At 71.7% G+C, this 230686-nt stretch carries 198 protein-coding genes, 3 rRNA genes, 2 pseudogenes and 2 riboswitches (2 of these 205 running past the window's edge); of the genes and pseudogenes, 124 read left to right on the top strand and 79 right to left on the bottom strand.

Annotation, left to right across the window (positions count from 1 at the left end; translation table 11 throughout):
• The 6 genes from WJM95_RS04570 to WJM95_RS04545 all read left to right on the top strand — a co-directional run.
• Window positions 1-154 carry the end of an integration host factor gene (locus tag WJM95_RS04570; protein WP_081223334.1) on the top strand. Its footprint begins 170 nt before the window's first position, so the window shows 154 of its 324 coding nt (coding positions 171-324); its start codon lies beyond the left edge, outside the window; its stop codon occupies window positions 152-154.
• Window positions 155-191: 37 nt separating this feature from the next.
• Window positions 192-785 (top strand): guanylate kinase, encoded by a 594-nt coding sequence (gene gmk / locus WJM95_RS04565; protein WP_339128167.1) that lies wholly within the window; start codon window positions 192-194, stop codon window positions 783-785.
• Between the two features lie 37 nt (window positions 786-822).
• Window positions 823-1095 (top strand): DNA-directed RNA polymerase subunit omega, encoded by a 273-nt coding sequence (gene rpoZ, locus WJM95_RS04560; RefSeq protein WP_003982715.1) that lies wholly within the window; start codon window positions 823-825, stop codon window positions 1093-1095.
• A gap of 93 nt (window positions 1096-1188) precedes the next feature.
• Window positions 1189-2391 carry a bifunctional phosphopantothenoylcysteine decarboxylase/phosphopantothenate--cysteine ligase CoaBC gene (gene coaBC / locus WJM95_RS04555; RefSeq protein WP_339128166.1) on the top strand — a complete coding sequence of 401 codons (1203 nt, stop codon included), beginning with the start codon at window positions 1189-1191 and terminating at the stop codon, window positions 2389-2391.
• 237 nt (window positions 2392-2628) lie between these two features.
• Entirely contained in the window at window positions 2629-3837 is a 1209-nt protein-coding gene (metK, locus tag WJM95_RS04550; protein WP_339128165.1) for a methionine adenosyltransferase, read from the top strand.
• A gap of 408 nt (window positions 3838-4245) precedes the next feature.
• Entirely contained in the window at window positions 4246-6402 is a 2157-nt protein-coding gene (locus tag WJM95_RS04545) for a primosomal protein N' (protein WP_339128164.1), read from the top strand.
• A gap of 158 nt (window positions 6403-6560) precedes the next feature.
• On the opposite strand, the gene WJM95_RS04540 is transcribed toward WJM95_RS04545, so the two are convergent.
• The gene (locus tag WJM95_RS04540) at window positions 6561-7103 is read right to left on the bottom strand and encodes a hypothetical protein (protein WP_339128163.1); all 543 of its coding nucleotides are present in this window, start codon (window positions 7101-7103) and stop codon (window positions 6561-6563) included.
• A gap of 838 nt (window positions 7104-7941) precedes the next feature.
• On the opposite strand from WJM95_RS04540, the gene fmt reads away from it, so the two are divergent.
• Window positions 7942-8874, top strand: a complete 933-nt coding sequence (gene fmt / locus WJM95_RS04535; RefSeq protein ID WP_339128162.1) for a methionyl-tRNA formyltransferase — start codon at window positions 7942-7944, stop codon at window positions 8872-8874.
• Window positions 8875-8936: 62 nt separating this feature from the next.
• Window positions 8937-10370 carry a transcription antitermination factor NusB gene (locus WJM95_RS04530; RefSeq protein ID WP_339128161.1) on the top strand — a complete coding sequence of 478 codons (1434 nt, stop codon included), beginning with the start codon at window positions 8937-8939 and terminating at the stop codon, window positions 10368-10370.
• 79 nt (window positions 10371-10449) lie between these two features.
• On the opposite strand, the gene WJM95_RS04525 is transcribed toward WJM95_RS04530, so the two are convergent.
• Window positions 10450-12687 (bottom strand): MMPL family transporter, encoded by a 2238-nt coding sequence (locus WJM95_RS04525; RefSeq protein ID WP_339128160.1) that lies wholly within the window; start codon window positions 12685-12687, stop codon window positions 10450-10452.
• A 134-nt stretch (window positions 12688-12821) separates the two neighbouring features.
• Between WJM95_RS04525 and rpe the strand changes: the two genes are divergently transcribed.
• The 7 genes from rpe to WJM95_RS04490 all read left to right on the top strand — a co-directional run bounded on the left by rpe (window position 12822) and on the right by WJM95_RS04490 (window position 19330).
• Complete coding sequence (gene rpe, locus WJM95_RS04520; RefSeq protein ID WP_339128159.1) at window positions 12822-13508, top strand: ribulose-phosphate 3-epimerase; 687 nt, start codon at window positions 12822-12824, stop codon at window positions 13506-13508.
• Between the two features lie 78 nt (window positions 13509-13586).
• Window positions 13587-14630 carry a sugar-binding domain-containing protein gene (locus WJM95_RS04515; RefSeq protein ID WP_339128158.1) on the top strand — a complete coding sequence of 348 codons (1044 nt, stop codon included), beginning with the start codon at window positions 13587-13589 and terminating at the stop codon, window positions 14628-14630.
• A gap of 52 nt (window positions 14631-14682) precedes the next feature.
• Window positions 14683-15129: a ribonuclease domain-containing protein gene (locus WJM95_RS04510; RefSeq protein WP_339128157.1), complete on the top strand. Its 447-nt coding sequence runs from the start codon at window positions 14683-14685 to the stop codon at window positions 15127-15129.
• Window positions 15126-15503: a barstar family protein gene (locus WJM95_RS04505; RefSeq protein WP_339128156.1), complete on the top strand. Its 378-nt coding sequence runs from the start codon at window positions 15126-15128 to the stop codon at window positions 15501-15503. The genes WJM95_RS04510 and WJM95_RS04505 overlap by 4 nt, the downstream gene beginning before the upstream one ends.
• Window positions 15504-15610: 107 nt before the next feature.
• Window positions 15611-17053: a GuaB1 family IMP dehydrogenase-related protein gene (locus WJM95_RS04500; protein WP_339135349.1), complete on the top strand. Its 1443-nt coding sequence runs from the start codon at window positions 15611-15613 to the stop codon at window positions 17051-17053.
• Window positions 17054-17362: 309 nt separating this feature from the next.
• Window positions 17363-18847 (top strand): amino acid permease, encoded by a 1485-nt coding sequence (locus tag WJM95_RS04495; protein ID WP_339128155.1) that lies wholly within the window; start codon window positions 17363-17365, stop codon window positions 18845-18847.
• A 30-nt stretch (window positions 18848-18877) separates the two neighbouring features.
• A complete protein-coding gene (locus WJM95_RS04490) occupies window positions 18878-19330 on the top strand; it encodes an Lrp/AsnC family transcriptional regulator (RefSeq protein WP_037621108.1) in 453 nt (150 codons plus the stop codon).
• Between the two features lie 121 nt (window positions 19331-19451).
• Here WJM95_RS04490 and WJM95_RS04485 read toward each other — a convergent pair whose 3' ends face one another.
• A complete protein-coding gene (locus WJM95_RS04485; protein ID WP_339128154.1) occupies window positions 19452-20192 on the bottom strand; it encodes a GntR family transcriptional regulator in 741 nt (246 codons plus the stop codon).
• A 211-nt stretch (window positions 20193-20403) separates the two neighbouring features.
• On the opposite strand from WJM95_RS04485, the gene WJM95_RS04480 reads away from it, so the two are divergent.
• From WJM95_RS04480 to WJM95_RS04435, 10 genes are all read left to right on the top strand, one after another.
• Window positions 20404-21561, top strand: a complete 1158-nt coding sequence (locus WJM95_RS04480; protein ID WP_339128153.1) for an extracellular solute-binding protein — start codon at window positions 20404-20406, stop codon at window positions 21559-21561.
• Window positions 21558-22463, top strand: a complete 906-nt coding sequence (locus tag WJM95_RS04475; protein ID WP_339128152.1) for an ABC transporter permease subunit — start codon at window positions 21558-21560, stop codon at window positions 22461-22463. The genes WJM95_RS04480 and WJM95_RS04475 overlap by 4 nt, the downstream gene beginning before the upstream one ends.
• Entirely contained in the window at window positions 22451-23269 is an 819-nt protein-coding gene (locus tag WJM95_RS04470) for an ABC transporter permease subunit (RefSeq protein ID WP_339128151.1), read from the top strand. The genes WJM95_RS04475 and WJM95_RS04470 overlap by 13 nt, the downstream gene beginning before the upstream one ends.
• Window positions 23266-24333, top strand: a complete 1068-nt coding sequence (locus tag WJM95_RS04465; protein WP_339128150.1) for an ABC transporter ATP-binding protein — start codon at window positions 23266-23268, stop codon at window positions 24331-24333. Before WJM95_RS04470 ends, WJM95_RS04465 begins: the two co-directional genes overlap by 4 nt.
• Before the next feature lie 453 nt (window positions 24334-24786).
• Window positions 24787-26271: an HAD-IA family hydrolase gene (locus WJM95_RS04460; protein WP_339128149.1), complete on the top strand. Its 1485-nt coding sequence runs from the start codon at window positions 24787-24789 to the stop codon at window positions 26269-26271.
• Window positions 26272-26482: 211 nt separating this feature from the next.
• On the top strand, window positions 26483-28873 hold the full coding sequence (locus tag WJM95_RS04455) for a nitrate- and nitrite sensing domain-containing protein (RefSeq protein ID WP_339128148.1): 2391 nt from the start codon (window positions 26483-26485) through the stop codon (window positions 28871-28873).
• Window positions 28863-29366 carry a roadblock/LC7 domain-containing protein gene (locus WJM95_RS04450; RefSeq protein ID WP_339128147.1) on the top strand — a complete coding sequence of 168 codons (504 nt, stop codon included), beginning with the start codon at window positions 28863-28865 and terminating at the stop codon, window positions 29364-29366. The genes WJM95_RS04455 and WJM95_RS04450 overlap by 11 nt, the downstream gene beginning before the upstream one ends.
• A gap of 46 nt (window positions 29367-29412) precedes the next feature.
• Entirely contained in the window at window positions 29413-29754 is a 342-nt protein-coding gene (locus WJM95_RS04445; RefSeq protein ID WP_339135347.1) for a DUF742 domain-containing protein, read from the top strand.
• A 263-nt stretch (window positions 29755-30017) separates the two neighbouring features.
• Complete coding sequence (locus tag WJM95_RS04440; protein WP_339128146.1) at window positions 30018-30824, top strand: carbon-nitrogen hydrolase family protein; 807 nt, start codon at window positions 30018-30020, stop codon at window positions 30822-30824.
• 74 nt (window positions 30825-30898) lie between these two features.
• Window positions 30899-32593 (top strand): NAD(P)/FAD-dependent oxidoreductase, encoded by a 1695-nt coding sequence (locus tag WJM95_RS04435; protein ID WP_339128145.1) that lies wholly within the window; start codon window positions 30899-30901, stop codon window positions 32591-32593.
• Window positions 32594-32622: 29 nt separating this feature from the next.
• Here the strand turns inward: WJM95_RS04435 and WJM95_RS04430 are convergent, their stop codons facing one another.
• From WJM95_RS04430 to WJM95_RS04420, 3 genes are all read right to left on the bottom strand, one after another.
• On the bottom strand, window positions 32623-33552 hold the full coding sequence (locus WJM95_RS04430; RefSeq protein ID WP_339128144.1) for an LLM class F420-dependent oxidoreductase: 930 nt from the start codon (window positions 33550-33552) through the stop codon (window positions 32623-32625).
• A 92-nt stretch (window positions 33553-33644) separates the two neighbouring features.
• Entirely contained in the window at window positions 33645-34319 is a 675-nt protein-coding gene (locus WJM95_RS04425) for a DUF5995 family protein (protein ID WP_339128143.1), read from the bottom strand.
• 107 nt (window positions 34320-34426) lie between these two features.
• Window positions 34427-35818, bottom strand: a complete 1392-nt coding sequence (locus tag WJM95_RS04420; RefSeq protein ID WP_339128142.1) for a solute carrier family 23 protein — start codon at window positions 35816-35818, stop codon at window positions 34427-34429.
• A 121-nt stretch (window positions 35819-35939) separates the two neighbouring features.
• Here WJM95_RS04420 and WJM95_RS04415 point away from each other — a divergent pair, with 121 nt between their 5' ends.
• Both WJM95_RS04415 and WJM95_RS04410 read left to right on the top strand, forming a co-directional pair.
• Window positions 35940-37280: an alginate lyase family protein gene (locus tag WJM95_RS04415; protein ID WP_339128141.1), complete on the top strand. Its 1341-nt coding sequence runs from the start codon at window positions 35940-35942 to the stop codon at window positions 37278-37280.
• A gap of 101 nt (window positions 37281-37381) precedes the next feature.
• Window positions 37382-37840 carry a thioesterase family protein gene (locus WJM95_RS04410; protein WP_339128140.1) on the top strand — a complete coding sequence of 153 codons (459 nt, stop codon included), beginning with the start codon at window positions 37382-37384 and terminating at the stop codon, window positions 37838-37840.
• Here the strand turns inward: WJM95_RS04410 and WJM95_RS04405 are convergent.
• Entirely contained in the window at window positions 37800-39011 is a 1212-nt protein-coding gene (locus WJM95_RS04405; RefSeq protein WP_339128139.1) for an MFS transporter, read from the bottom strand. The two genes, WJM95_RS04410 and WJM95_RS04405, sit on opposite strands and share 41 nt — an antisense overlap.
• A 131-nt stretch (window positions 39012-39142) precedes the next feature.
• On the opposite strand from WJM95_RS04405, the gene WJM95_RS04400 reads away from it, so the two are divergent.
• The 10 genes from WJM95_RS04400 (at window position 39143) to WJM95_RS04355 (ending at window position 48642) form a co-directional block, all read left to right on the top strand.
• Window positions 39143-40375 (top strand): ROK family transcriptional regulator, encoded by a 1233-nt coding sequence (locus WJM95_RS04400; protein WP_339128138.1) that lies wholly within the window; start codon window positions 39143-39145, stop codon window positions 40373-40375.
• Window positions 40376-40727: 352 nt separating this feature from the next.
• Window positions 40728-40858: riboswitch (FMN riboswitch) on the top strand.
• A gap of 153 nt (window positions 40859-41011) precedes the next feature.
• Complete coding sequence (locus WJM95_RS04395) at window positions 41012-41647, top strand: riboflavin synthase (RefSeq protein WP_339128137.1); 636 nt, start codon at window positions 41012-41014, stop codon at window positions 41645-41647.
• Entirely contained in the window at window positions 41644-42279 is a 636-nt protein-coding gene (locus WJM95_RS04390) for a nicotinamide mononucleotide transporter family protein (protein ID WP_339128136.1), read from the top strand. Before WJM95_RS04395 ends, WJM95_RS04390 begins: the two co-directional genes overlap by 4 nt.
• A complete protein-coding gene (locus tag WJM95_RS04385; RefSeq protein ID WP_339128135.1) occupies window positions 42276-43607 on the top strand; it encodes a bifunctional 3,4-dihydroxy-2-butanone-4-phosphate synthase/GTP cyclohydrolase II in 1332 nt (443 codons plus the stop codon). Before WJM95_RS04390 ends, WJM95_RS04385 begins: the two co-directional genes overlap by 4 nt.
• A gap of 208 nt (window positions 43608-43815) precedes the next feature.
• Complete coding sequence (gene ribH / locus WJM95_RS04380; protein WP_151468514.1) at window positions 43816-44301, top strand: 6,7-dimethyl-8-ribityllumazine synthase; 486 nt, start codon at window positions 43816-43818, stop codon at window positions 44299-44301.
• Window positions 44302-44335: 34 nt separating this feature from the next.
• The gene (locus tag WJM95_RS04375; RefSeq protein ID WP_030038616.1) at window positions 44336-44608 is read left to right on the top strand and encodes a phosphoribosyl-ATP diphosphatase; all 273 of its coding nucleotides are present in this window, start codon (window positions 44336-44338) and stop codon (window positions 44606-44608) included.
• Between the two features lie 82 nt (window positions 44609-44690).
• Window positions 44691-45548 carry an ATP phosphoribosyltransferase gene (gene hisG, locus WJM95_RS04370; RefSeq protein ID WP_339128134.1) on the top strand — a complete coding sequence of 286 codons (858 nt, stop codon included), beginning with the start codon at window positions 44691-44693 and terminating at the stop codon, window positions 45546-45548.
• A gap of 14 nt (window positions 45549-45562) precedes the next feature.
• Window positions 45563-46030 carry a PH domain-containing protein gene (locus tag WJM95_RS04365; protein ID WP_339128133.1) on the top strand — a complete coding sequence of 156 codons (468 nt, stop codon included), beginning with the start codon at window positions 45563-45565 and terminating at the stop codon, window positions 46028-46030.
• Between the two features lie 198 nt (window positions 46031-46228).
• The gene (locus tag WJM95_RS04360; RefSeq protein WP_339128132.1) at window positions 46229-47560 is read left to right on the top strand and encodes a hemolysin family protein; all 1332 of its coding nucleotides are present in this window, start codon (window positions 46229-46231) and stop codon (window positions 47558-47560) included.
• Window positions 47557-48642 carry a hemolysin family protein gene (locus WJM95_RS04355; protein ID WP_339128131.1) on the top strand — a complete coding sequence of 362 codons (1086 nt, stop codon included), beginning with the start codon at window positions 47557-47559 and terminating at the stop codon, window positions 48640-48642. Before WJM95_RS04360 ends, WJM95_RS04355 begins: the two co-directional genes overlap by 4 nt.
• A 73-nt stretch (window positions 48643-48715) precedes the next feature.
• On the opposite strand, the gene WJM95_RS04350 is transcribed toward WJM95_RS04355, so the two are convergent.
• Together WJM95_RS04350 and WJM95_RS04345 are read right to left on the bottom strand one after the other, a co-directional pair.
• Complete coding sequence (locus tag WJM95_RS04350; RefSeq protein ID WP_339128130.1) at window positions 48716-50581, bottom strand: AAA family ATPase; 1866 nt, start codon at window positions 50579-50581, stop codon at window positions 48716-48718.
• Window positions 50582-51048: 467 nt separating this feature from the next.
• Window positions 51049-51717 carry a hypothetical protein gene (locus WJM95_RS04345; RefSeq protein WP_339128129.1) on the bottom strand — a complete coding sequence of 223 codons (669 nt, stop codon included), beginning with the start codon at window positions 51715-51717 and terminating at the stop codon, window positions 51049-51051.
• 217 nt (window positions 51718-51934) lie between these two features.
• Between WJM95_RS04345 and WJM95_RS04340 the strand changes: the two genes are divergently transcribed.
• The 6 genes from WJM95_RS04340 to WJM95_RS04315 all read left to right on the top strand — a co-directional run bounded on the left by WJM95_RS04340 (window position 51935) and on the right by WJM95_RS04315 (window position 59028).
• Entirely contained in the window at window positions 51935-52891 is a 957-nt protein-coding gene (locus WJM95_RS04340; protein ID WP_339128128.1) for a hypothetical protein, read from the top strand.
• A gap of 141 nt (window positions 52892-53032) precedes the next feature.
• Window positions 53033-54487 (top strand): amino acid permease, encoded by a 1455-nt coding sequence (locus WJM95_RS04335; RefSeq protein ID WP_339135345.1) that lies wholly within the window; start codon window positions 53033-53035, stop codon window positions 54485-54487.
• A 191-nt stretch (window positions 54488-54678) separates the two neighbouring features.
• Window positions 54679-56031, top strand: coding sequence for a peptidase C39 family protein (locus WJM95_RS04330; RefSeq protein WP_339128127.1), 1353 nt, complete (start codon window positions 54679-54681; stop codon window positions 56029-56031).
• Between the two features lie 611 nt (window positions 56032-56642).
• The gene (locus WJM95_RS04325) at window positions 56643-56789 is read left to right on the top strand and encodes an SCO1431 family membrane protein (protein WP_339128126.1); all 147 of its coding nucleotides are present in this window, start codon (window positions 56643-56645) and stop codon (window positions 56787-56789) included.
• A 135-nt stretch (window positions 56790-56924) separates the two neighbouring features.
• A complete protein-coding gene (locus WJM95_RS04320) occupies window positions 56925-57584 on the top strand; it encodes a TetR/AcrR family transcriptional regulator (RefSeq protein ID WP_339128125.1) in 660 nt (219 codons plus the stop codon).
• A 271-nt stretch (window positions 57585-57855) separates the two neighbouring features.
• Window positions 57856-59028 carry an acyl-CoA dehydrogenase family protein gene (locus WJM95_RS04315; protein WP_339128124.1) on the top strand — a complete coding sequence of 391 codons (1173 nt, stop codon included), beginning with the start codon at window positions 57856-57858 and terminating at the stop codon, window positions 59026-59028.
• Here the strand turns inward: WJM95_RS04315 and WJM95_RS04310 are convergent.
• Together WJM95_RS04310 and WJM95_RS04305 are read right to left on the bottom strand one after the other, a co-directional pair.
• The gene (locus WJM95_RS04310) at window positions 58991-59389 is read right to left on the bottom strand and encodes a hypothetical protein (protein ID WP_339128123.1); all 399 of its coding nucleotides are present in this window, start codon (window positions 59387-59389) and stop codon (window positions 58991-58993) included. The genes WJM95_RS04315 and WJM95_RS04310 overlap by 38 nt on opposite strands.
• A gap of 299 nt (window positions 59390-59688) precedes the next feature.
• Window positions 59689-60123: a hypothetical protein gene (locus tag WJM95_RS04305; RefSeq protein WP_339128122.1), complete on the bottom strand. Its 435-nt coding sequence runs from the start codon at window positions 60121-60123 to the stop codon at window positions 59689-59691.
• 268 nt (window positions 60124-60391) lie between these two features.
• Here WJM95_RS04305 and WJM95_RS04300 point away from each other — a divergent pair, with 268 nt between their 5' ends.
• The 4 genes from WJM95_RS04300 to fxsA all read left to right on the top strand — a co-directional run bounded on the left by WJM95_RS04300 (window position 60392) and on the right by fxsA (window position 64660).
• Entirely contained in the window at window positions 60392-60832 is a 441-nt protein-coding gene (locus WJM95_RS04300) for an Lrp/AsnC family transcriptional regulator (protein ID WP_037621061.1), read from the top strand.
• 123 nt (window positions 60833-60955) lie between these two features.
• Complete coding sequence (locus WJM95_RS04295; protein ID WP_339128121.1) at window positions 60956-62572, top strand: amidohydrolase; 1617 nt, start codon at window positions 60956-60958, stop codon at window positions 62570-62572.
• A 550-nt stretch (window positions 62573-63122) separates the two neighbouring features.
• A complete protein-coding gene (locus tag WJM95_RS04290) occupies window positions 63123-63920 on the top strand; it encodes a polyprenol monophosphomannose synthase (protein ID WP_339128120.1) in 798 nt (265 codons plus the stop codon).
• 173 nt (window positions 63921-64093) lie between these two features.
• Entirely contained in the window at window positions 64094-64660 is a 567-nt protein-coding gene (gene fxsA, locus WJM95_RS04285; protein ID WP_339128119.1) for an FxsA family membrane protein, read from the top strand.
• 213 nt (window positions 64661-64873) lie between these two features.
• Here the strand turns inward: fxsA and WJM95_RS04280 are convergent, their stop codons facing one another.
• The 4 genes from WJM95_RS04280 to WJM95_RS04265 all read right to left on the bottom strand — a co-directional run bounded on the left by WJM95_RS04280 (window position 64874) and on the right by WJM95_RS04265 (window position 68386).
• Entirely contained in the window at window positions 64874-65248 is a 375-nt protein-coding gene (locus WJM95_RS04280; RefSeq protein ID WP_003977404.1) for an RNA polymerase-binding protein RbpA, read from the bottom strand.
• Window positions 65249-65503: 255 nt separating this feature from the next.
• Window positions 65504-66859: an MFS transporter gene (locus WJM95_RS04275; protein ID WP_339128118.1), complete on the bottom strand. Its 1356-nt coding sequence runs from the start codon at window positions 66857-66859 to the stop codon at window positions 65504-65506.
• A 40-nt stretch (window positions 66860-66899) separates the two neighbouring features.
• Entirely contained in the window at window positions 66900-67667 is a 768-nt protein-coding gene (locus WJM95_RS04270; RefSeq protein ID WP_339128117.1) for a glycerophosphodiester phosphodiesterase, read from the bottom strand.
• Window positions 67664-68386 carry a hypothetical protein gene (locus tag WJM95_RS04265; protein WP_339128116.1) on the bottom strand — a complete coding sequence of 241 codons (723 nt, stop codon included), beginning with the start codon at window positions 68384-68386 and terminating at the stop codon, window positions 67664-67666. Before WJM95_RS04265 ends, WJM95_RS04270 begins: the two co-directional genes overlap by 4 nt.
• Window positions 68387-68449: 63 nt before the next feature.
• Between WJM95_RS04265 and WJM95_RS04260 the strand changes: the two genes are divergently transcribed.
• Window positions 68450-69949 (top strand): PLP-dependent aminotransferase family protein, encoded by a 1500-nt coding sequence (locus WJM95_RS04260; protein WP_339128115.1) that lies wholly within the window; start codon window positions 68450-68452, stop codon window positions 69947-69949.
• Window positions 69950-70201: 252 nt separating this feature from the next.
• Here the strand turns inward: WJM95_RS04260 and WJM95_RS04255 are convergent, their stop codons facing one another.
• Complete coding sequence (locus WJM95_RS04255) at window positions 70202-71782, bottom strand: hypothetical protein (protein ID WP_339128114.1); 1581 nt, start codon at window positions 71780-71782, stop codon at window positions 70202-70204.
• Between the two features lie 39 nt (window positions 71783-71821).
• The gene (locus WJM95_RS04250) at window positions 71822-72016 is read right to left on the bottom strand and encodes a hypothetical protein (protein ID WP_037621052.1); all 195 of its coding nucleotides are present in this window, start codon (window positions 72014-72016) and stop codon (window positions 71822-71824) included.
• Between the two features lie 260 nt (window positions 72017-72276).
• Here WJM95_RS04250 and WJM95_RS04245 point away from each other — a divergent pair, with 260 nt between their 5' ends.
• The 5 genes from WJM95_RS04245 to WJM95_RS04225 all read left to right on the top strand — a co-directional run bounded on the left by WJM95_RS04245 (window position 72277) and on the right by WJM95_RS04225 (window position 77681).
• Entirely contained in the window at window positions 72277-72669 is a 393-nt protein-coding gene (locus WJM95_RS04245) for an ankyrin repeat domain-containing protein (RefSeq protein WP_339128113.1), read from the top strand.
• Between the two features lie 300 nt (window positions 72670-72969).
• Window positions 72970-74388, top strand: a complete 1419-nt coding sequence (locus tag WJM95_RS04240) for a HEAT repeat domain-containing protein (RefSeq protein ID WP_339128112.1) — start codon at window positions 72970-72972, stop codon at window positions 74386-74388.
• Between the two features lie 139 nt (window positions 74389-74527).
• Window positions 74528-75685: a glycosyltransferase family 1 protein gene (locus WJM95_RS04235; RefSeq protein ID WP_339128111.1), complete on the top strand. Its 1158-nt coding sequence runs from the start codon at window positions 74528-74530 to the stop codon at window positions 75683-75685.
• Complete coding sequence (locus WJM95_RS04230; RefSeq protein WP_339128110.1) at window positions 75682-76830, top strand: glycosyltransferase; 1149 nt, start codon at window positions 75682-75684, stop codon at window positions 76828-76830. The genes WJM95_RS04235 and WJM95_RS04230 overlap by 4 nt, the downstream gene beginning before the upstream one ends.
• Window positions 76827-77681 carry an SGNH/GDSL hydrolase family protein gene (locus WJM95_RS04225; RefSeq protein WP_339128109.1) on the top strand — a complete coding sequence of 285 codons (855 nt, stop codon included), beginning with the start codon at window positions 76827-76829 and terminating at the stop codon, window positions 77679-77681. Before WJM95_RS04230 ends, WJM95_RS04225 begins: the two co-directional genes overlap by 4 nt.
• A 194-nt stretch (window positions 77682-77875) precedes the next feature.
• Here WJM95_RS04225 and WJM95_RS04220 read toward each other — a convergent pair whose 3' ends face one another.
• Genes WJM95_RS04220 through WJM95_RS04200 form a run of 5 tightly spaced genes read right to left on the bottom strand, consistent with a single transcriptional unit; the run spans window position 77876 to window position 82314 of the window.
• Window positions 77876-78745 carry a biotin-dependent carboxyltransferase family protein gene (locus WJM95_RS04220; protein WP_339128108.1) on the bottom strand — a complete coding sequence of 290 codons (870 nt, stop codon included), beginning with the start codon at window positions 78743-78745 and terminating at the stop codon, window positions 77876-77878.
• Window positions 78742-79359: an allophanate hydrolase subunit 1 gene (locus WJM95_RS04215; RefSeq protein ID WP_339128107.1), complete on the bottom strand. Its 618-nt coding sequence runs from the start codon at window positions 79357-79359 to the stop codon at window positions 78742-78744. Before WJM95_RS04215 ends, WJM95_RS04220 begins: the two co-directional genes overlap by 4 nt.
• Complete coding sequence (locus WJM95_RS04210) at window positions 79356-80114, bottom strand: 5-oxoprolinase subunit PxpA (protein ID WP_339128106.1); 759 nt, start codon at window positions 80112-80114, stop codon at window positions 79356-79358. The genes WJM95_RS04215 and WJM95_RS04210 overlap by 4 nt, the downstream gene beginning before the upstream one ends.
• Before the next feature lie 29 nt (window positions 80115-80143).
• The gene (locus WJM95_RS04205) at window positions 80144-80938 is read right to left on the bottom strand and encodes a putative hydro-lyase (protein WP_339135343.1); all 795 of its coding nucleotides are present in this window, start codon (window positions 80936-80938) and stop codon (window positions 80144-80146) included.
• A 56-nt stretch (window positions 80939-80994) separates the two neighbouring features.
• Window positions 80995-82314 carry an MFS transporter gene (locus tag WJM95_RS04200; protein ID WP_339128105.1) on the bottom strand — a complete coding sequence of 440 codons (1320 nt, stop codon included), beginning with the start codon at window positions 82312-82314 and terminating at the stop codon, window positions 80995-80997.
• 225 nt (window positions 82315-82539) lie between these two features.
• Here WJM95_RS04200 and WJM95_RS04195 point away from each other — a divergent pair, with 225 nt between their 5' ends.
• From WJM95_RS04195 to WJM95_RS04180, 4 genes are all read left to right on the top strand, one after another.
• Entirely contained in the window at window positions 82540-83232 is a 693-nt protein-coding gene (locus tag WJM95_RS04195) for a GntR family transcriptional regulator (RefSeq protein ID WP_339128104.1), read from the top strand.
• A gap of 455 nt (window positions 83233-83687) precedes the next feature.
• Window positions 83688-85205, top strand: coding sequence for a hypothetical protein (locus tag WJM95_RS04190; RefSeq protein WP_339128103.1), 1518 nt, complete (start codon window positions 83688-83690; stop codon window positions 85203-85205).
• A gap of 85 nt (window positions 85206-85290) precedes the next feature.
• A complete protein-coding gene (locus tag WJM95_RS04185; protein ID WP_339128102.1) occupies window positions 85291-86169 on the top strand; it encodes a hypothetical protein in 879 nt (292 codons plus the stop codon).
• Window positions 86170-86236: 67 nt separating this feature from the next.
• A complete protein-coding gene (locus tag WJM95_RS04180; RefSeq protein ID WP_339128101.1) occupies window positions 86237-90871 on the top strand; it encodes a hypothetical protein in 4635 nt (1544 codons plus the stop codon).
• A 352-nt stretch (window positions 90872-91223) separates the two neighbouring features.
• On the opposite strand, the gene WJM95_RS04175 is transcribed toward WJM95_RS04180, so the two are convergent.
• Window positions 91224-91877, bottom strand: a complete 654-nt coding sequence (locus WJM95_RS04175; protein ID WP_339128100.1) for a hypothetical protein — start codon at window positions 91875-91877, stop codon at window positions 91224-91226.
• A 406-nt stretch (window positions 91878-92283) separates the two neighbouring features.
• Here WJM95_RS04175 and WJM95_RS04170 point away from each other — a divergent pair, with 406 nt between their 5' ends.
• From WJM95_RS04170 to WJM95_RS04150, 5 genes are read left to right on the top strand one after another with little or no spacing between them, the layout of a single operon-like run.
• Complete coding sequence (locus tag WJM95_RS04170; protein WP_339128099.1) at window positions 92284-95223, top strand: nitrate- and nitrite sensing domain-containing protein; 2940 nt, start codon at window positions 92284-92286, stop codon at window positions 95221-95223.
• On the top strand, window positions 95220-95660 hold the full coding sequence (locus WJM95_RS04165; RefSeq protein ID WP_339128098.1) for a roadblock/LC7 domain-containing protein: 441 nt from the start codon (window positions 95220-95222) through the stop codon (window positions 95658-95660). The genes WJM95_RS04170 and WJM95_RS04165 overlap by 4 nt, the downstream gene beginning before the upstream one ends.
• A 9-nt stretch (window positions 95661-95669) precedes the next feature.
• Window positions 95670-96065 carry a DUF742 domain-containing protein gene (locus WJM95_RS04160; protein ID WP_339128097.1) on the top strand — a complete coding sequence of 132 codons (396 nt, stop codon included), beginning with the start codon at window positions 95670-95672 and terminating at the stop codon, window positions 96063-96065.
• A gap of 24 nt (window positions 96066-96089) precedes the next feature.
• A complete protein-coding gene (locus tag WJM95_RS04155) occupies window positions 96090-99731 on the top strand; it encodes a hydantoinase B/oxoprolinase family protein (protein ID WP_339128096.1) in 3642 nt (1213 codons plus the stop codon).
• Entirely contained in the window at window positions 99712-100317 is a 606-nt protein-coding gene (locus WJM95_RS04150; RefSeq protein WP_339128095.1) for an ATP/GTP-binding protein, read from the top strand. Before WJM95_RS04155 ends, WJM95_RS04150 begins: the two co-directional genes overlap by 20 nt.
• Window positions 100318-100514: 197 nt before the next feature.
• Here the strand turns inward: WJM95_RS04150 and glpK are convergent, their stop codons facing one another.
• The 5 genes from glpK to WJM95_RS04125 form a co-directional block, all read right to left on the bottom strand.
• Window positions 100515-102032 (bottom strand): glycerol kinase GlpK, encoded by a 1518-nt coding sequence (gene glpK / locus WJM95_RS04145; RefSeq protein WP_339128094.1) that lies wholly within the window; start codon window positions 102030-102032, stop codon window positions 100515-100517.
• A 39-nt stretch (window positions 102033-102071) separates the two neighbouring features.
• Window positions 102072-102812 carry an MIP/aquaporin family protein gene (locus tag WJM95_RS04140; RefSeq protein WP_339128093.1) on the bottom strand — a complete coding sequence of 247 codons (741 nt, stop codon included), beginning with the start codon at window positions 102810-102812 and terminating at the stop codon, window positions 102072-102074.
• 422 nt (window positions 102813-103234) lie between these two features.
• Entirely contained in the window at window positions 103235-104878 is a 1644-nt protein-coding gene (locus tag WJM95_RS04135) for a GGDEF domain-containing protein (RefSeq protein WP_339128092.1), read from the bottom strand.
• A gap of 181 nt (window positions 104879-105059) precedes the next feature.
• Complete coding sequence (locus WJM95_RS04130) at window positions 105060-106250, bottom strand: lipid-transfer protein (RefSeq protein WP_339128091.1); 1191 nt, start codon at window positions 106248-106250, stop codon at window positions 105060-105062.
• A 43-nt stretch (window positions 106251-106293) separates the two neighbouring features.
• Window positions 106294-106740, bottom strand: coding sequence for a zinc ribbon domain-containing protein (locus WJM95_RS04125; RefSeq protein ID WP_339128090.1), 447 nt, complete (start codon window positions 106738-106740; stop codon window positions 106294-106296).
• Window positions 106741-106901: 161 nt separating this feature from the next.
• Between WJM95_RS04125 and WJM95_RS04120 the strand changes: the two genes are divergently transcribed.
• On the top strand, window positions 106902-107438 hold the full coding sequence (locus WJM95_RS04120) for an NUDIX domain-containing protein (protein ID WP_339128089.1): 537 nt from the start codon (window positions 106902-106904) through the stop codon (window positions 107436-107438).
• A gap of 3 nt (window positions 107439-107441) precedes the next feature.
• Here the strand turns inward: WJM95_RS04120 and WJM95_RS04115 are convergent, their stop codons facing one another.
• Entirely contained in the window at window positions 107442-109814 is a 2373-nt protein-coding gene (locus tag WJM95_RS04115) for a TIM-barrel domain-containing protein (RefSeq protein ID WP_339128088.1), read from the bottom strand.
• A gap of 213 nt (window positions 109815-110027) precedes the next feature.
• On the opposite strand from WJM95_RS04115, the gene WJM95_RS04110 reads away from it, so the two are divergent.
• On the top strand, window positions 110028-111995 hold the full coding sequence (locus WJM95_RS04110; RefSeq protein WP_339128087.1) for an acetoacetate--CoA ligase: 1968 nt from the start codon (window positions 110028-110030) through the stop codon (window positions 111993-111995).
• Here WJM95_RS04110 and WJM95_RS04105 read toward each other — a convergent pair whose 3' ends face one another.
• Window positions 111996-113315 (bottom strand): aminotransferase class I/II-fold pyridoxal phosphate-dependent enzyme, encoded by a 1320-nt coding sequence (locus WJM95_RS04105; RefSeq protein WP_339128086.1) that lies wholly within the window; start codon window positions 113313-113315, stop codon window positions 111996-111998. It abuts the gene before it with no gap.
• Window positions 113316-113426: 111 nt separating this feature from the next.
• On the opposite strand from WJM95_RS04105, the gene WJM95_RS04100 reads away from it, so the two are divergent.
• Together WJM95_RS04100 and WJM95_RS04095 are read left to right on the top strand one after the other, a co-directional pair.
• Complete coding sequence (locus WJM95_RS04100; RefSeq protein ID WP_339128085.1) at window positions 113427-114635, top strand: MFS transporter; 1209 nt, start codon at window positions 113427-113429, stop codon at window positions 114633-114635.
• A 22-nt stretch (window positions 114636-114657) separates the two neighbouring features.
• Entirely contained in the window at window positions 114658-115551 is an 894-nt protein-coding gene (locus WJM95_RS04095) for a hypothetical protein (protein WP_339128084.1), read from the top strand.
• 80 nt (window positions 115552-115631) lie between these two features.
• Here the strand turns inward: WJM95_RS04095 and ptsP are convergent, their stop codons facing one another.
• Together ptsP and WJM95_RS04085 are read right to left on the bottom strand one after the other, a co-directional pair.
• Window positions 115632-117302, bottom strand: coding sequence for a phosphoenolpyruvate--protein phosphotransferase (gene ptsP, locus WJM95_RS04090; RefSeq protein ID WP_339128083.1), 1671 nt, complete (start codon window positions 117300-117302; stop codon window positions 115632-115634).
• Window positions 117303-117380: 78 nt separating this feature from the next.
• Entirely contained in the window at window positions 117381-117830 is a 450-nt protein-coding gene (locus WJM95_RS04085; RefSeq protein WP_339128082.1) for a PTS glucose transporter subunit IIA, read from the bottom strand.
• 665 nt (window positions 117831-118495) lie between these two features.
• Here WJM95_RS04085 and WJM95_RS04080 point away from each other — a divergent pair.
• The 13 genes and pseudogenes from WJM95_RS04080 to WJM95_RS04020 all read left to right on the top strand — a co-directional run.
• Window positions 118496-120021: ribosomal RNA gene (locus WJM95_RS04080) — 16S ribosomal RNA — on the top strand.
• A gap of 308 nt (window positions 120022-120329) precedes the next feature.
• Window positions 120330-123450, top strand: a 23S ribosomal RNA gene (locus tag WJM95_RS04075).
• A gap of 89 nt (window positions 123451-123539) precedes the next feature.
• Window positions 123540-123656: ribosomal RNA gene (gene rrf / locus WJM95_RS04070) — 5S ribosomal RNA — on the top strand.
• The 16S, 23S and 5S rRNA genes sit together here, the layout of an rRNA operon.
• Window positions 123657-123830: 174 nt before the next feature.
• Window positions 123831-124439, top strand: a complete 609-nt coding sequence (locus tag WJM95_RS04065; protein ID WP_339128081.1) for a CDP-alcohol phosphatidyltransferase family protein — start codon at window positions 123831-123833, stop codon at window positions 124437-124439.
• 116 nt (window positions 124440-124555) lie between these two features.
• Window positions 124556-127051: a mannose-1-phosphate guanyltransferase gene (locus WJM95_RS04060; protein WP_339128080.1), complete on the top strand. Its 2496-nt coding sequence runs from the start codon at window positions 124556-124558 to the stop codon at window positions 127049-127051.
• 98 nt (window positions 127052-127149) lie between these two features.
• Window positions 127150-128058: a DUF881 domain-containing protein gene (locus tag WJM95_RS04055; RefSeq protein WP_339128079.1), complete on the top strand. Its 909-nt coding sequence runs from the start codon at window positions 127150-127152 to the stop codon at window positions 128056-128058.
• Window positions 128055-128387, top strand: a complete 333-nt coding sequence (locus WJM95_RS04050) for a small basic family protein (RefSeq protein ID WP_003988855.1) — start codon at window positions 128055-128057, stop codon at window positions 128385-128387. Before WJM95_RS04055 ends, WJM95_RS04050 begins: the two co-directional genes overlap by 4 nt.
• Before the next feature lie 5 nt (window positions 128388-128392).
• On the top strand, window positions 128393-129256 hold the full coding sequence (locus WJM95_RS04045; RefSeq protein WP_339128078.1) for a DUF881 domain-containing protein: 864 nt from the start codon (window positions 128393-128395) through the stop codon (window positions 129254-129256).
• Between the two features lie 61 nt (window positions 129257-129317).
• The gene (locus tag WJM95_RS04040) at window positions 129318-130277 is read left to right on the top strand and encodes an FHA domain-containing protein (RefSeq protein WP_339128077.1); all 960 of its coding nucleotides are present in this window, start codon (window positions 129318-129320) and stop codon (window positions 130275-130277) included.
• A 42-nt stretch (window positions 130278-130319) separates the two neighbouring features.
• Window positions 130320-131075, top strand: a complete 756-nt coding sequence (locus tag WJM95_RS04035) for a MerR family transcriptional regulator (protein WP_339128076.1) — start codon at window positions 130320-130322, stop codon at window positions 131073-131075.
• Window positions 131076-131161: 86 nt separating this feature from the next.
• Window positions 131162-131635, top strand: a complete 474-nt coding sequence (locus WJM95_RS04030) for a bifunctional nuclease family protein (protein ID WP_006123076.1) — start codon at window positions 131162-131164, stop codon at window positions 131633-131635.
• A gap of 218 nt (window positions 131636-131853) precedes the next feature.
• Window positions 131854-132528, top strand: a complete 675-nt coding sequence (locus tag WJM95_RS04025) for a MerR family transcriptional regulator (RefSeq protein WP_339128075.1) — start codon at window positions 131854-131856, stop codon at window positions 132526-132528.
• A gap of 69 nt (window positions 132529-132597) precedes the next feature.
• Window positions 132598-133959, top strand: a pseudogene (locus WJM95_RS04020) (DNA polymerase IV); the annotation flags it as partial.
• A gap of 269 nt (window positions 133960-134228) precedes the next feature.
• Here WJM95_RS04020 and WJM95_RS04015 read toward each other — a convergent pair.
• Window positions 134229-134597 carry a PRC-barrel domain-containing protein gene (locus WJM95_RS04015; RefSeq protein WP_339128074.1) on the bottom strand — a complete coding sequence of 123 codons (369 nt, stop codon included), beginning with the start codon at window positions 134595-134597 and terminating at the stop codon, window positions 134229-134231.
• A 114-nt stretch (window positions 134598-134711) separates the two neighbouring features.
• Window positions 134712-134807: riboswitch (glycine riboswitch) on the top strand.
• Window positions 134808-134985: 178 nt separating this feature from the next.
• Here WJM95_RS04015 and gcvP point away from each other — a divergent pair.
• Window positions 134986-137871 carry an aminomethyl-transferring glycine dehydrogenase gene (gene gcvP, locus WJM95_RS04010; RefSeq protein ID WP_339128073.1) on the top strand — a complete coding sequence of 962 codons (2886 nt, stop codon included), beginning with the start codon at window positions 134986-134988 and terminating at the stop codon, window positions 137869-137871.
• A gap of 135 nt (window positions 137872-138006) precedes the next feature.
• On the opposite strand, the gene WJM95_RS04005 is transcribed toward gcvP, so the two are convergent.
• Both WJM95_RS04005 and WJM95_RS04000 read right to left on the bottom strand, forming a co-directional pair.
• On the bottom strand, window positions 138007-138213 hold the full coding sequence (locus WJM95_RS04005; protein ID WP_339128072.1) for a DUF5999 family protein: 207 nt from the start codon (window positions 138211-138213) through the stop codon (window positions 138007-138009).
• 395 nt (window positions 138214-138608) lie between these two features.
• Entirely contained in the window at window positions 138609-139193 is a 585-nt protein-coding gene (locus WJM95_RS04000; RefSeq protein ID WP_339128071.1) for a hypothetical protein, read from the bottom strand.
• Window positions 139194-139735: 542 nt separating this feature from the next.
• Between WJM95_RS04000 and WJM95_RS03995 the strand changes: the two genes are divergently transcribed.
• Window positions 139736-141253 (top strand): glutamate--cysteine ligase, encoded by a 1518-nt coding sequence (locus WJM95_RS03995; protein ID WP_339128070.1) that lies wholly within the window; start codon window positions 139736-139738, stop codon window positions 141251-141253.
• 112 nt (window positions 141254-141365) lie between these two features.
• Here the strand turns inward: WJM95_RS03995 and WJM95_RS03990 are convergent, their stop codons facing one another.
• Window positions 141366-143135, bottom strand: a complete 1770-nt coding sequence (locus tag WJM95_RS03990) for a VWA domain-containing protein (RefSeq protein ID WP_339128069.1) — start codon at window positions 143133-143135, stop codon at window positions 141366-141368.
• A gap of 185 nt (window positions 143136-143320) precedes the next feature.
• Here WJM95_RS03990 and WJM95_RS03985 point away from each other — a divergent pair, with 185 nt between their 5' ends.
• Entirely contained in the window at window positions 143321-144121 is an 801-nt protein-coding gene (locus tag WJM95_RS03985; protein WP_339128068.1) for a CPBP family intramembrane glutamic endopeptidase, read from the top strand.
• A gap of 224 nt (window positions 144122-144345) precedes the next feature.
• On the opposite strand, the gene WJM95_RS03980 is transcribed toward WJM95_RS03985, so the two are convergent.
• Window positions 144346-145155 (bottom strand): PhzF family phenazine biosynthesis protein, encoded by an 810-nt coding sequence (locus WJM95_RS03980; protein WP_339128067.1) that lies wholly within the window; start codon window positions 145153-145155, stop codon window positions 144346-144348.
• 177 nt (window positions 145156-145332) lie between these two features.
• Here WJM95_RS03980 and WJM95_RS03975 point away from each other — a divergent pair, with 177 nt between their 5' ends.
• Window positions 145333-146004 carry a PadR family transcriptional regulator gene (locus WJM95_RS03975; RefSeq protein WP_339128066.1) on the top strand — a complete coding sequence of 224 codons (672 nt, stop codon included), beginning with the start codon at window positions 145333-145335 and terminating at the stop codon, window positions 146002-146004.
• Between the two features lie 108 nt (window positions 146005-146112).
• On the opposite strand, the gene WJM95_RS03970 is transcribed toward WJM95_RS03975, so the two are convergent.
• Entirely contained in the window at window positions 146113-146541 is a 429-nt protein-coding gene (locus WJM95_RS03970) for an SRPBCC family protein (RefSeq protein WP_339128065.1), read from the bottom strand.
• 320 nt (window positions 146542-146861) lie between these two features.
• Between WJM95_RS03970 and WJM95_RS03965 the strand changes: the two genes are divergently transcribed.
• From WJM95_RS03965 to WJM95_RS03955, 3 genes are all read left to right on the top strand, one after another.
• The gene (locus WJM95_RS03965; RefSeq protein ID WP_339128064.1) at window positions 146862-147422 is read left to right on the top strand and encodes a Clp protease N-terminal domain-containing protein; all 561 of its coding nucleotides are present in this window, start codon (window positions 146862-146864) and stop codon (window positions 147420-147422) included.
• Between the two features lie 148 nt (window positions 147423-147570).
• Entirely contained in the window at window positions 147571-148590 is a 1020-nt protein-coding gene (locus WJM95_RS03960) for an EamA family transporter (protein ID WP_339128063.1), read from the top strand.
• A 202-nt stretch (window positions 148591-148792) separates the two neighbouring features.
• Entirely contained in the window at window positions 148793-149779 is a 987-nt protein-coding gene (locus WJM95_RS03955; RefSeq protein WP_339128062.1) for an EamA family transporter, read from the top strand.
• A 177-nt stretch (window positions 149780-149956) separates the two neighbouring features.
• On the opposite strand, the gene WJM95_RS03950 is transcribed toward WJM95_RS03955, so the two are convergent.
• Entirely contained in the window at window positions 149957-150652 is a 696-nt protein-coding gene (locus tag WJM95_RS03950; protein ID WP_339135342.1) for a pyridoxamine 5'-phosphate oxidase family protein, read from the bottom strand.
• A gap of 29 nt (window positions 150653-150681) precedes the next feature.
• Here WJM95_RS03950 and WJM95_RS03945 point away from each other — a divergent pair, with 29 nt between their 5' ends.
• Window positions 150682-152013, top strand: a complete 1332-nt coding sequence (locus WJM95_RS03945; protein ID WP_339128061.1) for an aminotransferase class I/II-fold pyridoxal phosphate-dependent enzyme — start codon at window positions 150682-150684, stop codon at window positions 152011-152013.
• A gap of 78 nt (window positions 152014-152091) precedes the next feature.
• Here the strand turns inward: WJM95_RS03945 and WJM95_RS03940 are convergent, their stop codons facing one another.
• Window positions 152092-153027: a DMT family transporter gene (locus WJM95_RS03940; RefSeq protein ID WP_339128060.1), complete on the bottom strand. Its 936-nt coding sequence runs from the start codon at window positions 153025-153027 to the stop codon at window positions 152092-152094.
• Window positions 153028-153102: 75 nt separating this feature from the next.
• Between WJM95_RS03940 and WJM95_RS03935 the strand changes: the two genes are divergently transcribed.
• Window positions 153103-154005 carry a LysR family transcriptional regulator gene (locus WJM95_RS03935; RefSeq protein ID WP_339128059.1) on the top strand — a complete coding sequence of 301 codons (903 nt, stop codon included), beginning with the start codon at window positions 153103-153105 and terminating at the stop codon, window positions 154003-154005.
• A 22-nt stretch (window positions 154006-154027) separates the two neighbouring features.
• On the opposite strand, the gene WJM95_RS03930 is transcribed toward WJM95_RS03935, so the two are convergent.
• The gene (locus WJM95_RS03930) at window positions 154028-154495 is read right to left on the bottom strand and encodes a pyridoxamine 5'-phosphate oxidase family protein (protein WP_339128058.1); all 468 of its coding nucleotides are present in this window, start codon (window positions 154493-154495) and stop codon (window positions 154028-154030) included.
• A 208-nt stretch (window positions 154496-154703) separates the two neighbouring features.
• Between WJM95_RS03930 and WJM95_RS03925 the strand changes: the two genes are divergently transcribed.
• Window positions 154704-155342, top strand: coding sequence for a cysteine hydrolase (locus tag WJM95_RS03925; RefSeq protein WP_339128057.1), 639 nt, complete (start codon window positions 154704-154706; stop codon window positions 155340-155342).
• Between the two features lie 10 nt (window positions 155343-155352).
• Here WJM95_RS03925 and WJM95_RS03920 read toward each other — a convergent pair whose 3' ends face one another.
• Window positions 155353-155802 carry a Rieske (2Fe-2S) protein gene (locus WJM95_RS03920; RefSeq protein WP_339128056.1) on the bottom strand — a complete coding sequence of 150 codons (450 nt, stop codon included), beginning with the start codon at window positions 155800-155802 and terminating at the stop codon, window positions 155353-155355.
• Between the two features lie 221 nt (window positions 155803-156023).
• Here WJM95_RS03920 and WJM95_RS03915 point away from each other — a divergent pair, with 221 nt between their 5' ends.
• The 7 genes from WJM95_RS03915 (at window position 156024) to WJM95_RS03885 (ending at window position 162242) form a co-directional block, all read left to right on the top strand.
• Window positions 156024-156788 (top strand): HipA family kinase, encoded by a 765-nt coding sequence (locus WJM95_RS03915; RefSeq protein ID WP_339128055.1) that lies wholly within the window; start codon window positions 156024-156026, stop codon window positions 156786-156788.
• Window positions 156785-157168: a DUF3037 domain-containing protein gene (locus tag WJM95_RS03910; protein WP_339128054.1), complete on the top strand. Its 384-nt coding sequence runs from the start codon at window positions 156785-156787 to the stop codon at window positions 157166-157168. The genes WJM95_RS03915 and WJM95_RS03910 overlap by 4 nt, the downstream gene beginning before the upstream one ends.
• Window positions 157169-157371: 203 nt before the next feature.
• The gene (gene fabG / locus WJM95_RS03905; protein ID WP_339128053.1) at window positions 157372-158133 is read left to right on the top strand and encodes a 3-oxoacyl-ACP reductase FabG; all 762 of its coding nucleotides are present in this window, start codon (window positions 157372-157374) and stop codon (window positions 158131-158133) included.
• A 17-nt stretch (window positions 158134-158150) separates the two neighbouring features.
• Window positions 158151-158912: an SDR family oxidoreductase gene (locus WJM95_RS03900; protein WP_339128052.1), complete on the top strand. Its 762-nt coding sequence runs from the start codon at window positions 158151-158153 to the stop codon at window positions 158910-158912.
• Window positions 158913-159163: 251 nt separating this feature from the next.
• Window positions 159164-160744: an ABC transporter substrate-binding protein gene (locus WJM95_RS03895; protein WP_339128051.1), complete on the top strand. Its 1581-nt coding sequence runs from the start codon at window positions 159164-159166 to the stop codon at window positions 160742-160744.
• Between the two features lie 134 nt (window positions 160745-160878).
• Entirely contained in the window at window positions 160879-161562 is a 684-nt protein-coding gene (locus WJM95_RS03890) for a uracil-DNA glycosylase (RefSeq protein WP_339128050.1), read from the top strand.
• Between the two features lie 122 nt (window positions 161563-161684).
• A complete protein-coding gene (locus WJM95_RS03885) occupies window positions 161685-162242 on the top strand; it encodes a hypothetical protein (protein ID WP_339128049.1) in 558 nt (185 codons plus the stop codon).
• 15 nt (window positions 162243-162257) lie between these two features.
• Here the strand turns inward: WJM95_RS03885 and WJM95_RS03880 are convergent, their stop codons facing one another.
• Window positions 162258-162719 (bottom strand): hypothetical protein, encoded by a 462-nt coding sequence (locus tag WJM95_RS03880; protein WP_339128048.1) that lies wholly within the window; start codon window positions 162717-162719, stop codon window positions 162258-162260.
• A gap of 240 nt (window positions 162720-162959) precedes the next feature.
• Here WJM95_RS03880 and WJM95_RS03875 point away from each other — a divergent pair, with 240 nt between their 5' ends.
• A complete protein-coding gene (locus WJM95_RS03875) occupies window positions 162960-163871 on the top strand; it encodes a Gfo/Idh/MocA family oxidoreductase (protein ID WP_339128047.1) in 912 nt (303 codons plus the stop codon).
• Here WJM95_RS03875 and lnt read toward each other — a convergent pair.
• The 6 genes from lnt to WJM95_RS03845 all read right to left on the bottom strand — a co-directional run bounded on the left by lnt (window position 163789) and on the right by WJM95_RS03845 (window position 168525).
• Window positions 163789-165375: an apolipoprotein N-acyltransferase gene (gene lnt, locus WJM95_RS03870; protein ID WP_339128046.1), complete on the bottom strand. Its 1587-nt coding sequence runs from the start codon at window positions 165373-165375 to the stop codon at window positions 163789-163791. The two genes, WJM95_RS03875 and lnt, sit on opposite strands and share 83 nt — an antisense overlap.
• A gap of 271 nt (window positions 165376-165646) precedes the next feature.
• Entirely contained in the window at window positions 165647-166132 is a 486-nt protein-coding gene (locus tag WJM95_RS03865) for a nuclear transport factor 2 family protein (RefSeq protein WP_339128045.1), read from the bottom strand.
• A gap of 188 nt (window positions 166133-166320) precedes the next feature.
• Window positions 166321-166500: a hypothetical protein gene (locus WJM95_RS03860; protein ID WP_103552016.1), complete on the bottom strand. Its 180-nt coding sequence runs from the start codon at window positions 166498-166500 to the stop codon at window positions 166321-166323.
• 269 nt (window positions 166501-166769) lie between these two features.
• On the bottom strand, window positions 166770-166943 hold the full coding sequence (locus tag WJM95_RS03855; protein WP_339128044.1) for a hypothetical protein: 174 nt from the start codon (window positions 166941-166943) through the stop codon (window positions 166770-166772).
• A gap of 106 nt (window positions 166944-167049) precedes the next feature.
• Window positions 167050-167925: an undecaprenyl-diphosphate phosphatase gene (locus tag WJM95_RS03850; RefSeq protein WP_339128043.1), complete on the bottom strand. Its 876-nt coding sequence runs from the start codon at window positions 167923-167925 to the stop codon at window positions 167050-167052.
• A gap of 138 nt (window positions 167926-168063) precedes the next feature.
• Window positions 168064-168525, bottom strand: coding sequence for a helix-turn-helix domain-containing protein (locus tag WJM95_RS03845; RefSeq protein ID WP_339128042.1), 462 nt, complete (start codon window positions 168523-168525; stop codon window positions 168064-168066).
• A gap of 107 nt (window positions 168526-168632) precedes the next feature.
• Here WJM95_RS03845 and WJM95_RS03840 point away from each other — a divergent pair, with 107 nt between their 5' ends.
• Entirely contained in the window at window positions 168633-169808 is a 1176-nt protein-coding gene (locus tag WJM95_RS03840) for a thiolase family protein (RefSeq protein WP_339128041.1), read from the top strand.
• 39 nt (window positions 169809-169847) lie between these two features.
• Here the strand turns inward: WJM95_RS03840 and WJM95_RS03835 are convergent, their stop codons facing one another.
• Entirely contained in the window at window positions 169848-170666 is an 819-nt protein-coding gene (locus tag WJM95_RS03835; RefSeq protein ID WP_339128040.1) for a VTT domain-containing protein, read from the bottom strand.
• A gap of 49 nt (window positions 170667-170715) precedes the next feature.
• Here WJM95_RS03835 and WJM95_RS03830 point away from each other — a divergent pair, with 49 nt between their 5' ends.
• The 3 genes from WJM95_RS03830 (at window position 170716) to WJM95_RS03820 (ending at window position 173896) form a co-directional block, all read left to right on the top strand.
• Window positions 170716-171450, top strand: coding sequence for a DNA alkylation repair protein (locus WJM95_RS03830; RefSeq protein ID WP_339128039.1), 735 nt, complete (start codon window positions 170716-170718; stop codon window positions 171448-171450).
• A gap of 345 nt (window positions 171451-171795) precedes the next feature.
• Complete coding sequence (gene tuf / locus WJM95_RS03825; protein WP_339128038.1) at window positions 171796-172965, top strand: elongation factor Tu; 1170 nt, start codon at window positions 171796-171798, stop codon at window positions 172963-172965.
• An 85-nt stretch (window positions 172966-173050) separates the two neighbouring features.
• A complete protein-coding gene (locus WJM95_RS03820; RefSeq protein WP_339128037.1) occupies window positions 173051-173896 on the top strand; it encodes a fused MFS/spermidine synthase in 846 nt (281 codons plus the stop codon).
• Window positions 173897-173962: 66 nt separating this feature from the next.
• On the opposite strand, the gene WJM95_RS03815 is transcribed toward WJM95_RS03820, so the two are convergent.
• The 3 genes from WJM95_RS03815 to mmsA form a co-directional block, all read right to left on the bottom strand.
• Window positions 173963-175069, bottom strand: a complete 1107-nt coding sequence (locus WJM95_RS03815) for a sugar-binding protein (RefSeq protein WP_339128036.1) — start codon at window positions 175067-175069, stop codon at window positions 173963-173965.
• Window positions 175070-175149: 80 nt separating this feature from the next.
• Complete coding sequence (gene mmsB, locus WJM95_RS03810) at window positions 175150-176448, bottom strand: multiple monosaccharide ABC transporter permease (RefSeq protein WP_339128035.1); 1299 nt, start codon at window positions 176446-176448, stop codon at window positions 175150-175152.
• The gene (gene mmsA / locus WJM95_RS03805) at window positions 176445-177992 is read right to left on the bottom strand and encodes a multiple monosaccharide ABC transporter ATP-binding protein (RefSeq protein WP_339128034.1); all 1548 of its coding nucleotides are present in this window, start codon (window positions 177990-177992) and stop codon (window positions 176445-176447) included. The genes mmsB and mmsA overlap by 4 nt, the downstream gene beginning before the upstream one ends.
• Window positions 177993-178263: 271 nt before the next feature.
• Between mmsA and WJM95_RS03800 the strand changes: the two genes are divergently transcribed.
• Window positions 178264-179457 carry an ROK family transcriptional regulator gene (locus WJM95_RS03800; RefSeq protein ID WP_339128033.1) on the top strand — a complete coding sequence of 398 codons (1194 nt, stop codon included), beginning with the start codon at window positions 178264-178266 and terminating at the stop codon, window positions 179455-179457.
• Between the two features lie 617 nt (window positions 179458-180074).
• Here WJM95_RS03800 and WJM95_RS03795 read toward each other — a convergent pair.
• From WJM95_RS03795 to WJM95_RS03785, 3 genes are all read right to left on the bottom strand, one after another.
• Entirely contained in the window at window positions 180075-181397 is a 1323-nt protein-coding gene (locus WJM95_RS03795) for an MFS transporter (RefSeq protein WP_339128032.1), read from the bottom strand.
• A 229-nt stretch (window positions 181398-181626) separates the two neighbouring features.
• Entirely contained in the window at window positions 181627-182682 is a 1056-nt protein-coding gene (locus WJM95_RS03790; RefSeq protein WP_339128031.1) for a hypothetical protein, read from the bottom strand.
• A 159-nt stretch (window positions 182683-182841) separates the two neighbouring features.
• The gene (locus WJM95_RS03785; protein ID WP_339128030.1) at window positions 182842-183894 is read right to left on the bottom strand and encodes a hypothetical protein; all 1053 of its coding nucleotides are present in this window, start codon (window positions 183892-183894) and stop codon (window positions 182842-182844) included.
• A gap of 205 nt (window positions 183895-184099) precedes the next feature.
• On the opposite strand from WJM95_RS03785, the gene WJM95_RS03780 reads away from it, so the two are divergent.
• The gene (locus WJM95_RS03780; RefSeq protein WP_339135340.1) at window positions 184100-184537 is read left to right on the top strand and encodes a DUF4442 domain-containing protein; all 438 of its coding nucleotides are present in this window, start codon (window positions 184100-184102) and stop codon (window positions 184535-184537) included.
• 725 nt (window positions 184538-185262) lie between these two features.
• Complete coding sequence (locus WJM95_RS03775) at window positions 185263-185598, top strand: hypothetical protein (RefSeq protein WP_339128029.1); 336 nt, start codon at window positions 185263-185265, stop codon at window positions 185596-185598.
• Here the strand turns inward: WJM95_RS03775 and WJM95_RS03770 are convergent.
• Entirely contained in the window at window positions 185576-186007 is a 432-nt protein-coding gene (locus WJM95_RS03770) for a PaaI family thioesterase (RefSeq protein ID WP_339128028.1), read from the bottom strand. The genes WJM95_RS03775 and WJM95_RS03770 overlap by 23 nt on opposite strands.
• Window positions 186008-186215: 208 nt before the next feature.
• On the opposite strand from WJM95_RS03770, the gene WJM95_RS03765 reads away from it, so the two are divergent.
• The 3 genes from WJM95_RS03765 (at window position 186216) to WJM95_RS03755 (ending at window position 190094) form a co-directional block, all read left to right on the top strand.
• On the top strand, window positions 186216-188099 hold the full coding sequence (locus WJM95_RS03765) for a LamG-like jellyroll fold domain-containing protein (RefSeq protein ID WP_339128027.1): 1884 nt from the start codon (window positions 186216-186218) through the stop codon (window positions 188097-188099).
• A 160-nt stretch (window positions 188100-188259) separates the two neighbouring features.
• On the top strand, window positions 188260-189309 hold the full coding sequence (locus WJM95_RS03760; RefSeq protein ID WP_339128026.1) for an NAD-dependent epimerase/dehydratase family protein: 1050 nt from the start codon (window positions 188260-188262) through the stop codon (window positions 189307-189309).
• A 134-nt stretch (window positions 189310-189443) separates the two neighbouring features.
• Entirely contained in the window at window positions 189444-190094 is a 651-nt protein-coding gene (locus tag WJM95_RS03755; protein ID WP_339128025.1) for a DedA family protein, read from the top strand.
• 31 nt (window positions 190095-190125) lie between these two features.
• Here WJM95_RS03755 and WJM95_RS03750 read toward each other — a convergent pair whose 3' ends face one another.
• Window positions 190126-190656 (bottom strand): gamma carbonic anhydrase family protein, encoded by a 531-nt coding sequence (locus tag WJM95_RS03750; RefSeq protein WP_339128024.1) that lies wholly within the window; start codon window positions 190654-190656, stop codon window positions 190126-190128.
• Window positions 190657-190799: 143 nt separating this feature from the next.
• Here WJM95_RS03750 and WJM95_RS03745 point away from each other — a divergent pair, with 143 nt between their 5' ends.
• Entirely contained in the window at window positions 190800-191618 is an 819-nt protein-coding gene (locus tag WJM95_RS03745; RefSeq protein ID WP_339128023.1) for an acyltransferase, read from the top strand.
• Between the two features lie 22 nt (window positions 191619-191640).
• Here the strand turns inward: WJM95_RS03745 and WJM95_RS03740 are convergent, their stop codons facing one another.
• On the bottom strand, window positions 191641-192498 hold the full coding sequence (locus tag WJM95_RS03740; protein ID WP_339128022.1) for a DMT family transporter: 858 nt from the start codon (window positions 192496-192498) through the stop codon (window positions 191641-191643).
• A gap of 93 nt (window positions 192499-192591) precedes the next feature.
• Between WJM95_RS03740 and WJM95_RS03735 the strand changes: the two genes are divergently transcribed.
• Complete coding sequence (locus tag WJM95_RS03735) at window positions 192592-193164, top strand: XRE family transcriptional regulator (protein WP_339128021.1); 573 nt, start codon at window positions 192592-192594, stop codon at window positions 193162-193164.
• 79 nt (window positions 193165-193243) lie between these two features.
• Window positions 193244-193804, top strand: a complete 561-nt coding sequence (locus tag WJM95_RS03730) for a YbaK/EbsC family protein (RefSeq protein WP_339128020.1) — start codon at window positions 193244-193246, stop codon at window positions 193802-193804.
• Window positions 193805-193850: 46 nt separating this feature from the next.
• Here WJM95_RS03730 and WJM95_RS03725 read toward each other — a convergent pair whose 3' ends face one another.
• Window positions 193851-194819, bottom strand: coding sequence for a cation diffusion facilitator family transporter (locus WJM95_RS03725; RefSeq protein WP_339135338.1), 969 nt, complete (start codon window positions 194817-194819; stop codon window positions 193851-193853).
• Window positions 194820-195090: 271 nt separating this feature from the next.
• On the opposite strand from WJM95_RS03725, the gene WJM95_RS03720 reads away from it, so the two are divergent.
• Window positions 195091-195450 carry a metalloregulator ArsR/SmtB family transcription factor gene (locus tag WJM95_RS03720; protein ID WP_339128019.1) on the top strand — a complete coding sequence of 120 codons (360 nt, stop codon included), beginning with the start codon at window positions 195091-195093 and terminating at the stop codon, window positions 195448-195450.
• Window positions 195451-195521: 71 nt separating this feature from the next.
• Here WJM95_RS03720 and ppk2 read toward each other — a convergent pair whose 3' ends face one another.
• From ppk2 to WJM95_RS03700, 4 genes are all read right to left on the bottom strand, one after another.
• Window positions 195522-196454, bottom strand: a complete 933-nt coding sequence (ppk2, locus tag WJM95_RS03715) for a polyphosphate kinase 2 (RefSeq protein ID WP_339128018.1) — start codon at window positions 196452-196454, stop codon at window positions 195522-195524.
• 166 nt (window positions 196455-196620) lie between these two features.
• A complete protein-coding gene (locus WJM95_RS03710; protein WP_339128017.1) occupies window positions 196621-197061 on the bottom strand; it encodes a GNAT family N-acetyltransferase in 441 nt (146 codons plus the stop codon).
• Window positions 197062-197163: 102 nt separating this feature from the next.
• Window positions 197164-197571, bottom strand: coding sequence for a CoA-binding protein (locus WJM95_RS03705; RefSeq protein ID WP_339128016.1), 408 nt, complete (start codon window positions 197569-197571; stop codon window positions 197164-197166).
• A 22-nt stretch (window positions 197572-197593) separates the two neighbouring features.
• Entirely contained in the window at window positions 197594-198475 is an 882-nt protein-coding gene (locus WJM95_RS03700) for an alpha/beta hydrolase (protein WP_339128015.1), read from the bottom strand.
• Window positions 198476-198739: 264 nt separating this feature from the next.
• On the opposite strand from WJM95_RS03700, the gene WJM95_RS03695 reads away from it, so the two are divergent.
• From WJM95_RS03695 to WJM95_RS03675, 5 genes are all read left to right on the top strand, one after another.
• The gene (locus WJM95_RS03695; RefSeq protein WP_339128014.1) at window positions 198740-199510 is read left to right on the top strand and encodes a hypothetical protein; all 771 of its coding nucleotides are present in this window, start codon (window positions 198740-198742) and stop codon (window positions 199508-199510) included.
• A complete protein-coding gene (locus WJM95_RS03690) occupies window positions 199507-200049 on the top strand; it encodes a histidine phosphatase family protein (protein ID WP_339128013.1) in 543 nt (180 codons plus the stop codon). The genes WJM95_RS03695 and WJM95_RS03690 overlap by 4 nt, the downstream gene beginning before the upstream one ends.
• 122 nt (window positions 200050-200171) lie before the next feature.
• The gene (locus tag WJM95_RS03685) at window positions 200172-200798 is read left to right on the top strand and encodes a YigZ family protein (protein ID WP_339128012.1); all 627 of its coding nucleotides are present in this window, start codon (window positions 200172-200174) and stop codon (window positions 200796-200798) included.
• 109 nt (window positions 200799-200907) lie between these two features.
• On the top strand, window positions 200908-202071 hold the full coding sequence (locus WJM95_RS03680) for an exonuclease SbcCD subunit D (protein ID WP_339128011.1): 1164 nt from the start codon (window positions 200908-200910) through the stop codon (window positions 202069-202071).
• Window positions 202072-202126: 55 nt separating this feature from the next.
• Window positions 202127-205123 carry an SMC family ATPase gene (locus WJM95_RS03675; RefSeq protein WP_339128010.1) on the top strand — a complete coding sequence of 999 codons (2997 nt, stop codon included), beginning with the start codon at window positions 202127-202129 and terminating at the stop codon, window positions 205121-205123.
• Window positions 205124-205160: 37 nt separating this feature from the next.
• On the opposite strand, the gene WJM95_RS03670 is transcribed toward WJM95_RS03675, so the two are convergent.
• Window positions 205161-205607: an Lrp/AsnC family transcriptional regulator gene (locus tag WJM95_RS03670; RefSeq protein ID WP_339128009.1), complete on the bottom strand. Its 447-nt coding sequence runs from the start codon at window positions 205605-205607 to the stop codon at window positions 205161-205163.
• A 188-nt stretch (window positions 205608-205795) separates the two neighbouring features.
• Here WJM95_RS03670 and WJM95_RS03665 point away from each other — a divergent pair, with 188 nt between their 5' ends.
• The gene (locus WJM95_RS03665; protein WP_339128008.1) at window positions 205796-206311 is read left to right on the top strand and encodes a rhodanese-like domain-containing protein; all 516 of its coding nucleotides are present in this window, start codon (window positions 205796-205798) and stop codon (window positions 206309-206311) included.
• A 120-nt stretch (window positions 206312-206431) separates the two neighbouring features.
• Window positions 206432-206947, top strand: a complete 516-nt coding sequence (locus tag WJM95_RS03660) for an immunity 21 family protein (protein WP_339128007.1) — start codon at window positions 206432-206434, stop codon at window positions 206945-206947.
• 82 nt (window positions 206948-207029) lie between these two features.
• Here the strand turns inward: WJM95_RS03660 and WJM95_RS03655 are convergent, their stop codons facing one another.
• Entirely contained in the window at window positions 207030-208721 is a 1692-nt protein-coding gene (locus tag WJM95_RS03655; protein ID WP_339128006.1) for a DUF885 domain-containing protein, read from the bottom strand.
• Window positions 208722-208783: 62 nt separating this feature from the next.
• Complete coding sequence (locus WJM95_RS03650; RefSeq protein ID WP_339128005.1) at window positions 208784-209290, bottom strand: Lrp/AsnC family transcriptional regulator; 507 nt, start codon at window positions 209288-209290, stop codon at window positions 208784-208786.
• Between WJM95_RS03650 and WJM95_RS03645 the strand changes: the two genes are divergently transcribed.
• Window positions 209252-210562, top strand: a complete 1311-nt coding sequence (locus tag WJM95_RS03645; RefSeq protein ID WP_339128004.1) for a PLP-dependent transferase — start codon at window positions 209252-209254, stop codon at window positions 210560-210562. The genes WJM95_RS03650 and WJM95_RS03645 overlap by 39 nt on opposite strands.
• A 73-nt stretch (window positions 210563-210635) precedes the next feature.
• Here the strand turns inward: WJM95_RS03645 and WJM95_RS03640 are convergent, their stop codons facing one another.
• From WJM95_RS03640 to WJM95_RS03620, 5 genes are all read right to left on the bottom strand, one after another.
• Window positions 210636-212105: a GNAT family N-acetyltransferase gene (locus WJM95_RS03640; RefSeq protein ID WP_339128003.1), complete on the bottom strand. Its 1470-nt coding sequence runs from the start codon at window positions 212103-212105 to the stop codon at window positions 210636-210638.
• A gap of 215 nt (window positions 212106-212320) precedes the next feature.
• Window positions 212321-215119 (bottom strand): DUF6493 family protein, encoded by a 2799-nt coding sequence (locus tag WJM95_RS03635; RefSeq protein ID WP_339128002.1) that lies wholly within the window; start codon window positions 215117-215119, stop codon window positions 212321-212323.
• Window positions 215116-216621 (bottom strand): SWIM zinc finger family protein, encoded by a 1506-nt coding sequence (locus tag WJM95_RS03630; protein WP_339128001.1) that lies wholly within the window; start codon window positions 216619-216621, stop codon window positions 215116-215118. Before WJM95_RS03630 ends, WJM95_RS03635 begins: the two co-directional genes overlap by 4 nt.
• Window positions 216622-216676: 55 nt before the next feature.
• Entirely contained in the window at window positions 216677-218272 is a 1596-nt protein-coding gene (locus WJM95_RS03625) for an alkaline phosphatase D family protein (RefSeq protein ID WP_339128000.1), read from the bottom strand.
• A gap of 194 nt (window positions 218273-218466) precedes the next feature.
• Window positions 218467-219948, bottom strand: a complete 1482-nt coding sequence (locus tag WJM95_RS03620) for a PLP-dependent aminotransferase family protein (RefSeq protein ID WP_339127999.1) — start codon at window positions 219946-219948, stop codon at window positions 218467-218469.
• Here WJM95_RS03620 and WJM95_RS03615 point away from each other — a divergent pair.
• Window positions 219939-220832 (top strand): annotated as a pseudogene (locus WJM95_RS03615) (DMT family transporter); the annotation flags it as partial. The gene WJM95_RS03620 and the pseudogene WJM95_RS03615 overlap by 10 nt on opposite strands.
• A gap of 96 nt (window positions 220833-220928) precedes the next feature.
• On the opposite strand, the gene WJM95_RS03610 reads toward WJM95_RS03615, so the two are convergent.
• On the bottom strand, window positions 220929-221759 hold the full coding sequence (locus tag WJM95_RS03610; RefSeq protein ID WP_339127998.1) for an alpha/beta fold hydrolase: 831 nt from the start codon (window positions 221757-221759) through the stop codon (window positions 220929-220931).
• A 232-nt stretch (window positions 221760-221991) separates the two neighbouring features.
• On the bottom strand, window positions 221992-222645 hold the full coding sequence (locus WJM95_RS03605; RefSeq protein ID WP_339127997.1) for an NAD(P)-binding domain-containing protein: 654 nt from the start codon (window positions 222643-222645) through the stop codon (window positions 221992-221994).
• Window positions 222646-223022: 377 nt separating this feature from the next.
• On the opposite strand from WJM95_RS03605, the gene WJM95_RS03600 reads away from it, so the two are divergent.
• Window positions 223023-223784 carry a GntR family transcriptional regulator gene (locus tag WJM95_RS03600; protein ID WP_339127996.1) on the top strand — a complete coding sequence of 254 codons (762 nt, stop codon included), beginning with the start codon at window positions 223023-223025 and terminating at the stop codon, window positions 223782-223784.
• A gap of 258 nt (window positions 223785-224042) precedes the next feature.
• Here the strand turns inward: WJM95_RS03600 and WJM95_RS03595 are convergent, their stop codons facing one another.
• From WJM95_RS03595 to WJM95_RS03585, 3 genes are all read right to left on the bottom strand, one after another.
• Window positions 224043-225200, bottom strand: a complete 1158-nt coding sequence (locus WJM95_RS03595) for an ROK family transcriptional regulator (RefSeq protein ID WP_339127995.1) — start codon at window positions 225198-225200, stop codon at window positions 224043-224045.
• Window positions 225201-225297: 97 nt separating this feature from the next.
• Window positions 225298-225960 carry a response regulator transcription factor gene (locus WJM95_RS03590; RefSeq protein WP_339127994.1) on the bottom strand — a complete coding sequence of 221 codons (663 nt, stop codon included), beginning with the start codon at window positions 225958-225960 and terminating at the stop codon, window positions 225298-225300.
• Between the two features lie 14 nt (window positions 225961-225974).
• Window positions 225975-227138 carry a histidine kinase gene (locus WJM95_RS03585; protein ID WP_339127993.1) on the bottom strand — a complete coding sequence of 388 codons (1164 nt, stop codon included), beginning with the start codon at window positions 227136-227138 and terminating at the stop codon, window positions 225975-225977.
• A 108-nt stretch (window positions 227139-227246) separates the two neighbouring features.
• On the opposite strand from WJM95_RS03585, the gene WJM95_RS03580 reads away from it, so the two are divergent.
• The 3 genes from WJM95_RS03580 to WJM95_RS03570 are packed head-to-tail and all read left to right on the top strand — an operon-like array spanning window position 227247 to window position 229418.
• Window positions 227247-228176 carry an ATP-binding cassette domain-containing protein gene (locus WJM95_RS03580; protein WP_339127992.1) on the top strand — a complete coding sequence of 310 codons (930 nt, stop codon included), beginning with the start codon at window positions 227247-227249 and terminating at the stop codon, window positions 228174-228176.
• A 2-nt stretch (window positions 228177-228178) separates the two neighbouring features.
• Window positions 228179-228904: an ABC transporter permease gene (locus WJM95_RS03575; protein ID WP_339127991.1), complete on the top strand. Its 726-nt coding sequence runs from the start codon at window positions 228179-228181 to the stop codon at window positions 228902-228904.
• Between the two features lie 58 nt (window positions 228905-228962).
• Entirely contained in the window at window positions 228963-229418 is a 456-nt protein-coding gene (locus WJM95_RS03570; protein ID WP_339127990.1) for a hypothetical protein, read from the top strand.
• Between the two features lie 275 nt (window positions 229419-229693).
• On the opposite strand, the gene mug is transcribed toward WJM95_RS03570, so the two are convergent.
• Both mug and purB read right to left on the bottom strand, forming a co-directional pair.
• Window positions 229694-230242: a G/U mismatch-specific DNA glycosylase gene (mug, locus tag WJM95_RS03565; RefSeq protein WP_339135336.1), complete on the bottom strand. Its 549-nt coding sequence runs from the start codon at window positions 230240-230242 to the stop codon at window positions 229694-229696.
• Window positions 230239-230686: the 3' end of an adenylosuccinate lyase gene (purB, locus tag WJM95_RS03560; RefSeq protein ID WP_339127989.1), read on the bottom strand. Its footprint extends 995 nt past the window's final position; 448 of the gene's 1443 nt are visible here — the last part of the coding sequence; the start codon falls outside the window, past its right edge; it ends in the stop codon at window positions 230239-230241. The genes mug and purB overlap by 4 nt, the downstream gene beginning before the upstream one ends.

The raw sequence follows: 230686 nt of genomic DNA, 5'->3' as shown, positions 1-230686 counted from the left end.
CTCCGCTCTCCTGGAGTCCCTGCCGGGCGTGGGCAAGGTCCGCGCCAAGCAGATCATGGAGCGACTCGGGATCTCCGAGAGCCGCCGCGTCCGCGGTCTCGGCTCGAACCAGATCGCCTCTTTGGAGCGCGAGTTCGGTGGTTCCGGCGCCTGAGTCCTGGACACACCGGGATTGCTGGAATAATCGCTGTATGGCTGCAACACCCCGGGGGACGACCCCCGTACCCCCGGACGTACGTCCGCGGCTGACCGTGCTCTCCGGCCCCTCAGGGGTCGGCAAGAGCACGGTCGTCGCTCATATGCGCAAAGCGCACCCCGAGGTCTGGCTCTCGGTGTCGGCGACGACCCGCAAGCCCCGCCCCGGCGAGAAGCACGGAGTCCACTACTTCTTCGTCACCGACGACGAGATGGACAAGCTGATCGCCAACGGCGAGCTCCTGGAGTGGGCCGAGTTCGCCGGCAACCGCTACGGCACTCCGCGGGCCGCGGTCCTGGAGCACCTGGAGTCCGGTGTGCCGGTCCTCCTGGAGATCGACCTCCAGGGAGCCCGGCAGGTCCGCGAGTCCATGCGGGAAGCGCTGCTCGTGTTCCTGGCGCCGCCGTCCTGGGACGAGCTGGTGCGCAGGCTCACCGGGCGGGGCACCGAACCGCCCGAGGTGATCGAGCGCCGTCTGGACGCGGCGAAGATCGAACTGGCCGCCGAGCCGGAGTTCGACGTCACCCTGGTCAACACCTCCGTCGAGGACGTGGCGCGTGAGCTGCTAGCCTTGGTGGCAGTTGTTTGATCTTTCAGGTCAATTTCCACCTTTCGGAAGGCAGAGCGTGTCCTCTTCCATCACTGCTCCCGAGGGCATCATCAACCCTCCGATCGACGAGCTCCTCGAGGCCACCGACTCGAAGTACAGCCTGGTGATCTACGCGGCCAAGCGTGCCCGTCAGATCAACGCGTACTACTCGCAGCTCGGCGAGGGCCTCCTCGAGTACGTCGGTCCGCTCGTCGACACCCACGTCCACGAGAAGCCGCTGTCGATCGCTCTGCGCGAGATCAACGCGGGTCTGCTGACCTCCGAGGCCGTCGAGGGCCCCGCCCAGTAGTCGTATCAAAAAGCTCATCCCAGGCCCGGCGGCGCGACCGCCGGGCCTGTGGTGTGTCATGGAGTCGTACGTTTCCGAGCCCGGGGAGAGACGGTGGACAAGCCCAAGGTCGTTCTGGGGGTCAGCGGTGGCATCGCCGCCTACAAGTCCTGTGAGCTGCTGCGACGGCTGACGGAGTCGGGTCACGACGTACGGGTCGTGCCCACGGCCTCCGCGCTGAACTTCGTCGGCGCCGCCACCTGGTCCGCGCTCTCGGGCCACCCCGTGTCCACCGAGGTCTGGTCGGACGTCCACGAGGTCCCGCACGTCCGCATCGGCCAGCACGCCGACCTCGTGGTCGTCGCCCCGGCGACGGCCGACATGCTGGCCAAGGCCGCCCACGGGCTGGCCGACGACCTCCTCACCAACACCCTGCTCACCGCCCGCTGCCCGGTCGTCCTCGCACCCGCCATGCACACCGAGATGTGGGAGCACCCGGCGACCCAGGAGAACGTGGCGACGCTGCGGCGGCGCGGAGCCGTCGTCATCGAGCCGGCCGTGGGACGTCTGACCGGCGTCGACACCGGCAAGGGGCGGCTGCCCGACCCGGGGGAGATCTTCGAGGTCTGCCGCCGTGTCCTGGCCCGCGGGGTCACCGGGCCGGATCTCGCCGGACGGCACGTCGTCGTCAGCGCCGGCGGCACCCGTGAGCCCCTCGACCCGGTCCGCTTCCTCGGCAACCGCTCCTCCGGCAAGCAGGGGTACGCGCTGGCCCGCACCGCCGCCGCCCGCGGCGCCAGGGTCACCCTGATCGCGGCGAACACGGGTCTCGCGGACCCGGCCGGGGTCGACGTGGTCCAGGTCGGCACCGCCGTGCAGATGCGCGAGGCCGTGCTGAAGGCGGCCTCCGACGCCGACGCGGTGGTGATGGCGGCCGCGGTGGCGGACTTCCGCCCTCAGACGTACGCGGCCGGAAAAATCAAGAAGAAGGACGGCAAGGAACCGGAGCCGATCGTTCTGGTTCGCAATCCGGACATTCTCGCGGAGATCTCCGCGGACCGCGCCCGCCCCGGCCAGGTCGTGGTGGGATTCGCCGCCGAAACCGACGACGTCCTGTCCAACGGACGGACCAAACTGGAGCGCAAGGGCTGCGATCTCCTGGTGGTGAACGAGGTGGGCGAGCGCAAGACCTTCGGTTCCGAGGAGAACGAGGCGGTCGTGCTGGGAGCCGACGGGAGTGAGACCCCGGTGCCCTACGGACCCAAGGAAGCACTGGCCGAGACCGTGTGGGACCTGGTGACACGCCGACTGGTGTGAAACCTCTCCCGTCGCACCTGTCACACAAATCGCGCAAAATCGGGCGTGGCGGGCCTGGCGGAGACCCCCGGCCATGGCGCAGAATGCCCGTGCCGCAGGTCACAGGCCTTCCGAGAGGCGAGACAGGGGTCCCGCGGCCGAGTGCGACCGATAAACTGTTCTCGGACGACGCCGGGCGCAGCCCCCGACCCGTCCACCAATGATCAGCCAGCAGCCGCTGCAACCACAGGGAGCGTTGTGTCCCGTCGCCTGTTCACCTCGGAGTCCGTCACCGAGGGTCACCCCGACAAGATCGCTGACCAGATCAGCGACACCATTCTCGACGCGCTTCTGCGCGAGGACCCGACGTCCCGGGTCGCCGTGGAGACGCTCATCACCACCGGCCTGGTGCACGTGGCCGGAGAGGTCACCACCAAGGCGTACGCGCCGATCGCCCAGCTGGTCCGCGACAAGATCCTGGAGATCGGCTACGACTCGTCGAAGAAGGGCTTCGACGGAGCGTCCTGCGGCGTGTCGGTGTCGATCGGCTCCCAGTCCCCGGACATCGCGCAGGGTGTCGACACGGCGTACGAGTCCCGTGTCGAGGGCGACGAGGACGAGCTGGACAGGCAGGGCGCCGGCGACCAGGGCCTGATGTTCGGGTACGCGACGGACGAGACCCCGAACCTGATGCCGCTCCCGATCCACCTCGCGCACAAGCTCTCGCGCCGCCTGTCCGACGTCCGCAAGAACGGGACCATCCCGTACCTGCGCCCCGACGGCAAGACCCAGGTCACCATCGAGTACGACGGCGACAAGGCGGTCCGTCTGGACACCGTCGTCGTCTCCTCGCAGCACGCCTCGGACATCGACCTGGAGTCCCTGCTCGCCCCCGACATCCGCGAGTTCGTGGTGGAGCCGGAGCTGAAGGCCCTCCTCGAGGACGGCATCAAGCTGGAGACCGAGGGCTACCGCCTGCTGGTGAACCCGACCGGCCGCTTCGAGATCGGCGGCCCGATGGGCGACGCCGGCCTCACCGGCCGCAAGATCATCATCGACACGTACGGCGGCATGGCCCGCCACGGCGGCGGCGCCTTCTCCGGCAAGGACCCGTCCAAGGTCGACCGCTCCGCCGCCTACGCCATGCGCTGGGTCGCGAAGAACGTCGTCGCCGCGGGCCTCGCCTCGCGCTGCGAGGTCCAGGTCGCCTACGCGATCGGCAAGGCCGAGCCCGTCGGTCTGTTCGTCGAGACCTTCGGCACCGCCAAGGTCGACGCCGAGAAGATCGAGACCGCCATCACGGACGTCTTCGACCTCCGTCCGGCGGCCATCATCCGCGACCTCGACCTGCTCCGCCCGATCTACTCCCAGACCGCCGCGTACGGCCACTTCGGCCGCGAGCTGCCCGACTTCACGTGGGAGCGCACGGACCGGGTGGACGCGCTGCGCAAGGCCGCGGGCCTGTAGTCCCGGAAAGACCCGTCAGAGCCGTGAGGCCCGGTACCCCCTGGGGTGCCGGGCCTCACGGCTGCGCGGGAAAAACGGTGGCCCGACCGCGTGTGGGTTCGTACGCTGATGATCTCCCGGTGCGATGGCCGCGGTTACTTCGGTGGAGTACGCCCATGGCGTGCGGTGAATCTGGATACACGTTCCGCTGCCGCCCCGATCTCGGGAGAACCGCCGCCGTCCCGCCCGGTGCGACGGCCGCGGCTCCTTCCTGGGGGACGCCCCTCGCGGGTTCGAATCCCGCTGCCGGTCCCCGACCGGTATGGCCGAGCGGTCCATGGCGGAGGCGCCTTCACGGCGCGCGCGATCCGCGGCCGGCCCGATCTCGGGCGGGCGGCGCTGTCGGTGCGGTCTGGTAGGAATACTGCTGTGAGCAGCGCGAACGGGCGATCCGAGGACAGCGCGGGCGGCGCGGACGGCGCACCGCCCGAGCAGCTTGCGCTGATCAGGGAGGCCGTGCGCCAGGCCAAGGCGCCGAAGGCCAAGCCGCGGACCTGGCGGGGTGCCCCGCTCGCGAAGGACCTGCCCGTCGCGCGGGTGCTCGTCGACAAGGGCGTGCTGCACCTCGACCGCTACTTCGACTACGCCGTGCCCGAGGACCTGGACGAGGCCGCGCAGCCCGGCGTCAGGGTCCGGGTCCGGTTCGGCGCCGGCGGCCGCACCGTGCGGGAGGGGCGGCGCGAGGGCGGCGGTCTGATCGACGGCTACCTCGTCGAGAGGGTCGCCGAGTCCGACTACTCAGGGCCCCTGGCCGCACTCGCCCAGGTCGTCTCGCCCGAACCCGTCCTCGGACCCGAACTGCTGGGACTCGCCCGCGCCGTCGCCGACCGGTACGCGGGATCGCTCGCCGACGTGGTGCAGCTGGCCGTCCCGCCCCGGCACGCGCGTGCCGAGACGCGGGAGTCGCCCGTGCCCCCGCCGCCGCCCGCCGCACCCGACCCCGGGACCTGGCGCCGGTACGGACGGGGGGCGGACTTCCTCGCCTCACTCGCCTCGGGCGGTGCCCCGCGCGCGGTGTGGACGGCGCTGCCCGGACCCGAATGGGCCGATGAGATCGCCCGCGCCGTGCAGGCGACCCTCGCCTCCGGGCGTGGCGCGCTCGTCGTGGTCCCCGCGGGCCGGCCCGCCGCCCGCGTGGACGCGGCCCTCAAGGCCCTCATGGGGGAGGGGCGGCACGCCGTGCTGACCGCCGACGCCGGACCGGAGCGCCGCTACCGCGACTGGCTCGCCGTGCGACGGGGGTCCGTACGGGCGGTGGTCGGCACCCGGGCCGCGATGTTCGCACCGGTACGCGACCTCGGGCTCGTCGTCGTCTGGGACGACGGCGACGACGGCCACAGCGACGACAACGCTCCCTTCCCGCACGTACGTGAAGTGCTGGAGCTGCGCGCCTCACGCGACAAGTGCGGCTTCCTGCTGGGGGGTTGGACCTGCACGGTGGAGGCGGCCCAACTGGTCGAGAGCGGTTGGGCGCTGCCGCTGGCCGCCGAACGGGAACAGGTGCGCGCCGCCGCGCCGCTGGTGCGGACCGTCTCGGACGCCGACCTCGCGCGCGACGAGGCCGCCCGTGCCGCCCGGCTGCCGTCGCTCGCCTGGCAGATCGTCAGGGAGGGGCTGAAGCAGGGGCCCGTGCTGGTGCAGGTGCCCCGGCGCGGCTATGTGCCGCGGATGGCCTGCGCGCGCTGCCGTGAGCCCGCGCGCTGCCGGCACTGCGCGGGACCGCTGGAGGCGCAGGACGCCCAGGCACTGCGCTGTGCGTGGTGCGGGCGGGACGAGCCGGCCTGGCACTGCCAGGAGTGCGGCGGGTTCCGGCTGCGGGCGCAGGTCGTCGGCGCCCGGCGGACCGCCGAGGAACTGGGACGGGCGTTCCCCGCCGTTCCCGTGCGCACGTCCGGGCGGGAGCAAGTCCTGGACACGGTGCCCGCGGCGCCCGCCCTGGTCGTCAGCACGCCGGGGGCCGAGCCCGTCGCCGAGGGCGGGTACGCGGCGGCCCTGCTGCTCGACGGCTGGGCCATGCTCGGACGGCCCGATCTGCGGGCGGGCGAGGACGCGCTGCGCCGCTGGACGGGGGCCGCGGCACTGGTCCGTCCGCAGGGGGCGGGCGGCACGGTGGTGATCGTGGCCGAACCGACCCTGCGGCCCGTGCAGGCGCTCGTCCGGTGGGACCCGGTCGGGCACGCGGTGCGTGAACTGGCCGAGCGGGCCGAGCTGGGATTTCCGCCGGTCTCCCGGATGGCCGCGGTGTCCGGGGCGCCGGAGGCGCTCGCCGGTTTCCTCGCGGCGGCCGAACTGCCGCGCGACGCCGAGGTGTTGGGACCCGTGCCGGTTCCGGCGGTCGAGCCGGGGCGGCCCAGGCGGCCCGGTGGGCCGCCTCTGGGCGAGCCGGGGGAGCGGGTGCTGATCCGGGTACCCCCGGGCAGCGGGGCCGCGCTGGCGGCGGCGCTGAAGAGCGCGCAGGCGGCACGGATGGCCCGTGGGGGCGCCGAGCCCGTACGCATCCGGATCGATCCGCCCGACATCGGGTGAGACCCGGCGGGCCGCGGGCCCGGGTGCCCCGGCCGGCCTCCGCCGGGTCGGCGGGGCGGAGCGGGACACGGACTCGGGCGGGGGTTCGTGGACGCGTACGTGGGGCACTGCCCCCCGGGTCAGGCGCCGGGAGGCAGGTGTCGCCTGGGTGCTCCGGGTCAGCCGTTGCGCGGGCCCGGGAAGGCCGTGGGCCTGACCTCGTCGCGGAACGCCGGACTGCCGGAGGTCGGCTGGGTCGGCATCGAGCGGGCCGCGGGCACGGTCGGCACCGAGGGGATGACGCTGTCGACGGCGACCGAGCGCGTGTCGGCCGCCTCCGTCGCGCGCTCCGCCTCGGCGGCGGCCTGGGCGGCGGCACGGCGGGCGCCGTAACGCCGGTGCACGGCCTGCTTGGTGACCCCGAGGGCCGAGCCCACCGCGTCCCAGGAGAAGCCGAGGGAGCGGTCGAAGTCCACGGCGGCGGTGACCAGGGTCTCGACGCTGTCCCGCAGTTCCTGGGCGAGACGGACGGTCGGGGCGGGAGCGCGCCCGTAGACGACGAATCCCGTGGAGGGGCCGGCACGGCGCGGACGGTAGACGTTGCCCAACTGGGCGGTGAGCGTGCGCAGTGCGTCCACCTGCCGACGGACCCGCTCGATGTCGCGCACCAGCAGGTGCAGGCTGGCCCGAGCCTGGGCGTCGTGGGTTGCATGGTCGGCCATGAACAAACCTCTCGAACCGGCGTTGAAAGGGATCGGACCGTTGGTGTGCGGCCCGCGGTGGTCAACTCTTTCTTGACCAACGCGTGGACGGGTGAGTGGTCACGGGTGCAAGGGCGCAAGAGCATATGAACGGGGCGCGTCACGCGCTGTACGCCCCCCGTCGTGCGGTGGACGCGCCCCGCGCGCCGACGGACGGTGCCCTCCACCTGCGCCGACGCCCGGGGCGTGACAGCCGGGCCCGTGCGCGGCCGGCACCCGGCGGACCGCCCGTCCCCGTGCCCGGCGGCGCACCGCCCGTCCCCTTACGCGGGGACGGGCCACCCGCGCCCGGCCCGTTCCGTCCCGCGTCCGTGCCGCCGGTCTCCGGCCAGCGCTCGTCCCGCTCGTTTGCATCCCTCGTCCGTACCGCCCGTTCCGTCCCGCGTCCGTGCCGCCCGGCCCGGCCGTGTCCGTTCCGCCCGGCGTCCGTTCCGGCCGCTTCCGTGCCGTCCGTGCCGCCCCGCGTCCCTGCCGTCCGGCCCGGCCGCGTCTGTGCCGTCTGCCTCCGGCCGTGTCCGTGCCGCCTGCCCCGTCCGGCGTCCGTGCCGTCTGCCTCCGGCCATGTCCGTGCCGTCTGCCCCGCTCGGCGTCCGTGCGGTCCGGCCCCGGCCGTGTCCGTGCCGTCCGTCCCCGGCCGGGCCCGTACCGCCCGTACAGCCGCCGGGACATGGCCCCTCGGGGAACCCCCGAGCCCTTGCGGCGCGGGCGGCATAGACTGGTGCGCTGCCCCGTGCGCCGCCTGAACCGGCACGCGCGCGGGGGACGGAAGTGCTCCCGCCCGAGAGGCCAACCGCCACCCATGAAGCTCGTCTTCGCAGGCACCCCCGAGGTCGCCGTTCCCGCCCTGGACGCCCTGATCGCCTCCGGGCGGCACGAAGTGGCCGCCGTCGTGACCCGGCCGGACGCCCCGGCCGGACGGGGGCGACGGCTCGTCGCGAGTCCGGTCGCCGAGCGGGCGGAACAGGCCGGGATCGAGGTGCTCAAGCCCGTGAAGCCGCGGGACGAGGAGTTCCTGGCCCGGCTGCGGGAGATCGGCCCGGACTGCTGTCCCGTCGTGGCGTACGGGGCGCTGCTGCCCCGGGTCGCCCTCGACATCCCCGCCCAGGGCTGGGTCAACCTGCACTTCTCGCTGCTGCCGGCCTGGCGCGGCGCCGCCCCCGTCCAGCACGCGATCATGGCCGGTGACGAGATCACCGGCGCCACCACCTTCCTGATCGAGGAGGGCCTCGACTCGGGACCGGTCTACGGCACCGTCACCGAGGAGATCCGGCCCACCGACACCAGCGGGGATCTGCTCACGCGGCTCGCCTTCGCCGGGTCCGGACTGCTCGCCGCGACGATGGACGGGATCGAGGACGGCACCCTCAAGGCCGTGCCGCAGCCCGCGGACGGCATCAGCACCGCGTCGAAGATCACCGTCGAGAACGCCCACATCGACTGGGCCGCCCCGGCGCTGCGCGTCGACCGCATGGTCCGCGGGTGCACCCCCGCCCCCGGTGCCTGGACCGTCTTCCGCGGCGAGCGGCTCAAGCTCATCCAGGCCGCCACGGTGCCCGACCGCACGGACCTCGCCCCGGGCGAGCTGTCGGTCGCCAAGAACAACGTGTACGCCGGCACGGGCTCGTACGCCGTCGAGCTGCTCTGGGTGCAGGCCCAGGGCAAGAAGCCGATGCGGGCCGCGGACTGGGCCCGCGGGGTGCGGATTCCCTCCGGCGAGCGCCTCGGAATCTGACGCCGGACCTGCGGCGTACGCTGATAGACGCACCTTTTTCCTGGATCCGGAGCACCTTTTTCGTGAGTGAGCAGCCCCGTCGGCCGCAGAAGCCCGGCAAGCCCTACCGCCGCCCCCAGAAGGACCCGGTCCGCATGCTCGCCTTCGAGGCGCTGCGGGCCGTGGACGAACGGGACGCGTACGCGAACCTCGTCCTGCCGCCGCTGCTGCGCAAGGCGCGGGAGAAGGGCGACTTCGACACACGGGACGCGGCGCTCGCCACCGAGCTGGTGTACGGCACGCTGCGCCGTCAGGGGACGTACGACGCCGTCATCTCGGCCTGCGTCGACCGGCCCCTGCGGGAGGTCGACCCGCCGGTCCTCGACGTGCTCAGCCTCGGCGTCCACCAGCTGCTCGGCACCCGCATCCCCACGCACGCGGCCGTCTCCGCCTCCGTCGAGCTGGCCCGGGTGGTCCTCGGCGACGGGCGGGCCAAGTTCGTGAACGCCGTGCTGCGCAAGGTCGCGCGGCAGGACCTCGACACCTGGCTCGAACAGGTCGCGCCGCCCTACGACGAGGACCCCGAGGACCACCTCGCCGTCGTGCACTCCCACCCGCGCTGGGTCGTCTCCGCCCTCTGGGACTCCCTCGGCGGGGGCCGGGCCGGTATCGAGGACCTGCTGGAGGCCGACAACGAGCGGCCCGAGGTCACCCTCGTCGCCAGGCCCGGGCGCTCCACCTCGGAGGAACTCCTCGACTCCCTCGACGAGGACTCGGCGCTCCCCGGGCGCTGGTCCCCGTTCGCCGTGCGGCTCACCGAGGGCGGTGAGCCCGGTGCCGTCGACGCCGTGCGCGAGGGCCGGGCGGGCGTCCAGGACGAGGGCAGCCAGCTGGTCGCGATCGCCCTGGCGAACGCTCCGGTCGACGGGCCCGACCGGCTCTGGCTGGACGGCTGCGCGGGACCCGGCGGCAAGGCCGCGATGCTGGCGGGTCTCGCCGCCCAGCGGGGGGCGACGCTGCTCGCCTCCGAGAAGCAGCCGCACCGCGCGGGGCTCGTCGCCAAGGCACTCGCGGGGAACCCCGGCCCCTACCAGGTCATCGCCGCCGACGGCACACGCCCGCCGTGGCGGCCCGGCACGTTCGACCGGGTGCTCATGGACGTGCCCTGCACGGGTCTGGGCGCGCTGCGCCGCCGTCCCGAGGCCCGCTGGCGTCGTCGCCCCGAGGACCTCGACGGCTTCGCGCCGCTCCAGCGCGGGCTGCTGCGCACGGCGCTCGCGTCCGTACGGGTGGGCGGTGTCGTCGGCTACGCGACCTGCTCGCCGCACCTCGCCGAGACCCGCGCGGTCGTCGACGACGTCCTCAAGCACTTCGAGGACGGCTCGGCCGAACTGCTCGACGCCCGCCCGCTGCTGCCCGGAGTGCCCGCCCTGGGGGACGGCCCCGACCTCCAGCTGTGGCCGCACCTGCACGGCACGGACGCGATGTACCTGGCCCTGATCCGCCGCACCGGCTGACGGGCCGTACGGGCACAGCCGCACGGCCGGCGCGGCACCGGGCCCGGCTGACCCGCAGCGACTCGCCCGGTCCGCACCGTCAACCGGGCGGCTGGGCCGGTTTCGTGGGGTCTCCGGGCGCCCCCGGGTCCGGCGGGTGGTCCCCGCCCTCCCCGGAGTCCGGCGGCTCCCCGGGTCCGCCGGGCGTCCTCGCGTCCGTCGGCGGGGAGCCGCCGTCCTCGTGCGCGAGCCGGTTCGGCCACCACACCTTCGGGCCGACGTCGAGGAAGAGCGCGGTGACCAGCACCGAGCGGACCACGAAGGTGTCCAGGAGCACGCCGAGGGCGACCGCGAAGCCGATCTCGGCGAAGCCCACGATCGGCAGGGTGCCGAGGGCCGCGAACGTGCCCGCGAGCACCAGACCGGCCGAGGTGATCACCGCGCCGGTGGTGGCGAGCCCCGTGACCACACCCTGCCGGGTGCCGTGCCGGACCGCCTCCTCGCGGATACGGGTGGTCAGGAAGATGTTGTAGTCGATGCCGAGCGCCACCAGGAACACGAACACGAACAGCGGGAAGGCCACGTCCTCGCCCGCGTAGTCGAAGACGTGCCGGAAGGCCAGCGCGCTCACGCCGAGCGCGGTCGCCAGCGACAGCACCACGGTCCCGATCAGCAGGAGCGGCGCGACCAGCGCGCGCAACAGGACGCTGAGGACGAGCAGGACCACCACCAGGACGAGCGGGATGACCAGGTAGTTGTCGTGCGTCTGGGCGTTCTCCATGTCCAGCAGGGCCGCCGCCCCGCCGCCCACCTTCGCGTCGGCCCCCGGCACGGCGTGCACCGCGGCGCGTACCCGCTCCACCGTGTCCTTCGCCGCCGCGCTGTCGGAGGGCGCGCGCGTGGTCGCCTCGAACAGCACCCTGCCGTCGTGCACGGGCGCGGCGCCCGGAGGCACACCGATGCTCGCCGGCACCACGTCCGGATCCGCCGCCACGGTGCGGCCGACCTCCCTGGCCTGGGCCGTGTTGGACACGATGACCAGCGGATCCCCGTCACCCGCGGGGAAGTAGCGCGCCGACACCTCCTGGCCCACGATCGAGTCCGGTTTCCCGGTGAACTGGTCGGCGTTGGGGATGCCCGCGGCCCGCAGCTGGATCAGGCCGAGGGACAGCAGCCCCAGCGCCAGCGCCGTGGCCACCCAGGTGGTCCGGGGGCGGCGCGCGATCCTGCGGCCCGTACGCGCCCAGACACCGCTCCTGGTGGGGTCGGCCGAGCCGACGTGCGGGACGGCGGGCCAGAAGATCCAGCGGCCGCACACGAGCAGCAGCGCGGGGAAGAGCGTGAGCATGGCGAGCAGCGCGACGGCCACGCCGATCGCCGCGACAGGACCGAGACCCCGCGTCGAGTTCATCTCGGCGACCAGGAGCACCAGCATGCTCAGCACCACCGTCGCGCCGGACGCGAGGATGGCGGGACCGGCCCGGTTCATGGCGAGCTTCATCGCCTCGTGCCGGTCCTCGTGGCGGCGCAGCTCCTCGCGGTAGCGGGCGACCAGCAGCAGCGCGTAGTCGGTCCCCGCGCCGAACACGAGCACGGTCAGGATGCCGGCGCTCTGCCCGTTGACGGTCAGCCCCGCGTGCTTCGCCAGCAGATAGATCAGCGCCTGGGCCGTGAACAGGGCGACGACCACGCCGAGCAGCGGCACGAAGAGCAGGATCGGGCTGCGGAAGGTGATCAGCAGCATCACGACGACGACGGCCATGGCGGCGAAGAGCAGCGTCGAGTCGATGCCCTCGAAGGCCTTCGAGGAGTCGGCGGCCGTACCGCCGGGTCCGGTGATGTGCACCGAGAGGCCGTCGCCGCCCTTGCCCACCTGGTCACGGATGGAGGAGACGGCGGGGCCGATCCGCTGCCAGCCGGACGCGTCCATGGTGATGGGGACGTAGATCTGCGCCGCGCGCGGATCCGGCCGCCGGTCGAAGACCGGTCCCCGGGTCTCCTCGCCGCGGATGCCGTGGGCCCGCAGCGTCTTCAGCTGCCCGACGTCCTCGGCGATCTGCACGCGGTCCTTCGCGGTCAGACCGTCCGGGCGCGCGTAGACGACGACCGCGGGGATCTGCTCGGGCCTGAACCCGTTCGAGATGCTGAGGACCTGGGTGGACTCGGCCGAGCCCGGCAGCCAGGACTGGGCGTCGTTGTCCTCGGCACCGCTGAGCTTGGACCCGAGGGGCGCGAGGAAGAGGAGAACCAGCAGCCACAGGGCCAGGACCAGCCACTTGGACCGCTTGCCGCACACGGCCGAGATGGCCCCGTGCTTCCAGCCGTCGAGCCGGTTCATGCCCACCCCCGGGACCGGGCGCGGCGCCGCAGGACCGTTCCGCAGGGCACGCCGGGCCCTCGTACGGTGTCCACGGAGCGAACCAGGTCCGGACCGAGGCGGGCAACGGGCCCGGGGCATGGCAGTCTTGGGGCATGGCCGCGCAGATCAACCCCAGCATCCTGTCCGCCGACTTCGCCCGTCTTGCCGAGGAGGCAAAGGCGGTGGAAGGCGCGGACTGGCTCCATGTCGACGTCATGGACAACCATTTCGTACCGAACCTCACCCTCGGGGTCCCGGTCGTAGAGTCTCTGGCCCGTGCGACCGACACTCCGCTGGACTGCCATCTGATGATCGAGGACGCCGATCGGTGGGCGCCCCAGTACGTGGAAGCCGGTGCCGGCTCCGTCACCTTCCATGTCGAGGCGGCCGCCGCGCCCGTCCGGCTCGCCCGCGAGATCCGGGCGAAGGGGGCCAGGGCCTCGATGGCGCTCAAGCCCGCGACCCCCATCGAGCCGTACGAGGACCTGCTGCCCGAGCTCGACATGCTGCTGATCATGACGGTCGAGCCCGGATTCGGGGGCCAGTCTTTTCTTGACATCATGCTCCCCAAGATCCGCCGGACGCGCGAGTTGATCAGCAAGCACGGTCTGGAACTGTGGCTCCAGGTCGACGGCGGCGTCTCGGCCTCCACCATCGAGCGGTGCGCGGAGGCGGGAGCCGACGTGTTCGTCGCCGGTTCGGCGGTGTACGGGGCCGCGGACCCGGCCGAGGCGGTACGTGCATTGCGCACCCAGGCCGAGGGGGCGATGACCCGTGCGTCGTGGGCGTGCGGCCACTGAGCCAAGGGAACGTGAACGCCGCCCATCAGGGCGGATCAAGTGCGCCGGATCTGCAAGGATGAACGGCGAATCCAGAGTGTGAACAGAAGTGAGGAGATCGCCGTGTCGGGTATGTCGGCGGGCCGGTCAGCCATGCGGATGGGACCCGCTGAGCTGGTCCAGGCGGCGGCCATGGCCCGCCGCTTCTACCTCGAGGGCAAATCCAAGATCCAGATCGCCGAGGAGTTCGGCGTCAGCCGCTTCAAGGTGGCCCGGGTCCTGGAGACCGCTCTCGAACGGGATCTCGTGAGGATCGAGATCCGCGTCCCCGCCGAGCTCGACGCGGAGCGCTCGGACGCGCTGCGTGCCCGCTACGGCCTGCGGCACGCCGTGGTCGTCGAGTCCCCGGCCGAGGCCGAGGAGTCGCCCGACCCGGAGAACCTCGGCGAGGTGGCCGCCGACCTGCTCGGCGAGCTCGTCAACGAGGGGGATGTGCTCGGCCTCGCCTGGGGCCGCTCCACGATCCACATGGCGGCGGCCCTCGACCGGCTCCCGCCGTGCACCGTGGTGCAGCTGACGGGCGTGTACGACGCCGGGACCGCCGAACGCGGCTCCGTCGAGGCCGTCCGTCGTGCCGCGCAGGTGTCGGGCGGAGACGCCCACCCCATCTACGCGCCGATGCTGCTGCCCGACGCGGCCACCGCGGCCGCGCTGCGCCACCAGACGGGCATCGCCCGCGCCTTCGAGTACTTCGACAAGGTGACGGTCGCCTGCGTCTCCATCGGCTCCTGGGAGCCCGGCATCTCCACGGTGCACGACATGCTCAGCGACGCGGAGCGCGCGCACTACGCCTCGCTCGGCGTCGCCGCCGAGATGTCCGCGCACCTCTTCGACGCCGAGGGGCGCCGGGTCGGGCGTGACCTGGGCGAGCGCTGCATCACGGTCGAGGCCGACCGGCTGCGCCGCATCCCCGAGGTCGTCGCCATAGCGGGTGGGCAGCGCAAGGCGGCCGCCATCGACGCGGTGCTGCGGTCCGGCCTCGTCACCAGCCTGGTGACGGACACCTCGGCCGCGGACGCGCTGATGACGGCGGGCCCGCCCCCGCGTCCGGCACTGAACCGCGCGGACCCGGACGGGCCCTGAGGACGGCACGCGGAGCGCGCCCCGAGGGGGCGGCCGTGGCAGCATCGACGTCATGCTGCTGCGGCCGCCCCCTCGGGCGTTCACGGTCCGCCTGTTCGCGGGACTGCTGGTCTGTCTGACCGTCCTGTTGACGGGCTGCTCGGCGACGGGCGGGGCCGGTCCAGGCGACTCGGCGGCCACCGCCGTGAGCCGTTCCGGGCGCGCCCCTTCATGGGCCGGCGGTCTGCCGGCCGTCTCCGTGACCGCGCTCCCCGCCGAGGCGCGGTCGACCCTCGCCCTCATCGACCGGGGCGGCCCCTTCCCGTACGCCAAGGACGGCACCGTCTTCGGCAACTTCGAACGCGAGCTGCCGGGGCACACCAGGGGCTACTACCACGAGTACACGGTGCCGACCCCGGGGGAGGGCGACCGGGGGGCCCGGCGCATCGTCACCGGGCGGGGCGGGGAGATCTTCTACACCGACGATCACTACAACTCGTTCAAGGCGGTGCTGAGATGACGCACGGTCCGCTCGCCGCGGTGTGCCGTTCGGCCGGGTGGCAGGTCACCGAGCTCGACCTCACCGGGGTCCTCGACAAGGCCGCCTTCATGGCGCGCTGCGTCCGCTGCCTCGACCTGCCGGAGTGGTTCGGGCGCAACTGGGACGCGCTCGGCGACCTCCTGGGCGACCCCGACTGGGGACCGGCGAGTCCGGGCAGACTGCTCGTGGTGACCGGCTGGCGCCCCTACGCGCGAGCCCGGCCCGAGGAGTGGGAGACCGCGCAGGAGGTGCTGGAGTCGGCCTCCGGCTACTACCAGGAGTCCGACGCGGCCCTGTCGGTCGTGCTGTCCCTTGGAGGATCCGACCAGTTGCCCCCTGACCAGCCTGGATGATCCGCCCGGGGACCGCGCACCGGCTGTCATGGGACAATGAAGTACGTGCTCTTCCCCCTGGCTGACCTGTCCGGGGGCCACCTCTGATCGACTGGGATGTGCAGCACGTGCGTTTCCTCAACGACATCCAGCCCCCGTACGACCTGACGTACGACGACGTCTTCATGGTGCCCAGCCGTTCGGCCGTCGGCTCGCGTCAGGGAGTGGACCTCGCCTCCCCCGACGGCAGCGGCACCACCATCCCCCTCGTGGTCGCCAACATGACGGCGATCGCGGGCCGCCGGATGGCCGAGACCGTCGCCCGCCGCGGTGGCCTTGTCGTCATTCCGCAGGACATTCCGATCGACGTCATCACCGAGGTCGTCACCTGGGTCAAGGGACGCCATCTGGTGCTCGACACCCCGATCGTCCTCGCGCCCCACCAGACCGTCGCCGACGCGCTGGCGCTGCTGCCCAAGCGCGCGCACAACGCGGGCGTCGTCGTCGACGAGGACGGCCGCCCCGTCGGCGTCGTCACCGACACCGACCTGTCCGGCGTGGACCGCTTCACCCAGCTGTCCGAGGTCATGTCCAAGGACCTGCTGCTCCTGGACGCGGACATCGCGCCCCGCGAGGCATTCAACCGGCTCGACGCCGCCAACCGCCGCTACGCCCCCGCCGTGGACGCGGACGGCAAGCTCGCCGGCATCCTCACCCGCACGGGCGCCCTGCGCGCCACGCTGTACACGCCGGCCACCGACGCGAACGGCCGGCTGCGCGTCGCCGCCGCCGTCGGCATCAACGGCGACGTGGCCGGCAAGGCCAAGCAGCTGCTGGACGCGGGCGTCGACACGCTCGTCATCGACACGGCGCACGGCCACCAGGAGTCGATGATCAGCGCCGTGCGGACCGTGCGTGCGCTGGATCCGCAGGTGCCGATCGTCGCGGGCAACATCGTCGCCGCCGAGGGCGTCAAGGACCTGATCGACGCGGGCGCCGACATCATCAAGGTCGGTGTCGGCCCGGGCGCCATGTGCACCACCCGCATGATGACCGGCGTCGGCCGGCCGCAGTTCTCCGCGGTCCTGGAGTGCGCCGCCGAGGCGAAGAAGTACGGCAAGCACGTGTGGGCCGACGGCGGTGTCCGCCACCCCCGTGACGTCGCCATGGCGCTGGCCGCCGGTGCGTCGAACGTCATGATCGGCTCCTGGTTCGCCGGCACGTACGAGTCCCCCGGCGACCTCCAGCAGGACGCGCACGGACGCCTGTACAAGGAGTCCTTCGGCATGGCGTCCGCACGGGCCGTCAAGAACCGCACCAGCGAGGAGTCCGCGTACGACCGGGCCCGCAAGGCGCTGTTCGAGGAGGGCATCTCCACCTCGCGCATGTTCCTCGACCCGGCCCGCCCGGGCGTCGAGGACCTGATCGACTCGATCATCGCGGGCGTCCGTTCCTCCTGCACCTACGCGGGCGCCAACTCCCTGGAGGAGTTCGCCGCGAACGCGATCGTCGGTATCCAGAGCGCGGCCGGCTACGCCGAGGGCAAGCCCCTGCACGCCAGCTGGAGCTGATCCCCGGAAGTCCTCCTCACGGTCCCCGTTCCCCGTCCGGGAGCGGGGGCCGTACGCGTTCCCGCCCGCCCGGAAGTCGCCTTGCGCAACCATCGAAAAGCCCTGCGCAACGAACAGGCGCCGGGATGCGATGAACGCAACGATCTTGCGGAGATGCGCAAGGTTGCTGCATTACGCCCGTGAAGCCCGAACTCATAGGGTCGGGCGCTGTACACAGGCGCGGCGGGGACCCCGCTCGGTGGGTCCCGGCTGTCAGGGGTGCCGCCGGTCCCCGTCCTCTTCGACCGGCAGCGATGAAGGAGCGAGCGCGTGCTCGATCAAGGCGCACCCCCGCAGTCCCCACCCACCTCCGCCCCGTCCTCCCCGGGCCTCGGCGCCCGTCTCATGCGCCGCAAGCCGGTGGAAGCCCTGGTGCAGGAAGGCGGACACGGTGAGGGCGGCTCGCTGCGGCGCTCCCTCGGCCTGTGGCAGCTCACCATGATCAGCATCGGCGCCACGCTCGGCACCGGCATCTTCGTGGTCCTCGGCCAGGCCGTCCCCAAGGCCGGACCCGCGGTCACCCTGTCCTTCGTCATCGCCGGTGTCACGGCGCTGTTCTCCGCCCTCTCCTACGCGGAACTCGCCGGCACCATCCCGGTCGCCGGGTCCTCGTACTCGTACGCGTACGCAACCATGGGAGAGCTGATCGCCTGGATCTGCGGCTGGTGTCTGGTCCTGGAGTACGGCGTCTCGGTCGCGGCCGTCGCGGTCGGCTGGGGCGAGTACCTGAACGAACTGCTCGACGGCACGATCGGCGTCACCATCCCGGACGCGCTCTCCGCGCCGCCCGGCGACGGCGGTGTCTTCAACCTGCCCGCGCTCATCGTCGTCCTGCTCGCGATGGCGTTCCTGCTCGGCGGCGCCCGCGAGTCGGCGCGCGCCAACACCATCATGGTGGCCGTGAAGATCGCCGCCCTGGTGCTGTTCTGCGCGATCGGGGTCCAGGGTCTGCGCTCGGGCAACTACGAGCACTTCATGCCGCTCGGCATGGCGGGCGTCAGCGCCGCGGGCGCCACCCTGTTCTTCTCCTACATCGGCTTCGACGCCGCCTCCACCGCCGGTGAGGAGGCCAAGGACCCGCAGCGCGACCTGCCCCGCGCGATCATGCTCTCGCTGGTCATCGTGACCGCCCTGTACGTCCTGGTCGCGGCCGTCGCCGTCGGCGCGAAGCCCTGGCGGCAGTTCGGCGACGCGCACGCGGCGCTCGCGGAGATCATGAAGGAGGTCACCGGGCAGACCTTCTGGGGCACGCTCCTGGCCGCCTGCGCCGTCATCGCCATCGCCAGTGTCGTGCTGACCGTCCTGTACGGCCAGACCCGCATCCTGTTCGCCATGGGCCGGGACGGTCTGGTGCCCAAGGTGTTCGCCCGGGTCCACCCGAAGACCGGCACGCCCCGCGCCAACACCGTCATCGTCTCGCTGTTCTGCGGTGTCCTCGCCGCCGCGATCCCGCTCGGCCAGCTCGCCGACGCCACCAGCATCGGCACCCTGTTCGCCTTCGCGCTGGTCAACGTCGCCGTCGTCGTGCTGCGCCGGACGCGCCCGGCCATGCGCCGCACCTTCCGGGTTCCGTTCGCGCCGGTGTTCCCCGTGATCGGCTTCCTGCTGTGCCTGTGGATGATGGCCAGTCTCTCTGCCGTCACCTGGGCGGTCTTCGGCGTCTGGATGGCCGTGGGGCTCGTGTTCTACTTCAGTTACGGCTACCGCCGGTCCCGGATGGCGGCCGCGGAACCCGCCGTCGCCGAGCAACCGTAGAACTCCTCGCAGAAAAGTGAACCGCCCGCAGTGCTGAACGATCTCGACGAACGCATCGTGCACGCCCTCGCCGAGGACGCCCGCCGGTCCTACGCGGACATCGGGCAGCTGGTCGGCCTGTCCGCGCCCGCCGTGAAGCGGAGGGTCGACCGGCTGCGGGCCACCGGGGCCATCACCGGGTTCACCGTACGGGTGGACCCGGCGGCCCTCGGCTGGGAGACGGAGGGCTTCGTCGAGATCTACTGCCGACGGAACACCTCGCCGGAGACCATCCAGCGCGGTCTGGAGCGGTACCAGGAGGTCGTGGCCGCCTCCACCGTCACCGGGGAGGCGGACGCGGTGGTGCAGGTGTTCGCCTCGGACATGCGGCACTTCGAGCGGGTGCTGGAGCGGATCGCGGGGGAGTCGTTCGTCGAACGGACGAAGTCCGTTCTGGTTCTCTCCCCGCTCCTGCGGAGGTTTTCGTCGGGGTCGCCGACGTAGTCGGTGGCCCCGTGCCGGCGTGCGCCCCAGGGGTCGGGGGTCTCGCCCCCGCGCGGCCTTGGGTGGTTCGGTGGCTTGTCGCGCAGTTCCCCGCGTCCCTTGCGGGCGCTCCTCGCAGGGCCTACTCCGCTGTTTTCCTCGCCAGGGCGTTGTTGCCGATCGAGTTGTGGATGCTGAAGCTCACGGCGTCCGAGCGGTAGCGGTCGTCCGACCATTCCACCGGGCGGCCCTCGCGGGTGGTGGTGACCCGGCGGACGCGCAGCAGGGGGCTGGTGCGGCGGACGCCGAGCAGGTCGGCGTCCTGGGCGCCCGCCGCGACCGCGTCGATGACGTGCTCGCCGTACGCGAAGACCAGGCCGGTGTCCTCGAAGAGGCGCTGGGTGACCGAGGGGCACTCGGGTTCGATCGCCGTGACGGCGGGGGAGATCCAGTCCGCGTACACCGTGCGCTCCAGCAGCACGGGTTCGCCGTCCAGCCCGCGCACCCGCAGGACGTGCAACACCGGGGTCCTCTCGGCGAGTTGGAGGCGTACGGCGTCCTCCGCCGTGGCCGGGCGGTACTCCTGGGCCACCACGTGCCCCGTCGCCTCGCGCCCCATGGCCCGGGCCCACTGCGCGAAGCTCCGCAGTTCGGCGAAGCTCTGGCTGCGGCGGCCCGCGAGGACCACGCGCCGGGCGCCCTGACGCGACCCGATGAGCCCCTCGGCGGTCAGGGCCGCGACGGCCTGGCGGACGGTGCCGCGTGAGACGCCGTACTGGGCCGCGAGGTCGGTCTCCGCCGGCAGCAGACTGCCCACGGTGTACTCCTCGCGGTCGATCGCCCGCCGCAGCTCCTCGGCGATCTCCTCGTGTCGCGCCGTCATTCTTCCCCTCTGGTCGGCCCGCTGTGCACAGCCTGACCAGCCTAATCGACAGCGGACGGTGATCGGGAACGGTCGGGATTGTGCAGGGAATAGGGGCTTGGGGTTTCACCGCCGTTCACCGTGGGGACACCATCGGCGGGCCTACTGGGGCCAACTTGTTCAGACAAGTTCTCCGTTCCACCCCACCCTCGTGCGTCACCCTGGAGAGACCGTGACCGTGTTCCTGCCGAGGACCGCCCTCCTCACCGGCGGCCTCGCCGTCGCCGCAGCGCTCACCCTGAGCGCCTGCGGCGCCGCTCCCGACGACAAGGCGACCACCGCCGACGGCAAGAGCGCGGCCACCGCGACCTCCGCCGCGGACTTCGGCGGTCTCGACGCCCTGGCCAAGGCCGCCAAGAAGGAGGGCACGCTGCACGCGATCGCCCTTCCCCGCGACTGGGCCAACTACGGCGCCCTCATCGACGGCTTCACCAAGAAGTACGGCATCAAGATCCAGGTCGAGAGCCCGGACGGCTCCAGCCAGGACGAGATCAACGCCGTCACCTCGCGCAAGGGCCAGGACCGCGCCCCCGACGTGCTCGACCTCGGCAGCTCCTTCGCGCTGAGTGCCGCCCAGCAGGGCCTGCTCGCCCCGTACAAGGTGGCCGGCTTCGCCGACCTGCCCGAGGGCCAGAAGGACCCGCAGGCCCGCTGGTTCAACGACTACGGCGGCTACATCTCCATCGGCTGCGACGCCAAGAAGGTCAAGGAGTGCCCGACGACCTTCAAGGAACTGCTCAAGCCGCAGTACAAGGGCCAGGTCGCGCTCAACGGCAACCCCACCAAGTCCGGTTCGGCGTTCGGCGGCGTGTACGCGGCCTCGCTCGCGAGCGGTGGCTCCTTCGACGACATCCAGCCCGGCCTCGACTTCTTCGCGAAGCTGAAGAAGAACGGCAACTACACGCCCGTCGAGTCGACCCCGGCCACCGTCGAGAAGGGCGAGACGCCCATCAGCATCGACTGGGACTACCTCAACGCCGGTTACGCCGACGAGTTCAGGTCCAAGGGCGTCGACTGGAAGGTCGCCGTGCCGAGCGACGGCCAGTTCTCGCAGTACTACTCCCAGGCCGTCAACAAGGACGCCCCGCACCCCGCGGCCGCCCGGCTGTGGCAGGAGTACCTCTACAGCGCCGAGGGCCAGAACCTCTGGCTCAAGGGGTACGCCCGACCGGCCCTGATGACCGCGATGGAGAAGGCCGGCACGCTCGACAAGACCGCCGCCGCGAAGCTCCCCGCCGTCTCGGGCACCCCGAGCTTCCCGACCGAGGCGCAGCAGAGCAAGGCCAAGACCGTGCTCGCCCAGGGCTGGGGCAAGGCCGTCTCCGGATGACCACCGCTCTCACCGAGGCCCCGGCCGACGTGGCGCCCGCCGCTGCCCACCGGCAGCGGCGGCGCCGCGCCACCGGCCCGCTGGCCGTCCTCCCGCTGCTCGTCTTCGTCGCGGTCTCCTTCGGGGTCCCCGCGCTCGCCATGCTGAACGGCGCCTTCACCGTCAAGGACTCGGCCACCGGCGCCAGTTCGTACACCACCGCCAATCTGACCGGCTCGTTCCACGGCGCCTACCTGACCGCGCTGACCGGCAGCGTCAAGCTGTCCGCCGTCTCCGCCGGGCTCGCGACCCTCCTCGGACTGCCGCTGGCCCAGGCCGTGGTGACCTCCCGCTTCCGCGCGCTGCGCGAGGCCGTGCTCACCGCCTCCGGCGTCCTCGCCAACTTCGGCGGTGTCCCGCTCGCCTTCGCCTTCGTCGCCACCCTCGGCAACTCCGGTGTGCTGACCCGGCACTTGAGCCTGACCGACCGGGGCTGGGACCTCTACAGCTTCTGGGGCCTGGTCGTCGTCTACCTCTACTTCCTGATCCCGCTCATGGTCCTCACCATCACCCCCGCCCTCGACGGCCTGCGCTCCCAGTGGCGCGAGGCCGCGCGGAACAACGGCGCGACCACCGTCCAGTACTGGCTGCACGTCGCCCTGCCGGTCCTCGCGCCCTCGCTCCTCGGCGGACTCGTGCTCCTCTTCGGCAGCGCCTTCGCCGCGTACGCCACGGCGGCCGCCATGGTGGGCAGCGCGGTGCCGCTCGTCACGCTCCAGATCGCCGACGCCATCTCCGGCAACGTGCTGGTCGGCCAGGAGAACGTGGCGCTCGCCCTCAGCCTCGACATGGTCCTCATCGCGGGCCTGGTCATGGCCGTGTACCTGCCCCTGCAACGACGGAGCGCGCGATGGCTCGCCTGAACCCGTGGCGCTGGGTGGTCCTCGCCCTCGCCGCGCTGTACTTCCTGGTGCCCATGGCCGCGTCCGTGGTCTTCACGGTCGACGTGCCCGGGCAGGGTGTCACCTTCGACGCCTACAGCCGGATCGTGTCCGCCGACGGCTTCGCCTCCAGCCTCGTGCTCTCCCTGGAACTCGCCGCCGCGACCATCGCCGTGGTGCTGCTCCTGATGGTCCCCGCCATGGTCGCGCTGCGGCTCGGATCCGCCCGGCTGCGGCCGGTCGTCGAGGTGGTGTGCTCGCTGCCGCTGGTCGTGCCCCCGATCGCGTTCGTCGCCGGCATCTCCACCGTCCTGAAGTGGGGACCCGAACACCTGTCGCGCACGCCGCTGTTCCAGACGTTCGTGGCGATCCAGGACCCGGGCTTCCCGGTCGTCCTCGTCCTCGCGTACGTCGTGATGGCGCTGCCGTTCGTGTACCGGGCCCTGGACGCGGGACTGCGCGCCGTCGACGTGCGCACCCTCGTCGAGGCCGCCCGCAGCTGCGGGGCGAGCATGCCGCAGGCCCTCGTGCGGGCGGTGCTGCCCAATCTGCGCGGCGCGCTGCTCAACGCCTCCTTCCTCACCCTGGCCCTGGTGCTCGGCGAGTTCACGGTCGCGAGCCTGCTCGGCTACCAGCCCTTCGCCGTGTGGATCTACGACATCGGCGGCTCGCAGGCCCAGATGTCCGTCGCCGTCTCCGTGCTCAGCCTGTTCCTCACCTGGGCACTGCTCCTCGCGCTCGCCGTCCTCGGCGGCCGCTCCCGTACCGCTTCCGCCTCCCGGGGATGACCATGACCCTCGCCACGACCGACCAGGCCGCCACCGTCGAATTCCGCGGACTCAGGCGGGAGTTCGGACCGACCGTCGCTCTCGACGGCCTCGACCTCACCGTCCGGCCCGGTGAACTGCTCGCCCTGCTCGGCCCTTCCGGCTGCGGCAAGACCACGGCGCTGCGCATGCTCGCCGGCTTCGAACACCCCGATTCCGGCGAGGTGCTGGTCGACGGCCAGGACATCACCCGGGTCCCGGCACACAGCCGCGACGCCGGGATGGTCTTCCAGTCGTACAGCCTCTTCCCGCATCTCAGCGCCCTGGACAACGTGGCCTTCGGGCTGCGGATGCGCAAGGTGCGTACGGCCGAACGGCGCTCACGTGCCGCCGAGTTGCTCGACCTCGTGGGGCTCGGGGACAAGGGCGAGCGGTTCCCGCACCAGCTCTCCGGGGGGCAGCAGCAGCGCGTCGCCCTGGCCCGCGCGCTCGCCCTGCGGCCCCGCGTCCTGCTGCTCGACGAGCCGCTGTCCGCGCTGGACGCCAAGGTGCGGCTCTCGCTGCGCGAGGAGATCCGCCGACTCCAGCTGGAACTCGGCATCACCACCCTGTTCGTGACCCACGACCAGGAGGAGGCGCTGTCCATGGCGGACCGGGTCGCGGTGATGCGGGCCGGACGGCTCGAACAGTGCGCGTCCCCCGCCGAGTTGTACGGGCGCCCCGCCACCGCCTTCGTCGCCGAGTTCGTGGGGACGATGAGCAGGATCCCGGGGACGCTCGACGGCGAGCGGGTCGACGTCCTCGGGCGGCGGCTGCCGGTGGACGGGGATGCGCCCGCCCCGGGGGCGGTGGACGTGCTGGTGCGGCCGGAAGCGGTCCGGGTGAGTGCCGACGCGGCGGGTGACGCCCGGGTCGTGGCCACCGCGTTCCTCGGCGCCGCCACCCGGGTGACCGTGCGGCTCTCCGACGGGACCGAGGTCAAGGCCGATCTGCCCACGCACGAGGCCGGCGCGCTCGTGGCGGGCGCCGGCGTGACGGTCACGCTGCCGGACCGGCCGGTGCTGGTCGCCGCGCGGCAGAGCTGAGAAGCGTCGACCGGCCCCTCCGCTGCCCCCTGCCACTCGCGGGTGCCGGTTCGTGGCCCCACGGCCCACAAGCGACGATCGCCCCCTCCGCCCCTGCCCGACCCGAACCCGGGGCTCCGCCCCGGACCCCGCTCCTCAAACGCCGGAGGGGCTGGAACTTGCCCCGCACCGAGGAAGTAGCGCCCGGGGCTGGGACTTGTCCCGCGGCGAAGATTCAGCGCGCGGGGCTGGGACTTGTCCCGCACCGAGGAAGTAGCGCCCGGGGCTGAAACTTGCCCCACACCGAGGAAGCAGCGCGCGGGGCTGGGACTTGCCCTGCGCCGAAGATTCAGCGCGCGGGGCTGGAGCTTGTCCCGCGCCGAAGGTTCAGTGCGCGGGGCTGGGACTTGTCCCGTGGTGCAGCCCGAGGGGCTGGAACCTGAACCTCCCCCCCCACCGAAGAAAGAGATCACCGTGACCCACCGTTCCACCGCCCGGGCCTCCCTCCAGGCCGTTCTGTTCGACATGGACGGCACGCTCGTGGACACCGAGCGACTGTGGTGGGAGGCGGTGGAGGAGGTGGCCGGCGGGCTCGGGCACGTGCTGACGGGGGCCGATCAGCCGCACGTCCTCGGACGGCCCGTCGAGCACACCGCCGCCTGGCTGGCCGGGCTCACCGGCGCACCGCGTGAGGGCACCGCCGCCGAACTGCACCGGCAGTTCGCGGACCGGGTCCGCACCGGCATCGTGCCCCGGCCCGGGGCGCGGGAACTGCTCAGGGCGCTCGCCCGCGAACGCGTACCCACCGCCCTGGTCACCGCCTCCCCGCGCGCGGTCGCCGACACCGTCCTCGAAGCGCTCGGAGCCGACCAGTTCGCCGTCTCCGTCACCGCCGACGACACCCGGCGCACCAAGCCCGCCCCCGACCCCTACCTCGCCGCCTGCCGCGCCCTGGGCGTCGACCCCGCCGCCTGCGTCGCCGTCGAGGACACCCAGACCGGTGTCACCTCGGCCGAGTCGGCCGGCTGCGCCGTCCTCGCGGTGCCCTCGCTCGCGCCGATCGCGCCGGCCGCGGGCCGTACCGTGCTCGGCAGCCTGGAAGGCGTCTCCCCGGCCCGGCTGCGGGCCATGGTCGCCCCGGGCGAGCTGCGGGTGATGAGCTGGAACCTCTGGTTCGGCGGCACTCGGGTCGACGGGTACCGCGAGAAGCAGCTCAAGGCCATCACCGGGACGGGGGCGGACGTCGTCGGGCTCCAGGAGACGTACGGGAGCGCGGCGCGCGAGCTCGCCGACGCCCTCGGCTGGTACCACCACCAGGCCGGCGACAACCTCGGCGTCATCAGCCGCCACCCGATCACCGCCGTGCTCGGCGATCCGGACGTCGGCTTCTACGGAGGCACCGGCGTCAGGATCGAACTGGACGGCGGGCAACGGGTCGACGTCTGGAGCGCGCACCTCGACTGCGCTCCGTACGGCCCCTACGAGGCACGCTTCGACGGCCTCGACGAGTCCGCCCTGATCGCGCACGAGAGCGGCAGGCTCGCCCGGATGCGGGAGATCCTGCGCCGGATCGCCGACACGAGCGAGGAATCCGTTCCGGTCGTCCTGACCGGTGACTTCAACGTGCCCTCGCACCTGGACTGGCCGGACGTCGCCTGGCCGGTGACGCGGGCCACCGAGGAGGCCGGCCTGCGGGACTCCTACCGGCAGGCGCACCCCGACCCGGCGGTGGACCCCGGCCACACCTGGTCGCCCGTCCACACCGAGCACGAGGACGGCAGCGGGCGCCCGGAGCCGCAGGACCGGATCGACTTCGTCCTGCACCGGGGGCTGACCGTCCTCGACTCGCGCACTCTGGTCACGGGGGCTCCCCGGGCCTGGCCGGACGTGGCGGGCAACGACTGGCCCTCCGACCACGCCGCGGTCGTCACCGTCTTCGCGCTGCCCGGAGGCGAGTGAGGGGCGAGAACCGGGGGCGTGTCCGGTGACCTTTCCGGAGACGGATCCGGTGACGCCGCGCAGCGCGCGTTGAACGCTCAGTCAGTCCGGACCATTGCGGTACGGGCGGCCCATCGACTAGTTTGAGCCGCGCGCCCGCTACCCGCGAGTAACACATGGGTTACCACACGTCACCCAGCCATCCGACCCGTCCTGTCGTCCTGGGGAGACCATGCGCTGGCCCTTCGGCCGTCCGCCGACGGTCCGTTCACGGATCGTGGCCCTCTCGATCGCCCCGGTGATCGCCCTCATGACGCTGTGGAGCTTCGCCATGGTGTCCGTCACCGGCGATCTGCGCGCGCTCGTCCGCCTCCAGGGGGTCTACAACGACTTCGGCACCCCCGTCGACACGGCGATCGGCCAGATCCAGATCGAACGCCGCCTCGCCGCCGCCTACTTGGGCGCGCGGCGCGGGACGACGGCGGGCGTCGAGCTGCTGGCCCAGGAGCGCCGCACCGACCGCGCCGTGACGGCGCTGCGCGCTGCGGCCCGGGACGGGGACCGCAGCCGCCTGTCCGGACAGCAGCGGCGGGCGCTCGACGCCCTGCTCCACTCCGTGGACGGTCTGGAGGGGCTGCGCGGCCGGGTGCTGGCCCACACCGTCACCTGGGACCGTGCCGTGGCCGAGTACAGCACCCTGGTGGAACCGTCCTTCGACGTCGAGTCCGCGCTCACGGCGCTCCAGGCGGGACAACTCGCCCGTGAGGCACAGGTCGTCGTCGAGCTGGTGCGGGTACGGGACTTCGTCTCGCGCGAGGACGCGCTCGTCGCCGGGGCACGGGCCGCGGGCACGCTCACCGACCAGCAGTACGACACCCTCACCGCCACCATCGAGGACCGCAGGGTCTTCGAGCGGACCTATGTGCCCGACCTGCCGGCCGACTCGCGCTCGCTCTTCGAGACCTTCCAGCGGGGCGACCTCCACCAGGAGCTGACCCGGGACGAGGACGCCCTGCTGCGGGCGGGCGCCCGGCGCGCGGGCGAGGCCGTCGCGGCCGGTTCCTGGCGCACCACCACCGACCGCGCCGTCAAGCGGTACATGCTGATGTGCACGCAGTCCGCGCTCAACTCCGCAGCGCGCGGGCGGGCGTTCGCCTACCAGGAGCTCACCAAGGCCGCGATCGTCGGCGTACTGGGACTGGCCGCCGTGGGTCTCTCGCTCTGGTTCGCGGTACGGGGCGCCCGGCGCATCTCGCGCCGCCTGGAGTCGCTGCGCGACGCCGCCGACCTGCTGACCAACCGTCAGCTTCCGCAGGTCATGGAGCGGTTGAGCGCCGGCCAGGAGGTCGACGCGGCCGCCGAGGCGCCACCGCTCGCGGACGTGGAGGCGGTGGCCGACGAGATCGGACAGGTCGGCCGGTCCTTCAACACCGCCCGGCTCGCCGCCGTCGAGGCCGCCGTCAAGCAGGCCACCCTGCGCCGCGGGCTGTTCGCGGTACTCCTGAACATCGCGCGCCGCAACCAGGCGCTCGTCCACCGCCAGCTCAAGCTCGTCGACACGCTGGAGCGCCGCACCGACGACCCGGACGTCCTGGACGACCTGTTCCGGATCGACCACCTCACCACCCGTATGCGGCGCCACGCGGAGAGCCTGATCATCCTGTCCGGCTCGGCCCCGGGCCGGCGCTGGCGGCGGCCCGTTCCCGTCGCCGAGGTGGTGTCCTCCGCGGTGAGCGAGATCGAGCAGTACGCGCGGGTGGTGGTCCCGCCGATGCCCGAGGTGGGCGTCGCGGCCGACGCCGTCGCCGACGTCGTGCACCTGATCGCCGAACTCGTCGAGAACGCCACCGTGTTCTCACCGCCCCGCACCCAGGTCACCCTGCGCACCGGGCGGGCCGGGAGCGGGTTCGTCCTGGAGATCGACGACCGGGGCCTCGGCCTCGCGCCCGACCAGATCGACGAGGCGCACCGCACGCTCACCACGCCGGAGGACTTCGACCCGACCCGGCACGACCGGCTCGGGCTGTACGTGGTGGGCCGGCTCGCCGCACGGCACGGCATCAAGGTCACCCTGTGCCGCTCGCCGTACGGCGGTACGACGGCGGTCGTGCTGCTGCCCGAGGCGGTGCTCGCCCCGGTGGAGACCACGAACCTTCCGGTGGCGGACACGGCTCAGGCGCCGCTGCCCTCGCGGACGGCCACCGCGGTCCTCCCGGCGCAGCGGACGGCGACCGGGGAGCGGTACGACGGCTCCGTGGTGCCGGAGGTCTCCTCCGTGCCGCCCGAGGACCCGGCTCCGGAACCGCCCGTGCTGCCCACCCGGGTCCGCCAGCGGGCCCTCGCCCCGGAGCTGCGCACCGAGGCGCCGGCGGCCGACGGGACGCCCGAACGCGAGATCACCCCGGAGGAGATGCGCGCGGTCTTCGGAGCCTTCCAGCGCGGCCTCGACCGGGGCCGCAAGGGCCTGCCCTCCGGGCCGGACACCGGCGGGACCGGCTCACGGCGCCCCGACGGACCGTCCGACTCCGTGCCGTCCGGCGACGCGCGGCACGACTCCGCGCGGTCCGGCCCGGCGCGGCGAACCGACACCGAGGAAGGGACGGACGTCCACGATGCGCCCTGACCAGCTCCCAGAGCACCCCACCCGGACCCTCGGGGCCCGGCACCCGGACCGGACGGGCGGCGCCCTCGGCACCGGGGACGACGCCGACCGGCCGGGCACCGACCTCGGCTGGCTGCTCGACGACCTCGTGGCCAGGACCGACCACGTACGCCAGGCCGTGCTCCTGACCGCCGACGGCCTCCCTCTGAGCTGCTCGGACGGCATGCGCAGACGGGACATCGAGCACCTCGCGGCGGTCTGCTCGGGCTTCCACAGCCTCGCCCGCTCGGTCGGCGAGCGCTTCGCCGCGGGCGGGGTGCGCCAGACCATGGTGATGCTCGACGACGCCTACCTCTTCATCACCCCGGCGGGTGACGGAAGCCGGCTCGCCGTGCTCAGCGAGGTGCAGACGGACGTCGGACAGCTCGCCCACGAGATGGAACTGCTCGTCCGCCGCGTCGGCCGCCACATGGCCGCCGCCGTCCGTTCGGCGGCCGACCCCGCGGGCCACTGATCCGGCTGTGACCGACGAGCACTGGTACGAGGACGAGACCGGGCCCATGGTGCGGCCCTACACCGTCACCGGGGGCCGGACCCGGCCCTCGGACCGGCACGTCATCGACCTGATGTCCCGGGTCAGGGTCCGGGAGACGGACGCCGGGCCGCCCGGGCTCGATCACGCGGCGGCCGCCCTGCTCGACCTGGCCCGCCGCGGCCCCCGGCCGGTCGTGGAGCTTGCCGCGGACGCCGACCTGCCGCTGACCGTCGTCCGCGTGCTGCTCGGCGACCTGGCCGAGGCGGGCCTGCTGATCATCGACGAGCCGTACCGCCCGCCGGACGGCGCTCCCGCGGCCGACCCGGAACTGCTCCGCGAGATCGTGGAGCGCCTGCGCGAGCTGTGACCGCCCGCCGGGGCCCGACCGGGCGCCCCGGAGCGCTGGATCCCGGGCCGGCCCCTCCTGTGACCTGCGTCTCCACGGGTTCGGGACCTTCGGGGCCTTGACCGCGGGAGCGCGACGGGCCGCGCAACGAATCGCCGCCGGAGTCCCGACGTGCGCAACGAATCGTCCACCGGCGCGCAACGGGTCCTTCTTGTCCCCCCGAGCCGGCCGACCGTACCGTCTATCTGACCCCCCGAACCCCCTCGTACCGGTGGAGAACCCGCATGCGCACAGCCCTGCTCCAGAGCTCCGGCCGCCCCGGCTCGGTCGTCGAGAACCTCAAGGTCCTCGACGAGGCCGCGGGCCGCGCCGCCGCAGCGGGAGCCGGGCTCGTGGTGACCTCGGAGATGTTCCTGACCGGCTACGCCATCGGCGACGACATCGCGCGGCTCGCCGAGCCCGCCGACGGCGACTCCGCCGACGCGGTGGCCGAGATCGCCACCCGGCACGGCGTCGCCGTCGCCTACGGCTACCCCGAGCGCGAGACGCCCGAGGGCGACGGCGCGGCGCGGGTCTTCAACTCCGTACAGCTGATCTCCGCCGACGGCACCCGGCTCGCGAACTACCGCAAGACCCACCTCTTCGGCTGCTTCGAGCACGATCACTTCACGCCCGGCGAGCAGACCGTCGTCCAGGCGGAGCTGAACGGACTCCGGGTCGGCCTCATGATCTGCTACGACGTCGAGTTCCCGGAGAACGTCCGCGCGCACGCCCTCGCCGGCACCGACCTGCTGCTCGTGCCGACCGCGCAGATGCACCCGTTCCAGTTCGTCGCCGAATCCGTCGTGCCGGTGCGCGCCTTCGAGAACCAGATGTACGTCGCCTACGTCAACCGCACAGGCCCTGAAGGGGAGTTCGAGTTCGTCGGACTGTCCACGCTGGCCGGCCCCGACGGCGTCGCCCGCGCCCGCGCCGGCCGCGGCGAGGAACTGCTCCTGGCCGACGCCGACCCGGTCCTGCTGTCCGCCTCGCGCGAGACGAACCCGTATCTGAAGGACCGCCGCCCCGGCCTCTACGGGTCCCTCGTCTGATCCTCCGCCCGGCCCGCCCCGGCCGGTCCCACAAGCCTCCCCTCACCAGTTTCCGCGCAAGGAGTCCGTACCCCATGACGTCCACCGTGCCCAACGCCGTCCAGCACGCCGACGTGCAGCAGCCGCCGATCACCATGTTCGGCCCGGACTTCCCCTACGCCTACGACGACTTCCTCGCGCACCCCGCGGGCCTCGGCCAGATACCCGCCACCGAGCACGGCACCGAGGTCGCCGTCATCGGCGGCGGACTGTCCGGCATCGTGGCCGCGTACGAGCTGATGAAGATGGGCCTCAAGCCCGTCGTGTACGAGGCCGACGAGATCGGCGGCCGGCTGCGCACCGTCGGCTTCGAGGGCTGCGACCCCTCGCTGACCGCCGAGATGGGCGCGATGCGCTTCCCGCCGTCCTCCACCGCCCTCCAGCACTACATCGACCTGGTGGGTCTGGAGACCAGCCCGTTCCCCAACCCCCTCGCCGAGTCCACGCCCTCGACGGTCGTCGACCTCAAGGGCGAGTCGCACTACGCGACCTCCGTCGACGACCTCCCCCAGGTCTACCGCGACGTGATGAACGCCTGGAACGCCTGTCTGGAGGACGGCGCCGACTTCTCCGACATGAACCAGGCCATGCGCGAGCGCGACGTCCCGCGCATCAGGGAGATCTGGTCGAAGCTCGTAGAGAAGCTCGACAACCAGACCTTCTACGGCTTCCTGTGCGAGTCGGAGTCCTTCAAGTCCTTCCGCCACCGCGAGATCTTCGGCCAGGTCGGCTTCGGCACCGGCGGCTGGGACACCGACTTCCCCAACTCCATCCTGGAGGTCCTGCGGGTCGTCTACACCGAGGCCGACGACCACCACCGCGGCATCGTCGGCGGTTCCCAGCAGCTCCCGCTGCGCCTGTGGGAGCGCGAGCCGGAGAAGATCGTCCACTGGGCGTACGGCACCTCGCTCTCCACGCTGCACGACGGCACCCCGCGTCCGGCCGTCACCCGGCTGAACCGCACCGCGGGCAACGGCATCACCGTGACGGACGCCAACGGAGACATCCGCACCTACAAGGCGGCGATCTTCACCGCCCAGTCCTGGATGCTGCTCTCCAAGGTCGCCTGCGACGACTCGCTCTTCCCGATCGACCACTGGACGGCGATCGAGCGCACGCACTACATGGAGAGCTCCAAGCTCTTCGTCCCGGTGGACCGGCCGTTCTGGCTGGACAAGGACGAGGAGACCGGCCGTGACGTCATGTCGATGACGCTCACCGACCGGATGACCCGCGGCACCTACCTCCTGGACGACGGCCCGGACAAGCCCGCCGTCATCTGCCTCTCGTACACGTGGTGCGACGACAGCCTGAAGTGGCTGCCGCTGTCCGCGAGCGAGCGCATGGAGGTCATGCTGAAGTCGCTCGGCGAGATCTACCCGAAGGTCGACATCCGCAGCCACATCATCGGCAACCCGGTGACCGTGTCCTGGGAGAACGAGCCCTACTTCATGGGCGCGTTCAAGGCCAACCTGCCGGGCCACTACCGCTACCAGCGCCGTCTGTTCACGCACTTCATGCAGGAGTCGCTGCCCGAGGACAAGCGGGGCATCTTCCTCGCGGGCGACGACATCTCCTGGACGGCCGGCTGGGCCGAGGGCGCCGTCCAGACCGCGCTGAACGCGGTCTGGGGCGTCATGCACCAGCTCGGCGGCGCGACCGACCCGACCAACCCCGGGCCCGGCGACGTCTACGACGAGATCGCGCCGGTGGAACTGCCCGAGGACTGATCCCCGCCTCGTGGCGCGGGCCCGCCGGGTCAGACCCCGGCCGCCCGCGCCGCCTCGTACAACTCGGCCGCCACGTCCTTCAGTTCGGCCGCGTCCCGCACCTGGCTCTGCACATCGAGGAAGATCTCGTCGAGGCCGATCCCGGCGTGGTCGACCAGGTCCGCCACGATCTGGTCGACGGCCCCCTGGAACGGCTGACGGCCGTCCCCCACGTACGGCTTCGGCGTGTAGACCAGGTTGGTGCGCAGCACGGTCCGCAGTGGCCGGGTGCGCCCGCGCTCACCGGCCAGATCCTGCAACTGCCGCCACTGGGCCGTCAGTCGCTCGACCCCCATGCCGACCGGCATCCAGCCGTCCGCGTGGTCGACGAGCCTGCGCCGCGCCCTGCCCGTGTTGGCGGCGAGCAGGATCGGGATGGGCCGGGCCGGCTTGGGGCCGACCACGGCGGAGGCGATCCTGGTGAGGGTGCCGTCGTGGACCACCGGGTCGGGACCCCACACCGCGCGGCACACCGCGATCACCTCGTCCAGGGCGTCACCGCGTTCCTCGAAGGGCCGCGCGGAGGCCGCCGCGTACTCGTCGAGCGACCAGCCCGTGCCGAGGCCCGCCACGACCCGGCCTCCGGCGGCCGCGTCGAGCGAGGCGAGGGCCTTGGCGAGCTGGAAGGGAGTGTGCAGCGGCGCGACCAGCACGCTGGTGCCCAGTTCGGCGCGCTCGGTGGCCGCGGCCGCGAGCGTCAGGGTCACCAGCGGGTCGGCGACGCCCCGGTAGGCGTCCGGCCAGGCCAGTCCCTCGATGCCGTACAGCCCCTGGGTCGGCGGGTCGGGGAACAGGGCCCGCTCGAAGACCCACAAGCTGTCGTACCCGATCGCCTCGGCGGCGCGTGCCACGTCGGGTACGTCCCGTCCGAGGTCGTACTGCCGCATCTGCGGGAGGGCGAGGCCGAGTCGCGTCGTCATACCGGTGTACTCCTTCGCATCGGGGTGTGCCGACGTGTCAACGTACAGGCGGCGTACGGATGTTCCGGCGAGGACCGCGCCGGGTGGCGGGATCAGCCCGGCAGGGGAGTGAGCAGCATCCGGCCGGCCAGGCCCACCGCCGCGTCGAGCCGGTCGCCGAACTCCTCGGCCAGGTCCGGGAGTCCGCGCAGCGCCCACAGGGTCCGGGCCGCCGCCCAGGTCGCCTCGCGGGCCCGCTCCAGGCTCCAGGAGCCGAGCAGATGGGTGAGCGGATCGGCGATCTGGAGCAGGTCGGGGCCCGGCATCAGCTCCTCGCGGACGCGTTCCTCCAGCGAGACGAGCAGATCGCCCACCAGGTCGAACTCGTCCTCCAGGTCGGCCGGTTCGCAGTCGAGCGTGCGGCAGCTGTCCAACACGGCGAGCGCGAGGTCGTGCCCGATGTGCGCGTTGATGCCCGCGAGCGCGAACTGGAGGGGACGTACCCCCGGATGGCGGCGGAAGCGCAGCAGCGGGCGCCAGCAGGCGGGCGCCCGGCCCTCCTCGGCCACCGTCAGATAGCGCTCCGCGAACCGGACGTCCAGGGCCGTCGCGGCCCGCGCGTCCGGGAAGACCCCGGCGTCCAGCCGGCGGTCGAACTCCTCGGTGACCGTGAGGTAGACGCGGTTGAAGACCGCGAGTCCGTCGCGCGCGGGGAGCGTCGCGTCCAGGGCGCGCATCCGGGCGACGACCGTGTCAACCGGGGTGGTGATCTGTGCCGACTTGGCCATGACGGCAGCGTCCCAGGCCCGGCCCCGACGGCGCGCCGCCGGGCCGCGGGGTTCCCCGGAACGGGGGAACGCGGCCGGGCGGCAGGGGCTTTCCCGGCGGACCGCGGCTACGCTCCGGCGGGCCGGTCGCCCGGATCGTCGTACGCCGACGTCCCCGCGTCGAGCAGCGGTTCGGTCCTCAGGTGGGGCGGGGCCATCGCCCGCAGCGCGTGATAGCCGGTGATCACGACGATGGTGCCCAGCGCGATGCCGTTCAGCGAGAAGTGGTCGGTGAACTTCAGGGAGACCCCGCCGATGCCGATGATGATGCCGGCGGCGGCGGGCACCAGGTTCAGCGGATTGCGCAGGTCCACCCGGGCGTTGAGCCAGATCTGGGCACCGAGCAGCCCGATCATGCCGTAGAGGATGACGGTGATGCCGCCGAGGACACCGCCGGGGATCGCCGCGACCACCGCGCCGAACTTGGGGCACAGCCCGAAGAGCAGGGCGAAGCCGGCGGCGGCCCAGTAGGCGGCCGTGGAGTAGACGCGGGTCGCGGCCATCACGCCGATGTTCTCGGAGTAGGTGGTGTTGGGCGGGCCGCCGACCGCGGTGGAGAGCATGGAGGCGGCGCCGTCCGCGGAGATCGCGGTGCCCAGTTCGTCGTCCAGCGGGTCGCCGGTCATCTCGCCGACGGCCTTGACGTGCCCCGCGTTCTCGGCGACCAGCGCGATGACCACCGGCAGCGCGACGAGGATCGCGGACCACTGGAACGTCGGTCCGTGGAAGGACGGCAGTCCGATCCAGTCGGCGTGCTCGACCGCGGAGAGGTTCAGCCGCCAGTGGTCGGTGACCTGGCCGCTCGCGTCCGCCGAGTGGATCCGGCCGAAGATCCGGTCGAAGGCCCAGGAGATCGCGTAGCCGAAGACCAGGCCGAGGAAGATCGCGATGCGTGACCAGAATCCGCGCAGGCACACCACCGCCGCGCCCGTGACCAGCATGGTCAGCAGGGCCGTCCACTGGTCCTGCGGCCAGTAGGTGGACGCGGTCACCGGCGCCAGGTTGAAGCCGATCAGCATGACGACCGCGCCGGTCACGATCGGCGGCATCGCGGCGTGGATGATCCTCGCCCCGAACCGCCGGACGGTCAGACCCACGAGGAACAGGGCGACGCCGACCACGAAGCACGCGCCGGTCACCGTGGAACTGGTGCCGCCCTGCGCGCGGATCACGGCCGCGACGCCCACGAAGGAGAGCGAACAGCCCAGATAGCTGGGCACCCGGCCGCGGGTGGCGAGCAGGAAGACGACCGTCGCGACACCGGACATCATGATCGCGAGGTTGGGGTCGAGTCCCATCAGGACGGGTGCCACGAAGGACGCCCCGAACATGGCCACCACGTGCTGGGCGCCGAGTCCGAAGGTCCGGGGCCAGGAAAGGCGTTCGTCGGGGCGGACGACCGCTCCCGGGGCGGGAGTCCGCCCGTCGCCGTGCAGTTTCCAGCGCACGCCCAGGTCCATGTCGAGAGTCCACCTTCTCCGTATGTGAATGTGTCCGGACCATTGTCACGTCCGACCAGCCGCTCTACGCTCGCACGGTCCTTCTCATGAACATCGTTCATATGTCTGATCGGAGTGTTCTGTGAGTGCACGATCACGACTGGGTCTGGCGGCCGTGACGGCCGCCATCACGCTCGCATCCCTCGTCGCCCCTGCGGCATCGGCGCGCACGGCGTCCGGGCCGGGCCCCGCGGCGCCGGGGCGCGCCCCGTCCGCGGTCCCCCTTGCGGTGTCCGGCCGGAGCGCGCCCGGAGCGCCGCGGACCGTGGTCCTCGACGGCGCCCGGCTCCTCCGCACCCGCGCCCGCCTGCAACACGGCGACCGCCGACTCGCCCGCACACTGCGGGAGTTGACGGCCCGCGCCGACAACTGGCTGGACCAGGGACCCTGGACGGTCGTCGACAAGCCGAGGCCCGCCCCCGGCGGGGATGTTCACGACTATCTCAGCCAGGCTCCCTACTGGTGGCCCTCGAAGCCCGCCACCGCGGACAACCCCTGGGGCTGCCCGTACGTGCAGCGCGACGGGCAGCGCAATCCCGAGGTGGACACCGGCACCGACCGCCAGGACGCGGAGAAGGTGTTCGACTCGACGTACGACCTCGCCCTCGCCTGGTACTACACCGGCGAGAAGCGGTACGCCGTGAAGGCCGCCCAGGTCCTGCGCACCTGGTTCCTCGACCCGGCCACCCGGATGAACCCGAACCTGGACCACGGCCAGTTCATCCCGTGCAGGTACGACGGCCGGGCCATCGGGATCATCGACTTCTCGCAGTCCTGGACGAGCGTCCTCGACGCGACCGCCCTCCTGGACACCGGCGCCCCCGGCTGGTCACGGCGCGACCGGGCCGCGATGCTCGCCTGGAACACCGGCTACCGCGACTGGCTGACGGACAGCGCCTTCGGCAAGGAGGAGGCCGCCGCCCGCAACAACCACGGCACCTTCTACGACATGCAGCTCGCCGCCCTCGCGTACGCGACCGGGGAGAAGGACCTCGCCCGGCGGACCGTCCTCGCCGCGCGGGCCCTGCGGATCGACCCGCAGATCGCCGCCGACGGCAGCCAGCCCCAGGAGCTCGCCCGCACCCGGAGCTGGCACTACTCGGCCTTCGACCTGGTCGCGTACACCCGGCTCGCGGCCGTCGGCGAGAAGGTCGGCGTCGACCTGTGGGCCTACCGCGGGCCGGAGGGCCAGAGCCTGTCCGGGGCCGTCGACCATCTGCTGCCCGCGGCGACCGGTGCCGAGCCGTGGAGCGGTCCCGAGCTGGAGTTCCACCGCTACGCGGCGAGCGACGTGGTGCGTGCCGCGGCCGACGCGGGGGACCGGGCCGCGCGGGCCGCCGTGCCGCGGCTCGAAGCACCGCCCGGCGGTGATCTGTGGGAGCTGCGGCCGGCCGCCGAGCAGCTCGACTCCATCGTCGGCTGATCCCGCCCGGGCAGGGCTCCTGAGCGTTTGCTTAGGATGGGGGTGTCGTTTCAGCCAGGCCCGCCGTCCGCGCGCCGCAGCACCTCCCAGGAGCCCCGCCCGTGACCGCCGAAGCCCCCGTCGTCCCCGCCCTCCCGTACGGAAGGCTGCTGCCCGTCACGGTCCACTTCGACGACCTCGACGCGCTCGGACTCCTGCACAACGCCCGCTACCCGGTCCTGGTCGAGCGCGCCTGGACCGCGCTGTGGAACGAACGCGGCTTCGGCTTCGAGGGCGACTGGGAGGCGGCGGGCGACTCGTGCAACGCCGTCAAGGAACTGCGGATCACCTACGAGGCCCCCGTCAGCCGCCCCGGCGCCTACGCCGTCCACCTCTGGCTGGAACGGCTCGGGACCACCGGGCTCACGTACGGCTTCCGCTTCTGCTCGCCCGACGGCGCGGTCACCTACGCCCACGGGACGCGGGTGCTCGTCCGGCTCGACGCCGGGACGCTGCGCCCGGCGCCGTGGAGCGAGGGCTTCAGGGTCGTGGGCCGGGAACTGCTGCGCTCGGGGGAGTGACCTTCGCGGGCGCGCGGTCCCCGGCGCGCAGCACACCGGCGAGCGCGGTCAGTCCGAACGCCAGCACCGTGACCAGGGCGAACGACACCATCAGGTTGGTCGCCTGCGCCACCGAACCGATCAGGCTCGGCGCGACGAGCCCCGAGGTGTACGTGATGGTCGCGACGCCCGCGATGGCCTGACTGGGGTTGGGGCCGCTGCGCCCGGCCGCGGCGAAGCAGAGCGGGACGACGACCGCGATACCGAGTCCGAGCAGCGCGAAGCCGGTCATCGCCACCGCGGCGTTCCCCGCGAGGACGATCAGCAGCCCGCCGAAGACGGCCAGGACACCGCCCGCCCGCACGGTACGCACGGCGCCGAAACGGTTCACCACCGTGTCGCCGACCAGTCGGGCCACCGCCATGGTGAGCATGAAGCCGGTGGTCGAGGCCGCGGCGAGAGCGGCCGAACTGTCCAGCCGGTCGCGCAGATAGACCGCCGACCAGTCCAGGCTCGCGCCCTCCGCGAAGACCGCGCAGAAGCCGACCGTGCCGATGAGCAGGGCCGACCGGGGCGGCAGCGCGAACCGCGGCGGCGGTTCCTCGTCCTCGGTGGGCTGGAGGTCGAGCACCCACTGGCAGGCGGCGAGACCGAGGAGCGTGAGGGTCGCCGCTGCCAGGGCGTGGTGCAGCCGGGCGTCCGCGCCCAGATGCGCGGCGATGGTGCCGGCCGCCGCGCCGGTCAGCGCGCCGGCGCTCCACATGCCGTGCAGCCCCGACATGATCGACTTGTCGAGCCGGTTCTCGACCTCGACGCCCATCGCGTTCATGGCGACGTCCGCCATCCCCGCCGTGGCGCCGTAGACGAACATCGCGAGGCACAGGACCGGCAGGTTCGACGCCAGGGAGGGCAGGACCAGGGCCAGCGTCCACAGGGCGATGAGCCCGCGCAGTGCCGCACGGCTGCCGAAGCGGTGGGTGATCCGGCCCGCCAGCGGCATCGAGCAGGACGCGCCGAACGCGGTGAAGGCCAGGGCGAAGCCCAGCTGCCCCGCGCTGACGGACGCGTGGTCCTGGATCCACGGCACGCGGGTCGCGAAGGACCCGGTGACGGCTCCGTGCACGGCGAACACGGCCGCCACGGCGTACCGGGCGCGCCTGACCTCGCGCTGTTCGTAGACCACTCCACTCATGCTCGGGCCCCTCCCCGGGTGATGGTTCCACGGTGTGCCGCCGTAAACTATCAGGAACCCTGCCTGATAAATAGATGCCCGCTCGCCGCCCGGTCGCCCGGTGGCCTCGCCGATCTGGGAGGATTCCCGCCATGCCCGCATCCCCGAGCACCGCACGGGCCATCAACGACCGGCTCGCCCTGCGGCTGTTGCAGCAGGAAGGCCCCTTGACGGCCACGCGGCTGAAGCAGCTCACCGGACTGTCCCGGCCGACCGTCGCCGACCTCGTGGAGCGCCTCACCGCCTCCGGTCTCGTCACCGTCGTCGGCGAATCGAGGGAGCAGCGGCGCGGTCCCAACGCCCGGGTCTACGGGATCGTTGCGGACCGCGCCCACCTGGCTGCGCTGGACGTCCGTACGGAGGGGGTCTCCGTCGTCGTCTCCGACCTGGTCGGGCGGGTCCTGGCCGAGGCGTCCGCGCCCATCGGGGCGGGCGCCGGTACCGGACCGGCGGTGGAGCGGGCGGTCGCGCTGGTCGAGCGGGTGGCGAAGGAGGCGCGCGCGCTCGGGGGGCCGGCCCCGCGGGAACGCGCCGGGGGGTGGGGCGGGCTGCACACCGTCGGCATCGGGGCGCCCGGTCTGATCGACCCCGTCAGCGGTGAACTCCGCGACTCCACGGGGCTGCCCGAGTGGCACCGGCGGCTGGTCGCCGCACTCCAGGAACGGCTTCCCGAGGCCCGCGTCCTCGTCGAGAACGAGACCAACCTCGCGGCCCTGGCCGAACAGCGCGAAGGCGTCGCCCGCGACCGCGACACGTTCGTCCTGCTGTGGCTCGGCCACGGCACCGGCGCCGCCGTGGTCCTCGACGGCGTCCTGCGCCGGGGCGCCTCGGGAGGCACCGGTGAGATCGGCTTCCTGCCGGTGCCGGGCACCACGAGCCTGCCCTCGGCGACCGACTGCGGGGGCGGTTTCCACTCCCTGGTCGGGTCGGCGGCGATCGCGGACCTGGCGGCGGAACACGGCGTCTCCGCGCGGCCCGAGGGCCACGAACCGCATGCCGCGGCACTGGTGAGGCAGGCGCTGGCGGTACCCGGCTCCCCGGCGGCCGACGGTTTCCTCGACGCCCTCGCCCAGCGCCTCGCGATCGGCGCGGCCTCCGTCAGTGCCGTGCTCGACCCCGGCTGCGTGGTCCTCGGCGGCGAGGTCGGCCGGGCGGGCGGAGCGGCGCTCGCGGCCCGGGTCGGGCGGCGGCTCGCCGGTATCTCGCCGCTCCCGACCGAGGTGCGCGCGACCACGGTGGGCGGAGGCGCGGTGCTGCGGGGAGCGCTGCTGACCGCGCGCGACGGCGCCCAGGACGAACTGTTCGCCCCCGCCCCGTCGCGGTAGGGCGTGTCCGCCGGGTCACGCCTGCCGGGCGCCGCCCCGGGCGGCCTCCGGCGGTTGGAGACCCGGCGGCGGGGCAAGGGCCTTCGTCACCGCCGCCGGGTCGATCGTGGGGGGACCGGCAATGAATGATCACGCAGTCTTGATCGAGGACACTAAGAGGACTAGACCAGAGCGTCAATAGGTATGGACCAGTTGCGGAAACCTGTGACCTGCTCCAAGGCCGCCCGGAGCCAAGGAGGTTGGCCCCCGGGCCCGTCCGCGGAAGTCCATGGCGAGCCGTTGTGAGCCACCCCACAGGGATACGGCCGTATGACCTTCGTTCGGGCGTGGCACACTGGCCATGTACCAGAAGCAGCGCACTCCGGGGTCGGTGTAATTCCGAACCGGCGGTTATAGTCCGCGACCCGGTCGCTTCCAGCGGCCGGTTGACCAGGTGGAATTCCTGGACCGACGGTTAAAGTCCGGATGGGAGGCAGTGCGCGGCGGGCGGGCATTCGTGCGCGCTGCCGTCAGTTGCTGCTCGTCCTGCGGGACGGGTGTCCTTTCGGCGTCGCTCCCGGTGTGCCGCTGTCCGCTCATTCTGTCGTCATCGACAGCCCCGGAGTCCGTGCCCTATGAGGCAGGAGGACCCGGGAAGTGTTCACCGGAATCGTCGAAGAGCTGGGTGAGGTCACCGCCGTCGAGATGCTCGACGACGCCTCGCGTTTCCGGCTGCGTGGCCCCGTCGTCACGCAGGGCGCGCAGCACGGCGACTCCATCGCCGTCAACGGAGTCTGTCTCACCGTGGTCGAGCACGAGGGCGACGAGTTCACCGCCGACGTCATGGCCGAGACCCTGAACCGCTCCAGCCTCGGGGCCCTCACCGTCGGTTCCCGCGTCAACCTGGAACGGCCGATGGCCGTGGGCGAGCGCCTCGGCGGACACATCGTGCAGGGACACGTCGACGGCACCGGCGCGGTCATCGAGCGCAAGCCGTCCGAGAACTGGGAGATCGTCAAGATCTCGCTCCCCGCCGACCTTTCGCGCTACGTCGTCGAGAAGGGCTCCATCACCGTCGACGGCATCAGCCTGACCGTGGTCGACGCGGGCCCCGACTTCTTCACCGTCAGCCTCATCCCCACCACGCTCGACCTGACTACCCTGGGCCACAAGCAGCCCGGCGACCCGGTCAACCTGGAGGTCGACGTGATCGCCAAGTACGTCGAGCGACTGCTGGGCGCGCGCGGCGAGCAGTCCGGCGGTCTGCCCGGTGCCCAGGAGGCCGGCCGGTGAACTGGCTCAACTCCGAGGCCTTCGTCCTGTTCGGCCAGCACATCATGTGGTCGGACATGATCGGCAACGTGATCGGCCTGATCGCCCTCGCGCTCGGCTGGCGGCGTTCCGTGTGGAGCTGGCCCGTCCAGCTCCTGTCCGGCCTGGTCCTCTTCGCCGCCTTCTTCGGCCACCTCACCGGCAGCGCGGGCAAGCAGGTCGTGGTCATCGCCGTCGCCCTGTGGGGCTGGTGGCAGTGGAACCGCGGCGAGGGCAAGGACGGCCGCGTCTCCGTCCGGTTCGCCACCTGGCGCGAACGCGCGTACATGGCGGGCGCCGCGGCCGTCGGCACCCTCGCCGTCAGCGCCCTCTTCCACGCGTACCCGACGCTGTCCTGGGACCCCTGGCCCGACGCCTACATCTTCGTCGGCACGATCGTCGCCATGTACGCGCAGGCCCGCGGCATGGTCGAGTTCTGGTTCGCCTGGCTGCTCGTCGACGTGGTGGGCGTCCCGCTCAACTTCGCCAACGGCTACGCCTTCTCCGGTTTCGTCTACGTCCTGTACGGCGCGCTCGTCCTGTGGGGCATGCGCGACTGGTGGCTGCGCTCCCGTGAGGCCGGGCAGCCCGTCATGGAAGGAGCCCCGGCATGACAACGGCGCCGGTTTGGTACAGCACCGGGCACGATCAGGATGCCTCGGACTTCGCGCTCGACCCCGTCGAGCGGGCCATCGCCGACATCGCGGCCGGCCGTCCCATCGTGGTCGTCGACGACGAGGACCGGGAGAACGAGGGAGACCTCGTCGTCGCCGCCGAGATGGCGACCCCCGAGATCGTCGCCTTCATGATGAGCGAGTGCCGCGGACTGATCTGCGCGCCCATGGAGGGCGACGAACTCGACCGGCTGCGGCTGCCGCAGATGGTCGACGACAACACCGAGTCGATGAAGACCGCGTTCACGGTGTCGGTGGACGCGTCCGCCGCCCACGGGGTCACCACCGGCATCTCGGCGGCCGACCGCGCCGCCACCCTGCGGCTCCTCGCGGACGGCGGCTCGGAGGCGGACGACTTCGTGCGCCCCGGCCACATCTTCCCGCTGCGCGCCCGGCCCGGAGGCGTGCTGGCCCGCAACGGCCACACCGAGGCCGCCGTCGACCTGGCCCGGCTGGCGGGACTGCGCCCGGCCGGAGCGATCGTCGAGATCGCGGGCGAGGACGGCCGGATGCTCCGGCTGCCCGAACTCATCCCCTTCGCCCGCAAGCACGGCCTGACGATCATCTCCATCGAGGACCTGATCGCCTACCGCCGCTCCACCGAACGCGGCGCGGCGGCCGGCACCGCGGCGGCGGCCCCCACCGTCCGGCGCGAGGCGGAGGTTCATCTCCCCACCGCCTTCGGCGAGTTCACCGCCTACGGCTACCGCTCCACCACCGACGGCGTCGAGCACGTCGCGCTCGTCCACGGGGAGATCGGCGACGGCGAGGACGTTCTCGTCCGCGTCCACTCCGAGTGCCTCACCGGTGACGTCTTCCACTCGCACCGCTGCGACTGCGGACCGCAGCTCCAGACGTCCATGGAGCGCATCCAGGCCGAGGGGCGCGGCGTCGTGGTCTACCTGCGCGGCCACGAGGGGCGCGGCATCGGCCTGCTCTCCAAGCTCCGCGCGTACGAGCTCCAGGAGCGCGGCAGGGACACCCTCGACGCCAACCTGGAACTCGGCCTGCCGGCCGACGCCCGGGACTACGGCGCGGGCGCCCGCATCCTGGAGGACCTCGGCGTCCGCAGCCTGCGGCTGATGACCAACAACCCGGACAAGACCGACGCGCTCGTCCGCCACGGCCTGCGGGTCAGCGCACGCGAGCCGATGCCCGTACAGGCGGGCGAGCACAATCTGAGCTACCTGCGGACCAAGCGGGACCGCATGGGCCACGACCTGCCCTGGCTCGACTCGGTCACGGTCTCGGCCTGCGGCAGCCAGTGACCCCGTAGGACGGGCCCCTCCGCGGGCCCGGCACCATCGGCACGACAGCACGACAGCACGACAGCACGACAGCACGACAGCACGACAGCACGACAGCACGACAGCACGACAGCACGACAGCACGACAGCACGACACCGACCGCGGGCGGCATGGCGCCCGTGGCGCGGCACTATCGGCAACACGGCACAGCGGGACTGAAGGAGAGACGTGAGCGGCAAGGGTGCACCTGAACTGTCCGTACGCAACTGCGGCGACCTGCGGGTCGCGGTCATCGCGGCACAGTGGCACGACAAGGTGATGGACGGTCTCGTCGACGGCGCGCTGCGCGCCCTGCGCGAGCTCGGGATCGACGAGCCGACCCTGTTGCGGGTCCCCGGCAGCTTCGAACTGCCGGTCGCCGCCAAGGTCCTCGCGGGCCGCGGCTACGACGCGATCGTCGCGCTCGGCGTCGTCATCCGCGGTGGAACGCCCCACTTCGAGTATGTGTGCCAGGGCGTCACCCAGGGACTCACCCAGGTCTCCATCGACACCGGCGTCCCCATCGGCTTCGGTGTACTGACCTGCGACACGGAGGAGCAGGCCCTGGACCGCGCGGGCATCGAGGGCTCCAACGAGGACAAGGGCCACGAGGCGGTGACGGCCGCCGTGGCGACCGCGGCCACCCTCCGCTCAGTATCTGAACCCTGGCACTGAGGTACGGCCCCGAGCGCGTAGGGTGAGGACCACCATGTCCAATAAGACGTTCGAGGAGCTCTTCACCGAGCTCCAGCACAAGGCCGCCACGGGCGATCCCGCCACCTCACGCACCGCGGAACTCGTCGGCAAGGGCGTTCATGCCATCGGCAAGAAGGTCGTCGAAGAGGCCGCGGAGGTCTGGATGGCCGCCGAGTACGAGGGCAAGGACGCCGCCGCCGAGGAGATCTCCCAGCTGCTCTACCACGTCCAGGTGATGATGGTCGCGCGCGGGATCTCCCTCGACGACGTGTACGCGCATCTGTAGGGACCGCTCACCGCGGCACCCCACCGAGCCCGTCCGCCCCACCCACCCCGAACACCACTACCGAGCAAAGGAAGCCGACCTCATGCTGCGCATCGCCGTCCCCAACAAGGGTTCCCTCTCAGGACCTGCGGCGGACATGCTGCATGAGGCCGGCTACCAGCAGCGCCGGGAGTCCAAGGAACTGCGGATCGTCGACCCGAACAACGAGGTCGAGTTCTTCTACCTCCGCCCCCGCGACATCGCGATCTACGTCTCCTCCGGCCGCCTCGACATCGGCATCACCGGCCGCGACCTGCTGGTCGACTCCGGGGCCCACGCCGAGGAGATCCTCCCGCTCGGCTTCGCCCGCTCCACCTTCCGCTTCGCCGCCAAGCCGGGTACCGCGAACGGCATCGCGGACCTGAAGGGCAGGACGATCGCCACCTCGTACGAGGGCATCGTCGCGGGCCACCTCGCCGACCACGGCATCGACGCCTCCGTCGTGCACCTCGACGGCGCCGTCGAGACCGCCATCGAACTCGGTGTCGCCGAGGTCATCGCGGACGTCGTCGAGACGGGCACCTCGCTGCGCAACGCCGGCCTGGAGATCTTCGGCGAGCCGATCATGAAGTCCGAGGCCGTCGTCATCCGCCGCGTCGGCGCCGGCCCCACCGAGGACGCCGAGCCCAAGGTGCAGCAGTTCCTGCGCCGCCTCCAGGGCGTGCTGGTCGCCCGGACGTACGTGATGATGGACTACGACTGCCGCGCCGAGCACCTGGAGAAGGCCGTCGCGCTCACCCCCGGTCTGGAGTCGCCGACCATCTCGCCGCTGCACAACGAGGGCTGGGTCGCCGTCCGCGCCATGGTCCCCTCCAAGGAGGCCCAGCGGATCATGGACGACCTGTACGAGCTCGGCGCGCGGGCCATCCTGACCACGGCCATCCACGCCTGCCGGCTCTGACGGGATCAACGGACATGTCGGACCTTCCAGCCCTCCCCATAACCTTCCGCCCCTCCCGGACCCGGGCCGTACTGCTCACCGCGGGCGCGTCGATCCTTGTGGTCATCACCACGGTCGCCATGCTTCTGGAGCAGCTCGGTCCGGGGGAGCGGGCGAGCTTCATCTTCACCGCCGCGCTCCTCTTCGGCGTGCTCGTGCTGCTCTCGCGGCCCAAGGTGGTCGCCGACGAGAGCGGTGTCACCGTCGTCAACATCGCGAGCCGGCGGCACCTGGACTGGGCGGAGATCGTCCAGGTCAACCTGCGTCCCGGCGACCCCTGGGTGTTCCTCGACCTCAGCGACGGCACCAGCCTGCCGGTGCTCGGCATCCAGCCGGGCATCGCCCGGCAGCGCGCCATCGAGGACGCCCGTGCCCTGCGCGCCCTGGCCTCGGCCCGCGCGATCCCGGAGCCGGACGGGCACCGGGACGAACATCGGGGCTGACTCTCGGCCCTCCACCCTGCCCTGAGTGCCCATGTCTTGATTAATCTGTCGGCGGAGGCGTTTTTCATCGCGCCTCCGCCTTTGATGTGCTCCCGCCCTCAGAGGCCCCCTGCTACCCGAGGAGTGACTCCCTCCAGCGATGGACGGATCGTCCTGTAGTACCTGCGCCGCCCCCTTCCGACATAGCGAGGCGGCGGCATGACCATCCCCCTGTTGCTCCTTGGCGCGGCGTTCCTGCTGATTCTCGCCAACGGCTTCTTCGTGGCCGCCGAGTTCGGCCTCGTCACCGTGGAGCGCCCCGACGCCGAGAAGGCCGCGGCCGAGGGCGACAAACGCGCCGGCACGGTCGTCGAGTCGCTCAAGGAGCTGTCCTTCCAGCTCTCCGGCACCCAGCTCGGCATCACCATCACCTCCCTCGTCGTCGGCATGCTCGCCGAACCGGCCCTGGCCCAGCTTTTGGGCGGCCCGTTCAGGGCGCTCGGACTGCCCGAGGGCGCGGTGCCCGGCGTGGCCGTGGTGACCGGCATGCTGCTGGCCTCGGCCGTGCAGATGGTGGTCGGTGAACTCGTGCCCAAGAACTGGGCGGTGTCCAAGCCGCTCCAGGTGGCCCGCTTCGTCGCCGGCCCGCAGCACGTCTTCTCCCGGCTGTTCCGGCCGGTGATCGCCGCGCTGAACACGGTCGCCAACCGGCTCGTCCGCGCGCTGGGCGTGGAACCCGCCGAGGAACTGGCCTCCGCCCGCACCCCCGGCGAACTCGTCTCCCTCGCCCGTCACTCGGCCCGCGCCGGCGCGCTGGAGCAGGACACGGCGGACCTCTTCGTCCGCACGATGTCCCTGGCCGACCTCACCGCGCAGCACGTCATGACGCCTCGGGTGCGGGTCAGCGCCCTCCAGTCGTCGGCCACCGCCGAGGACGTGGTGAACCTCACCCGCGCCACCGGTCTGTCCCGCTTCCCCGTCTACCGGGAACGGATCGACGAGATCGTCGGCATGGTGCACCTCAAGGACGCCCTCGCGATCCCCTCGCACGACCGCCTGCGCACCCCCGTCGGCCGGATAGCGCAGGCCCCGCTGCTCGTCCCGGAGACGCTGCCCGTACAGCCCCTCCTGGAGCGGCTGCGCTCCGAGCAGCCGATCGCCGTCGTCGTCGACGAGTACGGCGGCACGGCCGGCGTGGTCACCCTGGAGGACATCGTCGAGGAACTCGTCGGCGAGGTCCGCGACGAGCACGACGACGTCCAGGGCGAACAGCCCGAGCTCGCCGCCGCTCCCCCCGAGGACGGCAGGCCCGCCTGGGACGCGGACGGAAGCTGCCGCGTCGACATCCTCCAGCGCATAGGCCTCGACGTGCCCGAGGGGCCGTACGAGACCGTCGCGGGCCTCGTCGCCGACCTGCTCGGCCGGATCCCGGCCCCGGGTGACAAGGCCGAGCTCCCGGGCTGGCGGCTCGTGGTGCGGCAGGTCGGTCACTACCGTGCCGAACGCGTCCGCCTGGTGCGGACCGCGCTCGCCCCGGAGGCCGTCCGATGAGCCTGCTCCAACTGCTGTTCGCGGCCCTGCTGGTGCTCGCCAACGGATTCTTCGTCGGCGCCGAGTTCGCCCTCGTGTCCGTTCGGCGCAGCCAGATCGAACCGCTCGGCACCGCCCGCTCCCGCCAGGTCCTCTACGGCCTGGAGCGCCTGCCGCAGATGATGGCGGCGGCCCAGTTCGGCATCACCATGTGCTCGCTGACCCTCGGCGCGGTCGCGGAGCCCACGGTCGCCCGGCTGCTGGAACCGCTCTTCGAGGCCGTCCGGCTGCCCGAGGGGGTCATCCACCCCCTCGGCTATGTGATCGCGCTCGCCTTCGTCGTCTTCTTCCACCTCGTCATCGGCGAGATGGTCCCGAAGAACCTGGCGATGGCCGCGCCCGAGAAGACGGCCCTGTGGCTGAGTCCCGGCCTGGTCGCCTTCGCCCGGGTGTGCCGTCCCGTCACGGTGGGCCTCGGCGCCTGCGCGGCGCTGATCCTCAGGCTGTTCCGGGTCGAGCCCAAGGACGAGGTCGAGGCGGTGTTCACCAGCGAGCAGCTCAACCGGCTGGTCGAGGACTCCGGACAGGCGGGACTGCTCGACCCCGAGGAGCAGGAGCGTCTGGAGGACGCCCTGGAACTCGGCTCCCGCCCCGTCACCGATGTCCTGCTGGACGGCGCCTCGCTCGTCACCGTCGATCCCTCGGTCACCCCGGGCCAGGTCGTCGCGCTCACCGCGCGCACCGGGTACTCGCGGTTCCCGGTGGTCGCGGAGAACGGCGCCTTCATGGGCTGCTACCTCCATGTGAAGGACGTCCTCGACCTGGAGGAGTCCGAGCGTGCGGTCCCGCAGCAGATGTGGCGGCCGATGACGACCCTGCGGTCCGAACTCCCGCTGGACGACGCCCTCACCGTGATGCGCCGTGCCGCCACCCACCTCGCCCAGGTCGCCGACGCCTCCGGCAAGGTCCTCGGCCTGGTGGCGCTGGAGGACGTACTGGAACTGCTGGTCGGCGAGGTACGGGACCCGGCGCACCGCCTCGTCGCGCCGGTCCGGGTCGCGGAGCCGCGACCCAGCCAGGCCGAGGAGGCGCTGGCGAGCTGACCGCGAGGACGGGCCCCGGTCCCGGGGCCGTGCGATCCGGTGACGGTCGTACGGCCCCGGCGCCGGGGCCCGCTCACATCGCGGACGGGTCCTGCGGGCCCCGGCCCGAGAGGACCTCTCCGTACGCCTGCATGAGGTCGGGCAGACGCAGGGTCGACAGATCGTCGCGCGAGGGTGTGCCGGGGTATCCCGACAGCCGCAGATCGCGGTACGCGCAGCTCTTCTCGTACAGGGTGCGCAGGAACCGGCCGTTGCCGAGCTCGTCGATCCAGCCCTGGTCGACGACGTGCCCGGCGATCGAGCGCAGCTCGTCCAGCGCCTCCTCGTCCCAGATGTCGCCGTTCTCGGCGGCCAGCACCTCACCGATGGAGGTCAGTTCGAGCGGGCGGTACGAGGGGAAGTCCACGCGGCTGGTGAAGCGCGAGGAGAGGCCGGGGTTGGCGGCGAGGAGCCGGTCCATGCCCTCGGGGTAGCCGGCGAGGATCACCACCAGATGGTCCCGGTTGTCCTCGGCCCGCTTCAGCAGCACCTGAAGGGCCTCGTCGCCGTACGCGTCGCCCTTGCCGTAGCCGGAGTTGGACAGGGAGTACGCCTCGTCGACGAACAGGACGCCCCCGATCGCCGAGTCGATCAGCTCGTTGGCCTTCACGGCCGTCTGGCCGAGGTACTCGCCGACCAGATCGGACCGCTGGGCCTCGACCAGATGGTCCCCGCCGAGCAGCCCGAGCGCGTAGAAGACCCGGCCGAGAATGCGTGCCACCGTGGTCTTGCCGGTGCCTGAGGGTCCCGAGAAGACGAAGTGCCGTTTCGGAGGCTGCACCGGCAGGCCCTGCCCGGTGCGCAGCCGCGCCATGTTCAGCTGCGCCGACAACGCCTTGACCTGACGTTTCACCGGCTCCAGGCCCACCATGCGCTCCAGCTCGGCGAGTGCCTCGTCCAGCAGGGCCGGGTCGGTCGGTCCCGGGGGCATCGGCTGCACCGGCATCGCGGCCTTCTCCCGGAAGCCGTCCGCCTGGGGAGGCAGCCCGCCGGGCGGCGACGGGTCGGGATCGGGAAGCCTCAGATCGCGTCCCTCGGTGCCGAACAGCGCGTCCATGCCGTCCGGGCCCTCCAGCACGTCCTGCCCGATCCCGGCGAGCGTGATCGCCGCGAGGTCGGCCGCGGCGTCGTCGTACCCGTCCCCCTCGGCGATGGCCGCGAGCCGCGCCGAGGTGTCCATGAAGGAGGGGTCGACCCGGTGCACCGCGCGGTACAGGGGCAGTGCCGCCGCGGAGCGTCCGGTGCCCTCGTGGGCGCGGGCCAGCCAGTACCGCAGCTCCTTGCGCTGCGGCTGTTCGCTGCGGCAGCGCATCAGCGCGGACGACAGCAGCGGCTCGGCCTGTCCGTACATCTCCAGCCGGACCCGGGCCATGCCGCCGAACAGACCGGCCTCGATGCCGAGCATGGGGTCGTTGATCAGCGGATCGGTGTGCCGCACCAACTGCTCCCAGTCCTTGACCAGATAGGCGCGGCACGCGTGCAGGAACCGCACCTGGTGGTCCGCGTCGACCGGCGGCAGTCCGGCCAACGCCCGGTCCAGTTCGGGGACGTGACGTCCGTCGAGCCAGTGCGAGGCGTGCGCGAGCAGCAGGTCGCGCGGACTCTCCAGCACGGGCTGGACCCACCAGCCCAGCCAGTACCAGGAGTTGAGGGTGCGCCGGTGACGGGAGCGCTGCTCGCCGAAGCGGTCCCGGTGCCGGAACATGCGCAGCAGCGCGGTCGTCGTGTCCACCCGTAGCGCGTGCAGCCCGAGCCAGCCGTCCGCCATACCGGGGTCCATCCGGACCGCGGCGCGGAACTCCTCCTCCGCCTGCGGGTAGGCGCCCATCGTGTAGGCGTCCACACCCCGCAGCCAGGCGAGGTCGGCCGGGGCCTCGGGACCCTGCGTGCCGAAGTCCATCACGTCCCCCACAAACCGTGCCCCCGATGGTCGGGGAGTGCCTCGCGGATCAGGACATCCCCTTGCCGCCGGGCCGGTGCCCGTCGGCAGCTCTGGTCGAACGACTGTGCCGCGGACGGGAGTTGAAGCGGTGCGGCAGAGCAGCCGTCCGAAAGTCGCACCGAGAGGCATGGTACCTGCGGGGGAGGGGCCTGCCGAAGGGTGCCGCACGGCCCGTTCCACGAGGTGGGAGCGGACAGGGCAGGCCGGGAACGGTGACCCAGGGTGAGCGCGTCACGCCGTGGGGTGTCCGGAAAGAGGGGGTGTGGGCAGAACGAAGCCCCCGATCACGGGGGAACAACCGGGGGCTTCGCGACTGCGGGCGGCTCCCGAAGGGCCGCTGCTTCAGAACGTAAGACCTGTACGGCCCCCTGGTCAAGCAGAGTTGGGGTACTCAGGCAACTTCCGCGGAGTGGGTCTTCACAACTTCAGCACGCTGCGGATGGTCCATCACGGTGCGTGATGAACTGGTCCGGTCCAGGCGCCTCAGCGGGCCCCTCCCGCACCTCGTACCCCTCGGGACACTGCCGTACCAGTTGGTGTGCGAACGGCTGTGAGGGGTCCTCGGCGAAGTGCCGGCGCTCGGCGCGGACCCACCCGTCCCAGAAGTCGCTCTGGGCCCGCCCGTCCCGTCGCCGTCCCCGCTCCCAGGCCTGCTCGTACGGCAGTTCCATCCACAGGAGCCGCGCGAGCCGGGGCCGCAGCGCCCGGCGTCCCGCGCCGACGCCCTCGACGATCACCACGGGTGCGGCCGGCAGCTCGCGGACCGGCCCGAACTCCCGGGCGGTCCAGTCGTAGGGGGCGTAGCGGGCGGTCTCGCCGCGCTCCAGCGGCTCGATCACCGAGCTCAGCAGGCGCCCGGTCCAGCCGAAGAGCTCCTCGTGGGTGGCGATGTCGTCGAGGTGCAGTACGGGGGCGCCGCCCAGTGCCGTCGCCAGTCGCCCGGCGAACGTGGTCTTTCCGGAGCCGGCGTGGCCGTCCACCCCGATCAGGCGGACGGGCCCGCAGGAGGGCGGCAGCCGGAGCAGCCGCGAGGCGAGGTCGTGAATGGGGATTCCCGGGGTGAGGCGCGAGGGGGGCACAGTCCTGGCGAACATTCTATCGAGGCGGGGTCCACAGCGGACTCACGGGTTCAGGATGGTGCCGCGTTGAACTATTCATTGAACAATCCTCAAGACCTTCGGAGGTTCCGTCCGGAAAATTCCCGACCCCGCGGAACCAGGTATTTCGGATAGGGCGTTCCGGTACTCGGTGATGCTGAGTAGGGTTCCTGTTGCGGAACGGCGAGGATCAAACGGGGATGGACAGGGGAAGATGGCCGCGGGTTTATTCGAGGGGCAGTACGTGTGGCATCCGGCGGCCGACGACCGCACCCTCGCGAGCGTCTGCGTGGATGTCAGAGCCGGCCGCTATCGGAGCGCCCACGAAGCTCTCGCGGAGACCCGCTCCGACTTTGGATTACGGGCCCATCGTTCGCTCGTGCTCGCCTCCGAGGCCGCCGACTCCGACCTCGCCGAACGCTGGCTGGCCGAGGAACGGACGCCCGAGGCGGCCCTGATGTGGGCCCGCGTGGCCGTGCTGCGGGCGTTGCGCGCGGCCGACGCCAAGGACGACCGGGCCGAGGCGCTGGAGCGCATCGCGCTCACCGCCTGCGACCGCGCCGCGCTGATGGACCGGGCGGATCCCACGCCCTGGGTCGCGCGGCTGTCCATGGCCCGGCTGCACGACCTGCGTGACGCCGCCCCGCAGGGGCTGCTGACCCAGCCCCCGGGCCCCTGGCGCCTGTTCTCGCACGTCCTGCGCCTCGACCCCTGGAACCGCGAGGGTCATCACCGGTTCCTTGCGTTCTTCTTCACGCGGTACGGCGGTTCCGTGAACGCCGCCTGGGACGTCGCCGCCTTCCTGAGTCAGCGGGCCCCCGCCTCCTCCCCGTTGCGGATGCTGCCGCTGGTGGCCCTGGTGGAGAGCTACAACCCCACGCAACTGCTGGTCGACCGCACCTGGGAGCAGCCGCAGTGGCGTTCCACGGCGCTCGCGATCTACCAGAACTGGCTGCCCGAGGTCTCCGGATACCGCTTCACGCCCGTGCTCGACCTGGCGTACCTGGCGCACGCGCTCTTCATGGCGCAGCGCGAGTTCGAGGCCCGGGCGGTGCTGATGGCCATGGGGCCCTACGCCTGCCGGATGCCGTGGAGCGTGTTCGGCGAACCCGAGGAGCAGCTCTCCCGCGCCCGCCGCGCCTGCGGCCTGCCCGTACCGGGGGCCGGCTGACCGCCGGTCCTCCCCGCCCGACGTCCCGAACCACCCCCGAGAGAAAGGTCAGCCGTGTCAGAGCGAATATCGGCCCCGGGCCTGAGAAACGGCCCCGGAAAGGATTCCGTCGCCTTCGACGACGACGCGACGCTTCATGCGATGGGATATCCGAGAAAACTCACCCGTCGATTCCAGGCGTTCGATAATTTCGCCATCTCCTTCACCATCATCAATATCATTTCCGGTATCTTCTCGTCCTTCGGGTTCGGAATGAACGCGGGCGGCCCGCGCATTCTCGTGTTCGGCTGGATCGGCGTCTCGGTGATGGTGCTCTTCATCGGTGCCGCGATGGCCGAGGTCGCCTCCGCCTATCCGACCAGCGGCGCCCTGTATTTCTCCGCGGGCAAGCTCGCCAAGCGGCACAAGGGTGCCTGGTCCTGGTACACGGGCTGGCTGAATTTCGTGGGTCAGGTGGGCGGCACGGCCGCCACCGGATACGCGGCCGCCACCTTCATCCAGGCCTACGTGGCCCTTCAGTGGGACTCGTACCGGCCGACGGCCGAGCAGACGGTCCTGATCACGGCGCTGATCATCGTGCTCCAGGGTTTGGCCAATACCTACACCGTCCAGCTGGTCGCCGTGCTGAACCGGATCTCCGTGTGGTGGCTGCTGATCGGGCTCGTGGTGATCGTGGGAACACTCATCGTGATGCCGGACGACCACCAGTCGGCCTCGTTCGTCACGCATTTCGCGAACAACACCGGCTTCACGAACGGGATTTACGGAGGGATGCTCGGCCTGCTCGTCACGAGCTGGACCTTCACGGGCTTCGACGGCAGCTTCCACATGTCCGAGGAAACGGTGCGGGCCACGGTCAACGCGCCGAAGGGGATCACCCGTTCGATCGGCTATTCGGCGATCACCGGGCTCATCCTCATGCTCGCCCTTGTGTACAGCATTCATGATTACGACCGGGTCGCGAGCTCCTCGGCGCCGCCCGTGCAGATCCTCATCGACGGACTTGGCATGACCATGGCTAAGTTCATCCTGCTCATCGTGATCGGGTCCATGCTCTTCTGCGGGCTGGCCAACCTGACCAGCAACACCCGGCAGATCTTCGCCTTCTCGCGGGACGGCGCCATGCCGGGCTCGCGCTGGTGGCACTCCGTCTCGCCGCGCACCCGTACCCCCGTCAAGGCCGTCTGGCTGGCGGTCGCCTGCTCCCTGGCCCTCGTGCTGCCCGGATGGTGGTCGCACACCGCCTTCACGGCCATCGTCAGCGTCAACGTCGTCGGACTCTTCCTCGCCTACGCCGTGCCGGTCTTCCTGCGGCTGCGGCTCGGCGACGACTTCCAGCCCGGCCCCTGGAACCTGGGCCGCTGGAGCAAGCCCGTCGGCTGGGTGGCCGTGACCTGGATCGTCGTCAGCAGCGTGCTCTTCATGCTGCCCCAGGTCTCGCCCATCACCGGGGACAACTTCAACTACGCCTCGATCGCCCTGGCCGTGGTGCTGGTCGTCGCGACGGTGTGGTGGTTCGCCACCGCGCGCCGCCGCTTCCAGGGTCCCGTCAGCTACGGCCGTCCCGACGAGGTCGCCGCCATGGACCTCGTCTGATCACCCGGACGCCCCGGCCCCGGTGCCCGCCGGGACCGGGGCGTCCCAGGTCATGCCAGTGGTCCCGACCAATATTGGTGGGCGCGGCACGGCCCGAAGTGCTGGCAGAAGTCGCCCTCCGGCGTCCATAGTTGGCGCACGACAGAGCATTGGGCCCGCCCGTCACGGACACCCCTGGGGGTTCTCCACCCATGAGCAGAGCCGAACAGCCGTCCCGCAGAATCGTTCTGGCCGCCGCGGTCGCCGCCGCGGCGGCGGTGGGAGCCGCGGGGCCGCCGGCCGCCGCCGCGGCGCGCCGGACCAGAGCGCCCGGCGGTCTCGTCGACAACCGTGCCTGGACCTCGTACAGCGACTGGCGGTCGGGCGGCGCGCAGGGAACGCGGGCCGTTCCGGGTGTCCGCCCCGGCCTGGTGATCGTGGCGCCGGCCGGCACGACGGACTACACCGACCCGCACACCGGCAGGACGGCCACCTGGGAGTACGCGACCTGGACCTCGCCGGTCCACCGGCTCGCGGTTCCCGCCACGGAGGTCATCGCCTCCTGGAACGCGCACACCCCGGCCGGCAGCTGGCTCCAGGTCGAGCTGACCGGCACCTACTCCGACGGCACGGCCACGCCCTGGTACGTGATGGGCCGCTGGGCCTCCGGCGACCAGGACATCCGGCGCACCTCGGTGGACGGCCAGACCGACGGCCGCAGCACGATCTGGACGGACACCTTCTCCGTCGACGACGCCGCTTCGGGCCTGCGCCTGGTCTCCTACCGGCTGCGGCTGACGCTCTACCGCACCCCGGGCACCAGGACCACGCCCACGGTGTGGCGGCTGGGCGCGATGGGCTCCGACATCCCGGACCGCTTCACCGTCCCCGCCTCCGCCCCGGGCCTCGCCCAGGAGCTGAACGTCCCGCGCTACTCGCAGGAGATCCACGCCGGCCAGTACCCGGAGTACGACAACGGCGGCGAGGCCTGGTGCAGCCCCACCTCCTCGCAGATGATCATCGAGTACTGGGGGCGCAGGCCCACCGCGGAGCAGCTCGCCTGGGTCGACCCGGCGTACGCCGACCCGCAGGTGTGTCTCGCCGCCCGCTCCACCTACGACTACCAGTACGCGGGCTGCGGCAACTGGCCCTTCAACGCCGCCTACGCGGCCACGTACAAGGACCTCCAGGGTGTGGTGACCCGGCTCGGCTCGCTGACCGACCTGGAGACGCTGATCGCCGCGGGCATCCCGGCCATAACGTCCCAGTCGTTCCTCAAGACCGAGCTGACGGGCGCGGGTTACGGCACCTCGGGCCATCTCATGACGGTCATAGGGTTCACCGCGGACGGCGACGTGATCGCCAACGACCCGGCGTCGCCCGGCGACGACGCGGTGCGCAGGGTCTACAAGCGCGCCGAGTGGGAGAACATCTGGCTGCGGACCAAGCGCTACAACGCCTCGGGGAAGGTCGTCTCCGGCACCGGCGGCGTCTGCTACCTGTACTTCCCGGCGCACCCGTCGGCCCGCCAGCGCAAGGCGCTCGCGGCGGTGGGCGTCCGGTGAGGTGAGGCCCGACCCCGGGCCGTCGCGGGTCGGGTTGGTGCGGGCCGGTTCTCTGCGGGTCGGGCCTTCGCGGGTGGGTTCGTGCGGGCCGGTTCTCCGTAGGCCGGACCCTCGGGGCCCGTCTTCCGCGTCGGGCCTCCGCGGTCCCGGCTCCTGCGGGCCGGTTCTGCTCGGGTCGGGCCGTCGCGGGTCGGGTTCGTGCGGGCCGGTCCTCCGCGGGCCGGGCTCCTGCGGACCGGTCTTCCGCAGGGCCGGCTTCCCGCGGGTCGGACCTTCGCAGGCCGGGCTCCCGCAGGCCGCGCTCCCGCAGGCCGGGCACCCGCAGGTCGGGCTTCCGCGGGTCGGGGGTCGCAGGTTTCGGGTCGTCGGCTGTGGGCCACCGGGACGGCCGGGGCTTCCCGAGGGGAGCATCCGGCCGGCCGTGACCCTGTGACGATCGGCACACGGGACGCGTGCCCGGCGCGCCGCACGGGGCTCCGGCACCCGCCGGATCGCGGACGTGACCGGGGTCTCTACCGTCGCCCACGGCTCCGGTGGCAAGGTGGTCGGGTCGGTGGGGAGCCGACGGCAGGCGGGGGGACGCCACCGCACCACTACGTCAGCGAGATGCCATGACCGCGAGTTCCGCCACCGCCGCCCGTCTCCGTGACCGCACCGGAGGCCCAGGGGGCGACGGCCCGAAGATCCTCGAACACGTCCTGGGCTGGATCTTCGTGGTGGTCGTGGCGATGCTGGTGACACAGCTCGGTCTGCTCTAGACCGTTCCCCGGCGTCTCCAGGCCGTTCCCCGGCGCCGGCCGGGACCGCCCGGGCGCGGATCGCCCCCGGATGACGGTCGGCACGGTTCTGCCATACTGCGCTTGTCCGTCGGCAGTTGGAGACCAGGGCCGGAATTGAATAATAGTCAACAACGCGAGGTCGACCGTCCCCGGGCGCGGGGCACCGACCGTTCATTGGCGCGCCGCGCCGAACTCATCGCCATCGGGCGGAAGTTGTTCGCCGACACCTCGTACGACGCGCTGTCGATGGACGACATCGCGCGGCAGGCGCATGTCGCCAAGGGGCTGATCTACTACTACTTCAAGTCCAAGCGCGGCTACTACCTCGCCATCGTCGAGGACTCCGTCGCTGACCTGGTCTCGCGGGCCGCCGACGGTCTGGAGCTGCCCGGGGTGGAGCGCGTCCATCGCACGATCGACGGCTATCTCCGCTACGCCGAGCACAACCAGGCCGCCTATCGCACGATCATCGCCGGCGGCGTCGGCTTCGACGCCGAGGTGCAGGCGATACGCGAAGGCGTGCGCGAGGCGATCGTCGCGACGATCGCCGAGGGAGCGTACGGCCGGCGCAGGGTCGGACCGCTGCCGCGCGTCGCCCTTCTCGGCTGGCTGCACAGCGTGGAGGGCGCCACCCTCGACTGGATCGACCGTCCCGCCCTGCCGCGCGACACGATGCGCGAACTGCTCGTGAAGATGCTGGGGGGTGCGATGCGCGCCGTCGAGGAGATCGACCCGTCCTACGCGGCCCCGCCCGACGCCCGGCGGGACGACTGATCGCACCGTATGAGGACTGGACCATACTGTCAATGGTTCAGACCAGCTGCCCGGTCCCTCGGCTCGCGGACGTGACCGGGACCGCGCCCCGCCGGTGACCGCCCGTCATCCGGCGCGGGGTGCCTCCGTTCGGGCGTACTCCCGGCGCCACGTGACGTGTCCGCCGGGTTCCGCGACCTGGACCGGGAGCATCGGCGGGGCCGGGTGAGACCGGCGGCGCCGTCCCCTGGCGGGCGTTCGCCACCGTGGCCGACCAGTGAGGAGCGCCACCGTGCCCGATCGCGCCGTGCGACCGGTGGACCGTCAGCTGCCCAGTGACGAGGCCCGGGACCTGATCGCGCTCGTCCGTGACCTGGCCCGGCGCGAGATCGCGCCCAGGGCGGCCGAGGAGGAGGACGCCGGGCGCTTTCCGCGCGAACTCTTCGTCCTGCTCTCGGAGTCCGGACTGCTGGGTCTGCCCTACGACCCCGCCCACGGTGGCGGCGGCCAGCCGTACGAGGTCTACCTCCAGGTCCTCGAAGAGCTGGCCATGGCCCGCCTCACCGTCGGCCTCGGCGTCAGCGTCCACACCCTGGCCTGCCACGCGCTGGCGCACACGGGGACCGAGGAGCAGCGGGCCACGCATCTGCCCGCCATGCTCGGCGGCGGTCTGCTCGGCGGGTACTGCCTCTCCGAGCCGTCCTCGGGCTCCGACGCCGCCTCGTTGCGGACGAGGGCGGAACGGCGGGGTGACGACTGGATCGTCACCGGCACCAAGGCGTGGACCACGCACGGCGGGGTGGCCGACTTCTACACGGTGTTCGCCAGGACGGGCGCCGAGGGCGCCCACGGCATCACGGCCTTCCTGGTGCCCGGGGACGCGGAGGGGCTGAGCGCCTCGCCGCCCGAGCGGAAGATGGGCATGAAGGGCTCGCCGACCGCCCAGGTCCACTTCGACGGCGTACGGGTCGCAGGCGACCGCCTGCTCGGCGGAGAGGGCCGGGGCTTCGAGACCGCACTGTCGGCTCTGGACTCGGGGCGCCTCGGGATCGCGGCCTGCGCCACGGGTCTGGCCCAGGCCGCGCTGGACGAGGCCGTCGCGTACGCCACCGGACGGCGCCAGTTCGGGCGGCGGATCGCGGACTTCCAGGGACTGCGCTTCATGCTCGCGGACATGGCCACCCGGATCGAGGCCGGCCGGGCGCTCTGTCTGGCCGCCGCCCGGCTGCGCGACGCGGGCCGGCCCTTCTCCCGGCAGGCGGCCATGGCCAAACTCCTGTGCACGGACGGGGCCATGAAGGTCACCACGGACGCCGCCCAGATCCTGGGCGGCTACGGGTACACCGCCGACTTCCCGGCCGAGCGGTACCTCCGCGAGGCCAAGGTGCTCCAGATCGTCGAGGGCACCAATCAGATCCAGCGCATGGTCATCGCGCGGCACCTCGTGGGTCCCGAGGAGCGCTGAGGTCGCCGAGCGGGTCCGCGCCGATCCCGAACTCGTTCCGCGGATCCCGGGACGCGCCGAAGCGCCCGTCGCCGTGCGGGGCCCGGCCCGGGGCGAAGCGTTCCTCCGTACGCGGTTCCGTGAGCGCGCCGCCCAACTGCGCGTACCCGTACATCACCGAAGGCGCCGCCAGACGCGCCCACTCGGGGTCGTGGTGCCCCGGCAGGGTCCGCCCGCGGTCCGCCCAGGCGCGCATCAGGGCGCGGTAGATGGGCGGGTCCTGGGCGGGCGGGGCCGGCGGTGGCGGCGGTACCCAGTGAACCGCCGGAGCCGGTACGAGGATCCGGCGCCTGTGCCCGGTCGCGGAAGGTGTGGGGCTCATACCGGGGCAACGTGCGGGCGGGCGGACAGGTCACCCGCCCACGGAATCGGGCGTGTGTCCATGACGGAACCCCTGCGAGCCTCGGGCCCCCGGTGATCGTCGGCCTCGGCGTCCGTCCGAACGTGGCGGTGAGCGAACTGCCGCTGCGTTCAGGCGTATTGAGACGCGTGGTCGACCGGGCGCGTACACCGTGCTCCCGGACCCGGACGCACTGCTCCCGCACCACGGCGGTCCGCGGGCCGTGGTGCGGGGCGGTTACGGGGACGAAGCGGGCCCGACCCGCTCGACGCGCCGGGCCGTCAGGCCGCGCGCCGCAACTCCGAGACCCGCATGGGGACCGAGCCGGGACCGCCCACGTGGGAGAACGGCTGTGTGCGCCAGTTCAGTCCCTGAGGGAGCGTCAACAGGAGGGCGGTGTCCTGCTGCTGGGGCTCCGCGGTGTCGTCCGCGGAGGGCGCCTCGGCGGCCGCGCGGCCCGTGCCCGAACAGACGGTGAGTCCGAACGGGTTCCACGGGGAGGCGCACAGGGCGTGCTCCGGCAGGAACTCCTCGTCCGCCAGCAGCGCGATGGGCTGCGCGCAGTCCGGGCAGATGACCCGGTACATCTCGAAAGTGTCGTACGCGTCGAACTCCTCGCCGTCCAGGGCGTCGGATTCGACACCCTCCGGCTCGGGTTCGAGAACGGCCTGCTGCCGCTTGGGCGCGGTACGACCAGGGCGCTTAAGACTCTGCATGGGATTCTCCCCCTCGGGTGGGCCGACAAGGCGCTGCGACCTCGACCACAGCAAGCACTTCCCGTCCCGTCTCCGCGGTAATCACGCGAACCCGGCGGACCCGGTTGCATTCATGTGTCCTTCGTCACATGCCGCCCGCAGGTGCCCACCTGGCGGAAAACCGGGGGCCGACGGACGGGTCACCGCGACCATGCCACATCACAAAGCGGTTATGACCTGCACCGCTGAGGTATCCGGCGGTGTCGGCGGCCCTGTAGGTTCTTGCGCCATGGAGGAGCTGGACCGACAGATCGTGCAGCTGCTCGTCGCAGACGGGCGGATGAGTTACACCGACCTGGGCAAGGCCACGGGCCTGTCCACGTCCGCCGTGCACCAGCGGGTGCGCCGCCTCGAACAGCGCGGCGTCATCCGGGGTTACGCCGCGGTCGTCGACCCGGAGGCCGTCGGGCTGCCCCTTACCGCCTTCATCTCGGTGAAGCCGTTCGACCCGAGCGCCCCCGACGACATCGCCGAACGCCTCGCCGGCGTACCGGAGATCGAGGCGTGCCACAGCGTCGCGGGCGACGAGAACTACATCCTCAAGGTGCGTGTCTCGACCCCGCACGAACTGGAGGAACTCCTCGGCCGGTTGCGGGCGCTCGCGGGCGTGTCCACGCGCACCACGGTCGTCCTGTCGACACCGTACGAGTCCCGTCCGCCCCGCATCTGAGGAGTTCGCTCCGGCGAACCCGCCGGAGCGCGGGCACCCGATCGGGCGGGCCGGTCCGCCCGCCGCGCCGTGTCGGCCCCACCCGGGCGACGACCGGACGTCGGCAGGCGCGAGACTGTTCCCATGAGTGAGAGCACCGCCCCGTCGGACACCGTGCTGCTGCGCGGTGGAGAAGTCCACAGTCCCGCCGACCCCTTCGCCACCGCCATGGTCGTGGAACGCGGCCAGGTCGCCTGGGTCGGCTCGGAAGGCGCCGCCGACGCCTTCGCCGACGGCGTCGACGAGGTCGTCGACCTCGAAGGCGCCCTCGTCACCCCGGCGTTCACCGACGCGCACGTGCACACCACCGCCACCGGGCTCGCGCTCACCGGCCTCGACCTGTCCGGCGCGCCGACCCTCGAAGCGGCCCTCGCCCTCGTGCGCGACTTCGCCGCAGGCCGTCCCGGCGACCGGGTCCTCCTCGGCCACGGCTGGGACGCGGCCCGCTGGCCCGGCGGCCGGCCCCCGGCCCGCACCGAGCTCGACGCCGCGACCGGCGGACGCCCGCTCTACCTCTCCCGCATCGACGTCCACTCCGCCGTGGCCACCACCGCGCTCCTCGACCTGGTCCCCGGTGTCACCGCGCTCGCCGGGTACGCGGCCGACGGCCCCCTGACCCGCGACGCCCACCACGCCGTGCGCGCCGCCGCCCTCGGCGCCGTCGGAGCGGAGCAGCGCACCGAGGCCCAGCGCGCCGCGCTCGCCCACGCCGCCTCGCTCGGCATCGGCTCCGTGCACGAGTGCGCGGGCCCCGAGATCTCCTCCGAGGACGACTTCACCGGCCTGCTGCGGCTCGCCGCGGAGGAGCCGGGACCGCGCGTCGTCGGCTACTGGGCCGACCGCGACGTCGAGAAGGCACGGGCCCTCGGAGCCGTCGGCGCCGCCGGCGACCTGTTCGTCGACGGCTCCCTCGGCTCGCACACCGCCTGTCTCCACGAGCCCTACCAGGACGCGGACCACACGGGAATCGTCCACCTCGACGCGGACGCCGTCGCCGAGCACGTGGTGGCCTGCACCGAGGCGGGCCTCCAGGCGGGCTTCCACGCGATCGGGGACGCCGCGGTGGCCTCCGTGGTCGCGGGTGTCCGCGCCGCCGCAGAGAAGGTCGGCCTCGCCCGCGTACGCGCCGCCCGGCACCGCGTCGAGCACGCCGAGATGCTCACCCCGGAGACCGTCGCGGGCTTCGCCGAGCTCGGCCTCACCGCTTCCGTACAGCCCGCCTTCGACGCCCTGTGGGGCGGCGAGGACGGCATGTACGCCCAGCGGCTCGGCACCGACCGGGCCCGCACTCTCAACCCGTTCGCCGCCCTGCTGCGCGCCGGCGTGCCCCTGGCCTTCGGCTCCGACAGCCCGGTGACCCCGCTCGACCCGTGGGGCACGGTGCGCGCGGCGGCCTTCCACCGCACGCCCGGTCATCGCGTGTCCGTGCGGGCGGCCTTCACCGCCCACACCCGGGGCGGCTGGCGGGCCGTCGGCCGCGACGACGCGGGTGTCCTGGTGCCGGGCGCGCCCGCGGACTACGCGGTGTGGCGCACCGGCCACCTCGTCGTCCAGGCCCCCGACGACCGGGTCGCGCGCTGGTCGACCGACCCCCGCTCCGGCACTCCGGGACTGCCCGATCTGACTCCCGGCGGCGACCTGCCCGTCTGCCTGCGCACCGTGGTCGGCGGGCGCACGGTATTCGTACGGCCTAACGAGTGATGTCCCGGGGTGCCGGGTGCGCTTCCGGGGCCCGGCACCCCGAGGTTCCACCTGCGCATCCTCGGCTCTGACCTGGGGTTTCCCGGGAAAGGCGCAGATCAAGCCAGTGTTGACAGCCTGCCGCAGGGGGCGGGTAGGTTCTGCCCGTCCACCACCGGACGGCCGACCGGGGAACTTCCGACGGCCTCGAGGCGCCGCTGGGTCAGGGGTGGTGCGCCGCACCGGCGCACCGGCCACTGGAGAGCCAGGCCCAGCGCCGGCGCCACGAGGCGAGGGAACGTTCCGACACGTCGGCAGGTGCGACCCGGGTGGGGCCCGGACGTTCAGTAGACAACGGCTTTCGGTCGACCCGCAGCCAGCGGGTCCCAGGTCGGCCCGAAGGGCGCCGGGCCCCGATCCGCAGCACACCGCGGGACGCGATGTCCGGTCCCGCGCGTCCGCTCTTACCCCTCTCTTGGCGAATCGACACCCCCGTAGGGGCCCCGCGACGCGGCGACGCAGGCCGGGCGCACTATGGTGGACCTCTGCGTACGGATACGAAGGGGCAGCAGTGAACGACGGCGACGGGACCCTCGCGGCGGAAGCCCAGGGGAGGCGGTTCGGCCCGCTCGGCACGGCCTTGGTGATCATTCCGACCTACAACGAGGCGGAGAACATCAAGAAGATCGTCGGCCGGGTGCGATCCGCCGTGCCCGAGGCGCACGTGCTGGTGGCGGACGACAACAGCCCCGACGGGACGGGCAAGCTCGCGGACGAGCTGGCCGCCGAGGACGAGAACGTCCAGGTCCTGCACCGCAAGGGCAAGGAAGGGCTCGGCGCCGCCTACCTCGCCGGGTTCCGCTGGGGTCTGGACAACGGCTACGGCGTCCTCGTCGAGATGGACGCCGACGGCTCGCACCAGCCGGAGGAGCTTCCCCGCCTGCTGACCGCGCTCAAGGGCGCCGACCTCGTCCTCGGCTCGCGCTGGGTTCCGGGCGGCCGCGTGGTGAACTGGCCCAAGTCCCGCGAGTTCATCTCGCGCGGAGGCAGCCTCTACTCCCGCGTCCTGCTCGACGTACCGATCCGGGACGTGACCGGCGGCTACCGCGCCTTCCGCCGCGAGACCCTCGAAGGCCTCGGCCTCAGCGAGGTCGCCTCTCAGGGCTACTGCTTCCAGGTCGACCTCGCCCGTCGCGCGGTGAAGGCCGGCTACCACGTCGTCGAGGTCCCGATCACCTTCGTGGAACGCGAACTGGGCGACTCCAAGATGAGCCGCGACATCCTCGTGGAGGCGCTGTGGCGCGTCACCACGTGGGGTGTGGGCGAGCGGGTCGGCAAGTTCACCGCCCGCCGCAAGCGGTCGTCCTGACGTCATCGCGACATCGTGCGGGCCCACCGGCCCCTCCTGGCGACAGGAGGGACCGATGGGCCCGTACTGCTGTGTGGGCCGCGAGCGGTGTCCGCACGGCGGGGCCGACGGCCCCCACGCGGATTGAGCGTCCGCTTATCCCGAATTGAGGTGCGCCCAGGCACACTGGGAGCATGACGACAGGCGTTCCCACCCCCACATCCTCCCGCCCGCGGCGCTCGCGGTTGCGCACCTTCCTGCCGCTCGGTGTCGCCGTGTGGCTGGTGCTGGAGATCTGGCTGCTGACGCTCGTCGCGCGGGCCACGAGCGGCTTCACGGTGTTCCTGCTGCTGGTCGCCGGGTTCGTCCTCGGCGCCGTGGTCATCAAGCGGGCCGGCCGGCGCGCCTTCCGGAATCTGAGCCAGACGCTCCAGCAGGCGCAGGGCGGTGCGGCCGCCCCGGGCGAGAGCGGTCGGGGCAACGGCCTGACGATGCTCGGCGGTCTGCTCCTGATGATCCCGGGGCTGATCTCCGACGCGATCGGCCTGCTCCTGCTGGTCCCGCCGGTCCAGAAGATCGTCAGCCGCTCCGCGCAGGGCGCCTTCGAGCGCAAGGTGCGGCTGGCCACCCCCGGTTCCGTCGGCGACGCCTTCCAGCAGGCCCGTATGCACCGTCCCGACGGCAAGGTGGTCCAGGGCGAGGTCATCAGGGACGAGACCCCGAGCGAGCCCGGAGGCCACTATCCGCCCCTTAACCGCTAGGGCGTCCCGCCGCGGCAGTCGTTCCGCCGGATCCCGGACCGTGACGCGGTCCGGGATCCGGCGGATTCGCGTTCACAGGGGTCCACCTCACGGTCTTCACCCGCGTCGCCCTCATGCGGGTGCACCGGAACGCACGAGACCGCGGGCCCCGTACCTGATGTACGGTGCCCGCGGTCTCGGCGTGCGGTGTATGCCGCTCGACCCCGTAAGGGGTCAGGCGGACTTGCGGCTGTCCCGCGGATGCACCGCGATGTTCATCGCGCCGGAGCGAAGAACGGCCAGACGCTCCTCGAGGACCTCTTCGAGCTCCTCGCGAGTGCGCCGCTCCATCAGCATGTCCCAGTGCGTGCGCGCGGGCTTCGCCTTCTTTTCCTCAGGGCCGTCGCCGTCGACGAGAAGTGCCTGGGCCCCGCAGACCTTGCACTCCCACTCCGGCGGAATTTCGGCCTCCACCGAGAAGGGCATCTCAAACCGGTGCCCCTTCTCGCATGCGTACTCCACGGCCTGGCGCGGGGCCAGGTCGATGCCGCGGTCCGTCTCATAGCTGGTCACTACGAGGCGTGTGCCGCGAAGAGCTCGCTCACTCATGAATCGTGCCTCCCGGGCTTGTCGCCCACAGGACAGGTGTCGCTGTCGTCGTCATCCGGTCAACGTCCGGTCGGCGGTAAAGATTCCCGTTGTGGGTCATGCGTCGCCGTCGTAGCCGCCCCTTGTTGTACCCACCGTCGCCCGCTTTGTCACATCTGGCATCAGATGTCACCCAACGCTTCAGTATCATTGACGCGCAGTAACGGTACGGCAGGCAGGCCAAACGCGTACACTACCGCTCTTTGGCCCCGGACGCTAAATCATCTCGGGTACGGGATTGCCCGCGTCCCGCACCGCCCGGCGCACCGGAACGCGCGCGAGCAGGACGAAGCCGATGACGAAGAAGACCACGAGCGAGATGATCGCGTCCCGGTAGCTTCCCGTCAGCTGGTAGGTCAGGCCGAACAGCAGCGGGCCGAGCCAGCTCATCCCGCGGTCGCTCATCTCGTAGGCGGAGAAGTACTCGGCCTCCTTGCCGCTCGGCACGAGGTGCGAGAACAGCGACCGCGACAGCGCCTGACTGCCTCCGAGGACCAGCCCGATGCAGCAGGCCAGGACGAAGAACCACACGGGCTCGCCCGCGGGCAGGAAGAACCCGGCGGCGAGGGTCAGCGTCCAGGCGACGAGTGAGCCGAGAATGGTGCGTTTGGCGCCGTGGGTACGAGCCAGCCGGCCCATGCCCAGTGCGCCCCCGACCGCGAGCACCTGGACCAGGAGTACGGCGGTGATCAGGGTCGACTGGCTGAGGCCCAGCTCCTCGGAGCCGTAGACCGAGGCCTGCGAGATGACCGTCTGGATGCCGTCGTTGTAGATGAGGTAGGCGAGCAGGAACGAGAGCGTGAGGGGCTGGCGGCGCATGTCCCGCACCGTGGCGGCCAGTTGCCGCCATCCGTGCGCGGACGCCTGTCCGGCGGAGGCCGCGGGCGCCCGGCGGTCGCGCAGCCGCTTCAGCGGTACGAGCGTGAAGGCGCCCCACCAGACACCCGCCGAGGCCAGGCAGATGCGCACGGCGGTCGACTCGGAGACGCCGAAACTGTCATGGGCGGTGAACAGGACCAGGTTCCCCACCAGCACCAGCGAGCCCGCCGCGTACCCGAAGGCCCAGCCCTTGGAGGAGACCGCGTCGCGCTCCTCCGGCGGGGCGATCTGCGGGAGGTAGGAGTTGTACAGGACCATCGAGACGGCCAGCGAGGCGTTCGCGACGATCAGGAGCAGCCCGCCCAGCAGATAGCGGTCGCCGTCGAGGAAGAACATGCCAGTGGTGGCCGCCGCGCCCAGATAGGCCGCGGCCGCGAGCAGCGGCTTCTTGCGGCCGCTGCGGTCGGCGGCGGCGCCCGCCATCGGCATCACGACGATGGAGAGGATGACCGAGGCGGAGACCGCGTACGCGAAGAAGGAACCGGCGCGCAGCGGTATCCCCAGCGGATGGACGAACCCGTCCGCGTCCGCCGCGTGCTTGCCCACCGCCGTCAGATAGGGGCCGAGGAACACGGTGAGCACGCTCGTCGAATAGACGGAGCAGGCCCAGTCGTAGAAGTACCAGCCGCGCTGTTCTCGCCGGCGCTCCGCGGCCTCGTCGGCCGCCCCCGCCCGCACGGTGTCCGTGCTCACCCGTGCCTCGCTTCCCCGTGAACGGACCGCGCGAGGAGGCTCAGAACCAGGTGCCCCGGTCTTCCAGGACCTTGCGCAGTGTGTCGATGTGATCGGTCATGATGCCATCGACTCCCAGGTCCAGGAGCCGGTGCATGCGTTCCGATTCGTTCACGGTCCACACGTGGACCTGGAGCCCGCGCGCGTGGGCGGCCCGCACGAAGCGGCGGTCGACGACCGGCACACCCGACTGGGTCTCCGGAACCTGGGCCGCGACCGCGGAGCGGCGCACCGCGGCCGGCACGCCCCAGGAGCGCAGCCGCAGGTTGAGCACCCCCCGGGTACCGAACGAGGTCGCGAGGCGCGGACCGGCGAGATGCTGCGCCCGGGTCACGCGGGCCTCCGAGAACGAGCCGACGCAGATCCGGTCCCAGGCGTCCGTGCGGCCGATCAGGTCGAGCAGCGGCAGAAGGGCCGGCTCGGCCTTGACGTCGATGTTCCAGCGCACGTCGGGGAGTTCCTCGAGCAGTTCCTCGAAGAGGGGGACGGGCTCCTCGCCCGCCACGCGCGCCTGGCGCACGTCCTCCCAGGGAAGGTCGGCGATCCTGCCCGCGCCGTCGGTCACCCGGTCCAGGGTCGTGTCGTGGAAGGCGACCAGCCTGCCGTCCGCCGTGGCGTGCACGTCGGTCTCGATGTAGCGGTATCCGGCGTCCACCGCCCGCCGGAACTGCGCCAGGGTGTTCTCCAGGCCGTCCGCCGACCCGCCGCGGTGCGCGAAGGGGATCGGGCCGGGGTGGTCGAGGTAGGGGTGAAGGGTGCGCGTACTCACCCGGGCAGTATGGCGTGCTCGGGTTGACCCGGGGCGACAACGGCGCTGACGGCCGGTTCCGGACGGGCGGCGAACACCCGCAGGAAGAACTGGGCCAGCGGGCCGATGGCGACGGCGTAGAGCACCGTGCCGATCCCGACCGTGCCGCCGAGCGCGAAGCCGGTCACGACGACGGCCACTTCGAGGACGGTGCGCACGAGACGGACCGAGCGGCCCGTACGCCGGTGCAGTCCCGTCATCAGACCGTCGCGGGGCCCCGGGCCGAAGCTGGCCGAGATGTACAGACCCGTGGCCACGCCGTTCAGCACCACGCCCGCCACCAGCAGCGGAATCCGCACGGCCAGGGAGTGGACGTCGGGGACCAGCGCGAGCGTGCCGTCCATGGCGAGGCCGACCACGAACACGTTGGAGACGGTGCCGAGGCCGGGCCGCTGGCGCAGCGGGATCCACAGGAGCAGCACCGCCGCCCCCACGATGATCGACACGACACCGATCGTCAGGCCGGTCCGCTCGGCGAGGCCCTGGTGCAGGACGCCCCACGGCTCCAGGCCGAAGCCCGCCTCCACCATGAACGCCGCGCTCGCGCCGTACACGGCGAGCCCGATGTAGAGCTGGACGAGGCGGCGGGGAAGCCGCCCGGAACCGGGACCCCCGGCGGGTGCGGACTCGGAAGGTGTGGACACGGGATGCCCCTCAGTGGTGGAAGTGGCCTGGCGCATGACACTCTGTGGCGTGAGAAGTGGCTACATCCATGGCCAATTCGGGGAAGGTGGACTGGAATCATGGCGCAGTGGACTTCGGCGGTGGGGGCCGCCCAGCTGGCCCGGCTCCTCAACTCGCAGCAGGAGCGGCCGGCCGGGCCGGGGACCCGCCGTCCGCCGGCGTATCGCGCGCTCGCCGACGGGGTGCGGCTGCTCGTGCTCGAAGGCCGGGTGCCGGTCGCCGCCCGTCTGCCCGCCGAACGGGAGCTGGCGCTGGCCCTGTCCGTCAGCCGTACGACCGTCGCCGCGGCCTACGAGGCGCTGCGCGCGGAGGGGTTCCTGGAGTCGCGCCGCGGAGCGGGCAGCTGGACCGCGGTCCCCGCCGGCAATCCGCTGCCCGCACGTGGTCTCGAGCCGCTGCCGCCCGAGACCCTCGGCTCGATGATCGACCTCGGCTGCGCGGCGCTGCCCGCGCCCGAGCCGTGGCTGACCCGTGCCGTCCAGGGCGCCCTGGAGGAACTGCCGCCGTACGCGCACACGCACGGCGACTACCCCGCCGGCCTTCCCGCGCTGCGCGCCATGCTCGCGGAGCGGTACACGGCACGCGGTATCCCGACCATGCCCGAGCAGATCATGGTGACCACCGGCGCGATGGGCGCGATCGACGCGATCTGTCATCTCTTCGCGGGCCGCGGCGAGCGCATCGCCGTGGAGTCCCCTTCCTATGCCAACATCCTCCAGCTGATGCGGGAGGCCGGTGCCCGGCTGGTGCCGGTCGCGATGGCCGAGGGGCTGGCCGGCTGGGACATGGACCGCTGGCGCCAGGTCCTGCGCGACGCGGCGCCCCGCCTCGCGTACGTCGTCGCCGACTTCCACAATCCCACCGGCGCGCTCGCCGGCGAGGACCAGCGGCGCGGGCTCGTGGACGCGGCGCGCTCGGCCGGAACGGTGCTCGTCGTCGACGAGACGATGAGCGAGCTGCACCTGGACGAGGGGCTGGAGATGCCGCGCCCCGTGTGCGGCTTCGACCCGGCCGGCTCGACCGTGATCACCGTGGGCTCGGCGAGCAAGGCGTTCTGGGCGGGCATGCGGATCGGCTGGGTGCGGGCCGCCCCCGACGTCATCCGCAGCCTGGTCGCCGCGCGCGCCTACGCCGACCTCGGCACGCCCGTGCTGGAGCAGCTCGGCGTGAACTGGCTCCTCAGCACGGGGGGTTGGGAGCAGGCCGTCGACATCCGGCGGGGCCAGGCGCGCGAGAACCGTGACGCCCTCGTGGCGGCCCTGCGCAGGGAGCTGCCCCGGTGGGAGTTCACCGTGCCGCGCGGCGGTCTGACGCTGTGGGTGCGTACGGGCGGTCTGTCCGGGTCGCGGCTGGCCGAGGTCGGCGAGCGCGTGGGCGTACGGGTGCCCTCGGGGCCCCGGTTCGGGGTGGACGGCGCCTTCGAGGGCTATGTGCGGCTGCCGTTCACGGTGGGCGGCGCGGTGGCGGACGAGGCGGCGGCCCGCCTGGCCGCGGCCGCCCGGCTGGTCGAGACGGGAGTCAACGGAGGAGAGGACGCGCCCCGCACGTTCGTGGCGTGACACCGGAGGGGCCGGGGGCCCGGACCGTGATGCACCGGCCGGCTCCGACCTGGGCCGTGATGCACTGCACGGGCCCGGGTATTCACGGCCCGAGGCCGGCCGGGCCCGGGTGTTCGCGGCCGGAGGCCGGCCGGGTCCGGGATTCCTCCTGTACGCCGACGGCACCGGGCGTTCGTCGCGTGACGCGAAGGGGCCGGAACCCGTCCGGGTTCCGGCCCCTCTCCTGTTCACGCGGACCTCGGGGCGGAGTCCCTACCCCTCCGCCACCACGGCCCCGGCGATCCCGGCGACCTCGGGCGGGGGTGCTTCGGCCGCGTCGCCCGGGGTCGTCCGTTCCGGCAGCAGGTCGAGGACCGCCCGCCGCTGCGCCTCGCTCGTGGCCTCGTCGTAGGGGTCGGGCGTGGCCGGGACCTGGAGCCGCAGCACGGGCCCGGTGCCCAGGCGGGCGTAGCCGCGGCCGGGCGGCACGTCCCGGGTCGGGGTGGTGTGCGGAGGAGCGCCCAGCACCGCTTCGAGCTGAGCCGCCGGGACGGCGCCGAGCACCACGCGCGCGCGGGTGTGCTGGTGCACCGCCTCCCCGACGGAGTCCAGGTTCTCGACATGCTCGGCGACCACGACCGTGACGCCCGCCGCGCGTCCGTGCCGCAGCGGGATCTGGAGCAGGGACAGCGGGTCCTCGCGTCCGTCGGCGGCGGCCAGATGGCCGAGCGCGCCGGGCCGGTCCAGCAGGATCCACAGCGGGTTCCTGATGTCGTCGGGGGCGGGGTGTCCGGACTGCCGTGCGCGGTTCGCGGCGATCAGCCGCCGCTCGGTCTCGTGCGCCGCCCACTCCAGACTGGCCAGCGCCCCGCCCGTCGAGCACTCGACGGCCAGGACGCCCTCGCGCCCGGTCAGACACGCGTACTCGCCGGTGCCTCCGCCGTCGACGACGACGACATCCCCGTACTGGAGGGCCTGCAAGGCGATGGAGCGCAGGAGTGTGGTCGTGCCGGCGCCCGGTTCGCCGGTGATCAGCAGGTGCGGCTCGGTCGAGCGGACGCCCGTGCGCCAGACGACCGGAGGGACGTCGCGCCGCTCCTCCCCGTGGGTGAGGGGAAGCGTGCGCTGGACGTCGCCCGGATCGGTGAATCCGAGGACCGTCTCGCCGGGCGCGGTGACGAAGCGCTGGGCGGCGATGTCGGTGGGCAGCGGCGGCAGGACCGTGACGGTGAGTTCGTTGCCCTCCTCGTCCCAGTCGAAGTGGTACTCACGGCCTCGGCCCGACTTGGCGTGCAGCAACTGCTCGATGCGGGCACGGGAGTCCGCCTCGCCGTCCGTGAAGTACGCCGGGTAGTGGACGAGCAGACGGGAGATCCGTCCGTCGTCGTCGAAGTCGTACGAGGCGAACGCCTTCTCCCAGTCGCCGCCGTGGGCGTACAGGGGAGCCGGGTCGTCGGCCGCGGAGAAGTAGGGGACGAGCGCCTCGTAGAGGGACTGGAGACGCCCGATCTGCGCCTCGTCAGGGCCGGTCGCGGGCGGTGGGGTGCGCTCGCGACCGGTCCATGCCGCCGCCGCCATCAGAGTGATGACGGCGAGCAGCGGTCCGTACGGCACCAGGGCCACGATCAGGACGACCGAGGCCACCAGGAACAGCAGCGGTCCGCGCCGGTCCTTGGGAGTGGCGGCCCACTTGCGCCGTCCGGCGGCTGCCAGCCGGCGCAGTCCACGGGTGACCGTGATCAGTGGATGGAGGACATCGGTGGCGCTGTCGGCTGCCGTCCGGGCCAGCTCCCTGCTCTTGGCGATCTGTGCGGTGCCGTTGCTGAGGATGCGGGGGAGAGGGCGCCGTGCCACTGCTGTCTCCTGAAGGTGCGTACGAGGTGGGGGACGACGTCAGAACTTGATCCCGCCGAGGAGGCCCGCCAGGCTCTCCCCGCCGGCCTTGATGCTCGGTGCGATGGCGGTGCTCGCGAGGTAGAAGCCGAAGAGCGCGGCCACCAGGGCGTGCGACGCCTTCAGTCCGTCCTTCTTGAAGAAGAGGAAGACGATGATGCCGAGAAGGACGACGCCGGACATGGACAGAATCATTTGAGCTCTCCTGGTTCGTGGGGACGGTCACCATGAGTTGTCCCAGGATCACAGCATGTATCCATACGATAAAAGGTGCAAGCGGGTGAAAAGCGGCTGATTTCACTCGGGCGACGGAGCCGTCTTGCGCCGTCTGAGCTGCCCTGTTGCGCCCGATGCGCACTTTGTGATCTTTGCCGCGGAGGATGCCTGTCATGTGCCGCCGGAGCCAGTACGCTGTCGATTCACCCGAACGGTTGCAGTGAGAGGCGGTCCGGCAGATGAGCGAAGCCCCCGACCCCGAGGTCGTGGAGCTCGCGACCAAGATCTTCGATCTGGCGCGACGCGGTGAGACGGAGGCGCTCGTGGCCTACGTGGACGCGGGTGTTCCGGCCGACCTCACCAACGACCGCGGCGACTCGCTCGTGATGCTCGCGGCCTACCACGGTCACGCCGGGGCGGTCCGTGCCCTGCTGGACCGGGGCGCCGAGGCCGACCGGATCAACGACCGCGGCCAGACCCCTCTCGCGGGGGCCGTCTTCAAGGGCGAGGAGGCCGTCATCCGGGTCCTCCTGACCGCCGGAGCCGATCCGGCCGCGGGCACCCCGTCGGCCGTGGACACGGCCCGCATGTTCGCCAAGACGGACCTGCTCGAATTGTTCGGCACGTCATGAATCGAACGCTCTGACCAGGCGAAACGCAGGAAAAAAGGGAGGCGGAACGGGGCCGCCGGAAATACGGTCGCGGCAGGAAGAACGACCGGGTCATCATGACGACGTGATTCACGGACGCGATGGCTGGGCAGATGTTGCCGCACCGCGCGGGCCGTGACTCGGCCCGCATGGGCCACCGACGAGAGGCAGAGGAAGATGGTCTACAGCAAGCAAGAGACGGCGGGCGCCCCGACGTGTTGTCACGCGGCCAGGTAATGCAGGATCCCGGTTGCGTCGACGCTTGATGTGAGGCTGTTTCCCATGTTCGATCCGGTCATAGCGCCCAGCGGTACCCTGCTCGGCCTGCTCCAGAGGGGCCGCGGCGACGGCACGCTGCACGCGCTCACCGCACCGCGGGCCGAGGCGCTCGCGGCACTGAACCACTGTGTCCTCAGGGACCCCCGCCACGACTGGCAGGTGGAGAACCGCTCCCTGTACTACGCCCGTCTCTACCTCGACCTGAGCGGCGAGCTCGACGAGATCGAGCGGCACCTCTTCGACGCCGAGGACATCCTCGACGACTGCGAGTCACGCACGGGGCTCGCCCTCGCGGTCCTCGGGCACCTCGCCTCCTACGGCCGGCGGGACGCGCTCGACCTGCTGCGCAGGTACGCCGCGGCCGGCTCCAACTGGGCCTGGGCCCTGGACGAACTGGCCCTGCGCGACGACGACGCGGGCCTGCGCGCCCTCGCCGCCCCTGTGCTCGCGCGGTTCCCGGCCGACCCGGAGGGCGAGGCCGCCCTCGCCGTCGCCGTACGCGACGCCTTCGAGCCACGACCCTGGCGGCTGTGGGCCGACGACTCCCGTCCCTCCGTCGCCACCCGTGTGCGCGCGGCCCAGGAGGCCGGGTCCTTCGACCGCTGGCAGCGCCAGATGCGTCCGTCGGGACCCCGCCCGGGGTGGAGCGTCGGCGCCGTCTTCGAATGGGCCCAGCAGGGCATCGAACGCGGAGCCGCGCTGCACGTCCCGGCCGCCCGCTGCCTGACCGCCGTCGCCGGACCCGAGGACCGCCCCGAGATCGTCGAGGCCGCACGCCGCGGCGGCGAGGGCGCGCGCTGCACGGCGCTGCGTTATCTCGCCGACGGCAACGACCCGGACGCCCTCGACCTGATCGAAGCGGCCGTCGAGGACGGTTCGGCCGCCGTGTGCGAGGCCGCCGTCGACGCCTTCGAACGGATGCGGAGCGTCGCCGCCGTCGACCGCGCCCGGGGCTGGGCGCACCGGCCGGACGCCCTGGGCGCCGCCGCCGGCCGCGTCCTCGCCTGCCGGGGCGGAGCGCACGACCGCGAGCTCGTCCTGGCGGCCCTGCGCGAGGCGGTCCGGGGCGAGGGCCCCGACGCGCCGACCCTGTGGACCCTCGTCGACGGCACCGGACGGCTCGGCATCGCCTGCGCCGCCCCCGTGCTGCGGCACATCTACCGCGAGACCGCCTCCTCGCATCTGCGCCAGCGCGCCGCCCGCGCCCTGGCCGCCACCGATCCCTCCTTCCCCGCCGGCTTCGCCGTCGAATGCCTCTGGGACTGCGAGGAGACCACCCGGGAGATCGCCGCACGGCACGCCGAGACCGGTGACGCGCGCGTGGTGGACCAGCTCCGCCGGCTGGCGGCGGATCCGGCCGAGGAGGCCGAAGTCCAGACAGCGGTACGGAGCAGGATCGGGCCCGACATGCCGGCCGTATGAACGTTCGGTGACCCGGGAGTCAGGAGCGCGTGGACGGGGGCTGACCTGCTCGGGGGCGGAGGGCAACGCTCACGGGACGTTCATCGCGCGCATAGATCCACGTTGACGCGGCCACGTCCAGCGGGGCGAGAACACCCGTATGCGTGTCGTCATCGTGACCGAATCCTTTCCCCCCGATGTGAACGGCGTGGCCCACTGCGCGCTCCAGACCGCCCGGCACCTCGTCGATCGCGGTCACGCTCCCCTCGTCGTCGCACCGGCCACCTCCCCCAAGTCCCCGGCCTTCCCCGAGCAGGCGGGCGCTCCCACCGGGCCCGAAGCCCTCGCGCCGTGCCCGGTCGTCCGTGTCCCCTCGATACCGCTCCCGGGCTACCCCCAGGTGCGCGTCGCCCTCCCCAGCCGTCGCGTCGCCGCGGCGATCACCGAGCACCGCGCCGACATCGTCCACCTGGCCAGCCCCTTCATCCTCGGTGTCCGCGGCATGGCGGCCGCCGCCCGGCTCGGCATCCCCGCCGTGGCCGTCTACCAGACCGATCTCGCCGGATACGCCCGCACCTACATCAGCGCCGGTGAAGGCACCGCCTGGCGGCGCATCCGCTCGGTGCACGCCGCCGCCGACCGCACCCTCGCCCCCTCCAGCGCCGCCCTCGGCGACCTGGAGGCGCACGGCGTGCCCCGGGTGCGGCTGTGGGCGCGCGGGGTCGACACGGCCCGCTTCCGCCCCGCCCACCGCGACCCGGCGCTGCGCCGCGAACTGGCGCCGAACGGCGAGCTCATCGTCGGCTACGTCGGCCGCCTCGCCCCCGAGAAGCACGTAGAACTGCTCTCCGGGGTCTGCGAACTGGACGGGGTCAAAGTCGTCGTGGTCGGCGACGGACCCAGCGAGGCCACCCTGCGCGGCGCGCTCCCCGGCGCCGTCTTCCTCGGCCGCCGCACCGGCGGCGAACTCGCCCGCATCTTCGCCTCCCTTGACGTCTTCGCGCACACGGGCCCCTTCGAGACCTTCTGCCAGACCGTGCAGGAGGCCATGGCCAGCGGCGTGCCCGTCGTCGCGCCCGCGGCGGGCGGACCGCTCGACCTGGTCGACCACGGACGCACCGGACTGCTGGTCCCGCCGCACGACGCCGACGCCGTACGGGACGCGGTGCGCACCCTGGCCGCCGACCCCGCGCTGCGGGCTGCCTACGGCACCGCGGGGCACGCCATGGTCGAGGGCCGCACCTGGGCCGCCGTGGGCGACCAGCTCATCGGCCACTACGAGGACGTGCTCTCCGCGCGGAAGCTGGTGGCGGCATGAGCCTGCGCATCGTACGACTCGCCAACTTCGTCGCCCCCTCCTCGGGAGGGCTGCGCACCGCGCTGCGGGAGCTGGGCGCCGGCTACCGCGCGGCCGGTCACGAACCGGTCCTCGTCATACCCGGCGAACGGGCCGGCGACCGCGACACCGAGCAGGGACGGGTGATCACCCTGCCGGGACCGCTGCTGCCCGGCACCGGCGGCTACCGCGTCCTCACCGACAGACGGAGGGTCGCCCGGCTCCTGGAGTCGCTCGCGCCCGACCGCCTGGAGGTCTCCGACCGCACCACCCTGCGCTGGACCGGGGTATGGGCGCGCCGCGCCCGGGTGCCCGCCGTGATGGTCTCCCACGAGACCGCCGACGGCGTGCTGCGGACCTGGGGACTGTCCGAGGCCATGGCCCGCCGCACCGCCGACGCCCTCAACGTCCGTACCGCGCACTCCTACGCGCGTGTGGTGTGCACCACGGAGTTCGCCGAGCGCGAGTTCGTGCGGATCGGCGCCCGCAACGTCGTACGCGCCCCTCTGGGCGTCGACCTGGTGGACCGGCACCCCGCCCTGCGCGACCCCGCCCTCCGCGCCCGCCACGCGCGCGCCGACCAGGTCCTGCTCGTGATGTGCTCCCGGCTCTCGGTCGAGAAGCGCCCCGGTACGGCGCTCGACGCACTGGAGGCCCTGCTGCGCCGCGGTGAGCGGGCGGTGCTCGTCGTCGCGGGAGACGGGCCGCTCAGGGCCCGGCTCGAGCAGCGCGCCCGGGAGCGCCGGCTGCCCGTCACCTTCCTCGGACACGTCGGCGACCGTGCCCTGCTCGGGTCGCTCCAGGCATCGGCGGACGTGTGCCTGGCACCCGGCCCGGCGGAGACCTTCGGGCTCGCCGCCCTGGAGGCGATGGCCTGCGGCACCCCCGTCGTCGCCAGCGCGCTCTCCGCGCTGCCGGAGATCGTCGGCTCCGCAGGAGCCACCGCCGGTGACAGCGGGGACTCCTTCGCCGACGCGGTGCGCCTGCTGCTCTCGCGCGCCGAGGGTGAACGCAGGCAGGCCGCACGCGCGCGTGCCGAGTGCTTCGGCTGGGACGCCGCCGTGGCGGGCTTCCTCGCCGCGCACGACGCGACGGCCGTGACCCGCCTCCAGGAGGGCGTGGCATGAGACCGGTCCGGTTCGTCGCCCTCGGGGACTCCCTCACGGAAGGCGTGGGCGACCCCGTGGGGGACCGGTGGCGGGGGTGGGCCGAGCTGCTCGCCCCGGGGCTCGCCCCGGCGGACGCGCCCGTGCGGTTCACCAACCTCGCGGTCAGCGGCGCGCAGACACGGGACGTCCTGGAGCGGCAGACCCCGGCGGCGCTCGCCCTGGAGCCCGACCTCGTCTCCGTCGTGATCGGCGTCAACGACACCCTGCGGTACACCTTCGACATCCACTCGGTGGCCGAACGGCTCGACACCGTGTACGGGGCCTTCCGCGCGCGCGGCGCGACCGTGCTGACGGCCTGCCTCCCCGATCCCGGTTCGATGCTCGGGCTGCCGGGCGCCCTGGCCCGTCCGCTGGCCAGGCGTCAGCACGCGGTCAACGCCGTGGTGCACGCGCTCTCCAAGCGGCACGGGGCCATGCATCTGCACGCCGCCGAGGAGGACTGGCTCCAGGACCGCGCCGTGTGGAGCGCCGACCGGCTGCACCCCGGGGAGCTGGGTCACCGTCAACTGGCCCTGCGCTTCCACGCGTTGCTCGCCGAGGAGGGCCTCGCCGAAGGCGGCAGCCCGTCGGCCGAGGCCGAGTTCCCCGCGCCCACCCGCGCCGCGAGCCTGCTGTGGCTGGCCACGGCGGGAACGGGCTGGGTGGCCAGGCGCTGCACCGACCTGCTGCCCCAGCTGCTCACCCTCGCCGCGTCCGAGGTGCGCCACCGGGCCCGGGGCACCAGCGCCCGCCTCGACCTGAGCGCCTCGCACGCCGTCGCGTCCGCCCTTGCGGCCCTGTCCGCGGCGGAACGGCCGGACGCGGCCTGAGGAGCGGGGAACGCGGCCTGGGGAGCGGGCGGACGCGGCCCGAGGGGCGCGTGGACGGAGCGGGAGGCGCCGGGCGGATACGGACCCGGCGCCTCCCCCGTACTTCCGCGTACGGCGCTACCTGCGTCCTTCCGCGTGGGGCGACACCCGGGTCCCGTTCCGGGGGAGGCGCCGCGGCGGTGTCACCCACGGCATCACCTGCGGCGTACGGCCAGGAAGCGCACCGGTGTTCCCGGGACCGCCTGAGCGGCCGCGGGGAGGTCGGCGGGACGGACGACCGCGATCACCGGGTAGCCCCCGGTGGTCGGATGGTCGGCGAGGAAGACGACCGGGCGGCCGTCCGGCGGCACCTGAACGGCACCCAGCACCATCCCCTCGCTGGGGAGTTCACCCGTGACGGCCCTCTCCAGCGGGGGCCCTTCCGTCCGCAGGCCGATGCGGTTGCTCGCCGGTGAGACCCGGTAGGCGCGCGTCGTGAGCGTCCGCACGGCCGGCCCGGTGAACCAGCCGTCGCGCGGGCCGAGCGTCACACGCAGGACCAGCTCGCCGGGCGGGGCGCGGTGCGGGACGACGTCCACGCGCGCGTGCGGGGTGCCGGGACTCCCCAGCGGAAGCACCGTGCCGTCCGTCAGGGGCGGGGGACCGAGCCCGGAGAGCAGGTCGGTCGAGCGGCTGCCGAGCACCGGATCGACCGCCACGCCCCCGGACACGGCCACATAGCTCCGCAGCCCCGCGCGCGCGGAACCGACGTCCACGACCGCCCCGGCCGGCACCCGTACGGGAGCCCCCCAGGCGGCCGGGCGGCCGTTCACCCGTACCGGACAGGGCGCCCCGGTCACCGCCACCGTGACCGCCGAACGGGGGCGCAGCGCACAGCCGTCGACCGTCGTCTCCAGCACGGCGGCCCCGTCGGGGTTGGCGACGAGCCGGTTCGCCAGCGCCGCCGCGGGCGGGTCGAGCGCTCCGGAGCGCGGCACGCCGAGATGGGCGTGCCCCGGACGCCCCTGGTCCTGGACGGTGGTCAGGGCCCCCGCCCGCACCACCGCGAGGGCCCGGTCGCTCATGAACACCTCTCCGGTACGAAGCGCACCCGCGTGCCGGGGGACAGCAGCGCGGCCGGTACGCGCGCGTGGTCCCACAGCACCGCGTCCGTCGTGCCGATCAGCTGCCAGCCGCCCGGCGAACTGCGCGGGTACACCCCGGTGTACGGGCCCGCGAGCGCCACGGAGCCCGCGGGGACCGCCGTCCGCGGGGTCGCCCGGCGGGGCACGTCGTACCTCGCCGGCAGCCCCGTGAGATAGCCGAAGCCGGGCGCGAAGCCGCAGAAGGCGACCCGGAACCCGGCCGCCGCGTGGATCTCGGGCACCTCGCGCACCCCCACCCCCCAGCAGGCCGCCACATCCGCCAGGTCGGGACCGTCGTACCGTACGGGGATCTCGACGGTGGCGTCCGCGCGCGCGGTCAGCGGGGGGACGTCCCAGCCGGGCAGCCGTTCCGCGAGCCGGGCCGGCTCCTCCACGCCGTCCAGGAGGACCGTGCGGGCCGCCGGGACGATCTCGCGCACGGACAGCGAACCCTCCGCTCGGCGCCGCAGCAGCTCGGCGTGCAGTGCCTGGGCCGCCTCCCCCGAGGAGACCTCGACCAGCAGCGCCCGGTCGCCGACGGGCAGGACCCTCACGCGAACGCCTCCACCAGCACGCCCGAGGACTCCAGCCGGGCTCGTACCCGGCGGGCCAGTTCGACCGCACCCGGGGTGTCCCCGTGCAGGCACAGGGAGCGCGCCCGGACCGGAACGCGCTCCCCGCTCCGGGACGTGACCGTCCCGGAGAGCGCCAGGCCGAGGGACCGTTCGGCGACGGCCTCGGCCTCCGTGATCACCGCGCCCTCCTCGGTGCGCGGCACCAGCGTGCCCTCCCCGGTGTAGGCGCGGTCCGCGAACGCCTCGGCGACGACGGGCAGTCCGGCCGCTTCGGCGATCTTCAGGAAGCGTGAGGACGGCAGACCGAGCACGGGCAGACCCGCGCCCGCGAGCAGGACACCGTCGACGACCGCCGCCGCCTGCTCCTCGTCGTGCACGACACGGTTGTAGAGGGCGCCGTGCGGCTTCACGTACGCCACCCGCGAGCCGGCCGCGCGCGCGAAGACCTCCAGGGCGCCGATCTGGTAGGCCACTTCGGCCGCCAGCTCGTCGGACGGCACGTCCATGGCCCGCCGCCCGAACCCCGCCAGGTCACGGTAGGAGACCTGGGCGCCGATCCGTACGCCCCGCTCCGCCGCCCGTTCGCACACCCGCCGCATGGTGACCGCGTCTCCCGCGTGGAAACCACAGGCCACATTGGCGCTGGTCACGACGGACAGCAGCTGTTCGTCGTCGGTCAGCCGCCAGCGGCCGAAGCCCTCGCCGAGATCGGCGTTGAGATCGATGCGGGTCATGGGCTGCCCTTCCTCCTTCTCCGGCCCGTTCAGGCCACTCGGTACTGCTCGTCGCGGGTGTCGGTGACGAACATGCGGCCGGGGGCGTGCGTGATCGCGAACGGCGGACGGGACGCCATCACGGCCGCCTGCGGCGTCACCCCGCAGGCCCAGAACACCGGGATGTCGTCCGGGGCCGCGACCACCGGATCGCCGAAGTCGGGGCGCGAGAGATCCTCGATGCCGAGCCCCGAGGGATCGCCGCAGTGGACCGGGGAGCCGTGCACGGCGGGCAGCAGACTGCTCTCCCGGATCGCGGCGCTCAGGTGCTCGGGCGGCACCGGACGCATCGACACGACCATGGGGCCGCGCAGCCGCCCCGCCGGCCGGCACTGGCGCGCCGTCACATACATCGAGACGTTGCGGCCCTGCTCGATGTGGCGCATCGGCACACCCGCGGAGCTCAGTGCCCACTCGAAGGTGAAGCTGCACCCGATCAGGAACGACACCAGGTCGGGGCGCCAGTGCGCGACGACGTCCGTGGGCTCGGCCACCAACTCGCCGTCCTCCCAGACCCGGTAGCCGGGCAGATCGGTGCGCAGATCGGCGCCCTGGGCGAGCACGGTGGTCCAGGAGCCGGCGTCGGTGACGTCGAGGACGGGACACGGCTTGGGGTTGCGCTGGCAGAACAGCAGCATGTCGTACGCCCAGTCGGCGGGCACCGAGACGAGGTTCGCCTGGGCGTGGCCCGCGGCGATCCCGGCGGTGGGCACCGAAAGACCGGACCTGAACCGCCGACGGGCGCGTGCGGGGGTCCACGCGTGCGCGTGGGCGTCGGGCTTCAGCGGGCCCGCCGAGCCCTCGCCGTGGTGGGCGGAGGACCGGACCTGGAGGGTGTCGTTCACTGGAGCTCCTTGCCACGCGTCTCGGGAAGTCCGGTCAGGGCGAGCGCCGCGAGGGCGTAGCCGACGGCGCCGAAGACCAGCGCCCCGCCCACGCCCCAGCTGTCGGCCAGGAAGCCGACGGTGGTGGGGAAGGCCGCGCCGACGGCACGCCCGGTGTTGTACGCGAACCCCTGCCCGGTGCCCCGTACGGCCGCCGGGTAGAGCTCGGCGAGGAACGAGCCGAAGCCGCTGAAGATCGCCGACATGCAGAAGCCGAGGGGGAAACCGAGCACCAGGAGGAGCGTGTCGGCGCCGCTCGGGATGTTCGCGTAGGCCAGGACACAGACCGCGGACAGGACCGCGAAGAGCAGGATGTTGCGCTTGCGGCCCAGCCTGTCGGTGAGGAGACCGCCGGTGAGGTAGCCGAGGAAGGCTCCCGAGATCAGGAGCGTCAGATAGCCCCCGGTGCCGACGACGGACAGTCCGCGCTCGGTCTTCAGATAGGTGGGCACCCAGGTGGCCAGGGTGTAGTAGCCGCCCTGGACACCGGTGGAGAGCAGGACCGCGAAGAACGTGGTCCGCAGCAGGCCCGGGACCTCGGGAGAGCCGCGCCTGAAGAGCGCGGTGAACGACCCCTTGTCCGCGCTCCTCTCGCGGACCGCGGCCGCCTCGGGGGCGTCGTGCACCTGGCGCCTGACCCAGACCACGAGCAGCGCGGGCAGCGCCCCCGTCCAGAACATCACGCGCCAGGCGAGGCCGTCGTCGAGGTACTGGAAGACCAGGGTGTAGACGACCACGGCCAGGCCCCAGCCGACAGCCCAGGCGCTCTGGACCGCGCCGAGCGTCCGCCCGCGGTGCCGGGGGCTCGCGTACTCGGCGACCAGGACCGCGCCGACCGCCCACTCGCCGCCGAAGCCGAGGCCCTGGAGGGCGCGGAACACCAGCAGCGTCTCGTAGTTCGGCGCGAAGCCGCAGGCCACGGTGAACACGGCGTAGGTGATCACGGTGATCATCAGCGCCCTGACGCGTCCGATCCGGTCCGCGACCACGCCCGCGACGGCGCCGCCCACCGCGGACACGACCAGCGTGACGGTGGTGAAGAGGCCGGTCTGACCGCTGTCGAGGCCGAAGTAGGCCGCGAGCGCGACCATGCTCAGCGGCAGGGTGAAGTAGTCGTACGAGTCGAGGCCGTAGCCACCGAACGCGCCGCCGAAGGCGCGCCGGCCCCGCGGACCGAGGGCGCGCAGCCAGCCGAACGCGCCTTCCCGGGAGTCGGGTTCACCCGTGCCCGCCGACGTGCCGGGAGTCAGTGCCTGGGATGGAGGGGTCGTGCTCATGGGCACCTCGCAGTGAGGGACGGAGAGTGCGTGAGGACCGAGCCGAGCCGTGCGGAAGCCTTCGGGCGCCGGGGAGTTCGCGTTCCGTGTGGTGCGGAGAACCGTGTACGTGGGGTGGTTCGGGAAGCGCCTGACCGATCGCCTGACCGACAAGGTAGAGGATCGTTGAACGATCCCTCAATACCCGTGTTGTTTCGTTCTTCGGTCTGCGGTTGAATTCCGGGCATGGCAGAGCTGACGGAACTGGCCGACGATCGCGCCCTGTTGGGCCGCACCAGCACCGCCGAGCGGGTCTCGGACATCCTCAGGAGCCGGATCGCCGAGGGCTTCTTCCCGCCCGGTACACGGCTGTCGGAGGACAGCATCGGCGGCGCGCTCGGGGTCTCGCGCAACACCCTGCGGGAGGCGTTCCGGCTGCTCACGCACGAGCGGCTGCTGGTCCACGAGCTCAACCGGGGGGTCTTCGTACGGGTGCTCACCGTCGAGGACGTCGAGGACATCTACCGCACCCGGTCCCTCGTCGAGTGCGCCGTGGTCCGCGGGCTCGGCACTCCGCCGTACGCCGTCGAGGGGATCGCCGCGGCCGTCTCCGAGGGGCAGCGGGCGGCGCGCGAAGGTGACTGGAAAGGAGTGTCGACCGCCAACATCCACTTCCACCGCGAACTGGTCGCGCTCGCCGGCAGCGCCCGCACCGACGAGGTGATGCGCAGCGTCTTCGCCGAGCTGCGGCTCGCCTTCCATGTCGTGGACGACCCGCAGCGGCTCCACGAGCCCTACCTCGCCCGCAACCACGAGATCCTCCAGACCCTCCGGGCGGGCGACCGGGACCGCGCGGAGAGCCTCCTCGCGGCCTACCTCCGCGACTCGCTCGCGGGCCTGCTCGAGGTGTACGCGCGGAGGGTGGCGGACGGGGGGTAGGGGGCGGGGCGCGGGGCGCGTCTGTCGGCGGCCCTGTGCGGGGAGCCGAACCCGCCGGGGCGGCTGTGTGGGTCCGAAGCCGTCGGGGTCGGCCGTGTGGGTCCGAAGCCGTCGGGTCGGCTGTCCGGGTCCGAAGCCGTCGGGTCGGCTGTCCGGGTCCGAACCCGCCGGGTCGGCTGTCCGGGGCCGGTGGTCGTGCCGTGGGTCCCGCGCTGGTGCGGGCGCTCCCCGGGTCCGGTGTGGTGTCCGACACCCGGGGCGGTGTCATGGCGTCGGGCGCGCGGTGCGGCTGTGCCGGCGTCCAGCCTGTGCCGTGCCGTGGCGGCCGGGCCGGTCCGTGGGCGATCAGGCCGGTCCGTCGGCGGCCGTGCCGGTCCGTCGGCGGCCCGGCGGGGACGCCGGTCGCTTCTGCGCCGTTTCGACCGTTGTCGGACCGAGGACCTAGTCTGTTCAGCGTGACTTCGCCTGCATCGACGGACACCGTTCCGCCCCAGCTCAGCGCGGGACCGCGCCCGGCGCCGGGCCCGGCCGCCGACGAGGGCCTGGCGCGGCGGCTTCGCGCGCTCGCCTGCACCGCGCCGCTGCACGACCTGGACATGCGCAAGGCGAACCTCGCGGGCGAGTACACGGTGTACGGCATGGCCGAGGTCGCCCTCGCCGCCATCGATCTCGTCACACTGAACATGGACTTCGACACGGGCGCCGACCACGACCAGATAGTGGCCAGGCTCATCCCGCGCATCGCCGCCCAGGCCCCCGGACGGCCGGTCGCCGAGCACGAGCGCGTGGCCCGCTGGGTCCTGGAGAACCTGATCAACGTCGGCAGCGTCGACCGGGGCTTCCGAGCGGTGTACGGCACGTTCGCGCCCGACGGCACCTATGTGCGCCGCGACTACGACTTCAAGCTGATCGAGGAAGTGCCGGGCTACGGAGGAGGCGTGTACCTCCGTACGACCGACGAGGCCGTCAACGTCCTCGTCGGCGCGCTCGACACCGACGTCACCAGCGCGCAGATCGCCGCCGAGGTCAAGCTGGAGGTCCTGATCAGCCGCGGCCGGCTGGCCGACGCGCAGCTCGCCGCCGAGCAGGCCCGCTACCGCACCGTGCAGTACGCGGAAACGCTCCGCAAGGCCCTCGACGCCACCCGGCGCAACGTCCGGGCCGTCGACTGGCTCCAGGCCGTGCCCGACATGATCGCCGAGGCCCTGGACCACGTGGCCGACCGGTACCGCCACGAGAACGCCATCCTCACCAACATCCGCAAGGCCCGGGACGAGTCCGAGGACCCCGAGCAGAAGCGGCGCGCCGCCGAACTCGTCGACATAGTCAAGGACTGCATCCGCCGGCACACCCAGCTCCAGTCCCGCCTCCTCGAAGCCGGCCCGCTGTTCCGCGCCGAACAGGACCGGCAGGCCTTCGGCACCCCCATGACCACCTCGGGGATCGATCTCTACGGCCATCTCGTCGCCCCGGTGCTGCCGCTGCCCGTGGAGCGGGCGCTGCGTGTGACCGACGCCTTCTTCAAACGCGGAACGGGCCTGCGCACCCCCGTCGCCGTGCGGGTCGCCGACCTCGTCGACATCCTGCTGACGCCGCCGCTGGAGCGCGAGCACCTCGGCGCGGAGATGCCCGAGCCCGACCTGATCGCCACACCGGACGACAGCCGTTTCAGCGAGGAGCAGCTGGCCTCGGCCAAGGAACTGCTGAACCTGCCGCCGGACGCGCCGCGCCGGCTGTCCGGGCTGCTCGCGGAGGCCCGCCGCCGAGATCCGGAGCTGCCGTATCTGGTGGCGCTCCTTGCGGTGCACGCCGCCAGCCCGCCCGTCGGCACCGCCTACCGGCAGGGCGAGGAACGCCTGCTGTTCGCCGTGGACGACGGCACCGAGCTGGACGACCCAGAATTCGGCGGGGCCGACCTGATCGTGGGCATGGCACTGCTCGACGCGGCCGGGATGAAGGCGGACCGGGCATGAACCGTCCACCGCTCGGCCCCGCGCACGGGGAAGCCGACCGTCCCCGTGCGCGTACCCTCGTACTTTCGAACAAGGAGCCCCAGTCGTGACCGAGCACGTCGAGTGGAGTGAACCGGAGGCCACCGCCGCACCGGCGAACGCCCCCGTCACCCCTGCCGACGCCGCCGACGCGGCGCGGCTCGTCGCCTTCGGGTTGCAGCCCAAACTCCAGCCCGCGCGCGACCAGGAGTACACCGAGCTGCTCCGCCGCTACCGCGAGGACCCGCCCTTCGCGCGGCTCGCCGACGCGGTGGCCGCAGGGCTCGGGCTCATCGTCCTCGAGGTGTCCCCGCGCGCGGGGATGGCCGTGACCGCCGCCGAGGACTCGGTCTTCGCCGTCCGCATGGGCGACTACGCGCGACGCGCCTCGACCGACTCCGGCGACCGATTCCTGCACGGACTCGCCCACCTCGCCGTCGCCGCGATGGCCTTCCCGCGCCCCGAGGACCTCGCCGACGACGGGTACATCGGGCGCGTCTCGGTCAACGGCGTCGACGCCTTCGTACGGCAGGCCTGCCGCCGCCTGGAGGAGCGGGCCGAGGAGACCGGCGAGAACACCGACCCGGCGACCGACGCCCCCGGACTGGAGGCGGCCTGGCGGATCTGGGCACGGCGCAGCTCCACCGGGGCCACCAAGGACGCGCGAAGACTGGCCGGCTCGACGACGGGCATCATCGCCAAGGCCGTCGCCTTCCTCACCGAGTCCGGATTCCTCCAGCGCACCGGCGACGACTCCGGCGGGACCTACCGCACGACGGCCCGCTATCAGCTCCAGGTCCGCGACATGGCGGGCAGCGCGGCCATGGCCGAACTGCTGGAGCTGGGCATCGTCCCGGTGACCGACGGCACGGCGACGCTGCTGCCCGCCGAGGACGACGACGACCTGGAGCTCGTGGCCGGCGCCGGACTGCCGTTCCACTCCTGACGCCGACCCGCCCTCCCCGGCTCCCCTCCACGACCTCACCCCCTTTCGACTACGAGAGTCCGCCGCCATGTACGAGCTGTCCCGGGTCCGCCTCTACTCCATCGGGCCCGCCGGTGCGCGGTACGCCGACACCGTGCTGGACCTGCGCGGAGTCGGCGAGCCCGTGCCCGACCCCGCGCCCACCCAGGCGGAGTTCTTCGAGGAGGAGCCGGTCGGCCCGCCGCGCAGGCCCGCGCCCGCCGGCGTGCTCTTCCTGGAGAACGGCGGCGGCAAGTCGGTGCTGCTCAAGCTGATCTTCTCGGTCATGCTCCCCGGCCACCGCAACACCCTGGGCGGCGCCAGCTCCGGTGTGCTGCGCAAGTTCCTGCTCGCCGACGACTGCGGTCACGTGGCGCTGGAGTGGCAGCACACGCTGACCGGTGAGTGCGTGGTGGTCGGCAAGGCGAGCGAGTGGCGCGGGCGCCAGGTCTCCAACGACCCGCGGAAGTTCGCCGAGGCCTGGTACTCGTTCCGGCCGGGCCCAGGCCTCAGCCTGGACAACCTCCCCGTCGCCGAGGCCACTTCGGTACGGCCGCCCGTCGAGGGTGTCTCCGGAGCCCAGGGGCGGCGGCGCACCATGAAGGGTTTCCGCGACGCGATCACCGAGGCCGGCAAGGCATACCCGCACCTGGAGGTGCACTGGGAGGAGATCCACGACCGCTGGAACGAACACCTCGGCGACCTGGGCCTCGACCCCGAACTCTTCCGCTACCAGCGGGAGATGAACGCCGACGAGGGCGAGGCCGCCGGCCTCTTCGCGGTCAAGAAGGACTCCGACTTCACCGACCTGCTGCTGCGCGCGGTCACCGACACCCGCGACACCGACGGGCTCGCCGACCTGGTCGGCGGCTTCGGCAACAAGCTGGGCCGCCGCGCCGAACTCATCGCCGAGCGCGACTTCACCGCCGGTTCCGTGGACCTGCTCGGCCGGATCGTCGAGGCCGCCGGGGCGCGGGCCCGCGCGCGCGACATCCACACGGGCGCCGAGCGGCGTACGAGGACACTCGCCCGCCGGCTGTCCGCGCGGGCCGTGCGGGAGCGCGTGCGCGCCGGTGAGCTGGCCCAGCGCGTGACCGCCGCCGCGTACGCCGTCACCCACGCCGAGGGCGCCCGCGAGCGCAGCGCGCTGATCGCCGCCGAACTCGCCTACCGCCACGCCTCGCTGGCCCTCGCCGGGGCGGAGAAGTCGGCCGCCGCGCAGAAGCGTGAGCTCGCCGACGCGCGCACTCTGCACGCGGCCTGGCAGGCGGCCGAGGCCGTCCTGCGCCACCGTGCCGCCGCCGACCGCTCCACCCGCGTGGCCGACGCGATCCGCGAGGCCGAACGGGACGCCGCTCCCGCGCTCGCGGCCCGCGCCACCGCGGCCGTCGACCTCGTCCGCGCCCTGCACCGGGCCGCCGAGGGCGCCGAGGCGCTCGCCAACGAGGAGGAGGAGCGCTCCGCGGGCCTCCAGGAAGCCGGCGAGACGGCCCACGCCGACTCCACGGCCGCCGCCACCGCCGCCCAGCGCGCCCGCAGCGAGATCGGGCATCTGCGCCAGCGGCTGTCCGAGGTCGAGCAGGAGACCGCCGAGGCGGTCCGGGCCGGCTGGCTCGACGACAGCGCCCCCGACGCCGACCCGGCCCGGGCCGCCCTCGCCGCGAGCGACGCGGAGAAGAGCGCCGTCGCCGCCTGGGACACCGCGCGCGAGGCCTCGCACCGCGCCGCCGAGCAGGCACGAGAGGCGGCGTCGGCCGAGTCCCGCGCCGAGCTGACGGCCGCCCGCGCGGCCGACGCGGCGACGGCGGCCGAACGCTCCCACGAAGCGGAGCGGCGCACGGCCGAGGCCCTGGCGCAGGAGGAACGGCTCGCGGAGCTGCTGAGCCTGCCCGGCGCCGACACCCCCCGCATCGTTCCGCAGCCCCGACGCGACGAGGAGTCGGACAGCCCCGCCGCCCCGTCGAACGGCGCGCCCCTGACTCCCGAGGAACTCGACCGGTACGCCGACGAACTCCGCGGACTCCTCGACGACACCGTCGCGTCCGCCGAACGGCAGCTCTTCGACCTGCGCACCGCCGCGGCCGACGACGCCCGCATCCTCGGGGCGCTCGGCGACGGCGGACTGCTGCCCCCCGGCCCGGACGTCCTCGCCGCCGTCGAGTACCTCGGCGAGCACGGCATTCCCGCGCTCCCCGGATGGCGCTACCTCGCCCAGGCCGTCGACCCCGTCGACCACGCGCGCGTGCTCGCCGCCCGGCCCGAACTCGTCGACGGTGTGATCATCACCGACCCGGACACCCACGCCCGGGCCCGCGAGGTCCTCGGCGACGCCGCCCTGCTGCCCCGCTCGACGGTCGCCGTCGGAACGGCCGCCGCCCTGCTCGCCCCCACCCCGGCCGCCGACACGGACGACGGCGGGGTCTTCCTCGTCCCGCCGAACCCGGCCATGCACGACGAGCACGCCGCCGACGAGGAGCGTCAGACGCTGCGGGCCAGGACCGGCCGCCGGGACGAGGAGATCCGCACCCTCGCCGCCCGCCTCGGCAAGGACCGCGAACTGGCCGCGCGCCTCGCGTCCTGGCGCACCGGCTGCCCCGCCGGGCGGCTCGCCGAGCTGGCCACGGCCGCCCATGACGCGCGTGCCTTCGCGGAGGAGTCCGAGGCCGAGCTCGCCGAGGCCCGCACCGTCCGCGCCGAGGCCGACGAGACGGCGGCCGAAGCCGCCCACGTACGCGACGAGCGACAGGAGGCCGCGCAGAAGGCACGCCGTGCGGCCGACGCGCTCGCCGGCCTCGCCTTCCGGCTGCGCGAACGCGCCGGATGGCAGGTCAAGCTCCGTGAACTCGCCGACGAGGCGACCGAGTCGGAGGCCCACGCCCAGGTGTGCCTGGAGCGAGCCCGCGCCGCCGACGAGGACCGCCGGGCCACCCAGCGCGCCGCCGACGACGCCCGCCGCACGGCCCGCGCGCTGCGCGCCGAACGCGCGGAGATCGCCGGCGCCCCCGACGAGGTGACCCACGACGGGACGGCCCCGGCCAAGGCCTCGCTGCCCGCCCTGCGCGAGGCGTACCGAGCCGCCTCACAGCTCTACGAGAAGGTCGGCGTCGGCGCCGACCTGCGAGCCGAGCAGTCCCGGGCCGAGAGCGACGAGACCGCGGCGCTCGCCGACCTGGACCGCCTCAGCAACAAGGTCCGCACCCGCGCCGGACAGCTCCTTGAGTCACCGGACGGCTCGGACGGCCCCTCCCGGCAGGCCGCCGCGGCTCGCGCCGAGGAACTCGTCCAGCTCCTGGAGACCCGGATGTCGACCGCGAGCGAACAGCTCGGCCGACTGCGAGGCGAGGCCGAACGGCACGCCCCCGAGGAAGGCGAGACGCACACCGAGCTGGCGGAAGAACTCGTTCCGGGCGACGCCGAGCAGGCCCAGACCCTGCTGCGCACCGCCACCACCGAACTCACCTCCCGCACCGAGGCGTTGAACCAGGCCCGCGAGGCACACGCGGAGTTCCTCGACGCCCATCGGTCCGCAGAGGACGCGGCCGGCGGCTTCGACGAGGTGTCCGCCCTGCTCAGGGACCTGCTCCGCGACCACGCCGACGAGGAGCAGGACGAACCCGAGCCCTACCCCGGCACCCTCGAAGAGGCACGCAACTCCGCCGCCGAGAGCCGCCGTTCGCTGCGCGGCTGCGCCACCGACCTGACCACGGCCGAGGCCGCCGTCCGCGAGGCGAGCGACATCCTCGTACGCCACGCCAACTCCACGCGCTACGAGCAGGTGCGCACCCCCGCCCGGCAGCAGATCCGCGAACTCCCCGCCTCCTCCCTGCCCGAGCACGCGCAGAAGTGGGCGGACGCGTTCGCACCCCGGCTGCGTGTACTGACGGACGAACTGGCCCAGCTGGAGCGCAACCGGGACTCGATCGTGGACCGGCTGCGCGGGCTCGTCGAGTCGTCCCTCGCCACCCTCCGCTCCGCCCAGCGGCTGTCCAGGCTGCCGGAAGGACTGGGGGAGTGGTCCGGACAGGAATTCCTGCGCATCCGCTTCGAGGAGCCCGACCAGGCCACCCTCACCGAGCGGCTCGGCGAGGTCGTGGACGAGGCCACCCGCGCAGCGGTCAAGAAGAACTCCGACATGCGGCGTGACGGCATGTCGCTGCTGCTGCGCGGAGTCGGCGCCGCACTTCAGCCCAAGGGTGTCGCCGTCGAGATCCTCAAGCCGGACGCCGTGCTGCGCGCCGAAAGAGTCCCCGTCGGACAGATGGGCGACGTCTTCTCCGGCGGCCAGCTGCTCACCGCGGCCATCGCCCTGTACTGCACGATGGCGGCGCTGCGCAGCAACGACCGCGGCCGTGACAAGCACCGCCACGCCGGCACCCTGTTCCTCGACAACCCGATCGGGCGCGCCAACGCGACCTATCTGCTGGAGCTCCAGCGGGCCGTCTCGGACGCGCTCGGCGTCCAACTCCTCTACACCACCGGCCTGTTCGACACGACCGCGCTCGCCGAGTTCCCCCTTGTCATCCGATTGCGCAACGACGCCGACCTTCGGGCCGGGCTGAAGTACATCAGCGTGGAGGAACATCTGCGGCCCGGCCTGCCGCGTGAGGCCGCCGCGGGGGAGACCGTGCACACCGAGATCACCGCGACCCGGATGTACAAGCGCCCGGCGCCGGTCACCCCGTAGCGACACCGTCGTGGGGGAGGGGGAATCGCGTGCCGGCGACCGTCGGCCGCGCGGTTCCCCGCCCCATCACCACGTGCTCGTCCCCGTGTCCTTCTCTCTCACGAAGCAGTCGCGGCGGAGAAAGTGTCCGACCCCCGCGCTCTGTCCGCCGAAGCCGTTACATCCGGCTTCGGCGGATCGAGCCGGCAGCGGCCGGCCCGCCACGATCGGGGCCGGATTCCGTTCGCTCCCGCAACGCGAGCCGGACATGGTCCGGTTGCCCGAGGGAGCCCGCCACCAGTCGTCGATGCGGCCGGCAGCCCTGAAACGACCCCGCGCCGGAATGGCCGAGGCGCACAGGGCTGCCGCTCCGCTACGAGTGCGACAACTGCCCGGCCCCGCCCCGCCTGCCTATCCGCTCCTGGGCCCGCGCGGCGATCCGCGCCTGACGCCTCGCCCTGCGGCGCTCGCGCCGCAGCGCCCGCGCCGTGCTGCTCGGCACCGACACCACGCCGTTGCGCTGATTCCACACCTGGCGCGTCACCCAGACGTCCAGCGCGGCCCAGGTGGCGACGACCGTGCTGCCTATGGTGCTGAGGACCATCGGGAAGGCCAGCCAGGACTCCGTCACCGTGCACAGGAAGGCCACCACCGCCTGAATCAGCGTGACCGAGATGATCAGCACCGCGCGCACGGCGGACGTGCGCACCGGGTCGGGCAGCCGGCGCCTGCGCGCGGGCTCCTCGATCCACAACGGACGGTAGTACGCCCGTTCTTCGTGCTCCTCGTATCCGTTCGTGGCAGCGCCCTTCTCCTCGGCTCGGCCGCCCCTTTCCGGGGTGGTGTCCTGGAGGTCCGCCGTGCCGGGCCTGTCCGTCGCCGACCGCGCGTCCGGACGACCGCCCTTCGCCGCCCGCATGCCGTCGTCCGGCGCCCGGGTGGCCAGTTGTGCCGCCTTCCGTGTCGCGACTTCAGCAGCGGGTGATCCGCTCCGCTCCGCCGTGCCCATCAACTTGTCACTCCCCACCGCCCAGCAGTCCTCTCGCACGGGTGTCCTGCGACCCCCGCCCCCCAGTGGCTGCCCGGCTTGCGCTCTTTTACGCCGACTGAGCGCGGCATGCGGCGCCTGTGGCCGATTCCGCCCTCAATTCCCGTACAGACAGACGAACGAACTGTCCCGAAGATTCCCGCCGAACGAAGAATTTCAGCCAACTGACAAAGTTCCCCGATCCGATGGGATCAGGCCCCAAGTGCCGTATCGAGGGGCGCAATCTCCCCCAATGAACGGACAACTCCCCATGTCTCGTTCCCCGTCGGGCCCGGACCACGCTCCGGACGGGTCTTCGAGTTACCTCCGAGTCAGTAGTAGGCTCACGCCGTTTGTTGACGCACATGTGTGCCCCCGGCCTGAGGGGGTCGAGCTGGGGGAGGCCATGCGCTTTCGCGGGAAGTCCATCCGCCGGAAGATTGTGGCGCTGCTCCTCGTTCCCCTGGTGTCGTTGACCGGGATCTGGGCTTTCGCCACCGTGCTCACGGGACGTGAGGCCAGTCAGCTCTTCAGTGTCTCCGAAGTCGTGAAGAAGATCGGCTACCCGACCGAGGACACCGTCAGGGTCCTTCAGCAGGAACGCCGCCAGACACTGGTCTACTTGGCCGATCCGCGTGCGTCCGACGGGCTCGCCGCGCTCAAGCGCAGCCGCGCCGCCACGGACCGCGTCCTGGCCAAGGTCCTCAGGAACTCCAGGGACAAGGGCGTCCGCAAGGAACTCGGCGCGGGCACCTCGGAGCGCCTGACCTCGCTCCTCGACGCCGTCGACGGGATCTCCTCGCTGCGCAGCGGCGTCGGGGACGGCACCTTCGACCGTGCCCAGGCCCTCGGCCTCTACGACCGTCTCATCGATCCGTGCTACGTCCTGCTGGCCAACCTGCACGTGGTCGACGACGTGGAGCTGGACAAGGAGGGCCGCGCCCTCGTCAACGTGTCCCGCGCCCGCGAACTCCTCTCCCGTGAGGACGCGCTTCTCGGCTCCGCGCTGGTCGACGGCCGCGTCACCCGGGACGAACTCCGCGACGTCTCCGACCTCGTGGCCCAGCGCACACTGCTCTACGACATCAGCCTGCCGCTCCTTCCCTCCCCGGACCGCACGCGCTTCGAGCGCTACTGGGGCAACGCCGGCACCGGGCCGCTGCGCGCGGCCGAGCGGGCCGTCGCGGCCTCGACGACCGGCATGCCGAGCGGGGTCACGGCGAAGAGCTGGGACAGCGCGGCCGGACACGTACTCGCCGAGCTCGGCGAACTCGAGGACCGGGCGGGCGACCACTACCGCGACCGCGTCCGGCCTGTGGCGATGGGCGTCGTCCTCCAGGCCGTCGGCGCGGGCGTGATCGGCCTGATCGCCCTGCTGATCTCGCTGTTCATGTCCGTGCGCATCGGCCGCAGCCTCATCCGCGACCTGCGCCGGCTGCGCATGGAGGCCCACGAGGCGTCCGGTGTACGGCTGCCCAGCGTCATGCGCCGGCTCTCCGCGGGCGAACAGGTCGACGTCGAGACCGAAGTACCGCGCCTCGAATACGACAGGAACGAGATGGGTGAGGTCGGCCAGGCCCTCAACACCCTTCAGCGCGCCGCCGTCGAGGCCGCCGTCAAGCAGTCCGAACTGCGCGAAGGCGTGTCCGAGGTCTTCGTCAATCTCGCCCGCCGCAGCCAGGTCCTGCTGCACAAGCAGCTCACCCTCCTCGACACCATGGAACGCAGGACCGAGGACACCGACGAACTGGCGGACCTGTTCCGCCTCGACCACCTGACCACCCGCATGCGCCGCCACGCCGAGGGCCTCGTCATCCTGTCCGGCGCGGCGCCGTCCCGGCAGTGGCGCAAACCCGTCCAGCTCATGGACATCGTCCGCGCCTCCGTCGCCGAGGTCGAGGACTACGAGCGCGTGGAGGTACGCCGGCTACCGCGCGTGGCCATCACGGGCCCCGCCGTCGCCGACGTCACCCACCTCGTGGCCGAACTGCTGGAGAACGCGACGGTGTTCTCGCCGCCGCATACGGCCGTACACGTCGTCGGTGAACGCGTCGCCAACGGCTTCACCCTGGAGATCCACGACCGCGGCCTCGGCATGACGGCGGAGGCGCTGCTCGACGCCAACCTGCGGCTCGCCGAGACCCCCGAGTTCGAGCTCTCCGACACCGACCGGCTCGGCCTGTTCGTCGTCAGCCGGCTCGCCCAGCGCCAGAACGTCCGCGTCTCGCTCCAGCCCTCCCCGTACGGTGGAACCACCGCGGTCGTGTTCATGCCGGACGCACTGCTCACCGACGACGTCCCGGACACCAACGGCATCGGATTCCGCCTCGACCGCACCCTGCCCGCCAAGCAGCGCGAGACCGAGGAACGGCGTGGCGCGCCCCTCACCGAGTCGTCGGCGCGGCTTCCCGGTCTGCCCGCCTCGGTCCTCGACGGCCCCGTCGAGCTGGACTCGCCCGTCGACCTGGACACGCTCACCGGATTCCCCGGCGCCCTCGGCGACGACGACAGCGAACGCGGAGGGCTCTTCCGCCCCAGGCGCTCCATCGCCGGAGTTCCCGCCGGGCCGCGCCGGCAGGACGGTGACAGCGACGACCCCGCCCGCCCGGCGGACGACGACCTCCCCGGCACCGCGCCCGTCCCGCTGCCGCGACGCCGGGCGCCCAAGCTCGTCAGCTCCCACGGCCGTCCCGTCACCGGGGTCAGGTCGTGGCGCGACCAGGTGGACGAGGGCACGGCCCAGGACCTGGAACCGGTGCGGGACCCGGAGCCGGGCGAGAGCGCGGACCACCGCGAACGCCGTACACCCGGCGAAGGCACCAAGCCACTGCCCCAGCGGCGCGGCGAGCGATCCGCCGCCTCGGCCCGGCACGGCGGTGAACGCTCCGGTCCCACCGGTCCGCGCGCGGCCTTCGGCACACCCGCTCTCCACGAGGCACCCGAAACGTCCCGGACCCCCGGTCGCCACGAGGGCACCGGCCACGGTGACACCCCGGCTCTGTCACGGCGCACCCGCACCACGGCGGCCACCGCGGGTCCCGACGACACGACCACGCGCCGCGACACCGCGGCGGGGGAGACGGCGTCCGGTACGGCCCCGCTGCCCCGGCGTGTCCGGCAGGCCAATCTGGCCCCGCAGCTGAAGGACGGACCCGCGCGGCTCGCCGAACGCGGCAACGGCCGCGGCGGCGCGGGCTCCGACCCGGCCGAACGGGACGCCGACGAAGTACGCAGCCGCATGGCCTCGCTCCAGCGTGGCTGGCAGCGCGGCCGCGAAGAGAACGCCGAGGGCGACCAGGCCCAGGACAGCTCAGCACGAGGAACGACAAAGGGGGACGGTCGATGACCGCACCGAAGGCCGCAGGGCCCGCCGCGACCAGCAACGGGTCCGGCGAGCTGAACTGGCTGCTCGACGAACTGGTGGACCGCGTCGCCAGTATCAACAAGGCGATCGTGCTCTCCGGCGACGGCCTTCCCACCGGGGCCTCCAAGGACCTCACCCGGGAGGACAGCGAACACCTGGCCGCCGTCGCCTCCGGCTTCCACAGCCTCGCCAAGGGCGTCGGCCGGCACTTCGAGGCAGGCAGCGTCCGCCAGACCGTCGTGGAACTCGACGAGGCCTTCCTGTTCGTCACGGCCGCCGGTGACGGCAGTTGCCTCGCCGTCCTCTCGGACGCCGAGTCCGATGTGGGCCAGGTCGCGTACGAGATGACCCTTCTCGTCAAGCGAGTCGGCGCGCATCTGGCCGCCAGTCCGCGTACCGACCTGCCCTCGGGCGGGTAGTGGGATGGCATGAGCGGAGACGGTCAGGGAAGAGGCCACTGGTTCGACGACGAGGCGGGACCAGTGGTCCGCCCGTACGCCATGACCCGCGGGCGCACCACCAGCGCGGGCCAGCACCGCCTCGACCTCATCGCGCTGGTGGTCACGGAACAGCACGCCGAGGACCCCGAGGCGGACCACTCGCTGTCCCCGGAACACGTGGACATCGTCGAACTCTGCCGTGGCGTCCCCCAGTCGGTCGCCGAACTCGCGGCCGGACTCGATCTGCCCATCGGTGTGGTGCGGGTCCTGATCGGGGACCTGGTGGATGACGAAATGGTCCATGTGACACGTCCCGTACCCCCTGCCGAACTGCCGGACGAGAGTATTCTGCGCGACGTGATCAGCGGCCTCAGGGCGCTCTGAGCTGGGCGGAAACGGGGAACAGACGTGACAGGCTGGCAGTTCTGGGTCGACCGGGGCGGGACCTTCACGGACATCGTCGCGCGGCGTCCCGACGGCCGGCTGCTCACCCACAAGCTGCTGTCCGACAACCCGGCCCGCTACGCCGACGCGGCCGTCGCGGGCGTCCGTGAACTCCTCGACGCCGAAGGGGACGCCGCGGGCGCCCGGGTCGACGCCGTCCGCATGGGCACCACCGTCGCGACCAACGCCCTCCTGGAACGCAAGGGCGAGCGCACGCTCCTCGTCATCACCCGGGGCTTCCGCGACGCCCTGCGCATCGCCTACCAGAACCGCCCCAGCATCTTCGCCCGCGCGATCGAACTTCCCGAACCGCTCCACGAGCGGGTGATCGAGGTCGACGAACGGATCGCCGCCGACGGCACCGTCCTGCGCGCCCCCGATCTGGACGCCCTCGCCGTATCCCTCCAGGAGGCGTACGACGACGGGATCCGCGCGGTCGCCGTGGTCTGCCTGCACAGCCATCTCCACCCCGCCCACGAACAGGCCGTGGGCGAGCTGGCGACACGTGTCGGCTTCCCGCAGGTCTCCCTCTCCAGCGAGGTCAGCCCGCTGATGAAGCTGGTCCCGCGCGGTGACACCGCCGTCGTCGACGCCTACCTGTCGCCGGTGCTGCGCCGCTACGTCCAGCAGGTCGGCGCCGAACTCCGGGGCGTACGGCTGATGTTCATGCAGTCCAACGGAGGACTCGCCGAGGCCGGCCAGTTCCGCGGCAAGGACGCCGTCCTGTCGGGACCCGCGGGCGGAATCGTCGGCATGGCCCGCATGTCGCAGCTCGCGGGCCACGACCGCGTCATCGGCTTCGACATGGGCGGCACGTCCACGGACGTCTCCCACTTCGCCGGAGAGTACGAACGGACCTTCACCACCCAAATCGCCGGGGTCCGGCTGCGCGCCCCCATGCTGGACATCCACACCGTCGCAGCGGGCGGTGGATCGGTGCTCCACTTCGACGGCTCCCGCTACCGCGTCGGCCCCGACTCGGCCGGCGCCGCCCCGGGGCCCGCCTGCTACCGCAACGGCGGTCCGCTGACGGTCACCGACGCCAATGTCGCCCTCGGCCGCATCCAGCCCGACCACTTCCCGAAGGTGTTCGGTCCCGGCGGTGACCAGCCCCTGGACAGCGCCGTCGTCCGGGACCGGTTCACCGATCTCGCGCGCGAGATCCACGGGAGCACCGGCGACACCCGCACCCCGGAGCAGGTCGCCGAGGGCTATCTGCGGATCGCCGTGGCCAACATCGCCAACGCCGTCAAGCGGATCTCCGTGCAGAAGGGCCACGACGTCACCCGCTACGCGCTCACCACGTTCGGTGGCGCCGGCGGCCAGCACGCCTGCATGGTCGCCGACTCCCTCGGCATCCGCACCGTTCTGGTCCCGCCCATGGCAGGAGTCCTGTCCGCACTCGGCATCGGACTCGCCGACACGACGGCCATGCGCGAACAGTCCGTCGAGGCACGCCTCGAACCGGCCGCGATGCCGGGCATCCTCAAGACCGCCGACGACCTGGAGAACGCCACCCGCGAGGAACTCCTCGCCGAGGGCGTCCCCGAGCACCGCATCCGGATCACCCGCAGAGCCCAGCTCCGCTATGACGGCACGGACACGGCCTTGAGCGTCGAGCTCGCCGAACCCGACGCCATGTCCCACGCCTTCGAAGAACGTCATCGCGCCACCTACTCCTTCACCCTCGACCGTCCGGTCGTCGTCGAAGCCCTCTCCGTGGAAGCCACCGGTCTCACCGAACCCCCCGATCTCACCGCCCTCGCCCCCGACCGCCCCGCCCGTGCCGACCGCCCGCACACCGTGCCGACCGCCCGCCTTCACACGGGCGGCAGCTGGCGGGAAGTGCCCCTGCACCGACGCGAGGAACTCCCGCCCGGCGAGACCGTGGACGGACCCGCGATCATCGCCGAGGCAGGCTCGACAACCGTCGTCGACGACGGCTGGCGGGCCGCGACGACCGACGACGGGCATCTGGTCATGGAACGCGCGGCGGTCACGGAGAGTTCCGATCTCGGTACGCAAGCGGATCCCGTTCTGCTCGAGGTCTTCAACAACCTCTTCATGTCCATCGCCGAACAGATGGGCGCCCGCCTGGAGTCGACCGCCCAGTCCGTCAACATCAAGGAGCGCCTGGACTTCTCCTGCGCCCTGTTCGACCCCGACGGAAACCTGGTGGCCAACGCCCCGCACATCCCCGTCCACCTGGGCTCGATGGGCACGAGCGTGCAGGAGGTCGTCCGACGGCGCGGCGGCACCATGCGGCCCGGTGACACCTACGCCGTCAACGACCCTTACCACGGCGGCACCCACCTTCCCGATGTCACCGTGATCACCCCGGTCTTCGACACGGAGGGTGAGCGGATCCTGTTCTACGTCGCCTCGCGCGGCCACCACGCCGAGATCGGCGGCATCGCCCCGGGCTCCATGCCGGCGAACAGCCGCACCATCGACGAGGAGGGCGTCCTCTTCGACAACTGGCTGCTCGCCGAGAACGGACACTTCCGGGAGGCGGAGACGCTCGCCCTGCTCACGGCGCCGCCCCACCCCACCCGCAACCCGCGGACGAACCTCGCCGACCTCCGTGCCCAGATCGCCGCCAACCGCAAGGGCGTCGACGAAGTCGGCCGGATGATCGAGGACTTCGGGCTCGACGTCGTCCAGGCCTACATGAAGCACGTCCAGGACAACGCGGAGGAAGCGGTGCGCCGCGTCGTGGACACCCTCGAAGGCGGCGCGTTCGCCTACGAGACGGACTCCGGCGCCGTCATCCGGGTCCGTGTCTCCGTGGACCGCGCGGCACGCTCCGCCACCGTCGACTTCACGGGCACGTCCGCGCAACTGGCCACCAACTTCAACGCGCCCTTCGCCGTGGTCAACGCCGCGGTCCTGTACGTCTTCCGCACCTTGGTGGACGACGACATCCCGCTCAACGAAGGCTGTCTGCGCCCCCTGCGTATCGTGGTGCCGCCGGGATCGATGCTCGCCCCCGAGTCGCCCGCGGCCGTCGTCGCCGGCAACGTGGAGACGTCCCAGGCGATCACCGGCGCCCTCTACGCGGCGCTGGGCGTCCAGGCCGAGGGCTCCGGCACCATGAACAACGTCACCTTCGGCAACGAACGCCACCAGTACTACGAGACCGTGGCCTCCGGCTCGGGCGCCGGTGACGGCTTCCCCGGCGCTGCCGCCGTACAGACCCACATGACCAACTCGCGGCTCACCGATCCCGAGATCCTGGAGTGGCGACTGCCCGTCAGGCTCGACGAGTTCGCGATTCGACACGGCAGCGGCGGCCCCGGACACTGGCGGGGCGGCGACGGCGCCGTTCGGCGCATCCGGTTCCTGGAGCCGATGACCGTCTCGACGCTCTCACAGCACCGCAGGGTGCCGCCGTACGGTATGGCCGGCGGTGAGCCGGGCGCTCTCGGTGCCAACCGGGTCGAGCGCGCCGACGGCACCGTCACGGAACTCGGCGGAAGCGATGCGGCGGACGTCGGACCCGGCGACGTACTCGTCATCGAAACCCCCGGCGGCGGGGGCTACGGCCCACCGCCGCACGACCCCCATCAAGCAGGAGAAGAGATCGATGATCTTCGGGCGTTCTGAGCGCGGCAAGCCTCCGGTCGAGCCCGTCACGCTCAAGATCCTGGTCGCGGGCGGCTTCGGCGTGGGCAAGACGACCCTCGTCGGCGCGGTCAGCGAGATCAGGCCGTTGCGCACCGAGGAGGTCCTCACGGAAGCGGGCCGGCCCATCGACGACATCAGCGGTGTGGAGGGCAAGCACACCACGACCGTCGCCATGGACTTCGGCCGGATCACGCTGCGCGAGGACCTGGTGCTCTATTTGTTCGGGACCCCCGGGCAGGATCGTTTCTGGTTCCTCTGGGACGAGCTCGCCACAGGTGCCCTGGGTGCCGTCGTGCTGGCCGACACCCGCCGCCTGGAGGACTGTTTCGCCGCGGTCGACTACTTCGAACGGCGCTCCATACCCTTCGTGGTCGGAGTCAACTGCTTCGAGGAAGCCGCCCGTTACCCCACGGACGCCGTCCGGCAGGCACTCGACCTCGACCCGGGTGTGCCCGTCGTCCTGTGCGACGCGCGGGACCGGGAGTCGGTCAAGGAGGTCCTCATCCGTGTCGTCCAGCACGCGATGGCCCATGCGGCCGCCGCGCGTGAGGCCGTCGGGACCTGACGCCCACGAACGGCGCGGCCGTCACGACGCGCGGGTGCGGCCCGTACCCCCGCCGACCGGGGTACGGGCCGCGGTTCATGCACGCGCGCGTGCGTCACCCGAGCCGCACGCACGCGTGGAGCCCTGTTCCGGGCCGCCGCGCCCCGCCCGTACCGGACCTCGGACACGCTCGTCCGGCGCGGACGCGGCGTCGCTCGTCAGACGGTGTCGTCGTGCCAGCCGAAGCTCTTCTCCACCGCCTTGCGCCAGTTGTCGTACTCGCTGTCGCGCACCGAGGCCTCCATGCCCGGGGTCCATTCGACGTCCTTCTGCCAGTGCGACTTCAGCTCGTCCAGGTCGTTCCACACGCCGGTCGCGAGCCCCGCCGCGTACGCGGCACCCAGGCACGTCGTCTCGGAGACCTTCGGACGGATCACCGGTACGCCGAGGACGTCCGCCTGGTGCTGCATCAGCAGATTGTTCTTGGTCATGCCGCCGTCCACCTTCAGGGTGGTGATCGGCACCCCGGAGTCCTGGTACATGGCGTCCACGACCTCACGCGTCTGCCAGCTCGTGGCCTCCAGGACCGCCCGCGCGAGGTGCGCCTTCGTGACGTACCGCGTGAGACCGGTGACGACCCCGCGCGCGTCCGAGCGCCAGTAGGGCGCGAACAGGCCCGAGAAGGCGGGGACGATGTACGCGCCGCCGTTGTCCTCGACGCTCGCCGCCAGGGTCTCGATCTCGTCGGCGGAACGGATGATGCCCAGCTGGTCCCGGAACCACTGCACCAGCGCGCCCGTTATCGCGATGGACCCTTCGAGACAGTAGACCGGCGCCTCGGTGCCGATCTTGTACCCCATGGTGGTCAGCAGTCCGTTCTTGGACGGAACGGGCCTGTTGCCGGTGTTCAACAGCAGGAAGCTGCCGGTTCCGTAGGTGTTCTTGGCCGTGCCGACGTCGTAGCAGGCCTGGCCGAACACCGCCGCCTGCTGGTCGCCGAGCGCCGACGCGACCGGCACGCCGCCGAGTTGGCCGACGGCGGTGCCGTACACCTCGGCGGAGGACCGGATCTCGGGGAGCACCGCCTCGGGGATGTTCATGGCGGAGAGGATGGAGGGGTCCCACTGGAGGGTGTACAGATTCATGAGCATGGTGCGCCCGGCGTTGGTCACGTCGGTGACGTGCCGCCCGCCGTCCGTGCCGCCGGTCAGGTTCCAGATCAGCCACGAGTCGATCGTGCCGAAGGCGATCTCGCCACGTTCGGCACGAGCGCGCAGGCCCGGGACGTTGTCGAGCAGCCAGGCCGCTTTGGGCCCGGAGAAGTAGCTGGCCAGGGGGAGTCCGGTCTGTTCGCGGAAGCGGTCCTGCCCGTCCGTGCCGCCCAGTTCGTTGCAGAGCGCCGACGTGCGCGTGTCCTGCCAGACGATCGCGTTGTGGACGGGCTTGCCGGTGGCGCGGTCCCACAGAACGGTCGTTTCGCGCTGGTTGGTGATGCCGAGGGCGCTGAGCTGGTCGGCGCGCAGTCCGGCCTTGGCGATCGCACCCGCGACCACGGCCTGCACCTTGGACCAGATCTCGGTGGCGTCGTGCTCCACCCAGCCGGGCTTGGGGAAGATCTGGCGGTGTTCGCGCTGGTCGACGGCGACGATCGCGCCGGACCGGTCGAAGATGATGCAGCGGCTGGAGGTGGTGCCCTGGTCGATCGCGGCGACGTATTTCTCGGTGTTGTCCGTCATGTCGTCCCCTTGCGTGTTCGTCAGGAGGCTGCGTTCTCGTCAGAAGGCCGCGTTGTAGACACCGGCGGCGATGGCGGCGCCGGCGAGGGGGCCGACGACCGGAATCCAGGAGTATCTCCACTCCGAAGTGCCCTTGTTGGGAATCGGCAGCAGCGCGTGGGCCAGGCGCGGCCCCAGGTCACGGGCCGGGTTGATGGCGTACCCGGTCGGGCCGCCCAGCGAGAGACCGATGCCGACGACCAGGAAGGAGATGAGCAGGACCGGCAGCCCCGCGGCGCCGATCCCGGCCACGTGCTTGCCGCCGCCGACCATGCCGAGGATGGGCAGCACCAGGGCGGCGGTGGCGATGATCTCGGTGATCAGATTCTGTATCGGGTTGTCGATCTCGGGGCGTGTCGAGAAGATCCCCAGCGTCTCGACGGCTTTCTCGTCGTCGGCGTTGAGGTTGAACTGGCCGAGGTAGAGCAGCCAGCACAGGACCGCACCGATGACGGCACCCGCGAACTGCCCGAGCAGGTAGAAGGGCACGTCCGACCACTTCGTCGAACCCTCGATCGCGAACCCGATGGTGACCGCCGGGTTGATCTGCCCTCCCGACAACGGCGCCGAGGTGTAGGCGCCGGCCAGGACACCGAAGCCCCAGCCGAAGGTGATGACGATCCAGCCCGCGCCCTGGGCCTTCGATCTGTTCAGGGTGACGGCGGCGCACACGCCCGCGCCGAAGAGAATCAGAATCGCTGTACCGATCAACTCGCCGACAAAGATGTCTCCGTGGCTCATGGCGGCTCCTAGGCTCTCGCCCGGAACGATCCGCTCCGGGCCACCGTGCAGGGTGCGTTCCCATGGCTACTTCAGCCGAGGGCAGGGAGATCCCGCGCCCCGCCCGGCGTCCGTGACGAGCGTGCCGTAGCAGCGGAATCGCCTGCGGGAACGGCCTTCTGAGCAGGCCGGAGACCCGAGCGGTGAGGTGCCTGATGGCGCCCTGTTGCGGCGATGCCGGCTGACATCCGGAAGTGTTCACCGGCACCCAAGGGGCGTCAAGGTCGCGGACCGCACCGGTTGGCGGCCACGAATCGGGCGCCTGGCGTGTCGCCGCGTCAGCCGGTGGGCGTGTGCCTGGCGTGCCGCCGCTTCAGCCGGTCGACGTCTGTCCGGCATGCCGCCGTGTCAGCCGGTGGGCGTGTGCCTGGCGTGCCGCCGCGTCAGCCGGTCAGCGTCTGCCCGTACGACCTCATCGGTCCCGCCCCGCTGCCCCGGCGGACCTCGAGACCGGGCAGTCCCGCCCGCCCCAGCACCCAACTCGCGCCGTCCAGAGCCTTGGCGGCCTGTTTGAGGGGTGCCAGCGACGTGGCCGCCTGCCGGTGGTCGAGCACGCTGCCTGGCGCGCACAGCACCGTGGCCAGGGACAGCGTGACGGCCCGGCCGCCCGCCGCCCAGGGAGTGTCGAGCACCGCGGCGGCCAGGGGGTCGAGGATCTCGGGGTCGGCGAGGACCAGGAAGTCGTCGCCCCCGATGTGCCCCACCAGCGTCGCCCCGGATGCCGAGTGCTGGAGCATCCGTCCCACCGACCGGATCAGCTCGTCGCCGGCGGCGAACCCCGCTCCGTCGTTGACCTGCTTGAAGTGGTCGATGTCCAGCCAGGTCAGCGCGAACGTCCGGCCGTCCGCGATCCGCCGGTCCACCTCCCCGGTGATGGTGTCCGAACCGGGCAGCCGGGTCAGCGGGTTGAGTCCGGCCGCCTCCTCGACCCGGCTCTCCGACAGCGCCCGTACGAGGTCCGCGAGGCGGACGACACCCACACACCGTCCGTACCGGTCGACGACCGCGACATCGTCGGAGGTGCGGTCCCGGTCCCCGTCCGCGACCACGTCGAGCACTTCCCACGCCGTGGCGTCGATGCCGACGGTCCGCGGGGCGTCACCCAGTTTGGCCGCCGGTCTGTCGGCGTACAGCGCGTGTCCGTAGCGACCGGACATCGACAACAGGAAGCGTGACCGGTGCACCGAGCGGACCGGTGTCCCGAACGGGTCCACCAGCAGGACACCGGACACGTCGGGCGACCCGGTGAGCAGGGCTCTGACCTCTCCGGCCGACGCGGTCGCGGGGAGCAGCGCGGCCGGACGGACGAACTGCCCCACGGACGGCCCGGACCGGGGCGCGTCGCGGACACCGGGCGACAGCGCCGGAACGTATACGTCCGCCGACGGCCGGCGGGCGGGCGGAGCGAACAGATCACCCTGCGCGAGCTGCGCGCCCGCCGACACCGCGGCGGCACAGTGCAGTTCCGTCTCCACACCTTCGACGGACAGCAGCGCGCCGAGCTGTTCGCACAGCGTCCGCATCGCGCGCACCGCCGCGGGCCGCGTCAGCAGGGACACATCGAGCTTCATCAGCTCCGGGGCGAGATCGGTGAGCAGGCGCAGCGGTACGTCTCCGTCGCCGATCCCGTCCGCACAGATCCGGAAGCCCTCGCCACGCACCGCGGCCACCGCCTCCAGCAGGGCGCGCTGCGGCACGTGTGTGTACGGCGGGACGATGTCGACGGTGACCTCGCAGGGCAGCCGCCCGGCTTCGCGGACCTCGCTGCGCAGCGCGGAGAGCCGGCCGAGGTCCGCGAGCGTCCCGGCGAACACGTTCACGTGCAGGGGCAGCAGCGTCTCCCTGCGGGCGGCGGCCCGGATGGCCAACGCGGCCAGCCGGCCGTCCAGTTCGGGGTCGCGGCGGGCCCGCGCCAGGATGTCGCCCGACTCCGGCCGGGCGAGTGACTCCAGCGCCGCGATCCCTCCGGTCGTCAGATTGACGACCGGTTGGAAGGCGAAACGGACCATATCCGTCCAGGAGGGCACAACAGCATGGTCTCGCCAACGGCGTACGCCGGTGGGCGATTCACGAGGTGTTCACGCAGGATTCCGGGGTCGTCACAGAAGGTAGGGATGAGGGGCCCCGTGCCGTGCCAACCGTTCGGCCGTGTCGGGCCGGAGAGTTGTGGGGCCTGTGCCTCGAGGCGCTCCAGGGGCCGTCACCGGGCTACCGGACGGCCACGACCGAGGAGCCGTGTCCGAACAGCCCCTGGTTCGCGGTGATCCCCACTCGTGCCCCGGGGACCTGCCGGGCGCCGGCGGCCTCGCGCAACTGCCAGGTCAGCTCGCACACCTGGGCTATGGCCTGCGCGGGGACGGCCTCTCCGAAGGAGGCGAGCCCGCCGCTGACGTTCACCGGTATGCGTCCGCCGAGTGCCGTGGCGCCTTCCCGCAGGAGTTTGGAGGCCTCGCCCTCCCCGCAGAGGCCGAGATCCTCGTACCACTGCAATTCCAGCGCGGTCGACAGGTCGTAGACCTCGGCGAAGGAGAGATCCTCGGGCCCGATACCCGCCTCCTCGAAGGCCGCTCGGGCGATGGAGGCCCGGAAGGTCTCCGGGGCGGGTTCCACGGCGACCGCCGAGTCCGTGGCGATGTCCGGCAGATCCAGCACCGTGTTCGGATAGCGCGGCGACACGGTCGACACCGCGCGGATCCGCACAGGCTCCGCGATTCCGTGCCGACGGGCGAAGTCCGTCCCCGCCAGCACCACGGCGGCGCCGCCGTCCGAGGTCGCGCAGATGTCGAGCAGCCGCAGCGGATCGGCGACCACGGCGGACGCGGCCACGTCCTCGGCCGTGACCGCCTTGCGGTACCGGGCGTTGGGGTTGAGCGCGCCGAGGGCCGCGTTCTTCACCTTGACCTGGGCGAAGTCCTCCGGAGTGTCGCCGTAGAGAGCCATCCGGCGTCTGGCGTACAGCCCGAAGTACGTCGGATTCGTGGCCCCGAGGACCCGGAAGCGCAGCCAGTCGGGATCGTCCGGCCGGTCCCCGCCCGCGGGCCGGAAGAACCCTTTGGGCGCCGCGTCCGCGCCCACCACGAGGACCACCTCGGCGAGGCCCGAGAGGATCTGCGCGCGTGCCGTGCCGAGTGCCTGGGCCCCGGAGGCGCAGGCCGCGTACACGCTCGTCACGCGCGCTCCCTGCCATCCGAGCGCCTTCGCGAACGTCGCTCCCGCCACATACCCCGGATAGCCCCCGCGCACGGTGGACGCGCCCACCACGGAGTCGACGTCCCGCCACCCGATCCCCGCGTCGCCCAGTGCCGCGCGCGCCGCGGCCACCCCGTACTCGGTGAAGGGGCGCCCCCACTTGCCCCACGGGTGCATGCCCACACCGAGCACCGCCACATCACCGGTCATGCCCTCGTCCCCCGTCCGCCCCGAGCCCTCCATGCCGTGCCCTTCATGCCGTCACCCCTGTCGGCCGCCAGTGCCACGTCGTCCAGGTCGTCTCCTCGTCCTCGTGCAGCACGCCGGGGACGACCTCCACCTCCATGCCCACCGCCAGGTCGGCGACGGTGATCCCGGGAACCGCCTGGCCGAGCACCACGAGGCGCTCGGATGGCAGTTCCACAGCGATCAACGCGTACGGCTGCCACGAGAGTTCCGGATCGGTCACATAGGGTGACGGAGGGCGGTACCGGCTGTCGGTGTACGACCAGACGCGTCCTCGGGGCGACAGGGGCACCTCCGTCAACTCGTCGCCCGCGCACCCCGGATTGCGGCAGTGGGCGTCCTCGCGCGGGAAGAACACCGAGGCGCACGCCGAGCACCGCGTGCCCAGCAGGCGGAAGCCGTTCCCTTCACCCGTGAACCACCCGGCGACGACAGGCGTGCGTGTGCGCGACACGGTTCCTCCACGGCACTGGATCTGACGGAACGTCAGAAGTGTGCCACGGGTGACGGGAATTGGGCAGGGCGCCCATGCGCCCGTCCGAGCCCGTTCCGTCCGCCGGATCGTCCCGTACCGACCCGAAGACGGCCGTCCGGTGATGCACTACAGTCCGCGGCGTGTCCGAAACCCCGCACCCGCCCGCCGACTTCGCGCCCGACTCGCACTGTTCGAGCTGCGGCGCCCCCTACGGAGAGGGCGTCTCCGGCTGGCCCCGCACCTGCGCCGCCTGCGGCAGGGTCGCCTACCGCAATCCACTGCCGGTCGCGGTCGCCTTGCAGCCCGTCCACGACGACCGGGGGGCCGCCCTTGTCGTCATCACCCGGACCATCGCACCCGCGCGCGGGGGTGTGGCCCTGCCCGGAGGGTTCATCGACCACCGGGAGGACTGGAGACAGGCCGTCGTGCGTGAACTCAAGGAGGAGACGGGCATCGACGCTGCGAGCAGGGACGTGCGGCTCGCCGACGCGATGAGTTCCCCCGCGGGCCATCTGCTGCTCTTCGGGCTCCTCCCGGAGCGCTCCGCCGCCGAACTCCCGCCGTCGGCCGCCACCGATGAGACCGAAGGCTGGCATCTGCTGCGGCGGCCGGCCGAACTCGCCTTCCCGCTGCACACCCTGGCGGCCCGCGCCTGGTTCGAGGGGCGATACGTCTGACCGTCAGGGGCTGGGCGTCCCCAGCCCCCGCACCCGCACGCGATACGACGGCTCCAGCAGACCGCCAGGGCCGGCCCGACGCACCACCACCTCGTCCCCGTCCCAACGGGACACAAGGCGCTCGGCCTCCGGCTCCTCCCAACCGTCGCCCGGGTCAGGCACGACGAGACCGCCCCCGGTGCCTCCCGGCGCGGGCGCCCACACCTCCAGCTCCACAGCTCCGTCACCACCGCGCACGGGCAGGACGGCACCCGCCCGCACGAACACCGGAATCCGCGACAGCGGGGCGTCGACCACCACCTGCGCCGGCCCCTCGTACGCCTCCCCGGTGGCCGTGTCGTACCAGCGCCCCCGCGGCAGCTGCACCGTCCGACGGGTCGCACCCGGGTCCAGCACCGGGGCCACCAGGAGGCTGTCGCCGAGCAGGAAGGCGTCCTCGCAGTCGCGCAGCGCCCGGTCCTCGGGGCTGCCCCACCACAGGGGCCGCACGTAAGGGGCCCCCGTACGGCGTGCCGTGTGCGCCAGCGTCATGAAGTACGGCAGCAGCCGCCGCCGTTCCACGAGAGCCACGCGCGCGTGCTCCAGCACCTCGTCACCGAACTCCCAGGGCTCCCTGCGCCCGGCCCGCAGACTCGCGTGCGTCCGGAACAGCGGGAGGTACGCCCCGAGCTGGAACCACCGCAGATACAGCTCGGGCGACGGGCTGCCGTCGAAGCCGCCCACGTCGGGCCCCGAATAGGGCACCCCGCACAGCCCAAGGCCCAGCACCAGGGACAGCGACACCCGCAACCCGGGCCAGCCCGTGGCCACGTCACCGGACCACGTCCCCGCGTAGCGCTGGAGACCGGCCCACCCCGAGCGCGAGAACAGGAACGGACGCTCCAGGGGCGCGAGTTCACGCAGCCCCTCGTACGCGGCCCGGGCCATGCCCAGCGCGTACACGTTGTGCGCCTCGCGGTGGTCCCCGCCCCGGCCGTCCAGGCAGTGCCGGGCCGAACGCGGCAGCGTCGGCTCCCCGAAGGCCGTGAACGACGTCGGCTCGTTCATGTCGTGCCAGAACCCGGCGAACCCCTGCGCGAGCCGCTCCTCGTAGAGCCTGCCCCACCACGCCCGCGCGCGCGGGTCCGTGAAGTCCGGGTGGACGGTCTCCCCGGGCCAGACGACGCCCCGCACGAGGTGTCCCGAGGCGTCCCGCACGAAGACGTCCTCGGCGAGACCGCTGTCGTACACCGTGTTGCCCGGCTCCGCCTTGACCGCCGGGTCGACGATCGACACCAGCCGGATTCCGTCCCGCCGCAGCTCCTCGGCGAGCAGCGGGAGCTTGGGGAACCGCTCGCGGTCGACGGTGAACACCTGGTGGGCGTCGTAGTGGTCGATGTCCAGATGCACGGCGTCCAGGGGCAGGTCCCGTTCCTGATAGCCCGCGACGATCCGCCGCACCTCCTGCTCGCTGCCGAAGCCCCACCGCGCGTGCTGATACCCGAGCGCCCAAGCCGGCGGGAGTGCCGCGGCACCGGTCAGCGACGCCCAGGAATGCAGCACGCGCGCGGGAGTGCCCACCATCACCCAGCAGCGCAGCGGACCGCCGTCCATGCGCAGCTCGCACGATCCGGCCCTGTCGTGCCCCGAGCCCGCACCCTCCTTGCCCTCGCGCAGGGCCACGGTGCCGTCCCACGACGTGTCGTGGAACACGAGATGCGTGCCCGCGTCGGCGACGACCATCTGCACGGGCATCGTGAGGTACAGCGGGTCGTCGCCCGGCCCGAAGGCCTGTCCGGGATCCGTGTTCCACAGCCGGTACGTCCCCTCGCGCAGCCGGAGCCCGGACGCGCGTCCTCCCAGGCCGAAGAACCGGGCGTCCGCGGCCACTTCGGAACGCTGCATCCAGCGCGCCGCGCCGCCGTCGACGGGCTCCCACCAGCGGGGCGGCAGATCCCGGCGCAGGACCACTCCGCCGGGCGTGAGGACCTGGACCGCGCCGTGCCGCGAGACCGCGACCGTGACCCGCTCGGCCACGACCCGCCAGCCGCCGTCCTTGTCCGGCTCCAGGACGGCCCGCGGGTCCGGGTCGGGGCAGCGGCCCGCGAGGGCGTACGACGGCTCGGGCGCGACCGCGTCCCAGCCCCAGAAGACAGCCCCGCCCACCGTGACCGTGATCCGCAGTTCCGAGCGCGTGAACCGGACGACCCCGCCACCGGGGCCCGGCTCCACGCCGAGCACGGGACCTGGCACCCTCGCCCGCTCGGCCCCCCGCTGCGGCAGCCCGGCGGCGTCGGCACGCCGCCTGCGCCACGCGGCTCGCACTGTGAGCAACCCCTGAGTGGTACCCCCCGAGCCGACCGCTTTCACCGAACGCACCAGGTCACGACCGTCCATGCTGCTCACCCTGCCACTACCGGCGCCCGTTGAGTGTGTCGTTCAACTGCCGTTCACCTGTTGCGACGCCACATCTTCATGTCGCCGACTATGTGCGGTGTGCCCTGGTAAAGAAGTCGATCACATGGCATCGTCCGTGTCAGCCGCGTGACGCGCACACCCCCGCTCGTGCGCGACCGACGCACACGACGCGCACAGTCCGGGAGCCGCCCCATGTCCACCACGAACCCCTCACCGCTCTGGCAGCCCACCGCCGAGGGCATCGCCCAGGCGCGGGTCACGAAGTTCCAGGCCTGGGCGGCCGAACGGCACGGAGCGCCGGCCGACGGAGGCTACGCGGCGCTGCACCGCTGGTCGGTCGACGAACTCGACACGTTCTGGAAAGCCGTCACCGAGTGGTTCGACGTACGGTTCTCGACCCCCTACGCGCGCGTGCTCGGCGATCGCGCCATGCCCGGAGCCGAGTGGTTCCCCGGAGGGACCCTCAACTACGCGGAGCACGCCCTGCGTGCCACGGACACCCGCGCGGACGAACCGGCCCTCCTGTATGTCGACGAGACCCACGACTCCGTCCCCGTGACCTGGTCCGAGCTGCGCGGCCAGGTCGGCTCCCTGGCCGCCGCGCTCCGCGCCCTCGGCGTACGCCCGGGTGACCGGGTCAGCGGCTATCTCCCGAACATCCCGCAGGCGGTGGTCGCCCTGCTGGCCACGGCCGCCGTGGGCGGCGTCTGGACGTCCTGCGCCCCCGACTTCGGCGCCCGCAGCGTCCTCGACCGCTTCCAGCAGGTCGAACCCGTGGTCCTGTTCGCCGTCGACGGCTACCGCTACGGCGGCAAGGAGCACGACCGCCGCGACACGGTCGCCGAGCTGCGCCGTGAACTGCCCACCCTGAACGCCGTCGTGCACATCCCGCTGCTGGGCACCGAGGCACCCGAGGGCGCCCTGGAGTGGTCGGCGCTGACGTCCGCCGACACGGAGCCCGTCTTCGAGCAGGTCCCCTTCGACCACCCGTTGTGGGTGCTCTACTCGTCGGGCACGACCGGTCTCCCCAAGGCCATCGTCCAGTCCCAGGGCGGCATCCTGGTCGAGCACCTCAAGCAGCTCGGCCTGCACTGCGACCTGGGCCCCGAGGATCGTTTCTTCTGGTACACGTCCACCGGCTGGATGATGTGGAACTTCCTCGTCTCCGGCCTCCTCACGGGCACCACCATCGTGCTGTACGACGGCAGCCCCGGGTATCCGGACACGGGCGCCCAGTGGCGCATCGCCGAACGCACCGGAGCGACCCTCTTCGGCACATCCGCCGCGTACGTGATGGCCTGCCGCAAGGCGGACGTCCACCCCGGGCGGGACTTCGACCTCAGCCGCGTGCGATGCGTCGCCACGACCGGCTCGCCCCTGCCGCCCGACGGATTCCGCTGGCTGCACGACGAGGTCCGCGAGGACCTGTGGATCGCCTCCGTCAGCGGCGGCACCGACGTGTGCTCCTGCTTCGCCGGGGCGGTACCCACACTCCCGGTCCACATCGGCGAACTCCAGGCCGCCGGCCTCGGCACGGACCTCCAGTCCTGGGACGCCGGCGGAAAGCCCCTGATCGACGAGGTCGGTGAGCTGGTTGTCACCAACCCCATGCCGTCCATGCCCATCCGCTTCTGGAACGACCCCGACGGCAGCCGCTACCACGACAGCTACTTCGACACGTACCCCGGAGTGTGGCGTCACGGCGACTGGATCACCGTCACCTCACGAGGCTCGGTCGTCATCCACGGGCGCTCCGATTCCACGCTCAACCGCCAGGGCGTGCGCATGGGCTCGGCCGACATCTACGAAGCGGTCGAACGCCTCCCGGAGATCAAGGAGTCGCTCGTCATCGGTGTCGAACAGCCCGACGGCGGCTACTGGATGCCGCTGTTCGTCCACCTCGCCCCGGGAGCCGTCCTGGACGAGGACCTGCTGAAGCGCATCAAGGGGACCATCCGTGAACAGCTCTCCCCGCGCCACGTTCCCGACGAGGTCATCCAAGTACCCGGCGTGCCCCACACACTGACCGGCAAGCGCATCGAGGTGCCCGTCAAGCGCCTTCTCCAGGGCGCCTCCATGGAGAAGGCCGTCAACGTGGGCTCCGTGGACAACGTGGAACTCCTGCGTTTCTACGAGAAGCTGGCCCGCGAGCGCGGCTGATCAGCCTCCGTAGGTGGCCTCCGACTCGCCGAGCACGGCGGCGAAGTCGGAGGCCAGGCGTACGGCATCGGCGGGCGTGAGGTCCGTCACCGAGATCCGCACGCCGGGCGCGGCCGAGATCCGGAAGCGTGCGCCCGCAGCCACCCACCATCCGTACGAACGCAGTCCGTTGACCACCGCCGACTCGTCCCGCACGGGTACCCAGACGTTCATTCCGCTCACCCCTTGAGCCTTCGTGCCGCGCTCGGTGAGCTCGCGGATCAGCGCTGTCCTGCGCAGCGCGTACGTCCTCTCGGCGTCCGCCACCAACGCGCGCGTGCCCTCGTCCGTCATCAGCCCGTACACGGTCTCCTGGAGCAGATGGCTGACCCAGCCCGACGTCAGCAGCAGCCGGCCGTCGTGACGGGCCAGTGTCGTCGGATCGCAGGCCGCGGCGGCCCACCGCAGGTCGGTCCCCAGGAACTTGCTCACCGTGCGCACATGGACCCAGCGGTTCAGACCGCCCGAGGTGAGCGTGCGCAGCGGCGCGCCGGCGACGGAGGACGCGTGATCGTTCTCCACGACCAGTACCTCCGGTGCCTCCCGCAGCACGTCGACGAGCACGTCCCGCCGTTCCACGGAGAAGCCGCCCCCACAGGGGTTCTGCGCTCGCGGACTGCACACGACCGCGCGCACCCCTGCCCGTAGTGCCGTCCGCAGGGCGTCCGGGCGGATGCCCAGGTCGTCCACCGCGACCGGAACCGTGCGCAGGCCCAGCGCCGTGACCAGGTCCAGCAGATGGTGGTAGCCGGGATCCTCCATGGCGACCGCGTCCCCCGGACGCAGTTCCACCGAGAGCAGCCGCCCGATCAGGTCCAGCGCGCCATGAGCGAACGTCACATGCTCCACGGGGACCCCATCCGGCTCCAGCCAGGAGCGGACGGCCTCCTCCAGCCGTGCCAGCCTCGGTGTGGAGCGATGGGAGCGCGCGCCGGGGGAGAGCCGTGACGGCGGCACCAGCAGCGGGAGCAGGGCGGGATCCGGGTGCCCGCCCGCGAGATCGCGCAGGCCGGCGGGCACCCGCGGTGGCCGCCGCGACGCCACCGCGGGCGCGGCGGCCACCACCGTCCCGCCACGCCCCCGGGTCACGACGATCGCGCGCTGCCGCAGTTCCTTGTACGCCGTCGCGACCGTCCCGGGGCTCACCCCGAGCCGGTCGGCCAGGGCGCGCACCGCGGGCAGTGCCGTGCCCGGCTCCAACGCGCCCTCGGCCACGCCGCGTTCGACGGACGCGGCAATTCCCTTGGCGGTCGTACCACTGATCGAATATTGTGCTGCCACGTTGCTGAGTATGTATCAATACATAATGGGAAGCAAGGGGGAGCAGTGATTCCGACCCACCGCGCAGCCGCATGGGCGACACGCATACCAGGAGGCCCCGACGGCCGGAGAATGCTCGGGATCGCCCTGGTCGACCGCATCGGCAGCGGCCTGTGGGCGGCCGTCTCCGTCCTGTACTTCACCTACGTCACCGGCCTCTCCGTCGCACAGATCGGCACCCTCGTGGCCGCTGCCGGAGCGGTCGGCATCGCGGGCGCACCCCTCGGCGGGCGCATCGCCGACCGCCTGCCGCTCACCCGGGTCCTGATCGCCCTCCAACTGCTGCGGGCCCTCTCCTCCTTCGCCCTGCTGACCACCGACAACTACGCCCTCCTCCTGGCGTTCTCCGCCGTGGGCAGCTTCGGGGACCGCGCCGCGAACGTCCTCACCAAGCTCTACGCCACCCGCGTCTCGGGACCCAAACGCGTCCGCTACCAAGCCCTCAACCGCACCGTCGCCAACGCCGGCTGGGCCCTGGGCGGCCTCGTCGCGGCAGGGGCTCTCACCCTCGGCACCACCGCCGCCTACCAATGGCTGCTCGCGGGCGACGCCCTCTCGTTCGTCGCCGTCGCCCTCGCGACCGCCCGCTGCGGCGAACCACCCTCGGCCACGCGCACCGTCGCGACGTCGAAGGCTCCCGTCCCCGCGGCGCGCCCCGAGAGCCCCTGGCGCGACCGCACCTACCTCGCCTACGTCGCCACCGAGACCGTCCTCTTCCTCGACGACGCCGTGTTCAAGGTCGGGCTGCCCCTGTGCATAGCCCACTCCGACCGAGCCCCCCACGGCCTCGCGCCGCTCCTGATGGTCCTGAACAACGTGATGGTCGTGACCCTCCAGGTCCCCCTGGCCCGATTCGGCGTCGGCACGGCCGCGGCACGCGCCCTCCTCGTCCCGCTCTCCGCCTCCTTCGCCCTCGGCGGCGCGGCCATGGCACTGTCCGCCACCGGCGAGGTCGTCACCGTTACCCTCCTGCTGACCGCGGCAGCCGCCCTCTTCACGGTCGCGGAGATGCTCCACGCCACCGTCTCCTGGGAACTCTCCGTCGCCCTCGCCCCGGACACAGCACAGGGCGCCTACCTCGGCGTCCACGGACTCGCGCAGGCCGTCCAGCGCAGCGCCGGACCACTCGCCGTCACAGCCGCCATCGCCGCGGGCCCGCTCGGATGGACCCTCTTCGGTGCCGTCACCGCCACGACCTGCATCTTTCAGCACCGCCTCGTGCGCAACCGGCTCACGCACCCCGCGTTGTCAGTGCCCCCGGTTACTGTGAGTGAGCATTGATCGACTGCGCACAGGGGGAAACATGGGACACACCCGGCACCAGACCATGCGACGCGTGCTGCGCCGCGAAATCGCCGGCACCATCGGCCTGCTGACCGACGAACAGGACTTCCGGGCGATGCGGCGATACCGCAGCTTCGCCTTCGCCGACCATACGACCTATCTCCAGCAGGTCGAGACACTGCTCAGGACACTCGCGGCCCAGGGCAGCCACACCACGGTGGCACTCTTCGACCCCGAGGAATACGCGGAATTCTGCGCCGAGAGCGGCCTGGAACCCGACACCCCGGCCAGCCGGACCCGCTTCACCGCCCAACTGGCGGCGACCGGCCCCACCATCCCCTACGACGGACAGCCCCTCGGCCAATTGGTCCCCGACCTCGTCGACGAAGCGGTCCGCCGGGCCACCTGGGAATACGCGACCACGCTCCTCGCCCGCATCGGCACCTGCGCGACCTGCGGCGAGGACATCGGCCGCACCTCCTTCATCCGCGCCGCCCATCTGCTCACCAGGGTCGTCGACACAGCGAGCCCGGGAGAACTCCACCTCGTGTGCAGCGTCTCGTCCGCCCCCGACACGCTCGTCGCCGTACTGCGGACAGAAGGACGCACCGAAGGCACGACCGGCCTCGACGAATCCGAAGCCCTCGAATTCACCACCGTCCTCGCCCTCGGAATCGCCACCCGGAGCGCCTGCGGACTCGTCATGCGCACCACCGCACCCGGCACCACCGACCGTGTCTACGGATGGCGCCTGCGCGGCGAGGACCTCGAACCCCTCACCGCTGGGGAGGTCTTCGACGCCTACTGCACCGACCTCGATTCCGGGGACCTCGTCTCCCCGGAATCAGGCGTCGACTACTGCGTACCGCCCGACCTCGAAGAGGAGGGCAGGGGAACGGGGCACACGCACTGAACGCGGAAGGGGGCGTCCCATCCGCAGATGGAACGCCCCTCCGTACCGCCAACCGCTTGGCCCGCCCACGAGCCGTCCGGCTACTCGCCGGACAGCACCGCCTGAGCCGCGGTGCGCGCCTCTTCCGCCGTGTCCGCGGCACGCGCGGCCGAGGCCGCCCGCTCGCACTGCGCCAGCGTGTACTTCGCCAGAGTCGCCCGCACATAGGGAATCGACGCGGCACCCATCGACAGGGAGGTGACGCCCAGACCGGTCAGCACACACGCCAGCAGCGGGTCCGACGCGGCCTCACCGCAGACGCCACAGCTCTTGCCCTCGGCCTTCGCCGCCTCGGCGGACAGCGCCACCAGGTCGAGCAGAGCCGGCTGCCACGGGTCCTGGAGCCGGGACACCGCGCCCACCTGCCGGTCGGCCGCGAACGTGTACTGCGCGAGGTCGTTGGTGCCCAGGGACAGGAACTCGACCTCCTGAAGAATCGACCGCGCCCGCAGCGCGGCCGACGGGATCTCCACCATCGCGCCGAACTTCGCCCGCAGCCCGGCCTCACGGCACGCGTCGGCGAACGCCTTGGCGTCCGTCCGGTCCGCGACCATCGGGGCCATCACCTCGAGATAGACCGGCAGTCCCTCCGAGGCCTTCGCGAGGGCGGTCAGCTGCGTGCGCAGCACATCGGGGTGGTCCAGCAGCGACCGAAGGCCCCGCACGCCGAGCGCCGGGTTCGGCTCGTCGGCCGGTGTGAGGAAGTCCAGCGGCTTGTCGGCACCGGCGTCCAGGACCCGCACCACCACCCGGCCCTCGGGGAAGGCCTCGAGCACCTGACGGTACGCCTCGACCTGCTTCTCCTCGGACGGCGCCTGCTTGCTGTCGTCCAGGAAAAGGAACTCGGTACGGAACAGACCGACGCCCTCGGCACCGGCCTCCAGCGCCGCCGGTACGTCCGCCGGGCCGCCGACGTTGGCCAGCAGCGGCACCTTGTGCCCGTCGGAGGTGGCACCCGGGCCGGTCGTGGCGGACAGCGCCGCCTTGCGCTCGGCCGCCGCGGCCGCCAGCTGCGCCTTCTTCTCGGCGCTCGGCTCCACGAAGATCTCGCCCGTGCTGCCGTCGACCGCGACGACCGTGCCCTCGGCGAGCTCACCCGCGCCGGGCAGTGCCACGACGGCCGGTACCCCAAGGGCGCGAGCGAGGATCGCGCTGTGGCTGGTCGGCCCGCCCTCCTCGGTGACGAAGCCGAGGACGAGGGTCGGGTCCAGCAGTGCCGTGTCGGCGGGCGCGAGGTCACGCGCGATCAGCACATAGGGCTCGTCGCTGTCCGGGACACCGGGCATGGGCACGCCGAGCAGCCGGGCGACGATGCGGTTCCGCACGTCGTCGAGGTCGGCCACGCGTCCGGCGAGGTACTCACCCGCGCCGGCCAGCAGTGCGCGGTACGCGGCGAGTGCGTCGTAGACCGCGCGCTCGGCCGTGCTGCCGACGGCGATCCGCCGGTTCACGTCAGCGGTCAGCTCGGGGTCCTGGGCCATCATGGCCTGGGCCTCGAGAACGGCCTGGGCCTCGCCGCCGGCCAGATTGCCACGTGCAATCAGGTCGGCCGCCACGTCCTCGACGGCCTTGCGGGCGCGTGCCTGTTCGCGGGCCGCGTCCTCCGGGGGAATCTGCTTGGCAGGCGGTTCGAGAACCGCCGTTCCCATGTGCCGAACCTCGCCGATCGCCACACCGTGGCTCACGCCGACGCCTCGCAGCGTTGTCTCCATCTCACCCGTCTCCGAATAGTGCGGCGGGGACCGCCGCCGTGATCCTTGTCGAACGCGCCGTCCAGGACAGCGTCGGTGTCACTGCCAGCCGAAGAGCGCGTCGCCGGCCTTGACCTCGCCGGCCTCGACGACGTCCGAGAGGGAGTCCGCCGTGGCTTCGAGGGCCACGACCGGGCAGACCGGGGACTTGCCGGCCGCCTCGACGGCGGCGGGGTTCCACCGCACGATGCTCTGGCCGCGCGTCACGGTGTCCCCCTTGTTGACGAGCAGCTCAAAGCCCTCGCCGTTCAGCTGAACCGTGTCGATACCGAGGTGCGTGAGCACGCCGTGGCCTTCACCGTCGACGACGACGAACGCGTGCGGGTGCAGGGAGACGATGACTCCGTCCACGGGAGCGACAGCCTCCGAGGGCTCACGCTCGGGGTCGATCGCCGTGCCGGGGCCGACCATCGCGCCGGAGAACACGGGGTCCGGTACCGCGGCGAGTCCGATGGCGCGTCCTGCAAGAGGGGACGTCACGGTGGTCATGGAATGCCTCCGAGGGGGGTGGAGATCTATACGGGCCGTCACTGCCTGTCCCGGACAGGACACTGCTGAGCAGGGTATGTCATATGAAGTGCCGGTTCCGCGCGAGAGATCCCGGTTGGCGCCGTAGAGGACAGGGCAAACGATTTGCGCCCGCTCCCGCACCCCATGTAGAGTCGTACTCCTGCTTGAGGCTGAGCGGCGTGACCAAGGCGTCGTTGCCCGGCAGCACCCAACTTGTCAGATCCTATCTCGGGGTCGCCTTCCGCATGTCTGCGGGCCGGTGGTCAGCGAGACAGAAAAGGACTGGTAGAGTTTGGACTCGCCGGAAAGGGAAACGCGAAAGCGGAAACCTGGAAAGCACCGAGGAAATCGGATACGGAAACGGTCTGATAGAGTCGGAAACGCAAGACCGAAGGGAAGCGCCCGGAGGAAAGCCCGAGAGGGTGAGTACAAAGGAAGCGTCCGTTCCTTGAGAACTCAACAGCGTGCCAAAAATCAACGCCAGATATGTTGATACCCCGTCTCCGGCCGATCGGTCGGGGCGAGGTTCCTTTGAAAAAGTCCTGCCCCTTTGGGGTAGGCGCACAGCGAGGACGCTGTGAACCGAGGGATTATTCCTCCCTCTGGTTCCGCTCTCGTGGTGTCGTCCCGATTACGGGAAAACATTCACGGAGAGTTTGATCCTGGCTCAGGACGAACGCTGGCGGCGTGCTTAACACATGCAAGTCGAACGATGAACCACTTCGGTGGGGATTAGTGGCGAACGGGTGAGTAACACGTGGGCAATCTGCCCTTCACTCTGGGACAAGCCCTGGAAACGGGGTCTAATACCGGATAACACTCCTGCCCGCATGGGTGGGGGTTAAAAGCTCCGGCGGTGAAGGATGAGCCCGCGGCCTATCAGCTTGTTGGTGAGGTAGTGGCTCACCAAGGCGACGACGGGTAGCCGGCCTGAGAGGGCGACCGGCCACACTGGGACTGAGACACGGCCCAGACTCCTACGGGAGGCAGCAGTGGGGAATATTGCACAATGGGCGAAAGCCTGATGCAGCGACGCCGCGTGAGGGATGACGGCCTTCGGGTTGTAAACCTCTTTCAGCAGGGAAGAAGCGAAAGTGACGGTACCTGCAGAAGAAGCGCCGGCTAACTACGTGCCAGCAGCCGCGGTAATACGTAGGGCGCAAGCGTTGTCCGGAATTATTGGGCGTAAAGAGCTCGTAGGCGGCTTGTCACGTCGGGTGTGAAAGCCCGGGGCTTAACCCCGGGTCTGCATTCGATACGGGCTAGCTAGAGTGTGGTAGGGGAGATCGGAATTCCTGGTGTAGCGGTGAAATGCGCAGATATCAGGAGGAACACCGGTGGCGAAGGCGGATCTCTGGGCCATTACTGACGCTGAGGAGCGAAAGCGTGGGGAGCGAACAGGATTAGATACCCTGGTAGTCCACGCCGTAAACGGTGGGAACTAGGTGTTGGCGACATTCCACGTCGTCGGTGCCGCAGCTAACGCATTAAGTTCCCCGCCTGGGGAGTACGGCCGCAAGGCTAAAACTCAAAGGAATTGACGGGGGCCCGCACAAGCAGCGGAGCATGTGGCTTAATTCGACGCAACGCGAAGAACCTTACCAAGGCTTGACATACACCGGAAAGCATTAGAGATAGTGCCCCCCTTGTGGTCGGTGTACAGGTGGTGCATGGCTGTCGTCAGCTCGTGTCGTGAGATGTTGGGTTAAGTCCCGCAACGAGCGCAACCCTTGTTCTGTGTTGCCAGCATGCCCTTCGGGGTGATGGGGACTCACAGGAGACTGCCGGGGTCAACTCGGAGGAAGGTGGGGACGACGTCAAGTCATCATGCCCCTTATGTCTTGGGCTGCACACGTGCTACAATGGCAGGTACAAAGAGCTGCGAAGCCGTGAGGCGGAGCGAATCTCAAAAAGCCTGTCTCAGTTCGGATTGGGGTCTGCAACTCGACCCCATGAAGTCGGAGTTGCTAGTAATCGCAGATCAGCATTGCTGCGGTGAATACGTTCCCGGGCCTTGTACACACCGCCCGTCACGTCACGAAAGTCGGTAACACCCGAAGCCGGTGGCCCAACCCCTTGTGGGAGGGAGCTGTCGAAGGTGGGACTGGCGATTGGGACGAAGTCGTAACAAGGTAGCCGTACCGGAAGGTGCGGCTGGATCACCTCCTTTCTAAGGAGCACTTCTTACCGAGTTCGCTCGGTCAGAGGCCAGTACATCGGCGAATGTTCGATGCTGGTTGCTCATGGGTGGAACGTTGATTATTCGGCACTTTCAGTCATCTCGGGCTGCCAGTACTGCTCTTCGGAGCGTGGAAAGCTGATCACGAGTGGCGAGGGTGTCGGGCACGCTGTTGGGTGTCTGAAGGTACGGCCGAATCGGCTGCCTTCAGTGCCGGCCCCAGTGAACTCCGGTGGTAACCGGGGGTGATGGGTGGTTGGTCGTTGTTTGAGAACTGCACAGTGGACGCGAGCATCTGTGGCCAAGTTTTTAAGGGCGCACGGTGGATGCCTTGGCACCAGGAACCGATGAAGGACGTGGGAGGCCACGATAGTCCCCGGGGAGCCGTCAACCAGGCTTTGATCCGGGGGTTTCCGAATGGGGAAACCCGGCAGTCGTCATGGGCTGTCACCCATACCTGAACACATAGGGTATGTGGAGGGAACGCGGGGAAGTGAAACATCTCAGTACCCGCAGGAAGAGAAAACAACCGTGATTCCGGGAGTAGTGGCGAGCGAAACCGGATGAGGCCAAACCTCAAGCGTGTGAGACCCGGCAGGGGTTGCGCTTGGGGGGTTGTGGGATCTCTCTTTCACAGTCTGCCGGCTGTGAGGCGAGTCAGAAACCGTTTATGTAGGCGAAGGACATGCGAAAGGTCCGGCGTAGAGGGTAAGACCCCCGTAGTCGAAACATCAACGGCTCGTTTGAGAGACACCCAAGTAGCACGGGGCCCGAGAAATCCCGTGTGAATCTGGCGGGACCACCCGCTAAGCCTAAATATTCCCTGGTGACCGATAGCGGATAGTACCGTGAGGGAATGGTGAAAAGTACCGCGGGAGCGGAGTGAAATAGTACCTGAAACCGTGTGCCTACAAGCCGTGGGAGCGTCGGGCAAGCACTTGTGCTTGCCTCGTGACTGCGTGCCTTTTGAAGAATGAGCCTGCGAGTTTGCGGTGCGTTGCGAGGTTAACCCGTGTGGGGAAGCCGTAGCGAAAGCGAGTCCGAATAGGGCGATTCAGTAGCGCGCTCAAGACCCGAAGCGGAGTGATCTAGCCATGGGCAGGTTGAAGCGGCTGTAAGAGGTCGTGGAGGACCGAACCCACCAGGGTTGAAAACCTGGGGGATGACCTGTGGTTAGGGGTGAAAGGCCAATCAAACTCCGTGATAGCTGGTTCTCCCCGAAATGCATTTAGGTGCAGCGTCGTGTGTTTCTTGCCGGAGGTAGAGCACTGGATAGGCGATGGGCCCTACCGGGTTACTGACCTTAGCCAAACTCCGAATGCCGGTAAGTGAGAGCGCGGCAGTGAGACTGTGGGGGATAAGCTCCATGGTCGAGAGGGAAACAGCCCAGAGCATCGACTAAGGCCCCTAAGCGTACGCTAAGTGGGAAAGGATGTGGAGTCGCAGAGACAACCAGGAGGTTGGCTTAGAAGCAGCCACCCTTGAAAGAGTGCGTAATAGCTCACTGGTCTAGTGATTCCGCGCCGACAATGTAGCGGGGCTCAAGCGTACCGCCGAAGTCGTGTCATTGCAGCAATAGGGCCAACGCCCGCTGTGATGGGTAGGGGAGCGTCGTGTGCCGGGTGAAGCCGCGCCGGAAGGCAGTGGTGGACGGTTCACGAGTGAGAATGCAGGCATGAGTAGCGATACACACGTGAGAAACGTGTGCGCCGATTGACTAAGGGTTCCTGGGTCAAGCTGATCTGCCCAGGGTAAGTCGGGACCTAAGGCGAGGCCGACAGGCGTAGTCGATGGATAACCGGTTGATATTCCGGTACCCGCTGTGAAGCGTCAAACATCGAACCAGGCGATGCTAAGTCCGTGAAGCCGCCCCGGAGCCTTCGGGCAAAGGGGAGTGGTGGAGCCGACGGACCAGACCTGTAGTAGGTGAGTGATGGGGTGACGCAGGAAGGTAGTCCATCCCGGGCGGTGGTTGTCCCGGGGTAAGGGTGTAGGCCGTGTGATAGGCAAATCCGTCACACATTAAGGCTGAGACCCGATGCCGAGCCGATTGTGGTGAAGTGGATGATCCTATGCTGTCGAGAAAAGCCTCTAGCGAGTTTCATGGCGGCCCGTACCCTAAACCGACTCAGGTGGTCAGGTAGAGAATACCGAGGCGTTCGGGTGAACTATGGTTAAGGAACTCGGCAAAATGCCCCCGTAACTTCGGGAGAAGGGGGGCCATCACTGGTGATTGGATTTACTCCATGAGCTGGGGGTGGCCGCAGAGACCAGCGAGAAGCGACTGTTTACTAAAAACACAGGTCCGTGCGAAGCCGTAAGGCGATGTATACGGACTGACGCCTGCCCGGTGCTGGAACGTTAAGGGGACCGGTTAGTCAAGATTCGTCTTGGCGAAGCTGAGAACTTAAGCGCCAGTAAACGGCGGTGGTAACTATAACCATCCTAAGGTAGCGAAATTCCTTGTCGGGTAAGTTCCGACCTGCACGAATGGCGTAACGACTTCTCGACTGTCTCAACCATAGGCCCGGTGAAATTGCACTACGAGTAAAGATGCTCGTTTCGCGCAGCAGGACGGAAAGACCCCGGGACCTTTACTACAGTTTGATATTGGTGTTCGGTTCGGCTTGTGTAGGATAGCTGGGAGACTGTGAAGCTCGGACGCCAGTTCGGGTGGAGTCGTCGTTGAAATACCAGTCTGGTCGTGCTGGATGTCTAACCTGGGTCCGTGATCCGGATCAGGGACAGTGTCTGATGGGTAGTTTAACTGGGGCGGTTGCCTCCTAAAGAGTAACGGAGGCGCCCAAAGGTTCCCTCAGCCTGGTTGGCAATCAGGTGTTGAGTGTAAGTGCACAAGGGAGCTTGACTGTGAGACCGACGGGTCGAGCAGGGACGAAAGTCGGGACTAGTGATCCGGCGGTGGCTTGTGGAAGCGCCGTCGCTCAACGGATAAAAGGTACCCCGGGGATAACAGGCTGATCTTCCCCAAGAGTCCATATCGACGGGATGGTTTGGCACCTCGATGTCGGCTCGTCGCATCCTGGGGCTGGAGTCGGTCCCAAGGGTTGGGCTGTTCGCCCATTAAAGCGGTACGCGAGCTGGGTTTAGAACGTCGTGAGACAGTTCGGTCCCTATCCGCTGTGCGCGTAGGAATATTGAGAAGGGCTGTCCCTAGTACGAGAGGACCGGGACGGACGAACCTCTGGTGTGCCAGTTGTCCTGCCAAGGGCATGGCTGGTTGGCTACGTTCGGGAGGGATAACCGCTGAAAGCATCTAAGCGGGAAGCCTGCTTCAAGATGAGTATTCCCACCCCCTTGAGGGGTTAAGGCTCCCAGTAGACGACTGGGTTGATAGGCCAGATCTGGAAGCCCGGTAACGGGTGGAGGTGACTGGTACTAATAGGCCGAGGGCTTGTCCTCAGTTGCTCGCGTCCACTGTGTTGGTTCTGAAACCACGAACAACCCCACGTTTGTCACAGAGCGTGGTGCGGTTGACAGTTTCATAGAGTTTCGGTGGTCATAGCGTGAGGGAAACGCCCGGTTACATTCCGAACCCGGAAGCTAAGCCTCACAGCGCCGATGGTACTGCAGGGGGGACCCTGTGGGAGAGTAGGACGCCGCCGAACAATTATTAGAGCTCCGGCTCTCGGGAATTATCCCGAGAGCCGGAGCTTTTTTGTTTTTCGGCAGGATTTTCCCGGTGCTGTGCCCGATCTCGCCTCCCCCTCTGCGCTGTGACGCCAGGGCTGCGGGTAAGGTCAGGGGGCATCGTTGGCTCGTTTCCCACAGGAGGCCCCCGGGTGGAGGTCCAGGAGACCCGCGTTCAGACGAACCGGGTCCTCACCATCCCGAACATCCTCAGCATGGCCCGGCTCGCCGGCGTCCCCATCTTCCTGTGGTTGATCCTCAGGCCGGAGTTCGGCGGTCCCAACAGCGACGGCTGGGCGCTGCTCATCCTCATGCTGAGCGGCATCAGCGACTATCTCGACGGCAAGCTCGCCCGACGCTGGAACCAGATCAGCAGCCTCGGCCGGCTCCTGGATCCCGCGGCCGACCGCCTCTACATTCTGTCGACGCTCGTCGGACTCACCTGGCGCGAGATTCTTCCGATCTGGCTCACGGCCGCACTTCTCGCACGTGAGCTGGTCCTGCTGGTGATGGTGTGGATCCTCCGGCGCCACGGCTATCCGCCGCCGCAGGTGAACTTCCTCGGGAAGGCAGCCACCTTCAACCTGATGTACGCCTTCCCGCTGCTGTTGCTGAGCGACGCCAGCGGCTGGATCGCGACACTCGGCGCTATTTTCGGATGGGCGTTCGCAGGGTGGGGTACAACGCTGTATTGGTGGGCAGGAGTCCTCTACGTGGTGCAGGTCCGCCGGCTGATCCGAGCGGACACCATGGCCGAATGAGCTCGGCCCGATTGGGCGGCTGTAGTGCCCCGATGGCCCCCGCTCCAAAACTGCGGGACAATCAGGACGGGTGAAGTCGGCTGTACCGTCGTCTCTTCAAGGAGGACGCTTCCGACATGAAGGCCGTCGTGATGGCCGGAGGCGAAGGCACACGCCTTCGTCCGATGACCTCGAGCATGCCCAAGCCGCTCCTGCCCGTGGCGAACCGCCCGATCATGGAGCACGTGCTCAGGCTGCTCAAAAGGCATGGGCTCAACGAAACCGTCGTCACTGTCCAGTTCTTGGCCTCCCTGGTCAAGAACTACTTCGGTGACGGTGAAGAGCTCGGCATGGAGCTCACCTATGCCAATGAGGAGAAGCCCCTCGGTACCGCCGGCAGCGTCAAGAACGCCGAGGAGGCGTTGAAGGACGATGCCTTCCTCGTCATCTCCGGTGACGCGCTTACCGACTTCGATCTCACCGAACTCATCAACTTCCACAAGGAAAAGGGCGCGCTCGTCACCGTCTGTCTGACGCGCGTTCCCAATCCGCTGGAATTCGGCATCACCATCGTGGACGAGGAAGGCAAGGTCGAACGCTTCCTGGAGAAGCCGACCTGGGGCCAGGTCTTCTCGGACACGGTGAACACGGGCATCTACGTCATGGAGCCCGAGGTCTTCGACTACGTCGAGGCCGATGTGTCCGTCGACTGGTCCGGCGACGTCTTCCCTCAGCTGATGAAGGAAGGCAAGCCCGTCTTCGGCTATATCGCCGAGGGCTACTGGGAGGACGTCGGCACCCACGAGAGCTATGTGAAGGCCCAGGCCGACGTGCTCGAGGGCAAGGTCGACGTGGAACTCGACGGGTTCGAGCTCTCCCCGGGCGTCTGGGTGGCCGAGGGCGCGGAGGTGCACCCCGACGCGGTCCTGCGCGGGCCGCTGTACATCGGTGACTACGCCAAGGTCGAGGCGAACGCCGAGATCCGCGAACACACCGTCATCGGCTCCAACGTCGTGGTCAAGAGCGGGGCGTTCCTGCACCGGGCCGTCGTGCACGACAACGTGTACATCGGCCCGCACAGCAATCTGCGCGGCTGTGTGATCGGAAAGAACACCGACATCATGAGGGCCGCCCGCATCGAGGACGGCGCGGTGATCGGCGACGAGTGCCTCGTCGGTGAAGAATCGATCATCCAGGGCAACGTCCGCGTCTATCCGTTCAAGACCATCGAGGCCGGCGCCTTCGTCAACACCTCGGTGATCTGGGAGTCGCGCGGGCAGGCCCATCTCTTCGGCGCGCGCGGTGTCTCCGGGATCCTGAACGTCGAGATCACCCCGGAGCTGGCGGTGCGTCTGGCCGGTGCCTACGCGACGACCCTCAAGAAGGGCTCGACCGTCACCACGGCCCGCGACCACTCCCGAGGCGCTCGCGCGCTGAAGCGGGCGGTGATCTCCGCGTTGCAGGCCAGCGCCATCGACGTACGCGACCTGGAGAACGTACCGCTGCCCGTGGCCCGGCAGCAGACGGCCCGAGGGAGCGCCGGCGGAATCATGATCCGGACGACACCGGGTGTGCCCGACTCCGTCGACATCATGTTCTTCGACGGGCAGGGCGCCGACCTCTCGCAGGGCGGCCAGCGGAAGCTGGACCGGGTGTTCGCGCGCCAGGAGTACCGGCGTGCCTTCCCCGGTGAGATCGGGGACCTGCACTTCCCGGCGAGCGTCTTCGACTCGTACACCGGATCGCTGCTGCGCAATGTCGACACCACCGGGATCGCCGAGTCCGGCCTGAAGGTGGTCGTCGACGCCTCGAACGGCAGTGCCGGACTGGTGCTGCCCAGCCTGCTGGGCAAGCTCGGCGTGGACTCCCTGGTCATCAATCCCGGTCTCGACGAGTCCAGGCCCACCGAGACGGTGGAGTCCCGGCGGGCCGGGCTGGTGCGGCTGGGCGAGATCGTCGCGTCCGCACGTGCCGCGTTCGGGGTGCGCTTCGACCCCGTGGGCGAGCGGCTCTCGCTGGTCGACGAGAAGGGGCGGATCGTCGAGGACGACCGGGCCCTGCTCGTGATGCTCGACCTGGTGGCCGCGGAGCGGCGCAGCGGTCGGGTGGCGCTGCCGGTCACGACCACGCGGATCGCCGAACAGGTGGCCGCGTACCACGGCACGCAGGTGGAGTGGACGACCACGTCGCCCGACGACCTGACCAGGGTCGGCCGGGAGGAGGCGACGATCTTCGGCGGCGACGCGCGCGGCGGCTTCATCATTCCCGAGTTCAGCGGTGTCTTCGACGGTGCGGCCGCGTTCGTACGGCTCATCGGTCTGGTGGCAAGGACCCAGCTCACGCTCAGCCAGATCGACGCGCGGATTCCACGTGCGCATGTCCTCAAGCGGGACCTGGCGACTCCGTGGGCCGTCAAGGGCCTGGTGATGCGCCGGGTCGTGGAGGAGGCGGGAGACCGTTTCGTGGACACGACCGACGGTGTCCGTGTGGTGGAGACGGACGGACGCTGGGTGATGGTGCTGCCGGACCCCGCCGAGGCCGTGACCCATCTGTGGGCCGAGGGCCCGGACGACGCCTCGGCGGAGGCCCTGCTCGATGAGTGGTCGGCCGTGGTGGACAGCGCCGGCCGCTGAAACGATCTTCACTCGTACGTGTCGGACAGGTGCCCTCCAGGGGCCCTGTCCGATACGTGGGTGGGGCCATTCGGAGGTAGCACCGGCGACGTGCGACGATGTGCGGCATGCCGCAGCAGCCCCCCGTTCGGAGCAGTGCTCCGCGCCCGTCGCGCCCGGACGCCTCCATGTCGCTGCTCACCAACGTCATGGACCACAGTCTCGACGAGGGCTACGCCGAAGCGGCGGCCCGCAGAGAGGCCGAGGGCGCCGGCGGCATGCCGAAGACGCTCCGTGCCAAGGCCGCTCTCGCGGCGGGTCTGGTGCTGGCCGCGCTCGTGGTCACCGTGGGGGCGGCGAACGCGCGGCTGGCGGCGCCCGTCGTCGCCAAGGAGCGCCAGGAGCTCATCGACCGCATCGGGCGCGAGACGACGGCCGCGGACAAGCTGGAGAGCGGCGTCGACACCCTGCGCGCCGATGTGAGCGCCCGCCAGCGCGCAGCGCTGAAGAAGGGCGGCGGTGCGCAGGCCGATCTCGTGAGCCTTCTGTCCGGCGCCACCGACGTGCACGGACCGGGTGTGAGGCTCGTCGTCAACGACGCCAAGGAAGCCAGCACGGGCGGTGACGGCACCAACAACCCGAGGGAGACCTCAGGATTCTCCGACACCGGACGGGTGCGGGACCGTGACATGCAGCGCGTGGTCAACGGTCTGTGGGAGTCGGGGGCCGAGGCCATCTCCGTCAACGGACGGCGGCTGACCGCCCTGTCCGCGATCAGGGCCGCGGGGGACGCGATACTGGTCGACAACAAGCCGCTGGTGCCGCCGTACACGGTGCTGGCGGTGGGGGACGGCCAACGGCTCAGCACCAGGTTCCAGAACAGCGCCGACGGGCTCTATCTGCATGCGTTGCAGGAGAACTACGGCATCAGGACCAGCATTTCCGCCGAGGGGGACCTCCGGTTGTCCGCGGCACCGAGTGTGATCGTACGTACAGCAGAGCCGAGCACAGAGAAGGGCACACCGTGATCGCCGTACTGGGCCTCGTCGTGGGAGTCGTGGCTGGACTGTTGGTCCGGCCCGAGGTTCCGGCGGTTGTCGAGCCTTACCTTCCGATCGCCGTCGTGGCGGCGCTCGACGCCGTGTTCGGCGGTCTGCGCGCGATGCTCGACGGCATCTTCGACGACAAGGTCTTCGTCGTCTCGTTCCTGTCGAACGTGGTCGTGGCCGCGCTGATCGTCTTCCTCGGTGACAAGTTGGGCGTGGGGGCCCAGCTGTCCACGGGTGTCGTGGTCGTCCTCGGCATCCGGATCTTCTCCAACGCCGCGGCCATCCGCCGGCACGTGTTCCGGGCGTGAGGCCGATGAGCGACGAGAACGAGAACGAGAACGAGAAGGAAGCCGGGACGCCCGAGAACCCGCTGCGCAGAGAGCTGCCGGAAGAGGTCCCCGCGGCCCAGCAGGAGCCCGGGCCGCAGCCGGCCGAAGAAGAGGACACGCCCTCGCTCTCGGGCCGTCAGAGGCTGGTCAAGGGGTTGTGGCCGCCGCGGATATCGCGTGCCCAACTCATCGTCGCGGTGCTGCTGTTCGGCCTCGGTTTCGGCCTGGCCGTCCAGGTGGCGTCCAACAGCGACGGCGACAGCGCGCTGCGCGGCGCACGTCAGGAAGATCTCGTACGCATTCTCGATGAACTCGACAGCCGCACTCAGCGTCTTGAGGACGAGAAGCAGGGTCTCGAGGATCAGCGCACCGAGCTGGAGAACAGCTCGAACCAGGCCGAGGAGGCCCGTAAGCAGACGGTCGAGAAGGAGAAGCAACTCGGCATCCTGGCGGGCACCGTGGCCGCCCAGGGCCCCGGCATCACTCTGACGATCGACGACGCGAAGGGGACGGTCAAGGCGGACATGCTGCTCGACGCCATCCAGGAGCTGCGCGCCGCCGGTGCGGAGGCGATCCAGGTGAACGGTGTGCGCGTGGTCGCCAGTACCTATCTGTCCGACTCCGGGAGCGGAGTGAAGGTGGACGGGAACAAGATCACCCAGCCCTATCGTTTCAAGGTCATCGGCAAGCCGCAGGACCTGGAGCCGGCGCTGAACATTCCGGGAGGCGTGGTGCAGACACTGGAGAAGGAGCAGGCCACCGTCACGGTGGACCGCTCCACGAAGATCGTCGTAGATGCCTTGCGACCGCCGGAGCGGCCTGACTACGCTCGGTCGTCCTCCCGGTGAACGGCGGTCGGATGGGGGCCGTCGGGCGAGGGCAGGAGGTTGCGGGGGGTCGGCGCACCGAATGGGTGGTGCGTGGTGGAAACTGTCTGGTGGATACGGACGTTGTGAGGATGTCCGGGTCGACCGGTGTGTTCAATCAGGGTTCGTCCTGCCCCACGGGCGGGTCTGTTTCGGTCAAGGGGAATCGCCCGTGAAGTTGTTTGCGAAGTTGTTCGGCAAGAGCTCGCGAGAGGACAGCGGCGACAGCGCGGCTGCCCGTCATCGCGCACCGCGCCAGGGAGACGCGGAGGCCCAGGGAGGCGACCGCCCGCTGTTCCGGGACCAGGTCGGCGGTCCCGGTGGGCACGGCGCGTCGTCTGTTGACCCTGGCCAGCCGGGACGCATAGGTTTCGGGGAACCGTCAGCCTCAAGCGCGGGTGGAGGGTTCGCCTCCGATCCGTATGCGTCCCATGCCCCTGGTGGGCAGCCGCGGCAGGAGGATCCGTCCATGTCGGCCCAGGTGTGTACGAGGTGCGGAAACCGCAACGCGGAGAACAGCCGGTTCTGTTCCAACTGCGGTGCGCCGCTGCGGGGCGGTCCGGAGCGTCCGTCGGAGACGACGTCCACGATCTCCATCTCCGGTATCGAGGCGTACGACGCCGAGGTGACGGGCCAGACGGCGCCCTCGCCGATGCTCTCCCCGGAGGCGCAGGCGGCCGTGGACGCGCTGCCGATGGGTTCGGCGCTCCTGGTGGTGCGCCGTGGCCCCAACTCCGGCAGCCGCTTCCTGCTGGACGGTGAGCTGACCACGGCCGGGCGTCATCCGCAGAGCGACATCTTCCTCGACGACGTGACGGTCTCGCGTCGGCACGTGGAGTTCCGTCGCGTCGCGGACGGTTCGTTCACGGTCGCCGACGTCGGCAGCCTGAACGGCACCTACGTCAACCGGGAGCGGATCGACCAGGTCCCGCTGTCGAACGGTGACGAGGTGCAGATCGGCAAGTACCGGCTGGTGTTCTACGCGAGCCAGCGGGGCATCTGACCCTCCCCCAACTCCGTCCGGGGGGACACCGAGGGAATGTCCATGCTTCAAACACCGAGCGGCGGTGCCGGCAGCGGTACCGCCGCCGCGGACAGTGGGCTGATGAGCATCGGCGCGGTGCTGAGCCTGCTGCGCGACGAGTTCCCCGAAGTCACCATCTCCAAGATCAGGTTCCTGGAGTCGGAAGGGCTCGTCGAGCCGCGGCGGACCCCTTCGGGGTATCGCAAGTTCAGCGCGGACGACGCCGAGCGCCTCGGCCACATCCTGAGGATGCAGCGGGACCACTACCTCCCGCTCAAGGTGATCCGCGAGCATCTGGACGCCCTGGCGCGCGGTGAGCAGGTGCGCCTGCCCTCCGTGGGCCGCCAGCGTGAGGCGGGCGAGGGGGAACCCCAGGGCGAGCTCTACGGCGAGCCCGAGGGGCCCACCGTGGCCCGGGTGGGCCGCGAGGAGCTGCTGGCGGCCGCCGAGATCGGCGAGCAGCAGCTCCAGGAGTGGGAGTCGTACGGACTGATCGGCCCCCTGACCGACGGTGTCTACGACGCGGAGGCGGTGACCGTCGCCGCGCTCGTCGTCGAGCTGGGCCGCTTCGGGATCGAACCGCGCCATCTGCGGGCCATGAAGGCCGCCGCGGAGCGTGACGCGGGCCTGGTGGACCAGGTGGTCGCCCCGCTGCGACGCCACCGCAATCCGCAGACCCGGGCCCACGCGGAGGCCCGCACGAAGGAACTCGCGGGCCTCACGGTGAAGCTGCACGCGGCGCTCGTGCAGACCGCGCTCGGAGTGCGGTTGCGCTGATCCGTGACACCGGCGCGGGCCCGGGATCGTCCACCCGTTCTGTGCCCGACTACCCAAACGTCCCGGGCACGGCCTAGGGTTGCTGTGTGAACGAGCTCGATGTCGTAGGTGTCCGGGTCGAAATGCCCTCGAACCAACCGATCGTGCTTCTGCGTGAAGTGGGAGGCGACCGCTACCTCCCCATCTGGATCGGACCGGGGGAGGCGACGGCGATCGCCTTCGCCCAGCAGGGCATGGCCCCCGCACGACCGCTGACCCACGACCTGTTCAAGGACGTGCTGGAGGCCGTCGGCCAGGAGCTCACGGAAGTACGCATCACCGACCTGCGTGAAGGCGTCTTCTACGCCGAGCTCGTCTTCGCCAGCGGAGTCGAGGTGAGTGCCAGGCCGTCGGACGCCATAGCGCTCGCGCTGCGCACCGGAACGCCGATCTACGGCAGTGACGGGGTGCTCGACGACGCGGGCATCGCGATCCCGGACGAGCAGGAGGACGAAGTGGAGAAGTTCCGCGAGTTCCTCGATCAGATCTCGCCCGAGGACTTCGGCACCAACAGCCAGTGAGGCGCTCCGGCGGAGGGCCTCTCCGGGTGGCAATTGCCCGCGGCGCGTGTGGTGTGCCGCGGCCCGTGCCGAGAGCATTCGGCTAGCCTTTCCCCGCGGTAGGGCACGGGAAACCACTCTTAGGGTGATTATCACTCGGCGTGCCGAGTGTGGCGATCGTTGACGCGCCCCGGGTGACTGCCTACCGTCGAGAAGGCAGGTCAAGGACGGAGGTCGGCGTGAGAAGCAGCGGCGACGGTACGGCTGGGGGTGCTCCCGGACACGGTCCGGGGGAGAGCGGCCCGTACCCTCCCCCAAGCTCTCGGCTCGGCTCGAGCGGGGGGCGCCCCCAGCATGGCGGCACGGCCGGTCACGGTCCGGTGCGGCCGGCAGCAGTGCCCGACGAGGGAGGGACGGTTCCCGAGGAGGTCGGTTACCGGGGACCCACGGCGTGCGCCGCCGCGGGCATCACCTATCGGCAGCTGGACTACTGGGCGCGGACCGGACTGGTCGAGCCCAGCGTGCGTCCCGCCTACGGGTCGGGCACGCAGCGCCTCTACAGCTTCCGGGACGTGGTGGTCCTCAAGATCGTCAAGCGGTTCCTCGACACCGGGGTGTCGCTTCAGAACATCCGCACCACGGTCCAGCACCTGAGGGAGCGCGGCTTCCAGGACCTGGAGCGCATGACGCTCATGAGCGACGGCGCGACGGTCTACGAGTGCACCTCCCCGGACGAGGTCCACGCGCTGCTCCAGGGCGGCCAGGGCATCTTCGGCATCGCCGTGGGAGTGGTCTGGCGGGACGTCGAGGGCGCTCTGTCCCAGTTGCACGGAGAGCGTGTGGACACCGGGGAGACGCTGCTCGCGCATCACCCCGCCGACGAACTGGCGCGGCGCCGCAACCGCGCGGTGTGAGCGGCCTCCGATGACGCGATGCCCCGGGCCGCCGGGGCATTGTCAGTGGCGTAGGGCAGCATCGGAGATGTGAGAACCGCGCCCACGATCCTGCATCTCGACATGGATGCCTTCTTCGCCTCGGCGGAGCAGGCGTCCAAGCCGAGCCTGCGCGGGAAGGCCGTCGTGGTGGGTGGTCTCGGACCCCGTGGAGTCGTCGCCACCGCCTCGTACGAGGCACGCGTCTTCGGGGTGAACTCGGCGATGCCCATGGCACAGGCCCGCAGGCGCGCCCCGAACGCCGCCTATCTCGTGCCGCGCTTCGGGCTGTACCGCGAGGTGAGCGAGCAGGTGATGGGGCTGCTGCGGGCTCTGTCGCCGCTGGTGGAGCCGTTGAGCCTGGACGAGGCCTTCGTGGACCTGGAGGCGGGCGGGACGGCGTGGGACGAGGCGTCGGCGCTGCTGGCGGGCGCGAAGCTGCGCGCGGACATCCGGGCCGTCACGGGGCTCACGGGGTCGGTGGGGCTCGCCGCGTCCAAGATGCTGGCGAAGATCGCCTCGGAGCAGGCCAAGCCCGACGGTCTCGTGCTGATCGAGCCGGGCACCGAGCGGGCGCTGCTGGGGCCGATGACGGTGCGGACGCTGCCGGGAGTGGGGCCGGCCACCGGCGACCATCTGCGCCGGGCCGGCATCACCACCGTCGAGGAGCTGGCCGAGGCGGGCGAGGACGAGCTCGTACGGCTGCTGGGGAAGGCGCACGGGCACGCGCTGTTCGCTATGGCGCTGGCCCACGACGAGCGGCCCGTGGTGGCCGAGCGGGAGACCAAGTCGGTCTCGGTCGAGGACACGTACGACGTGGACATCCACGACCGGGTCCGGGTGGAGCTCGAGGTGCAGCGGCTCGCGGACCGGTGTGTGCGGCGGCTGCGCGGGGCCGGTCTCTCGGGCCGGACCATCGTGCTGAAGGTGCGCAGGTACGACTTCTCGACGCTGACCCGGTCCGAGACGCTGCGGGGGCCCACGGACGACCCCGGCGTCGTCCGGGAGGCCGCCGCCCGGCTGCTGGAGGGCGTGGACACGACGGGTGGCGTCCGTCTGCTGGGTGTCGGTGTCTCCGGGCTCGCCGACTACACCCAGGAGGACCTGTTCGCCCAGGCTCAGGCGGCCGCCGCCGAGGGGGAGCCCGCGGCCGAGGAGCACACGGCGGACGAACCGGTGGAGGTGGCCGTGGCCGGGGAGGCGGCGCCCGTGGAGCGGCGGTGGCCCTCCGGGCACGATGTCCGCCATGCCGAGTTCGGGCACGGCTGGGTGCAGGGGAGCGGGCTGGGGCGGGTCACCGTGCGGTTCGAGACGCCGTACTCCGGGCCCGGCCGGGTGCGGACGTTCCGGACGGACGATCCGGGGCTGGAGCCCGCCGACCCGCTGCCCCTGGTGGAACGAAGACCCGAGGACGCCGACGCGCCGCGGACGGACCCCGGGTTCGATCCCGGGCCGGTGACGTCGGAGGCCGGGGCACCCGGCCCTGTGCCGTCACCGTCGAAGCCCGGACTGTCGGCATCGAAGCCCGGGCCGTCGGCGTCGGACGCCGGAAAGCGACACCTCGGGCCGCCGGTGTCGGACCGCGGGGTGTCCCGTCCCGGGCCGCCCGCGTCAGTACGCGGGGTGCCGGGCCCCGGGGGGCCGGTGCCGGAGGGCGGGGCGTCGAGCCCCGGGCCTGGGGGTCAGGTGTCCTCCGAGCCCGCGAGGCGGCCGAAGTCGCGGTCCGGCGGCGGTGGGGACGCCACGTCGAGGCCGTAGTGGTGGTAGAGCTGGAGTTCCTGTTCGGGTGAGAGGTGGCGCCCGACACCGAAGTCGGGGGCATCCTTGATCAGGGCCCGGTCGAAGGGGATGCGCAGGGTCCCCTCGACGAGCTCGCTGGGCTCCAGGGGCACGAAGGCGTCCCTGCTGAACAGCCCGGTGCGTATGGCCGCCCACTCCGGGACACCGGTCGCGTCGTCGAGGTAGACCTCGTCGATCGTGCCGATCTTGGTGCCGTTGCTGTCGAACGCCTTGCGGCCGATCAGGTTGCGCGGATCGATGTCGGTCTGCACGGTCCCTCCAGTGGTCGCAAACTCATCCGTAAGTACTACAAAAGAGCACATCTGTGAAGGCGGCCACTCGAAGGCTGTCGTCTTGTCCTCGCTGGTAGGCTGGCAAGCGGCTGCTGATCCCGTGCGGGAGAGTCCTCCGGATTTCGTCGGAGGCGCCGAAGGAGCAACTCCTCCCCGGAATCTCTCAGGCTCACGTACCGCACGGACGAGGTCACTCTGGAAAGCAGGGCGGGTGTCGATGGCCCCCGCCCTCACCGACGGTGAAAGCCGGATCGTCCACGGGACCATCCGGTGAAACTCTCAGGTTGAGATGACAGAGGGGGAGGCCGTCGGGGTACCCGTGCCGGGGTGCCCCTCGAAGGTCGCGTCAGACCAGGAGGCCTCCGCCATGACCGCCCCTCGCATTCCGCTCTCCGAGCTCGAACAGGGAATCCCCTTCGAGCAGCGCCACATCGGACCCGACTCCGAAGCACGGGCCAAGATGCTCGCGCAGGTCGGCTACGGCTCGCTCGACGAGCTGACCGCCGCCGCGGTGCCGGATGTGATCAAGAACGCCGAGGCCCTGAAGCTGCCGGCCGCCCGCACCGAGGCCGAGGTCCTGGCCGAGCTCCGCTCCCTCGCGGACCGGAACCAGGTGCTCGGTTCGATGATCGGCCTCGGGTACTACGGCACCTTCACGCCGCCGGTGATCCTGCGCAACGTCATGGAGAACCCGGCCTGGTACACCGCGTACACGCCGTACCAGCCGGAGATCTCGCAGGGCCGCCTTGAGGCGCTGCTGAACTTCCAGACGGTCGTCGCCGAGCTGACCGGGTTGCCGACCTCCGGCGCCTCCCTCCTGGACGAGGGCACCGCCGCCGCCGAGGCCATGGCGCTGTCCCGCCGCATGGGCAAGAACAAGAAGGGCCTGTTCCTGGTCGACGCGGACGCGCTGCCGCAGACCATCGCGGTCATAGAGACCCGTGCCGAACCGACCGGTGTCGAGATCGTCGTCGCCGACCTCACCGACGGCATCCCGGCCGACCTCGCCGGGCGTGAGATCAACGGCGTGCTCGTCCAGTACCCGGGCGCCTCCGGTGCCGTACGCGACATCAAGCCGCTCGTCGAGCAGGCCCACGAGCTGGGCGCCGTCGTCACCGTGGCGGCCGACCTGCTCGCGCTGACCCTGCTGACCTCGCCGGGCGAGCTCGGCGCGGACATCGCGGTCGGCACGACCCAGCGCTTCGGCGTGCCGATGGGCTTCGGCGGCCCGCACGCCGGTTACATGGCGGTCCGCGAGAACTTCGCGCGCAGCCTTCCCGGCCGCCTGGTCGGCGTGTCCGTGGACGCCGACGGCCACAAGGCGTACCGCCTCGCCCTCCAGACGCGTGAGCAGCACATCCGCCGCGAGAAGGCGACCAGCAACATCTGCACCGCCCAGGTGCTGCTCGCCGTCATGGCGGGCATGTACGCCGTCTACCACGGCCCCGAGGGCCTGCGGACCATCGCCCGGCGTACCCACCGCTACGCCACGGTCCTGGCCGCCGGACTCACCGCCGGCGGTGTCGAGCTCGTGCACGGCGCGTACTTCGACACCCTCACCGTGCGGGTCCCGGGCCGGGCCGCCGAGGTCGTCGCCGCCGCCCGCGCGAACGGCGTCAACCTCCACCCCGTCGACGCCGACCGGGTGTCGATCTCGTGCGACGAGACGACCACGCGCGAGCAGCTCGCCGCCGTGTGGAGCGCGTTCGGTGTCGAGGGTGACGTCGAGGCGCTGGACGCGAGCGCCGAGGACACCCTGCCGGACGCGCTGCTGCGCACGGACGCGTACCTGACGCACCCCGTGTTCCACGACCACCGCTCCGAGACGGCGATGCTGCGCTACCTGCGCAAGCTCTCCGACCGCGACTACGCGCTCGACCGCGGCATGATCCCGCTGGGCTCCTGCACCATGAAGCTCAACGCGACCACCGAGATGGAGCCGGTCACCTGGCCCGAGTTCGGGCAGCTGCACCCGTTCGTCCCCGCCGAGCAGGCCCAGGGCTATCTGACGCTGATCCACGAGCTGGAGGACCAGCTCGCCGAGGTCACCGGCTACGACAAGGTGTCGCTCCAGCCCAACGCCGGTTCGCAGGGCGAGCTGGCCGGTCTGCTGGCCGTCCGCGGCTACCACCGCGCCAACGGCGACGACCAGCGCACGATCTGCCTCATCCCGTCCTCCGCGCACGGCACGAACGCCGCCAGCGCCGTGATGGCCGGCATGAAGGTCGTCGTCGTCAAGACCGCCGACGACGGCGAGATCGACGTCGAGGACCTGCGCGCCAAGATCGAGCGGTACCGCGACGAGCTGTCGGTGCTGATGATCACGTACCCCTCGACGCACGGTGTGTTCGAGGAGCACGTCGCCGACATCTGCGCCCAGGTGCACGAGGCCGGCGGTCAGGTCTACGTGGACGGCGCCAACCTCAACGCCCTGGTCGGCCTCGCCAAGCCGGGCCACTTCGGCGGCGACGTCTCGCACCTGAACCTGCACAAGACCTTCTGCATCCCGCACGGCGGCGGCGGCCCCGGTGTCGGCCCGGTCGGCGTACGCGCGCACCTGGCGCCGTACCTGCCGAACCACCCGCTCCAGCCCGAGGCCGGTCCCGAGACCGGTGTCGGCCCGATCTCGGCCGCTCCCTGGGGTTCCGCGGGCATCCTGCCCATCTCCTGGTCGTACGTCCGCCTGATGGGCGGCGAGGGCCTCAAGCGCGCCACGCAGGTGGCCGTGCTCTCCGCGAACTACATCGCCAAGCGGCTCGAGCCGCACTACCCGGTGCTGTACACGGGCCCCGGCGGTCTGGTCGCGCACGAGTGCATCATCGATCTGCGTCCGCTCACCAAGGCGACCGGCGTGAGCGTCGACGACATCGCCAAGCGCCTGATCGACTACGGCTTCCACGCGCCGACGATGTCGTTCCCGGTGGCCGGCACGCTGATGATCGAGCCCACCGAGTCCGAGGACCTGGGCGAGCTCGACCGGTTCTGCGACGCGATGATCGCGATCCGCGCGGAGATCGAGAAGGTCGGCAGCGGCGAGTGGGCCGTGGACGACAACCCGCTCCGCGGGGCGCCGCACACGGCCGCCGCGCTCGGCGGCGACTGGGAGCACCCGTACACCCGGGAGGAGGCCGTCTTCCCGGCCGGCGTCTCGGCCGCCGACAAGTACTGGCCGCCGGTGCGCCGCATCGACCAGGCGTACGGCGACCGCAACCTCGTCTGCTCCTGCCCGCCGCTGGACGCCTACGAGGACTGATCAGCGCTCGGCACGTGGGCGCCTACGGGGAGTGACCGTCCCCGGACATGCGTCGGGGCCGGTTCGGAGAGTACGTCTCCGGGCCGGCCCCTCGTGTGTCTGGGCGGCCTGTGACGGCCGCCCGGGTCGTGCGGCTCAGGCGGCCGTCATCACCGGCGCGCCGCCCAGCGGGCGGTGCGGGGCGATGATCTGACCGTCCGGCAGGAGCTCACCGGTGTCCTCGAAGAGCAGAACGCCGTTGCACAGCAGGCTCCATCCCTGCTCCGGGTGATGCGCCACGAGGCGGGCGGACTCCCGGTCGGCTGATTCGGCTGCGGGACACAGTGGCTGGTGCTGGCACATGGATGGGATCTTTCGCTGGGTCGAGATGTGAGTGATGGCTGTGGTGTCTGTCTTGCGGCTCGAGGTACTCATCGCCGCCCCCCGTTGGTGTGTGGTCTGACCCCAGTGTTGCCCCACGGGCGCCGATCCGCAGGGATTTGAGGGCACCGCTTCTCACAGGTTGATGACGCATCACCCGTGCGGAGGGTTCACCCCAACTGCGCTGTCCTTTCGGGTGGTTCGAGGGGGCCGGATCGGGCTAGTCCGGTCGGGCGCGGAGCGCGTTCTGCCTCGTACGAGCGGTTGGAAGCCCTAACGAGCGGGCGGCTCTCCGGGTTGTCGGCAACGCCGTGCCCCGCGGCCGGGTTTACCCGTGTGGGGTACGGCCGCGGGGCACGGACGGAAGCTGCGGGGGCTCAGGCGGGCGAGCTGAGGAGCGGTGCCGGGGTGACGCGGTGGGTGAGGACCGGGAGCAGTTCGGTGACGAGGTAGGGCCGGTGCGCGGCGATGCCGGGCGGGGCCGGTGCGAGGGGGACCAGGAGGTCGGTGGCGGCGGGATGGCCGGCGGCGCCGTCCGCGGTGCAGTCGCCGTGCAGCCAGAGCGTCAGCATGTACAGCTCGGGCACGGACAGCAGACGTGCCTGATAGGGCTGCTGCATGGTCTCCGCCTGCCGCAGTGCGCGCTCGGTCGCGGTGATGTAGGGGCCTTCGAAGAAGCGTGAGAAGGCCCAGCCGTCCGGGGTCAGCATGGTGTCGGCGGCGGCCACCGCGCGGTCGCCGCAACGGATCAGGAAACGCCATCCGGCGAGCCGGGTGGCGGAGGCGCCCGCGGGGGTGATGCGGTCCAGGACGTGGACGGGCAGCGGGAGTTCGGGGGTGACGGGTCCCTGTGCCAGGCGCAGGGACGGGGTGCGGGCTTCGCGGACGGCGGTGGGGGAACCGAGTGCCGTGAGAACCGTGCGCAGGGCGGGCGCGGGAGCCGGGGGTACGTGCAGCGGCATGGTGGGTCGCCTCTCATTCGACAGGCACAGTGGCGCGAGGGCGGGGGCGGACGGCGCTGTCAGCTCTCGGGTCGGAGGTGGGCGAGGGGTCTGGATCTGCCGACAGGGTGTCGCCTGCCGTCGTCACCGTGACGACAGGACCTGGGACCGCGAGCGCCAACTCTCCGCCTCGGTAGCGGAGTTTATACGACGCGTGTTCAGGCGTTGTTTCGTCTAGTCGCGGTGAATACGAAGAACAAGTCGATATCCGGTCGGCGAAATGCGGTATTCATCCCGCTTCTGCGCGATCGAATCGCGGTGACCTCGGAATGCATGGCCCGAGCGGTCGGCCGATTCTCGTCGGCGTTTTTCACGAGATCGTTCCGGACCGTAAACGTGCTCGGTGCTCCATGCCGCGTGAATGTGCCTGAGGCCGATGTCCAGACTAGCGGTCGAAGAGGCCGCGCGGGACGTTATGGATCGTGTTGCCTGGGCATCATCCCCCGTGACCCGGGACGCCAGGGCCGAAACGTCGGCCTGCCCATCCGAGGAGGGACACTTCGATGGGGGAGAAGGTCGTGGCAGGGACGTTCGGCCTGTCCGATCGGCAGCGCCACCGCGACAAGCTCCGACAGTGTCTGACGGGGCTGGAGCGACTGCTGGAGGAGAAGCGGTTCGACCGCCCGAAGAACCTGATGGGCCTGGAGATCGAATTGAATCTCGCAGGGCCCGACGGCATGCCCAGAATGATGAACGGGCAAGTTCTGGAGAGGATTGCGAGCCGCGACTTCCAAACAGAACTAGCCATGTTCAACCTGGAAGTCAACATAGCCCCACACCGATTGGGCGGCCGGGTTTTCGACCGGCTCGCCGAGGAGATCCGCACCTCGCTCGCGTATGCCCACAGGAAAGCCAGTGAGGTCGACGCCGGAATCGTCATGATCGGTATTCTGCCGACGCTCGGCCAGGACGATCTGGTGTCCTCCAACCTGTCGGACGTCGACCGCTACACACTCCTCAACGACCAGATCGTGGCCGCCCGCGGAGAGGATTTCGAACTCGACATCGACGGTGTGGAGCGTCTGGTGTGCAGGTCGGCGTCCATCGCGCCCGAAGCCGCCTGCACCTCGGTGCAGTTGCACCTCCAGGTCACTCCTGGCCGGTTCGCGGACGTGTGGAACGCGGCGCAGGCGGTCGCGGCCCCGCAGGTCGCGATCGGGGCCAACTCGCCCTTCCTGTTCGGGCGTGAGCTGTGGCGGGAGTCGAGGCCCCCGCTCTTCCAGCAGTCCACCGACACCCGGCCGCCGGAGCTCCAGGCCCAGGGGGTCAGGCCGCGCACCTGGTTCGGCGAACGCTGGGTCACCTCGGCGTACGACCTCTTCGAGGAGAACCTGCGGTTCTTCCCGCCCCTGCTGCCCATCTGCGACGAGGAGGACCCGCTCGGTGTCCTCGACGCCGGCGGCGTGCCCAGGCTGGCCGAACTGGTGCTGCACAACGGCACGGTCTACCGCTGGAACCGTCCCGTGTACGGCATCGCCGACGGCGTCCCGCATCTGCGCGTCGAGAACCGGGTGCTGCCCGCGGGACCCACCGTCACCGACGTCATCGCCAACGCCGCCTTCTACTACGGCCTGGTCCGCGCCCTCGCCGAGGAACAGCGTCCGGTGTGGACCCGGATGCCCTTCGAGGCGGCCGCCGCCAACTTCGACGCGGCCTGCCGGCACGGCATCGACGCACGCCTGGAGTGGCCGCGGCGCGGCCGCCACGGCGGGACCACGCAGGTGGACGCGGCGAACCTGGTCCGCGAAGAACTGCTGCCGCTGGCCGCCGCCGGCCTGGACGCGTGGGGCGTCGAGCCCGTCGACCGCGATCTGTACCTCGGTGTGATCGAGGACCGGTGCAGGCTGCGCGTCAACGGCGCGACCTGGCAGACGGCCACCTTCCACCGGGCCCTGGAGAAGGGGCTCGGCCGCGATGCGGCGCTGGCCGCGACGACCCGGCGCTACGGCGAGCTGATGCATCTCGGTGAGCCCGTGCACACCTGGCCGGTGGGACTCCCGGAGCCGGTCCCGCTGGGGTGACACATCGCCGATCACCGCACCTGGTGAACCGCACTCGGTGAACCGCGGGCGGCCTCCGGACGTGCGGCCGCCCGAGCTGCACGTCCGGAGGCCGGGGTCGGGCCGCCCGGGGTCAGGTCGTGGCGCCCGTGCCCGCCGCGGTGATCGCCCTGAGCATCGCCGCGTGGATCTGCGAGGGCTCGTTCACGCGCTGTCCCGAGCCTCCGGTGGCCCGGGCGATCTGGTCGACCTCGCGACGGTCGCTGTCGGGGCCCACGGCGATGGCGATCAGCGGCACCGGGCGCTCGGGGTCCGCCAGTTTCTGGAGCTCGGCGACGAGATCGGACCGGGAGATGCTGCCGGGGTCCCGGTTGACCCCGTCCGTGAGGACGACCAGCGCGTTGAACCGGCCCTTCGCGTACGAGGCGACGGCCGCCTTGTACGCGGCGAGCGTGGTGTCGTACAGACCGGTCTCGCCGTGCGGGACCGGCTTCAGGGACTTGAAGGCGGCGGACAGCTTCGCGCGCCGGCCGCTGGGTATCCCGGCCTTGCCGAGCGGCCCGGTGGGTACGAGGACGCGGTAGTCCTTGTCGCCGTCGAGCTTGGTGGAGAACTTCCAGAGTCCGATCTCGTCCTCGGCGGTGAAGGTGGCGAGCGCCTGGAGCAGGGACTCCTTGGTGACGTCCATCCGGGACCGGCCGCCGCCCGGCACCGGCTCGGCCATGGAGGAGGAGGCGTCGACGACCGTGGTGATCCGGGCGCTCTCCACGGTGATCGTCCACATGCCGAGGGCTTCCTGGACCGCGCCCTTGGACGCGGAGTCGTCCAGGATCCGCGCGTACGGCTGCGGGGAACGCCCGCCGGCCTCGGCGACGAGCGCGGGCGAGGGGCTCTCCGCGTCGGTGCGGAACCCGAACATCCGCAGGAACTGCCGTGGTGCCGCCTCCCCGAGCAGGGTCATGAACCGCAGGGCCGCACGCCCCTCGTCGGTGCTCAGCCGCGGTTCGTCGACCAGAGTGTACGGGTAGTCGAGCAGCGGCGAGCCGTCCTTGGGGTAGAACAGGTCGAGATCCTGGCCGCCGTCCCGCGCGCTGTTGTGCGCGAACGCCGCCTGCTCGGAGAGGATCAGCGCCTGATTGCGGTCGGCGCCGCTCCGCCCGGTGTCCGGGGCGCCGCCGGGCAGGGTCTCCAGGAGGTGGGTGTCGCTGTCGGACGTGTGCTCCGACAGCGCCTTGGCCATCGTCGCCGCCCGCACGTCTCCGTCCTTCGTGCCGGAGGCGGCCGCGTTGATCCGGGCGAGCGCGAGCAGTCCGGACGAGCTGCGGGCGGGATCGACGGCGCCCAGCCCGAGCTTCTTGGCCCGCAGGGTCTCCCCGGCCAGCTCGCTCCAGGTGTACGTCTTCGCGGGCCAGCCCAGCGCCTTGGCGGCCGAGGGGACGACGGCGACCCCGACCGGTGTGGAGGCCACGTTGCCGAGGCTGGTGACCTGAGTGGCGGCGGTGGTGTCGGCGACCCGCTCCACCCAGGCGTCGGAGTCGGGCACCCACACCTGCGCGGCGGACTTCCCGCCGGCCCCGAGCGCGGCGGCGACCTCGTACGACTGGCGTGCGGTCACCGTGACGTCGAGACAGCGGCCGTCGGAGGTGACGTCCTTGTCGCGCGCGTCCTCGGCGACGGCCTTGAGCGCGGGAGCGATGTCCGGCGAGGCGGCCACCTCGATGTGCACGGCGTCGTCGTCGCAGGAGCTCTCGAAGGAGAAGAGGCCCCCGCGGACCGCCGCGGCCGTGCCTCCGACGACGGTGAGCACGAGCGCCGTCGCGAGCGCCGTGTTGCGGCGGCGCGCCCGGATCCGGGGGTCGGCGGAGCCCGCCCGGCGTGCGTCGGGCAAGCTGTGACGTCCCATGACGGTGAGGTCCCTCCCAGGTGTGCCTGCGCCGTGAGACAGCCGTGGATCAGGCGATGGGGGACGTACGCCCCGTACGGTGCCCGCCCCCCGACGGCCTGTCGCGCACGATCTTCGCAACTTCTTTCGAGACCCTAGCGGGGCGGGGACGGGGATGCGGTGGGAATACCCAACTGGAGGCGGGAGTGCAGGTGGAGGCGGGATCGGTGGCCGATTCTTTTCCGGCCGAGAGGCTGACCCGGCGGGTTTTCCGGGACGAGACGCTGCTCGTCCTGGCGTTGTCGCTCGGCGCGAGCGGAGTGTCCGCGCTGATCAGTTTCGTCGGCTCGGTGACGAAGCCGGGGGGTCTGAAGGACCAGGCGGCCACCCTGAACGCCTCGGCGGCGCCGGGCCGGCCCTGGCTCGACCTGGCCTGGCAGCTCTTCGGCATCGCGTCGGCTCTGGTGCCGGTCGCGCTCGTCGCGCACCTGCTGATGCGCGAGGGCCAGGGGATGCGGGTGATCGGTTTCGACCGCACCCGTCCCTGGCCCGATCTCGGACGGGGTGCCCTGGTCGCGTCGGTGATCGGCAGCACGGGAATCGCCTTCTACCTGGCCGCGCGCGCGTTCGGCGCGAACCTCACGGTGGTGCCCGAGGCGTTGCCGGACGTGTGGTGGAAGTTCCCGGTGCTGATCCTCTCGGCGGTGCAGAACGCCGTGCTGGAGGAGGTCATCGTCGTCGGGTATCTGCTGCGCAGACTCGGGCAGTTGGGGTGGACGCCGGGGACCGCGCTGATGGCGAGCGCGGTGCTGCGTGGCTCGTACCACCTCTACCAGGGCATCGGCGGGTTCGTCGGCAACATGGCGATGGGCGTGGTCTTCGTCTACCTGTACCGGCGCTGGGGCCGGGTCGGGCCGCTGGTGGTCGCGCACTCGCTGCTCGACATCGGCGCCTTCGTCGGGTACGCGCTGCTCGCGGGGAAGGTGGGCTGGCTCCCGACGGCGTGAGCCACCCTCTCGACGGCGTGAGCCACCCTCTCGACGGCGTGCGCTACTCGACCGACCGTGTGCGTCACGCTCGCGGCGGTGTGCAAGCCCTCGCGGCGCAAGGGCCTTTCGCGACGGCGGAGTCGCGGAGCCGGTCATGAAGAAGGGGCGTACGGGCATCCCGTACGCCCCTTTCGTGTGCCGCCGCGCGGACGTGGGCCGGCCGCGCCGGTCCCGGTGGCCCGCTACGCGAGCAGGTCGCCCTCGATCACCGTGACCGCGTGTCCCGAGAGCAGGGTGCGGTCGCCACGCACCTCGGTGCGGACCAGACCGGAGCGCGGGGATGCCTGGAGGCCGGTGAGGGCGGACCGGCCGAGGCGCTCCGACCAGAACGGGGCCAGGGCGGTGTGGGCGCTGCCGGTGACCGGGTCCTCGTCGATGCCGACGTTCGGGAAGAAGCCGCGGGAGACGAAGTCGTAGCCCCGGGAGGGATCCTCGGCGCGGGCGGTCGCGATGATGCCGCGTTCGGAGTAGCGGGCGAGCGCCCTGTGGTCCGGGGTGAGGCCGCGGACCGTCTTCTCGTCGCCGAGCTCCACCAGCAGGTCACCGGTGTTCGGGCCGGTGTCGAAGGTGCCGAGCGGTTCGGCGCCGAGGGCGCCGGCGACACCGTCGGGGATCTCGACCGGCGTGAGCGGCGCGGTCGGGAAGTCCAGGGTGATGGAGCCGTCGGCCTCCGGTGTGGCGATGAGGACACCGCTGCGCGTGGCGAAGCGCACCGGGCCCTCGTGGGCGCGGGTGCTGGTCAGGACGTGGGCCGCGGCGAGGGTCGCGTGCCCGCACAGGGCGACCTCGGTGGCTGGGGTGAACCAGCGCAGCGCCCAGTCGGCGTCGCCGCCCTCCGGAAGGCGGTGGGTGAACGCCGTCTCCGCGTGGTTGACCTCCAGGGCCACGTTCTGGAGCCAGGCGTCGTCGGGGAAGGCGTCGAGGAGGAGGACCCCTGCCGGGTTGCCGGCGAAGGGGCGGTCGGTGAAGGCGTCGACGATACGAATCCGCATGGTCCGACGCTAGCCGCCCCGGTGCACCACCGGCCAAGGCCAATCCGGGGGAAGCGGCCCCTGCCGGGACGGAAGGACCGCGGGTCCGGTGTCGCGGCGAAGGGGGTTGTCATGAGAATGCTTCCGATATATCGTTGACGCATCGCGACCGATCAACGATGGAATGGAGTGATGGCAATGCGTTCCCGTGGAGAAGACTTCGGATACGAGCACGAGCACGGACAGGGGCGCCACGGCGGCCCCGGCCATCGGGGTCGGGGCGGCTTCGAGGGGCGGCGAGGAGCTTTCGGGCCCTTCGGTCCCGGTGGACCCGGCGGCGGCCCCGGCGGTCCCGGCTTCGGCTTCGGCGGACCCGGCTTCGGCCCGGGCCCCTGGGGCGGGCGCGGTGGCCGCGGCGGTCCGCGCGGCAGGGCGCGGCGCGGCGACGTACGCGCGTCGATCCTCGCCCTGCTCAAGGACCGGCCCATGCACGGTTACGAGATGATCCAGGAGATCGCCGAGCGCAGCGGCGGGGCGTGGAAGCCCAGCCCGGGTTCGGTGTACCCGACCCTGCAACTGCTGGAGGACGAGGGCCTGATCACCAGCGAGGCCGAGGGCGGCAAGAAGCTGTTTTCGCTCACCGAGTCGGGCGTCAGCGCGGCCGACGAGGGCCCCGACGCGCCTTGGGAAGAGGCCGGGCGCGGGGTCGACTGGGAGACGCTGCACGAGATCCGGCAGGCGGGGTTCGGCCTCATGGAGGCCTTCGGCCAGGTCTGGAAGACCGGCAGCAAGGGCCAGCGCGACAAGGCGCTGGCGGTCATCAACGAAGCCCGCAAGAAGCTGTACCTGATCCTCGCCGACGAGGACTGACGGCGTGCTGTGGTACCTGCCGGCGCCCCGTGGAAGTGTTTCCGCGGGGCGCCTTTCCGTGTACGGGGGGCCGGGTGCCGCCGCGGCCGGCGGGCGGACGCGCGAGGCTCAGGCCACCAGCGCGGCCAGTTTGCGCAGCGACTCGTCGAGGGCGGCCGTCGCCGAGTCCCTGAGCTTGCCGGCCATCAGCGAGACGGCCGCGCCCGTGAACTCCCCGTCGATCCGCACCGAGGTCGCGCCGCCGTCGGGAGTGAGCGTGTAGCGCGTGGAGACGTTCACCGACATCGGGCCCTTGCCGTGGATGGCCAGGATCCGGCCGGGCTCCAGTTCCCCGATGGTCCAGGTGACCTCGGCCGGGAAGCCCATGAGCTTCATGTTCTCCGCGAAGGTGCCGCCCACTTCGAGCTTCTCCGGGCCGCCCTTCGGGAAGTTGGTGTGGGTCGCGTTCCACTCGCCGTAGGAGGACCAGTCCGTGAGCTGGGCCCAGATCTTCTCGGCGGGGGCCTCGATCCGTGCCTCCGCGCTGACTTCGGCCATGCGACCACCCCTTCGTGTCGGGCGCTGCGCCCGGCGCAGCTACGGTGTCGCGGAACGTAGCTCCAGGGCCCGGAACATTCAATACTGATGAACCGTCAGGAATTGTGGAGGGGAAGCCGGCCCGCCGCCGGAAGGGCGGGTGGCGGCCCGGAGCGGGCGAGCGCAGCCGGATCCGCGTGGGGCAAGGCGGCGCGCGGCCCTGGGGGAAACACGGCGCGAAGTCATCCGTGAGGAGGAGAAGTCGCGCAGGGATGCCCACCCTGTGTCGGATCCGAAGATGCTGCCCGCCGCGGATGCCCCGGCGCCGCGGGGCTGATGAGGTGGAGGCTGTGTCGCCCCGTATTCCCCAGCAGTCCGCCGCGAGCGGACCGAACCACGCCGCCATCGAGGCCGGACTCGGCGCGGACCTGGCCCCGGTGGTGTCCGGCGCGCGCAGACGGGCGCTGCGCGACGGGGACCGGCAGATCGACACGGCTCACCTGCTGCACTCCCTGCTGGAGTCCGACCCCGCGGCGCGTGCCGCGTTCGACGGCGGTCCGCAGCTCGCCCGGCTGCTCGGCTACCTCGTGCAGCGCAGCATCGGGTACGGCCTCCGCTGGCAGAGCGCCGTCGAGAACTCGGGCGCCGGACCCGTGGCGGCCGGGCCTGGCTGGTCCCCGGTCGCGGCCGCCGCGATGGAGGAGGCGTACGAGCGTGCCGTCCTGCGGGGTGACGAGCGCGCCGGTGGCCCCGACCTGCTCGCGGCACTGATCGCCGATCCCCGGTCACGGGCCGTCGAGGTGCTCGAGCGGGCGGGTGTCGACCTCCCGCGACTGCTGGAACGTCTCGGGAGCGGCCGCGACGAGCGCCAGGAGTGCGCGGGCCGGGGCGACGCGGGCTGACGGGGGCGGCGGTCCCCTCGCCGTGGACGGAACCGGTGCGGACACGGCGGGGCCGACGGGTGGCGGGCCCGCCCGTGCGCGCCCCCGGGGTCCAGACGTTGAGACAGGTGTCTTCGGGGGTGACGGTCATGTCGTCGCCTGTCATCATGTGCCCGTGCACACGTCTCAGGGCAGTCAGGGCAGTCAGGTCAACCGCGGAAGAGGTGTCGGTCTCGGCCTGGCGCTCGTGTCGGCGGTCGCCTTCGGCGGATCCGGTGTCGCGGCCAAGCCGCTGATCGAGGCGGGGCTCGACCCGCTCCACGTGGTGTGGCTGAGGGTTGCCGGCGCCGCCCTCGTCATGCTGCCGCTCGCCGTGCGGCACCGCGCACTGGTCGGACGCCGCCCCGCGCTGCTCGCCGGTTTCGGGCTCCTCGGCGTGGCCGGCGTCCAGGCCTGCTACTTCGCCGCGATCTCCCGTGTCCCCGTCGGCGTCGCCCTGCTCGTCGAGTACCTCGCCCCCGCGCTGGTCCTGGGCTGGGTGCGCTTCGTGCAGCGCCGGCCCGTCACCCGCGCCGCGGCTCTCGGAGTCGTCCTCGCGGTCGGCGGGCTCGCCTGCGTGGTGGAGATCTGGTCGGGCCTCGGCTTCGACGTCGTCGGATTGCTCCTCGCGCTGGGCGCCGCCTGCTGCCAGGTCGGCTACTTCGTCCTGTCCGACCAGGGCAGCGACGCCGGCGACGAGGCACCCGACCCGCTGGGCGTGATCGCGTACGGCCTGCTCGTCGGCACCCTCGTCCTGACCGTGGTCGCACGCCCGTGGAGCATGCACTGGTCCGTTCTCGGGGGGAACGCCGACATGAACGGGACGTCCGTGCCCGCCGCGCTGCTCCTCGGCTGGATCATCCTCGTGGCCACCGTCGTCGCCTACGTCACCGGAGTCCTCTCCGTGCGCAGGCTCTCCCCGCAGGTGGCCGGCGTGGTGGCGTGTCTCGAAGCGGTGATCGCGACGGTCCTGGCCTGGGTGCTGCTGGGCGAACACCTCTCGGCGCCCCAGATCGCGGGCGGAGCCGTGGTGCTGCTCGGGGCGTTCATCGCGCAGTCGTCGGCCCCCGCGAAACCCTCGCAGGAGCCGGTGGCGAGCGGGACGAACGACGCCGAAAGGGAGTTGTCGGCCCGCGGAACGGCCGTCTAAGGTGCTGATCATGCCTGCGACGCTCGTTCTTCCGCCTCCGGCCGCCTGAGGCGGGCGTACCGGAACACCGCCCGGCCCCGTGCCGGGCGGAACGGCGCTGCCCGCAGAGGAGTCCGAGGACCTTTCCGCACGCCCCCGCCCCCGTGGCAGGGGCCGCGACGTGGTCCCTTCCCGAACTTCTGCGGATCTGCGGAGAGAACACGTGTCGAACACCGCTGCCGGCCTGCCCGTCGGGCGAGGCCTGCTCTATCTGATCGTCGCCGGTGCCGCCTGGGGCACCGCGGGGGCCGCCGCGTCCCTCGTCTACCGGACCAGTGATCTCGGTCCTGTCGCCCTGTCCTTCTGGCGCTGCGCGGGCGGACTCGCCCTGCTGCTCGCCGTGCGCCCCCGCCGTCGTCCGCGGCTTCGCCCCGACGGGCCGGCCGAGCGCGCCTTCGTGCCGGAGCCCCTCGGCTCCAAGGCGCTGCGGATCGGTCTGACAGGACTGGGTCTCGCGCTCTTCCAGACCGCCTACTTCGCCGCCGTCGAGGCGACCGGCCTCGCCGTGGCGACGGTCGTCACCCTGGGCGCGGGGCCCGTCCTCATCGCCATCGGCGCCCGCCTGACGATGGGGGAGCGGCTCGGCCGGGGCGGGAGCGCCGCCGTCGCCGGGGCGCTGGCCGGGCTCGGGGTGCTGGTCCTCGGCGGCGGCGGGGCCACCGTGCGCCCCTGGGGTGTGGTGCTCGCGGTGCTGTCCGCGGCCGGATACTCCGCGATGACGCTGCTGACCCGGTGGTGGGGGCGCGGCGGCCGCACGGACGGGGCGAGTACGACGGTGTGGACGTTCGCCGTCACCACGCTCTGTCTGCTGCCGCTCGCGCTCACCGAGGGGCTGATCCCGCACACCGCGCGGCCCGCGCATCTGCTGGCCCTGCTGGCCTACATCGCCGCCGTCCCCACGGCGCTGGCCTACGCGCTCTTCTTCGCGGGCGCCGCCGTCGTCCGCTCCGCGTCCGTGTCCGTGATCATGCTCCTGGAACCGGTCTGCGCGGCGGTGCTCGCCGTCGCGCTGCTCGGTGAACGGCTCACCGCGGCGACCCTCGCGGGCACCTTGCTGATGCTCGGCTCGGTCGCGGGGCTCGCGGTGGCCGAGACGCGCGCCGCGGGCGCCGAACGCCTCGCGACGGCCGAGGAGCCGCTCCTCGTGTGACGCGCCCGGCGAGGCGCCGCACCCGCGAGGCCCGGAGAGGCGCCGCACCCGCGAGGCCCGGTGGGGCGCCTCTCCTGTGATGCCGGGGGCGCCCGACCCCATGCCCGGCGGGGCGCCTGACTTACGGCACCGGGTGAGCGGGGCCGTCGTGCCGCCGGGCGCGGCGACCGGTTCCGCTCACAGGGCCTTCAGGTAGTCGGGCAGTTCGATGCCCGGTGCCAGGTCGTCCGCGGGGACGGGCGTTCCGTGTCCCCTGACGAGCGGGACCACTCCGGTCCAGTGGGGCAGGGAGAGGTCCTCGGGCTCGTCGCTGGGGCCGCCGCCGCGCAGCTTGGCGGAGACCTCGTCGAGGTCCAGGCTGATCACGGCCGTGGCGGCGAGCTCCTTGGCGTTGGCGGGGCGGGAGTCCGCCGAGCGGCCGGGGACGACGTGGTCGACCAGTGCGTCCAGGGCGAGGCGCCTCTCCTCGGGGTCCGTCACCTGGTGGGCGACGCCGTGCACGACCACGGAGCGGTAGTTGATCGAGTGGTGGAAGGCGGAGCGGGCCAGCACCAGTCCGTCGACATGGGTGACCGTCAGACAGACGGCGAGCCCCGGGTCGGCCTGGCCGGACATCCGCAGCGGACGCGAGCCCGTCGATCCGTGCACGTAGAGCCGCTCGCCGACCCGTGCGTAGAGCGTCGGCAGGACGACGGGCGCGCCGTCGCGGACGAAGCCGAGGTGGCAGACGTACCCCTCGTCGAGTATCGCGTGCACCAGCTCGCGGTCGTAGGCGGCGCGTTCCTTGGAGCGGGTGGGGACAGTGCGGTCGGTCGGGGTGTAGGCGGCGGACCCCGTCGTCCTGTGCTGGGTGCTCGTCTCCGACATTGCCATCTCCATTGCACTAGTGCATAATCTCGTTTGTGCTAGGAGAGTATCGGATCGAAGGACGTCGCGCAGCCGACATCGCGGCCGATGTCGAGCGGGCGGTCGGGGCCGGGGAGCTGGAGCCGGGGCAACTTCTGCCGCCCATGCGGGAGTTGGCGGAACGGCTCGAGGTCAACCCGAACACGGTCGCGGCCGCCTACCGCACCCTGCGCGAGCGCGGGGTCATCGAGACCGCGGGCCGTCGGGGCAGCCGGGTGCGCCCGAAACCGGCCACCACGGGACGCGAGCATCTGCGCGTCGAGGCGCCCGAGGGCGTGCGGGACCTGGGCGAGGGCAATCCCGATCCCGCCCTGCTGCCCGCGCTCGCCGAGGCCTTCGCGGCGGCGACCCGCCAGTCGGACCGGCACCCCGTGCAGTACGGGCAGGACGCCGTCGAGCCCGAACTGGGGCGCCTGGCGCGTGCCGCGCTCGACGCGGACGGGGTGCCCGAGGGGGCCGTCGTCGTCACCTCGGGATCGCTGGACGCGATCGAGCGCGTTCTGATGGCCCACCTCAGGCCCGGCGACACGGTGGCCGTCGAGGACCCCGGCTGGGGCAGCCTGTTCGACCTCCTCCCGGCGCTGGGGCTGCGTACGGCCGGGGTCGGTGTCGACGACGAGGGTCCGCTTCCCGACGACGTCCGGCGAGCGCTGGAGTCCGGGGCGCGGGCCCTGATCGTCACCGACCGCGCGCAGAACCCCACCGGTGCCGCGGTCACCGCCGCCCGCGCGCGTGCCCTGCGCTCGGTGCTCGGCGCGTACCCGCGGACCCTGCTCATCGAGGACGACCACGGCCATCAGATCGTCGATCTGCCCCTGCATCCGCTGGCCGGCGTCACGCGCAGCTGGGCGTTCGTGCGCTCCGTCGCCAAGGCGTACGGTCCCGATCTCCGGCTCGCCGTGCTCACCGGGGACCCCGTCACCACCGACCGGGTGCACGGGCGGCAGCGGGTCGGCCCCGGCTGGGTGAGCCGGCTGCTCCAGAAGGCCGTGGTCCACCTGTGGACCTCGGGCACGGTGGACGTGGAGGCGGTGGCGGCCGCGTACGGCGCCCGTCGCGACCTGCTGATCGACGCGCTGAGGGCGCGCGGTGTCGAAGCGCGTGGACGCAGCGGGATGAACGTCTGGATCCCCGTGCCGGACGAGACCGGGGCCGTCTCCCGGCTGCTGCACCACGGCTGGGCGGTCGCGCCCGGCGCCCGGTTCAGGATGAGCTCGCCCCCGGGCATCCGGATCACCGTCTCGACGCTCAGGACCGAGGACACCGCACCGCTGGCGGACGCCGTCGCCTCCGCCGTGGGCCCGGCCCCGGCCCGCCGCTACGTCTGAGCCACGGGGCCGCCCCGGCACGGCCGTTGCCGTCCGGGCCGTGGGGCGGCCCGGACGCCGGGGGCGGGGGCGCGGGCTTCAGCGGCGCGGCTTCGCCTGGGTGAGGGCCGCGCCCGCCAGGACGATCACCGCGCCGACCGGCGTCGACCAGGCCAGCGACTCGCCGAGGATCGCGACACCGGCGGCGGTGGCGATGACCGGGATGAAGTACGTGACCATCTGCGCGGTCGTGGGGCCGACCTCGGCGACGATGCCGTACTGGACGAGCATCGCCAGGCCCGTGCCGAGCGCGCCCAGCGCCGCGATGGCGAGCAGCGGCACCCAGGCGACATGGCTGGGGAGCGTCGTGAACAGCGGGGTCACGAAGGCCAGCTGGACGGTGGCCACGAGCAGCTGGGCGCCGGTCATCGACAGGTGGGAGTGGCCCGTGCCCGCCAGGGTCCTGCGCACGTATATCCAGCCGATCGGATAGCTCAGCGAGGCCAGCAGGGCCATCGCCGTGCCCTTGGCGTCCAGACCGTGGAAGCCCTGCCAGACGCCGAGAACCGTCAGGACGCCCAGGAAGCCGATGCCGAGACCGGCCACCCTGCGTCTGGTCGGCCGGTCCTCGGAGAGGGCGACCAGGGACAGGGCCATGCCCCACAGCGGTGAGGTGGCGTTGCAGATGCCCGCGAGCGTGGAGGGGATGGTCAGCTCGGAGTACGCGAACAGGGAGAACGGCAGCGCGTTCAGCAGGAAGGCCGCGACCGCGAGGTGCCCCCACGTGCGCGCCCCGCGCGGGAGCCGCTCCCGCTTCACCGCCATCGCCGCCACGAGCACCGCGCTGCCGAACAGCAGCCGGCCGAAGGTGACCTGGAACGGCGCGTAGCCCTCCGTGCCGACCTTGATGAACAGGAAGCTGAATCCCCAGATCAGCGACAGGACGCCGAAGCGGACGCGCCAGTCGAGGGCGGTGCGATGGCGGGGTTCGACGTCGTGCGGCGCGACGGTGCGGGAGGAGGCGACGGTGCTCATGGGCACAAGGATGAGGCAGGACGATCTCGTAGCACAAGCGAGAATATCCGAGCGATATCTCGTAGCATTGCTTACATGTTGAATCTGGAGCGCCTGCGCACGCTCGACGCCCTCGCCCGGCACGGCTCGGTGAGCGGCGCGGCCGAGGGACTGCACGTGACCACCTCCGCCGTCTCCCAGCAGATGTCGAAGCTGGAGCGCGAGGTGGGACAGCAGCTGCTCGCCAAGAACGGCAGGGGAGTGCGCCTGACCGACGCGGGGCGGCTGCTCGCCGAGCACGCGGCCCGCATCCTGTCCCAGGTCGAACTCGCGCAGTCCGACCTGGAGGCGCGCCGCGGTCAGGTCGCGGGCGAGCTGAGACTGTCCGCGTTCCCGACCGCGGCGCGTGGACTGTTCCCCGCGGCACTCGCGGAACTGCGCGCCGAACACCCCGGGCTGCGGGTGCGCTCCAGCGAACTGGAGCCGGAGGCGGGGGTCGCGGGAGTGGTGCGCGGGGACCTGGACCTCGCCGTCGTGCTCGACTGGTACAACAAGCCGATGCCGCTGCCCGACGGACTGGTGAAGGCGTCGATCCTCGACGACCCGGCCGATGTGGCGATGCCGGCCGGGCATCGGCTCGCGGGCCGGGACGAGGTGGACCTCGGGGACTTCACCGACGACGAGTGGATCACCTGGGGCGAGGGCGAGTTCTGCCACGAATGGCTGATGTTCACGCTGCGCTCGCAGGGCGTCGAACCGCGCGTCGGGCACCGTGCCGGGGAGACCCACACCCAGCTCGGACTCGTCGCCGCGGGGCTCGGCGTGTGCGTGGCTCCGCTCCTGGGACGCCACCCGATGCCCGAGGGCGTCGTCACGGTCCCGGTCCGGCAGCGAGTGCGCCGCCATGTCTACGTCGTGTGGCGGGCCGACGCCGACCGCCGGCCCTCGATCAGGGCGGCGGTGGACGCCTTGCGCAGAGCCGGCGCGGCCGTGGAGTAGCGGCGTATGAGCGGGAGCCGGGCTACAGCGGGGGGAGCTTGCGGAAGTCCCACGAGGCGATCGCGTCCGGGGTCAGCCGCATCCACGCGTGCCGGCCGTCGTGCGGCATCTCCTCCAGGCCGAAGTTCTTGCGGGCGAACAGGATCTCCGGCACGTCGAGTTCGGCGCACAGTTCCCCGGTGCGCGGGAACTCGCCGACGAACTCCACCGTGCCGGACAGCTCGACGCCCCGCAGCTCCCCGTACTCCTCGCCGGAGTCGATCACCACGGCGACCCGCGGGTCGTTCCGCAGCTGTACCCAGCGCTTGCTGCGCACCACCGAGTACAGCCACAACGAGGTGCCGTCCCAGGCGAACCAGAGGGCACTGACATGCGGGACGCCGTCCTTGGAGACGGAGGCGACGCGGCAGGTGCGCTGGGTGGTGAGGAACTCGTCCAGTTCCCCGGGCGTCATCATGATCTTCCGGCCCCTGCGCTGGGTGACGGTCATACGGTCCCCTCTTGAATCCGTGGATCGGCCACGGCCTGCCGATCTCCACTCGTGTACCGACTCTGTCCGTCGGGGCCTGCCCCTAAAGCTGTCTGACGTTCCGTCAGAAAATAATGCGGCGTCTTCCGCCCGCACGCAATGCTCGTTACGCTCCGCCCTCCCGAACGCGACCCGACCGGCGACCCGACCCGCGACGTCAAGGAGAGCCATGCCGTCGTTCGAGCAACTCAGCGAACTCCTCGACCCCGTCGGCACGGTACTGCTCACCGTGGAGTGCCAACAGGGCGTCGTGGGCCCGGACAGCGCGCTGCCCGAACTCGCCCGGGAGGCACGGTCGTCCGGGGTGCTCGACCGGATCGCCCAACTGGTCGGCGCCGCGCACGAGAGCGGGGTGCAGGTGATCCACGCGGTCGCCGAACGCCGCCCGGACGGCCGCGGCGCCAACCGCAACGCCCGGCTGTTCCGCGCGGCCGAGCGACTGCCCGTGCGCCAGCTGACCGGCACGGCCGCCGTACGGATCGCGCCGCCCGTCGAGGTCGCCGAGGAGGACCTCGTCGTACGCCGGCTGCACGGTCTGTCGCCCATCTCGGGCACCGACGTGGACCCGCTGCTGCGGAACCTGGGCTGCCGCACCCTCGTGGTGACGGGGGTCTCGGCCAACATCGCGATTCCCAACGCCGTGTTCGACGCCGTGAACCGCGGCTACACCGTCGTCGTACCGGCGGACGCCGTCGCGGGAGTGCCCTCCGAGTACACCCCCGCGATGGTCCGCAACACGCTCGCGCTGGTCGCCACCGTCACGACCACCGGCGACATCCTGGCCTGCTTCAAGGCGCGGCGGCCCTGACGACGGTTCCTCAGGCGAGCTTGATGGAGGTCCCGTCGACCTTGATGTCGGCCGCCGCCAGCCCGGTCGTGGCGGGCCCCTTCTTCACGCTGCCGTCGGTGGCGGAGAACTGGCTGCCGTGACAGGGGCAGGTGATGACACCGTTCGCGATGCCCTTGACCGCACAGCCCTGGTGGGTGCACTTGGACGAGAAGGCCTTGAAGGTGCCCGCCGTCGGCTGGGTCACCACGACGCCCTGGTCGGCGAAGACCTTGCCGCCGCCCTCCGGGATGTCGCTGGTCTTGGCGAGCTCCGTGCCGGCTGCGTTCCCGCCCGCCCCGTTGCCGGAGCCCACGGAACCGGAGGCCTTGTCGTCCGCCCCGCACGCGGTCAGCGCGACGGCGATCCCCGCCGCGCCGACCGCCGCCACCACGGTGCGCCGGGCAGGGGCCTGTGCGGAGTGAAGCGATTCGCTGGTCATGCTGGCTTTCCCTTCAGCGGACATGATCTGGATCTGCTCAGAGGTACGGTCCGCCACGACGGGCCGTTCAGGCAATGGCGACTTCTTGACCTGATCCACAGCGTGCCGACAGCCGCGTGTGCGCGGTCACGGTCCGCCCCGGCCCCGGACGACGGCGACTGCTCAGGACGGCGTCACCGGGTCGCGCCCGCCGGCCGGGACCACCCCAGTAACCTGGGGCGATGCTCAAGGAAGTGAACGCCTCCCGCTACATCACGCCGTTGCGCGAGGGCGGCTCGCTGCCGGGACTCGTCGAGGCCGACGACCTCGGGACGTACGTCATGAAGTTCACCGGCGCCGGGCAGGGGCGCAAGACGCTCGTCGCGGAGGTCGTCTGCGGTGAACTCGCCCGCCGCCTCGGCCTGCGGGTGCCCGGCCTGGTGACGATCGGCCTCGACCCGGTCCTCGGGCTCGGCGAACCCGACCAGGAGGTCCAGGAGCTGCTGAAGTCGAGCGGCGGCCCGAACCTCGGGATGGACTTCCTCCCCCGCGCCATCGGCTTCGACCCGCTCGCCTTCGAGGTGAGCGCCGAGGAAGCCGGCCGCATCGTCTGGTTCGACGCCCTGGTCAACAACGTCGACCGCTCCTGGCGCAACCCCAACCTCCTCATGTGGCACGGCGATCTGTGGCTCATCGACCACGGCGCCACGATGATCTGGCACCACCACTGGCCGGGCGCCGAGAAGTCCGCCGCCAAGCCGTACGACGTCTCCGACCACGCGCTCGCCCCCTTCGGCCCCGACATCGCCTCGGCCGCCGCCGAACTGGCCCCGCGGGTCACCGAAGAACTGCTGGCCGAGGTCACGGCCCAGATCCCGGAGGCATGGCTGGCCGGCGAACCGGGCTTCGCGACGGTCGACGAACTGCGCCGCGCCTACGCGCGGCCGCTGCTGGCACGCGCCGCCGTCATCCACGAGCGGATCACGGGCATCGAGGGGGACAGGTGAACGGGCGGGACGTCTTCGAGTACGCGCTGCTGCGGGTCGTGCCGCGGGTGGAACGCGGCGAGTGCTTCAACGCGGGGGTACTGGTGTACTGCCGGGCCCACTCCTTCGTCGCGGCCCGCACCCATCTGGACGAGAGCAAGCTCCTCGCGCTCGACCCGGACGCCGACATCGCGGGCGTACGGGCCGCTCTGCGCGCCGTCGAGGGTGTCTGCGCCGGAGGGAAGGCCGCTGGTCAGGCGGCTCACGACGACGCCGGGCGGCGCTTTCGCTGGCTCATCGCGCCGCGCTCCACGGTGGTCCAGCCGGGCCCCGTGCACACCGGCCTGACCGCCGATCCCGAGGCCGAGACCGAGAGGCTGCTCCAGCTCCTGGTCAGGTAATGGATCACATGGGCGCGGTGCGCCGTTGACACCGGGTGCCAGGGCTTCTAGCGTCACGTCTACTGAAGGTACTAAGCGGTCGCTCACTGGACGGGCGTACCGTGTGAGCCGCGAGTCCTCCGGGACCCGGAGGACTCCGCAAGGTTGTCGAGACAGCTTGGCCGGGCTTGGGCCGGCTTTTCCAAGGGCGAGGAGAACCAGCAATGTCCACCACTGAGCAGCGCGTCGCCGTAGTGACCGGTGCCGCGCGCGGCATCGGCGCCGCGACCGCCGTACGACTGGCCGCGGAGGGCCGCGCCGTCGCGGTGATCGACCTCGACGAGGCCGCGTGCAAGGACACCGTCGAGAAGATCACCGCCGCCGGCGGGAAGGCTCTCGCGGTCGGCTGCGACGTCTCCGACGAGGCCCAGGTGGAGGCCGCCGTCGCGCGGATCGCCGAGGAGCTCGGCGCGCCGACCATCCTCGTCAACAACGCGGGTGTCCTGCGCGACAACCTGCTGTTCAAGATGAGCGCGTCCGACTGGGACACCGTCATGAACGTGCACCTGCGCGGCGCCTTCCTGATGGCCAAGGCCGTCCAGAAGTACATGGTGGAGGCCAAGTTCGGCCGCATCGTCAACCTGTCCTCCTCGTCCGCCCTCGGCAACCGCGGCCAGGCCAACTACTCCACCGCCAAGGCCGGTCTCCAGGGCCTGACCAAGACGCTGGCCATCGAGCTCGGCAAGTTCGGCGTGACCGCGAACGCCGTGGCGCCCGGCTTCATCGTCACCGACATGACCGCCGCCACCGCCGCCCGCGTCGGCATGGACTTCGACGACTTCCAGGCCGCGGCCGCCACCCAGATCCCCGTGCAGCGCGTCGGCAACCCGGACGACATCGCCAACTCCATCGCCTTCTTCACCGGCGACGCGGCCGGATTCGTCTCCGGCCAGGTGCTGTACGTGGCCGGCGGACCGCTCAACTAGACACGGGGGACACGCACATGACCACCCTCCCCGAACTCTCGGGCAAGGTAGCGCTCATCACGGGCGCGAGCCGCGGCATCGGCTACGGCGTCGCGGAGGCCCTGATCGCCCGCGGCGACCGGGTCTGCATCACGGGCCGCAACGAGGACGCCCTCAAGGAGGCCGTCGAGACCCTCGGCGCCGACCGCGTCATCGCGGTGGCCGGCAAGGCCCACGACGAGGCCCACCAGGCCGTCGCCGTGGAGCGCACCATGGAGGCCTTCGGCCGCGTCGACTTCCTGGTCAACAACGCCGGTACGAACCCGGTGTTCGGGCCGATCGCCGAGCTGGACCTGAACGTGGCGCGCAAGGTCTTCGAGACCAACGTCGTCTCCGCGCTCGGCTTCGCCCAGCAGACCTGGAAGGCCTGGCAGTGCGAGAACGGCGGCGCGATCGTCAACATCGCCTCGGTGGCCGGCCTCGCGCCCTCGCCGTTCATCGGCGCGTACGGCATCAGCAAGGCCGCGATGATCAACCTGACCGTGCAGCTGGCGCACGAGTTCGCGCCCAAGGTCCGGGTCAACGCCATCGCGCCCGCCGTGGTGAAGACCAAGTTTGCTGCCGCACTCTACGAAGGCCGTGAGGCGGAGGCCGCCGCGGCCTACCCGCTCGGCCGGCTCGGTGTGCCCTCCGACATCGGCGGGGCGGCCGCGTTCCTCACCTCGCAGCAGTCGGACTGGGTCACCGGCCAGACGCTCGTGGTCGACGGCGGGATGTTCCTCAACGCCGGAGTCGAATAACCCGAAGACCGGCCGGACGTTCCCCGCACGCGGAGAACGTCCGGCCGTTTTTTGTTGAAAGTTGACAAACGCTCAGCGCGCCTCCAGCGGCGCGGAGTTGAGCGCTACGAGTGCCGACACGTTCACAGCATTCCGACACCGCGGTCACATACATGCTGATCAAGTGCCCTGCCGGGGAAACACCGTTCCCCTGGCAGGGCGCTGCGATATGGTCTGCCGACCCTTGGGACGGCGGATCGAGGAGCGTGTGCGTGTTCAACCGGAACCGATACCTGCGACAGCTGGCGGCGGTCACGTCCATAACCCTGGTGGCCGCGTGCGGCACGCTCACCAAGGGGTCGCCGGCCGAGGAGGGGCCGATCGTGGTGGGCACCACGAGCGCCCCCAGCACCCTGGACCCGGCAGGTTCCTGGGACGGATCGTGGGAGCTGTTCCGCAACATCTACCAGACCCTGCTGAGCTATCCGACGGGCTCCGTCGCCCCGCGTCCCGACGCCGCCCGGAAGTGCGGATTCACGGATGAAACCAACAGCGTCTACCGCTGCGAACTACGTCCTGACCTGACGTTCTCCGACGGCCACCCGCTCGACGCGTCGGCGGTCAAGTACTCCATCGACCGCATCAGGAAGATCGGTGTACGCGGCGGCCCCGTCGGTCTGCTCGGCAGCCTCGACCGGGTCCAGGCGGTGGGAACGCGTGATGTCGTCTTCCACCTCAACAAGGCGGACGCCACGTTTCCGCTGGTCCTGGCGACGCCCGCGATGTCGATCGTCGACCCCGCCCACTACCCCGCCGACGCCCTGCGCGAGGACGACAAGGCCTTCGGCTCCGGGCCCTACAGACTCGGCTCCTACACGCAGGACAAGAAGGCCGAACTCGTCAAAAACAACCGCTACGAAGGCTTCGCCGAGCGCAGGAACGACGCGGTGACGATCCGCTACTTCCAGGACTCGGCCCAACTGGTCGGCGCCCTGCGGGACAAGAAGATCGACGTCACCTACCGCGGCCTCGCCGCATCGGACGTCGTCGCCCTCCAGGCCCAGGGCGCCCGCAAGAACATCCAGCTCATCGACGGCACGGGCACCGAGATCAGCTATCTGGTCTTCAACCCCAGGGACCCGTGGGCCGGGAAGATCGCCGTCCGGCACGCGATCGCCCAGATCGTCGACAGGACCGCCATCGCGCACCGGGTGTACCGCGACACCGTCGACCCGCTGTACTCGATGGTCCCCGCGGGCCTCGCCGGGCACACCACCGGCTACTTCGACACCTACGGCAGCCCGAGCCCGGCCAGGGCGCGCAAGATCCTGCACGACGCGGGCATCGACCGGCGCGTCCCGCTCACCCTCTGGTACACGACCGACCGCTACGGGTCCGAGACCGGTCCGGAGTTCAGCGAGCTCAAGCGTCAGCTCGACGGCTCGGGACTGTTCAGCGTCACGCTCAGGAGCCGCCCCTGGAAGACGTACGAAGCGGGCTACCGCAGCGGCGAGTACCCGGTGTTCGGACGCGGCTGGTTCCCCGACTTCCCCGACGCCGAGAACTTCATCGCGCCCTTCGTGGGGGAGCGGAACGCCCTCGGAACGCCCTATCCCTCCCCCCGGATCACCGACGACCTGCTGCCGCGGTCACGCGGCGTACGCGATCGCGGTGCGGTGGCCAGGCAGTTCGAGGAGGCCCAGCAGATCCTCGTCGAGGACGCCCGGCTGCTGCCCCTGTGGCAGGGCAGGCAGTACGTGGCCGCGAACGAGGAGATCTCCGGCGCCGAGCGGACCCTGGACCCGTCGACGATCATGATGATGTGGGAACTGGAGCGCAAGACCAGCTGGTAGCGAGCCCGCCGGGCCGGGGACGCAGGGGGACACCGTACCCGTCGTCCGGCCCCGACGCGGGCCCGGAACCGATTGTCAGTGGGCGACGGTAGGTTCTGTGGTCTGGAAGTCATCGCACATCGAAGGAAGTTGACGTGACCGATATCGCCATGCTGCCCGAGTCCTGGCGCGGCGTCCTGGGTGACGAACTGGAGCAGCCCTACTTCAAGGAACTCACCGAGTTCGTCGAGGAGGAGCGCTCGCGGGGTCCCGTCTACCCTCCGCGGGAGGAGGTCTTCGCCGCGCTGGACGCCACTCCGTACGAGCGGGTGAAGGTGCTGATCCTCGGCCAGGACCCGTACCACGGCGAAGGCCAGGGGCACGGCCTGTGCTTCTCGGTCCGTCCCGGGGTCAAGACCCCTCCGTCGCTGCGGAACATCTACAAGGAGATGAAGGAGGAGCTGGGCACCCCGATCCCGGACAACGGCTATCTCATGCCGTGGGCCGAACAGGGCGTGCTGCTGCTCAACGCGGTGCTGACCGTCCGCTCGGGCGAGGCGAACTCGCACAAGGGCAAGGGCTGGGAGAAGTTCACCGACGCGGTCATCCGCGCCGTGGCCGAGCGCCCCGACCCGGCCGTCTTCGTCCTGTGGGGCAACTACGCGCAGAAGAAGCTCCCGCTGATCGACGAGGAGCGGCACGTGGTGGTGAAGGGGGCGCACCCCTCACCGCTGTCCGCCAAGAAGTTCTTCGGCTCGCACCCGTTCACGCAGATCAATGAGGCCGTGGCCGCCCAGGGCCATGAGCCGATCGACTGGCGCATCCCCGACCTCGGCTGACGGCCCGGCCGCTGGGCAGGTCCGTCACCGGCCTGGCCCAGCGGCGTACGGGGGCGCCTGAGCGTGATTGCCACCGGCTGCGGTTAGCGTCGTGAGCGACAGTGACGAGCCTGGAGGACGCGGTGGCGGAGCAACAGGAGCAGGCGGCGCCGGACGCCATGATGACCCGGATCGGACAGGCCGTCATGCTGCACCACGCCGGTGACCGCGAGGAGGCCCGCGGCCGTTTCCTGGACCTGTGGGGCGAGATCGGCGACGGCGGCGACGCCCTGCACCGCTGCACGCTCGCGCACTACATGGCGGACACCCAGGACGACCCCGCCGACGAACTCGCCTGGGACCTGCGGGCCCTGTCGGCGGCCGAGGAACTGACCGGCGGCCGTGTCACCGAGCCCCATCAGTCGCTCGCCGTCCGCGCGTTCTACCCCTCGCTGCATCTGAACCTCGCCGCCGACTACGCGAAGCTCGGCCGCGCCGAGGCCGCCCGCACCCATCTGCGCCGGGCCCGCGGTGCCGCCGGCGTCCTCGCGGACGACCGGTACGGCGACGGTGTCCGCGCGGCGATCGGCCGGCTGGAGCTGAGGCTGCGGGAGGACGTCACCCCGGCGGACGCCGGCGGCTCCGACCGCTTCGACGGACCGGGCGGCGAGACCCTGGGGCCGCCGAGACAGCGGCCCTGAGAACCGCGGCGGCCGTCAGCGCCCGTACGTCCTCGCGCAGAGAACCGCCTCCGGGCTGTCCGCCTTCCAGCCCCCGTACTTTCTGCCGAGCGCGCACAGTTCCGGATGCTTCGGCAAGGCCGGGGCACCGGGCGGTACGGCGGTACGGCGCTTGTGGTGCCGCGGCTCGGGACGCGGGGCGGGGTGGACGTGCCGTGGCGGGGCCGGGGGCGCGACCGCCCGTGGCGGGGGAGTCACCCGGTGCCTGACCGGCGCTTCGAGTGAGGGTTTCCGCGAGGCGCCGACCCGCTCCAGCGCCTCTCGCGGCGGTGCCTGCGCGATCCGGGGTCCCCCCTTGCTGTCGGGATGCGGCACGGTGTGCCCGGAAGGGGCGGCGGGTGAGCCGGAGGCGGGCGGCCGCTGGACGGTCACACAGCCCGAGAGGGCGGTGACCGCCACGGCGACCAGAAGCGTCGCGGTCGTCGTCGTTCGATACACCCGCGCAACTCTGCTGGTTCGGGACCGTATTCAGGGAGCCGGGACGCACAGGATGCCCCGCACGGGTGATCCTTCCGCTCCTCCGGCGGCCACGGACGTCGGCGGGCTGACACCCTGCCCGCGCACAGGCCCCGCGCGGACCGGCCCACCGCCACCCGGGTGCCCGGCCGCCCGCGTACGGCGATCGCGGCGGCCGTATGCTTCCGACGGAACCCGCGTCGGCGACTGAAGGAGACCCCTGTGAAGGTCGGCTGCATCGGACTCGGCGACATCGCGCAGAAGGCGTATCTGCCGGTGCTGGGCGTGCAGCCCGAGGTCGAACTGCATCTTCAGACACGCACCCCCGCCACCCTCGACCGGGTCGCCGACACCCTTCACCTGCCGCCGGACCGGCGTCACACCGACCTGGACGCCCTGCTGGCCCAGGACCTGGACGCGGCCTTCGTGCACGCGCCCACCGTCGCGCACCCGGAGATCGTCACCCGGCTCCTCGAGGCGGGCGTACCGACCTATGTCGACAAGCCGCTCGCCTACGAACTGCGCGAGTCGGAGCGGCTGGTGCGGCTGGCCGAGGAACGCAACGTCAGCCTCGCGGTCGGTTTCAACCGGCGCCACGCACCCGCGTACGCGCAGTGCGTCGAGCACCCCCGCGAGCTGATCCTGATGCAGAAGAACCGCACCGGGCTGCCCGAGGAGCCCCGCACCATGGTTCTCGACGACTTCATCCACGTCGTCGACACCCTGCGCTTCCTGGTGCCAGGTCCTGTCGACGACGTGACGGTGCGGGCCCGCGTCGAGGACGGGCTGCTCCACCATGTCGTGCTCCAGCTCGCCGGGGACGGATTCACCGCACTGGGTGTGATGAACCGGCTCAGCGGTTCGAGCGAGGAGATCCTGGAGGTCTCGGGCCAGGACACCAAGCGGCAGGTGGTCAACCTCGCCGAGGTGATCGACCACAAGGGGCAGCCGACCGTGCGCCGGCGCGGCGACTGGGTGCCGGTGGCCAGACAGCGCGGCATCGAGCAGGCGGTTCTCGCGTTCCTCGACGCCGTGGGCTCGGGGAAGGTGCTCAGCGCCCGGGACGCGCTGGCGACTCACGAGGTGTGCGAGCGGGTGGTCCAAGCGGTCCAGGAGCGGTCCGCCGCAGTCTGAACGCGCGCGAGCCCTCGGTCACGCACAGCGCCGCCAGCACCAGCAGCGCCCCGTGCACGGGCCAGTCGCCGAACCGGACGTACGGAGTGATTCCCCGGGCCACCGGCACCTCGTAGACCACCGCGCTGCTGGTGTCCGTGCCGAGCCACGAGCCGATGCGCCCGCCGTCCGGGCCGTAGACGGCCGAGACACCGGTGAGAGTCGCGTGCACCATGGAACGACCGGTCTCCGCCGCACGCAGCGCGGCGAGCGAGGCGTGCTGCTCGGGGGCCCAGGTGTGCTGGAACGTGGACGTCGAGGACTGGGCCACCAGCACGTCGGCACCGTCCTGGGCGAGGTGGCGGCTCATGTCGGGGAACGCCGTCTCGAAGCAGATCATGGGACCGACGCGCAGGCCGTGCCCGACGTTCATCACCACTTGTTCGCTGCCCCGCCTGCGGTCCTCGCCCGCGGCCTTGCCGACCGAGGTGGCCCAGCCGAGCAGGGAGCGCGCGGGCACGTACTCGCCGAACGGGACCAGCCGCATCTTGTCGTAGCGGTCGCCCGTCGGACCGTGCGGGCCCACCAGGACCGAGCTCTTGTAGATGCCGGGTCGGTCGGAACGCCGGGCGTCGACGTTCACCAGGATGTCCGCTCCGACCTCGTGGGACAGCGTGGCGATGCGGCGGGCCAGATCGGGCCGGTCGGCCAGGTCGAAGCCGACGCTGCTCTCGCCCCAGACGACCAGGTCGGCGCCCTTGCCGACGAGCTGACGGGTCAGGGTCTCCTCACGCGCGAAGCGCTTGTCGCCGCTGATGCTGCCGTCCACGACACCGGGCTGGACGACCGCGATCCGCACCCGGCCGTCGACCTCCGGGCGCGGCGACCACGCCCAGGCAGCCGAGGTGGCGGCCGCCGTCGCGACCAGTCCGGCCACGGCGGGCATACGGGACTCACGCACCGAGATCAGCACGGCGGCGGCGACGTTGACCGCCACCACCAGGAAGCTGAGCAGCCACACCCCGCCGACCGAGGCCAGCCGAAGCGCCGGTTCCACCTGCCACTGGCTCGATCCGAGCAGACCCCAGGGACCGCCCAGGCCCTGCCAGGACCGGACGAGTTCCACCATCAGCCACCCGGACGGCAGGACGAGGAGGGCGGCACCGACCCGGCCCGGTGAGGGCACCCCGGCCAGGAACCGCCGGACGAGCCAGCCCCAGGGGGCCCACAGGGCGCCGAGCAGCGCCGCTATGACCACCAGGAAGACGTGCAGGCTCGGCAGCAGCCAGTGGTGCACGGCCAGCAGGAACCCGAACCCGCCGAGCCAGCCGTCGTACGCGGCACGCCGGCCCGTGGGCGCCGATCGTGCCAGGAGCATCCAGGGCACCAGGGCCACGTACGCGAACCACCACCAGGACGGAGCGGGGAACGCGAGCATGGGCAGGGCGCCCGCCAGCACGGCGACGACCCCACGCCGCCAGGGGGAGACCAGCCATGGGCCGAGTGCGCGGTCGGGCCTGTTCATCCTTCGCCTCCCTGCCCCGTGGTGTCTCCAGTGTGCGCGTCGGCGGCGATCTACGACAGGGGGCGTGGCGGCCGCCGAGGGGCGCGCGGAGGAGACGGTGCACCGGGGGCGTCGGTCCTCGGTGGGGAGGAGAGATCCTTCGGTGGCGGTGGCGGTGGCGGTGGCGGTGGCGGTGGCGGTGGCGGTGGGCGCGGGCCCAGGCCCAGGCGTGTGCGTGGGCGTGGCAGTGTGCGTGGGCCTGGGCGTGGATGTGGGCGCGGGCGGTCGGTTCTCAGGTGGCCGCGGGTGCGGGCCGGGGCTGCGGCATCCGGCGCCATTTCTCCTGGACGACCACCTGGCGCAGCCGCCAGCCGTCCGCGGTGCGCAGCAGGCCGAAGGTGTAGCGGCCGCCGCACACGAGGTCGGGCGCGGTCGCGTCGCCGTCCTGTCCGGCGAACCGCATCGGATTGATGTAGTCCGCCCGTACCTCGGCGGTGTCTCCGGTGTCCTGCTCCAGGACGCCGAACCGCACCCGCCGGTTGACGATCAGATGCTGGCGCATCGAGAACAGGTCCAGGCTCCGCGCGAGCCACTCGGCGACCTGGCCGGCGTCGCCCTCGATGCCGCCGGCCGATCGGTAGTCGGCGCGGCCCTTCGGCGCGAACAGCCCTCGGTAAGCGGCCCAGTCGCCGTCGTCGACGGCCACCGCGTATCCGGTGACGATCTCGTCCACGGAGAACCGGTCCAACACGGTCGCGAGCTCCACACGCTGCGTCATCGGCTCAGTGTTGGCCACTCCGCCTGCCACGCCAAGGGCCTGGGCGGGGATATTCGGTGTCCGGGAGGCTTCGGCCGGGCGTCGGCCGGCGTGCGGTGGCCGCTTGATCGGGGCAGGCGGTCGCCGCGGGCGTTCCGTGGGTGGTGCCGGGATGGGACAGGAGCCGGGGGCGGGGAGCCCGGGCGGGTCTACGCGGCTTCGATGATCTCGCCGCGTATCGCCTCGGCCCACTTCACGATCAACAGTTCGTACTCCGCCCGCTCCTGTGCGGACAGGGAGCCGCCGGTCCGCGTCCACAGGGCGCGGATCTGTTCGTTCAACGCGGCGGCAGACCGCACGGAACCAGGCGGGGTGGCATCGGGGGACATGCGGACCAGCCTAGGCGCAAGGACTGACACTGCGCTACCGGGCGGCTACGCACGTCGTATGTGCTGCGTCACGATGGCGGGGGGCGATGCCGCTCCGTCGGTCGAACTCCACGGTCCGTGGATCGAGTTGAGGCCGTCGGACCGGTTTCCCCGGGACGGGTGAATCGGGCGGGGCGGCGGATGCGCCGGATCCGAGGGGCGGAGGTGGAATCCCCGGCCGGTGTGATCGCCCGGGGTGCTCCATCGGACCTCTGACGGACTTCCTCGCGTCAGCCGATCGGGCCGCCGGGCTCGGGGCGTTCGGCCCAGACCCGGGCCGCGAGCGCCTCCGCCTCGTCCTGAGGGATACCGGCCCGCACGAGGATGACCCCGCGGCTGCCGTCCGGGAACTTCACACTGCGCGCTTCGGTGCCCAACCGGCTCAGCGCGGGATCTTTCGGCATGCTCCACCTCCAGTCGGAGAGGCCACGCTAAATCGTCGCGACCCGGTCCGCAGAAGCGTTCGGCCAGACGGCCCATCGTTCCCGGAACGTCTGACCGGCGGCGCGCTCAGCCCGACGATTCGGCCGCGTGCGGGCTGAGCACGTCGGCGCCCACCAGGCCGAGGAGGACGAATCCGAGGGTGACGCGGTACCAGACGAACGGCATGAAGCTCTTGTGGGAGATGAACTTCATGAACCACGCGATCACGGCGTAGCCGACCGCGAAGGCGATGACCGTCGCGAAGACGGTGGGCCCCCAGGAGACGTGGCCCTCCGCGGCCGCGTCCTTGAGTTCGAAGGCGCCGGAGGCCAGGACGGCCGGCATGGCGAGGAGGAAGGAGTAGCGGGCCGCCGCGGCGCGGGTGTAGCCCATGAACAGACCGCCGCTGATGGTCGCGCCGGACCGGGAGACGCCGGGGACCAGGGCCATCGCCTGGCAGAGCCCGTACAGCAGGCCGTCCTTGGTGTTCAGGTCCTCAAGTACCTTGCGCTGCTTGGCCGCGCGGTGTCTGCCGCCCGTCTCGTCGCGCGCCGCGAGCCGGTCGGCCACGCCTATGACGACGCCCATCACGATCAGCATGGTGGCGGTGACCCGCAGATCGCGGAACGGTCCCTCGATCTGGTCCTTGAGCGTGACGCCGAGCACCCCGATGGGGAGGGAGCCGACGATCACCAGCCATCCCATCTGGGCGTCGTGGTCGCCGCGCATCGCCTTGTCCGTGAGCGAGCGGAACCAAGCCGACAGGATCCTTCCCACGTCCTTGCGGAAGTAGATCAGCACCGCGGCCTCCGTGCCGAGCTGCGTGATCGCGGTGAACGCCGCACCGGGATCGTCCCAGCCCGCGAAGGCCGCGGTCAGGCGCAGATGCGCGCTGGAGGAGACGGGGAGGAACTCGGTCAGCCCTTGGACGAGCCCGAGGACGAGGGATTGAATCCAGGACATGAAGGCACGTGGTCCAAGTGCTGATCGCGGAAAGGGAGATGGGGCACGCGCGATCACGGGGATGCGGTGATCGCGGGCGCTGAGGCAACCCTAACCTCCGTGGCCGGCCGTCGTGTCGGGGGCCCGGGAACGCGGCGGCTACGGGGCGACGGGTCCTGTCACCGTCCAGCCCGGGGCCTGCGGGTGGGGCGTCACCGACGCGTGCTCGACCCGCTCGCCGCATTCCCGGCAGACGACCTGGGGGACCAGCTCGTGGCCGCAGGTGTGCTCCAGCACCATGGGCCGGAAACCGTCCTCCTGGAGGTGGCGATCCCCCCAGGACATCAGCATCAGCAGGACGGACTCGAGCTCGAGGCCCGCCCGTGTCGGCCGGTACTCGTAGCGTTTGGGGCGGTCGCTGTACTCCGCCTTCTCCAGCAGCCCGGCCTCGACGAGCCGCTTGAGCCTGGTCGTCAGGACGTCGCGGGGGGCGCCGGTGTTGCGTGCCAGCTGGTCGAAGCGGGTGGCGCCGAGCGACACCTCGCGCAGGACGAGCAGGGAGTACTTCTCGCCGACGAGGGCGAGCGTCGCTGCGATCGAGCAGGGGCGGGGGTCCTTCATGCCGCCAGTCTACGAAGGTGGGTTGGATGTTCCAACTCACTAGGTTACTCTTGGGTCACTTAGTGGGTTTGGAAATCCAACTCACTCACGGATCTGAGAGGCATGCCATGCGTGACGCCGTGATCGTCGAAGCCGTACGCACGCCCGTGGGCAAGGGAAAGCCGAACGGCTCGCTCGCCCACGTCCACCCCGTGGAACTCCTGGCCCACACCCTGCGCGCGCTCGTCGAACGCTCCGGGATCGACCCGGCGCTCGTCGACGACGTCATCGGCGGCACCGTCGACCAGGTCGGCGAGCAGGCCATGAACACCACCCGGTACGCCCTGCTCTCGGCCGGATTCCCCGAGACGGTCCCCGCGACCACCGTGGACCGCCAGTGCGGCTCCTCGCAGCAGGCGGTGCACTTCGCCGCCCAGGGCGTCATGTCGGGGGCGTACGACATGGTCGTGGCCTGTGGCGTGGAGTCGATGAGCCGGGTGCCGATGTGGTCCAACGTGCCGGCGGGCGCGGACCCCTTCGGCCCCGGAGTCGCCGAGCGCTATCCCGAAGGTCTGGTGCCGCAGGGCGTCAGCGCCGAGCTCATCGCGGCCAAGTGGGGCATCACCCGCGAGCGGATGGACGCCTTCGCGGTCGACTCGCACCGCAAGGCGGCACAGGCGTGGGACGGCGGTCTCTTCGACGCCGAGGTCGCGCCCCTCCAGGGGCTCACCCGGGACGAGAGCGTCCGCCCCGGCAGCACCCCGGAGATACTCGCCGGACTGAAGCCCGCGTACTACGACCCGGGATTCGCCGAGCGCTTCCCGCAGATCGACTGGTCCGTCACCGCCGGGAACGCGAGTCCGGTCAACGACGGCGCCTCCGCCGTGCTCATCACGTCCGCCGAGACCGCCGCCCGTCTCGGCCTGCGGCCGCTCGCACGGCTGCACAGCTTCGCCGTCACCGGTTCCGATCCGCTGCTGATGCTCACCGGCGTCATCCCGGCCACCGAGAAGGTGCTGCGCAGGGCCGGCCTCGGCCTCGGCGACATCGACCTCTTCGAGGTGAACGAGGCCTTCGCCGCCGTCGTTCTGGCCTGGCAGCAGGAGACGGGAGCCGACCTGTCCAAGGTCAACGTGCACGGCGGAGCCATCGCGATCGGCCATCCGCTCGGCGCGAGCGGCACCCGCCTCACCACGACCCTCGTGCACGCGATGCGCGCCCGGGGCGCCCGCTACGCACTCCAGACGATGTGCGAGGCGGGGGGACTGGCGAACGCGATGATCCTGGAGGCCGTGCGTCCGTAACGGGCGCGGCCGTTCCCTCGTACCGGTGCCCTGCGGGTGTCAGTGGCCGCGCAGGTGGTGGCGCTTGCGCCAGGCCACCACCGTGCCGACCAGCGCGGGGACGGTGATCAGGGCCATCGCGATCAGGAAGGCCGGGGAGGTCGGCGACGAGGCCCGGGCGCCGGCGACGGCGTACGCGGCGGTGTTCGGGATCGAGCCGAGCGCCGTCGCGGCCAGGAAGGGAAGCCAGCCCATACGGGAGACGGCGGCACAGTAGTTCGCGGCCCAGAACGGCACCCCGGGAAACAGCCGGGCCACCATCATGGAACGGAAGCCGTGCCGGCTGAGCTGACCGTCCGCCGCCTTCAGCCAGCGGGCCCGCAGCAGCGGCCGCAGCGCGTCCTGCCCGAGGATCCGGCCGAGCCCGAAGGCGACGCCCGCGCCGAGCACCGTGCCCACCAGCGCCGTTCCCAGACCCAGCTGCGATCCGAACACGGCGCCGGCCGCCAGGTTGAGCAGCGGCCGGGGCACGAAGGCGACCGTGCACAGTCCGTACGCCACGGCGAACGCGACGGCCGCCGCGGCGCCGCCGAGCTGCGGCGGCCAGCCGTCGGCGAGCAGCCGCTGCGGGTCGAAGAGGAGCACGCTCGACGCGGCCGCCGCGAGCAGGACGACCAGCAGACAGAGCCGCGACCACGGCGAGAGCAGTGCTCTCAGCAGGCGCCCGGAGAGGTCGGTGCGTTCGGCGGCGCGGACCGCGGGTGCGGCGACGGAGATCTCCGGGCCGGCGACCTGGTCGGCGGCGACGGCGAGTTCCGTGACGGCGGCCGGGGGAGCGGCCGTGGCGGTGCCCCCAGAGCGGAGGGTGGCATCGAGCATCCGGCGACATTAGCCGACGCGTGTGTGTGATCGCCGTATGGTTCGTCTCATGGGCGTCACAGGTTCCGGTACGTCGGGTGCGCGGTTCGAGGTGCCGGACAGCGTTCTCGCGGACACCCTCCTGGACCGGCTCACGACCGTCTATCCGGCGGCCGCCGACCCCGAGCGGGCCGCTTCGATGCGCGCGTACATGAAGGACGTCGCCCCCTTCCTCGGGCTGACCACCCCCGAGCGCCGGGCCCTGTCCCGCACCGTGCTCCGGGACACCGCGCGGCCCGCCGAACGGGACTGCACCGCGCTCGCGCTGCGCTGCTGGCGGCTGCCGGAGCGCGAGTACCAGTACTTCGCCGTCGACTATCTGCGCCGCCACGTGTCACGCCTGTCGTCGGGCTTCCTGCCGGTGGCCCGTCACCTCGTGTCCACCGTCCCCTGGTGGGACACCGTCGACCTGCTCGCCGCGCACGTGGTGGGAGGTCTCGTGGCCGCGGATCCGCGCCTGCGCGCCGACATGGACGCCTGGATCGAGGACGACGACCTGTGGGTCGCCCGCACCGCCCTGCTCCATCAGCTCCGGTACAAGGAGGCCACCGACACCGGGCGCCTCTTCGCGTACTGCGTCCGGCAGTCCGGCCATCCCGACTTCTTCGTCCGCAAGGCCATCGGATGGTGTCTGCGCGAATACGCCAAGACCGACCCGGGCGCCGTACGGGACTTCGTGACCGCGGAGCGGGCGAGGCTCGCGCCGCTGTCCGTGCGCGAGGCGCTCAAGAACATCGGTCCCTGAGGCGCGGGCGCCACCCGGGACGAACCCCACGGACCCCGCGGCACCACCCGGACCCCACCGGTCCCCGGGGCACCGAAAATCGTTCGACGCGGCCGGAACCGTCGGAGATGATCTCCTCATGTTCCGGTACGCCTTCCTCCTCGCAGCATCCGCGGTCGCGGATGCGCCGAAGGCTGCCGTCCAGATCATCGCGGCAGCCGTCGACGGCGCCCGAAGCTGACCCTTCCCGGATCGTCCGGCGGACCCCGCAGGGGGAGGGTCGGTCACTCCAGGGGGTCCCCGTCCCGGCCGCGCCGGGACCATCACTCGGCTCCGCCGACATCGAAGAGGCTTCGAGGAACCGCCATGCCCAAGACGGCTTACGTGCGCACCAAACCGCACCTGAACATCGGCACCATGGGTCACGTCGACCACGGCAAGACCACCCTGACCGCCGCCATCACCAAGGTCCTCGCCGAGCGCGGCTCCGGCACGTTCGTCCCGTTCGACCGGATCGACCGGGCGCCCGAGGAGGCCGCGCGCGGCATCACCATCAACATCGCGCACGTCGAGTACGAGACCGACACCCGGCACTACGCGCACGTGGACATGCCGGGCCACGCCGACTACGTCAAGAACATGGTCACCGGCGCGGCCCAGCTCGACGGGGCCATCCTCGTCGTGTCCGCGCTGGACGGGATCATGCCGCAGACCGCCGAACACGTGCTGCTCGCGCGGCAGGTGGGCGTCGACCACATCGTCGTCGCCCTCAACAAGGCCGACGCGGGGGACGAGGAGCTCACGGACCTGGTCGAGCTGGAGGTCCGCGAACTGCTCTCCGCGCAGGGCTACGGGGGCGACTCGGTGCCCGTCGTACGGGTGTCCGGCCTCAAGGCCCTTGAGGGGGACCCCCGTTGGACAGCCTCGATCGACGCGCTGCTCGACGCCGTGGACACCTATGTGCCGATGCCCGAGCGCTATCTCGACGCGCCGTTCCTGATGCCCGTCGAGAACGTGCTCACCATCACCGGACGCGGAACGGTCGTCACCGGTGCCGTGGAGCGCGGCACGGTCCACGTCGGAGACCGGGTCGAGGTGCTCGGCGCCGGCGTCGACACCGTGGTCACCGGCCTGGAGACCTTCGGCAAGCCCATGCAGGAGGCGCAGGCAGGCGACAACGTGGCGCTGCTGCTGCGCGGAGTGCCCCGCGACGCGGTCCGCCGCGGGCACGTCGTCTCCGCGCCCGGCAGCGTCGTGCCCAGCAGTCGCTTCACGGCGCGGGTCTACGTCCTGTCGACGCGCGAGGGCGGCCGTACGACAGCGGTCGCCACCGGGTACCGGCCGCAGTTCTACATCCGCACCGCCGACGTGGTCGGCGACGTCGACCTCGGCGAGCTGCCCGTCGCCCGGCCCGGCGACACCGTCGACATGACGGTCGAGCTCGGCCGCGAGGTGCCGCTGGAGCCCGGTCTCGGCTTCGCGATCCGCGAAGGAGGCCGCACGGTCGGCGCCGGGACGGTGACCTCGGTCGGCTGACGCCCGGCCGAAGGACGGTGACGCGGGGCCCACCCCTGACGGGGCGGGCCCCGTTCGCGTCCCGCGAGTGCCGCACAATGGACCCGTGGACGAGCCGATACCCGTGACGCGGGCCGTGGATCACGGGACCGCCAAGCTGATGCCCGACGTCGACCGCGAGCGGGCGTGGCTGCTGACCGTGGACGGCGCGCCCCAGTCGTACGTCGACCTGGACGAACCGACGCACCTGGAGTTCGAGTACACCCGGCGGCTCGGGCACGTGCTGGACACGGTGGCGGAACCGGGGCGCGCCCTGGACGTGCTGCACCTCGGCGGCGGGGCGCTCACCCTGCCCCGCTACGTCGCGGCCACCCGGCCCGGTTCGCGCCAGGACGTGGTCGAGGCGGACAAGGGCCTGCTGGACATGATCGTCGAGTGTCTGCCGGTGCCCGAGGGCACCGGCATCGAGCTGCACCGGGCCGACGCCCGCGCGTGGACCGAGGCCGCCGACCCCGCCTCCGTCGACATCCTGATCGCGGACGTCTTCGGCGGCTCGCGCGTGCCGGCGCATCTGACCTCCACCGCCTACGCGAGCGCCGCCGAGCGCGTGCTGCGCCCCGGCGGTGTCTACCTCGCCAACCTCGCGGACGCGGCGCCCTTCGCCTTCCTCCGCTCCCAACTCGCCACGTTCTCGACGGTGTTCGAGGAGATCGCGCTGATCGCCGAACCCGGCGTGCTGCGCGGCCGGCGCTTCGGAAACGCCGTGCTCGTGGCCTCCCACCACCCGCTCGACACGGCGGTCCTGGCCCGCCGTACCGCCGCCGACACCTTCCCGGCACGGGTCGAACACGGCGCCGCGCTGCGGGACTTCATCGGCTCGGCCGCTGCGGTGCGCGACGAGGACGCCGTCATGTCGCCCGAGCCGCCCGGCGGGTCCTTCGGCATCGGCTGACACGCCAGGAACGCCGCTGTCCCGCACCCGGTGAACTCCGGGGCGGGACAGCGGCGTCGGGGCCCGTTACTTGGTGAGGGGCGCCAGCTGCGGGTCGTTGGCGTACGCCTCGGCCGCGTTCTCCTTGGTCACGATGACCGGCGGGAGGAGGTACGACGGGACGACCTTGGAGCCGTTGTTGTACGACTTGGTGTCGTTGATCTGCGGCTTGTCGCCCTTCTGGAGGGACTGGACCATCTTGATGGTCTCCGCGACGAGCTTGCGGGTGTCCTTGTTGATGGTCGAGTACTGCTCACCGGCCATGATCGACTTCACCGACTCGACCTCGGAGTCCTGGCCGGTGACGACCGGGACCGGCTTGCCGGCGCCCTTGACCGAGGTGATGATCGCGCGGGCGAGCGTGTCGTTCGGCGACAGGACGCCGTCGAGCTTCTTCTTGCCGTTGTACGTCGAGGTCAGCAGGCCGTCCATGCGGGACTGGGCGTTCTCCGCCTTCCAGCCCTGGATCGCGGTCTGCTTGATGGCCGTCTGGCCCGACCCGACAACGATGTCGCCCTTGTCGATGAGGGGCTTCAGCACGCTCATCGCGCCGTCGAAGAACACCTTGGAGTTGTTGTCGTCCGGGGAGCCGGAGAACAGCTCGATCGTCCAGGGGCCCTTCGGCTTCTTGGCCTTCATGCCGTTGATCAGGGCCTGGCCCTGGAGCTGGCCGACCTTGTAGTTGTCGAACGCGATGTAGTAGTCGACGTCCTTGGTGTTGGTGATGAGACGGTCGTAGGCGATGACCTTGGCACCCGCCTGCTTGGCCGCGGCCACCTGGGTGGACAGCTGCGAGGCGTCGGTCGCGCCGATCACGATGACCTTGGCACCCTTGGTGACCATGGAGGAGATCTGCGCCTGCTGGTCGGCGACCGTCGTCGAGGCTCCCGCGTACTGCACGTCGGCCTTGAAACCGGCGCTCTTGAGGCCGTTGGTGAACAGGTCGCCCGCGAGCACCCAGTTCTCCGAGGTCTTCGCGGGAAGCGCTACGCCGACGAGGGAGTTCTTCGCGAATCCCTTGGCGTCACCGCCGCCGGAGGTGGAGCCCTCACGGTTGTTGGAGCACGCCGTGCCCAGGCCGAGCAGTGCGACGGCGCCGACGGCGGCGATCCCTCTGATGATGCCTCTGCGCATGGTGGGGTGAGCCTTTCTTACGGTGGTACGGGGTGAGTGGGACGCCGTGCAGGACGGCGTGCTGGGTGACGACTCGGCGCTCAGCTCGTGACCTCTGCCTTGTCGGAATGGGCGGACTGCCCGGACGGTTGGGCCGGGATCGTCGGCTCGTCGCGCTGGAAGGGGCGTGTCAGAGTCCCGATGATCGAGAAGCGCCCCTGCTTCTTGCTGTAGACGTCGAAGGCGACGGCGAGCAGCAGGACCAGGCCCTTGATGATCTGGACCATGTCCGAGCCGACGCCCTCCAGTTGGAGGCCGTTGTTGAGCAGGGCCATGACGAGACCACCGACGATGGAGCCGCTGATGGTTCCGAGGCCGCCCGAGACCGCCGCACCGCCGATGAACACGGCCGCGATGGCGTCGAGTTCCCAGCTCAGTCCGTCCTGGGGGCCGGAGGCCGCGGAGCGCGCCACGAAGATCATGCCCGCCAGCGCGGCGAGGACGGACATGTTCATCATGACGAAGAAGTTGACCTGCTTGAGCTTCACACCGGACAGCTCGGCCGCGCGGGAGTTGCCGCCGACGGCGTAGATGTGCCGGCCGCCGATGGTGTTGCGCGTGTAGTACGAGTAGGCGAGCACCAGGACGATGAGGATGATGCCGGAGATGGGCACGCTGGTCCCGATCCGGCCGCCGGCGAAGCGCAGCGTCGCGAAGATGATCACGGTCAGCATGACGGCCAGCCGTACCCCGGCCACCCACAGCGGAGGGGCGTCGGCGTTCATCTCGCGCCGGGTCTTGCGCGCGCTCCACTCCCGCCACGCCACGCCGAGGCAGGCGGCGAGGCCCAGCAGCAGGGTCAGGTTGTTGTAACCGGTGTCGGGGCCGACCTCCGGGAGGAATCCGGCACCGATGTCGCGGAAGCCCGTCGGCACCGGCACGGTGTCGGCGTTGCCGATGTACTGGTTGCCGCCCCGGAACAGCAGCATCCCGGCCAGGGTGACGATGAACGCCGGCACCCCCACGTAGGCGACCCAGAAGCCCTGCCAGGCGCCGATCGCCGCGCCCACCAGGAGGCCCAGCACGATGCCCAGGGGCCACGGGAGCGAGTACTCCTGCATCACCTTGGCGACCACGATGCCGGTGAACGCGGCGACCGAACCGACCGAGAGGTCGATGTGGCCGGCGACGATCACCATCAGCATGCCGATCGCGAGGATCAGGATGTAGGAGTACTGGCTGACCACGGCGATCAGGTTGCCGGAGGTCAGGGTCAGCCCTCCGGTCCAGATCTGGAACAGCACGACGATCGCCACGAGCGTGGAGATCATGCCGAACTGGCGGGCGTTGGAAGTGGTACCTCCGAAGAGGTTCTTCTGAAGTTCTGTGATGCGGCTCATGTGGTCGCTGTCTTCGTGAGAGAGGTCATCTTCTTCATCAGGAGTTCCGGGTTCGCTTCCTGCCGGGTCACCTCACCGGTGATGGCGCCTTCGAACACCGTGTAGATGCGGTCGCACAGTCCGATGAGCTCGGGCAGCTCCGAGGAGATGACGATGACGCCCTTGCCCTGGCTCACGAGCCGCTGGATGATCCCGTAGATCTCGTACTTGGCGCCCACGTCGATGCCGCGGGTCGGCTCGTCGAGGATCAGCAGGTCGGGATCGGTGAACATCCACTTCGCGAGGACCACCTTCTGCTGGTTGCCGCCCGAGAGCTTCACCACGCCCTCGTCGACACTCGGCGTCTTGATCCGCAGGCTCTGGCGGTACTCCTCGGCGACACGGTGCTCGCGCACCGGATCGACGACCCGGCGCCGGGCGATCTTCGACAGCTTGGCGGCCACCATCGAGGTCTTGATGTCGTCCAGCAGATTGAGGCCGATGGACTTGCGGTCCTCGCTGACATAGGCGAGTCCGTGCTTGATGGCGTCCGCCACCGACTTCAGCCGGATCTCGCTGCCGTCCTTGAAGACCCGGCCGGAGAGGTAGTGGCCGTAGGAGCGGCCGAACAGGCTCATGGCCAGTTCGGTGCGCCCGGCTCCCATGAGTCCGGCGAAGCCGACGATCTCGCCGCGCCGGACGGTGAAGGCCGAGCCCTTGCACACGAGCCGGTCCTCCGCGCTCGGGTGCCGCACCGTCCAGTCGCTGACCTCGAAGAACACTTCGCCGATGGCGGGAGTGTGGTCGGGGAAGCGGCTGTTGAGCTCCCGGCCGACCATGCCCCGTACGATGCGGTCCTCGTTGACCCCGTCGGCCTTGACGTCGAGGCTCTCGATGGTCCGGCCGTCGCGCAGGATCGTGATGGTGTCGGCGACCGCCTCGATCTCGTTGAGCTTGTGCGAGATCATGATCGAGGTGATCCCCCGCTCCCGGAAGCCGCGCAGCAGATCCAGCAGATGCTGCGAGTCGGCCTCGTTCAGGGCGGCGGTCGGCTCGTCGAGGATGAGCAGCTTCACGTCCTTGGCGAACGCCTTGGCTATCTCGACGAGTTGCTGCTTGCCGACACCGATGTCCTTGATCAGCGTGTCCGGGTCCTCCCGGAGTCCGACCTGCTCCATCAGTTCGACGGCCCGCCGCTGCGCGGTCTTCCAGTCGATCGCACCGCGTCTGCGCGGCTCGTTGCCGAGGAACAGGTTCTCGGTGATCGACATGCCCGGGACCAGCGCCAGTTCCTGATGGATGATCACGATGCCGGCCTGCTCGCTGGCCCGGATGTCGTGGAACTGGACGCTCTCGCCGCGGTAGACGATGTCGCCCGTGTAACTGCCGTGCGGGTGCACCCCGCTCAGCACCTTCATGAGCGTGGACTTGCCGGCGCCGTTCTCGCCGCAGATCGCGTGGATCTCGCCCTCGTTCACCACCAGGCTGACGTCCTCCAGGGCCTTCACGCCCGGGAACGTCTTGGTGATCGATCGCATCTCCAGCAGGACCGGTGTGCCACTCATGAGCGGAACCCCGCGCTGCGGAGGCCGCGCCGGTCGCCCGAGTCCGAGCGGTGCGGGACGCGAATTCTCTTGGACATCAACTTGCCTCCGATGGCACTGCCTGGTGCCTCCAGCTCCTGCGTGTTTCGTCTGCGGGACCGGACTTTAAATCCATTTGTTTTACTAAGTCAACGCCCCGGCGGCGGTATTGTCAGTGAGCTGGCACAAGAGAGGACGATTCGTGCGGCAAGCAGGAACAAATCTTCCCAAGGTCGGGCGATACAACCGGGCGGTGGTCCTCGACCAGATCCAACTCACGGACGGCATCAGCCGGGTCGAGATCGCTCAGCGGACCGGCCTCACCCCCCAGACGGTCTCCGGCATCGTGCGCCGGCTGCTGGACGAGGGGATCGTTCGCGAGGACGGAGCCAGCCGGGTCGCCAGCGGAGGCAAGCCCCGAACCACCCTGCGGATCAACGCCGACGCCGGCAGTGCCGTGGGGCTCGTCCTCGACCCGGTCGAACTCACCTGCGCCGTCGTCGACCTGCTGGGCCGGCCGCTGGTCGTCATCCGGCGGCCCACCCCGCCCGGCACCGATCCGTCCCACGTCGTGTCCGCCATGGCCGACCTGGTCGCCGAGGTGCTGGACGAGGCGAAGGTGCCGCGTGAGAAGGTGCTGGGACTCGGTCTCGCGACGCCGGGACCGATCGACCAGGAACTCGGGGTGATCGTCGCTCCGCCGCAGCTCGCGCACTGGACCCGGGTGCCCTTGCAGAGCATGCTCAGCGACGCCACCGGGCTGCCGGTGACCCTGGACAACGACGCCACCGCCGCCGCCATCGGCGAACGCTGGTCCGGGGTCGGCAAGGGCGTCGCCAACTTCGCCTACCTGTACCTCGGCACGGGCATCGGCGGAGGTCTGATCCTCAATCACCAGGTGTACAGGGGTGGCTCGTTCAACGCCGGCGAGTTCGGTCACTCCTCGGTGCTGCCCGACGGACCGGAGTGCTACTGCGGCAACCGGGGCTGCCTGGAGGGACTCGTCAACCCGTCCGCGATCGTCTCCGCGACACACCGTCGGCTCGCCGCGGACCCGGGCGGCGACAGTGCCCTCGCGTCCTTGTTCGCGAGGGATCCGGGCTCCGTCGACCATGCCGCGATCCGGCTCGCGGCAGGAGCCGGTGACCCCGTCGCGGCGGCCGTCATCGACGAGGCCGCGGAACACGTCGGCTCGCTCGCGGTCAGCATCGCCAACTTCATCGACGTGGATCTCATCATCCTGGGCGGTCACGGCCTCCAGCACATCGAGGCGCGGTACGTCGACATCGTCGCCTCGGCGCTGGCCGCGAGACCCCTGGCCCGGCACATCCGTACGGTGCAGGTCGCCGCGTCCCCGCTCGGCGCGGACGCCGCCGTGATCGGCAGCGCCGCGCTGGTGCTGCACGCGACGTACTCGCCGCAGTTGTCCTCACTGCTGTCGGACTGAGCCGCAGGGGCCGACGGGGCCGCAGGGGCCGACCCGGCCGACCCGGCCGACGGGGCCCGACGGGGCCGACTGAGCCGATGAGGCCCGACGGGGCCGACTGAGCGGACGGGGGCGGCTGTTCTGACTGAGCCGACCGGGCCGGCGGCTCCGAGTGAGCCAGCCGGGCTGGCTGTTCCGGCTGAGCTGACAGGTCGGCTGTTCCGAGTGAGTCGACCAGGCTGGCTGTTCCGGCTGAGCGGACGGGGCGGCTTTTCTGACTGAGTCGACCGGGCTGGCCGCTCCGAGTGAGCCAGCCGGGCTGGCTGTTCCGGCGGAGCCGACCGGGCCGGCTGTTCCGGCTGAGCCGGCCGTCCGACCGACTGTGACGGCGCTCCGCCAGGCGCCGTCGCTTTGCCCCGGCCCGATCAGCCCGGCCCGATTCAGCCCGTGCCGGCACAGCCCGGCCCGATTCAGCCTGCGCTAGCAAAGCCAGCGCCGATTCAGCCCGCCCCGGCACAGCCCGCCCCGATTCAGCCCGCCCTGGCACAGCCCGCCCCGATCCAGCCCGCGTCGGCACGGCAGCCCGCACCGGCAAAGCCCGTCGTGGCCCAGCACGTCCCGGTCAGGGGCCCGTTCCGTCAGCCGAGGCGGCCGGTGGATTCCTCCGTACCGACGGGGGCGCGTCCGGCGTCGGACGCCGTCGCGGGCGTGCCCTGTGCCACCGCCCGGGACCGCCGCGTCAGATTCCGTACGTCCGGAACGCACAGCACCGCCGCCGTGACCACGACGACGAGCGTGGCACAGCCCCACAGCGCGGGCGTGCGGCCGAAGGCCTGCTCCACGGGACCCGCCAGCGCCGTGGCCAGCGGAACCATCGCGATCGACCCGAACCAGTCGTACGCGGACACCCGCGAGAGCTTGTCCTCGGGTATCTCCTGGTGCAGCGCGGTCATCCACGACACGCCGAACACCTCGATCGCCAGACCGCTGACGAACATCACGGCGTACAGCGGTCCGACGGACAGGGGGATCGCGAGCGCGGCCGCGGGTGCCGCGAGCGGGAAGACGCACAGGGTGCCGGCGAACAGCAGACGGCGGGGCTTCCAGCGGGTCATGAGCAGTGCGCCGCCCACGGTCCCGGCGCCGAAGGCACCGAGCGCCAGACCCCAGGGGCCCGGCCCGCCCAGACTGTCCCGGGCGACCAGAGGACCGTAGACCGCGTCGGCGGCCCCGACGACCGCGACCACCACGGAGAACTGCGCGACGATCGTCCACAGCCAGGGCCGTCCGACGAATTCGTGCCAGCCGTCGCGCAGATCGGCGAGCAGACCGCCGCCGGGCTCGCGCGGGGGTATGTGGCTGACGTCGAGGAAGGCACGCAGCGCGCCGGCGACCGCGAAGGCCACCGCGTCCACGGCGAGCACCCAGCCCGGTCCGATCACGGCCACCAGCGCACCGCCCAGGGCCGCGCCGCCCACGCCGGCGCCCTGCATCGCCATCCGGAACATCGCGAACGCGCGGCTCGCCTGCTCGCCGCGGACGGAGGACATCAGCATGCCCTCGGCGGCCGGGTTGAAGAAGGCCTGCCCGGTGCCGCCGAGCGCGGACAGCAGCATCATGTGCCACAGCCGTGCCTCGCCGGAGAGGACCAGGACGGCGAACGCCGCCTGCGACACGCAGTTGAGGGCGTTGGCCGCGACCATCACCCGATGCCGTGGCAGCCGGTCCGCGACCGCTCCGCCGATCAGCAGGAACAGCACCAGGGGCAAGGTGCGCGCCGCGGCCACGAGGCCGACGTCGCCTCCGTCGCCGCCCGCGCCGAGCACCGCGAACGCCGAGGCGATCAGCGCGCCCTGGCTGCCCAGGTTGGTGACGACCGCGGCGGCGGTCAGGAGGGTGTAGTTCCGGCCCGCCCATGAGGGGCGGCGGGAGGGTCGGGCGAGGTCGGCGGCTGAGGTCACCGGGAGACTATGGCCGCCCGGTGCCCGACTTGCCAAACCCGAGGTCAAAGACCCTTCCGGGCGCTCGGCCCGCCCGGCTCACGCACCGGCACGCCGGCCCGGCGGGAGGCGTGCTGTCGCGGACGGCAGGGCCGGAAGCGCACGCTCCGCCCCGTAGCCGGCCGGCCTCCCGCGGCCGCCCCGGGATGAGACCCCGGTGCGGCCCGGAACCGCGTGCTCCGGCTGAGGCTCAGGAACCTGTCGGGTCGCCGTGCAGCCGTACGGTGCTGAGGATCTTCTTCACCGTCGCGTCCGGGATCTCCTCCGAGACGCCCTTGGCGGCGTAGAGCGTCCAGGACACGAAGTCGCCCGCCGAGTTCTTGAAGGCGAAGGTGGTCGCCTTGCCGTCGGAGTCGCACTTGCCCTTCTTGACGACGCCCTTGGAGTACGTCGTCGCGACGCTGCCCTCGATGCCGGACGCGGTGGTGAACGCCTCGGGCTTGCCGATCTTCAGCAGCTTCTTCGAAGCGTCCTTCTGGTCGGTGTAGCCGCCGAAGACCCACCACGCGGAGTCATTGCGTGCCACGTCCTGGGTGTTCTTGGCCCCGCTCTGGCCCTTGGTGCCCGCGGCGGCGAGCGCGGTGTCCTCGGTGCGGCCGTCCTTGTTCGCGTCGGAGGTGCACCACTTCTCCTTGAGGAACGCGGGCGCGGACATGCCGATGAGCGCGGAGCCGTCGCCCTTCTTGTCGTCCTCGAAACCTATGAAGGTGCCGGGCGTGCTGACACTCCAGTCCGGCGGCACGTCGAAGGCGGTGCCCCACTTCGGGTTCACCACGACCTTCCAGCCGGCGATCGTCGCCTTCTCGTCGTCGCCACCGCGCGGGTTGGCATCACTCGCGCTCGCGCTCGCCGACGTGGAGGCCGACGCCTTGGGAGACTTGGACGGGTCGCCGCCGGCCTTGTCGTCGTTCTTGCCCTTGCCGCCCAGGACGAGGAATCCCGTGACCCCGGCGGCGATCACGACGACCAGGGCCGCGACGATCGCGGTGATCTTCGTCTTGTTGCCGCCTCCACCGCCGCTGCCACCGTTGCCGCCGGGAGCCTGGGGCATGCCGAGGGGATCCGACGGCGCTCCCCACTGCGGCTGCCCCGGCTGCTGTCCGTACGGGCCCGGCTGCTGCGGGTACCCCGGCTGCTGGTATCCGGGCTGCTGATACGGATTCGGCTGCTGGTACCCCGGCTGCTGGTACGGGTTCTGGTCCTGCGGGTTCTGCTCGCCCCCGGGCGGCTGCTGTCCTGGCCACATGGCTGGTAACGATAGAGGGGCCTGTGACCCCGGTGCCACGGCGGTCCCCGAAACGACGGTGTCATCGGGCCACTTGTCCCATTGGTCCCGGCCGCGCACAGGCCTGACGTCTCGTCAGACCGCTTCGCCGGGCGGACTCCTGGCGCCGGACGCCCCGTTTCAGGATCCCGTCGGGTCGCCGTGCAGCCGTACGGTGCTCAGGATCCTCAGGACGGTCGCGTCGGGTATCTCGTCCTTCACACCAGTGGCCCCGTAGAGGTTCCACGCCACGAAGTCGCCTGCGGAGTTCTTGAATCCGAACGTGACCGCCTTGCCGTCGCTCGCGCACTTCCCCTTCTGGGGCGTGTTCCTCGACCGGGCCCAGGCGACGCTTCCGGTGATGCCCGAACGCGTGGTGTAGGGCCGGGACTTCTTGTCGAAGGTCAGGCTCTTCTTGTCCGGCTGCGTGTAGCCGCCGTACACCCACCAGGCGACCTGGTTCACGGCGACCTCGTCGGTGCTCCTCGCCCCGCTCGCGCCCTTGGTGCCCGCGACGCCGAGCGCGGTGTCCTCCGTACGGCCGTCCTTGTCCTCGTCGGAGCTGCACCACTTGGACTTGAAGTAGGCGGGCGCCGACATCATGATCAACGGCTTGTCGCCGGCCTTCGCGTCGTGCCGCTCGAACCCGGTCGACGTGCCGGGCGATGCCACCTCCCAGTCCGCGGGCACGTCGAAGGCCGTGCCCCACTTGGGATTGACGACGACCTTCCAGCCGGGAACGGTCGGCCGCTCACCGGCCCCTCCGCGCGCGTCACCGTCGGAGGGCGAGGAGCTCGGGCTCTTGGGAGCGCTCGCGGAGGCGTTCGGGCCCGTTCCCTTGTCGCCGCCGTCCGCACGGTCGTTCCTGTCGCCTCCGAGCAGCAGGGCACCGGTCACCCCGGCGGCCACGACCACGGCGGTGGCCGCCACGACGGCGATCACCTTCGTCCGGTTCCCGTTGTCCCGCGGCGGCTCGGGCGCGCCCGCGGGGGAGGCCGCGCCCCATTGGTGCTGCCCCGGCGCCGGTCCGTACGGGCCGGGCTGTCCCGGCTGCGGGGGCGGGGTCTGCTGGTATCCGGGCTGCCGATAGGGGTTCGGCTGCTGGTACCCCGGCTGCTGGTACGGGTTCTGCCCCTGCGGGATCTGTCCCGGCGGGTTCTGCTCGCCTCCGGGCGGCTGCTCTCCTGGCCACATGGGCAGTCACGTTAGGGGCGCTTGTGAAACGTTTCTGTCACCGCGTTTCGTCAGGCCTGTACCGGAGTGTGTCTCCGTATTCGGCGACGATGTCTTCCGGTGCCCTTCTGGGGGCTTCCGGTGCCTTTTGGTGCGGATGCCGGAGGGACAGGTCTGGCCAAATTTTCCTACCCGTGGGTAACATCGCGGTATGAGCGCAGACCAGATGACCATCGGCGAGATGCTCGCCGCGACCGTGCCGATGGCGCGGACCCTGAATCTCGAGTTCGTGGAGACCACTCCGGAGAAGGCCGTCGTGGCGCTCCCGGACCAGGGCGACTTCCACAACCACGTCGGCGGACCGCACGCCGGAGCCATGTTCACGCTGGGGGAGTCGGCGAGCGGGGCCATCGTGCTCGCCGCCTTCGGGGACCAGCTCTCCCGCGCGGTGCCGCTCGCGGTCAGCGCCGAGATCGCGTACAAGAAGCTCGCGATGGGTCCCGTCACGGCCACCGCCACCCTCGGGCGCCCCGCCGCCGACGTCGTCGCGGAGCTGGACGCCGGGCAGCGCCCCGAGTTTCCCGTCACCATCGCCATCCAGCGCGGTGACGGCGCGGTGACCGGCGAGATGACGGTCATCTGGACCCTCCGCCCGAACGGCTGACGTTCCGACCTGTGGGACCCCGGCTCCCTTGAGGTTCGTGACGAGCCTCAGGGGGCGGCCGGGGAGATCCTTCGCGGACCGTCCGCCGATGGGTGTCCCGCCTGGCGGGGACGGAGTGGTCCTGTGCCGTCCGGCGACGGCGGGCGCGGCCTGACGGGGAGTGGCGCGGCCCGACGGGGACCGGCCCGACGCCTGCCGGATCCGAGGCGAAGCCGCCCCGCATGAGCGCCGCCCGCGCGAGCACCTCCGGCATGAGCGCCGCCGTTACGAGCGCCGCCGGTGCGGCGCCGCCCGGGCGCCCCGCGGCCGTCACCGTCGTTGTCAGTGGCCGCCGTTACGCTGATCCCATCAAGCGTTCAACGACTACCAGTCGGGGATGCTGCTGACGCCCCACCCGACGTGGAACCCCGGGTGGGGCGTGCTGCTGTCCGGACCTGCCGTGGATCACGCGTCCGACCCCGGGACCAAGCGGTGGCAGGGGGCAACGGGTGTGTCCCCAGCGAGTGTTGTTGTCTCCGTGCCACGGACCGTCGAAGGCCGTACGACGATTCCTCGCTCCGGGCGTGTCCCCGGACGATGCCCCACGTTGAAGCATGGGTAAGGACAAGTCCGCCTCACGGGGCGGGCTGCCGACGAACGCCCCGACGACCGGCCAGGGTGAACCCCGAAGCGCCGGCCCGTCCGTTCGCCGGGCACTCCGGTCATCGACGTGAGAAAAGGGCGCCGTGAGTGGGACGTTGCTCGACCTCGCCCGGGACTACGAGGGCGAAGCATCCGGTCTGCCGGTGTGGAAGCGCGACCGGCGGGCGCTCCTGAGATCGGCGCGGCTGTTCCGGCGCATGGTCGGCAACCGCGAGGCGGCCGACCCCGGCCGCATCACCATCACCTGGACGATGTTCATCGACATCCCCCAGCGCTGGTGCCTCCGGCACGGTTACCGGGCCGTCCCGGGACCCGACGGATACGTCATCCGGCGCGGCGACGAGACGCCGATCCTGGCGGGGCCGGGAGACACGCTCCTGTGGGACGGAGAACGGATCATCCTGGAACGGAAGCGGTGACATTCCCGCCGCCGGGCACCCGGACGCTCACCGTCTGGGTGACCCGTGTGCAGAGCCGGTGCCGCTCGTCCTCGATGTCGCACTCCACGACCGCCGTGTCACGCCCCACCCGCAGTACCCGGGCCTTCGCGTACGCGGTGCCCTCGCGCACGGGTCGCAGGAAGTGCGTGGTGGAGGTGGTGGTGGCGGGAACGGCGCCCACGGGACCGTTCAGCGCCGCGCACACCGCCGAGGCGACATCGGCGAGGCCCATGAGCGCGCCCCCGTGCAGTCCCCCTCCCGCGGTGGACAGTTCGGGCACGAAGTCGAGTTCGGCGTCCACGCCCTCCGCGGACAGGGCGGTGAAGCGCACCCCCAGGGTCCTGGCGTAGGGGGCCAGCGCGTAGATGTCGTCGGCGGTGACGGTCACATCGGGCTCCTTGTGGGAGAGAGGGGACGAACGGTGGTGATCCTTTCTATCAACTCCCTTGTGAAATAGGCATGTTCTGGTCCCGGGCTGACGGTGGCGCGGTGATCGTGCGGCGAACACCATGCCTCGTTCAGCTCGCTGCCACCGTCCTGTCATGGCCGGTCACCACCCTGCCTCCTGACCTCGATTCCATTCACCTGGAGGGCAGATGGGCACGGCAGGACAGCGGAACGGTCCGGACAGACGGGCGTTGCTGCGCGCCGCGGTCGCGGTACCCGCGGCCGGCGCGGCGACCGCGGCCTTCGAGACGGGTCCGGCGCATGCCGCGACCACCGGCCATGGGGGCCGGTTCGACACCGAGAGCCCGCGCTTCGCGCTGGCCGTGCTCCCCGACACGCAGTACCTCTTCGACGCCGACAGCGCGGACCCGGCGCCGCTGCGGGAGACCTTCCGGTATCTCGTGGCGGAGCGCGCCGAGGCGAACATCGCCTTCATGACGCACCTCGGTGATGTCACCGAACACGGCACCCGGGACGAGATCTCGCGCGCCGCCGACACCTTCCGCACCCTGCACGGCAAGGTCCCGTACAGCGTCCTGGCCGGGAACCACGACATCCCGTCGTCCACCGACGACCAGCGCGGAGACAGCGCCTACCTCGCCGCGTTCGGCCCCGAGCGCTACGCCTCCATGCCCACCTTCCGCGGCGCCTCTCCCGACGGCTACAACAGCTGCCACGTACTGCGCGCCGCCGGCCGGGAGTGGCTGGTGCTCGCCCTGGACTGGCGGGTGTCGGACAAGGGGCTGCGCTGGGCCCAGGGTGTCCTGGACGCCCACCCGACCCTTCCCGCCGTCCTCACCACACACGACATCGCCTGGTCCGACGACGACGGCAAGGCCCGGCTGTCCGACAACGGCGAACGCCTGTGGAACGGGCTCGTGCGCGGCAACGACCAGATCTTCCTCGCCCTCGGCGGACACTACTGGCCACCGGGGCGCACGGTCCTGACCAACGACCACGACAACGATGTCCACGTCCACATCACCAACTACCAGGACCGCTACTACGGGGGTGCCGGAATGATCCGCACCTACTCCTTCGACCTGGCACGGGGCGTCATCGACGTCGAGACGTTCGCGCCGTGGTTCCTCGCCCGGGACCCCGAGAAGCGGACTCCCCTGGAGGCCGAGACGATCGAACTGACCGGTCCCGTCGACCGGTTCGGCCTGCGGATCGACTTCGACGAGCGCTTCGCGGGTTTCGCGCCCGTCGTCCCGCCGAAGCCGCGACCCGCCTCGGCCGTGATGCCGCGCGGCACCGTCGCCTACTGGCGCTTCGACGGCTCCGGCACGAGCCCGGGCGCTCCGGTCACGGACGGCACGGTCGTCCGCGATCTCACGGGCAACGGGAACGACCTCACCGCGAGCCGGCTCCACGCGAGCGGCCCCGACGTCCTGACCTGGTCGGCGGACCACCATCCGGGCCAGCCCGCCCACGCCAGCCTCCACTTCGACGGCGGAAAGGGTCCGGACCGCGGCGCCGTCCTCTCGACGAGCGCCCAAGCCGCGCTCAACAGCGCGAAGTTCACCCGGGGCTACACCATCGAGACCTTCATCAGGCTGCCCGATCCCTTCGAGGGCGACCACGCCTGGATGGGCGTCCTGAGCTGGGAGGGACGCAACGGCGACGCCGGGAAGACGACCGGCTGGTCCCCGCTGGAGCCCACGTGCAGCCTCAACCTGTCGCCGGAGCGCTTCCTCCAGTTCGTCGTCTACCCGGCGCGGCAGGACGCCGACCCGACGTTGTGGAGCCACGCCCTGCCGGTGGGCCGCTGGACCCATGTCGCCGTCGTCAACGACGGCCGCCGTACCGTCCTGTACGTGGACGGCTCGAAGATCGCCCGCAACCCCACGCAGCCGTCCACCGGGATCGCGACGCTCGGCAAGCCCTTCGTCATCGGCGCCACCCAGTTCGACGAGAGCTTCGGACAGGGCTTCTACGGCTGGATCGGCGACACCCGCATCGTCGACCACGCCCTGCCGGTGAAGGACTTCCTCGCGCCGTTCGCCCAGGGCCCGTCGGCCAGGCCGTAGACGCGGGGACCCCGGCCGGACGCCCGGGAAGCGGAGTCCGGCCGGGGGAGCGCACACCTGTTCCCTTCCGGCCCGCCATGCCCGACGCTGGCCTACGAACGAGGGGCGCCGCCGGGCAGGGCGGGCGGCGCGCCGGGGAGCGGGAACGAGGAGCGCGAGCGTGGGCGTACGCGGGCAGGGCACCGTACTGGTGACCGGTGGCAGCGGGTTCGTCGGGAGCCATCTGGTGCGGCGGCTGCTGGAGCGGGGCTACCGCGTCCACACCACCGTCCGAAGCACCGCGAACACGGCGAAGGTGGCACCGCTCCGGGAGATGGGCGACGCCTTCCCCGGCAGGCTCGAACTCTTCGAGGCGGATCTGCTGGCCGAAGGGTCCTTCGACGCGGCGATGAGCGGCTGCGCGGTGGTCTTCCACGTGGCGTCGCCGTTCCTGATGCCGGAGAAGATCAAGGACGGCCGCAAGGACATGGTCGACCCGGCGCTGCTCGGCACCCGCAACGTCCTGGCCGGGGTGGACCGGACACCGACGGTCGGGAAAGTCGTCCTCACCTCCACCGTCGGCGCGATCTTCGGTGACTACGTCGACGTCCGGGACATGGACGGCGGTGTCCTGTCCGAGAAGTACTTCAACACCACCAGCACGGTCGAGAACAACCCGTACCACTACGCGAAGACGCTCGCCGAGCGCGAGGCGTGGGCGGCGGAGGCGGCCCAGGACCGCTGGCGCCTGGTGTCCGTCAACCCCGGTCTGGTCCTCGGCCCGTCCCTCACCCCCGCGTCGCGGTCCGGCAGCCTGTTCCTGCTGGACGAGCTGTTCAAGGGCTACTTCTTCTACGGCGCTCCCGATTTCAGCTTCACCACGGCGGACGTCCGCGAGGTCGCGGACGCGCACATCGCGGCGGCCGAGCACGAGGGCGCCAAGGGCCGCTACATCGTCGCGGCCGAGACGATGACGTCCTTCCACGAGATGGCGCGCATCGTCCGCGGCCGGTATCCCCGTGCCCTCCGGCTGCCCCGCACCGCGCTTCCGCACTGGCCGGTCCGCGTCCTCGGCCCGGCGTTCGGACTGACCCAGGACTACATCCGCAAGCACCTCGGCATCCGGTTCCCCGTCGACAACGGCAGGAGCGTGCGGGAACTGGGGATCACCTACCGCCCGGTCGAGGAGACCCTGCTCGACCACTACGAGAGCTGGCGCCGGCGGGCGTGACGAGCCCCACGTCCCGGCCCCCGTTCACGGCGACCAGGTAGGCTTCCGGGCGAGCGCTCCGGGGAAGCGCACCTCGGTGATCATGCGAAACGCGGTCGGCCGGGTCACGTACACCGAAACGGGAGGAACCGGCGTTGCACGTCCAGGACTGGCTCGAGACGGTGCCCGCGGTCAGTATCTACGCGCTCGTGGCCCTGGTCATCGGCCTGGAGAGCCTGGGCATCCCGCTTCCCGGCGAGATCGTCCTGGTCTCGGCGGCGCTGCTCTCCTCGCAGCACGGCGGCATCAACCCCGTCGTCCTCGGCGCCTGCGCCAGCCTCGGGGCCATCGTCGGCGACTCCATCGGCTACGCCATCGGCCGCAAGGGCGGACGTCCGCTGCTCGCCTGGCTCGGCGCGAAGTTCCCACGGCACTTCGGCGAGGCCCATGTCGCCACGGCGGAGCGTTCCTTCCAGAAGTGGGGCATGTGGGCCGTCTTCTTCGGCCGCTTCATCGCCCTGCTGCGGATCTTCGCGGGACCGCTCGCCGGTGTGCTGCGGATGCCGTACTGGAAGTTCCTGATCGCCAACGTCCTCGGCGGCATCATCTGGGCCGGGGGCACCACCGCGGTCATCTACTACGTCGGTGTCGTCGCCGAGTCCTGGCTCAAGCGCTTCTCGTGGCTCGGTCTGGTCGCCGCGGTCCTCGTCGGTCTCGCCTCGATGCTCGTCGTCCGCCGCAAGGCCAGGAAGACGGCGGCCGAGCACGGCGCGGCGGAGGCGGAGCCCGTCCCCGCCGCCGAGTAGGGCCGCCGCCCGTACCGCGGCGTGGGCGGGGCTACTCGTGGATCCCGCGGTGCGCCTTCGCCAGCTCCACGTAGAAGACACCGTTCAGGGAGAGTCCCTCGCGCTCCTCGTCGGTCAGCGGCCGCTTGACCTTCGCGGGGACACCGGCGACGAGCGAGCCCGGCGGTACCACCATCCCCTGCGGCACCAGCGCCTGCGCGGCCACCAGCGAGCCGGCCCCGATCACGGCCCCGTTGAGCACCGTGGCGCCCATGCCGATCAGGCAGTCGTCCTCGACGGTGGCTCCGTGCACCACGGCGTTGTGGCCGATCGAGACCCGCTCCCCGACGGTGATGGGGAAACCGGGGTCCACATGCAGCGTGCAGTTGTCCTGCACATTGCTCCCGGCGCCGATGACGATCGGGCCGCAGTCGGCGCGCAGCACCGCGCCGTACCAGAGGCTCGCGCCCGCCTCCAGCGTGACGTCCCCGATGACCACGGAGGTGGGGGAGACGAACGCCTCCGGGTCCACCCGCGGTTCCTTGCCGCCGATCCCCTTGATCAGCGCCTGCTGCGTCGTCACCGTGTCACCGTCTCGCCGTCTCGTGGTCCGGTCCTGCCAGGTACACCGGCACCGTATGCCATCGTCCGCGCGTACCTCCGGTAGGGCGAAGATCACAGCCGTGTGACCGCGTCGGCGTGCCCCGCCCTGAGTACCGTGAACGCGTGTCCAGGAGCAAGAACACGTTCTCATCATGGCGGCGACGCCTCGCGCAGCGCGCCGTCCACGCGGGCTGGGCCTGGATGCGGCGCGCCGGAACGGTCTCGGCCGAGCGGCCGGGCCGCTTCCGCTTCGGGGCCATCGGCGAGAACACCAAGCTGGCCTTCCCGCTGGGCACGGTCTTCGGCGAACCCTGGATCCACCTCGGCTCGTACTGCATCGTCGCCGAGCAGGTCACGCTGACCGCCGGTCTGATGCCCGATCTCGACCTCGGTCCCGACCCGATCCTGCGCATCGGGGACGGTGTGGTGCTCGGCCGCGGCAGCCATGTCATCGCCGACACGACGGTCACGATCGGCAACGACTGCTACTTCGGGCCCTACGTGTACGTGACCTCCACGAACCACTCGTACGACGATCCGCACGAGCCCATCGGCAAGCAGTGGCCGCGGATGGAGCCCGTGGAGATCGGGCCCGGCTGCTGGATCGGGACCAACGCGGTGATCCTGCCCGGCGCGCGGATCGGACGGAACGTCGTGGTCGCGGCGGGCGCGGTCGTACGGGGGCGGGTGCCCGACCACTGCGTCGTCGCCGGGGCGCCCGCGAAGGTCGTCAGGCGCTGGGACCCGGTCGCCGGATGGCAGCCGCCGCTGCGTACACCGCCGCCCGTACCGATCCCCGACGGGGTGACCCCCGGGCAGCTCCAGGCGCTCGCGGAGCTGGACGAGGAGACCGTCGCGCGGCTCGCGGAGCTGGATCTCGACGCGCGGGACGCGGCCGGGGACGTGCACGCGACCTCCGGGGACGTCCGCGCCGAGTCCTGACTCCGGCAGCGCTCCCTCGCGCTCAGCCGGTCGCCAGCAGCACCGTGCCGACCAGCGCCAGTGCCGCCCCGGTGGCCTGGACGGCCCGCAGCCGTTCCCTGAGGACACCGCGCGCGGCCAGCGCCGTGACCACCGGGTAGAGCGAGGCGAGGACGGCGGCGACGGTGACCGGGCCGTGCTGGGCGGCCACCGAGTACGTGCCGTTGGCGGCGACGTCGGCGAGACCCACGAAGGCGAGCGCGGGCAGCGAGGCCCAGGGGAACCCGCCCTCGGGAAGGGCCCGCGCGCCGCGCCGGACGGAGAAGGCGAGGGCCGCGCCGCCGGTGACGACATTGGTCAGGCGTTGCACGAACAGGGCCAGGAACAGGCCGGTGACCGAGGAGGACGCCTCCGCGATCAGCGCGAACACCGTGCCGAAGCCGGCGGCCGCGATCAGGGTCAGCAGGATCGCCTGCCGCTGCACGGGCGCGCCCCGCAGCTGGGGACCGCCGGCGAGGGCGACACCCGCCACGGCGACCGCGATGCCCGCGATCTGCGTCAGTCCCGGGCGCTCCCCGAGGAAGAGGCCGACGCCGATGGGAACCGCCACGGCCAGCGAGCCGAGCGGCGAGACGACGCCCATCGGCCCGAGCGCGAGCGCCTTGTAGAAGGAGAGCAGCGCGACCGGGCCCACCAGGCCGGCGGCGACGGCGAACCACAGCTGCGGGCCCGCGGCGCTCCAGCCGCCGGTGGCCAGCACGATCGCGCCGAGGACCACCGCCGCGATCGACTGGGAGGCGACGACCACCGTGAGCGCGGGGGTGCGCCGGGTCAGCAGGCCTCCGCCGAAGTCGGCCAGGCCCCACAGGAGGCTGGTGGCCAGGGCGAAGAGTGCTGTCACGGGGGGCCTCGCAGTACAGTTCGTTGAACGATCGGGTGCACCACACGATAGTTCACCTGATTGAACTCTGTCATTCAAAATATTGGACGGAATGTGTCGGATCTCGACCTGCTGACTCAATCCCTGGCGCGCAACATGAAGCGCTGGCGCACAGAGCGCGGCTTCACTCTGGAGGCGCTCGCCGCCCGCGCCGGAGTCAGCCGCGGCATGCTCATCCAGATCGAGCAGGCCAGGACCAACCCCAGCCTGGGGACCGTCGTCAAGATCGGTGACGCGCTCGGCGTCAGCATCACCACCCTGCTCGACTACGAACAGGGGCCCAAGGTCCGGATCGTTCCCGCCGACCAGGCCGTACGGCTGTGGCACACCGACGCGGGCAGCTACAACCGGCTGCTGGCCGGGACGGAGGCGCCCGGTCCGCTGGAGATGTGGGACTGGCGGCTCATGCCGGGCGAGGGCAGTCCGTCCGACCCGCACCCCACGGGCACCGTCGAACTCGTGCACGTCATCTCGGGCGACATGACCCTCACCGTCGACGGGGTCGAGCACCGGGTGCCGGAGGGGGCGAGCGTGTCGTTCGAGGCCGACACCCCCCACACGTACGCCAACAGGGGGCACGTGCCCGTAGAGATGGTCATGGCGGTGTCGGTCCCCCTCGTGCACTGAGTCCTGGCGCGGGGAGGCGAGGGGAACAAGGGCCGGTGCTCCCTCCGGGGCGCGCCCGGCGGGCTGTTAGCGTTCCGTCATGCGCGCACCGATCGGACAGTTCGACCACGCCTTCCCCGCCCCCGACCGCCTGGACGAACTCGTCCGGCCCGTCGCCGACGCGGTGCGCGGGTGGCGCGGCGGCACACCCGCCGAGCGGATCGTCTACGTCGAGACGAACCCGGAGTGGGCCGACACCGCCGTCTTCGTCGAGCACTACGGCAAGGAACTGCTCGACACGTCCGCCAACTGCGTGGTCGTCGCGGGCAGACGCGGCACCGAGACGAGGCTGGCCGCGTGTGTCGTCCTGTCCACCACCCGCGTCGACGTCAACGGCGTCGTACGCCGGCAACTGGGCGCCCGCAAGGCCTCGTTCGCCCCGATGGACGTCGCGACGGGGGAGAGCGGCATGGAGTACGGCGGCATCACCCCCGTCGGACTCCCCGACGACTGGCCCGTGTTGGTCGACTCCGCCGTCGTCGCGCTGCCGTACGTGCTGGTGGGCAGTGGACGCCGGCGCGGCAAACTCCTGGTGCCCGGCGCCGCGTTCGCGGAGCTGCCGAACGCGGTGGTGGTGGAGGGCCTGGGCGTCGCCGTCTGACGTCCTTCCGGCTGGAGCTCTGCTCCTGTCAGGGAAGGCGGTTCGTTCACGCGGCCGTGTGATGTTCCAGCACCTGGTGGGGGTCCGCCTCGCCGGGTGCAGGCGCCGGATCGGCGTGGACCAGGGCAGCGGTCAGCTTCGGGACGGCGTGCAGCAGGGCGTGTTCGGCGTCCACGGCGATGTCGTGGGCGTGACGTACGGTCGCCTCGCCGTCCACCACCACCGCCACCTCGGCGCGCAGCCTGTGCCCGATCCAGCGCAGCCGCAGTTCGCCCACGTCACGCACCCCCGGGACCTGCCGCAACGCCCGCTCGGCCCGGTCCACCAACTCCGGCTCCACGGCGTCCATCACGCGCCGGAAGACCTCCCTGGCGGCGTCGCGCAGCACGAGCAGGATCGCGGCCGTGATCGCCAGCCCCACCAGGGGGTCGGCGAGTGGCAGGCCGAGGGCCGCGCCGCCCGCGCCCACCAGCACGGCGAGTGAGGCGAACCCGTCGGTACGGGCGTGGAGTCCGTCCGCGACGAGCGCGGCGGAGCCGATCTCACGTCCGACACGGATGCGGTACCGGGCGACCCACTCGTTGCCGGCGAAGCCGAGGAGCGCGGCGACGGCCACCACCGGCAGGTGCCGCACGGGCTGCGGATCGAGCAGCCGGCCGACCGCAGCCCAGGCCGCGAAGGCCCCGGAGGCCGCGATCGTCAGGACGATCATGATGCCCGCCAGGTCCTCCGCCCTCCCGTAGCCGTAGGTGAACCGCCTCGTCGCCGCCCGGCGGCCGAGCGTGAAGGCGACCGCGAGGGGCAGGGCGGTCAGGGCGTCGGCCGCGTTGTGCACGGTGTCGCCGAGCAGGGCGACCGATCCGGACAGCATGACAACGGCCGCCTGCACCAGGGCCGTTGTGCCGAGGACGGCCAGGGAGATCCACAGCGCCCGCATGCCCCGGGCCGAGGCCTCCAACGCCGGGTCGACCTTGTCCGCCGCCTCGTGGGAGTGCGGGGAGAGGAGATGCCGCAGCCGGCTCCCGCGCCCGTGCGGGTGGTCATGCGGGTGGCCGTGTGGGTGCCCGTGCGCGTGGCTGTGGGGCCGCCCGCCGTCGTCCTCGCCGCGGTGACCGCCGTGGCCACCGGTCCCGTGACTGCCGGTCCCGTGGTCGTCCCCGTGGTGCCGGTCGTCCGCGTGATGATGGCCGTGGTGGTGCCGGTCGTGGTCGTGGCGGTCGTTCACGTGGGTCCCCTTCCGTGCGCGGGAGTGGACGCGCCGACGTCCACGGGACCATTATGTGCGTATGAGCGCACGCATGCACCTGTCACCTGCGCACGATGAGCACCCGCGTACCCCGGGCGAGGAACAGTTCGCGCTCGCCGCCGAACTCCTCGGCCTGCTCGCCGACCGCACCCGCCTCACGCTGCTGCACGCGCTGACCGGGGGCGAGGCCGATGTCACGACGCTGACCGAGACGTGCGGAGCGGCTCGGCCGGCCGTCAGCCAGCATCTGGCCCGGCTCCGTCTGGCGGGGCTCGTGAACACGAGGAAGGAAGGACGCCGGGTGATCTACTCGCTCGGAGACGGGCATCTGCGCCGGGTGGTCGACGAGGCGCTGAACCTCGCCGATCACCGGCTCACCGACCGCCCGGCGCACGACTGAGACCAAGCCACCCGTGCGGCGCCGGGGCCGCGTCGACGAACGCCCGCCCGCTGCCCGGCGCCCCCCGCCCGTCAGCGTGTGAGCGTGCCGTCGCCCATGACCGCGCCGTCCCCCGCGGCGGTGACGTGGTCCTCGCCCTCGCCCTCCTCCAGCAGGTTCGCCGCGGCGCCCACGATGCTCGGGTCGGGGCTGCCGACGACCTCGTGGTCCTTGTCCGCGTAGGCGAAACGGGCCAGGACACTGCGCATGGCCTCGACGCGGGCCCGCTTCTTGTCGTTGCTCTTCACCACGGTCCAGGGCGCCTGCGCGGTGTCCGTCTCGCGGAACATGGCGACCTTGGCCGCCGTGTAGTCGTCCCAGAGGTCCAGCGAGGCCAGGTCCATGGGGCTCAGTTTCCACTGCCGTACCGGGTCGACCTGACGGATGGTGAAGCGGGTGCGCTGCTCACTCTGGGAGACCGAGAACCAGAACTTGATCAGGTCCACGCCGTCGTCGACGAGCATCCGCTCGAAGGCGGGCGCCTGGCGCATGAAGCGGCGGTACTCGTCGTCGGTGCAGAAGCCCATCACCCGCTCCACACCCGCCCGGTTGTACCAGGACCGGTCGAACATCACGATCTCGCCCGCGGTCGGCAGATGCTCCACGTAGCGCTGGAAGTACCACTGCCCGCGCTCCCGCTCGGTCGGCTTCTCCAGCGCCACCACCCGGGCGCCGCGCGGGTTGAGGTGCTCGGTGAACCGCTTGATCGTGCCGCCCTTGCCCGCCGCGTCGCGCCCCTCGAAGACGACGACGAGGCGTCGGCCGGTCAACTTGATCCAGCTCTGGAGCTTCAGCAGCTCGATCTGCTGGAGACGCTTGTGCCACTCGTACTCCTTGCGCTCCATGCGCTGCTCGTACGGGTAGTTCTCCCGCCAGGTGTCCACCGGGCTGCCGTCCGGCCGGATCAGGACGGGGTCGTCGTGGTCGGTGTAGTCCACCCGCATCCCTGCCAGCAGTTCCGTCATCCGGCCCTCCTCTGCCCGTGCTCCGATTGTCCGCCGATCCGTACGTTCGCGCCGTTTCAGTGATCACCGCGGGAGGGACGTGATGCCCGTCCCCGATGGAAGCAAGCGGAGGCGTACAGCGGGAGAACCGCAGACGAAGCCGAGCCGTGCCGGAGCCGATATGCGCTCAGTCCAGCCTCAGGTCCACCCACTCCGCGGTCTCCCCGGGGAGGACATAGCGCTCGGTCTCCGTGAAGCCGTGCCGGCGGGCGAAGCGCAGACCGTCCCCGTTGGCCGCGAGGACCACGGTCTCGATCACCCGGGCGCCCGACGCGCGGGCCTGCTCCAGCCCCCGTGCGTACAACTCCTCACCGAAACCCTGCCCGCGGTGCTCGGCCAGCACGCGCGCGATCACGGTCGCCGTCGCGGTGTCGTCGGTGGGCGGACGAACCGTCGTGCAGCCCACGAGGACGTCGCCGAGGTAGGCGACCTCCAGGCGGTAGCGCCGCACGCGTTCGCGCACCTCGTCCAGGGACAGGGCGGCGGGCGGGACGATCACGTTGTGGACGTGCCGCCAGTCCGCGAGGCGGGCCTCGTCGTCGGGCGCTTCGATGCGAAGGATGGGCATCGGAGCAGAAAACCGGTGCGGATCAGGTGGCGTCAACCGGATTGGCTCAAGCGGACCGGTCCTGGCCCGGTCGTGCCGGGGCGTCGGCCGGGTGTCTCGGCCTCAGCCCAGGCGCGGGATCTCGATCGCCGGGCAGCGGTCCATCACCATGTCGAGTCCGGCGGCGCGCGTCCGTTCGTAGGCCGCTTCGTCGATCACGTCGAGCTGGAACCAGACGGCCTTGGCACCGATGGCGACCGCCTCGTCCGCGACGGGACCCGCGAGGTGGCTGTTGACGAAGACGTCGACGACATCGACCTCGAAGGGGATGTCCGCGAGCGAGGCGTACCCCTGCTCTCCGTGGACGGTCTCGGCCTTGGGGTGCACGGGCACGATCCGCTTGCCGTAGCGCTGGAGGACGTCGGCGACGCCATGGGCCGCGCGCCGCTCGTTCGACGAGAGCCCGACGATCGCCCAGGTGTCACCCTGCTCGGTCAGGATCCTGCGGATCGTGTCTGAGTCGCCGTACACGCTCGGCCTCCCTGGGGCTCGGTCAGTCGCTTTCATTGTGCTCAACGGCGGGCGGAGCGTGATGATTCCTCGGGCCGTGCGCCCGCAGGTGTTCGAGCAGCAGACGGTTCAGGGCCTCGGGAGCCTCCTCCGGGATCCAGTGGCTGAGGTCCGGGAGGATCTCGAAGCGGTACGGCCCGTCGACCCAGCGTCCGGTGTCCTTCGCGGGAACCGGTCCGAACGCGGTGTCCCCCGTGCTCCACACGTACAGCGTGGGCGCCTCGATGACGTCGATCGTGCCGTCGGGACGCCCGGACCGGTACCAGTTCAGTGCCGCGGTGAGGGCGCCGGGCCGGGACAGTCGCCGGACGTAGGCTTCGGCACTGGCCCGCGGGACCCTTCCCGCGAACAGCGAGCGCAGCAGTGCGGCGTCGTCGGCCAGCATGCGCTGTTCGGTCGCGGGCGTCTCGCGCCAGTCGATCATGTACCGGGACCGCGCGCGCTGGTCGTCGTCCGTACGCAGCGCCTCGGCGAGTGCCCCGGGGTGCGGGGTGGACACGACTGTCAGGGTGCGTACGCGGCCGGGATGGGCCGAGGCGGTCCACCACGCCACCGCGCCGCCCCAGTCGTGACCGACGAGATCGAACGTGGACCAGCCCAGTTCCTCCGTGATCGCGACGACGTCCGCGACCAGGAGGCTCATGCGATAGTCCTCGGCCCGCTCCGGGCGGACTCCCGGGGAGTAGCCGCGCTGGTCGGGTGCCACGACGCGGTAGCCCTCGGCGGCGAGCGCCTCGATCTGCCGTCGCCACGCCAGCCCGGTCTGGGGGAAACCGTGCAGCAGCAGCACCGGGCGGCCGTCGGGAGGACCCGCCGTGAGGGCGTCGAACACGCCGGCGGCGGTGGAGATGCTCGGTCCAGTCACGGTCCACTCCTTCATACCGACTGGTCGGTCAGCCTTCCGTCGCCGGAAGCGGATTGTCAAGGCCGCGTGGCCCGCGCCCCGGGCCCCGGTCCGGCCCGCGACACCGAACGGACCGTACTGCACGCGCTGTTCACGCCCGTCGGGACCCCGTCCGGCCGTGCCGGGCCCGGCGTCGGACGGCGGCCCGGACCCCGGGTGCGGGCGCGTGTCCGGAACGGCCCCCACCTCCCCGCGCCGGCCCCGACGGCCGCCTAGGCTCACCTCGTGCTCCGTATCATCGACGCCCGTACGGGCGAACCCGTCGACGCAGCCCTCGCCCGCCGCGGTCTGGTCCGCGTCCACGCGCATCCGCCGGGGTTCGACCTCACGGGTCTGCGCGTGCTCCTCGTCGCCGACGTCCTGGTCCGGGCCCTGGAGTTCGGCGGCAACCCCGCCTGGGCGACGCTGAGTTCGGCGCCCGCCCCGGCCGAGGCCGGGGACCGGACGGATCCGGAGGGCGGGGAGGACTCCTGGAGCGAGGCGGGGCTCCGGGATCGCGCCGCCGAACTCGGGATCCGGCCGTTCGAGGATCACCGGGACACCGATCTGGGACCGGCGGCGACCCGGACCCTCGAAGTCGTCGCCCAGGGCGCCGCCGTGACGGACGGCCCGCGGATCGAAGTGGCACCGGTGGGCGCCGGGCACCGTTCCGCCCCCGCCGATCCCACGGCCCTGCGGTTCGCGTTGCTCGCGCGGCCGCGAGAGCTGCCCCTGAGCCTCGACGCCGAGGTCCTCGCGGAGGCGGAGGGCACGCTGGGACGCTGGCGCTCCGCCGTCGCCGACTGGGCGAGGCGGCCCTCCAAGCCGGTCCCCGAGGACGTACGGCTGCGGCTGCGCGCCGCCTGGGAGGACGACCTGGACGTGCCCGCCGTACTGGACGTCCTGCGGTCGGTGGAGACCTCCGCGCTGCCCGAGGGTGCCCGGTTCGAGACGTACGCCTACGCCGACCGGCTGCTCGGCCTCGAACTCACCCGCGAGATCGGAGCGTCCCTGTGAACGCGCGCGCGGCCACCGGCCCCAGGCGAAGACTGGTCGTCCTGCGGCACGCCAAGTCCGCCTGGCCGGACGGGGTGCCCGACCACGAGCGGCCCCTCGCGACCCGCGGCCGTCGTGACGCCCCCGCCGCCGGACGCGCCCTCGCGGACGCCGACCTGCTGCCGGACCTCGCGCTGTGCTCGACCGCCGTACGGGCCCGGGAGACCTGGGAACTGGCGGCACGGGAGTGGGGGACTCCGCCGCCCGTACGGCTCGACGGACGGCTGTACGGAGCCGACGTACCGGAGCTGCTGGAAGCGGTGCGCGAAGTCCCCGAACACGTGCGGACCTTGCTGCTCGTCGGGCACAACCCGGGGCTCGAGGAGCTGGTTCTCGAACTGGCCGGGGACGGCTTCGACGACACGCTGGGCCGGGTCCGGACGAAGTTCCCGACCTCGGCCGTCGCGGTCCTGGTCTGGCACGGCGGCGCCTGGCACGAACTCGGCCCCGGCGACGCGCTGTTGACGGACGTCGTCGTGCCGAGGGGCAAGAAGGACTGAATCCCGGCCCGCACGCGCCCGAGTGATCCCCTCCGGCGGTCGCGGTACGTGATCGCCGACTCGCGCAGGGTCGCCGTCCGGCCACGTCGGCCGGGCCCGCGCGCAGCGCATACGCTGGCCCGATGCAGGACGAGTACCGCACAGTGGCCCATACGGGCGTGCACGAGACCGAGGTCAACCGCTCCCGCTTCCTGTGCGCTCTCGCCCCGGCCGCCACCGAGCGGGAGGCCCAGGACTTCGTCGCGGCGATCAGGAAGGAACACGCGGACGCCTCGCACAACTGCTTCGCGTACGTCATCGGAGCCGACGGCGCCGTGCAGAAGGCGAGCGACGACGGCGAACCGGGCGGCACCGCGGGCGTCCCCATGCTCCAGATGCTGCTGCGCCGCGACATGCGGTACGTCGTCGCCGTCGTCACCCGCTACTACGGCGGGGTCAAGCTGGGCGCCGGCGGACTGATCAGGGCGTACGGCGGCTCGGTCGGCGAGGCGCTCGACGCGCTGGGCACGATCACCCGCCGCCGGTTCCGGCTCGCCACCGTGACCGTCGACCACCAGCGGGCGGGCAAGGTGCAGAACGATCTGCGCTCGACCGGCCGCGAGGTGCGTGATGTGCGTTACGGCGAGGCCGTCACCATCGAGATCGGGCTGCCGGACGCCGATGTCGAGTCCTTCCGGGCCTGGTTGGCCGACGTGACCGCAGGGACGGCCGCCTTCGAGCTGGGCGGAGAGGCGTACGGCGACGCGTGACAATCCGGGCGAATATGGACGAATGGTCGGAGTCCGGTGACGGTCGTGGTGGGCCGATACGGGAGTAACCGCCCGTGATGTCAGACCCGGCCGATACCCTTCGGGGATCATGAGGCTCCTGCACACTTCCGACTGGCACCTGGGCCGGGCGTTCCACCGCGTGAACATGCTCGACGCCCAGTCCCGCTTCATCGGCCATCTCGTCACGACTGCGCGCGAGCGCGAGGTGGACGCCGTGGTCGTCTCGGGAGACGTGTACGACCGTGCCGTGCCGCCCCTGGCCGCGGTCCAGCTCTTCGACGACGCCCTGCACCGGCTCGCCGACCTCGGGGTGCCCACCGTCATGATCTCCGGGAACCACGACTCGGCCCGGCGGCTCGGCGTCGGCGCCGGACTCATCGGCCGCGCCGGCGTCCATCTGCGGACCGACCCCGCCGGATGCGGCACACCCGTGGTGCTGTCCGACACCCACGGCGACGTCGCCTTCTACGGCCTGCCGTACCTCGAACCCGCCCTGGTGAAGGACGAGTTCGGGGTGGAGAGGGCCGGCCACGAGACCGTGCTCGCCGCCGCCATGGACCGGGTCCGCGCCGACCTCGCCGGACGCGCGCCCGGCACCCGCTCCGTCGTCCTCGCCCACGCCTTCGTCACCGGCGGCGCGGTCAGCGACAGCGAGCGGGACATCACCGTCGGCGGCGTCGCCTCCGTCCCCGCCGCAGTCTTCGACGGCGTCGACTACACCGCGCTCGGCCATCTGCACGGCAGCCAGACCATCACCGAGCGCGTGCGCTACTCGGGATCCCCGCTGCCGTACTCCTTCTCCGAGGCCGACCACCGCAAGAGCATGTGGCTCGTGGACCTCGGCCCCGACGGCTCCCTGGCCGCGGAGCGGATCGACTGCCCGGTGCCCCGCCCGCTCGCCCGCCTCCGGGGACATCTGGAGGACCTGCTCGCCGACCCGGATCTCGACCGTCACACCGACGCCTGGATCGAGGCGACCCTCACCGACCCCGTCCGGCCCGCCGACCCCATGGCGCGGCTCACCGAGCGCTTCCCGCACACGCTCAGCCTCGTCTTCGAGCCCGAGCGCTCCCCGCAGGCCCCGGACGTCTCGTACGCCCGCCGGATCGCCGGCCGCAGCGAGGAGCAGATCGCCGAGGACTTCGTGGCCCACGTCCGCGGCGTCGGACCCGACGCCCGGGAACAGGCCGTGCTCCAGGACGCGTTCGACGCCGTCCGCGCCGACGAGAACGCACGGGAGACCGCCCGGTGACCTCACGTCCGCCGTACACCCAGGGGGCCGACCGCCCGGAGACCGAGGGAACCCGATGAGGCTGCACCGCCTGGACATCACCGCCTTCGGCCCGTTCGGCGCGACCCAGCGCGTCGACTTCGACGAACTGTCCGCCGCCGGGCTCTTCCTGCTGCACGGACCGACGGGCGCGGGCAAGACCTCCGTCCTCGACGCCGTCTGCTACGCCCTGTACGGAGCGGTTCCCGGCGCCCGGCAGAGCGCCCAGGGCCTCGGCCTGCGCAGCGACCACGCGGCCCCCGAGACCCGCACCGAGATCCGCCTCGAACTCAGCGTCGCCGGGCGCAGGCTGGAAGTCACCCGGCAGCCGCCCTGGGAGCGCCCCAAGAAGCGCGGCACGGGCACGACCACCGAGAAGGCCCAGAGCTGGCTGCGCGAGTACGACTCCGCGGCCGCCGCCTGGAAGGACCTCAGCCGCTCCCACCAGGAGATCGGGGAGGAGATCACCCAGCTCCTCGGCATGAGCCGCGAGCAGTTCTGCCAGGTCGTCCTGCTGCCCCAGGGCGACTTCGCGCGCTTCCTGCGGGCCGACGCCGAGGCCCGCGGCAAACTGCTCGGCCGCCTCTTCGACACCCACCGCTTCGCCGAGGTCGAGAAGCGGCTCGCCGAGCGCCGGCGCGCCGCCGAGGCCGAGGTGCGGGCCGCGGACACCGCGCTGCTCGCCGACGCGCACCGGATGCACCAGGCGGCCGGCCGCATCGTGGAGGAGCCGCTGCCCGACCTCGCGCCCGGCGATCCGGGCCTCGCCGAGTCCGTGCTCGGCTGGGCCGCGCTGGCCCGCAGCACGGCCCGCGAGACGCTGGCCGTCGCCCGCTGCGCCCGCGGGGCCGCGGAATCCGCACAGGCCGCGGCCGACCGCGCCCTCGACGACGTGCGCGAAGTGGACCGGCTCCAGCGCCGGTTCACCGAGGCACAGGAGCGGGCCGCCCGCCTTGAGGGGCGAGCCGACGCCCATCAGGAGGCCCGGACGCGCATGGAACGGGCGCGCAAGGCCGAGGCCGTGGCGCCCGCACTCGACCTGCGCGACGCGGCCGAGGCCGAACACCGGCGCGCGACCGCCGAGGAGACCCGCGCGCGAGCCGCCCTGCCGGAGACGTTCGCCGGCGCCGGAGCCCCCGGTCTCGCGGCCGCCGCGCGCAAGGCCGCCGAGGAACTGGGCGGTCTGGAGTCGGCACGCCGTGCCGAGCGGCGCCTCGGTGAACTCGCCGCGGAGCGCGCCTCCCTGGACCGTCAGGAACGCGCCGACGACGACGTCCTCCAGGACGCCGAGAGCTGGCTGGCCGACTGGGAGGAGACCCGAGCCGGTGCCGAGGCGCGGGTCGACACCGCGCAGCAGGCCGCCGCACGGGCGGAACAGCTCGCCGTCCAGCGCGAACCCGCCTCCAAGCGGCTCGCCGCCGCCCGGCTGCGCGACGAACTGGCCCGGGACACCGAGAAGGCCAACGCCCGGAGCCTGGCCGCGCGCGAGGACGCGACGCGGGCGCACGCCCACTGGCTCGACCTGAAGGAACAGCGTCTCCAGGGGATCGCCGCCGAACTCGCCGCCGGACTGGTCGACGGCGAGTCCTGCGCGGTGTGCGGGGCCACCGAACACCCGGAGCCCGCACGGAAGATCGCCGGTCATGTCGACCGCGAGACGGAGGAGCGGGCCCTCGCCGCGTACCGCACCGCCGACGAGGAGCGCGCCGAGGCCGAGCGCCGGCTCGGCGTCGTACGCGAGGCCCTGGCCGCCGCGACCGCCGAGGCGGGGGACGCCCCGACCCGGCAACTCCAGGAACAGGCCGAGGAACTGGACCGGCTGCACACCGAGGCCCGCACGGCCGCCTCCGGGCTGCACGCCGCCCGCGAGGCCCGCGAACAGGCCGAGCGGGAACACGAACGACGGCTGACCGACCGGCAGGAGGCCGGCCGCCGGGTCGCCGCACGGGCCTCGCACCGGGACTCGCTCGACCGTGAGAAGGCCACCCTGGAAAGGGAGTTGGAACACGCGCGGGGCGCCGCCGCGAGCGTGTCCGAGCGGGCCACGCAGCTGGAGCGCCAGGTCGCCCTGCTCACCGAGGCGGCGGAAGGCGTCCGGGCGGCGGAGGACATCGCGCGGCGCCTCAAGGACGCCGACGCGCGTCTGGCCGACGCGGCCTTCCGCGCCGGATTCGAGACCCCGGCCGCCGCGGCCGCCGCGATGCTCGACGACGTGGCGCACCGCGATCTGCAACGGCAGCTCGACGCGTGGCAGTTGGAGGAGTCGTCGGTGCGCGCCGTGCTGGCCGAGGCCGACACCGCGGCCGCGGCGCGGCGCGCTCCCGTCGACCTGCGGGCCGCCGAGCAGAGCGCCGAATCCGCGGCCCGGCGGCTGCGGGAGACCGCGTCGGCCCAGGACGCCGCGGCCCGGCGCTGCGCCGAACTGGACACGCTGTCCGCCCACGCGACCGGAGGGGCGCGCCGGCTCGCCCCGCTGCGGGAGGAGCACGAGCGTGTGGCCCGTCTCGCCGGACTGGCGGCCGGGACGTCGGCGGACAACGAACGCAGGATGCGCCTGGAGGCGTACGTGCTGGCCGCCCGGCTGGAACAGGTCGCCGCCGCCGCGACCGCCCGCCTTCAGAAAATGTCCTCGGGTCGCTACACCCTGGTCCACTCCGACGACCGCGCGGGGCGCGGACGCAGCGGGCTCGGACTGCACGTCGTGGACGCCTGGACCGGACGGGAGCGCGACACCGCGACCCTCTCCGGCGGCGAGACCTTCTTCGCCTCTCTCGCCCTGGCCCTCGGTCTCGCCGACGTGGTCACGGACGAGGCCGGCGGGGTGCGCCTCGACACGCTCTTCATCGACGAGGGCTTCGGAAGCCTCGACGACCAGACCCTCGACGAGGTGCTGGACGTCCTCGACTCGCTGCGCGAACGCGACCGCAGCGTGGGCATCGTCAGCCACGTCGGAGACCTGCGCCGTCGTATCCACGCGCAGCTGGAGGTCGTGAAGGGGAGAACGGGGTCGGTGGTACGGCAGCGCGGCGCGTGATCTCGCCGGCCGCCGGCTCAGCGGCCGAGCGGCCTGCTCAGCGGCCGAGCGGCCTGCTCGGCAGAGGTGAGGAGTAGACGACGCTCGTGGTCACCGAGCCGAGCGTGCCGATCTTGCCCGACACCGTCTCCAGATGGGCCATCGACCGCGCGGCGACCTTGATGACGAAGCAGTCGTCGCCCGTGACGTGGTGGGCCTCCAGGATCTCGGGCGTGACCTCGACGAGGTCGTGGAACGGCTTGTAGTTGCCGTTCGGGTAGCGGAGCCGGACGAACGCGAGGATCGGCAGCCCGAGGCTCTCGGGGTCGACGACGGCCGCGTACCCGCGTATGACGCCCGCCTCCTCCATGCGGCGGACCCGCTCGGTGACCGCGCTGGCGGACATGGAGACGGCCCGTGCCAGCTCGGCGAAGCTGGACCGGCCCTCGCGCTGGAGGACGTCGAGGATGCGCCAGTCGGTGGCGTCGGGGGAATACGCGGTCATCCGCGATGCATACCAGGGAAATCCCCGGCCGATCAACCACGCTGCCGTGGATCGTCACTTCAGGACACGGACCGGCGCCCGTAGATTTTCCTCCCGGGACGTCCCGCGGAACGCGGTGCGCGGAGAGCACCGGGATGGCAAGGGCGGCATCCGGCCGACGGGACCACGGAACAAGGAAAGGCCAGGTCATGACTGCGACTGCCGAGGACATCACGAACGGCACGGTGACCGGATCCACGCCGGCGAACCCCGTCCTGCGGGTGCCGCCGGCCCCGCCCGCCGCGGCCGCCGCCCATTTCCGCGCGAGCCTCGCGTTCCACGCGGACGTGTCCGATGTGGCCGCGGCCCTCGCCGCCGGCGGCGACCCCGGGTTCGTCGTCCTCGACTCCCGCTCCACCGCGTCGTGGGACCAGGGCCACATCCCCGGCGCGGTCCACCTGCCCACCGCCCTCATCGCCGAGCAGGCCGAGCGGCTTCTGGACAAGTCCGTGCCGGTCGTCACCTATTGCTGGGGCCCCGGATGCAACGGCGGGACGCGCGCGGCCCTCGCCCTCGCCGAACTCGGCTTCCAGGTCAAGGAGATGCTCGGTGGCTTCGAGTACTGGGCGCGCGAGGGCTTCGCGTTCGAGACCTGGCAGGGGCGGGAGAACCGTGCGGCGGACCCCCTGACGGCGCCGGTGGACGCGGAGGACTGCGGCTGCTGACCTCCGTGGACGGGGGCCGCGTCGACCGGCCGGGTCCCCGTCTTCCCGCCGGTGTCCTGATCCGGTTTCCGGCGGCCGCCTGCCCTACGGGGGCGGAGGCCTGCCGTGTAGCTTCTGCGCATGCCAAGATACGCGGACCCCGGTGCGGTCCAGTGGGTGGAGTCGGGCGGCGGGCCGCTCATAGCGATCCCGGAGACGGTGCTCCCGTTCTGGTCGGGGGCCGACGGCGACGACATGTCCTGCGACTACGACCGGGCCTGCGACGTCGACGGGTACGTCGGCCTCCTGCCCGTGGGCGACACCAGGGCACTGGTCCTCGGCGACGATCCCGCCTCGACCACCTACCTCCCCGAGCACGGGGCCTTCGTCCGCTGGTGCGCCGCCGAGTCCGAGGACGAACTGCTCGCCGTCGTCCCGGCGGCACTGGCACAGGCCGCCTGGGAGCCTGAGGTGGAGTGGACGGTGCCCGGCCCGGTCGTCCTCTTCGACGCCACCTGGCCCGGCACCGCCTCCGGGAGCACCGATCACCTGCGGGTGGAGCTCTCCCCGGGCCGGTACGCGGTCCGCGCGGCCCGCGTCGAACCGGGACCCGAGACCTGGGTGGGACTCGTACAGCTGCGTCGGCTCACGCCCTGACGCTCTGCCGGGTGACGCCGGGACGTCCACGCGTCCCGGTGACGCGCGCGGCGGCCGGACCCGGCCGCCGCGCGGGACGCCGTCAGAGCCGGGAGAGCTCGTCCACCAGGTCGTCCAGGCCCAGGGAGCCCTGGGACAGCGCGGCCATGTGCCAGGCCTTGGCGTCGAAGGAGTCGCCGTGCCGCTTCCTCGCGTTCTCGCGCCCGAGCAGCCAGGCGCGCTCGCCGAGCTTGTAGCCGATGGCCTGGCCCGGCATCGTGAGATAGCGGGTCAGCTCGCTCTCCACGAAGTCGGCGGGCCGGCTGCTGTGGGCGCCGAAGAACTCCTGGGCCAGGTCGGGGGTCCACCGCTCGCCCGGGTGGAAGGGCGAGTCGGCCGGGATCTCCAGCTCCAGGTGCATGCCGATGTCGACGATGACCCGGGCGGCACGCATCATCTGCGCGTCGAGATAGCCCAGCCGCTGCTCGGCGTCGGTGAGGAAGCCGAGTTCGTCCATCAGCCGTTCCGCGTACAGGGCCCAGCCCTCGCAGTTGGCGCTGACCATGCCCACGGTGGCCTGGTAGCGGGACAGGTCGTCGACGACGTACGCCCACTGCGCGAGCTGGAGGTGATGGCCGGGCACCCCCTCGTGGTACCAGGTCGAGACGAGGTCGTAGACGGGGAAGCGGGTCTGCCCCATCGTGGGCAGCCAGGTGCGGCCAGGCCGCGAGAAGTCCTGCGACGGTGCGGTGTAGTAGGGGGCCGCCGCGCTGCCGGGGGGCGCGATACGGGACTCCACCTTCCGTACGGGCTCGGCGAGTTCGAAGTGCGTGCCGTCCAGGGCCTCGATCGCCTCGTCCATCAGCCCCTGGAGCCACCGCTGGACCTCGTCGACACCCTCGATGTGCCGGCCGTGCTCGTCGAGGTGCGCCAGGGCCACCCAGGGGGTCGCCGCGCCGGGAAGGATCTTCTCGGCCTCGGTCCGCATCTCGGCCAGCAGCCGGTGGTACTCGGCCCAGCCGTACGCGTACGCCTCGTCGAGGTCGAGATCCGTACCGTTGAAGTACCGCGCCAGCCGCGCGTACCGCTCGTGGCCCACGGTGTCGGGACCGCCCTCGATCGTGGGCGCGTACACATCACGCATCCAGTCCCGCAGCGCGACCACCGCCTCCGTCGCGGAACGGGCCGCCGCGTCCAGTTCCTCGCGCAGGGAGGCCGGACCCGCCGCGACGAAGTCCTCGAACCAGCCGCGGCCCCGTCCGTCCGTGTCCGACCATTCCGTGAGTTGTTCGACGAACGTCGCGGTCGGGCGCGGGCCCGCGTACAGCTTGCGGTCGAGCCCGAGCGCGAGGGACTCCCGGTAGCCCGCGAGCGAGGCCGGGACCGCCCGCAGTCGCTCGGCGACCGTCGCCCAGTCCTCGTCGCTCTCCGTCGGTGTCAGGGTGAAGACCTGCCGCACGGAGTGCACCGGTGTGTGCAGATTGCCGACCGCCCGCAGACCCTCGCCCGCCTCGTGGACCGCGAGCGCGGCGGTGAGCCGCTCACGCAGCAGCCGGGCGCAACGGCGCTCGATGTCGCGGTCCGCGCCGGGCCGCCGCTCCGCCTCGTCCAGCCGCGCGAGGGTCACCCGCGCCAGCTCGGCGACGGCCTCCTGGCCCGCGGGCGAGTTGTCGGGAAGCCTGCCGTGACTCTCCTTCACACCGAGGTAGGTACCGAGAACCGGGTCGAGGGCGATGAGGTCGTCGACGTACGCGTCGGCGACCTCGCGGGGCAGCGGGTTCTTCGTCTCTGACATGCGCACATCCTCATACGGGCACGGGTGCCGCGTCAGCCCGCGCAACCGGGCTTTCCGGCGCGTCAGGCGGATTTGGCCGGAGACGGTGTGCCGGGCGCGGCGGGCGGCAGCAGGGGTCCGCAGTCCCACTGCTGGAATATCAGCCGCGTCTCGACCCTGGCCACCTCACGCTGCGAGGTGAACTCGTCGAGCACCAGCCGCTGGAGATCGGCCATGTCCGCGACCGCGACATGGACGAGATAGTCGTCCGGGCCGGTCAGATGGAAGACGGTCCGCGACTCCGGAAGCAGCCGGATCCGGTCGACGAAGGGCCCGACCAGTTCCCGCCGGTGCGGCCGGACCTGCACGGAGAGCAGCGCCTCCAGACCCCGGCCGAGCTTCGCCGGGTCAAGCCGCAGCTGATGGCCGAGAATCACTCCCGCCCGCCGCAGCCGGGTCACCCGGTCGAGGCAGGTCGACGGGGCGACTCCCACCTGCGCGGCGAGATCGCGGTAGGTCGTCCGGGCGTCGTTCTGCAACAGCCGCAGCAGATGAAGATCCACCGGATCGAGTACGACAGAATCGGCCATGGCGCGAACGTAACACGGGATCCGGCGCCGAAAGCCCGCCCGGTGTTCAGGCTTCGGCGCATGGACTCCGTTGTGTACGACACGCAGGGCGCGCTGGACGCGCAGGACGACCCGAACGGCGACGGCCGGGTCCCGGCGGCTTCGACCCGGGCACTCGCCACGGAAGCCGTGCACGCCGGCCGGGAGGACCTGGCGGCCCTGGGGCTGCACGCGGCCCCGATCGACCTGTCCACCACCTACCCCTCGTACGACAGCCGCGGTGAGGCCGCCCGGATCGACGCCTTCGCGGCCGAGGGTGCCGAGCCGGACGGCCCGCCCGTCTACGCGCGCCTGGGCAATCCGACCGTCGCCCGCTTCGAGACCGCCCTGGCGCGCCTCGAAGGAACCGAGAGCGCGGTCGCCTTCGCGAGCGGCATGGCGGCCCTGAGCGCCGTCCTCCTCGTACGCAACTCCATGGGCCTGCGCCACGTCGTCGCCGTCCGTCCGCTGTACGGGTGCAGCGACCATCTCCTGACGGCCGGGCTGCTCGGCAGCGAGGTCACCTGGGTCGACCCGGCCGGGATCGCCGACGCGCTGCGGCCCGACACGGGGCTCGTCATGGTGGAGTCCCCGGCCAACCCGACGCTCGCCGAACTCGACCTCAGGGCCGTGGCGCACGCCTGCGGGTCCGTACCGCTCCTCGCCGACAACACCTTCGCGACCCCCGTGCTCCAGCGCCCGGCCGAACAGGGCGCGCGACTGGTCCTGCACAGCGCCACCAAGTACCTGGGCGGGCACGGCGACGTCATGGCCGGAGTGGTGGCCTGCGACGAGGAGTTCGCCCGCAAACTGCGCCAGGTGCGGTTCGCGACGGGAGGCGTCCTGCATCCGCTGGCCGGCTATCTGCTGCTGCGCGGCCTGTCGACCCTGCCCGTCCGGGTCAGGGCCGCCTCCTCGAACGCCGCGGAACTGGCCCGCAGGCTCGCCCGCGACCCGCGGGTCGCCCGTGTCCACTACCCGCGCATCGGCGGCGCCATGATCGCCTTCGAGGTGCACGGCGACCCGCACGACGTGATCGCGGGAGTGCGGCTGATCACCCCCGCCGTGAGCCTCGGCAGCGTCGACAGCCTCATCCAGCACCCCGCCTCCATAAGTCACCGCATCGTCCCCACGGCGGACCGTCACGACGCGGGGGTCAGTGACCGGCTGCTGCGTCTGTCGGTGGGCCTGGAAGACGTGGACGACCTGTGGTCCGACCTGGACGGGGCACTGGGGTACAGCGGCGGGGAATGAGGGTCCGCGATCGGCGGCGGGGGAGGGGCGCCCCCGGCACGGGGCCGTGCCGGGGGACTTGGGCGTACTCGGGTCAGTCCCGGCCCACACCGGTCCCGGGCACCGTCCACCTGCCCGCCGCCTGCGGAGCGTGGCCGAGGGAGTACGGCAGGGACGACGTCACGGGCGTCGCCACCGGTGCCGTGTCCAGACGGGCGGTGATGACCAGGGTGCCCTCCTCGATCTGGTAGTCGAGGGGGAGGCCCAGACCGCGCATGGCGGCGACCATGCCGGTGTTGGACGCCTGCGTGACGGCGTACACGCTCGCGCAGCCGGCCTCGGTCGCCATCGCCACCAGACGGCCCAGCAGTTCGATGCCGATCCCGCGCCGCTGCCATTCGTCCTCGACGAGCAGCGCGACCTCCGTCTCGTCCCCGTCCCAGAGGAGATGGCCGAGCCCGACGATCCTGCCGGACGCCGTCCGGACGGCGAGGGTGCGCCCGAAGCTGGGGCTGAGCAGATGGTTGAGGTACCGGTCGGCGTCCCCGACGGGTCCGTGGTAGCGCATGCTCAGCGTGCGCGGCGAGCACCGGTCATGCATCTCCCTGGCCGCGTCGAGGTCGGAGACGTCCGCGCGCCGGACGGTGATCGCGTTGCCCTCGGGCAGCGTCAGCAGGTCCTGCCCGCGCGGAATGCGCGGACCGAGCCGCGCGTCCAGTTCGACCAGCGCCCGTGCCCGGGCGAACTCGGTCGGTGTGAACGGCAGATACGGCCGCTCGACCGTGATCACCCCGCCCTCCGGCGCGCGCAGTCGCATCACCGTGTCCTCCAGCGCCCCCTCCACGGGAGCGCCCTCCGTCGCCCGGCCGGAGACGGGAGAGGTGGCGGGCAGCGAACGGATCGTGCACCGGCCGAGCAACTGCCGCAGGGCGAGCGGGAGTTCGGAAGCGTCCAGGGCGGTCCGAGTGGCCAGACCGAGCACCCGGGTCGGCGCGTCCACCAGGTCGTGGGCATCGGCGCGCTCGATCCAGGTCGCGGTGCCACCGGCCTGCGTCACACCGCGGGCGATCTCGGACGTGGCCAGTTCGGCGGGGGCCCGCAGCAGGAACTCGTCGACCGTCCCGTCCGCCAGCGGGTGCGTCTGAAGGCTCAGGATGTCGACCCGGAGCTGTGCGAGCGCCGTGCACAGCGCGGCGAGCGAACCCGGCGCGTCCTCGACCGTCGTTCGCATCCGCAGCAGTGTCGTCACCTCCGCTCCGGCCAGAGGCGCCGAGGTCTCCTCGGAAAGCGTGCCCGTTCGCCCCTCCGAGGGCGGCCGGGCGCCGGTATCGCTCGTCGGCGGCGCGTGACCGTGGCGCCGTGCCCACCATGTGTGGAATCCGGCCGTGGCGGCGAGGAACACCGCCGCGATCACGAGCAGCGTGGGGCCGCCCGGCCCGTGCCCGATCATGTTGGCCACACCGTCGGCGACCGCCACCGCCGTGAACAGTGCGGCGAGTTCGACGACGTCCCGTCGCCAGTGGTGAACGGGTCGTGCCTGCTTCGCGCGCGTCACATCAGACATGTCTGGAGTCATACAGTCACTGTGAAGGAACGGTGTTGCGTGATCACGAACGGCTTGTGACTGATCGGTTAAGTGTCGTTCTGTCCTGTTTGCAGTTCTTTTTACGGGTCTTTTGCCCCGGGCGTGGGAGCCCGCTGCTCACCTCGTCGGAGCCGCCGGACGGTTGATCCCCTTACGTTCCGTACGGCGGCCCTGCCCGACAGCGGCCCCTCGTGTCAGGCGGCGGCCTCCCGCGTCAGCGCGCTGCGCAGCCGCCGGGCCTGGGTCACCACCCTGGACGAGCCGTGCCGCTCCGCGGTCTCCGGGAGATGCGGGAGATCACCGTGCGCCCCCGAACGCTCCGCGCAGTCCGCGGCGACGGCGAGCAGCTCACCGAGCCCCCGCACCGCGCCTCCGCCGGAGCCGCCGCCCGCTCCGTCGGCGGCGAGGCCCGCCAGCAGGTCGGGCAACAGGCCGCGCAGCACCGACCAGACGGTGGCGTACGCGCCCGTGGCCGCCGCCGTGCGGATCGACTCGGCCAGCCGCGACTTCTTCAGCGCGCCTCTGCCCACCAGTTCCCCGATGTCCGCGCCGAGCCGCCCGGCGTCGAGCTGTCCCCGGGCCGCGAGGACCAGCAAGGCGTCCACCGCGGAGAGCCGGTCCTCGGGATGCCGCGCCCCGAGCCCGTACGCCACGCACAGATGCAGCGCCTCGCCCGCCGGACCGTCGGCCTCGGCCAGCAGGGGCAACGTCATGGCGTCCATACGGGTGTCCTCGATCGCGGCCGTGCTGATGTCGCGCAGCAGACGCGCCGCCACCAGCTCCCGTCGCCCGGGAACGACGGCAGGCCAGTGCTGCCGGTCCGTGACACCCCAGTGCCGGCAGTACCAGTGGTCCTTGAACACCGTCAGGGGGCGGCCCAGCGGCCGGAACTCGGCGGGGAAGTGGCCCTGGATCTCCTGGAGTTCACCCAGCTCCAGAAGGACCCGGGCGCCGGACGTCCGGCGGCGACTCGTCGGCAGCAGCGGCCCTTCGGAGCTCAGCCACTGGGACAGCCGGCACCCCTCGGGGCTGCCGAGAGCGCGGGCCCGCGCCGCGGCCGCCGCCGACACGGCCGGGTCGTCGCGACGTACCCGCAGGAGCGCCTGCGCGAAGTCGGCCGTTCCCGGCCGGGCGTCGAGCCGGCGGTACTCGGTGAGACGCTCCACCAGTTCCTCGGGCTCCAGGAGCCCGGTGTCCCAGCTGGGCGTGGCCAGCAGGAACGGCATCGGTTCGGCGCGGAGCCGGTAGGCCGCCTCCCACAGACGGGCCTCGAAGGCGCGGGAGAGCGCGCTGTGATGGCAGTTCCCGCTCGTGGTGCCCTGCTGCGCCGCGGTGTGCAGGGTGTCCGTGCCGACCTGCTCGAACAGGGCGGCGAGGACGACTTCGAGTCCGTTCGGCGACTCCCGGAAGATTCTGTCCGCGCTCGGGTACCGCGGGTCGCGGTCCTTCCACCAGCAGCGCGCGACCACGGGTCCGAGGGCCTCCGCCAAGGCTTCCCGGTCGCGGTGGGCGTGACGGACCAGGCCGTCCAGGGCGCGCTCGAACGCGGCGACCCCACCGCCGGAGGCCAGGATCGCGCTGACCTCCTCGGCCAGTTCGGCCACCGACTCGGGCGCGGGCGCCAGCCGTTCCCGCCGCGGAACGGGGGGCAGCACGTCCTCCTGGACCGTCGCGGCGGAGCCGGGGGCCTCGATGCCGAGGACGCGCTGCGCCCGGAGCCGCAGGCCGGGGCTCAGGTCCGCGGCGAGCTCGCCGAGCCGCTCCCGCGCGCTGTTCGCGCCGGCGCTGCCAGCCGTGCCGACGGTGCCGTCCGTGCCTGTGGTGCCTACCGTGCCTGTGGTGCCGTCCGGTCCGGTGGTGCCGTCCGTGTCGGCGGAGGCGGACAAGCCTGTGGTGCCGGGCGTGCGGTTCGGGCCGGGCAGCGCCGTGACATGGCGCTCCACCAGCTTCAGCGCGCGCTCCTGCACATCCGTGTCCTCGTGCCCGAAGGCCTCCGCCACCGCGGGAAGCAGCACGTCCGCCGTGGACGGATCACGCTTGAGGACCTTCCCGAGCAGCACCAGCTGGGCGCGGACCAGCTTCTTCTCGGTGCGGAAGAGCACGCCCGAGGACAGCTCCGCCAACTGGCCGGGCGTCAGCTCGCCGTCCAGCGCGAAGGAGGCGAGCACGGACTGCGCGTGCCAGGCGACGGACGGCACGGCCTGGCAGGCCAGGGCCGTCCAGTCGGCGGAGCGCTCGCGTTCCTCGGCCCGTGTCAGGGCCAGCGAGGACAGCAGGCGCAGGAACACCCGCTGGTCGGCCGGTGCGCCACCGCGCAGCAGCCGCGCGACGCACGCGTCCACCAGGACCTTGCGGTCGAGGACGCCTTCCTCCGCCAGCTCGGCCAGGGCGTTGTACCAGCTGCCCGGTCCGTCGCCGAACAGCCAGGAGATCTGACCCGTGACCTCCAGCGACTCGAACAGCGCGCCGATCATCACGGACAGGTGCGGTTCCTTGCGCAGCCGCTGCGCCACGGAGCGCCCGCCGTTCCGCGAGGCACCCATGTGCTCGAACCAGCCCCGTACATAGGCGTCCGTCGTCGGCACCTCGCAGCCGGACAGTCCCACCAGCCCCGACAACAGGGCGAACGGCAGCCGGGAGGTCACGGGCCGGGCGGCGAGCCGGTGGGTCAGATCGGCGAGCCAGTCGGACTCGCGGTCGCCGAGCACATGGAGCAGGACGCCGGGGGAGGCCTGCGACCAGCGCATGTCGACGCCGGCGATCCAGGTCGCGGCTCCGGCGGCGCCGGTGTGACACGCGGCTCCCGCCGCGTGCAGCGCCGGATGGGCGACGCGGGAGGCCGCGTTCCACGGCGCGGACCGCAGTTCCTTGCGCAGCTCCTTCAACGCGGGCAGACAGGCCCGGCGTTCGGCATCGGTCATCCCGTCCAGGAGGCCGGTCGCCTCGACGGTCCGCCCCGCCCGGACCGCCTTCAGCAGTGCTTCGTCGCTCATCGCTCATCGCCCCCGTCGACCGGAACTTCCGTCGTCTCATCGATCCGCCCCGCGGCCGCGACCGTGGCCACAGCCCGTGCCGCGGCGGGAGTCGAGGCCCGATCGGCAGCCGGAGCAGGGCCGTCCCCGTGTTCGGACCGGGCGGCGCCCCGGCGCACCATCCGCACCGCGAGAGCGTGCTTGCACGGCCCGCGGCCGCCCCGGTACTTCGCCCACCACAGGCACGAACAGCTCAGCGTCCCCCGGTCGTCGCGGACCCGGTGCACATGACCGTCGTCCGCCGTCACCGTGCCGATGGCTCCGTCCAGCGCGACCGCGCCCGCCGACACCAGCGCGAGGGCCGACCGCAGGCGCGGATTGTGCCGCTCGGCCCGCCCCGCGTCGTAGGGCAGTTCGCGGTGGAAGTACGCGGCCTCCGCGGTGTCGTAGCCGACCCGGCCCGAGGTGCCGAGACGGACCAGGGCGGCCCGCACCCGCTCGGCCGGGAGTCCGGACGCGGCGGCCAGGTCGCCCACGTCGACGCGCGGCTCCCAGGCCAGCAGCACCGCGATCAGTTCCGCGTCATCGGCGGCCTCGTCGGTGGCGAGGGCGTCCAGCACCCCGCCCTCCCCGGAGAAGCCACGGGAGGCGTCAGGCGACAGCGTGAGCGTCAGACGCATCCCGGGGAGGACGGCCTCCCAGGCGCCGGCCAGCGCCGCGTCGCCGTTGACCGGCGGGCCGTACACCCGCAGGGCCGTGGCATGGCGCAGCACCCGCTGGAGCGCGATCAGGCGGTCGGGTCCCGGCAGGCAGACGGCTCCCGGGACGGGCCGGGTCGTCGGACGCAGTCCCCGCCCCGCGGGCACCACCCACTGGACGCCGCCGGCCCGGCCGCGCGCCGTGCCGCGCGGGAGCGAGCGCAGGAAACGGACGGCCTCGGCCGCGGGCAGCTCCGCCCGCAGGTCGAACCCGGCCGCCGTCACCTGGGCCTCGGCGAATCCCCGCAGCCAGCGGTCGGGAAGCGGCACCTTCTTCTCCACCACCGGTCCGTCCAGGGTGGTCACAGCCATCTCGTCGGGACCGACCCGCAGATGCAGCGGATCGTCCGTCCCCATGCGGGAAAGGGCTTCGCGCAAAGGGTTGTTGACGTCGACGTTCGTCGTGCCGTGACCGATCTCGTCGCCGTCGAGGCCCGGGGACAGCACGTCCAGACGCGCGTACACCCCGCCGCAGCCCGAGAAGGACTCGAACCGCAGCCGGTCACCGTTGCCCGTGACCACCGGGTCCAGCGAGGCCCGCAGCTGCGGCTGGTAATAGCGCGCCGCCGCGACGTCGGCCACCGCGAGCAGGCCCGCGGCCGCCACCTGAGGTGACGTCAGGAAGCCCGCGAAGAACCGCGGATGGTCCTGGATCCCGGTGGGCGTCGAGCCCCGGGAGGTCTCCAGGCCCAGCCGTCGGCCGCCGGGCACGGACTCCAGCGCGGAGGGTCGGGTGTAGGCCACGGCCTGCAAAGATCGCGTCATGGAAAAACCGTAGAGGCGACCACTGACAATCGCCCTGACCTGCGACGACGCAGGCCTATTGGCCGACGCGCCCCGGCTGGAGCACCTGCGTGAACAGCACGCTCCCGTCCTGTTCGCGCAGACGCACCGTCAGTTCCCCACTATCGCCGTCGATGTCGACCTCGCCGAAGAACTGGTAGCCGCCGGCGGGCGAGACGTTCGAGGCGACGGGAGCCTTCACGAACACCCGCTCCGGACCGAAGGTGTCGTCCAGCGCGCTGGCGGGGAAGGCTCCCGCGTTGAGCGGCCCCGACACGAACTCCCAGAACGGCTCGAAGTCCGTGAACGCGGCCCGCGACGGCTGGTAGTGCTGCGCCGAGGTGTGGTGCACGTCGGCGGTGAGCCACACGGTGCCCGTGATCCGCCGGTGCTTGATGAACCGCAGCAGCTCGGCCAGTTGGAGCTCACGTCCGAGCGGCCGACCGGGTTCGCCCTGGGCCACGGCCTCGAAGTTCGGCTGCCCCTCGGTCGCGTCCGGGACGACCAGGCCGAGCGGCATGTCCGCGGCGATCACCTTCCACACGGCCCGTGAGCGGGACAGCTCGCGCTTCAGCCACTCCAGCTGCGCGGCGCCGAGGATGCCCTGCGGATCGGTCGTCTGGTTGTCGGGGGAGTTGGCGTCGCGGTAGGTGCGCATGTCGAGGACGAACAGGTCGAGGAGCGGACCGTGGCGCACGACCCGGTGCACCCGTCCGTCCTGGTCGCCGGGCCGCAGCGTCGACACCGGGAAGTACTCGCTGAACGCGCGCCGGGCCCGGGCCGCCAGGACGTCCACGCTCTTCTCCGTGTACCGCGTGTCCGTGGTGGCGACCACCTCCCCCGGGTACCAGTTGTTGCGCACCTCGTGGTCGTCCCACTGGATGACGGAGGGCACCTGGGCGTTGAACCGTTTGAGGTTCTCGTCGAGCAGGTTGTAGCGGAAGTTGCCGCGGAACTCCGCCAGGGACTCGGCGACCTTGGACTTCTCCTCGGTCGTGATGTTCCGCCAGGTGCTCCCGTCGGGGAGCGCGGCCGTCGCGGCGATCGGTCCGTCCGCGTAGATGTTGTCGCCGCTGCACAGGAAGAAATCGGGGTCGAGCCGGGCCATCGCGTCGTAGATGCGGTATCCGCCGATGTCCGGGTTGATGCCCCAGCCCTGTCCCGCCAGGTCGCCCGACCACAGGAAACGTACGCCGCCCCGGCGCCCGTGCGGAGCCGTACGGAACGTCCCGCCCACCGGCTCGCCGGTGCGCCGGGGGTCGTCGGGGTCGGCGAGCAGGACGCGGTAGTGGATCTGTTCGCCCGCGGGCAGACCGCGCAGCCGGGTCGTCCCCGTGAAGTCCGTGTCCGCGCCGAGGAGCGGGCCGTGCCATCTGCGCGGGGCACGGAAGGACGCGGTCGGCGAGGTCTCGACGATCATCCGGGCGGGCCGGTCGGAGCGGACCCACACCAGACCCGACTCGGCGGTCACGTCTCCGGCCTGGACGCCCCAGCCCGCCTGGGGCCGGCCGGACAGGGCGAACGCGGGCGCCGAGCCGAGCGTGGTGGGCAGGGCCAGGGCCGCCGAAGCGGCGAGGGAGCCGCGCAGCACGCTGCGGCGGCCGGGGAACGAGCTGAACGGACGGTGCGCCATGGATACGCCTCCGGATACGGATTCGGCCAGTGTGCAGAGCCACAACTACTGGCGCGCCGCAGCGCGCACGCAAACCATGGATGAACAACCGGCTGTCGCCGCGGAGGAACCCTGGCCCGTGCGGCGATTCCCGCCCGTCCTCCTGGGACGAGGGGAGGTGTCCGACAGGCGCGCGATCCTCGCCATGGGGCGCCTCAACGCGCCGTCGGCCCGCCCCGGGCGTCCACGCCGTGCGCCGCCTCCGCCATCAGCCGCACGCCGTCCCGTATCCGCGCGGGAGCCAGATGGGCGTACCCGAGCACGAGCCGTACGCCGCCGGCCGCCGTCGCTCCGTAGTGCGCCGAGGGCCGGACCACGACCCCGGCCGCCGTGACCCGCTCCATGAAGCGGTCCCGCGGTCCGTAGCGGTCGGGCAGCGTGGCGACGACATGCAGCCCGGCCGCGATCCCCGACACCTTCGTCCCCGGAAAGTGCTCCTCCAGGGCCGCGACCAGCGTGTCACGCCGCTCCCGGTAGGCACGCTGGCAGCGGCGCAGTTGGCGGTCGTACTCGCCGCGCTCCACCAGTCGGGCCAGGAGGGCCTGGTCGAGGACCGGGTTGCCGAGATCCATGGTGCGTTTGCGCTCGACGGCCTCCTCGAAGTGGGAAGCGGGGACGAGGAGCCAGCCGAGCCGGAGTCCCGGGGCCAGCGACTTGCTGACCGAGCCCGTGTAGGCGACCTGTTCGGGGTCGAGCCCCTGGAGGGCACCCACCGGGGCGCGGTCGTAGCGGAAGTCGCCGTCGTAGTCGTCCTCGATCAGCAAACCGTCCACGGACCGCGCCCAGTCGAGGAGTTCGGTCCGGCGCCGCGCCGAGTACGCGATCCCCGTGGGGAACTGGTGGGCGGGCGTCGTCACCACGGCCCGTACCCCCGAGGCTTCGAGCGGGGCGGTCGCGAGACCGTCGTCGTCGAGCGGCAGCGGTACGGTGCCGACGCCGGCCGAGGCGAACAGCGAGCCGAGTTCGGGACTGCCCGGGTCCTCGACGCCCACGCGGGTCGTCCCGCGCGCGTGCAGCACGAGTCCGAGCAGTGTCATCGCCTGCGCCACCCCGGAGACCACGATGACGCGCTCCGGGTCCGCGACCACGCCCCGGCGGCGCACGAGGAGTTCCGCGACGGCGGTCCGCAGCCCCGGCAGACCCCGCGGGTCCGGATAGCCCAGCGCGTGATGGGGCAGCTCGGCCAGCACTCCGCGGTGCGCCGCGGCCCACGCCGAGCGGGGGAAGAGGGAGAGGTCGGGGGTCCCCGGGACGAAGTCCGCCCGCACCCCGGCAGGCCGCGGGGCACGATCACGCGCGCGCGGGCCGACCGCACGGACCGCGCCGCCGACCCAGGTGCCGGCGCCCCGGTCACTGCGCAGATACCCCTCCGCCGTCAGCTGCTCGTACGCCTCGGTGACCAGCCCCCGCGACACGCCGAGATCGCCGGCCAGTTCACGGCTGGAGGGCAGCCGGGTCCCGGGAGCGAGCCGCCCCGAACGGACCGCCTCGCGCAGAGCGGCCTGAAGGGTGCGCCCACGCGCGCGTGGCGCGGCGGCCGCGGCCGGCAGGAGCAGCTCCCACGCGGCCGACGAGGACGCCGGCCCCTGAGGGGCGGCCGGTGGAGGCGCCGCGCGATTGGTCCCCGATGACGTCATGGAAGTGGACCTTAAACCGGACCACGTCCGTTCATAACGTCGGAGGCATGAACGCCACCACCACCCGGGGCGCGCTGCTCGCCGCCCTCGCCTGTGTGCTCGTCGGAGGTTCCTTCACCGCCAACAGTGTGATGGGCCACTATCCGTACGCGGGCGGCCAGTTCCTGCGGTACGCCCTCGCCTGTGTCCTTCTGCTGCCCCTCGTCGGCCGGGCCGGGGCGGCCCCTCTGCGGCGTCTCACGCTCCGGCAGTGGGGCCGCCTCGCCGTGGTCGCGGCCGTCGGCATGGTCGGCTTCAACCTCGCGGTGCTCGCCGCCGAGCGCACGGCCGAACCGGCGGTCCCCGGCGTCTTCGTGGGCTGCGCCCCGGTCGTCGTGGCGGTGCTCGTGCCGCTCCAGGAGGGCCGCCGTCCGCGGCCCCGCGTCCTGTACGGGGCCCTGCTCGTCGCGTCGGGCGCCCTCGCCGTTCAGGGGTGGGGCCGCACCGACGCGGCCGGGATCGGGTACTCCCTCGGCGCGCTGGCCGGGGAAGCGGGCTTCGCCGTACTGGCCGTCCCCGTACTGCGCCCGCTCGGGCCGCGCCTGCTGTCGGCCACCGTGTGCGGTGTCGCCGCGATCGAGGCGGCCGCGGCCGGGCTGGTCACCGGCCGCGGAGCCTGGCTGCGGATGCCGGACGCCGCCGAGGCGACCGCGCTGCTGTGGCAGGCGGCGGTCCTCACGGTCGTCGGCTTCGTCTGCTGGTACATGGCCGTGCAGCGCATCGGGGCGGAGCGCGCCACGCTCTTCTCCGGCCTCGTCCCGGTCTCCGCGGCCCTGACCGCCCCGCTCGTGGGCACGGGTTCCTACGGGCTCGCGCAGGCCGCGGGCAGTGTGCTCGTGGGCGCCGGAGTGGCCCTCGGATCGGGCGCGCTGCGCCTCCTGGTCGGACGCGGCTCACGTGCCGTCACCCAGGGCCGTCCCGCCCCCCGCGCCGGGGACGGCTCAGCGGCTGCCGTCCAGGACGACGCGGGCGACGAGCGCCGGGTCGTCGTTCATCGGGACGTGCCCGCAGCCGGGGAGCCGCACCAGCCGGGCCCGCGGAATGATCTGCTTGGCCCGGACGCCCTGGCGGCGCATCAGGAGCCGGTCCTTGGTACCCCAGGCCACGGTGACGGGCAGTGTCGGGATGTCGTCCGTGAACTGGACGTTCGTGCCTGCCCGGAGGGTCTCGGCGAATCCCTCGGCGTGGGCCAGGGCCAGGGTCTCGGCGACGACCGCGTCGGGTGAACGGCGGCCGGGCCGGGCGTAGATGGTGCTGGTCAGCACCGTCCGCCCGGCCACGGACCGGGAGAGCCGCTCGACGACCGGGAGCGGCATGCGCCGGGCCGTCTGGCGCATGGCGATCAGCAGGCCGAAGGCGTAGCGCCGCTCCACCGGTGACCAGAAGCCGGCGGGCGAGAGCGCGGTCACGGACCGTACGAGCTTCTCGCGGCCCAGTTCCAGGGCCAGCAGCCCGCCGAGCGAGTTGCCGGCGACATGCGGCCGTCCGATCTCCAGGGCCTCGCACAGCGCCCCGAGCAGGGGGACCACCGTCGGCAGATCGTGGGTGAGTCCTTCGGGCAGTGCCGGGGACGCGCCGAAGCCCGGGAGGTCGACCGCGATCACGTCGCGTTCGGCCGCGAGGATGGGGACGACCGGGTCCCAGGCCTGGCGGTGGTGGCCGATCCCGTGCAGCAGGAGCAGCGGCTCGCCCGTGCCCACGCGCGCGTAGGACACGGTGACCGCCTTCGGGCCGCGCGGTGAGGGGAGGCTGACGGTGACCGTTTCGGACATGGAACTGCTCCTCGTCTGAACGCCGTGACGAACCATCTCGTAGACAGCTTGTCAGCAACTGCTACCGACGGGTAGCCCCGAACCCTCGCGAACCGCACGCCAGGCCCCGAACGGCCGCATCCGGCTCGCCCGAGACCGAGCGGCCGCATCCGGCTCGCCCGAACCGAACGGCCGCACCCGGCTTCCGGGCGCCGCCGGAGCCGCCCCGGCCTCCCCGATCCCGCGGCCCGCCCTAACGCGCCCGGCGCACCTCCACGTTGAAGTCCGGGTGCCCGATGCTCCGCATGAGGTTCAGCCACAGCGGCAGATACATCTCGGCGGCCCGCGCGGTCCGGATGCCCCCGAGGTCGAGCACGCGGCCCGCGGGCCAGCCGAACTCGCCCAGGAGTGCCGTCACCTGCCCCTTGGCGCTCTCGTCGTCACCGGACACGAAGATCTGGTGCTCGCCCGGCACCTTCGAAGGGTCCACCATCACCTGGCAGTTGACGGTGTTGAGACTCTTCACCACACGGGCCCGCGGGAACGCCCGCTGGATCTGCTCGCCCACGCTGTCCGACTCGACGGGGGACAGGCGCAGTTCGCCGTCCTCGAACGCCATCGGGTTGGACACGTCGAGCAGCACCTTGCCGTCGAGGTGTTCCTCCCCGGCCGAGTCCAGCACGGTGAGCGCGATCCGCCCGCCCACCGCGTTCACGACCACGTCGCCGAACGCCGCGGCGTCCGCGAAGGTGCCGTGATGCGCCGTGGGACCCGCGCCCTCGGCCCACTCGACGGCCGCCGCGTTGTCCTTCGTGCGCGAGCCCAGGGTGACCTCGTGCCCCAGCTCGACCAGCTTGCCGGCCAGGGTGCGCCCCACGTCACCCGTGCCCAGAACTCCGTAGCGCATGGTCATTCCTCCCGTTGCCTCGGGACCGTCGGCCACCGGCGGCCCGTGGTCATTGTGCTCCGGAGGACGCCGTCCCGCCCGGACACCGCGGACCGCGGTTCCTCGATCGGCCCCCGGTGGACGCATCCGACGAGGCGGGCGAGACCGCGAAAGTGCCCGTCTTTGTACGGGGGCTTTCGGCGTTGTGTCACGAACGTCGCCCGGCGCGAACACCCCGTGAACGCTGCGCCGCGGGGCGCCTGTGCAAACCGTACGGGTTCCAGGATTGGTCTTGACCAAGGGTGGGGGCAGCCCTATCGTCGCAGGGATAGTGCAGGAACCTTTAATAAACAAGGGCGTTAAAACGCCGCCGGGCCACGGCGATTGCGGAGGACAGGGTGGGGACCACGCAGTTGGAATCGGTGCCGGAACCGAAGTACTGGCACCTCAGGACTGTGCTCAGCGAAGCGCTGGACTCCGAGTTCACGGTGGGGGAGATCCTGCCCAACGAACGTGACCTGGCGGCCCGCTTCGGAGTCGCCCGGGCGACCTTGCGCCAGGCGCTCGAACAGCTGGAGCTGGAGGGCCGTCTTCAGCGCCGTCGCGGAGTGGGCACCACCGTCGCGCCGCCGCGCGTGGGGGTGGCCGTGGGGACCGAACAGCACGTCTGGCCGGGGGCGACGGGCGATGCCTGGCACGCCGCGGACTGCACGGTGGCCGCGCCTCCCGCGACGGTGGCCGGCATGCTGGAGACCGCGGACGGCGAGCAGGTGCACATCGTCCGCCGGTCCCGGGTGACACACGGTCAGCCCGTGGCGGCCGAACTCCTCTACATCCCGGCGTCCTCGGTGCCCGACCTGTCGGCGATCGACGCGCCCTCGGGCGCCGCACGCGCGCGTGCCGTGCTGCGGGAGCTCCAGCGCCTGGAACTGGAAGGCCAGGACCGTGCCGTCGAGCTCGGCTCGGCCCGCGCGGACGACGCCAAGGAGCTCGACCGCCTTCCCGGAGCACCCGTTCTCGTCGTCACCACCCGCTTCTTCAGCGAAGGGCGTGCGGCGGCGGTGTCCGTCGCCACGTACCGTGCCGACACCTGCCGGCTCACGTTCGGCGATTCCGGCGGTGTGGAGATCCACCACGACCCGGAGCGCCGGGCCTCCTGAGCCGTCGGCCCCGGACCGCCGCACCGTCCGGGAGGAGTCCGCACCCCACCCGTCGCACCCCGGAACACCTCGGGGGCGACGGGTTTCGCGGTGGTGGCGGAGATCCCGGCCGAACCGGACCGGACCGAGGCTGAACCGGACCGAGACCGGACCGAGGTCGAACCGGGCTCCAGGCCGGGCCCGAAGGCGAATCCGGACCGGGTCCGGGACCGATGCCGGACCGGCGGTCGGCGCCGGCACGGGTGCCCCGACGGCGCGTCAGCGGCGCGCCGTCACCGTCCCCTCCACCGCGAACAACTGCTCCTCCACATGGTCGAGGGCCAGCCGCAGCGCGCCGGTCGCCACGGCCGCCTCTCCGAGCATCGAGAGCGCCACCCTGGGCGGACGCAGGCAGTAGCGCGCCAACTCCCGGCGCAGCGGCTCCAGTACGCCGTCCAGACCGGCCGCCCAGCCGCCGATGACGACCAGCTCCGGGTCGAGGGCGAGGACCAGCGCGGCCACGTCGTGCACCAGCCGCTGGATGAACCGTTCGACCGCGGCGCGCGCCCGTAGGTCGCCGTCCTTGGCCAGCGCGAACACCTTCGCGACCGCCTGCTCGTCGAGCGGGTGCAGCGGCTCGTCCGTCGTCGACAGCAGCGTCTCGGGGGTGACGTCGCGGCCCAGCAGATGCAGCGCGCCGATCTCGCCTGCGGCTCCGCCGAACCCCCGGTGCAGCCGCCCGCCGATCAGCGCGCCCGCGCCCGGACTCAGCCCCGCCAGGACGAACACCACGTCGTCGACCTCGGTCGCCGAGCCCTTCCAGTGCTCCGCGACCGCCGCCGCGTTGGCGTCGTTCTCCACGAGCACCGGACACTTGAAGGAACGGCTCAGCCGCTCGCCCAGCGGCAGGCCCGTCCACTCCGGCAGCGCCGTGCCCAGGCGTACGGTGCCGTCCGCCTCCACGATGCCGGGGCTTCCCACGCCCACCGCGCGCAGCGAGCTGCGGGCGACACCCGCCCTGCGGAGCAGTTCCGCGACGGCCACCCGCAGCCGTTCGAGCCGCTCGTCGGCGGACGCCGTCTCCTCCACGTCCTTGGCCATCGCGCCCATCACGCGCCCGTCCAGGTCCGCGAGCAGGGCCGCGACGCGGTGCGGGCCGATCTCCAGGCCCAGCAGATGCCCCGCCTCGGCCCGGAACCGGAACCTGCGCGCGGGACGCCCCTGGCGCCGCGTGGCGCCCTCCTCGGCCGCCTTCTCGACGACGAGGCCGTTCTCGATCAGCCCCTCGACGACTCCTTCGACCGTCGGCCGTGACAGTCCGGTCACCCGGGTGATCTCGGTGAGGGTCGCGCAGTCCGTGGCACGCAGGGCGTGCAGCACCACCGCGGAATTGATCCGTCGCAGCAGAGAGGGATCCCCGCCGGTCAACTGCCCCAACGTCTGTCCTCCCAGCTCGTACGCGTGTTGGCCGGATCGTACTCGTCGCGGAGGACCCCGGCGAGGGCCGGGGACCCTTTCGGTCCGCGGGCCGCCGTCAGCCCGGTGCGACGAACCCCGACTCGTAGGCCGCGATGACCGCCTGTGTACGGTCCCGGGCCCCCAGCTTCGCCAGTAGGGAGCTGACGTGCGACTTGACCGTCTCGGTGCCGACGACCAGCCGCGCGGCGATCTCGGCGTTGGACATCCCCCGGGCCATCAGCCGCAGCACGTCCGCCTCGCGCTCGGTCAGCGCGGCCCGCTCCATGACCGCGCGGGCCGCCGGACTGGCCCCGCCGTCCCCGTGGTCGGCCGCCAACTGCCGTACGGAGGCGGGGAACAGCAGGGACTCGCCCTCGGCCACGAGCCGTACCGCGTGGACGATCTCGGCCGGCCGCGCGCGCTTCAGGAGGAATCCGTCGGCTCCCGCGCGGAGCGCCTCGTAGACGTACTCGTCGTTCTCGAACGTCGTCACCACAATGATCTTGGGCGGGTCGGCGACCGTCCGCAGGATCGCCCGGGTGGCCTCGATGCCGTCCATCAGGGGCATCCGGACATCCATGGCGACCACGTCCGGACGCAACCGCCTGACCAGCGGGATCACGGCGGCGCCGTCGGCGGCCTCACCGACGACCTCGATGTCGGGCTGTGCCTCCAGAACGGCGCGCAGCCCCGCGCGTACGAGGGGTTCGTCGTCGACGAGCAGAACGGTGACCGGCATCCGGCCAGCGTAGATCAGTGCAGTGGCAGCTCCGCATGCACCTGCCAGTCACCTTCGTGCGGGCCCGTCCGGGCGCTGCCGCCGAGCAGCGCGGCCCGCTCCCGTATGCCCCGCAGGCCGCTGCCCCGGCCGGCACCGGTTCCGCCGTCCGGCAGCGGATTGCGGACCTCCAGGGAGAGCGTGCCGTCCCGGACCTCGATACGGACCCGCACCGGGACACTCCCGGCGTGCCGGAGCACATTGGTGAGAGCCTCCTGGAGGATGCGGTAGCCCTCTCTGGACACCGGGCCCGCCACCGTCTCCACCGGGCCCGCCACCTCGGCGTCCACCTTGGCCCCCGAACTGCGGGCCGACTCCAGCAACCGGTCGGCGTCGGTCAGCGTGGGGCGCGCGCTCACGGGCCGGTCCGCCTCGCGCAGCACCCCGAGCACCCGCTCCAGGTCCTCCAGGGCGGCCCGTCCCGTCTCCTCGATGGCCGTCAGGGCGCGGGCGGTGAACTCCGGGTCGCCGGCCGCGCGCGCGGCACCGGCCTGCACCACCGCGACGGTGAGCGCGTGGCCGATGGAGTCGTGGAGCTCACGGGCGATGCGGTTGCGCTCCAGGAGTTGCTCGGTGCGCTCCTCCAGGGCGGCGAGCCGCTCACTGGCGGAGGGGCCGAGGAGCCGCCGCGCGAGCGCGGTGATCAGCTCGCCGAGGCCGACCACGGCGCCGTACAGGGCGAGCAGCGGCAGCGGAATCAGCAGGGCGCTGCTCCAGTGCGGGTCCAGGAGCCTGATCACGGGGTCGCCGGACGGCCAGTAGCCGAGGGCCGACCTGGTGAGGTCGACGGCGAACATGGGCAGCCACACGGTGGCCATGGAGGCCGTCACGCCCAGGAGCATGCGCGCCTCCAGCCAGAGGACGGTCCGCCACCGGTCCCTCATGGCGGCCGAAGGCGCGACCGAGAACGCCGTGTCCTCCCCGCCCCGCTCGCCCGGCGCCAGCATGAACCGCGCCTGCACGCCCTCGCCCCGTCGCACGGCCGGGATCAGCCCCAGCGGAACGAGCATCAGCGCGGGCACCCACGGCCTTGTCGCGTCGATGTAGAGCCACACGCTGATGAACAGCATCGGCACCCACAGGTGCAGCAAACGCGTGTACGTCGTCCCCCACAGCAGCGGGCGCAGAAACCGGGCCATCCCGTCATCGTGCCAGCGGGTACTGACAACCGACCTCCCCCGGGCGGGGGAGAGGATCTCCACGCGTGGGGGAGGCGCCGACCGGTCGGCGACGGCCAGGCTGGGCCCATGACCAGCATCGACGTCCAAGACCTGACCAAGGAGTACGGCGGCAAGCGAGCCGTGGACCGCCTGACCTTCAGCGTCCTCCCGGGCCGCGTCACCGGATTCCTCGGCCCCAACGGCGCCGGAAAGTCCACCACCATGCGGCTCGTGCTGGGCCTCGACCGGCCCACCTCAGGCACCGCAACCATCGGAGGCCGCGCGTACGCCACCCTCGACGAGCCGCTCCGGAAGGTGGGCGCCCTCCTCGACGCGGGAGCAGCGCACGGATCGCGGACCGCACGGGACCACCTGAGAGCGCTGGCCGCCTCCAACCGCATCCCCGATCGCCGGGTGGACGAGGTCCTCGAGGAGGCCGGGCTCGCCTCGGTGGCCCGGCGTCGCGTGCGGACGTACTCCCTGGGCATGCGTCAGCGGCTCGGCATCGCGGCCGCCCTCCTCGGCGACCCGCCCGTGGTGCTCCTCGACGAACCGTCGAACGGTCTGGACCCCGAAGGGATCATCTGGATCCGGGAGTTGCTGCGCCGCCTGGCCCGGGAGGGGCGCACCGTCCTCGTCTCCAGCCACCTCATGAACGAGACCGCCTCCTTCGCCGACCACCTCGTCGTCCTCGGCCGCGGCCGGCTCCTGGCCGACCTGCCCATGCGCGGGTTCATCGACGCGCGCGTGCAGCCCCGAGTACGGGTCCGCGGCAGCGACAGCCGCGCCCTGGGCGAACTGCTCGCGCACCACGGCATCGAGGCCGTCGAGGGCGAGGAGGGCCGCTGGACCGCACGCGACGCACGACTGGAGGACATCGGCCGCCTCACCTCGGCCGCCGGTCTCACTGTTCTCGAACTCGCCGCCGAAGAGGGCACGTTGGAGCAGGCATATCTGGACCTGACAGCCGGCGAGGCCGAGTTCGCCGCCACCCCGACGCAGCCCCAGGAGGCCTGACCATGTCCTTCGCACCCGCACTCCGTGCGGAACTGATCAAGATTCGGACGCTGCGCCCGCTCCTGTGGGGTCTGGCGGCCGTCCTCGCGGCCACCGTCGTCTTCTCCGCGCTCGCCGGGCTCGACGACTCGTCCGCCCCGGACTTCGACCCGCTCTTCACGACGTTCTTCGGTGTGACTTTCGGCCAGATCGCGGCCATCACCTTCGGAACCCAGGCGGTCTCGGCCGAGTACCAGGGCGGCGCGCTGCGCCTCTCGCTCGCGGCGGTGCCCGACCGGGGGCGCTGGTTCCTGGCGAAGACGGTGGCGATCGGCGTACCGGCCCTGGGAACCGGCCTGGTCACCGGCGTGGCGGGACTGGTCGCGGGCAGGTCCGTGCTCGGTTCCCGGGCGGAGGGGCTGACCTGGGCGGAAGAGGTGCGGGGAGTGGCCGGCTGCTCGGTCTACCTGGCTCTGATGGCCCTGTTCGCGGCGGGTCTGACGGCCGCCCTGCGCAGCGGGGTCGCCACGCTGAGCATCCTGACCCCGTTCCTGCTGATCGTGTCCTTCGTCGTCGGGGGAGCCTCGGGGACCGTGGCGGACTTCCTGCCGGACCAGGCAGGTCAGATGGTCCTGCGCGAGACGGCGGACGGAGTGCTCGGCCCCTGGAGCGGGCTGGCCGTGACCGCCCTGTGGACCGCCGCGGCACTGGGCGCTGGCGCCTGGTGCGTCCGGCGCAGGGACGTGTGACCGCAGCGGCTTCCTGACGCCTCACCAATTGTCAGTGGTGGCAGCTTTACTGGACGTCATGACCATCGCGGACCATCTCGACAGGATCGACCGGCTGTGCGCCGAGGAGTTTCCCACGGGGCACGGCGGGTCGGTCTCCGGGTCCTACGGCGGTCCGGGGGGCGCGGGGTTCCATGTCGTCGAGCTGGAGCGCAGCACCGGTTCCGCGGCGGGCCCGGAGGGGGAGAGGGAGGAGGCCGAGCAGTACGAGGCACAGCGGGAGGCCCTGGCGCAACGGCTCGGCGACCGCTGGGGGGATCCGCACTGGATGAGCCTCGACGGCGTGTTCCTGCGCGCGCAGCAGGGCGACGAACACATACCGGAGCCCTGGGCGTCCCTCGGTTCGCACATGAGGAACGCGCAGGTGTGGAGGGTGGACGACATCGGCCGCTGGGTGCTGCTCGGCATCTCCCGGCTCGGCGAGGACCAGGAGTTCAGACTGCTGGCGGTGATCACGGACGTGGATCCGCCGTGATCCGGGAACCGGGCCCCAGTGATCGGGGAACCGGGCCCCAGCGATCCGGGAGACAGCAGCCACCTGTGGTCGGAGACAGCAGCCGCCTGTGGCCACGGAGACCGCCCGCGGTGACTCGGTGAGCAGAGGGACGGCACCGTCGAAGGCGAGCCGGCGCGGGCTGCCGCAGCGCGGCCGGTCCTGCGGCGGCCGGTCGCAGGGGTGCCGGTCCTGCGACGGTCAGTGACAAGGGTGCCGGTCAGGCGGATTGCCACAGCGGCGTCGGTCCGGCCGCCTCAGGACGTCCGCGTCGCCGCCCGCAGACGGCCGTACTCCTCGGCCATCGTCGCCGCGGTCCAGTGCGCGTTGAGGCCGCTGGGGTTGGGCAGTACCCACACCCGGCTCGACCCGATCGTCCGCTCCTGGGGACCGATGCGCGCCGCGCGGTCGCCGAACGCCGATCGGTAAGCGGTCACTCCCACCACCGCCAGCCACTCGGGACGCAGCCGCTCCACCTTCTCGCCGAGCAGCCGCCCGCCCTCGCGGTACTCCTCGGCGCTCAGCTCGTCGGCGCGTGCGGTGGCCCGCGCCACGACGTTCGTGATGCCCAGCCCGTAGGAGAGCAGTTCGTCCTGCTCGGACGGCTTCATGAGCCGCGGAGTGAACCCGGACAGGTGCAGCACCGGCCAGAACCGGTTGCCCGGCCGGGCGAAGTGGTGGCCGGTGGCCGCCGTCATCAGACCCGGGTTGATACCGCAGAAAAGCACCGAGAGGCCGGCCGCGACGACATCCGGCACGAGCCGGTCGCGGGCGGCCTCCAGGTCCGCTCGGGTGAGGCTGGTCAGAGGATCGCCCCGGGCGTGTAGCCGGCGGCCTCCGGGTGCTGCTTCACGATCTCCTCGACACGGCCGACGACGACGGCCACCTGACCGGCCGCGGCTCCCGTGAAGGACAGCTTGTCGGCCATCAGCTCGTCGAGCTGAGCGCGATCCAGCGGGATCCGCTCGTCCGCCGCGAGCTTGTCGAGCAGCTCGTTGCGCTCGGCGCCCTGCTCGCGCATGGCGAGGGCGGAGGCGACGGCGTTCTCCTTGATCGCCTCGTGGGCGACCTCGCGGCCGACACCGGCGCGCACCGCGCCCATCAGGACCTTGGTCGTCGCCAGGAAGGGGAGGTAGCGGTCCAGCTCACGGGCGACGACGGCCGGGAAGGCGCCGAACTCGTCGAGGACGGTCAGGAAGGTCTCCAGCAGACCGTCCAGGGCGAAGAAGGCGTCCGGCAGGGCGACACGG

Source organism: Streptomyces sp. f51, assembly GCF_037940415.1.
In the GTDB taxonomy this organism is placed as follows: domain Bacteria; phylum Actinomycetota; class Actinomycetes; order Streptomycetales; family Streptomycetaceae; genus Streptomyces.
This window is presented reverse-complemented; position numbering and strand designations above follow the sequence as displayed.

Coding starts and splice junctions, on each gene's coding strand:
- WJM95_RS03865 (WP_339128045.1), bottom strand. CDS start 166,132: ATGACGCAGCGTGTGGAGCTCGCGACCGTGTTGGACCGGTTCTCCGTG.
- WJM95_RS03585 (WP_339127993.1), bottom strand. CDS start 227,138: ATGGCCCGGTTTCTGCGCCCGCTGCTGTGGGGGACGACGTACACGCGT.
- WJM95_RS03995 (WP_339128070.1), top strand. CDS start 139,736: ATGGGGGAGAAGGTCGTGGCAGGGACGTTCGGCCTGTCCGATCGGCAG.
- WJM95_RS03635 (WP_339128002.1), bottom strand. CDS start 215,119: ATGAGCGACGAAGCACTGCTGAAGGCGGTCCGGGCGGGGCGGACCGTC.
- WJM95_RS03830 (WP_339128039.1), top strand. CDS start 170,716: ATGGGCGTCACAGGTTCCGGTACGTCGGGTGCGCGGTTCGAGGTGCCG.
- WJM95_RS03840 (WP_339128041.1), top strand. CDS start 168,633: ATGCGTGACGCCGTGATCGTCGAAGCCGTACGCACGCCCGTGGGCAAG.
- WJM95_RS03580 (WP_339127992.1), top strand. CDS start 227,247: ATGACCAGCATCGACGTCCAAGACCTGACCAAGGAGTACGGCGGCAAG.
- WJM95_RS04130 (WP_339128091.1), bottom strand. CDS start 106,250: ATGACCGGTGATGTGGCGGTGCTCGGTGTGGGCATGCACCCGTGGGGC.
- WJM95_RS03570 (WP_339127990.1), top strand. CDS start 228,963: ATGACCATCGCGGACCATCTCGACAGGATCGACCGGCTGTGCGCCGAG.
- WJM95_RS04505 (WP_339128156.1), top strand. CDS start 15,126: ATGACGCACGGTCCGCTCGCCGCGGTGTGCCGTTCGGCCGGGTGGCAG.
- WJM95_RS04475 (WP_339128152.1), top strand. CDS start 21,558: ATGACCACCGCTCTCACCGAGGCCCCGGCCGACGTGGCGCCCGCCGCT.
- WJM95_RS03930 (WP_339128058.1), bottom strand. CDS start 154,495: ATGACCGTCACCCAGCGCAGGGGCCGGAAGATCATGATGACGCCCGGG.
- WJM95_RS04450 (WP_339128147.1), top strand. CDS start 28,863: ATGCGCCCTGACCAGCTCCCAGAGCACCCCACCCGGACCCTCGGGGCC.
- WJM95_RS03935 (WP_339128059.1), top strand. CDS start 153,103: ATGTTGAATCTGGAGCGCCTGCGCACGCTCGACGCCCTCGCCCGGCAC.
- WJM95_RS04140 (WP_339128093.1), bottom strand. CDS start 102,812: ATGAGCCACGGAGACATCTTTGTCGGCGAGTTGATCGGTACAGCGATT.
- WJM95_RS04225 (WP_339128109.1), top strand. CDS start 76,827: ATGAGACCGGTCCGGTTCGTCGCCCTCGGGGACTCCCTCACGGAAGGC.
- WJM95_RS03605 (WP_339127997.1), bottom strand. CDS start 222,645: ATGCGCTACGGAGTTCTGGGCACGGGTGACGTGGGGCGCACCCTGGCC.
- WJM95_RS04085 (WP_339128082.1), bottom strand. CDS start 117,830: ATGACCACCGTGACGTCCCCTCTTGCAGGACGCGCCATCGGACTCGCC.
- WJM95_RS03920 (WP_339128056.1), bottom strand. CDS start 155,802: ATGACCAGCGAATCGCTTCACTCCGCACAGGCCCCTGCCCGGCGCACC.
- WJM95_RS03850 (WP_339128043.1), bottom strand. CDS start 167,925: ATGTCCTGGATTCAATCCCTCGTCCTCGGGCTCGTCCAAGGGCTGACC.
- WJM95_RS03950 (WP_339135342.1), bottom strand. CDS start 150,652: ATGGCAATGTCGGAGACGAGCACCCAGCACAGGACGACGGGGTCCGCC.
- WJM95_RS03860 (WP_103552016.1), bottom strand. CDS start 166,500: ATGTCCCCCGATGCCACCCCGCCTGGTTCCGTGCGGTCTGCCGCCGCG.
- WJM95_RS04210 (WP_339128106.1), bottom strand. CDS start 80,114: ATGACCCGCATCGATCTCAACGCCGATCTCGGCGAGGGCTTCGGCCGC.
- WJM95_RS03975 (WP_339128066.1), top strand. CDS start 145,333: ATGCGTTCCCGTGGAGAAGACTTCGGATACGAGCACGAGCACGGACAG.
- WJM95_RS04350 (WP_339128130.1), bottom strand. CDS start 50,581: ATGGACTTCGGCACGCAGGGTCCCGAGGCCCCGGCCGACCTCGCCTGG.
- WJM95_RS04055 (WP_339128079.1), top strand. CDS start 127,150: ATGTGCGGCATGCCGCAGCAGCCCCCCGTTCGGAGCAGTGCTCCGCGC.
- WJM95_RS03590 (WP_339127994.1), bottom strand. CDS start 225,960: ATGCCGGTCACCGTTCTGCTCGTCGACGACGAACCCCTCGTACGCGCG.
- tuf (WP_339128038.1), top strand. CDS start 171,796: ATGCCCAAGACGGCTTACGTGCGCACCAAACCGCACCTGAACATCGGC.
- WJM95_RS04150 (WP_339128095.1), top strand. CDS start 99,712: ATGATCTTCGGGCGTTCTGAGCGCGGCAAGCCTCCGGTCGAGCCCGTC.
- WJM95_RS04445 (WP_339135347.1), top strand. CDS start 29,413: ATGGTGCGGCCCTACACCGTCACCGGGGGCCGGACCCGGCCCTCGGAC.
- WJM95_RS04250 (WP_037621052.1), bottom strand. CDS start 72,016: ATGATTCTGTCCATGTCCGGCGTCGTCCTTCTCGGCATCATCGTCTTC.
- WJM95_RS04525 (WP_339128160.1), bottom strand. CDS start 12,687: ATGAACCGGCTCGACGGCTGGAAGCACGGGGCCATCTCGGCCGTGTGC.
- WJM95_RS04295 (WP_339128121.1), top strand. CDS start 60,956: ATGAGTGAGAGCACCGCCCCGTCGGACACCGTGCTGCTGCGCGGTGGA.
- WJM95_RS04405 (WP_339128139.1), bottom strand. CDS start 39,011: ATGAGTGGAGTGGTCTACGAACAGCGCGAGGTCAGGCGCGCCCGGTAC.
- WJM95_RS03835 (WP_339128040.1), bottom strand. CDS start 170,666: ATGCTCGATGCCACCCTCCGCTCTGGGGGCACCGCCACGGCCGCTCCC.
- WJM95_RS03765 (WP_339128027.1), top strand. CDS start 186,216: ATGGGCACGGCAGGACAGCGGAACGGTCCGGACAGACGGGCGTTGCTG.
- WJM95_RS04430 (WP_339128144.1), bottom strand. CDS start 33,552: ATGACGACGCGACTCGGCCTCGCCCTCCCGCAGATGCGGCAGTACGAC.
- WJM95_RS03990 (WP_339128069.1), bottom strand. CDS start 143,135: ATGGGACGTCACAGCTTGCCCGACGCACGCCGGGCGGGCTCCGCCGAC.
- WJM95_RS04240 (WP_339128112.1), top strand. CDS start 72,970: ATGTTCGATCCGGTCATAGCGCCCAGCGGTACCCTGCTCGGCCTGCTC.
- WJM95_RS04385 (WP_339128135.1), top strand. CDS start 42,276: ATGACAACGGCGCCGGTTTGGTACAGCACCGGGCACGATCAGGATGCC.
- WJM95_RS04455 (WP_339128148.1), top strand. CDS start 26,483: ATGCGCTGGCCCTTCGGCCGTCCGCCGACGGTCCGTTCACGGATCGTG.
- WJM95_RS04440 (WP_339128146.1), top strand. CDS start 30,018: ATGCGCACAGCCCTGCTCCAGAGCTCCGGCCGCCCCGGCTCGGTCGTC.
- WJM95_RS04375 (WP_030038616.1), top strand. CDS start 44,336: ATGTCCAATAAGACGTTCGAGGAGCTCTTCACCGAGCTCCAGCACAAG.
- WJM95_RS03980 (WP_339128067.1), bottom strand. CDS start 145,155: ATGCGGATTCGTATCGTCGACGCCTTCACCGACCGCCCCTTCGCCGGC.
- WJM95_RS04235 (WP_339128111.1), top strand. CDS start 74,528: ATGCGTGTCGTCATCGTGACCGAATCCTTTCCCCCCGATGTGAACGGC.
- WJM95_RS03845 (WP_339128042.1), bottom strand. CDS start 168,525: ATGAAGGACCCCCGCCCCTGCTCGATCGCAGCGACGCTCGCCCTCGTC.
- gmk (WP_339128167.1), top strand. CDS start 192: ATGGCTGCAACACCCCGGGGGACGACCCCCGTACCCCCGGACGTACGT.
- WJM95_RS04035 (WP_339128076.1), top strand. CDS start 130,320: ATGCTTCAAACACCGAGCGGCGGTGCCGGCAGCGGTACCGCCGCCGCG.
- WJM95_RS04195 (WP_339128104.1), top strand. CDS start 82,540: ATGGCAGAGCTGACGGAACTGGCCGACGATCGCGCCCTGTTGGGCCGC.
- WJM95_RS03675 (WP_339128010.1), top strand. CDS start 202,127: ATGAGGCTGCACCGCCTGGACATCACCGCCTTCGGCCCGTTCGGCGCG.
- WJM95_RS04435 (WP_339128145.1), top strand. CDS start 30,899: ATGACGTCCACCGTGCCCAACGCCGTCCAGCACGCCGACGTGCAGCAG.
- WJM95_RS04425 (WP_339128143.1), bottom strand. CDS start 34,319: ATGGCCAAGTCGGCACAGATCACCACCCCGGTTGACACGGTCGTCGCC.
- hisG (WP_339128134.1), top strand. CDS start 44,691: ATGCTGCGCATCGCCGTCCCCAACAAGGGTTCCCTCTCAGGACCTGCG.
- WJM95_RS04040 (WP_339128077.1), top strand. CDS start 129,318: ATGGGTGGTGCGTGGTGGAAACTGTCTGGTGGATACGGACGTTGTGAG.
- glpK (WP_339128094.1), bottom strand. CDS start 102,032: ATGACGGACAACACCGAGAAATACGTCGCCGCGATCGACCAGGGCACC.
- WJM95_RS03790 (WP_339128031.1), bottom strand. CDS start 182,682: ATGTGGCCAGGACAGCAGCCGCCCGGGGGCGAGCAGAACCCGCAGGAC.
- WJM95_RS03575 (WP_339127991.1), top strand. CDS start 228,179: ATGTCCTTCGCACCCGCACTCCGTGCGGAACTGATCAAGATTCGGACG.
- fxsA (WP_339128119.1), top strand. CDS start 64,094: ATGACGACAGGCGTTCCCACCCCCACATCCTCCCGCCCGCGGCGCTCG.
- WJM95_RS04300 (WP_037621061.1), top strand. CDS start 60,392: ATGGAGGAGCTGGACCGACAGATCGTGCAGCTGCTCGTCGCAGACGGG.
- WJM95_RS04000 (WP_339128071.1), bottom strand. CDS start 139,193: ATGCCGCTGCACGTACCCCCGGCTCCCGCGCCCGCCCTGCGCACGGTT.
- WJM95_RS04265 (WP_339128116.1), bottom strand. CDS start 68,386: ATGCGCCAGGCCACTTCCACCACTGAGGGGCATCCCGTGTCCACACCT.
- WJM95_RS03710 (WP_339128017.1), bottom strand. CDS start 197,061: ATGCCCATCCTTCGCATCGAAGCGCCCGACGACGAGGCCCGCCTCGCG.
- WJM95_RS03650 (WP_339128005.1), bottom strand. CDS start 209,290: ATGGCCGATTCTGTCGTACTCGATCCGGTGGATCTTCATCTGCTGCGG.
- lnt (WP_339128046.1), bottom strand. CDS start 165,375: ATGAACAGGCCCGACCGCGCACTCGGCCCATGGCTGGTCTCCCCCTGG.
- WJM95_RS03680 (WP_339128011.1), top strand. CDS start 200,908: ATGAGGCTCCTGCACACTTCCGACTGGCACCTGGGCCGGGCGTTCCAC.
- WJM95_RS04335 (WP_339135345.1), top strand. CDS start 53,033: ATGGGATATCCGAGAAAACTCACCCGTCGATTCCAGGCGTTCGATAAT.
- WJM95_RS03630 (WP_339128001.1), bottom strand. CDS start 216,621: ATGACGCGATCTTTGCAGGCCGTGGCCTACACCCGACCCTCCGCGCTG.
- WJM95_RS04400 (WP_339128138.1), top strand. CDS start 39,143: ATGCCCGCATCCCCGAGCACCGCACGGGCCATCAACGACCGGCTCGCC.
- WJM95_RS04170 (WP_339128099.1), top strand. CDS start 92,284: ATGCGCTTTCGCGGGAAGTCCATCCGCCGGAAGATTGTGGCGCTGCTC.
- WJM95_RS03670 (WP_339128009.1), bottom strand. CDS start 205,607: ATGACCGCGTATTCCCCCGACGCCACCGACTGGCGCATCCTCGACGTC.
- mmsA (WP_339128034.1), bottom strand. CDS start 177,992: ATGAGTGGCACACCGGTCCTGCTGGAGATGCGATCGATCACCAAGACG.
- mmsB (WP_339128035.1), bottom strand. CDS start 176,448: ATGAGCCGCATCACAGAACTTCAGAAGAACCTCTTCGGAGGTACCACT.
- WJM95_RS04180 (WP_339128101.1), top strand. CDS start 86,237: ATGTACGAGCTGTCCCGGGTCCGCCTCTACTCCATCGGGCCCGCCGGT.
- fmt (WP_339128162.1), top strand. CDS start 7,942: ATGAAGCTCGTCTTCGCAGGCACCCCCGAGGTCGCCGTTCCCGCCCTG.
- WJM95_RS03655 (WP_339128006.1), bottom strand. CDS start 208,721: ATGTCAGAGACGAAGAACCCGCTGCCCCGCGAGGTCGCCGACGCGTAC.
- WJM95_RS03610 (WP_339127998.1), bottom strand. CDS start 221,759: ATGTCCGAAACGGTCACCGTCAGCCTCCCCTCACCGCGCGGCCCGAAG.
- WJM95_RS04310 (WP_339128123.1), bottom strand. CDS start 59,389: ATGAGCCCCACACCTTCCGCGACCGGGCACAGGCGCCGGATCCTCGTA.
- WJM95_RS04330 (WP_339128127.1), top strand. CDS start 54,679: ATGAGCAGAGCCGAACAGCCGTCCCGCAGAATCGTTCTGGCCGCCGCG.
- WJM95_RS04485 (WP_339128154.1), bottom strand. CDS start 20,192: ATGACGGCGCGACACGAGGAGATCGCCGAGGAGCTGCGGCGGGCGATC.
- WJM95_RS03815 (WP_339128036.1), bottom strand. CDS start 175,069: ATGCGCAGAGGCATCATCAGAGGGATCGCCGCCGTCGGCGCCGTCGCA.
- WJM95_RS03730 (WP_339128020.1), top strand. CDS start 193,244: ATGCGCGCACCGATCGGACAGTTCGACCACGCCTTCCCCGCCCCCGAC.
- WJM95_RS04220 (WP_339128108.1), bottom strand. CDS start 78,745: ATGAGCGACCGGGCCCTCGCGGTGGTGCGGGCGGGGGCCCTGACCACC.
- WJM95_RS04280 (WP_003977404.1), bottom strand. CDS start 65,248: ATGAGTGAGCGAGCTCTTCGCGGCACACGCCTCGTAGTGACCAGCTAT.
- WJM95_RS03940 (WP_339128060.1), bottom strand. CDS start 153,027: ATGAGCACCGTCGCCTCCTCCCGCACCGTCGCGCCGCACGACGTCGAA.
- WJM95_RS04305 (WP_339128122.1), bottom strand. CDS start 60,123: ATGCAGAGTCTTAAGCGCCCTGGTCGTACCGCGCCCAAGCGGCAGCAG.
- rpe (WP_339128159.1), top strand. CDS start 12,822: ATGGCCGCGCAGATCAACCCCAGCATCCTGTCCGCCGACTTCGCCCGT.
- WJM95_RS03685 (WP_339128012.1), top strand. CDS start 200,172: ATGCAGGACGAGTACCGCACAGTGGCCCATACGGGCGTGCACGAGACC.
- WJM95_RS04045 (WP_339128078.1), top strand. CDS start 128,393: ATGAGCGACGAGAACGAGAACGAGAACGAGAAGGAAGCCGGGACGCCC.
- WJM95_RS03660 (WP_339128007.1), top strand. CDS start 206,432: ATGCCAAGATACGCGGACCCCGGTGCGGTCCAGTGGGTGGAGTCGGGC.
- WJM95_RS03620 (WP_339127999.1), bottom strand. CDS start 219,948: ATGACGTCATCGGGGACCAATCGCGCGGCGCCTCCACCGGCCGCCCCT.
- WJM95_RS04325 (WP_339128126.1), top strand. CDS start 56,643: ATGACCGCGAGTTCCGCCACCGCCGCCCGTCTCCGTGACCGCACCGGA.
- WJM95_RS03645 (WP_339128004.1), top strand. CDS start 209,252: ATGAAGATCCACCGGATCGAGTACGACAGAATCGGCCATGGCGCGAAC.
- WJM95_RS04465 (WP_339128150.1), top strand. CDS start 23,266: ATGACCATGACCCTCGCCACGACCGACCAGGCCGCCACCGTCGAATTC.
- WJM95_RS04260 (WP_339128115.1), top strand. CDS start 68,450: ATGGCGCAGTGGACTTCGGCGGTGGGGGCCGCCCAGCTGGCCCGGCTC.
- WJM95_RS04165 (WP_339128098.1), top strand. CDS start 95,220: ATGACCGCACCGAAGGCCGCAGGGCCCGCCGCGACCAGCAACGGGTCC.
- WJM95_RS04245 (WP_339128113.1), top strand. CDS start 72,277: ATGAGCGAAGCCCCCGACCCCGAGGTCGTGGAGCTCGCGACCAAGATC.
- ppk2 (WP_339128018.1), bottom strand. CDS start 196,454: ATGACGGAACTGCTGGCAGGGATGCGGGTGGACTACACCGACCACGAC.
- WJM95_RS04095 (WP_339128084.1), top strand. CDS start 114,658: ATGGGACACACCCGGCACCAGACCATGCGACGCGTGCTGCGCCGCGAA.
- WJM95_RS04365 (WP_339128133.1), top strand. CDS start 45,563: ATGTCGGACCTTCCAGCCCTCCCCATAACCTTCCGCCCCTCCCGGACC.
- WJM95_RS04345 (WP_339128129.1), bottom strand. CDS start 51,717: ATGTTCGCCAGGACTGTGCCCCCCTCGCGCCTCACCCCGGGAATCCCC.
- WJM95_RS03625 (WP_339128000.1), bottom strand. CDS start 218,272: ATGGCGCACCGTCCGTTCAGCTCGTTCCCCGGCCGCCGCAGCGTGCTG.
- WJM95_RS03855 (WP_339128044.1), bottom strand. CDS start 166,943: ATGCCGAAAGATCCCGCGCTGAGCCGGTTGGGCACCGAAGCGCGCAGT.
- WJM95_RS04510 (WP_339128157.1), top strand. CDS start 14,683: ATGCTGCTGCGGCCGCCCCCTCGGGCGTTCACGGTCCGCCTGTTCGCG.
- WJM95_RS03640 (WP_339128003.1), bottom strand. CDS start 212,105: ATGTCTGATGTGACGCGCGCGAAGCAGGCACGACCCGTTCACCACTGG.
- WJM95_RS04100 (WP_339128085.1), top strand. CDS start 113,427: ATGCTCGGGATCGCCCTGGTCGACCGCATCGGCAGCGGCCTGTGGGCG.
- WJM95_RS04160 (WP_339128097.1), top strand. CDS start 95,670: ATGAGCGGAGACGGTCAGGGAAGAGGCCACTGGTTCGACGACGAGGCG.
- WJM95_RS03785 (WP_339128030.1), bottom strand. CDS start 183,894: ATGTGGCCAGGAGAGCAGCCGCCCGGAGGCGAGCAGAACCCGCCGGGA.
- WJM95_RS04200 (WP_339128105.1), bottom strand. CDS start 82,314: ATGAGCACGACCCCTCCATCCCAGGCACTGACTCCCGGCACGTCGGCG.
- WJM95_RS04360 (WP_339128132.1), top strand. CDS start 46,229: ATGACCATCCCCCTGTTGCTCCTTGGCGCGGCGTTCCTGCTGATTCTC.
- ptsP (WP_339128083.1), bottom strand. CDS start 117,302: ATGGAGACAACGCTGCGAGGCGTCGGCGTGAGCCACGGTGTGGCGATC.
- WJM95_RS04060 (WP_339128080.1), top strand. CDS start 124,556: ATGAAGGCCGTCGTGATGGCCGGAGGCGAAGGCACACGCCTTCGTCCG.
- WJM95_RS04110 (WP_339128087.1), top strand. CDS start 110,028: ATGTCCACCACGAACCCCTCACCGCTCTGGCAGCCCACCGCCGAGGGC.
- WJM95_RS04420 (WP_339128142.1), bottom strand. CDS start 35,818: ATGGACCTGGGCGTGCGCTGGAAACTGCACGGCGACGGGCGGACTCCC.
- WJM95_RS04230 (WP_339128110.1), top strand. CDS start 75,682: ATGAGCCTGCGCATCGTACGACTCGCCAACTTCGTCGCCCCCTCCTCG.
- gcvP (WP_339128073.1), top strand. CDS start 134,986: ATGACCGCCCCTCGCATTCCGCTCTCCGAGCTCGAACAGGGAATCCCC.
- WJM95_RS03970 (WP_339128065.1), bottom strand. CDS start 146,541: ATGGCCGAAGTCAGCGCGGAGGCACGGATCGAGGCCCCCGCCGAGAAG.
- WJM95_RS03665 (WP_339128008.1), top strand. CDS start 205,796: ATGACTGCGACTGCCGAGGACATCACGAACGGCACGGTGACCGGATCC.
- WJM95_RS03720 (WP_339128019.1), top strand. CDS start 195,091: ATGAGCGCACGCATGCACCTGTCACCTGCGCACGATGAGCACCCGCGT.
- fabG (WP_339128053.1), top strand. CDS start 157,372: ATGTCCACCACTGAGCAGCGCGTCGCCGTAGTGACCGGTGCCGCGCGC.
- WJM95_RS03915 (WP_339128055.1), top strand. CDS start 156,024: ATGCTCAAGGAAGTGAACGCCTCCCGCTACATCACGCCGTTGCGCGAG.
- WJM95_RS03780 (WP_339135340.1), top strand. CDS start 184,100: ATGACCATCGGCGAGATGCTCGCCGCGACCGTGCCGATGGCGCGGACC.
- WJM95_RS04540 (WP_339128163.1), bottom strand. CDS start 7,103: ATGGCCGACCATGCAACCCACGACGCCCAGGCTCGGGCCAGCCTGCAC.
- WJM95_RS04340 (WP_339128128.1), top strand. CDS start 51,935: ATGGCCGCGGGTTTATTCGAGGGGCAGTACGTGTGGCATCCGGCGGCC.
- WJM95_RS03925 (WP_339128057.1), top strand. CDS start 154,704: ATGCCGTCGTTCGAGCAACTCAGCGAACTCCTCGACCCCGTCGGCACG.
- WJM95_RS04005 (WP_339128072.1), bottom strand. CDS start 138,213: ATGTGCCAGCACCAGCCACTGTGTCCCGCAGCCGAATCAGCCGACCGG.
- WJM95_RS04470 (WP_339128151.1), top strand. CDS start 22,451: ATGGCTCGCCTGAACCCGTGGCGCTGGGTGGTCCTCGCCCTCGCCGCG.
- WJM95_RS04115 (WP_339128088.1), bottom strand. CDS start 109,814: ATGGACGGTCGTGACCTGGTGCGTTCGGTGAAAGCGGTCGGCTCGGGG.
- WJM95_RS04355 (WP_339128131.1), top strand. CDS start 47,557: ATGAGCCTGCTCCAACTGCTGTTCGCGGCCCTGCTGGTGCTCGCCAAC.
- WJM95_RS03900 (WP_339128052.1), top strand. CDS start 158,151: ATGACCACCCTCCCCGAACTCTCGGGCAAGGTAGCGCTCATCACGGGC.